The sequence below is a fragment of the Microvirga sp. TS319 genome (genome assembly GCF_041276405.1).
Classification (GTDB): domain Bacteria; phylum Pseudomonadota; class Alphaproteobacteria; order Rhizobiales; family Beijerinckiaceae; genus Microvirga.
In genome coordinates, this window is sequence record NZ_JBGGGT010000001.1 from 1,542,501 (window position 1) to 1,773,186 (window position 230,686).

Consider the following 230,686-nt stretch of genomic DNA (forward strand, 5'->3'; position numbering starts at 1 on the left):
GCCCCTGTATGCCGGAATGTCACCCGAGGCTGCAGACAAGGTTATCGATCACGTTGAGGCGCATCTTGGCAGCTGACGCTTAAGGCTGGGAAGATGAGAAAATCAATCTAAGGACGCGTCTTGAAGAAGTCTGTTGTCATCACGCAGTCAAACTATATCCCGTGGCGAGGATATTTCGACATGCTGCGCTCCGCAGATCAGGTTATTCTGCTGGATAGCGTTCAGTATACGCGGAGGGACTGGCGCAATCGTAACCGGATCAAGACTTCGAACGGGCCGGTATGGCTCACAATTCCGGTCGAGGCGAAAGGACGGTATAACCAAGCCATTGATGAGACTTTAATCTCTGATACTGACTGGGCGAACTCCCATCTTCGTTCTATCGAACTAGCATACCGTCGCGCGCCGCACTTCAACATGATCTTTCCCGAACTCGTTGATCTACTTCGAGATGCTGCCACCGAGCTCTACTTGACGAAAGTCAATGAGCGACTCATCCGGGCAATATGCCAGCGACTCGGTATTGACGTGCCTATCACCCGTTGCAGCGAAGTTCTTGATAGGGTTGTGCTGCGTACCATGGAACCCACCCAGCGCCTTCTCGAATTGTGCTTGGCCTCAGGGGCAACACGGTATCTCAGTGGACCAGCAGCGAAGGCTTATCTCGACGTCAGCCCCTTCAGCCAAAGCGGGATTGAAGTCGATTGGATGGACTACAGCGGGTATAGCGAATACCCCCAGCTTTGGGGCGGTTTCGATCCCACTCTGTCTATCATCGACTTGCTGTTGAACACCGGGCTAGAAGCAGGGTCCTTTCTGAAGAGGCCTTTGTGATGAAACTATCGATCGTCTCAACGCTGTACAGGTCCGCTGGTACCATTAATGAGTTCTGTAGGCGCAGTATCGCAGCCGCCGAGCAAATCACGGATGATATTGAAATCGTACTGGTCAACGACGGCTCGCCAGACGATTCACTTGAGCGTGCTCTTGCTCTTCATACTGCGGATCCGCGTATCGTCGTTGTTGACCTCGCTCGCAATTTTGGCCACCACAAGGCCATGATGACGGGCCTTGCTCATGCACGCGGCGATCTGATCTTTCTAATAGACTGTGATCTCGAAGAGGAGCCTGAACTCCTGAGCCAGTTTTACGCCACACAGCGACATGAAAATTGCGAAGTCGTCTACGGCGTTCAGGAAACACGCCGCGGCGGAACGATAGAGCGTATTACCGGAGGACTGTTCTTTTCCGTCGTGGAAGCATTGAGCGATCATAAACTGCCACGGAACTTGGTCACGGCCCGCCTGATGCGGCGCGATTACGTTCGTGCCCTCGTCAAGCATCGCGACCGTGAGTTCTTGATCGCCCATCTGTGGGACATTGCAGGCTTCAAGCAGGTACCGCTCAGGGTCAAGAAGCTATCTCTATCGCCGACAACCTATTCCCTGCATCGACGTCTAGAGATGGGGATCAAATACGTCACGACAACATCGACGAAGCTCTTGTATTACTTCTTATATGCGGGCATCTTGGTCGCCGGCTTCTCCACAGTTACAATTGGCTATTTTCTCATACGATATCTCATCTCCGGCATTGCCGTCGATGGTTGGACGTCGTTGATCGTATCCGTATGGTTCTTCGGCGGACTGACGACTCTCATCCTTGGCGTCTTGGGCATCTATATTGCAAACATCCTGTCAGAGACGAAGCGGCGTCCGTACACGATCGTCCGCCAAGTTCACCGGAAAGATCGCCACCATGTGAGAGCACCCGAGGTATCTGCCCTCGATTTTTGTCGCGAGGCAAAGATCCTCTGATGAGCACGAATGACCATGGCGACCTCATTGGCCAGGTCGCATCATATTATGCGAAGCGCCTTGCAGACCATGGCGCTACCCCACGCGGGGTCGACTGGAACGGGCTTGAATCCCATGAGTTGCGGCACAGCCAATTTCTGCGTCTTATTGATGATCCCTCTGCATCCGTACTCGATCTTGGGTGCGGCTTCGGGGACTTCCTTCGCTATCTTCGTCAGAGAGGCCATTGCGGGTACTTCACGGGCTATGATGTCGCGCCGAGCATGATCGCAGAGGCTAAACGCCTTCATGGTGAGTCGCCGGGACTTCTTTGGAAGATAGGCGCAAAGCCGGACGATGTCGCAGATTACGCAATCGCAAGCGGCATCTTCAACGTAAAGGGTAATGTCTCCGCTGATGCTTGGACACGATACGTTGAGGATACGATCAAAATTCTCGCGCAAAGTGGGCGGCGCGGCTGCGCCTTCAATGTCCTCAGCCTATCGAGCGACCCTGAGCACCGACGCGACGACCTTTTCTACGCTGATCCGGTGCAGATGCTGCAGTTCTGCCTCGAGCAGTTCGGCAGGTCCGTTGCACTTCTCCAAGATTACGGGCTCTATGAGTTCACAATCATAGTGAAGCACTCGGGTGCCAGAGCCTGACCCGAAAAGCAGACCCACTATCAAGTCAAATTGATGTTTCATTCGCGAGCATCATTGAGTGTGTAAAGTTCCGCCTCTTGTCCGCAAGGTCCGTTAAAGCGCGGTTGGGATCAGCGTAGGTGATAAGCCGGCATGCTGATCCAGCCTTGGGTATCTTTGGCGGTGATGGTGTCGAGGGAGGGTTTGAGTTCCGCCTCTAAGGCTTCAAGGGTGCGTGCGACTTTGGCCTGGGCCTGCTCGATCGGGTTGAACACCGGCGAGTAGCGGGGCAGATACAGCAGTCCGATCCCGGTCTGTGCGAGAAGCTCAATGACTTCGGTTGCATGGTCCGGGCGCAGGTTTTCCATCACCAAGATCGCATCCGGCCTCACCAGCCGGAGTGTAGGTACCAGCACTTGCTCGATACAGGCCAGCAGCACGGAAGTCGTGGTGGACGCCTCGGTGCTCATCGTGGCTACCAGACCCTCACACGTGAGCGCCGCTAACACCGTCAGCCGCTGCCAAGGAGCCGAGGGGGATAAAAACATATGCGCGTTGTCCCCGTGGGGCTTGCACATGGGGCACACCGCCGCTGTGCGGCTTGGACCGACGCCGGCCCTCCTCACGCGCCTTAGGGCGCCGTTTCGAGGTCATGGCGGGACAGACCTGAAAGCGGCGGCCGATTTCAACCCGGTGCCCGTCACCGCGCTCGCAGGCGATAGGAACACGCTCACGAAGATCAGCGGAATAGGGCTTGGGCATGGCTCGCCTCCTGGGCCATACGCCCATCAGCGCACAGTCCGCCCGAACAGATTCAAGCCCAGATCAAAAGCGCTTTAGGTGAAAGGAAACTCGCCATCCCAAACCGCGATTCCGAAACCCGTGGCCCCATAACCATTACCGTTATAGAGCAGCCAGAGTTTGCCGTGGAACCAGAACAGGGCAGGATAGCACGTCATTTCACTGTCCCAGCCATCGGCCGATAGACCAAGGCCGAGATCGGTATCCATTCTTGTCCATTGAAGTCCGTTTCGGCTTACTGCACCACCAATAAGGTAGCGGTTCCCACGATGAGCAAAGCACATCAGAAGAGATGAGCCGACTTTGACGACAGAAGGGCGGGCGAGCGCGTATTCATCGGCGGCATCGAACCCAACTGCGGTCGAACCGTCTCGCTCCCAACGGATTCCGTCCTGGGATCGAGCCATTTTGATCACATGGCTCATGTCTGTACTGTTCGCACCCCAGGTGAGATTGGAACCATACCACATTCGCCAATCATCATCTGCCAACTGCAGAACCCAGGGATATGACAGCGTATAGGGATCCTCCGGAGAGCGGTCGAGAATCGGTCCTTTGGAAAAACGCTCGAACCGTTCTAGGCCGGCGTTCGTCGTTGCGAGGCCGATAGAGTTTCTCCAGGGCGCACGGACTCCAAGATTCCATCCCATATAATAGAGGAGAAACTTGTCTCCCTTTGGGACGATACTGCCAATTCCGACGCCGCTATCATCGAAGGCTCCGTCGCTCCCGGGTGAGAGGGCAGCCGCGCTGGCCCCCCCAATGACTCTAGGGGGGCCCGATAGGTCCAGATCAATCCAGTCAACAGATGACCTGTTGTCACTGCTGCGCGCACTGAAGAAGACCCGGAACACGTCTTTTTGAATTTGCACCGGTACTGGCAGTGCAGTGTGGGTTTGTGCCCATGGTTTCGTACCCCGTTGGGAGTAAACCAAACCAAGACGGAGCCAGGACATAGTAGGTTACTACCTCAAATTCCACGCAAGCGCGTGCTGGGCACTTTTGCTCTCTCCGTACCACGAGGTGCTACAACGGAGAAATCAGGTTGATCTTCAAGGACCAGCGCCCCTGCTCCGAGGACGCATTGTTCACCAATGACCACGTGGTCTCGCAAAGTGGCGTTCACGCCGACGAAGCTACCGCGTCCGATTTTGACGCCACCCGATATGACTACGTGTGACGCAACGAAAACATCATCTTCGATAACAGAATGATGGCCAATGTGGTTTCCGCTCCACAAAGTGACATTCGATCCGACTTTGGCGAAGGGCTGGATCGTGTTGTCTTCCAGGATGAAGCAGTTCTCGCTGAGCTCGAAACCAGGAAACACACTGGCGCGACTGCTGAGATATGAGGCCAAGCGATAACCTTTGGCTCTGGCAGAGGCGACGCGGTCAGCGCGCAGAGCGTTCAATTTTGCATAGCTGAGAGCGATAAAGAGCTGAAACTCCTCAGGAGGGTAGGACTCGACGAGTTTCTCGTAAGCCACAACCGGACGCCCTCGAAACTGCTCTCGCCTGAGAAAGGCTTCATCAACCGTGAACGCTGCAACCTCAAAGGGGGAGTCATGCGTGAAGTAGAAGTCTGCGAGTTCGGCGATGTCACCGTCACCAAAGATAACAATTCGCTGCTGTTTCAAGGGTTGTCCTCATAGAGACTTTGAGAGCTATCGCTATCCGCGCGGATAGGGGTATCCCTTGGCTTTACCGCACACTCTCTGCTTTCGTGCCCACCCGATGATGCAACAGCTGAAAGTAGAGGAAGATCCGATAAGGCTAAACGAGGTTGATTTCAAGGTGAAACTCGTCAGTCGCATCCATCATGAAATTTTACGAATTTGTAAAATTTCCGATTGGAGGCACAAATTATTCCAGATAATTGCGTATAACAACTAAAAATTATAGCAGCCACGTGAATAAATTCTATATACTCGTGTGGTATTCTAACTTGTTCTGTAGCCTGAGCGAACCCTGCGGCAAATGACAGCAACTGAACTCGCCGTAGAGCTTGCTGGTTGCCGTGGCCCCTGATACGGCAAACGCCTTTGAAAAGCGCTTGATGACTCGGAAATTACCTATGGATCACCTGATCTGGATAGCCGCAACACTGACCTTGGGACTTTACGGACAGCTTGTTATGAAGTGGCGCGCGGACCTCCATGCGGCCAAGGCTATAGGCCATGGCCGTCCCGAGTTCCTATTTGCCATGCTGACAGACCCTTGGGTGCTTAGTGGCCTTGGTGGGGCGTTTCTGGCAAGTATTGCCTACATGTTCGTTCTGGAGAGACTTCCGCTATCCTTCGCATACCCACTGATGGCTCTATCGTTTGTCCTCGTGCCGGTCGCCAGTGTTCTGGTCTTCGGCGGAAAGATCCCTCTCGTACAGGCCGCAGGGCTCGCGCTGATCGTACTCGGGGTTTCTCTTTCGGCGCTATCGAAATAGGAGTGGGTCGTTCCATGTCCATGCCGGAACTGTCTACGAATCCTGCGAGGCTTTGCCCAAAGTGCGGCTCCAGCACCCCATTGTCGAAAGAAAGTCGCGCTTGGCCTTTGGATTGGACCTGCAGCGCCTGCTCTTATCGCCCTCCGTTCCAGGACAGTATCGTCCTGACCGCACCAGAACTTGCCGATACGGTATCTGGCTTCGATCCCGCAGATTTCGACTTTCTCGCAAAGGCTGAACTTGAACATTTCTGGTTTTCGGCCCGACGCAAACTGATTGCCTCGCTTGCCAGAAAGTATGCTCCCTATGCAAAGAGCTTTCTTGAGATCGGCTGCGGGTCAGGAAACGTCCTGAATGCAATGGCCCGAAGCCGCGACTGGGATCGAATCGTCGGGACAGAGATTCACCCCAGAGGGCTCAACCACGCGTCTCAGCGCCTTCCGTCAAACGTCGAATTGATCCAGGCTGACGCGCGCAGGCTTCCATTCTCTGAAGCATTCGATCTTGCGGGTGCATTCGACGTACTTGAACACATTTCTGAAGATGAGCTTGTTCTGGCAAAAGTTCGCGAGGCACTGGCATCCGGAGGGATTTTTATCGCAACCGTCCCACAGCATCCGTGGCTCTGGAGCGTTGCCGATGAAATTGCCTATCATGAACGGCGCTATCGGTATGGGGAATTAGAAGGCAAGCTCTCCTCAAGCGGTTTCAAGATTCTATTCTCGACGAGCTATACGACGCTGCTCCTCCCTGCCATGGCCCTGAGCCGCTTGAGGGCCAAGGGCGATAGAAGCGACACTGACGCGAAGGAGGCATTGCGCAATGAATTCAGGGTCTCACCTGTCCTCAATACGATGCTGCGCGAAGTGCTGAACCTCGAAACGGGCTTGACCCTGCTCGGTGTCAGATGGCCCATTGGTGGAAGCAGAGTTGTCGTAGCACAAAAAGGCTGACTTCGGATTATGGCTCAAGATACGAGTGGCGTTCGCTCTGTTCTCTCGCACCCTCTTGTGTACGATATTGCTCAATTTCTTATGGGGGCATCGCGTAATCGGCGATGGATGCAGCGTACCTTCATCCAAGCGAAACCCAACGAGCGAGTCCTTGATGTGGGCTGTGGTACGGCTGACATCCTTTCCGTCTTGCCGGAGGTTCAATATGTCGGGTTCGACATCAGTGAACCTTACATCAAGCATGCACAGCAGCGGTGGCGCAATAGAGGGCAGTTTTTCGCACAATACCTCAGCAAGGCTTCGCTAAACTCCCATGAACCATTTGATCTGATTCTGGCGACGGGCCTACTGCATCACCTTGATGACAGCGAGGTGCACGATCTCCTCGATAACTTGGCAACCCATTTAAAGCCGAATGGGCGCATTATTACTGTCGATGGATGTTTCACGGACGGCCAGAATCCGATTGCCAAATTCGTCATTCAGCAGGACCGAGGTAAAAGCGTACGCTCACCCGAAGCCTATGCAGTCCTAGCCAGGAAGAGTTTTGCCTCGGTTGAAGGGTGGCTTTGTGAGCGTGCCTGGATCCCTTATACCTACTGGATTATGCGGATTTCTGAACCTATCGGTGCCCCGACCCCAGACAATGACCAGGAAACCACTTAAGGCCACTAGAGCATCGGACCCAAAAGTGGACCCACTTTTGGGATCCAATCCGATGCTTCCTTCTTGGGAAGTGCGCATCGTTCATTGCGGAAAACCGGGTCCACCTTTCGCTAGCGCGGCCCGCCGGGTCCGCACGATGCTCTAGAAACGACTTGCTATCGAAGTTCCTCAGCCGAGCGGAACAAATTGAGCACAGAACCGCTAAATCAGACCACCCTTGTGACAAGGCAGATCTCATGAGTATGAAGCTCAGAACGCGCGCAGCGCCAGAGACATCATCTCATCAGTTCTCACATGGTAAGGCAATTCGCCTTAGCCGCTCCAGCTTTCCCATTGTCTGCCCTATGCGAACCTGTTCGGACAAGGTCTGGCGCATCGCGTGAAAAAAGCGCTTGTTTTCCTCTGAAGCAAGTCTTCGGCTCGTGCCGATGAGACACTACTCTAGAGTAAGAGCACCGGATCAAAAGCATAATCCAATTTTTGTACAATGTTTTGGCACCTCTGTAAGCCCATTATTCTAATCACTCGCGTGGGTCACAATTAATAAGTCGATTGCGACTCAAATCAGCAATACTCTCAATAATATACACGACACGGCTACCACCAGAGGCGCTGTCCAGAGCGCATATCGCAGTATCATCGAGAGGCTCATCACTAACTCGCGGAACAACGACCTGCCATCCCCGGTATTTGATTCCTGAAGCGCAATTCCTCCAGAGCGGAGGATACCCATTGACTACTGGTACTCCAGTTACTGCTGGTATAATTCTGGAACTTGCTTCACAGTGTGCCGTCCACGTCCAGAAGTCTTTATGTGCTGGCGGCGCATAGACACGAAGGCCCTTACCAAAGCGATGGCGGTAGGCAATAATCTCGGCGAGTAGCTTCTGGCGCGCTTGAAAATTGGGTTCCGCCTGCATGCTCAGTATGCTTCGGCGTGCGGACGCGATTCTTTTGAGCCCCCGTGTGATATAAGAGTCTGATGGGAGAAGAGCAGCGAGTACTATTGCCGTTGTGAATACAACAGCTATTTCCTTTCGCTTAATCGAGCTTTGATTATCGCTGCGAGCCACTATTGCAGATGAAAGAGCGGCGAGGATGGAGAGGCTCAGCCACATCTGTACATTGATGATGTAGTATTGCCCTAAAGATATGGTGCTTGATAACCCGGGCGCATTAGCGACTACCGCGAATACCACTATGACCAGTAGCAGAACGTTCCTGCGATAGCCCCCCCAAAGGGGCGCAGAACGAAGAAGCAAAAGCGCGATCGTTAGGAGTGTCACCGAATTAACAAGAAAAGCCTTTTCTAGAGCTCTCCAGGACAATTCGCTATAATACGGGCGTTCACCGCCTTCCGCGCCGACCACGGATGAGAAAATATCGCCTGTAACGGCTAGAAAGCTTGGAATAAAGACGGCGCTGACGGCCAAGGCGGAGAGAACCATCCAGATCAAACGCTGAGAAATGGTCGGACGGCGCCACGCATCTATCCATCCAGCAAGACCAAATAGCCCGGCAGACAATGTTCCGACACTAGCCTTCCCGAAAGTTGCCAAAGAAACTCCGGCTAGACCAGCAATTGCCAGAATGGCGCGGCTCCGCTGGTCTTGCGCCATTCCAAGGGCTAAGCCGGAAACTACCGGAACCAATACAGACGAGAAAATAAACAAAGCTACGACATACGTTTCGCTGACGAAGTATGATCGGTAGTCTGGATAGATGATCATGCCTGTTCCAACGACAGTTGCCGCTATAATCAATCGGCCCCTGCCTCCGTTAAGTGCGATAGCACCGGACAAAACAGAGCTGAGCATGAGTGGAAACAAGATTATGCTATAGATTTTGTCTGCGACATTCGCAGTTTCACCTTTGAGAAGGCTGGCAAGCCACCCGATGAGTGCATGCGCGAGCGCATACATGGTAAGGGGCGTCACACCGTCCACACCGGTCGATACGACGTGCTGATGGCGGATCATTTGAGCGAGAGCCAAATGCATAACGGTATCAACATGAGCTGTACCGCGCGCCAGAAATTCATGACTAAAGACTGTGAGATAGCCGCCACCTTGGATGGGGATAGCGCTTAACGAACCAAACAGGAGGCCAATCAGAAAGATCCCTAAAGTGTAGTTTAAATGCTTTGTCTGCCGGCGAATTGTCACGTCCAAAGACGACAATAACACAATTGCTACAACAGATACTCGCCCAATGGGTCCGGCGAGCCCGGCAAGTGCAAGTAGAAGCGTGCTAGAAACGACAAGTGGACCAAAAAACAGTGTTCCCTTGTTAAGATCTAAGCGCAAGCGTTCAATGATCATGACTGGAGTTAAAATTGCAGCTGAAACAGCAACAAAGCACATTAAACTCGCGGACAGATCGACTTTGCCGATTTGCCATTCCAGAAATAAACCTACCATAGTGGCAGCGGTGGAAATGCCTAACGTAAAGGCTGCGGCTTGGCGCCCTGGGGAGAAGTACTCGGGCTTAGTAAACAACTTACAGGTTCCTGACTGTGATCGCCATATGGTGGACGATCTAACATGGCCAGATCATCGCGTGCAATTTAGTACCGAGCAGATACAACTCATAACATTATTTGTTCGCTCATCAGTCCGGAATTATACCGCACCCTAGAGAGAACGCCTCGTCGCAGCCTAAAAGCGCCTGAGATATAATTCACCATCGCAAGCGAGGAGGTTTGCCATGTCCATTCCTGTCACCCTCCGGTCCGATTGCAATGCCGTTCGCCTGCGCCAGCTTGCCCGTTGGAGCAAGGATGTCCCGCAGACGCGCCGCTTGCTGACCCTGGCAGTGACGTACGGGGTGGCTCGCGCGCCCAAGCGGCGAGATCGCCGGGGCTAGCGCATCGTGCCGACTCAGCGGTCCGCGCTAGCGAAAAGTGGACCCGGTTTTCGCTGATGCAGCCCTACGGGTCCGCTCAAACGATGCGCTCTCTCCAAGAAGGGAGAATCGGATCAATCCCAAAAGTGGATTCCACTTTTGGGTCCGATGCTCTCGGGATCTGGTTTGCTGATAAGGCGCGCATCGACCAGAAGAACAAGATCGTCCGCCGCTGTGCCAGGCGCTGCACGCCCGAGGCTCTGACGCCGCCTCTCACCCAATGACGCTACGGAATTCGCCTATTCCCCGGTGTTCGAGTAGAAGCTCGGCATGGACAACGGCTTTGTCTGAAGACACTCTGCGTAGGATCTGCAATCGTCCCACGCCCGCGTGCAAATGGCTGGGCTATCGCACGCCGCTCCGATGAGCAATCCGGCCCTGACGATGCAACCTCACCAGTTCCAACCCGAGAACTCCTGACCGACATGAGATCTGCGGCCCACTCGTCGTCGTACTGAAACAACCGGTTCGGTCGGTTGGAATTTCTCAGGTTAGATGCTATTTGCCCTCTCGCCCATGCAATGGATTTAAGACCGCGACGGCCGAGACACTCAGTCTTTTTCAAGCCTGTTTCATTCTCTAACGATTAGGATTTGCCAGATGCCCGGCATCGCACGCCAGTTCGAGCCGCAGATCACGCGCAGTGGCGGCACGCCCTCCAAGTTCCGCTTTACGATCCGCTGCTCCGAATGCGCCAAGACTGACGCCTACGAGTCCAACAGGTCCGTCAGTCATGATTTCGTCAAACGCTACTTTGACGAGCGTGGCTGGCTGCTCGGGCGCGACCGCTCCTATGACATCTGTCCGGTCTGCTTGGCGCGCTCGCATGGCTCATCCGAAGCGAGACCGTCGGGTCAGTCGCAACGCATGGCGGCTGCGCCCGATAAGCGCCACCGGGATACAGCCGATATTCTGGCCCGTCATCTCGGCAAGCCGGAGGCTCTGGCCGCGGAGGTCTTCCGTCCCAAAGAGACGCCGCCCCGGGTATCCGCGCCGCAGGCTCCTTCGCCATCGACGCCCGTGCCGGACCTCCCCCCAGCAATGGAGCGAGTTCTTGCCGACATGGCGGCGGATCTGAAAGGCCTGCGCTCGACCATGGAGCTCGTAGCCGAACAAGTGGCCCAGCTGGCAGCCCTCAGTAGCAGCCAGGTCGATGCCATCGCGCGTTTCGCCCCTGCCCTCATCAAGTCCGCCGAGAGCCTCTCAGGAAGCCTTCGCCACGTAGCGGGCGCGGTTCAGACTGTGCCGCATGGGTCGGCTCCTGACCTTGAGCGGCAGTCCACTTTGGAAGCGGGCACGGCGGTAGAATCGGCGCGCGCCGATGATGCTCGACCGACACAAGCCGTTGAAAGCGAAGAACCATCGCCTCCGAAGCGGCGGACAGGTGTGCGGCGCGCCAGAGTCGAAGCGGACCAGGTGGGCGCCCACGCCGTCGTGGTGAGGTCCATTGCAGACGCCAAGCGCGCGGATCGGTTCTACACCTCGATTCGTCTGCCGAGGGAACTCTGGGACCAAGCGGGATTTGGTCCCGATGACCGCCTCATGCTGGAGTGGAGCGGCAAGGCCTTGATCATCGAGCGCACGAGGGACGGCGGCGTGAAGCCGAAAGCGGTTGGGAACACCTCGGTGGTTCTGCAGTCCTGGAAGCTCGGCAATCTCAACTTCGATCAGCCGAAAGTGACGGGAGCCGACGGCTCTTTACGCATCGTGGTTGGACGTAAGCCCCCCGTGGCCTGAACGCCTTGGGACGCGCGCTCTTCACTTGAACCTCCCTGTCGCCCAAGGGCATCGGACGTGAAAAGTGGACCTGCTTTTGGGAGCCAATTCGATGCTCCACTCCTTCAATGGCACATCGTTCGGAGCGGACCCGAAGGGCCACGTTCGTGAGAACCGGTTCCCACTGTTGCGTCCGATGCTCTAGACCCTTCTTCTGCTTTGAAGCAAGCGCTCAGCGGGGGACGCCAGAATCGTCGTGAGAACCACGATGGCCGCGCCAAGGCACAGGGCTGTCGATGGGACTTCGCCGAAGAAGAGCCAGCCGACAAAGCCTGAAAAGACGATCGACAGGTATCCGATCGGAGCCAGAAGCCGCGCCTCCTGCTTCTGGTAAGCCTGCAGCCAGCAATACTGCCCCAGCTGCGCCAGGACGCCGACCAGGATGATGTTCGGCGCCTCGGTCCAGGGGATCGGCACCCACACGATGGCAGCCGGGATGGATGTCAGGATCGTCAGGCCCACCGTGTAGAAGAGCATGAGCACGACGGTGTCCTCGCCAGCGAGGCGTCTGGTCTGAACAACCGCCAGCGATCCGAAGAAGACGGATCCGAAGGCCGCGATCAGTCCCATGTTCCATGGGATCGTATCCGGCTGGACCATGATGATGACACCCAGGAAACCGATAGCCGTGAAGGTATAGCGCGTTCGGCTGACGCTCTCCCCGAGCATGAGCGCCGCCATCACCAGGAGCACGAGCGGCCGGGTGAACCCGATCGCGGTCACCAGCGCGAGAGGCAGCGCCGCGAAGGCCGCGAAGTTGAATGTCAGCGCGATGGAGTTGAACCCGACCCGCGCGAGATGGCCGCGGATGTTCGACAAATTCGTCAGCTTGGCACGGTGGCGCCAAATCAGCGGCGCAACCGACAGGAACCCGACGAGCGAACGCAGAAAGACGAGCTGGATGGCCGGATAGGTTTCGCCCTCCGCCTTGACGATGGCCTGCATGGTCGTGACCAGCGCCATGTCGAGCAGGAGCCAGCCCGCGCTTCGCCACAACGGGATCGGAGGCGGGGATGAATCGGTTTCAGGCGGGGCCTCCATGTCCTCTCGCGGGCCGTTACGCGGGCTGAACCAGATTCGCGAGCAGGCGGAAGGCGCCGGGCACCAGCTTGTCCAGCTGATGGTGCAGCACGAGTGCCACATGCGTATGACGCCCCTGTCCGATGCGCGCCGACAGGAGCGAGCCCTTGAGGGGGCTTTCTCCGGGATCGTTCAGGGCCAAAAGCTCCTCATAGGATGGGTCGTATTCCGACGCGAAGTACAGCCCCCTCTCCTTGTCCCAACCCTGCCAGTCACCAGCCTCGATCCGGTTCGGATATGACAACAAGGGATTGTCCGGCTGCAGAACCGTGACCGGTGCGGCCGGATCGGTCACGCGCCACCGGAGCGACGGCGACCCGATGGCGAGGCGGCGCGGCGGCGTACGGTCGGGGCCCCACCTGTCGGTCGGGCGGTGGTAGAGCGTCACCAAGTGTCCGCCCTCCTCCACGAAGCCATGAAGGCGTCCGCTCGCGGCCTGGAGGTCCCGCCGGAGTCCGAATGCGAAGATGCCGACCACGATGGTCGTGAACTCCGAAAGAGACCCTGCGGTCAGATCGGCTTGCGTGAGATCCGTCACATCGAGGCCGAGGCAGCGCATATGGGTACCGACATTGTCGCTTCCACCGCCCACATATCCGATGCGCGCACCGGCCGGGAGAGCGACGTCGAGCATCAGAACCTTGACCTCCACGGGCGCAACGAAGGACGTGGGCCGGATATGAGGATAGGCAACGGTCTCGATCCGGCTCGCCGGCCTGCCATCCACGAGCGGAACGAGCTTTGCGATCCCGGTGCTTGCCCCTGGCGGCGGATCGATGACCCAGTCGCTGCCCTCGGCTCGAACGCTCCAGCCGTCCGGCGCACGCCATTCCGTGGGGCAAGCCCCGATGGCCCGGATCCGAATGGCGGACGAATGGGTTCCGGTCCGGATGACGGCTGTCTCCGGATCGAGAGACAAGGACTGCTGGGGCCCGATCTTCAGAGGCTCCTCGGGATCCCGATCGATCCTGATGGTATGGCCGTCCACGTCGCCTGAGACGACGATTCCGGCCTCGCCATTGCCGCCCATGGGGTCGAAGGTCTCGGGGTAATTCCCCGTATGCGACGCAAAGGCGGAAATCGCGAGCGCATATTCCACGTGCCCCGGCGGCCCGCTCGTCCCGATCACGTCCACTCCGTCAGGTAGGCGGGGTGAGACCGTCAGATTCGCAAGATCCGGCGCGTCGATATGGATATCCAGGCCCATCCGGGCCGCTGGATGGCATGGGCCCTTGAAGATTGCATGCGCCCCACGCGCATGGACTTCGAAAAGAACAGCATCGATCTCCCGCAGCTTGCGGTCGAGGCGATGTCCCATTCGGTCGGCGGTCCCCCGGTCGAGGCCGCTTCTGGCCGTTTCGATCAGGCGCGCCGCCTGGACGAGCGCCTCGCCAATCCGCTTGCGATCCGGGAATGCGGCGATGCCCGTATTGATGTGCTCCTGCGCCTTTCGCAGGGCCGCGGCAGCCGCCTGCGTCAGCTCCGGTGCGGCAGCAACGTCCGTAAGGCTCGCAGGCAGATGATCCCGAATGTCGCCCTCGGGCTCCGGCGGGCCGTCGGACCGGAGCTTCAGGTGAAGGCTCCACTGGTCGATGGGATCGTCTCGCCACACACCCATACCTTGGGACGCATGCGCGGCCCGGGACCACTCGCCGAGCTGCCGATACGCCAAGCCGGTGACCTCGTCACCTTCGGCAACCCGGACGTCGAGCGTCGTAGGCGGCGGCGGCACCTCATCGTCGTATGCGTAGCTCGCTCCCGACCATGCCGGGAGATAGAACTTGCGCACCTGCCAGGGTGAGAGACCAAGCTTCCCATGTTCCGGGAAGGCCGAAGGATCGGCGGCCAGAGCCCATGCCGTTTCGGCCGCCCGGGTCATTGCCCGGTGATGGCCGTGCTGCCCCGGCACGTCCAAGAAGGTCGGGATGACGATGTCCGGCCGGTACTGCCGATAAGCCCGAACGAGCCGCTCGACGACGCGGTCCTCGCCCCAGCGCCGGAGCGTATCCTCTCCATTCTTTGAGAAGCCGAAATCATGAACCGGATCGTCCGGTCCGTGGCCGAGCCATGCCACGTCGGCGTCCATGCGGCGGGCGGCCTCTTCCATTTCGGCGGTTCTCAGCACACCGAGGATCCCTCCCCGTTCCGGACCGAGGGCATTCTGGCCGCCCTCCCCCCTTGTGGAACAGGCCACGACGACGCGCATGCCATAGGCAAATCGCAATGCGGCCAGCAGGCCGTTGGCCTCGTCGTCCGGATGCGCCCCGGTATTCATCACCGTGAGGGTCGACCGCAATCGGCTTAAAGCGCGATGCAGGCGAACAAGGGCCGGCTGATGGACAGCGCGAGCAAGACGGTCGTGACTATCCGGCACGGGAGATCTCCTCGTTCAATGGATCCCGGTGAGCCGCCTGGGCCGTGTCGAGCCGGGGTGTCATGGTTTCCAGAAGCGGCAAGGCGGCGGCACCGAGCGCGGCCGTGAACCGGCCCGTGCGCCCATGGATCAGACGCGCTTCGCTCCGGTTCCTGTGGCGCGCGACCGACAATGGAAGCGGCTGCATGGCCTGGATGAGATCCTCCAGCAGGCTCGGAGGAAGAGCGCCGCCGATCACGATCGCTTCCGGGTCGAAGAGGTTCTCGAGCATGGCGATCTGAGGCGCCAGATGCCCGGCGGCCTCCCGGACCCAGGAGCCGACGACGGGATGCCCGTCATGATGGAGCTGCTCCAGGCGCGCATAGTCGATGCCCCGGATGCCAGCCGCCTTCAGCCGTTCGGTCAGGGCATGGATGGAGGCATAGGCCTCGAGGCACCCGTGCTGGCCGCATGAGCAGAGGCGTCCTCCCTTCTCGATGAGCACGTGCCCGATCTCGCCCGCATTTCCGTTGGCTCCCCGGTAAGGGCGGCCATCGATCATGATCCCGAGCCCCAGCCCCTGCCCGAAGAAGATCATGCAGAAATTCTTCAAATCCCTGGCGGCTCCGTGAAGTCGCTCGCCGACGGCCGCCGCGGTGGCGTCGTTCTCGAGGGTGATGGACGCGCTCAGCACCTGCCCGATACCGGACACGGCATCGAAATCGAGCCATCCCGACAGGGTCGTCGGTCCGACAGACGTCATGCCCTCGACATTGAAAGGACCCGGCATGACGACGCCGACCCCGAGGAGCTGCGGGACAGGAGATTTCAGCTGCGCACGGGCGGCCTCGATTTCGGCCTTGATGATGGGAAGCACCGTATCGGGATCGTTCCGCTCGATCGCAAGGGTCCGCTGGGCGCGGACGCAGCCGCCGATATCCACCAGAAGGGTCGAGATGTGATCCGCGGCGATTTCGACGCCTGCCGTCATGGCGCCATCGGGATTGACCGCAAACTGGATCGGCGGGAGCCCGCGGCCCGCCCGAAGCCGCCCGGTCTTGATGAGCAGGCCGTCCGCGACGAGATCCTCGACGATGTTCGAAACCGCCTGCGTGCTCAGATGCGCATGGCGCGAGATTTCCATCCGGCCGACGGGACCGAGCTGACGCACGACATCCAGCACGACGCGGCGATTATGAGAGCGGTTGCGCTCCGGATTGCTCCCAATCGTCGACGACGTCCCGGTCTTGGATTCTCTCGGCATCTCCGACACTCCACCCCGTTACGATGACGCGAGGCAATGAATAACTCAAGTGAATTATGTTATTGACAGGCCGCCGACACTAGGAGAGCCTGAGAAGCGGAACGGTCTTGAGACCGGGACCCGTGAAAAGTCGGCGCAAGGCGCCGGGCAATAATGGAGAGGGATATGCGTTTTCGTCATCTGCTCGCGGGCGTCGCCATGAGCTGCGCCACCCTGGCGGCGTTCGGCGCCAAGGCCGTCGAGATCGAATACTGGCAGTACGTGTTCGACACGCGCGTCAAAGCGATGAACCAGCTGATCACGAAGTTCCAGGAAGCGAACCCGGACATCAAGGTCAAGCAGACCACGTTCCCCTACGCCGACTATCAGACGAAAGTCGCCGCCGCGATTCTGGCCGGCCAGGGGCCGGATGTGGTTCAGCTCTTCTATGGATGGACCGACAATTTCGTCGCCGGCAAGATGATCCGCCCCTTGCGGGCCGAGGCGTTCCCGGCAGCCGATATCGAGCGCGACTTCTTCCCGATCGTGAGCGCAATGAAGCGCGGAAACGACTATTACGGCCTGCCGACGGCCGTGCGCTCGCTGGCGCTGTTCTACAACAAGAAAGCCTTCAAGGACGCTGGCCTCGACCCCAACAATCCGCCCAAGACGCTCGAGGAGCTCGTCGCCGCGGCCGAGAAGACGACCAAGCGCGACGGCAGCGGCAACATCGTGTCCGCCGGCTTGACGCTCGACATGGCCGGTCAGGATCATCAATGGTGGCGCGAGGTGCTGGTCCGGCAGTTCGGCGGCGCCCCCTACACGGACAACGACACCAAAGTCACCTATAACGACGAGGCCGGCCTGAAGGCCCTGACCTTCTACACGGATCTCCAGAAGAAGCATAAGGTCGGCCAGGTCGGCTTCATGGACGAAGGACAGGCTGCATTCCGGGCGGGCCTTGCCGCCATGACCATCGACGGCACCTTCCGTCTGGGCTCCTTCAACACGATCAAGGGCTTCGAATGGGGTGTGACCGAGCTTCCCGCCAATGCCCAGGGCGTGCGCAGCAACTACGCCAGCTACTTCGCCAACGCGATCACCACGAAGGCCGAGGGCGAGAAGCTCGCGGCAGCCGAGAAGTTCCTGGCCTATGTGTCTTCGCCCGAAGCCATGAAGATCTGGATGGATGTCGTCGGAGAACTGCCGGCCCGCCGCGCAGCCGCTCTCACGCCCGAGAACGTCTCGCACCCGATCTATGGTCCGTTCCTCAAGGGCCTCGAATATGCTCACACCACGCAGTTCAAGGATGAGGCGGCCCAGCGGCAGGTGGCCATGGACATGGTCAACCGCGTCCTGATCGGCGGCGACGAGCCGAAGGCCTCGCTCGCCAAGGCGGCCGAGGACGAGCAGGCGATCATCGACCGCGCCAAGCGCTAAGAAAGTCCGCGAGGATCCAACGATGTCCGTTGTCGCACAGAGAGAGGCCGCCCAAGGCGGCCTCTGGTCGAGAATGAGTCTCGGCCAGAAACAGGTGATATGGGCGTGGGGTTTCCTCGCGGTTCCTCTGATTTTCTATGTGGTAATCCGCTTCTGGCCGACATTTCAGGCCTTCTACCTCTCGGTCACGGACTGGAGCATCACGCGGCCCGCGAGCTTCGTCGGACTCGAGAACTACAAGAGGCTGTTTGCGGATCCCCTCTTCTGGCAGGTGTTCCGCAACACCTTCATGTATCTGATCCTGGGCACGCCGATCAGCCTGCTGATCTCATTCGTCGTGGCCTATTATCTCGACCGCGTGCGGTTCATGCATTCGTTCATCCGCGCGTTGTATTTCCTGCCGTTTCTGACGACGGCGGCCGCGATGGCGTGGGTGTGGCGCTGGTTCTACCAGCCTGTTCCCATCGGCGTGATCAATGACATCCTGTCGAGCTTCGGCATTCCTCAGCAGCCGTTCCTCCGCTCGACCGTGCAGGCGCTGCCGGCCGTGCTGGCTCCCGCGGTCTGGGCGGGCCTCGGCTTCCAGATCATCATCTTTCTCGCCGGCCTGAGGGCGATTCCCGTCACCTATTACGAAGCCGCGCGCATCGACGGCCTCTCGGAGGGCGCGATTCTCCGGAAGATCACGATTCCGCTGCTCAAGCCGACGCTCGTCTTCCTCGTCGTGTTCTCGTCGATTGGCTTCCTGCGTATCTTCGACCAGGTCTACAACATCAACACGAACGATCCCGGCGGCCCCCTGAATTCGACCAAGCCCCTCGTGCTGATGATCTATCAGACGGCGTTCAGCTCCTACGAAATGGGCTATGCGGCGACTCAGACGGTCGTCCTGTTCATGATCCTGCTCGTCATCTCCCTCGTTCAACTGCGCCTCATGAGAGACCGCTGATGACAACCGTCGCATCTTCCCAAGGTCTGTCCATGCCGCGGATCAGGCCCGGCCGGATCGTTGCCTGGACGCTCCTGTTCATCGGCGGCGTCATCATGGTGACGCCCCTCCTGTTCATGCTCTCGACGTCCCTCAAGGACGCCTCGCAGGTCTATGATCTGCGCGTGATTCCAGCCTCGCCCACGCTCGACAACTATATCGAGATCCTGAGCGACGGACGCTTCGTGCGCTGGTTCGTCAACTCGATGATCGTGGCGGTCATCGTCACCCTCTCGAACGTCTTCTTCGACAGCCTTGTCGGCTACACGCTGGCGAAGTTTCGGTTCCGCGGCCGGTACGTCGTCTTCATCGCGATCCTGTCCACCCTGATGATCCCGACCGAGATGCTGGTGCTGCCCTGGTACCTCATGGCCAGCCAGTTCGGGTGGCTCGACAGCTATTGGGGCATCATGTTCCCGGGCATGATGACGGCCTTCGGCACCTTCCTGATGAAGCAGTTCTTCGAAGGCGTACCGAACGACTTCCTGGAAGCTGCGCGCATCGACGGGCTCAACGAGTTCACCATCTGGTGGAAGATCGCCATGCCGCTGGTCACCCCTGCCCTGTCGGCGCTTGCGATCTTCACCTTCCTGGGCAATTGGACGGCCTTCTTCTGGCCGCTCATCGTGACCACGAGCGCCGATCTCTACACGCTGCCGGTCGGCCTCTCGAGCTTCGCGGTCGAGCAGTCGATTCAGTGGGAGAAGATCATGACGGGCGCGAGCATCGCGACCCTGCCGACCCTCGTCATCTTCCTGTTCCTTCAACGCTACATCGTCCGAGGCGTGATGCTGGCCGGACTGAAAGGCTGAAGCCGATGACCGCAGGCACCTTCAAAGACACCTCCGTTTTCCCGGATCCGGTCTACAAGGAAACCGTGCTTCGTCCGCTCTTCGACGGCGCGAAGGACCACCATGTCGAGGGCTTTCGGCTCATCGACCGCGCCCATCTCGTCATGCTCCACGAGACCGGGATCCTGACCATCGAGCAGGCCCGTCCCATCGCCCAGGCTCTCGAGGCCATCGACCGCGAGATCGACGTCGCCAGGCTCGTCTATACCGGCGAGGTCGAGGACTTCTTCTTCCTCATCGAGAAGGAGCTGCGCACCCGTCTCGGAACGGATCTCGCGGGACGCCTTCACACGGCGCGCTCCCGCAACGATATCGACCACACCCTGTTCAAGCTCGGTCTCAAAGCCCGGATCGATCCTCTGCTGGAACGTCTCGTCCATCTGGCCGAGACGCTGGCATCGGTCGCAGAGCGGGAAGGCGGGACGCTGATCGTCGCCTACACTCATGGCCAGCCGGCCCAGCCGACCGTCTTCGGTCACTACCTGTCCGCGATGCTGGAGACCTTGCTGCGCGACATCGCGCGGCTCGAAGCTGCCCGGGACATCGTCGACCGCTCTCCCATGGGGGCCGCCGCCATTACCACGAGCGGTTTTCCCATCGACCGGGCGCTGATGGCGAACCTGCTCGGCTTCAGCCGTCCCTTGCAAAATTCCTATGGATGCATCGCATCCATCGACTACATCACGTCGACCTATTCGGCCATCGAACTGGTCTTCCTGCATCTCGGACGATTCATCCAGGACCTGCAGTTCTGGACGAGCTTCGAAGTCGGCCAGGTCTACGTTCCCAATGCCTTCGTGCAGATCAGTTCGATCATGCCGCAGAAGCGCAATCCCGTTCCAATCGAGCATATGCGGCACCTCGCGTCCCAGACCGTCGGGCGTGCGCAGGCCATGCTCACCATCATGCACAACACACCCTTTACGGACATGAACGACAGTGAGGGGGAGACCCAGGGCTTCGGCTACGGCGCCTTCGAGAGCGGCGGGCGCGTCCTCGACCTGCTCGCGGCTCTTGTTCCGGCGCTTCGCATCAACGGAGACAGGGTCCGCGACAACATCCGCCGCAGTTGCATCACGGTCACCGAACTCGCCGACAGCCTTGTGCGGCGAGAGGGGCTGTCCTTCCGCGAAGCGCATGAGATCGCGGCGGAGGTCGCCCGTTCGGTCGTCGCCGTCGGGGGAGATATCGCGGTCGACGGCTACGAGGCCTTTCAGGCGGCCTTCGAACACTGCACGAAGCGCCGGGCGACGATCGACAGGACGCAGTTCTCCGAGATCGTCTCGCCGGAGAATTTCGTGGCCGTCCGCGATCGGTTCGGCGGCCCGGCTCCAAGGGCGCTGTCCCAGGCGATCGCCGGATATCGCGACATCATCTCCGAGATCCGCCAACGGATGCAGGACACCCGGACGCGGGAGAACGCCTCCGCCCGGGATCTTCAGGCTCGCTTTACCTCACTTCTCGGAGATCGCTAATGGCGACCATTGAAATCGATCGCCTCGTCAAGCGCTACGGACAGACGACGGTCGTCCATGGAATCGACCTGTCGATCCGGGATGGCGAGTTCGTCGTCCTGGTCGGCCCTTCCGGATGCGGCAAGTCGACGACGCTACGGATGATCGCCGGACTCGAGGAAATCAGCGACGGCGCGATCCGGATCGACGGGCGTGTCGTCAACGACCTTCAGCCGAAGGATCGGAACATCGCCATGGTGTTCCAGAACTACGCCATCTATCCGCACATGACCGTCGCTGACAACATCGCGTTCGGCCTCTACCGCTCCAAGCTCTCGGCGGGCGAGAAGCGTCAACGCGTCGAGGAGGTCGCCGCGACGCTCGGCCTGTCGCAGCTTCTGGAGCGCCGTCCCTCGGCGCTTTCGGGCGGCCAGCGCCAGCGCGTCGCGATCGGCCGCGCGATGGTTCGCGATCCGGCCGCGTTCCTGTTCGACGAGCCTCTCTCCAATCTCGATGCACAGCTGCGCACGCAGATGCGGATCGAGATCAAACGGCTCCATCACCGGCTCGGCACCACCTCGGTCTTCGTCACTCACGACCAAGTCGAGGCCATGACCATGGCCGACAGGATCGTGGTGATGCGCGACGGCCGGATTCTTCAGGTCGGCACTCCCCTGGAGCTCTACGACAAACCCGTGGATGTCTTCACCGCGCGATTCATCGGAAGCCCGACCATGAACCTGCTTCCGGCGGTCCTGCGGGAGGGCGGAGCGGATCTTGCGACCGGCGGCTCGGTTCGGGCCCCGTCCTCGTCGGCGACAACGCCCGAGATCCTCGTGGGCGCACGCCCGCAGGATCTCGTTCCGGTCGCTTCGGACGCGCAGGGCCTGACCGTCTCGGGCACGGTCGCCGTCGTGGAGACTCTGGGCTCCGAAACGCTCGTTCATATCGAGAGCGAGGGGCAGACCGTCATCGGTTCCGCCCCGGGCCGACACATCCCGCGGATCGGGGAGCACCTGACCCTCCATGCTCCCGCGGAGCGGCTCTATTACTTCGACAAGACCACAGAGAAGGCACTGGCGGCCCAATGAGCGGAATGCCCTCCGAGCGCAACAAGGTCGTGTGCCTTGGGCGGATCTATTGCGATATCATCTTCACGGGCCTGCGCGAGATGCCTGTGCTCGGCCAGGAGCGATTTGCGCAGAACGTGACGATCACGGGCGGCGGCGGCGCCTATATTACGGCGGCTCATCTTGCCTCTCTCGGCCGCCCGGCCGCGCTCCTCACCCGCCTCGGAACCGACCCGCTGTCACGCGGCCTCGATGCGGAGCTCGCGGCCAGCGGAATCGATCTGTCCTTCATTGAACGATCGGACGACGCCGGTCCCCAGCCGACCGTCGCGCTCGTCATGGACGGCGAAAGAGCCTTCGTGTCGCGGCGTGCGGGCGGCTCCCGGCCGTCGACCCTGGAGCAGGCCCTGGCGGCTCGCGATGTCGCCCATCTGCACATTGCGGAATTCGCCACTCTCAGGGACAACCCGGACGTGATCGCCCTGGCGCGCAGCTTGGGCCTGACGATCTCGCTCGACCCGAGCTGGGACGATCACCTGATCCGCCAGGATGCGGGTTTCTTCGAGATCTGCGCAGGGATCGACGTCTTTTTCCCCAATGTCGAGGAAGGAAGAGCACTGACCGGCGAAAGTTCGGCGGAGACAATCATGCACAGCCTCCGCGAGCGATTTCCTCTGGTCGTGCTCAAACGCGGCGAGTCCGGCGCGATGGCCTCGTCGCAGGCTGGTTCCGTTTCGGCCGAGGCGATCCCGGTCGATGTGGTCGACACGACGGGAGCCGGCGATGCGTTCAACGCCGGCTTCCTGCACTCCTGGCTCGAAACCCGGGATATCGAAAAAAGCCTGGCGGCCGGAGTCGAATCGGGTGCCCTTTCCGTCCAGTCGGCAGGCGGAGCCCCGTCGCGACAGTTCTGACGGGGCAGTCACGCGTTCGCGTTGTGCAGCTTGGTGGACTTTTCGGCGAAGTGGATCCGGTTCGCCGTCGAAAAGTGCAGCAGATCAACGACAAGAGTTGATTCCACCTCAATGGAAACAGCTCCGGAGCGCATCGCTCATGTCTGGAGGGTGCAGGGACATCACCCTCCCGTCATGATGGCTCCGCTCTGTCGAGGGGAGCCGCTTCGAAGCGCCTTGGATCATGCGAGGACGGGCATTTCCGGGACGACCCTCAAGCTGCCGTGAGGATCTCGTCCGCAGGCCCGAAGAACTCGTAATGGATGCGGTTCGACCGGACCCCGGCCAAGGCGAGGCCACTGACGAATGCCCGCAGGAACGGCCGCGGGCCGCATAGATAGTAACCCGCCTCGTCCAGGGGCGTGTTCGCCCGCAGCCAATCCACCGTGATCAGGCCTTCGTGATCGTAATCCACACCACGCCGATCCTCCGCTCGCGGCTCGACGTAGAAGGTCGTCGACCGGATGTTGGCATGGGCCTCCGCGAGCGACCGCACGTGGTCGTGCATGGCATGGGTAGAGCCGTCCAGCGTGCCGTGCACATAATGGACGCACTTATTAGGATATCGGTCCGCGATGGTTTCCAGCATGCTGATCATCGGCGTCAGTCCGACACCGCCGCTCAGCAGGACGACAGGCCGCGGCGACTCCTCGTTGAGAAAGAACTCGCCCGCCGGCGGCGCGACCTTGAGTACCTGCCCCACTTCGGTGTGCTCATGCAACCATCCGGATGCGATTCCCTGCGGCTCCAGTTTGACCGAAATACGGTAGGTCTCGTCGTTCGGGGCGCTCGAGATGCTGTAATTGCGCTTGAGCGGATGTTGGCCCGGGATGTCGAGCCAGAAGGTGAGATACTGACCCGGCTGGTGACGCAGGATCGGCTTGCCGTCCTCCGGACGCAGCAGGAAGGAGGTGATGACTTCGCTCTCCCTCTGCATGGCCTCGATCCGAAAATTGCGCCAGCCGTTCCATCCTCCGGGCCTCGATGCAAGACTGCTGTAGATCGTCGTCTCCCGCCCGATCAGGACATGGGCCAGGAACCAGTAGGCCTCGCCCCAGGCTGCCAGGATCTCGTCGGTCGCGGCATCCCCGAGCACATCCTTGATCGCTCCGAGCAGCGCCTCGGCCACATAGGGATAGTGCTCCGGAAGGATGTGAAGTCCGACATGCTTCTGCGCGATGCGCTCGACGGCCGGCGCGAGGGCGCTCAGATTATCGATATTCTGCGCATAGGCGAGGATCGCACTTGCAAGCGCCTTGGGCTGCGATCCGGTCTCACCATGATGAGACTGGTTGAAGAGATCCCGGATGGCCTCGTTCTGGAACATGCGCTCGTACATGCGCAACGTGATCGCCAGTCCGTGCTCTTGGAGCACCGGCACGGTCGCCTTCACCAGATGAATGCTCATATCGCTTAATGTGCTTGTCATAATATCACCTTCGTTGCTGAAAAAATCATGGGCCACCTGATCGTCGCGTCAGAGCGGCCGCCAAGGCTCGGAAAATGCGGCCTCGGGGAGTGATCGCCGAGAACGTCGATGCGGGCAGAAGACGGCGATGAATCGAGATCGTTACCTCGATGGCCCCAAGGGGCACACCTCCTTGCGGACCGGGCAGTGGATGACGAGGATGGCGCGAAAAGGGCAACGACCGCTTTGAGGCGGGATCGGCTCGGTCGCGGGATTGGTGCCGCTCTGCGTCGTCTCCGACGTACAGGCCAGTCGGCTCGAAGGCAAAGCTCACGGATTCATGGACGGATACGCCATCACCCACAGGGATGAGTCTTGTATGATCTGACATCGTCAAACCCGGCTGGTGCCGGCACAAAGCTACGTTGCATTTCGCTGTCGAATGGGCGTTACCGCAGGTGCTCTCGACACTCCACTCCGGAAAATCCCTTAAGGAATCGATTCTGCGGGTCATGTTCGCTGCAGCGGGCTTTGCAGTCGAGGCTCCCGTCCTCTGACGGTCGAGCCGAGCCTTTCCAAAGAACGAAGTCCTTTGCAGCAGTCCCTTCAACGGCCAAGCCGGTATTGACGGCACCATCAATGACGCCGCCCTCACGCGCGATGCGGCGCAGGGATGCAAATGCCTGAAGTTCGAGTGCCAGCCGGGCACACGCTTCCTTCGAACACACGGAGCGTGTTCGAAGGCTCGCGAGCGCGCTTGCCGATGAGCGACTGTGCAGGGGCAAGGTCCAATCTCGTGCCCTCGCGGGCGCTGGCTCGGACGCAATCCATGACCCGTGTAAGGCAATGGTGCGGGTCACCGCGCGCAGAGACTGCTGTCATCGCATTGCGCCAGTCGCATCTGCGATGCATGCGTCAGCAACGAAGAATATGACCAGTGGGAAACTTGAGATGCTCGTTGAACCCGTTGGTTCAACCGCACTTTCCCGTTCGACCATCGGAGCAACCGGACCCTGATCCAGGTCCAAGAGAACCAGCGTGGGACGAGCGAGTTTCGATCACAAAATTTAAGGCGGTTCATCAATTTTGTTGATCATGATTTGTAGCCTATCTCTTTAGGGCGCAACAGCATTTTGACAAGCTATTCGAACGAATAGGTCGCTGTCCGGCAAACTGGATGTATGATCCCCGCGTCAGGAGTTTAATCTCCCGTCAGAGGAAGATCACGTAGGGGGGAGAGAATGCGAAGTCCCTCTCGGTAACGCGGTCTTTCGTCGTGTCGGACGACGAAGACATGCGTTGCGATTTCACCGTTTTGGCAGAAGCCCCAGCGATCGAAGCACCTCGATTCTGTCCGGGCAGCCGATTTGCGCGCCATCAGCAGATGGAACGCGTCGGCCCGTTATCGCCGTGAGCCCGGCAAACCCGCAGCGCTCGAACCACGTCGAACGTGCTGCGGCAACAAGACGAAAGACCCTGAAGCATGTCGGGGCGAGCCCGTTCAACCGAGGATGAATCATGAAAGACCATTCGGGATCAGAAGGAATCAGCCGCCGACACCTTTTGTCGATGATCGGCATGACGGCCGGCACCGCGGCGATGTATCAGGCTATGACGAGCCTCGGATTTGCGGCCGAGTCCGGATACAAGGGACCGATCAAGCTCGATGGCGACCCGAAGGGAGCCTCGGTCCTCATCCTGGGAGCAGGGCTCGCAGGTCTGACCGCGGCGCTCGAACTCCGCCAAGCCGGCTACAAGGTGCAGGTCCTTGAATTCAACAATCGCGCCGGCGGCCGAAACTGGACGCTGCGCGGGGGCGATTCCTTCACCGAGCTCAGCGGCGTCACTCAGAAATGCGAATTCGACCAGGGGATGTATATCAATCCCGGGCCATGGCGCATCCCGTATCACCACCACGGCTTGCTCGATTACTGCAGGCGGCTCGGCGTGGCGCTCGAGCCGTTCCAGCAACTCAACCATAACGCCTTTCTTCACTCCACGAAGGCGTTCGGCGGCAAGCCCCAGCGTATTCGGGATATCAAGATCGATTTCCAAGGCCACGTCTCCGAGCTCCTGGCCAAAGTGACCCAACAAGGCAAGCTCGAAGGCGCCGTCTCGAAGGAGGATCAGGAAGTCCTGCTTCAGGCCCTGAAATCCTGGGGAGCGCTCGACAAGGATTATGCGTACAAAGCCGGCGATCTGACATCGGAGTTTCGCGGCTATCTGAAGGATCCGGGAGGCGGCCTGAGCGCTCGTCCCCGCAACAGCGATCCGATCGCATTCAGCGACGTTCTGAACTCCCGTCTGTGGCGTTCGCTCGCGAACTTCTCGCTCTATGAGTTCCAAACGACCATGTTCCAGCCCGTCGGTGGCATGGACATGATCAGCAAGGCCTTCGTGAAGCAGGTCGGTGAGCTCATCCGCTATAATTCGAAGGTGAAGGAGATCCGTCAGGACGAGACCGGTGTGACGGTCACTTATGAAGATACGACCAATCCTGGCAGCACCTTGCAGGCGAAAGCCGATTGGTGCGTCTGCACCATCCCGTTGACGGTCTTGAGCCAGATCGACATGAATGTGGGCGCACCCATGCAGGCTGCGATCGCAGCGGTACCATACGCCTCTTCGGTGAAGGTCGGCCTGCAGTTCAAGCGCCGTTTCTGGGAGGAGGATGAGGCCATCTACGGCGGCATCAGCTATACGGACCTTCCCATTTCTCAGATCTCATACCCGAGCACGGGATTTAACCAGGGCGGGAAAGGCGTGCTCCTCGGCGCCTATACCTGGAACGGCCCGAACTCCTATGAGTTCACGGCGATGTCGCCGGAGCAGCGCATCAAGCGCGCCGTCGAATTCGGCGCACAGATCCATCCTCAGTATCGGCAGGACTTCGAGACCGGCATTTCCGTCGCGTGGCACAGGGTGCCGTTCACGCTCGGCTGCGCAGGCGACTGGACCGAGGAAGCGCGAAAGGAGCACTACGACAACCTCTGCCAGATCGACGGGCGCATCGTGCTCGCAGGTGAGCATGCCTCGTACATTCCGGCCTGGCAGGAGGGTGCAATCCTGTCATCTCTCGACGCTATCGAGAGATTGCACAAGCGCGTTCTCGCAAGCTGATCGAAACGCTTTCCGTTCCAAATCAATTGAAGAGCTTGATCATGATCACCACCACGAAGCGGATCAGAGTTGTCTTCGCAGGGGCGCTGTTCGCAGGATCACTCGCCGCAGCGAACGCAGAGAATGCGAGCCTGCCCTCGGCAGAGCCGACGCTCAGCCCTACCCGGGTCTTCGCCGAGAAAACCGGGGAGGCGCTCTACAACAACGTGTGCCAAGCCTGCCACATGGCAGGTGGCAAAGGCGCGAAGGGAGCAGGAATCTATCCTGCTCTTGCGAACAATCCGAAGCTCGAAGCGGCAGGATATCCCCTCACGGTCGTTCTCCATGGCCTCAGAGGCATGCCGCCCGTCGGTAAAATGATGAGCGATGAACAGGTTGCCGAGGTGGTCAACTACGTGCGGACGCATTTCGGCAATGCATACGAAGACGCAGTCGCGGCCGAAGATGTGGCTGCGGCCCGGCAATAACGGGCTCTTTTGCGCTCTCGCGTTCTACGGCATCGGGTGTGGAACCGACCCCACATCCGATGCAGCAAGTCTATGGTCTTGTGCATCTTTTCACGCGAAATCGGTCCCCACTTTCGTGTTCGATGCTCTAGATGCTTTAATGGAGTCAATTCATGATATGCCGACTTATAGCCGCGACATCTCTTGCGGCATTCCTCGCACTGGCCGGGCCTGCTTCCGCGCAGGATGTCATTCGTCATAAGATTCCGAACTCGGATTTCCCGATCGCCCAGGCGGTCGAGATCCCGGCCGGCAAGACCACGGTCTATGTCAGCGGAGCCGTTCCGACGGTGGCCGATCCGGCGGCCGAGAAGAATACGCTGGCCGCCTATGGCGACACGAAGACCCAGACCGAATCCGTCCTCCGCTCCATCGAGAAGACCTTGAGCGGGCTGGGGCTCAAGATGGGCGACGTGGTCAAGATGCAGGTGTTCCTCGTGGGCGATCCCGCCAAGGGCGGCAAGATGGATTTCGCCGGTTTCATGGAAGGCTACAAGCAATTCTATGGGACGGCGGATCAGCCGAACCTGCCGACGCGGTCCGTGTTCCAGGTGGCGGGGCTCGCCAGCCCCGGCTTCCTGGTCGAAATCGAGGTCACAGCCGTCCGTCCCTGAGGCGAGCGGCAAGCCTTGGCGGTCCGGGAATGAACTCTTCTCCCGGACCGTCGCTAGAGCATCGGACGTGAAAAGTGGACCCACTTTTGGGATCCAATCCGATGCTCCCTTCGTAGATGAGCGCATCGTTTGTGCGGGAAACCGGGGCCACTTTTCCGCACGGTGCGCTAAAGCTCGGTTCGAGCGGATCGAACCTGACCACAGAGGCTAATCAGGCTGAGAGAGCCGTTCGTAGCGTCCTTATTCGCCGCCTCTCGTCGTACCACCGGCGAGGCGCTCGACGAAGAAGACTTCATCATGGGTCGCAACGTACAGGTCACCCTCGACCGTGACCCAGCCGCGGAACATGCCATCCGTGTTGTAAGGCGCCGCGATATTGCCCGCCGCATCGATCGCCACGAGGCCGGCGCCGATCTTGTAGGGCGCCAGATCCTCCATGACGACCTTGTCGGCGGCCTTTTTCAGCGTCTCGCCGAGATAGCGCATTCGGCTGGCGATCTCGTGACCGACCACATGCCGGATGAAGTATTCCCCTTTTCCCGTACCTGAGACCGCGCAGGCGCCGTCCCGCGCGTAGGTTCCCGCTCCGATGATCGGGGAATCCCCGACCCGCCCGACCGGCTTGTTGGTGAAGCCGCCCGTAGACGTGGCCGCGGCGAGATGTCCGGCGGCATCAAGTGCGACAGCGCCCACCGTGCCATGCTTTTCCGCTTCGCTGGCGCTCAACGAGGTCCCCGCCTGCTCATGCGCCTTCATGGAAGCGAGAGCCTCACGGCGGCGTTCGGTGGTGAAGTAGTGCGGATCGACGATGTCCAGCCCCTGATCCTGCGCGAAAGAATCCGCAGCGCTTCCCGTCAGAAGAACGCTCTCTCCACGCTCCATCAGCGCGCGGGCCGCTTTGACAGGATTGCGAATGCGCCGGGCCGCACAGACCGCCCCAGCTCCCAGGGTCGCCCCATCCATCACAGCGGCATCGAGCTCGTGCTCACCATTCGTGTTGAGAGCCGCCCCATGCCCCGCATTGAAATGAGGCGAATCCTCCATGACGACGACCGCAGCCGCGACGGCATCGAGGGCGCCTGCTCCGGCGACGAGCTTCGCCCAGCCCATTCTTAGGGCCTGGGCCAGATCGGCGCGTGCTGCGCTCCACTCTGCTTCGGTCAGGTTGAGCTTCGCCATGACGCCGCAGCCGCCATGAATGGCAATCGCGAAGTGGGCCATCGTTTTTTCCTCCGTCAATGTGTCTTGGTCAGTAAGATCGGTGTTCAGGTAAACTGGACTCATAACCTCTCATCGGCCCGCGCTTTTCCCGATCCACAGACGTCTACGATCGGCAATTCAGGCCTCGTCAGTCCTGATCAATGAGTGCGGAGAATGCCTGCCGGACACGTCTCCAAAGCGGACCGGGGCGGCCATCGCCGACAGGAGCGTTGTCCAGCCGCGTCATCGGCGCGATCTCCTTTGTGGTGCTGGTGATCCAGATCTCGTCGGCGGAGCGCAGCTCTTCGAGAGAGACGTCGCGCTCCTCGACGCTCAGGCCCAGGTTCCTGGCAAGACTGATCGCAACCTGGCGATTGATGCCGTTGAGAATCCGATGGTCCGCCTTCGGCGTGGCGATATCACCATCGCGGACGATGAAGACATTGCTGGAGGCGCATTCCGTCACCAGGCCATCACGATACATGATGGTCTCAAGGGCTCCATTCTCCTTGGCATGCTGTGCAGCCAGGACCGACGGCAGGAGGGCGATCGCCTTGATGTCGCAACGCTGCCACCGGATATCGGGAATTGTCGTTGCCAGAAAACCCTGCTCCATTTCCCGTTCCGACAAGCGCTTCAAGGGACTTGCAAAGGCCAGGAAGCTTGCGGCCGCATCTGTGGGGAAAGTATGGGTCCGCCCCGCGGCGGCGCCACGCGTTACCTGCAGGTAGACCGTCCCGGTCTCGGAAGGGAGATCGTCCACGAGGCGTCTGAAGACGCCGGTCAGCTCTTCCCTCGATATATCAAGGCCGATCCGGATCTCGCGCAGGCTCCGCCCGAGGCGCGTGAGATGTTCGTCGAGCTGGAACAGGCGGCGGTCGTAGAATGCAACAACTTCATAGACGCCATCGGCGAAAAGGAATCCCCTGTCGAGCGGAGAGACCTTCACGTCCGCGAGGGGCATGTAAGTGCCGTTCCAGTAAGCTAAGGTCATCGTTGTTTCCGCTAGCGGCCTGATGAGAGGCTCGAACGGGAGCGGCGCGACGGGAAGCGTCGCGCCGCATGCGTTCAGGCGTTCTCTTTCGCGAATCGTGCTACGTCGGCATGTGTGGCGAACCACACATCGGCGCGGCTCTTCATATGAGCGATCAGCTCCTCGAGAATGAAGATCCGTGAGCGATAGGTAATGACGTGCGGATGCATGGTCAGCAGGAACAACCCACCGTCTTCATAGGCCCGGTCGAACTCGCGGCGGAAGATGTCGAGCACGGCAGTCGGCGGCGTATAAGGGCGCAGTGCCGAGTGGCGGTTCATGTTGAAGTAAACGGCATCATCGCGAATCCATTCCACTGGAAGTTCGACAATGCCCGTCGGCTCCCCGTCTTCGAGGATTTCATAAGGATCGTCGTCCGCCATGAGGGAGGAGTCGTAAAGAAGCCCCAGTTCGCGCTCGATCTTCAAGGTGACCTGCGAGAAATCCCAGGAGGGTGTCCGCATGCCGACCGGCCGCACGCCCGTGACCTTTTCGAGCGTATCGGCCGCCCGGAAATGAAGATCGCGCTCGGCCTCCGGAGGCACCTTGGTATTGAGCTCATGAATCCAGCCATGGAGGCCGATCTCATGCCCCTCTTGGACGACCCGGCGCTGCTCATCGGGATGAAGCAGTGCGGAAACCGCCGGCACGAAGAATGTCGCCGGGACGCCGGTGCGAGACAGAAGGTTCAGAATGCGAGGAATCCCGACGCGATTGCCGTACTCGCCAGTAGACATGCGTCCGATCGACTCGCCGCCATCGCGGAGCTCGTTCGTCTCATGATCGCTGTCGAAAGAGAGAGCGACCGCGCACCGGGCGCCATTCTTCCACGATTGAGGCTTCAGAGAGCGGCCGGCACGGACTTTGTTGACTTTCCCTTGCCAGACGTCGTCCGGCCATTGCCACGGTTCCATCAGATCCTCCATCCGAAATACGGGATAACAATCGAAACTACGCGAGGTGACAGGCTGCAGCGCGATCGGCCGCGAGTGGGACCAGATGCGGGCGCTCGCTCCGGCACCGATCGACGCTCAACGGACAGCGTGCATGGAAATGACAGCCGGGCGGCGGCGACATCGGAGAAGGCAGTTCGCCTTCGATCGGATTGAACTGCACATCGACATTATCGTCGATGACGAGCTTCGGCACGCTGTCGAGCAACGCCCTCGTATAGGGATGCCGGGGATCATTGTAGATCTGCTGGGTCGGCCCCTGCTCGACGATGCGGCCAAGATACATGATCGCGACCCGGTCGCACAAATGCCGGACAACCCCGAGATCGTGCGAAATGAAGAGGAGCGTAAGATTGAGCTCCCGGCGCAGCTTGAGGAAGAGATTGATGATCTGCGCCTGAATCGAAACGTCGAGAGAGGCAACCGGTTCGTCGCAGACGAGAACCTCCGGCTTCATCGCCAGGGCCCGCGCAATGGCGATGCGCTGGCGCTGCCCTCCGGAGAACTGGTGTGGATAGCGTGTCGCATAATCGGGATCGAGCCCGACGGTGGTCAGCCAGTGCCTCACGTACTCCGAAGCCTCTGCCTTCGTGACCAGACCGTGAGCGACCGGCCCTTCGGCAAGAGCGTCGCCGATACGCATTCGAGGATCCAGCGAAGCGAAGGGGTCCTGAAATACCATCTGAACCCGTGTCGTCGTTTTCTGCGGGCGTCCGCCTGCCGACATGACCGGCTTCCCGTCCAGGCGAATCTGCCCTTCCGTGGGCGGCATGATGCCCGCGATGATGCGGCCGAGTGTCGACTTTCCACAGCCCGACTCGCCGACCAGGCCGACGGCTTCGCCCTTTTTCAGGACGAGATCGATCCCGTCGACGGCACGCACGGTACGGCTCTCGGTAGCACTCCCAAGTACGGCCGCAATCCGGTCGCTGAGCGTGAGTTGCGGCGCAAAACGCTTGCTGATGCCCGAAACGGATAGAAACGGTTCCATGATCAGACCTCCGCGCTCAGCGGGTAATGGCATCGGTATTCTCTCTGGCCATTCGTGAGGGGCGGCAATTCGCGCGTGCAGGGTTCTCCGGCACGAGGGCAGCGCGGAGCGAAAGCGCAGCCCGGCGGCAGCTTCAAGATGGACGGCGTGGAGCCCGGGATCGAACTGAGTTCTTGTCCCGGCTCTGCAAGAGTAGGCAGAGATTCGATCAATCCGCGCGTATAAGGATGTCGCGGAGAGCGGAGTACGGCAGCTGTCGGACCACTCTCGACGACCCGCCCGGCATACATGACCGCGATGCGGCTGGCGAGCGATGACACGGTCGCGAGATCATGGCTGATCCATATCAGGCTGGTATCGCTCTCGCTCACGAGCGCCTTCATTTCCGCCAGGATCTGAGCTTGAATCGACACATCTAGTGCCGTCGTCGGCTCGTCCGCGATGATCAGGGCGGGGCGGTGCAGAAGCGCAACCGCGATGGCCACACGCTGTCTCATGCCGCCGGAGAATTGATGGGGATAGGCTTCAAGTCGGCTCGCGGGATCCGGAATGCCGACCTTCGTGAGGACTTCGATGGAGCGGTCGCGGGCAGCCCGGCTCGAAATCCGCTCATGAGCCTCCAGCGCGAGCCGCATTTGCGTCCCGATCTTCAAGACCGGATTGAGCGTCATCATCGGGTCCTGGAAGACCATCGAGATGTGCCGTCCGCGAATCTTACGAAGTTCGGAGGAAGGAAGCCCGACGAGTTCACGCCCTTCGAGCTTGACGCTTCCGCCGACGACCCGCCCCGGTGCCTCGATCAGGCCGATGAGCGAAAAGCCCGTTACGCTCTTTCCGGATCCGGACTCTCCCACCAGGCCAAGCACTTCGCCGCGGTTCAGGGTGAAGGAGACTCCGTCGACGGCTTTGGCCACTCCGGCCTTCGTGGCGAAATGCGTCTTCAGGTCTCGAACTTCGAGGAGGGGTGCGCTCATCTCTTGAGCCTCGGGTTGAGCTGATCGCGGATTTGGTCGCCGACCAGGTTGATCGCGAAAATGAGAATGATGAGTGCAATTCCCGGATAGATCGAAATCCAGTATCGGCCGGACAGCATGTACTGAAATCCGTTGGCGATCAGCATTCCGAGAGACGGCTCCGTGGGGGGAAGCCCGACGCCCAGGAACGACAGCGTCGCTTCGAGTGAGATGGCGCTGGCGATCTGCACCGTGGCAACGACGATCAGGGGCGGCATGGAGTTCGGCAGGATGTGGCGCAGCACGACCTTGTACGCGGGCAGAGGTGTGGAGAGAGCGGCCTCCACGTAGTCCTTGTGACGCTCGGCCGAGGCCGCGCCATGGGCCGTGCGGGCGAAGTAGGCATATTGAGCCGCGACGAGCGCAATGATGAGCTGGCCCTTCCCCTGCCCCAGCAGGGCTGCGATCACGAAGGACAGCAGAATGGCCGGGAAGGAGAGCTGGAGATCGATCACTCTCATGATGAGGGCTTCGATCCGGCCGCCGAGATAGGCGGCCGTCGCTCCGACCGTTGCCCCGAGCGCAAAGGCAACCGCCCCCGCGACGAGGCCCATTTGCAGGGAGATGCGCAATCCATAAAGAATGGCCGACAGGAGATCCCTCCCCTGAGCATCCGTCCCCAGGAGGTGCACGAAACCGGCCGTGCCGACGTACCCCGGAGGGCGCCGCGCATCGCGCAGGGCCAGGCTCGACAGGTCATAAGGGTCCTGCGGTGCGATCAGAGGCGCCAGAAGCGCAAGACCGATCATCACGACGACAATGACGAGCCCGGCGACCGCGACCGGACTTTCGCGGAAATCGGCAAAGAAGCGGGCTACGGGAGAATCGCGATTGATCATGCCCGCCTCCTACGCAGTCGTGGGTCGAGCGCAGCATAAGAGAGATCCACGACGAGATTGATTGTGATGAAAAAGAAGGCGACGAGCACCAGATACGCCACCATGACGGGTCGGTCGAGCATGGTAATCGAGTCGATGATCAGCTTGCCGAGCCCCGGCCACGAGAAGATTGTCTCGGTCACGACCGCGAAGGCGAGCGTCGAACCGAACTCAAGGCCGAAGACGGTAATGATCGGGATGGAGATGAGACGCAGCACATGCCGGAGCAGCACGGTTCTCTCCCCCAAGCCCGCCGCACGGGCGAACTTGATGGTGTCGGTGAGCATCACCTCCCGGGTTCCGGCACGCGCCAGCCGGATCATCAGTGCGAACTTGAACAGCGCAAGATTGATGGCCGGCAGAATGAGATGGGCCAGGCCGTCGCCGGTGAGGAAACTCCACTCGATGCCGAAGAGCGACGAGGTCTCCCCGCGTCCGCCGGCCGGCAACCAGCCGAGCTGCACCGCGAAAGTGAAGATGAGCACCAGCCCGATCCAGAAGGTCGGCACGGAGAATCCCAAGATCGAAAGCGCCATGATCGCCTTCGATATCCGGCTTTCCGGCCGGTATCCGGCATACATGCCGACGGGCACTCCGATCAGTGCAGCACCCAGAACGGCCGTCACGGCGAGTTCAAGGGTGGCTGGAAGCCGCGACAGGATCAGGTCGGCGACGGGCATGTTGTAGACCAGCGACTGCCCGAGCTCGCCGTGCAGGGCCCGTCCGAGAAACGAGAAGTACTGCTCCCACAGCGGACGGTCGAGACCATACTGCGCGATCGCAGCCGCACGAATATCCTGGGTCGCGTCCGGCGAGATCAGGACATCGATCGGATTACCGATGGCAAAGACGCCAACGAAAACGAGCCCCGACATCGCCAGCATGACGACGAGCGCCTGCGCCAATCTTTGGATGAGAAATCCTAGCATGAATTCGTCCTGTCACCGCGGCTTCAGGGCCAATTCGACGCGATAAGGCCGCGCGTTTCCTCGACGGCGACCTTCCAGATCGCCATCATGTCTTCATCCGGCCGCTGATAAAGGCCGTGATAATTTCCATCTCCCAGAAGAGCACGCTTCTCGGTCGGGTTCGACATGCCGAGGCGCGTGAAATCGACCGATGGCTTGCGCTCCGCCGGCATGACGACATCGGCAAGCCGGGTCCAAGGGAAGTTTTCCATCCACGAGGCATGCGAAGCCGCCGGGTCGATCTCCATGACCGTGGACCACACGCGCGGCGCACGCCACCAATCGTGGAATTTCACACGCGCATCGCGGCGCCGGTCCATCCATTCGGAGATAAAGCTCGTCACGGGCGTGTTGCCGCCATGGCCGTTCACGATGACGATGCGGCGAAAGCCTCCACGGTAAAGGCTTTCGAGAATATCCTCCATCACGGAAAGGTAGCTCGACATCCGCAACGAGATCGTTCCGGGATAGTCGAGGAAACCCGTTGCAAGCCCATATGGCAGGACAGGGAATACCGGAACGCCGAGCGGCTCAGCCGCCTCGGTCGCGACCCGCTCGGCGAGGATCATATCGACGCAAAGGCTGAGATACGCGTGCTGCTCGACACTGCCGATCGGAAGGACGCAACAGTCATCGTCGCGTACGCGCGCCTCGACCTGCATCCAGTTCATGTCTGCAATCTTCATGCCCCCTCCGATGTAGCTGGCTCGCTCAAGGGCCTGCTTCGAGGCGGATTTGTCCTGAGCGTAGATATCAATATCGTTTTATATGAAACTTTAATTAAAGAATTAACTAGGCATTGACAACTGTCAAGTTTCATATCGAACTAAATGGGAGAAATCGGGCTGACGTTTCAATCCCGTCAGGAACGACCGATAGGAGACCGATGACAGCGCACGACACCCTGGATGGGACGGAAGCCCCGCACGAAGGGAGCCAGTCGCATCTCGACCCCCTCGTCGAGATCCGGCTCTGGCATAACCCGTGCTGGTTCTCCTTCCGCATCAACTATTTGGCCCTGCATTTCAACATCCCGATCTACGGCTGGATCGAGCAGTTCCATGGCGTGACCAGGCCCGAATTCGTCGTGCTCTACTCGGTGGGCCTGAAAGCAGGAATCGCCGCGAAGAACATCTGCGGGTCGACCGGTTTTCCGAAGCCGACGATCAGCCGCGCCATTCAGCTGCTCTTGAAGCGAAACCTTCTTCGACGGGAAGTCGACCCGGCGGATCAGCGCAGCTATGTCCTGCATCTCACGGAAGCAGGCCGAACCATCTTCGACGAGGCCATGCCAGTCATGGTCGAGCGCGAGCGCACGATGCTCGCGCGCCTGAGCCCGGCAGAGCGTTCAATGCTCTCCGAACTCCTAGCCAAAGTGGTCGTCGATTCTCCCACTTGGCCAACGTCTATCACTCCAGAGGACCCAGTATGAAGTATTTTGGACATCTCCCACGTGCCATTGCCCTCGCGACGATTCTCACGGCCACGGTGTCGGCCGGAGCGCTGGCGCAGACCCTGACGATCGGCGTGCGCGCCGGCCCAGCCTCGATGGACCCTCACTTCACGGCGGCCGGCACTCACGCCGAGGCTGTGAAGCATGTCTTCGAACCGCTCGTGAAATCGGGAGACAACCTCGAGCTCGAGCCCGGCCTGGCCGAGAGCTGGAAGGCTCTTGACGACACCACATGGGAGTTCAAGCTCCGGCAGGGCGTAAAATTCCATGACGGGTCGGACTTCACCGCCGAGGACGTCAAGTTCTCGATCGAACGTATTCCCAATGTCACGGGTCCCAACCCGACGACCGTCTATGTGCGGCGCGTCAAAGAGGTGAAGATCGTCGATCCGCATACCATCCAGATCAAGACCGACGGCCCCGCCCCCAATCTGCCGAACGATTTCATTCGTCTTTTCGTGGTCTCGAGCAAAGCCGCCAAGGCTTACTCCACCAAGGACACCGCAAACGAGGGCTTCAATACGGGCAAGGCCACGATCGGCACCGGGCCTTACAAGTACGTCTCGTGGACGCCCAAAGAGGAACTGGTCCTCGAGCGTTTCGACGGATACTGGGGCGGCAAGGAGCCGTGGGAAAAGGTTGTCCGTAAGGAAATCCCGAACGACGCGGGCCGCGTGGCACAGCTCAAGGCCGGTCAGCTGGACATCATCGCCAGAGTTCCCTCCTCCGACGTGCCCACCTTGGAGAAGGATTCCAAGCTGCGCGTGACCAAGGCGGACAGCGTCTATCTCTTCCAGCTCGACTTCGACTTCCGTGAGAAGTCCCCGCAGGTCGCGGCCAAGGACGGATCGGCTCTCCCGAAGAACCCCTTCCTCGACTCGAAGGTGCGTGAAGCGTTCGATCTTGCCATTGATCGTGAAACACTGACCGAAATCGCGATGGAAGGGCTGGGCAAGCCCGCTGCGCAGCTCATCACCGACAACATCTTCGGCTACAACAAGTCGATTCAGGTGACGAAGTCCGATCCGAAGCGTGCCAAGGAGCTCCTGAAGGAAGCCGGCTATCCGAACGGATTCAAGGTGACGTTCAGCTTCACGAACGATCGCCTGCAGAGCGACGGCGCGGTGGGTGCGTCCATTGCTCAGATGCTGGCCGGTATCGGGATCGACGCACAGGCGAACGCCGTCCCGGGCGCCGTCTACTTCCCGGCCAAGACACGGGGCGACTACTCCTTCACGATGTCGGGATGGGGCACTCTCACGGGCGAAAGCAACTATACGCTCGCGGCACTGATCCATACCAACAATCCTGAGACGAAGATGGGCGGCTTCAATGTTCGCGGCTACTCCAACCCGGTCATGGACAAGCTGATCGAGGATGCTGCAGCCGAAATGGACAGCGACAAGCGTCGTTCCCTCCTGGAGCAGGCTAACGCCATGGTCGCCAAGGAGCGGCCCAACCTTCCGATCGCATCCATCGTGACAGCCTGGGCGATGCGGAAGGACAAGGTGACGATCGTCCCGCGCGCGGATGAAGATACATTGGCGATGAATATCAAGCCGGTGAAGTAAGACCCTTGTAAACAGGACGAAAGTGGCTCGCGGATCCGACATTCGCGAGCCACCGAAGGCGGTCGGCGGCAGGCGCGCGAATGCTGCCTCGCGCTACCCGAACGACATTCGCAGGCTCTCGTCGCAACGGAGAGCTTCGTCGAACAGCCATATCCCATCCGCTGAGCGGACCAACGATATCGGCCACGACTTTGCCAGAGTGGATGCACAGCGCAACCCGAACCAGCGCATACCGCCAGCGGGCCTGACCATCGTGCAAGCCTCAGGCGACCATTCTATGCATATCTCGGCAATGCTTGATTCCAGGCAACATCCGATTCGGGCGGACCGAATCATCTCACCTTGAAATTTGTCGGCCTGCGAATGCGCTGCGAGCGGGCTAAATGGGGGCAAAAGTTGGCGCTTCAAAAACTTTCTATACGCTCGAAGCTTGTGGGAGCATTCTCGATCCTGCTCCTGCTGCTGATCGGGAGCAGTTCGTTCAGCATCAGAGGTCTGAGCACGCTCAACCAACAAACTGTCGCCGTTGCTGACGAGTGGCTGCCTGGCATTGAGAAGGTAGGAGCGCTCAATGCCGCCGCGGTCGAATATCAATTGACCTTCCTGCGCCACCTTATGGCGCCGGATTCCGACTCCAAGCGGGAGGTTGATGCCGAGCTTGAAGCCAAGGCTAAGGAAATCCTGGAGGCGCGCAAACAATATGAGCAGACCATCACACGCGACGATGTGCGTGCGCTGTATGAAGTCTTCAGCCGTGCGTGGGACACGTTTGAAGTCGAGATGAATGCGGCCATCGGGTTCTCCAGAAACTTTCAGGACTCGAGAGCATCCAACCAGAACATTCAGAAAGTTCGGCCTGCCGCAGTCGATGTCAGGGCCGCACTGGCAAACCTCGTGCAGCTCAACGCGGATCATGCAAGTGATGCAAGCAAGACCGCCGCAGAGGTCTACACGGCGACTCGCGGCATGATCATCGCCATCGTGATCGGAGCGGCTCTTCTGGCCGTTGCCATGTCGTTCCTGATCATTCGCAGCATTGTGCAGGGCATCAAGGACGTAACTGTGCCGATGAACGCGTTGGCTGCCGGTGATCTCTCGGTCTCTGTTCCGTTCCGCGGCGAGAAAATCGAGATGGGCAGGATCGCCGATGCCGTCCAGGTCTTCAAAGAGGCCTTGATCGCGAAGCGAAAGGCCGACGAAGCGGCTGCGCTGGAAGCCGACGCCAAGACGCATCGCGCGCAGATGCTCGACGATCTCACCAAGAGCTTCGAGCAGAATGTCTCCATCCTGACCGATAGTCTTACCACGTCGGCAAGCGAGATGGAGGGGACCGCTCAGTCGATGGCGGCCATTGCCGACCAGACGAATGGTCAAACGGTCACGGCGGCATCGGCCGCCGAGCAGACCTCCGCCAACGTCCAGACTGTGGCCGCGGCCACGGAGGAGCTCTCGATTTCGATCAGGGAAATCGCCAGCCAGGTAATACAATCCTCCCGGATTGCCGAGCAGGCCGTGGCAGATGCTCAGCGCACGAACGATATCGTTCAAACCCTCGTCGCCTCGGCGGAAAAGATCGGCAACGTGATCGCGCTCATCGACAACATTGCGGGCCAGACGAACCTGCTGGCGCTCAACGCCACCATCGAAGCGGCGCGGGCCGGTGAAGCCGGTAAAGGCTTTGCGGTTGTCGCGTCTGAGGTCAAGGAGCTGGCGACCCAGACAACCAAGGCCACTGACGAGATTTCGGTTCAGATCGGATCCGTTCAGCAGGTGACAGGGCAGGCGGTGAGTGCAATTGAGCAGATCGCCAAGACCATTACGGAAATGTCCCAGATATCGGTCTCGATCGCGGCCGCTATGGAAGAGCAGGGAGCCGCCACGGCAGAGATTGCCCGGAACGTGCAGGAGGCGGCCCGCGGCACGGAGCAGGTCACCGGAACTATCACCGATGTCCGCCAGGGCGCCGGCGAGACAGGCTCCGCTGCGTCCAGGGTGCTCTCGGCAGCTCAGGAACTTGCGCGGCAATCCACCAGTCTGGGGCAGGAAGTCAGCTCCTTCCTGGCGGGTGTCAAGGCTGCCTGAACGGGGCAATCAGGCGATACCGGGGCTCGAGGCACATCTGCTTTGAGCCTCGGCCTTCTTTCATGATCGAAGAGTTGTCTGCGCCGAGCACATCTTTGCGGCCATCGGCCAGCGCGCCCACGGCGGACCCCGCCAAGTTGGCGGACGAAAAATCCGAGAACCACTCTCAGTTCGAGCGGCCGTTCCTATTCTGCTGAATGGGAAACGGCATGAGGCTGCGACCACAAGGCGTGCTCCAAGGCCGCCTTTGGAGGAACTCCTCGAGAGCTTGCGCGGACATCGGACGGGCAAAGAAAAAGCCCTGGAGGACATCACACCCGACCGATGCCAGAAACTCGCGCTGTTCTTTCGTTTCGATGCCTTCCGCCGTCACGGTTAAATTCATGGCCCGGCCGACCTCGATCATCTCTTTAATGGCCTTCTGAGCGCTTCCTTGGGACTCGCAGCTCAATCCCGCAACAAAGGACTGGTCGATCTTGATCTTGTCGACGGCAATGTCGTTCAGGCGCTTCAATCCCGAATATCCGGTTCCGAAATCGTCGAGGGCGATTCGAAAACCGCTCTCGCGCAGGAACGCAATCGATCGCCGAGCCGATCCATCTCCGGCAAGGGGCTGATCCTCCGTAATCTCAAACTCGATCTGGCGCGGAAGCGTCCTGCAATTCGCGACAATCCTGACGATCCGTTCGATCAGAATTGGGCGCGTAAAAAGCGTCGGAGACAAATTGACGGCGACGGTCAGTTCAGGATGCCGCTTCGCAAGGAAGCAGGCTTCTCGGAGAACGAAGTCCGTGATCTGCAGGATCTGTCCGGTTTCCTCGGCGATTGGAATGAACACCCGCGGCGGCACGTCCCCGACCCTGGGATGATGCCAGCGCACGAGGGCCTCAACGGCTGAAATCTGATCGTCAGAGACGTTGATCTGAGGCTGATAGACGACAGCCAAACCGTTCCCGGATTGCAGGGCGCAGCCGAGCTCTCGGGCTGGAATGCCGCCCAAGTGGGAATGAATCTCGGAGATCTTCCTCTCAAGGATTTGAAAGTTGATCTCTGTGTCGGTCCGATCCTGAAACAGCACAGGGCACTCGGTAAACGGCAGACTGAGATAGGAAATGGCCTAACCCATTGAAGTGAAAGAGTGCTCTTGCGGCCATTCGACTGGGGAGTGAATTTCGGGCATCGCAGTGCTCTTCACACTTCCTGATTGCTTCTTAAACCCTTCTATCACAAAGCGAGGCGTCGCGCGGGCGGTATAGAAACGTAGTTAATCGTTTCTAACGTCCGAATGGTGTTGCCAAGATAAGGGGCGTCGAGCGTGTTGAGGCGATAATGCCCGCCCCTGGTCCGTGCCGGTATCCCGCAGCAGTATCTCCAATGCGTCGATGAGCGTGATCCTCGCGAGAACCGCTCCGTCACCATCATTCCGGCACCTTTCCAGCATAAGGGCGACCTCGTGGCTGTCGCCCTTTTACGTCGTCCACGCGGATCCCAGGGTAATCAACTCGATTCGAAGAATGGTTTTGCCGATCGGATCATATCCATCTGGCCCGTGCAGGAGAAGCTATTTGGGACCGAAGCTCTCACGCACCTGAACACGGATGCCGGGTCAGGATCCTGACCCGGCATGCGTGCGGCCTGCGCCGCTCTTCGGCGCAGGCCGCTATCGCGATCAGGCGACCCGCTTCAAGACACTGGACAGAGTCTCGACGATGGCATCGATCTGAGAGGTCTCAATGATCAGGGGGGGCGACAGGGCGATGATGTCGCCGGTGACGCGGATCAGCAAGCCTTTCTCGAAGCAGTCGACGAACGCATCGTACGCCCTGGTTCCCGGTGCCCCGGCGCGGCTTTCCAGCTCGATGCCGGCGATGAGACCGATGGTCCGAATATCAATGACATGCGGCAATCCCTTCAAGCTGTGGATCGCGTCGTGCCAGTAGCTCTCGATCTCGGAGGCCCGGGTGAGCAGGTCTTCTTCGCGATAGATGGAGAGCGTCGCCAGTCCCGCAGCGCAGGCCGCCGGATGGCCTGAATAGGTATAGCCATGGAACAGCTCGATCTGATTTTCGGGCCCATGCATCAGTGCGTCGTGAACCTTGCGGCTGGCGAACACGGCGCCCATGGGAATGGCGCCGTTGGTCAGGCCCTTGGCGGTCGTGACGAGGTCCGGAATGACGCCGAAATAGTCGACGGCGAACGGCGCCCCGAGACGTCCGAAGCCGGTGATGACTTCATCGAAGATGAGCAGGATGCCGTGGCGGTCACAGATCGCCCGCAGGCGCTCGAGATAACCCTTCGGCGGGATGAGAACGCCGGTCGAGCCGGCAACCGGCTCGACGATCACGGCCGCAATCGTCTCCGCCCCATGGAGCGCAACGAGACGCTCGAGATCATCGGCGAGTTCAGCGCCATGCTCGGGCTGCCCCTTCACGAAGGCATTGCGGGCAGGGTCATGGGTGTGGCGCAGATGGTCCGCACCGGGAATCTGCGGGAACATGCGGCGGTTGTTGACGATGCCGCCGACCGAAATGCCGCCGAAGCCGACGCCGTGGTAGCCGCGCTCGCGCCCGATCAGGCGGGTTCTCGTGCCCTGGCCGATGGCACGCTGATAAGCAATGGCGATCTTCAGGGCCGTATCGACGGATTCCGATCCGGATCCGGTAAAGAACACTCGGTCGAGACCGGCGCTCGGCCCGCCGGGCGCGATCTCGGCGAGACGCTCCGCAAACTCGAAGGCGATCGGATGTCCCATCTGGAACGAAGGGGCAAAATCCATCGTGGAAAGCTGCTGCCCTACGGCTTCGGCGATCTGGCGGCGGCCGTGACCGGCGTTCACGCACCATAGGCCCGCCGTTCCGTCGAGGATCTGACGGTTGTCGTCGCTCGTGTAGTACATCCCTTCCGCGCTCGCGAGCAGGCGGGGCGAGGCTTTGAACTGGCGGTTTGCCGTGAAGGGCATCCAATAGCTGTCGAGCCGGAAGCTGTTGTGACGTTGAGGTGCATTCATGACCGGGATCCTTTCGATGACGGATCATGGCCATGAGCGAGAGACACCAACAAGTCTTTTTCTTTTGCTTGCTAAGCTATTGATATTGCTAATCCTGATCCCGTGTGTTTGTCTGATATTCAACAACAGCAACACAAGGATCGCGGGGACGGAATGGAATTCGATCTAGGCGGCCGGCTGCGCTATGTTCGGGGGCTTCACAACTTGTCCCAGCGCGAGCTCGCCAGGCGGGCAGGAATCACCAATTCAACGATTTCGCTGATCGAATCCAACCAGACCAACCCTTCCGTCGGCGCGCTTAAGCGCATCCTGGACGGCATCCCGATCGGCCTGGCGGAGTTCTTCGCCCTGGAGCCCGAGAAGCCGAAGCAGGCCTTTTACCGGTCGGATGAGCTGGTTGAGATCGGAAAGGGCAAGATCTCCTACCGTCAGGTCGGAAACAACCTGTTCGGTCGAGCGCTTCAGATCCTCAAGGAGCGATATGAGCCCGGCGCGGATACGGGCAAGATCCCCCTGACGCACCAAGGCGAAGAGGGCGGCATCGTCCTGAGCGGGCGCCTGGAAGTCACCGTCGACGACGAGCGGCGGATCCTCGGGCCGGGCGACGCCTATTATTTCGAAAGCTGGAGACCGCACCGCTTCCGCTGCGTCGGCCCGGTGCCTTGCGAGGTCGTGAGCGCCTGCACGCCGCCGACGTTCTGACCCTTCGTGTCAGAGCGAGGCGCTTCGAACGACGAAACAGCCGTTCATGCGGCCTGGAAGCGCCATTCGTCCCTGTAGCGATCGATGGCGAGATCCGTGTGGGACACCTCCGGGGCCCGGCCCGAGATCAGGTCGGCAAGGACACGGCCGGAGCCGCAGGCCATCGTCCAACCTAGCGTGCCGTGACCGGTATTCGTGTAAAGGTTTCCATACCGGGTCGGACCCACCACGGGCGTGCCGTCCGGCGTCATCGGCCGCAACCCGGTCCAGAAGCTGGCCTGCCCGACGTCGCCCCCCTGAGGGAACAGGTCGGTGACCGAGTGCTCCAGCGTCGCCCGCCGCGGCGCCCTCAGGCGCTGGCTGAAGCCCGCCAGCTCCGCGGTGCCGCCGACCCGGATCCGGTCTCCCAGGCGCGTGATCCCGACCTTGTAGGTCTCGTCCATCACCGTGGACACGGGCGCCGCATCGGGGTTCACGACGGGCATCGTCAGGGAATAGCCCTTCACTGGATAGACCGGCAGATGGATCCCCAGAGGCTTCACCAGCTGGGGCGTATAGCTGCCCATGGCCGCCACATAGGCGTCGGCGGTGAGGATCTCGCCGCCCTCCACCTGAACGCCGGAGATCCGGTCGCCTTCTGTGAGCAGTTTCCGGACGGATGTGCCATATCGGAACTGAACGCCCAGGCTCTCTGCAATCACAGCAAGCCGCTGCGTGAACAGGTGGGCGTCACCGGTCTCGTCGCCGAGAAGACGCAGTCCGCCGGCCACCTTGCTCCTGACGAGGCCCAAGGCCGGTTCGACGGCGACACATCCGGCGGGGTCCAGGATCTCGTAGGGAACCCCATAGGCGTCGAGAACGGCCGTGTCCTCGCCGATTCCGTCGAGCTGCTTTTGCGTGCGGAAGAGCTGGAGCAGCCCCTTCTCCCGGTGGTCGTAGGCGATGCCCGTCTCCTGCCGCAGCTCGCGCAGGCAATCCCGGCTGTATTCGGCCAAGCTGACCATGCGGCTCTTGTTGCGCCGATAGGCCTCCTCGGTGCAATTGGCCAGCATATGGGCAAGCCAGCCCCAGAGGCGCAGCTCGGTGCGCGGCCAGAGCACTAGAGGCCGGTGCTTCATCAGCAGCCACTTCATGGCCTTCACCGGAATGCCCGGAGCGGCCCAGGGCGCGGAATAGCCGGGCGAGACCTGCCCGGCGTTGGCGAAGCTCGTCTCCATGCCGGCGGCGGGCTGGCGGTCCAGCACGGTCACTTCGTGGCCCTGCCTGGCGAGGTAATAGGCGGACGTGACGCCGACGACGCCACTGCCGAGAACGAGAACGCGCATGGTTCGTGACCCTTAGGAATGGATGCGATGGATGTGGTCGCGGGCGCCCGGGCCGACAGCCGTCGTCGGCAGGATCGAACGAGCCAGAGCAAGAGGCGTCGAACGGGAAAGCGGCACGGGAGGCACCTCGGAGGACGATTGAAGGTGACGTAAATCGCCCTGCATTTCCTGCCGAAGCGTCGTAGACTTCGCGTATTTACATGCTCTGGGCATTATAAACTTCGATGGAATCGAACTTTATGCCGTCGCAAACGGTGCCCGACAAATCTTCCGTAACAGAATGAGGAAGGCGCTAAAGATCCGGCGGCTTGATGACGGCCCGGATCGCGAAGCTCGATTGAATGCGGGCGACCCCGGGCAGGCAGGAGAGGACGTCCGTGTGAATGCGCTCGTAGCTCGCCGCGTCTGGAACGGCGACGCGCAGCAGGTAGTCCGAGGACCCGGTCATGAGATAGCACTCCCGGATATCAGGACATTGGCAGGCAGCCTTCTCGAAGCGCCGGAGATACTCGTCTGTCTGCCGCTCCAGGGTGATCTGCACGATCACGACCGTCTCGGTCGTGGCGGCCCTGTCGTTGATCAGGGCGGAGTATCCCCGGATCGTCCCGCTCTCCTCCAGAAGCCGCACCCGGCGCAGGCATGCCGAGGGAGAGAGCCCGACCTTCTCGGCGAGGTCGGCATTCGTGATGCGCCCGTCGGCCCGGAGAATGCTGATGATGCGCTGGTCTATGGCGTCCATGTCGGCTCAAAGGTCGGTTGAGAATCGAACGGCTCCGACGGAGATGCACCATCGCATAGCGCAATCGCCCGTCCAAGGCGACCGGTCTCAGGCCTTGCTCAGGAGATCGGACCGGAAGGACGCGTCGAGGCGCTGCATGAAGCTTTCCGCGCAGCACATGTGCTCGCGCATGATCCGGCTGACGGCGCGGCGATCCTTCGTCCGGAAGGCCGCCACGAGATCCCGGTGACTCGTCACGTTGTGCTGGCCGAAGGCCTCGTGCTCGTCGTAGCGGTCGCTGCGGAACTCGACGAGATCGCGCAGGAGACCGTTCAGGAAGCGGCAGATGAAGGCGAGCAGAGGATTGTCGCAGCTCTCGCAGAGAATGTCGTGGAACTCGATTTCGAGCCGCCGTCCCGCGACGCGGTCGCCGCTGTCGCGGGCTTCGACGCATTGCTCGATATTGGCCTCCAGCCGCGTGAGCTGATCCTCCGTCAGTTGGCCGACGACGCTCTCCGCCAGGGAGACTTCGAGGCTGCGCCGGAGGACGTAGATCTGCTCGAAGTCCAGGACCTGGAAATGGAGGTAGCTGCGCAGTTGCTGCATGGCCGCGTCGATGGAGACGGGCTGGATCTCGGCGCCGCCGTTCGGGCCGGTCTGCATCTTGACGAGCCCCTGCACCTCGAGGGCCTTCAGGGCTTCGCGCAGCGTGCCTTTCGCGCAGCCATAATGCTGCATCAGCGTCTTCTCGTTGGGCAGCCGGTCGCCCGGTTTCAGGCCCTCGCGCGCAATCCAGCGCCTCAGATCCTCGGCGATCTGGTCCGAGAGCTTCGTGCGCTGCATCCGTCCGCGCCCGCGGGCCGGAAGGCCTTCCTTGTCGCTTGTCATGGTTGCACCGCCTCAGGCCTCCAGGGGATGTCTTCCTGGAGAGGGTATATCGGACGGGCGAGCTTTTCGAAACGGAATAACTTGTAATCCGAACTCGTCACGCCGCGGCTCGCACATTCGACGACCGCCCTGGCGACGGGCTCGAAGACCGGGCGGCAATACATGCGCGATTTCAGGATCAGATAGCGGCACGCGCGAGGGTCGAGGCCGACGCTGGTGAACACGGCAAGATCCCACGGCTCGTGGGGAAGCTCGGTCACGAGCACCCGCGCCCGGCCGGTATCCAGAACGGCGGCACGCCCCATGGAGCAGCGCATGCCCGTATAGGTCGGCCCGCTGATCGTGTAGTCCCCGTCGCCGAGGACCTGCACGACCCCGTCAAGCTCCAGCGGGCGCTTCCACACGCCGATGCGGGGCATGGCCACCCGGTTGCCGATTGCGAGCGTGACCCGCGCGCCGACGCCCGCCGCCATCATGGCCGCCACGGCGTCGGGATCGCAGATCGGGCCCGCGACGATGTCGTCGAGCCCCTGCTCCAGCGCCTCGCCGAGCACGTCCATGGTATCGCAGGTGCCGCCCGACATGCAGTTGTCGCCGTGATCGAGCAGAAGCACAGGACCCTGCCCTGCTCTCCCGGCGGCCGCCCGCGCGGCCATGATCGAACGGGACAGCGGCTCCTCGTGATACACGAACTCGGCCCGGCGCTCCCACAGGAGCCGGCCGACGTCGCGAGCGGCCTCTACCGCGAGATCGGCCGATTCCGCGATCGCGATCACCGACACGCCGGCCTCGGGGATATCGGCGATGGGAAAGCCGCCGAAGACGCTGACCGCAAGCACGCCGGGCCGCGCCTCCGCCTCTCGCGCGGCAAAAATCGCATCCTGCATGGCGCCGGGAATGCCGGTATTCATCCTCAGGGTATGGGCCAACTGCGGCGGATGGCACCACGCGCGCTGCGGCGCGAGCCGACCGTCGAGCATGCGCCCGACGAGCCGGGCCACATGGGCGCCTGTCTCGGCCATGTCCACATGAGGATAGGTCTTGAAGCCGACGAGCACGTCGGCGTTGGCGACCATGCGCGCGGTGATGTTGCCGTGGAGGTCGAGCGCAACGCCGACCGGCACATCCGGCGCGACGGCGCGGATACGCGCGAGAAGCTCGCCCTCGCCGTCATCGAGGCTCTCCGTCACCATCGCGCCGTGAAGATCGAGAAGGACGGCGTCGCATCCCTGACTGACGGCATCGACGATAGCGGCCGCCATGGCCTCGAAAGCGTCGTCAGCGACAGGGCCGCTCGGGTTGGCGGTCGCGAAGACAGGCGTGGAGGCTTCCGCACCCCGCTCCTCCGCGAAGGCCAGGAACGCGCCCATGGCCGTGCTCGAACCTTCGCCTGCCTGAAGGGCATCCCGACCCCAGCGGGGATTGAACGATGCAAGCGGCGTCGGCACTGGCGAGAACGTATTGGTTTCATGATTCATGCGGGCGACAACGAAGCGCATGCCAGTCTATCCTTGTGAAGGCGCTGCCCCGCGCCGATGGGTTTTTGCATCCCGGCAAGCCGCGAGCGGCCTTCCGATGCGTGTCAGCTTGGGCGCTCCGCCCCGCGCCCGTCATAGTCGAGAACCGCGCCGAGGAGCACCTGCGCTCCCGCTGCGCATTCCGAAAAGGAGGTGCTTTCCTCCTCGTTGTGGCTCAGCCCACCCGCGCAGGGCACGAAGATCATGGCGGTCGGCGCGACGCGGGCGATATAGGCCGCGTCGTGACCGGCACCCGAAATCATGGCGCGGGCCGGATATCCCGCCGCCTGCGCGCTCCTGCGTACGGAAGCGAGGCAACCGGCGTCGAACCTGACGGCGGGCGATTCCCAGACTTTCCTGACTTCCACGACAAGAGCGCCCTTGGCGGCCATCCCGTCGACGGCAGCCATGAGCTTCTGTTCCATGGCGTCGAGGACGCCGTCCTCCGGATGGCGGAAATCGACCGTGAAGAATACATGCCCCGGAACGACGTTTCGCGAATTGGGCTGAACCTCGATCAGCCCCACGGAACCCACGGCCGAAGGCGCATGCTCCAGGGCGATGGCCTCGATCCGGTCGATAAGCCGTGCCGCGCCCACGAGGGCGTCGCGCCGCATGGGCATCGGCGTCGAACCCGTATGGGCCTCTCGGCCCGTGACGGAAATCTCGTACCAGCGCATGCCCTGGACGCCTTCGACGATCCCGACGACCTTTTCCTCCTGTTCGAGGATGGGGCCCTGTTCGATATGCAGCTCGAACATCGCCCCGAACGTGACCGACCCCGCCCTGGCGTCGCCGCGATAGCCGATCGCCTCGATGGCCTCGCCGAAGGTGACGCCCTGGCGATCCTCCCGGCTGTCCGCATAGGCCCGGTCGAAGACGCCCGCATAGACGCCCGATCCCAGCATCGCGGGCGCGAAGCGCGATCCCTCCTCGTTAGTCCAGTTCACCAGCATGAGGGGCGCGTTCGTCTCGTAGCCGGCGTCGTGCAGGGTCTCGAGGATTTCGAGGCCGCCGAGCACCCCGAGGATCCCGTCGAACTTTCCGCCGGTCGGCTGGGTGTCGAGGTGGCTTCCGATCGCAATGGGAGGAAGATCGGCGCGCCTGCCGGGCCGCAGGGCGAACATGTTGCCGACCTCGTCGACCGTCACGGTGCAGCCGAGCCTCTCGCATTCACGTTTGAGCCAGTCGCGTACCTGCCTGTCGGTTTCCGTCAGGGTCAGACGGGACACGCCGCCCTTCGGCGTACCGCCGATCCGGGCGGTGTCCATCAAACGGTCCCAGAGGCGCTGGGCATCGATCTGGAGATTTGAAGTCATTCGCTTTACCAAAACGCGGGGATCAATGGGCCTTCACGCCCAGATAGCGGTCCTTCGTCGCCTCGTCGGCCGCGAACTCGGCATGGGTGCCGTGATAGGCGACCCGGCCGAGTTCCAGGATGTAGTGGCGGTCGGCGAGCTCGGTGCAGACGGCGAGATTCTGCTCGACGAGCAGGATCGGGATCCCGGTCGCGCGGATCTTCCTGATCTGGTCGACGATTTCATCGACGATCACGGGCGCCAGCCCTTCGACGGGTTCGTCCAGCATCAGGAGTTTGGGCGCGTTGAGAAGGGCGCGCGCGATGGCCAGCATCTGCTGCTCGCCGCCGGAGAGTTGGCCGCCGCCGTTGCGGCGCCGCTCTTCGAGACGCGGAAAGATCGCATACACGTCCTTCAGCGACCAGGGAGAGCCCTTGCGCTCCGCGATGCGCAAATTCTCCTCGACGCTGAGAAGGCCGAAGATGCCGCGATTCTCGGGCACGAGGGCGAGACCGCGCTGCGCGATCTTGTGAGGACGCCATCCCGTGATGTCCGTTCCCGCGAAGCGCACCCGCCCGGCGCTGGGCGACAGCAGGCCGCTGATGCTCTTCAGGGTCGAGGTCTTTCCGGCGCCGTTCCGGCCGAGCAGCGTCACGACCTCGCCGGCCCGCACCTCGAGCGTGACACCTTGCAGAATATGGCTCTTGCCGTAATAGCCGTGCACGTTTTCGATTTCGAGCAATGCCGAACTCATGCGAGATCACCCGTGATCATGTTGCCGAGATAGGCACGCCGCACTTCTGGATCGTCCCGCACCAGGACAGGCGGTCCCTCCACCAGCACGCGGCCCGCGCGCATGACCGTCACGGTGTCGCTGATGTTCATGACGATGCCCATGTTGTGCTCGATGAAGAGCACCGTATGGTCGCGGCCCAGATCGCGGATCAGCGCCTTCATGGCCTCGACGTCGTCGATTCCCATTCCCGATGTCGGCTCGTCGAGCAGGATCAGCCCCGGCTTCGCGGCGACCGCCATGCCGACCTCGAGCCGCCGTTGCTGCCCGTGCGAGAGTTCGCCCGCCGCCCGGTCCGAGACATGAGTCAGCTCCAGGCGCTCCATGACCTCGTCGGCGATGGCGAGGGCGTTGCCGTGCGGATCGACTCCGCGCCAGGGCGCGAGCGCCTGCAGGGGCGCGCGCCCCTGCGCCGCCAGACGCAGATTCTCGCGGACGCTCAGGTTCTGGAAAAGGCTCGTCACCTGGAAGGAGCGCGCGATACCAAGGGGCACTCTCTTGTCGTCCGAGAGATGCGTGATGTCGCGCCCGTTGAGAGTGATCCGTCCGCTCGAGGCCCGCACACGGCCGGTGAGGGCGTGGAACAGGGTGGTTTTTCCCGCGCCGTTCGGGCCGATCACGGAATGGATCGTGTTCGGCCGAATGGTCAGCGTGACGTCCGAGAGCGCAACGAAACTGCCGTAGCGGACGCCGAGCTTGTCGGCCGCAAGGATGGGAGGCCGGGCGCTCATAGGCTCCTCCCCTCGGATTCGGGCTGGGACGAGTCGCGGCCGCTGCGCAGCGTCTCGACGAGCCGCTCGATGAGCCCCCACAGGCCCTTCTGCATGAAGAGCGCCACCGCAATGAGAAGCCCGCCGAGAAGGAGAAGCCAGCGCGGCCAGATCGATGAGAGCAGATCCGAGACGATCACGTAGAACCCGGCTCCCAGCACGGACGCGAACAGGTTGCCGCTGCCGCCGATGATCGTCATGATCAGGATGCTCTCGCTCATGTGGTACTCGATGTTCGACAGGGGCGCGACGCCGATGAGGAGCGCATGAAGCGCTCCGGCAAGGCCCGTCACCGCGCCGGAGACCGCGAAGGCCGTGAGCTTGAAGAGCCGGACGGGAAAGCCGATCGCGCGTGCACGCTCCTCGTTGTCGCGCACCGCCAGCAGGGTGCGCCCGAAGGTGGAGCCCGCGACCCGTTGCAGGGCCGCGAAGACGACCAGGAAGAGCACCGCCACGAAGGCGTAATAGGCCCAGGAATTCTGCAGCGGGAGCGGTCCGATGGCGGGCCGGGGAATGTTGAGCAGACCGTTGTCGCCGCCCGTGATGTCCTTGAACGTGTAGGCCAGGAAGTAGAAGAACTGCGAGAAGGCGAGCGTCAGCATGACGAAATAGACGCCCTGCCGGCGAATCGAGAGCCAGCCGACGCCCATGGCCGCGACGGCGCCTGCAAGCCCTGAGAGCGCGAGCGCGAAGCCGAGCGGAAGCGAGGTATGCAGCAAGGTCAGGCCGACCGCATAGCTCCCGAGTCCGAAGAAGATTCCCTGGCCGAAGGACAGAAGGCCCGTATAGCCGAGGAGAAGATTGCAAGCGGCCGCCGCCATGGCGAAGATCAGCACCTCGGACGCGAGCGTGCCCGACCGCATGAAGAGCGGGAGCGCGAGCGCCACGAGAGCGGCGAGCAGGAAGTGAAAAGACGCGCGATTCATCATGGCATCCCTCACGCGCGTCCGAGCAGGCCGCGCGGCATCGTCAGGATGACGAGCCCCATGCCGAGATAGATCATCAGGCGGGCGCCCTCGGGCCAGAGTGTCGTCATGACGCTCTGCACGATTCCCACCAGAAGGCCCGCGATGAGCGCGCCCGTGTAGCTGCCCATGCCGCCGATGACGACGACAACGAAGGCGATGCCGAGCGCCTCGACTCCCATGAAGGGCTCGACGCCGCGGATCGGCGCCGCAAGTGCCCCGGCAAGGCCCGCGAGACCCGCGCCGAGCGCGAAGACTGCCGTGTTCACCCGCAGGATGTCGATGCCGAGCAGCGACACCATGTCGGTCGATTCCGAGCCCGCGCGCACCACTGCGCCGAGCCGCGTTCCCTCCAGGAGCCACCAGAGCCCGAGCGCCAGCACGAGGGTCAGGCCGATGACGAAGAGGCGGTATTGCGGATAGATGAAGTCGCCCAGAATGACGACGCCGCTCAGCGTATCCGGAGTCGAGACGTTGCCGCCTACCGGGCCCCACAGGATGATGACAAGTTCCTGCACCATCAGAGCGAGACCGACGGTCACGAGGATATGGAACGTATGCGGCAGATGATAGATGCGCCGCAGGAGCACGGCTTCCGTGAGGGCCGCGAGCGCCCCGACGATGATCGGTGCCACAAGAAGCGCCGCCCAGAAATTCACGCCGCGTTCGGTCATGTCATAAACGAGATAGGCGCCCAGAAGATAGAATGCGCCGTGGGCGAAATTCACGAAATGAAGCAGCCCGAAGATGATGCTCAATCCCACCGCGAGCAGGAAGTAGAGCATTCCCAGGCCGATGCCGTTCACCAGCTGAAACAGATAAATCACGCAGGCACCTGACGTTGGAGCCGATTAATCTTCGCAAGAGAAAGGGGACGGCCGCGTGCCGTCCCGGCCGATGGTCAGGCCATCTTGCACTGGGCTTGTTCCGGAGTCTGGAACGACTGGCCGAAGCTGATGATGTCGGCGTAGTCGTCCTTGTCCTTCATGGCGCTCTTGGCCTTGCCCTTCAGGAGGTAATAGTTCTTGATCACCTGATGGTCGGCGGCGCGGATCTCCTCGTCGCCGGTGAGGCCGGCATATTTCATGCCTTCCATCGCCTTGACGACCGCCTCACCTTCCGTGCTCCCTGCCTTCGCGGCCGCGTCGATCAGGATCTTCGTGGTCAGATAGGCGCTTGCGAAGGCGTAGTTCGGATTCATCTTGTGCTTGGCCTGCACCTTGGCGACCAGCTCGCGGTTGAAGGGCGAGTCGATGCCGTGCCAGTACTGTGCGCCGAAATAGACGCCCTCCATCAGGTCGGGCCCGAGGGTCTCGAACTGCTCGAGGCCGGATGCCCACGCGAGCAGGATCGTCATGCGCTTCTTCATGCCGAAGCTGACGGCCTGGCGCAGGGTGTCGGAGGATTGCGAGCCGAAATTGAGGATGAGGAGCGCGTCGGGCTTCGCCGCCATGGCGTTGGTCAGGTAGCCGCTGAACTCCTTCTCGGTGAGCGAGTGGTAGCTGTTGCCGACATGCTCGATCCCCTTCTCCTTGAAGATCGCCTTCGCGGCGTTGAGCAGGCCGTCGCCGAACACGTATTGCGGCGTGATCGTGTACCAGCGCTTGGCGTTCGGCAATTGCTCGACGAGCGGGCGCACGGTCTGCTCGATGGCCCCGAAGGTCGGCACGCTCCACCGGAACGTACCTTTGTTGCACTCGGAGCCGGTGATCTCGTCGGCGCCGGCCGTCGTGATGAAGACGCCCTTGCCCTTCGCGACTTCCTTGCCCATGGCGAGGGCCTCGGATGACAGGATGCCACCGGCAAACAGCGTCGAGCCGCGCTCCATCGCCTCCTGCACCTTGCGCACCGCCGTCGCGGGCTTTCCTTCCGTGTCGATCTCCTGATAGGCGAGCTTGCGGTCGAGAATCTGGCCGACTTCCTCGATGATCATGGCGGTGCCCATGGAGCCGAACTTGCCGTTGGCCGCGAAGGGACCCGACATCGGCAGAGGGGCCCCGATAGTGATGGCATCGCCAGCCGCGAAGGCCGGGCGAAGCCCGGCGGGCAGGAACAGCGAGCCCGCGCTCAGGCAGGACAGTTTCAGGAGATCACGACGGTTGAGCATGGATACCTCTGGGATATTTATTTATTCTATTTATACGTATAATTATCATAGAATGCGGGGTGTCAAGGGGGCCCCAGAGCGGATCGGCAGGATCGGGAGACCGGAAGCGCATCCGGAATGCCCGGGCAGAGCCCGGCGCTGTGCCACGGGGCGCCCGAGGCTATCGCGAGGGTAAGGACAAAGAGATGATTCCACGCACGTGGAGCAGGCCCTGGCGGAATTCGCCGCGAAGCCCGCAACCGGCGATGCGCAGCGGCATCTGCGCGCCTTCAATCAAGGCAAGAAAAAAGCCGGGCCAAAGGCCCGGCAAAGTTGAGGTCCGACAATTCAGTCAAAACCTTCCAGAGGGAACGGCCGATACGGCGACGCCGGGAGGAAGAATAGCGCCGCCGCGTTGAAATCAGCCGCTGTTGATATGGGCTGCGTGCCACGTGTTTGCAAGCTGTGCGGCCACATGAAAGGGCTGCGCCGTTAGCATGACGCGACGGCCTGAGCATTTTTTCAGCGACGTGGATTCGATGCGCCGTCAAAGAAGGCGGCACGACAAGGAAAAGCGGCGCTTCCATGAAAAACGGAATGAGCATCCGATCAATGCGTGCGAGGCGGCAGCATGTATTCGGACGCGCGGAAATTCATATGGAATCGATGTCGTGAGATTGAGCGTCGCATGCGCGTGGCCCATCGATCCTGCAGCGTCAGCTACCGGTGAACCGCGTCCGAAGCTCCGCATGTGACAGGACGGAATCACGCGCCTTGTCACTTGCGACCAACGCATCGGGATCGCAGAGGACATTCCTCTACTCCGCCGCCTGCAGCCTCGGAACGTCTTCGCGCTTGGGCGTCTTGCGTCCGAAACCGAACTTACGCGCCATGTCCTCCAGCAGGGTGAGCGCGACCGGGACCACCACCAGGGTAAGAACGGTGGAGCTGATCAGGCCGCCGATCACCGCGTGCGCCATGCCGGCGCGCTGCGAGCCGCCCTCCCCCAATCCGAGCGCCATCGGAATCATGCCGAAGATCATCGCGAGCGTCGTCATCAGGATCGGGCGCAGGCGCACCTCCGCCGCCTGCATGATCGCCGCGGAGCGCTCCATGCCGCGTTTGCGGGCCTGGTTGACGAAGTCGACCAGGAGGATCGCGTTCTTCACCACGAGGCCCATCAGCATGATGAAGCCGATGGCCGACATCATGTTGAGCGTCGAGCCCCAGGCCAGGAGGCCGAGGAACACGCCGACCAGCGACAGGGGCAGCGACGCCATGATGGCCAAAGGCTGAAGGAAGCTGCCGAACTGGGACGCCAGGATGATGTAGATGAAGACCACCGCCAGAAGCAGCGCCGAGCCCGCATAGCCGGAGGTCTCCTGGATGTTCTTCGCCGAGCCTCCGGACACGAACCGATAGCCTGCCGGAAGCTTCACATCCTTGAGCGCCGCGCCGATCTCGCGGGTGACGTCGCCGGCAGCGCGGCCGCTGACATTGGCCGTGATCTGCACCTCGCGCGCGAGGTCGCGCCGGTTGATCTGTGAGGGACCCACCCCCGGCTCCAGCTTCGCCACCTCGCGCAAGGCCACCATCCTGGGCGTGCCGTCCTCGTTCGTCAGCTTGCTGGCGAGATAGAGGCGCGACAGGTCCTCGCGCGACTCGCGCCCGGTCTCGGGCAGTCGTACGTTGACGTCGTAGTTCTCGCCGTTGGGCGCACGAAAGGTCGAGGCATCCTCGCCGGACAACAGCGGGCGCAGGGTATTCGACACCTGCTGCAAGCTCACTCCGAGATCGCTCGCGAGCTCGCGGTCGAGGCTGACTGCAATCGTCGGGCGCGCGGCCTTCAGGCTCGATTCCAGGTCGACCACGCCGGGAACCCGCGCCATGACGGTGGCGGTTTCCTTCGCGATCCGAGCGAGCTCGTCCAGGTTGGGACCCTGCACGGAGACCTGCACCGGCTTGCCGTCGCCGACGCCCGGCAGGCCGACCGCGAGATCGATGCCGGGAATGGCCTTCAGGCGCGCGCGCATCAAATCCACCAGCTGCGACGCCGAGCGCGTGCGCTCATGGATGGGCTTGAGGGTGATTGCGATGCTCGCCTCGTTCTTGCCGGCTGCCTGACCGCTGTTGATCGCCGTATAGGTGAAGTCCACCTCCGGGAATTCCTTGATGGCGGCCTCAGCCTGGCGGGCTTTCGTCTGCGTGTAGTCGAGCGAGGAGCCCACGGGCGCCGTGACCTTCACGGTCATCTCGCCCATGTCGGCACTCGGCACGAATTCGACTCCGATCATCGGCACGAGCGCGAAGCTGCCCACGAAGATGCCGATGGCCGCGACCATGACGACCCAGCGCCGCCGCAGGCTGAAGCGCATGAGCGGGCGATACACGGCCAGGATCCCCTCCGTCACGCCGTCGGACAGGCGCGCGATCCAGCCGATCGGTCCGCGCGGCTTCCGGCCGATCGATGGATCGTGCCACACGCTCGACAGCATGGGATCGAGGGTGAACGACACGAAGAGCGAGATCAGTACCGCCACCGAGACGGTGATGCCGAACTGATAGAAGAACTTGCCGATAAGGCCGCCCATGAAGGCCACGGGCGCGAAGACCGCCACGATGGCGAGCGTCGTCGCCACAACGGCAAGGCCGATCTCCTGCGTGCCCTTCAACGCGGCCTCGAAATGGCCGGCGCCCCTCTCGAGATGGCGGGCGATGTTCTCGCGCACCACGATGGCGTCGTCGATGAGAATGCCGATCGCGAGCGACAGCGCCATGAGAGTCATGCTGTTGAGCGTGAAGCCCATGAAGGCGAGCGCCGCGAAGGTGCCGATGACCGAGATCGGCAGCGTCAGGCCCGTGATCACCGTCGAGCGCCACGAATGCAGGAACAGGAACACGATGGCGACCGTCAGGACCGCGCCTTCGAGCATCGTGCTCTGCACGTTGTGCACCGAGCTGCGGATGCCCTTCGAGGAATCCTTGACGACGGACAATTCGACGTCGGAGGGCAGCGAGCGCTTGAGATCCCTCACGGCGCTGAACACGCCGTCGGCCACCTCGATGGTGTTGGCGCCCTGCACCTTGACCACGTCCACGGCGAGCGCGGGCTTGCCGTTGAACAAAGCGAGGTTCGTCTTCTCCTCCTGACCGTCGATGACGTCCGCGACCTCCGACAGGCGCACCGGCGACCCGCCGCGCTGAGCCACGATGAAGTTGCCGATCTCGCGCGGCTCCTTCACCGAGCCCTCGATCTGCACCACCTTGTCGTCGCGCCCGCGCGTCACGTTGCCGGCCGGCAGATCCTGGTTCTCCGACCGGATCGTCGTCACCACCTGGTCCACGCCTATGGCAAGCGCCTGCATGCGGTCGGGCTTCAGCCGCACCTCGACCTGGCGCTTCACCCCGCCGACGATCGTGGCGCTACCAACGCCGCGCACGGTCTGGATGCGCTTGAGCACGACCTCGTCGGCGAGCGTCGTCAGCTCGCGCAGCGAGCGCGAGGGAGATTCCACCGCTACCGACACGATCGGCGCGCTGTCCGGATCGAAGCGGGTCACGGTCGGATCGTCGACCTCATCGCGCAGCTGACCGCGGATGCCGGACACCTTCTCGCGCACGTCCTGAACGGCGACGGCGGCGGGCGTGTCGAGAGTGAACTGCGCGATGACGATGGAGCGGCCCTCGACCGAGCGGGAGGTAAGCGTGTCGAGGCCGCTGATCGTGTTGATGGCGTCCTCGATCTTGCGGGTAACATCGCTCTCGACCGCTTCCGGCGACGCGCCAGGATAGGACGCGGTCACGACGATGGTCGGGATATCCACGTCGGGAAACTGGTCCACGCCAAGGCGCTGATAGGAGAACAGTCCGACGACGAGGATCGCCACCATCATCATGGTGGCGAAGACCGGGTTGTTGATGCTGACGCGGGTGAGAAACATCTTAATGATCGCCGATGCGGACCGGAGTTCCCGGCTCCAGGAGAATGGACGGTGCGCTCACGACGGTGTCGCCCTCCGACAGGCCCGAGTTCACGGCCACCAGCGTGGCCGTGGCGTCGCTCGACACCTCGACCGGTTGCCGGGCGATCCTGTCGCCGTCTAGCTTGAGCACGTAGCGATGACTCTGGTCGCCGCGCAGAACCTCCGGCGGCACCGCGATCACATCCCCGACCTCGCGCACGACGATGTCGCCCGATGCGAACATGCCGCCGCGCAGGACCATGTCGGCGTTCTCGACCCGGATATAGGCCGGGATCGAACGCGAGCCCGCCTTGGTGGTCGGATTGATGCGCTCGACGCGCCCTTCGAACTCCCGTCCCTCCAGGCCCGGAACGCGGAAAAGCGCCTTCTGACCGACCGCCACGCGTGCGATCTCGTTCGTAGGGACGGGCGCCTCGATCTCGAGCCGCGCCAAGTCGATGAGAACGACGAGCTTGCCGTCGACCGGCACCTTGTCGCCCGGATTGACGGCGCGTTCGGACACGAAACCGTCCATGGGGGCTCTCACGACGGCGTCATCGAGGGCCTTCCGGGCCAGATCGACCTGGGCCTGCATGGCGCGGACATTCGCCTGCCCGCTGCGAAAGACGCTCTCGACCTCGTCCACGGAGGCCTGGGCCGCATAACCCTTCTGCTGCAGGCTGAGCTTCATCGAGCGGTTCTTCTCTGCGAGCGCGAGCTGCGCCTTCGCGGATTCGAGATTCGCCACGCGCTCATTGAGCCGGGAGGTCAGGTCCGTGGTATCGAGCCGGACGAGAACGTCGCCCTTCCTCACCGGCTGACCTTCCTGGACCAGAACCTCGGACACCTTCGCGGCGACGTCCGACTTCAGGGTCGTCTGGTCGATGGGGCGCAGGGTGCCGGCGAGCGGAACGGTGAAGCGTAAGTCCGCCTTACGGACCGCGAAGGTCTCGCTGCGCGCAAGCTCCGTCACCGCAGGCGCAGCCTGCTGCGCGACGGCCTGGGCCGTGTCGTTCTTCATGTAGCGGGCAGCTCCAGCGCCCATGGCGACGATGCCGATGACGGCGAACGCAACTGTCACTTTCTTCACGGCAACGCCCCTACAGTACATCCGAACCGGCGAGATGGCCGGCCATTGGCCTGTCTTGTTCGGACCGGTTCCGGCCCATCTCCTCCAGGAAGCCGGAAACGTTCTCGCGCAGGAAGGCGAGTTCGGCCTCGGTCAGTACCGTCCCCATGCGCAGCAGGAACCGGTGTCCCGGGCGGCTGACGCTTCCCGACGCCTGCATCTCCGCCCTGATCTGCTCCAGCTCGGCAATCCGGTTGACGAGCACATCGCGCAGCTTCTCGGGAGGGAGCAGATCGGCGAACATCAGAAGCGTGACCAGCTCGGAGCGGATCCGGTGCCGCCCCTCGGAGGCGAGGAGCGAAGCGGCCAGCGCCTCGCGCCCCGGATCGAGCAGGGTATAGACTGTCTTGTTGGGCCGGCCCTCCTGCGGTACGACCCGCGCGGAAACGAGACCTTCCTGGTCGAGCTGTTTCAAGGCGGCATAGATTCCGCTCGGCGCTACATCCATGAAACGCGAGAAGACCTCCTCGACCCGTTTCCGGATTTCGTACCCGGAGGCATCGCCCATGGACAGGACGGCCAGACAGAGTGCTTTAGTGTCCAAACTGGAATACTCCACTTTGGAGTATATTTAGAGCCTCCACGCGGGTCCGTCAACAATCCGGGGCAGCGGGACCGTCCGTCCATGAGAGGTCCCCTTGTCATGGCTCCAACCGGCATTCGCCACGCAAGGTTCGGCCTCTTCCTCTAAGCGATTGCCGGCAAGAGACTTTCTCCGCTCTCCCATCCTGAAAAGCCCATGAACCCAACCAAGGCTTCCGATCTGCCGGGAGAGGTTCCGACGAGGCGGGCATCTCCCCCCGCCTCCCATCCGGTCACGCCCGCGCGGGACCTCGCAGACCCAACCGTCGGAGTTCGATCAGGACGACGCCGGCCATGATCGAGGAGAAGGTCGCTAGCGGCCATGCGGTGTCGCCCTGCAACTGGATCACGGCCAGGGTTCCACCGATGCTCACGACGAGGCTCTGGACGCAGAAATGCAGCGCCACCGCGGATCCGGCGATGTCCCCGAATTCTTCCAGGGCGCCGTTCGCCGTCACCGACACGGTGAGCACGATGCCGATCGCCATGACCCACATGGGGGCGATGAATGTCCAAAAGGATGGAGGTGTGGAAAGCTGCCCGATGCTCAGGAGCCCTGCGCCCAGGAGCAGCATCGCCATGCCTCTCAGAAGGCTGCCGCGATGTCCCCACCGGGCGACGAACCGCTTGGCGAACGGTGCCGTGATGATCATCGCCGCCGCGACCGTCGCAAAGGCGAAACTGAATTCCAGCTCAGAATATCCCGCCTTGCCGATGAGGACACGGGGAGCGGTCGAGAAGAACACGAAGAACGTTCCCATCGCGGCACTGAACCCGAGCGTGTAGGTCCGGAACGCGGAACTGCGCAGGATGGGCAGGAACGAGCGTCGTGCCATGGGCGCTGCCGTCGGGCGGGTTTCTTTCCACCGCAACGATGCGTGCAGAACGGCCGGAACGGCAAGAGCGCCCAGCGTGACAAAGATCGAGCGCCATCCGAACCTGTCGGCGAGCAGCGCCCCGGCGATGGGCCCAAAGGCGGGCACGAACGCCAGCATGGAACTGAACAGGCTGTAGATGACCACGCTTTCCGGGCGATCGGCATAGACATCGCGGACGGTCGCGAAGGTCGCCACGAGGGCCGCTGATGCTCCCACCGCCTGTAAAAGGCGAAGGGCGACAAAGGGAATGGCCGTCGAGGATGCGGCCAGACAGAACGATGCCGCCGCGAACACGAGAGCACCGCCGACCAGAACGGGCCGTCGCCCGATACGATCGGAGATCGGCCCGAAGAGGATCTGGCCGAGCCCGAGCATCACCATGTAGAGGCTCAACGTGAGTTGAACGACGACCGGGCCGGTGCCGAGAATGCCCGGCATGGCCGGAACGATGGGAAGGTAGATATCCATCGCCAGGGAGGCGAGAATATCGAAGGGTGCCATCAGCAGGAGCGCTGTCGGCAAGGAAAGGGCCCATACGGGGGGCTTTGGAGACATGATGAGGCTTCCGCTCAAATGAGGAGCATTTAGCGGCGATCTGCCTGTCAGCATTGGCTGGAATGGGTTCGACAGACGCCGCAACAACAGAAGAAGGCGTTGTTGCGGCCTACTTGTCCGACGAGGGCTCGGCTCCCATGCCACGGCTCCAAGATCACAAGGGGTTGGAAGAAGGCTTTCCGACTATCATGCCCTTCCGGAGCAGACAATCCTCGCGGCCTGTCGGACACGAGATCGTCGGGGGGTTCTGCCGGACGGCATTGGCTGATAAGGCATCCCGAATCTGACACTGCCGAGCATGTCCATGCCCCACACGCCGCCTATGACGATCGAAGAGACGGAAAGCTGGATCCGGATCGAGGAGGGCCGTCTCTTCGCCAAGAGCTGGACGCCGCGCGTTCCCGGCATCGAGGGTCTCGCGCCGATCCTGCTGTTCCACGATTCCCTCGGCTGCGTGGAGCTGTGGCGCAGTTTTCCGAAGGCTCTCGCCCAGGCCACGGGGCGGCGCGTCATCGCGTATGACCGCCTCGGCTTCGGCCGCTCGGATCCCTATCCGGGACAGTCGGGGTCCGATTTCATCGCCAAGGAGGCACAATACGTCGTTCCGCGCCTGTGCGAGCAGCTCGACGTGCGCACCTTCATCGCCTGCGGCCACAGCGTCGGCGGCGGCATGGCCGTCGAGACGGCCGCCCGCTTCCCGACCCGATGCCTGGCGCTCGTGACGATCGCGGCTCAGGCCTTCGTGGAGGAAAAAACGCGCGAGGGGATCCGTATCGCGCAACGTGAATTCGAGGATCCCGCCCAACTGGCGAGAGTCGCGAAATATCACGGCGACAAGGCCCGATGGGCGGTGGATACCTGGACCTGGACTTGGCTTTCGCCCGAATTCGCGAACTGGAGCCTGGACGAGCCCCTGGCGGCGGTCCGCTGCCCGGTGCTCGCCGTTCATGGCGATCAGGACGAGTACGGGTCCAACGAGCAGGCACGGCGCATCGCAGCGGGACGTGGAACCGCGTACATCCTTCCGGAGACCGGGCACGTGCCGCACCGGGAGCAGGAGAAACGCCTGGTCGACGTGATCCATCGGTTTCTCGAAAGCCTCGGGCCCCTCAGGAGATGATCCACCATCCCCGGAGAGCAGACCAAAGTCTCACGGGCCGCGTGCCTTGCCATCGGGGCTTTAATCTCTAGGATGCCCTTAAGCGCCGCCGACAGGCGCGGGAAACGCCCCAGCCCCATGCCGACATCGCCACTTGTTCCAGCCGTCTCACTTCGCGACATGGCCATCACCTTCGGGTCGAAGGCCGGCGGCTACACCGCCGTGCAGGGAATCGATCTGGAGGCCCGGCCGGGGGAATTCATCGCGATCGTCGGGCCGACCGGATGCGGCAAGTCCACCCTGCTCAACGCGTCCGCGGGGCTGCTCAAGCCCTCGGGCGGTCATGTGGAGATCTTCGGGGCACCGCTGCAGGGCCTCAACGCCCGGGCCGGCTATCTCTTCCAGCAGGACGCCCTGATGCCGTGGAAGACGGCGCTGCAGAACGTCGCCGTCGCCCTCGAGCCGAGGGGGATCTCCCGCTCCGAGGCCGAGATGAAGGCCCGCGAGTGGCTGCGCCGAGTCGGCCTCGCGGCCTTCGTGAACCGCTACCCACACATGATGTCCGGCGGGCAAAGGAAGCGGGTCGCCCTGGCCCAGATGCTGATCCGCGATCCCGAGATCCTGCTCATGGACGAGCCCTTCGGGCCGCTCGACGCGCAGACCCGGCAGATCATGGGCAATCTGCTCCTGGATCTGTGGGCGGCCAACCGCAAGGCGGTGCTGTTCGTCACCCACGATCTGGAAGAGGCGATCGCCCTCGCCGACCGGGTCGTGGTCATGTCGGCGGGTCCGGCCGCCCGCATCATCGGGGAATTCCCGGTCACGCTGCCACGTCCGCGCGACATCGCCGAGATCCGTCTCGAACCCGCCTTCCATCACATTCACAAAGAGATATGGGCAAGTCTTCGCGTCGAAGTGCAGAAGGCCTATGCGCAGGGAGAAGGAGCCTCCGTATGAACCGGACGAAGCTGGTCCTGCTCCAGGTCGTGGTCGGTCTGGGCTTTCTGCTGCTCTGGCACGTCCTGACGGTCTACCCCATCCTCGCGCCGATCAAGCAGACGCAGTTCTTCTTCTCGACGCCGACCGACGTGCTGGCGCGGGTCTGGAAGGAAATCACCTCCGTCGAGATCTGGGGGCATCTCTGGATCACCCTGCTGGAGACGGTCCTCGCCTTCGCGTTCGGAGCCGGGGGCGGCATCCTGTTCGGCTTCCTGTTCGCCCGGCGCGAATTGCTGTCGGCGGTGTTCGATCCCTACATCAAGGCCGCGAATGCGCTGCCGCGCGTGGTGCTCGCCCCGATCTTCGCCCTGTGGTTCGGGTTGGGGATCTGGTCGAAGGTGGCTCTCGGCTTCAGCCTGGTGTTCTTCATCGTGTTCTTCAACGTCTACCAGGGCGTGCGCGAGGTGAGCCCCGTGGTGCTGGCCAATGCGCGCATGCTCGGTCTCAACGAGCGCCAGCTCCTGCGGCATGTCTATTGGCCGGCAGCCCTGACCTGGGTGTTCTCGTCCCTGCACACCTCCGTCGGATTTGCTCTCGTGGGCGCCGTCGTGGGCGAGTATCTCGGCTCCTCGGCAGGCCTCGGCTACAAGATTCACGAGGCGGAAAGCGTCTTCGACGTGACCGGCGTTTTTTCCGGCATGGTCATCCTTTCGATCTTCGTCATCCTCATCGACGCCTTCGTGACGATGATCGAAAGGCGGCTCCTGGTCTGGCGCCCCGCCCCATCGACAAACGCGCAGGGTTAGGGAATCCTGCTCGGCTACAATCTGCATCCAAGCAGGGAGATCAGGATGGAACGCCGTACATTTCTCATTGGAGCGGGCGCGGCCGCTCTGACCACAGGGCTGAGCCCGAGCGCATTCGCGCAGGAAAAACCGGAGAAGAGCAAGGTCACGCTGGGCGTGGGCGGCAAACCGCTGCTCTATTACCTGCCGCTGACGATCGCGGAGCGAAAGGGCTTCTTCAAGGAGGAAGGGCTCGACGTCGAGATCAACGATTTCGGCGGCGGCGCCAAATCGCTCCAGGCGCTCATCGGCGGTTCCGTGGACGTGGTGACCGGCGCCTACGAGCATACCATCCGCATGCAGGCCAAGGGCCAGGATGTGCGCGCCGTCACCGAGCTTGGCCGCTTCCCGGCCATCGTGATCGCGGTCAAGAAGGACAAGGCGGGACAAATCAAGTCCGCGGCCGATTTCAAGGGTCTCAAGATCGGCGTGACGGCACCCGGCTCCTCCACGGCCCTGACCACGCAATACGCCATGGTGAAGGCCGGCCTGAAGCCGACGGATGCGGCCCTGATCGGCGTCGGGTCCGGCGCGAGCGCCGTCGCGGCCATGCAGAAAGGCGAGATCGACGTGATCGCGCATCTCGATCCGGTGATCTCGAAATTGGAATCGGACGGCGATATCGCGATCCTGATCGATACCCGGACCGAGGCGGGCACGCGGGCCCTCTTCGGCGGCTCGAATCCGGCCGCGACTCTCTACACCAAGAAGGACTTCATCGACGCCAACCCGGTGACGACGCAGCGCCTCGTCAATGCTTTCATGAAGTCGCTCAAATGGCTCCAGACGGCCAAGCCCGAGGACGTCGCCGAGGCGGTGCCGCCCGAATATCACCTCGGCGACAAGCCCCTCTACGTCAAGGCGGTTCAGAACTCGCTGGAGAGCTATTCCCGGACCGGCATCGTCCCGCCCGATGGAATGGCGAGCGTCATGGACATGCTCAAAATGCTCGATCCCGAACTGAAGGACGCCAAGGTCGATCTTGCCGCCACGTTCGACGACCGTTTCGTCAAGAAGGCATCGACTTAGAGCCAATTGCGGCGAACCGGATCCGGTTCGCCGTCAAAAATGCGGCAGACGAAAGAAGAGAGCTGATTCCACACCAGGGGAATCAGTTCCAGCCCTTTGAGATGACCGAACCGCACGTGTCAGGCGATTCGGCCGCGCGACCAAACTCTATCGTACGACCGACAGGGAGATCCGCGTTGCCGGCTGGGTCGTGGCCTCTCCCGTCCCGCGCCCGCGAAACAGGGCTGCGATGAGATCGGATTGCGTCACGATGCCGACCAAAACGCCGTCCCCGTCGACGATCGGGACCTGATGCAGCTCCGCATCCGCCATGCGGGGGACCAGCGCCGCCAGAGCCGTGTCCTGCCGCGCCGTCTGAACGGGCGAGGTCATGATTTCCCCGACCTTGCGGTCGAGCCGGATGACCCGCTGGGCGATCTGAGGGACGCTCATCTGGAGGCCCGTGCGCAAATCCCAATCGCTGTGCTTGATGAGGTCCGTCTGAGTGATGATCCCGATCACCGCACGCGTATCGGAGACCACCGGAAGGCCCTTGATCCGATGCTGCCGAAGGAGCCGCCAGGCGTCGCGCAGGCTCGTCGACGGCGTGACCGCCGCGACATCCCTCGACATGATCTCGGCGCAGGTCATCCCGTCGAAACGCCGGTTATAGGCCTGCATCTCCACCTGCCGGAACAGGTCCTCCAGGCTCTCGCGATCCATGTCGATGATCTGGTCGTACTGGTTGAGCACGGTATCGAAGTCGCTGGGCCTGACGCCCACCCGCTCCATGGGAGCGGGGTCGGAGGTCTGATGCCGATTCACCGGAGCAGGCTTGGACAGGTGGGGATACCGCTTGCCCGTCAGATTATTGAAGACGAGCGCCACCGCGATCATCGCCAGCGAAGCCGCTCCGACCGGCCAGATCGCGAAGCCGAATCCCGCCGCCTTGATCGCCGGGCCGCCGAGAACGGCCATGAGTGCCAGGGCGCCGCTCGGCGGGTGAAGACAGCGCAGGACGAACATCGCGGCGACTGCGAGAGTTCCGGCCATCGCGGCCGCGGGGAGTTCCATCGGAATCCAGCGGGCGCAGGCGACGCCGATGCAAGCCGAGATCATGTTTCCGCCGAGGATCGACCACGGCTGCGCCAACGGACTTCCCGGCAGCGCGAACAGGAGGATCGCGGAGGCTCCCAAGGGGGCGCTCAGAAGAGGCAGCCCGTCCACAAGGTCGCGGGACTCCATCCCCAAGAGGCCCAGGGATAGGATGCCGAGGAGGACGCCGGCGCAGACCCGGATTTGCTCGACGTGGCTGACATGGGTGAGATCGGGAATGAGGCGTTTGAAAAGAGACACGGATCGACTGAGATTGTATTTATTGGAGAGGGCGGAGAGCAGGTGTCGTATCCGAGCGGCCCCTCATCGCGCAGAGGCGTTCTTAGCGCATCGTGCGAAAAAGTGGATCCGGTTTTTCGCCAGAACGATGCGCTCATCTAAGAAGGGAGCATCGGATTCGATCCCGAAAGTGGATTCCACTTTTCACGTCCGATGCTCTAGACCATTTTTCGGCGATGTGGACCCGGTTCGCCGCTAAAAAATGCGGCACACCAAAAAAGAGCCGTTCCCCTTGCGTGAAAACAGCTCTCATCCTGGAATCAGGCGACAGGCCACCGCACGTCGAACGATGTCTCCGTGCGGTGACGGTTAGCGCGCGTCGAGACGCGGATCCAGCGCATCCCGCAATCCGTCGCCCATGAAGTTGAAACTGGTCACGGCGAGCGTGATGGCCGCTCCGGGCAGGATGGCGAGCCATGGAGCGCTCGTGAGGTAGCTCTGCGCGCCTTCCAGCATATTGCCCCAGCTTGGCGTCGGCGGCTGGATACCGTAGCCGAGAAAGCTGATATAACTTTCGGCCAGAATGGCATGGGCGACATTGAGCGTCGCCGCGACCACAATCGGCGCAACCGCGTTCGGGAGCAACTCCCGAAACATGATGCGGGTGTTGCTGGCGCCCATGGACACCGCCGCAACGGCGAAATCGCGCGTCCGCAGAGAACGGATCTGCCCCTCGACGACGCGCGCCACTTCCATCCATGAAGTCATCGCGATCAGGAGGACGATGGACGGCACGGAGGGTTCGATCAACGCGGAGATCGCCAGCAGCAGGAAGATCGACGGAAAGCAGAGCATTGCATCGACGAAGCGCATCAGCGCCATGCCGATCATGCGCTGGTAGAATCCCGCGATGACGCCCACGCAGATGCCGATCGCCATGCTGACGGCCATGGCCGAGAACCCGACCGAAAGAGAGATGCGGCCCGCCATCAGCAGACGCGCGAGAATGTCGCGCCCAAGCGGATCCGTGCCGAGGATGTGGGAGCCGGAGAAGGGCGGCGCGAAGCGCTGACGGATGTCGATATGCGTGTCGTTATAAGGCAGCAGCATCGGGCCGAAGATGCAGGCGATCACCATAAAGGCGATCGCAGCCGTCCCGAAGACCGCAAGCTTGTGGCGCAGGAAGCGGCGCATGGCGGGACTGCTCCAGCGCGATCGCGGCGCGGAGGCGAGTGGCTGAGTGGGGGACGGATTTGCGGCGTTCATTGTCCGCTCCTTTCGATGCGCGGATCGGCAATGCCGTAGAGCACGTCGGCGATCAGGCTTCCCAGGAGAACCAGGACCGCCGAGAGCATGAGGATTCCCATGACGGTCGGATAGTCCCTGTAACTGATGGAATCGAGGAACAGCCTTCCCATCCCTGGCCATGTGAAGACGGTCTCGGTGACGAGGGCCCCGCTCAGCAGCGTCGGCACGTGCAGGCCGGTGATCGTGATCATCGGCAGCAGGGCGTTGCGCAGGGCATGCCGGACGAGAATGTAGCGCTCGGACAACCCTTTGGCTCTCGCCGTGCGGATGTAATCCTGGTTGATCACCTCCAGCATGGACGAGCGCATGTACCGGCTCCAGACGGCCGTGCTGACGAGGGCGAGCACGATGCAGGGGCCGACCAAGTGGTGCAGCCGGTTCAGGAAGGATCCGTCGCCGACCGTGAAACGATTGCCGGCGGGCAGCCAGCCGAGTCCCACGGAGAAGACGTAGATGATCACGAGCCCGAACCAGAAGGTCGGAATGGACAGAGCGATCATCGCGCCGATCGTCGCGAGGCTGTCGAACAGCGAATAGCGCTTGACCGCCCCGAGGATGCCGATCCAGGCCCCCAGCAGCATCGCCAGAAGGGTGGAGCTGAGCATCAGCTCCATCGTGGGACCGATATGCGCCGCGATGATCTTCAGAACAGGCTGCTGGTCGCGATAGGATACGCCCCAATCGCCGCCGAGGAGCCGCAGGAGCCACTCGACATACTGCACCGGCAAGGGTCGATCGAGCCCAAGCTGCGCAGCCAACCGGTCGAGATCGGCCTGGGTCATGTCGCCGCTTGCCGCGAATTGCGAAAGCGGACCGCCGGGTGCCAGATGCAGAATCGCAAATCCGATCATCGAGACGATGAACAGCAGCACGATGGCCTGCAGCAGGCGACGAATGAGAAAGCCACTCACGCGATGACGCTCCTAACGCGACCAGACGGGATCAGCGGGCCCAGTACCAGCTGCCCAGGTTCCAGGCGTTCTGGCGTTGGTTGATGTTGGGACGGTAGCCGATCAGGCCATCCTTGATGCCTTCGAGAGGCGCATACTGGAACAGCGGCATGATCGGCAGCTCTTCGCGGACGATGTCCTGGACCTTGAAGTAGATCTCCTTTCGCTTCTCCTGATTGAAGGTGACCTGCCCTTCCTTCATCAGTTTGTCCGCCTCGGGGTTGACCCACTGCATGTAGTTTCCGCCGCTCCCGCCCTTGACGGGAATCGCATCGCTAGCAAAGCGCGGCGCAGGATCCGGATCGACGCCGGTGCGGAAAGCCGTCCCGACCAGCAGAGCCTGGAACTGCGAGCGGACGTAGAAATCGCCCCAGATGACCGCACCCGGCATATTGTTGATCTTGATCGAGACGCCGATCTGCTGCCAGTCCTGCATCATGAGCTGCTGGCATTGCTCGCGCAGCGCGTTGCCCGTGGTGGTGGAGAGATCGAACTCGAGGCGCTTTCCGTTCTTTTCGCGAATGCCGCGCCCGCCGCGCTTCCATCCAGCCTCGTCCAGAAGCCGGTTGGCCTTGGCGAGATCGTATTCATGCTTCGGAAGGTTGGGATTGTACGCCCACGACTCGCGAGGCGAGTAGGATTCGGTCGGCTTCGGCACGCCGTAGTAAAGCGCGTCGACGATCGCCTCCTTGTTGATGGCGGCATAGAGCGCCTGACGCACCGCCTTCTCGGCGAAGGCAGGATGCTCGAGGTTCGGCATGATGACCTCGATGTTCCCGCTCGGAGCGACCGCGACCTTCCGGCCCGAAAGCTTCGTGGCCTCTTCGTAATAGTTCGCGGGAATTCCGGAAATCGGAACGAAGTCGACCTGCCCGGTCCTGAACTGTGCGTAGAGCGCGGTCATGTCCGGAATGTACTTGAGGACGACCCCCTCGAGATAAGGCCCTTCGCCGTGATACCGCTCATTGGCGACGAGGGTGATGCTGTCCCCCGGACGGCGCTCGCTCCAGCGGAACGGACCGGTCCCGACCGGGCTGCCGTTGAAGGCGGCCGTGTTCGGGTCGTCCGCCTTGGAGAGAATATGCTTCGGCACGATCTGCGTATTGGCGAGCTGGGCGAGATACGGCGCGAAAGCCCGCTCCATGCGCCAGGAGATCTCGTGCGTTCCCTTGACGACGATATCGCGAACAAGCTCATGCCCCACGCGCGTGCGGCTCTTGAAGCCCGGCGACATGATCAGCTCGAGAGAATACTTGACGTCTTCCGCCGTGAAGGGCGTACCGTCGTGCCAGACGACGCCTTCGCGCAGTTTCACCGTCCATGCGAGGCCGCCCTCGGCAATTCCGCCATTCTCTTCGCTCGGTACGGCGACCGCGAGGTCCGGCACGAGCGTGCCATCGGGATGAGCCATCCAGAGACAGGAGAACAGGCTCGTCCAGACGACCTCGTCGACCTCGACGCCCGGCATCAGGGGATTGAACGACTTCGGCTCCTGCGACAGACCGACGACGACCTGGCCCTTGCGCTCCTTGGGTGGCAGCGGAACAGCGGCTCCCGACTGGGCGCGAGCACCGAACCCGATCGACGCGGCAATTCCGGCGGCGCTCAGGCTGAGAAAATCGCGACGGCGCATCGCCGGAAGAGCCAGCCCCATCCCATCCTTCCACTTCGATCGATCTGACATGCTGTTTCTCCGTTCCCTTGTTGTTGGTTCTGTTGCGAAGCCGGCGCTTCAGCAGATCCCCTGAGGCAGATTACGAGGCAGGACGCGGCGGCCATGACCGCGCCGAAAGCGATAGACGCGTTCGAGCATGAGAGCCCCGTCTCCATGCGTTTGACGTTTCGATTGGAGACAAGGCGCACGCTGCGCCAACCCGACCGCGCAATCAATTCATTATAATGCACGTAACGTCAAGATCATGATGATGATATGCTGAGGCGACTATCGTTCGATATCCCGGTCCAAACCGCTTCCGTAGAGATTCTCGGCTAAATTTCATGGAAAATGATGAAAAATCATTCCAAGCCGATTGCACGGCGTCACGGTTGGAAGTATGGCTCATATTCAATATAATGGATGTACGAACCATGCCCCCGACCGCCAAGCCCACGCCCAATTCGGACCTGGAAGCCGAATTTCCCGACGACCAGTCGCGGGATATCGGGCAAAGGTTGCGCAGCTTGCGCACGGAGAGAAAACTGACGATCGCGGAACTCGCCGCGAAGGCGGGAGTCTCCTCGGGCATCATCAGCCAGATCGAGCGCGGGGCGTCGAGTCCCTCGATCAACACCCTGGTGAAGATTCGCACGGCTCTCGGCGTCAATCTCTGGCAGTTCTTCGAAGATGCGCCGAATCCTTCGGTCGAGAAGCTGCATTTCGTGCGCCGCAAGGACAACCGTCCTCGCATCGTGGCCGGCAAGATGCACCTGACCAAGGAACTGCTTTCTCCGAGCAGCAGCGAAAATCTTCGCTTCATGATTCTGACGCTGCCGCCGGGAGCGGAAAGCGAGGAGATGCTGAGCGGGCCCGGCGACAAGGGCGGCTACGTCATGTCGGGGCGGGTCGAACTGACCGTCGGCGACGAAGTCGCCGAGCTTTCCGAAGGCGACAGCTTTCAGTTCAAGAGCACGCTCCCGCATAAGCTTGAGAACCGCCATGGCGTCGAAGCGAAGGTGATCTGGATCATCAATATCCAGGACAAGCACCTTTGAGGCGCCTGCTCACGGCGTCCTGAATCTCGGCAGGGTTTTTCAAAGAATGTCGCCGCAGGGTCGCGGCTGCATATGTCGATTTCAACTGGAGTAATCATCGAATGATCGAGCGTCACGAAAACACCGGCCGCCTCAGCAAGGCCCTTGTCGCAAACGGTTTCGTCTTTCTGTCCGGTCTCACCGCGAAGGACCGCAGCGGCGGCGTTCGCGAACAAACGGCCGATATCCTCGCGCAGATCGACCATTATCTTGCGCTCGCGGGAACCGACAAGACGCGTCTGGTCACCGGCAATGTCTGGCTGAAGGACATCAGCACGTTCAACGAAATGAACGAAGCCTGGGAAGCCTGGGTCGACCCGAAATGCCCGCCCGCCCGCGCCACCGTCGAGGCCCGCCTCGCGCACGATGCCATTCTGGTCGAGATCCAGGTTCAAGGCCTCGTCTGATCGGGAAAAGCGCGCCCGCAGCATCGGTTGCGGGCGCATTCATTTCTGCTCTGCGGAACACAATTTTTCAACTTCAGTCCAGCAAGGTGTTGCATGTCCACTGATCACCGCGTTCCGAGCGTCAATCCGGGCGATCCCTCTTGGTGGTTCGCGGATGCCATGAAGGCGGAGGGAGGCGCTGCGCCGTCCCCGTCCCTTTCCGGCGAGATCACTGTGGATGTTGCGATCGTCGGTGGCGGCTTCACCGGCTTGTGGACGGCCCTTGCGCTGAAGGAGCGCGCGCCGCATCTTTCGATCGCCCTGATCGAAGCGTCCTTGTGCGGATCGGGCGCAAGCGGCAAGAACGGCGGCAAGGTCCACGGCTATTGGTCTGCTCTCGCGGGCATGGAGGCCAATATCGGAGCCGACGGCGCTCTGGCCGTCGCACGCGCCGGAACACGGGCCCAGGACGCCATCCGGCGCTTCGCGAAGGCTCCGGGCCGCGATGTTTGGTGGCGGGAGGCCGGCAACGTGCGCGTCTCGGCTTCCGCCGGGCAGGACGTGAAGATTTCGAACTATATCGCGACCGCGAAACGGCTCGGCGTTCCGGATACGGTCTACGCCCTCTCGCCGGCCGAGGTTGCCCAGCGCTGCAAGTCGCCGGCATTCCGCGGCGGCATTTTCCTGCCGGAGGGCGCGAATGTTCACCCTGCCCGGCTGGCGCGCGCTCTGCGCAAGGCCGCGATCGAATCCGGCGTTGCGGTCTATGAGAATACGCCGATGACGGGCGTCGACGTGGGGACGCCGAACCGCGTGCGCACGCCGAACGGTCAGATCGTTGCCCGCGAGGTCGTGCTCGCGACGAATATCGAGCTTGCGCGCCGCTCCGACGTGAAGCCTCATGTCACGGTGTTCTCGAGCTTCGCCCTGATGACCGAGCCCGCGCCGCATGCGCTCGACCAAGCCGGATGGCATGGCGACGAAGGGCTCGCCGATATGAGGATGTTCGTCCACTATTTCCGCAAGACGCGCGACGGGCGGGTTCTCATGGGTTCGGGCTCCGGCCCGATCAGCTATAACGGCAGCACCTCGGATCCCGGCCTCACGCAGGACAAGGCCTCGGCCGCCCGCGCCGAGCGGGCCCTTCGCCGATTGCTGCCGACCTTCGCCAATGTTCCCGTGGCGAAGAGCTGGGGCGGCGGCATCGACATCTCCGCCGACCGCCTGCCGTTCTTCCGGACCGTTCCGGGAACGCGCGTCCACTACGGCTGCGGCTATTCCGGCCATGGCGTGAACCCGACCTATATGGGCGGCCAGTGCCTGGCGTCGCTCGTTCTCGGGGTCAAGGACGAATGGTCGACGCTCCCCCTGTGCACGCGCGACGTTCCCTCGCTGCCGCCGGAGCCGTTCCGGACCATCGGCGGGCGCTTCGTGCGCTGGGGGATCATCGGTTCGGAAGAAGCGGACGAGCGTGGTGCCAAGGCGGGCCCGCTGATGCAGGCCGCAGCCGCCATCCCGCGGGTATTCGGCCTGCGCATCGGCACGCGCTAGCGCATCGTGCGAAAAAGTGGACCCGGTTTTTCGCAAGAACGATGCGCTCTTTTCAGGAAGGGAGCATCGAATTGATCCCAAAAGTGGATTCCACTTTTCACGTCCGATGCTCTAGCGCGTCGTCCAGCCTTGCTAGAGCCTTTTCCGCAAAAGTGGATGCCGGTTTTGCGAAGAAAAGGCGTCTTTCTCAAACAACAAATGCCTTTTCCGTGAACCGAAGTTCATGGAAAAGGCTCTAGTCAGCCTTGCCGCCAGCCCTGCCGCGCCGATGACATTGACCGAGAGGACACGATGAGCCAACCGATCCTTTCCGTGAGCAACCTGACCACGGCCTTCCGTGTCGAGGGTGTCTGGAAGCCTGTCGTCCGCAACGTCTCGTTCGATGTCGCGGAAAGGGAAACTCTCGCCGTGGTGGGCGAATCGGGCTCGGGCAAGAGCGTGACCGCGCTCTCGATCATGCAGCTGAATCCACCGAATAACAGCAAGGTCGACGGCAGCATCAAGCTCGCGGGCCGGGAGCTCCTGGCCCTGACGAACGCGGATATGCGCGAGATCAGAGGCAACGAGATCGCCATGATCTTCCAGGAGCCGATGACTTCGCTGAACCCGGTGCTGACCGTCGGCTTCCAGATTGCCGAGGCGCTTATCCTGCACCGCGGCCTCTCGCGGTCGCAGGCCGAGGCCGAGACCATCAGGCTGCTCGAGAAGGTGCGCATTCCCGCGGCGAAATCCCGCTTCCACGACTATCCGCACCGCTTCTCCGGCGGCATGCGTCAGCGCGTGATGATCGCGCTGGCGCTGGCCTGCAAGCCGAAGCTGCTGATCGCGGACGAGCCGACGACCGCTCTGGATGTGACCATTCAGGCGCAGATCCTCGAGCTGATCAAGGATCTGCAGAAGGAAGAGGGCATGGCCGTCCTCTTCATCACGCACGACATGGGCGTCGTGGCGGAAATCGCGGACCGGACCGTCGTGATGTACAACGGCGAATCCGTCGAGAGCGGGAACACCGCCGATATCTTCACGCGGGCGAAGCACACCTATACGCGCTCGCTTCTCTCCGCCGTGCCGAAGCTCGGCTCCATGGAAGGTCAGCGGCGTCCCATGCGCTTTCCGGTCGTGGACAAACTCACCGGAGAGTCGGACGTGCCGGCGGAAACGCCCGATACGGTCGCGGCTGCCGAGCGGCCCGTGCTGGAGGTGTCCAATCTCACCACCCGCTTCGAGATCCGCGCCGGCCTGTTCGGCAGGGTCAAGGGAAGGGTCCACGCGGTCGAGAACGTCTCCTTCAGCCTGCAGCGCGGCGAGACGCTCGCGCTCGTTGGCGAATCCGGCTGCGGCAAATCGACCACGGGCCGCTCGGTCATGCGCCTGCAGCAGCCCATGGGCGGTTCGGTGCTTCTCGACGGCGAGGATCTGCTTCGGTTGGACGCGCGCGCCTTGCGGGAGCGCCGCAAGCGCATTCAGATGATCTTCCAGGACCCGTTCGCGAGCCTCAATCCCCGGATGAATGTCGGCGATGCGATCGCGGCTCCGCTCCTCATCAACGGCCTTGCCGGTCGCTCCAAGGCTCGCGACAAGGTCGCGGAGCTTCTGCATCATGTCGGATTGTCGCCGGACATGGCGAGCCGTTTCCCGCATGAGTTTTCAGGCGGTCAGCGGCAGCGCGTCTGCATCGCGCGCGCCCTTGCCCTTGAGCCCAGCGTCATTGTCGCCGACGAGTCGGTGTCGGCCCTCGACGTCTCCGTCAAGGCTCAGGTCGTCAACCTCATGCTGGACCTGCAGGCCAGGATGAAACTCGCCTATCTCTTCATTTCGCACGACATGGCGGTGGTCGAGCGCGTGAGCCACCGCGTCGCGGTGATGTATCTTGGCGAGATCGTGGAAATCGGTCCGCGCGAGGCGATGTTCGGCAATCCGCAGCATCCTTACACCAAGCGCCTGCTCGAGGCCGTGCCCATCGCCGATCCCGCGCGGCGGCACTCCAAGGGAGCGGTTTCGAATTCCGAGATCCGCAGTCCCGTGCGGCCGGCCGATTACGTGCCTCCGGCCCGGCAGTATCGCGAGGTTTCTCCGGGGCACGCCGTGATGGTCTGGGGCCAGGAATGGGCTTCCTGACCCCACGCTGAAAGGCTCAAGCTGCGGCTTTCGCTGGAAGCGCTGGCTCCCCGAGGGAGAGCATCAGCCGGTTCGCCCAGTTGAAGAAGGCGGCGCCGTTGATGACGTCGACGATCTCGAGATCGTCGAGCCCGGCCCGGCGCAGCGCCTCGATCTGCGTTTCGCCAAACGAGACGGGGGTCGCGGTGAGCGCTACGGACGCCGCCACGATGGCGTTCCAGCGGGTATCGAGATCCGCATCGACGCCCTCCTCCAGAAGGCGCTGGACGTCGTCGCCGCGCTTGGAATATTGCGTGGCGAAACGCGAATGGACGGACGCGCAGTAGATGCAGCCGTTGAAGCGTGAGGTCGCGGTGGCGGCGAGTTCCCGCTCCGCCCGGGGAAGGCCGTTCTGCGTGTTGTAAAAGATGTCCTTGTCGGTTCTGGTTCTGGCCTGAAGAATGTCCGGATCGCGCGCGAGCAGCAGGAAGTAGGGCGATTTGACGCGCGAAGGCTCGACGAGCCCGGCCCAGTGCCTCTCGGTCATCTGGTCGGCGGGAAACGGCTCGAGCCATGGCAGCCAGCCCAGCTCCTCCTGGGTGAAGGCCAGGGGCTCGTGGTTGTCAGGATGCGAAAGGGTCTTGTCGGTCATGGGGTCGATCCTTTGTCAGATGGCGCCGGACGCCAGGAGAGCCGTGAAGACGGGTTGGGCCGTTGCATCGGTGTCGGCCTCCGATGCGGCGAGGGCGCGCAAGCCCACGACCACGCGGATCTGAAACGACAGGAACGCCACGAGCTGCGACAGGGTCACGATGTCGGTCGTCGACCAGTCGGCATCGAGCAGCGCCTGCAGCGCCGCGGCGCTCGCGTCACGCGGATGGAAGACGAGCAGGTGCGCATGCGCCAGGGCCGCGACCAGTCGGGATCCGAGGATCGCCTCGCGATCGGACGCCACGCGATAGTCCGGTCCCTTCCGATCCTCAACGGAAAGCGGCCCCTGCGGATACCGACCATAGGGGCCCTCCGCCGCGCCCCGTGCGACCTCAACGTCGACCACGTCGGCAATGTCGGGACGGCCGAGCGCCCGCAGTTCCGCCGCATAGAAATCGGCGACCGCAGGCTGCCCATGAAAACCCGCCACGAAGGCCGCGATCACACGGCGCTCCAGGCGAGTGACGTTGCCCGGCACGTCGGGCTCGAAAAGCGCGAGGTAGCTTTTCTGCGCATTCTCCCGTGCCTGGGGCCGGTGGGCGCGAAGCTCATCGAAGCGCGAGCCGGGCGCGATGCCGGCAAGACGGTCGATGACGTCCGATGTGACTGTGCTCATGATCTCCACTTTCCGGTTGTTGAGAGTGCGGCGTTGCGTTCAGCGAACGAGGGCGATGCGCTTTTCGGGCGTCTCGACAGGCTTTCGCCAGCCGAGGGCGGGCGCCACTTCGGCGGCGATCAGCTCGATGGAGCGCAGGATGTATTCGTGCGGCGGGTCGACCGAATGCACCTGGAAGACGAGATCCGTCACGCGCGGCAGCGTCGTGTCGCGGCTCAGGCTCTCGATCACGTCCTCCGGCGCGCCCACATGGGTGTCGAGGGCCGCGATGAGATCGGTCAGCGTGTCGCCGGGAATGACATGCCCCTTGGCGGCGAAGTCCCGGGCGACGCGCCGAAGTCCCACTTCGGCAAGGCGCAGCGCGTCCTCCGGCTTGTCCGCGACGAAGAGGGAGCGCGAGGCGACGATGCGCGGCGCCCTGCCCTCGGGCAGCGCTTCCAGGTAGGCGTCGATGATGGGATGCTGGATCTCCGCGAGGGTGGCCTGCGGCGTTTCCTTCGGCCGCGGCTGGGTGCGCGAGAGCATGAGCCCGTCACCCGCCTTGCCGGCGCGCGTTCCGCCCCAAGTCGAGAAGGTCGCCTGCCAGACGCGCTCGTTCAGGTGAGGCGCATCCGGATAAAGCATATCGCCGCCCACGAGAGGTCTGCCGTTCCAGGCGTCGCGCAGGGTGGCCAGCGAGCGCTCGTATATCTCCGAGCGATGCGCGCTGTCCAGCCCGAACGCCGTGAAGGACGAGGGCGTCCCGCCCGTCCCGACCCCGACCTCCAGACGCCCCTGCGACAAAAGATCGAGAACCACCGCGTCCTCCGCAACGCGGATCGGATTTTCGAGCGGCAGCGTTATGATGCCCGTGCCGAGACGGATGCGGGAGGTGCGCGCCGCCGCATGCGCCAGGAACACAAGTGGCGACGGAAGGCCGCCTTCCGCTGCGTGGAAATGATGCTGCGCGACCCAGGCCGAGTCGAAGCCGTGACGCTCCGCATGGACGATCTGCTCCGTTGCGACGCGATAGCGCTCTCCCGCGCCGGCCTGATCGAGAAGACGGGTGAAAAAGCCGAGACGCTTCGGCTGCAAGGACATCGTCATGGGGTTGCTCCGCAGGTAAGGTGAGAGTGACCGTCCCGGACCGTTCGTCCCTGCCCGGGGATCGCAGCGATGAGCTCGCGCGTGTAGGTGCTGCGGGGCCGCAGGAACACGTCCTCGACGCTGCCGCTGTCGACCTGCCGCCCGTTGTGAAGGACGGACACCGTGTCGGAGATCTGGTGGACCACCGCGAGATCGTGGGAGATGAAGAGATAGGTGAGTCCTAGATCCTTCTGGAGCTCGTCGAGAAGTCCAAGGATCTGGGCCTGCACCGTGACGTCGAGAGCGGACACGGCCTCGTCCATGACCAGGATCTGCGGATCGAGCACGAGCGCGCGGGCAATGGCGACACGCTGCCTCTGCCCGCCCGACAGGGCGCGGGGCCTGCGGCTCAGGACCGCCTGGGGAAGCCCGACCCTTTCGAGAAAGTCATGGACCTTCCGGGCACGATCCTCCCTCGGCAGAGGGCTGAAGTTGAGAAGAGGCTCCTCGACGATCTGGAAGACCGTCTGCAGGGGATCGAGCGATGCGAAGGGATTCTGATAGACGAGCTGGATCGTCTTGCGGAACCGCCGGAGCTCCTCACCCCGCAAGGTGGTGACGTCGATTCCGTTGACGAGGATGCGCCCCGAGCTGGGCTTCTGGAAGCCGGCGATGGTGCGCGCGGTCGTCGTCTTGCCCGATCCGGATTCGCCCACGATGGCATGGGTCGTGCCCCTTTGGACCGCGAAGGATATCCGGTCCACTGCCCTGAACGTGTCTTGCCCCCCGGCGGCGGAAAACTCCTGCACGAGGTTCTCGACCACGATGGCGTTCTCGCTCGCGCTCGCGCGCCGCGTCCGGGAGGTCGGCCGAACCTTGCCGAGCGAGGGCGCATCGGCGAGCAGCTTGCGCGTATAGTCGCTGCGCGGGTTGGCCAGAACCTCGGCGGTCGGCCCCTGCTCCTGGACGCGCCCGTTCTTCAAAACGACGAGATGGTCGGCACGGTCGGCGGCCACTCCCAGGTCGTGCGTCACCAGAAGGACCGCCGTTCCGTATTCCGCCCGCAATCCGTCGATGAGATCGAGAATGCGCTTCTGCACCGTCACGTCGAGGGCACTGGTCGGCTCGTCCGCGACGATCAGCGCGGGCCGCAGGGCGACCGCGATGGCGATCAGCACACGCTGACGCATGCCGCCCGACAATTCGTGAGGATACTGACGGACGCGCAGTTCCGGCTGCGGGAGACCGACGCGGGTGAGAAGCTCGATGACCCGCGCCTCGATCTCCTTCGCGCTCCCCTGACGGTGGATCTGCAGCACTTCCGCCACCTGCGACCCAATGGTCCTGACGGGGTTGAGCGAGCTCGTCGGATCCTGCGGGACGAGGCTGATCCCTCTGCCTCGGATGGTAGCGAGCCGCTTCTGTGACCATTCCAGAATATTCGTGCCGTTCAGGCGGATCGCGCCGGATTCCAGACGGGCATTCTCGGCCAGGAGCCCGATCACGGCCTGCGCCGTCGTCGTCTTGCCGGAGCCCGACTCGCCCACGAGCGCCACCACCTCGCCTGGCCTCACCCGAAGCGAGACGTTGTGCACGACCCTGTGGAACTCGCCCCCGGCGCGATAGGCGACGGACAGGTTGCTGATCTCCAGCAGGGGAATATCCGATGCATTGCTGGACGAAGGGGTGAGTTCGAGCGCGCGGGTCATGTCCTGACCTTTCCGAAGGACTGGCTGATGCGGTTTGCGGACAGCACCACGAGGATCACGACGACGCCCGGCGCGGCCGTCAGCCACCAGGCCCGCGCGAGATAGTTGCGCCCCTCGGCGATCAGCAGGCCCCATTCGGGCGTGGGAGGCGGCGCGCCGTAGCCCAGAAAGCCGAGCGTGGAGATGGCGAGGATCGCCGAGCCGAACTGCAGCGCGGCGAGAGCCACGACGGAGGTGAGGGAATTCGGCAAGATATGCCGCAGAAGCACGCGGGCGAAGGTTCCGCCGCTGCCGAAGGCGGCCTCGACATAGTCGCTGGCGCGCACCCGCACCACTTCGGCGCGGGCAAGCCGGGCAAAGCTCGCGATGGAGGTCACCCCCACGGCGATGGCCGCGTGAACGGTGCCGAACCCGAGCAGGATCACGATGCTGAGGGACAGAAGAAGCTGCGGGATCGACAGAAGAACATCGACGCCGCGCATGATGATGGTCTCCACCCTGCCCCGCGCCGAACCGGCAACGAGGCCCAGCGCGGTTCCCACCACGAGGCCTACACCGACCGCCACGATGGCGCCCGCGAGCGAGTTGCCCGCGCCATAGATGATGCGCGCCAGGAGATCGCGACCGATCGCATCGGTGCCGAGCCAGTGCTCGGCGCTGGGGGCGCGCAGCTGCCGGCGCGCCACGCCGACGGTGCCGCTGTGGTTCGTGAACCATTGGGGGACCAGCGCCCACAGGACGACGAGGGCGATGACGAACCAGGACAGCACGAGTCCAGGCTGAATCGTCCTGAGACTAGCGAATCGTGCGGCCCCGGCGGGCCGCGCTAGCGAAAAGTGGCCCCGGTTTCCCGCAGGAACGATGCGCTCATCCAAGACGGGAGCATCGGATTCAATCCCAAGAGTGGAATCCACTTTTGGATCCGATGCTCTAGCGAACCAGCGTCCGGCGAAGAGTGCGGATCTGTCCTGCAGGACGCCCGCATCGGCGCGCGGCAGGCTTCGCCCGGTCGTGTTCATGCCGGTCATGCGACAGCTCCTTGAGTTGTTCTGAGGCGCGGATCGAAGACGGGGTAGAGCAGGTCTACCGTGAGGTTGATGAAAACGAAGGCGAGAGCGGAAAACACGACGAGCGCCTGAAGAACTGCAATGTCCTGGCTGCCGACGGCGCGCTGGGTGAGCCCACCGATCCCGTTGAGGCCGAAGACTGCCTCCGTCACGACTGCGCCGGCCAGAAGCTCGCCGAAGAGGATGCCGCCAATGGTCAGCGTCGGCAGAAGAGCGTTCTTCGCCACATGCCGCCACAGCACCCAGTGATGCGAGGCCCCCTTGGCGCGAGCGACCGCCGCGAACGGTTCGGTCATCACGTCGTCGATGTTGCGCATCAGGATCTGGGCCAGGGGCGCCGAGATCGGAATGGCGAGGGTCAGCACGGGAAGAAGGAGCGCTTCCCAAGGACCGGGGTCGATTACGGGAATGAGCTTGAACTGGAACGAGAAGACCTGGATCAGCAGAATTCCCAGCCAGAACACCGGCGTGGCGACGAAGAGCGACGGAACGGACTGGATGAGGGACCGCAGCCACGAGACGGGAAGCAGCGCCGAGGCGACCGAGATCGAGACCGCCAGCACGACCGCGAGGAGGAAACCGAGCGTTGCCAGCCACAGGGTCGGAGGCAGGTTGGCCAGCAGCAGATCGCTGACGGGAACGCCGGCCTGAATGGAATAGCCGAAATGGCCGGTCAGAAAATTCGCGGCCGTATGAAGATACTGTGCCCAGAAAGGAGCGTCGGCCGCATAGGAGGCGCGGATCTCCGCGATCTGGTCCGGCCCGAGACCCAGCTCAGGATTGAGGAACTTGATGAGAATGGCGTCGCCGGGCAGCGCCTGCAGAAGAACGAACGACACGGTGAAGGCTGACCAGAGAACGAGGGCTGCCTGTCCGACCCTTCCGATCACGTATTGCGGCATGAGAAATCCTGTCTGGGACTCGAGGAGATGTGCCGTGGATCTGCCGGATGCCGACGCAGCATCCGGCGGTCCGGGAATGCTCGATCATCGGACGCGGGAAGTGGAATCCACTTTTGGGCTCAATCCGATGCTCCCTTCTTGGAAAGAGCGCATCGTTCTCGCGAAAACCCGGGGCCACTTTTTCGCACGATGCTCCCTTCCTAGGCGAGCGCATCGTTCTTGCGAAAAACCGGGGCCACTTTCTCGCACGATGCGCTCAGCGCCGGCGCGCAAGCCAGGTGTCGTAGAAGCTGGGACGCCCGACCGCTTCGAAGGAGACACCCTTCACGTAAGGTGCGGCGGCGAAGGCCTGCGGCTCTTCGAAGATCGGAATGGCGTAGGCCTGGTCGACCACGTAATTCTGTACGTCGCCCGCGATGGCGAGGCGCTTCTCACGATCGGGCTCGGAGGCGAGCTGCTCCAGAAGCGTGTTCAGCTTTTCGTCGACGAAGGATTGGACCTTGTCGCTGGTACCGCCCTTCTGCAGCAGCACGTTGCGGTTCGTCGGGTAGTACTGGCTCTTGATCACGTCGGGATCGGCGCGGCCGACCATCGCGGGAGAGACCGGCGCTTTGGCGGGGTCGAGGTTGTTAAGCGTCGTGCTGCCCGAATCCGCCGTCAGCACGTTGAGCTTCACCCCGACCTTTCCCCATTGCTGCGCGACGAGCTGCAGGGTTTCCTTGTTCTGAGGCTGCGGGAGGGATTCATAGGCCGTCAGTTCGAGAGGCTGGCCATCCTTCTGGCGCAGGCCGTTCTGGCCCGCCTTCCAGCCTGCCTCGTCAAGCAGGGCCTTCGCCTTTTCGAGGTCGTAGGACAGTTTCGGCGACAGATCGACATAGCCGAGTGCCGTCCTGGCGATGATCGACGTGGCCTTCGGGTAATGGGCGGAGAAGAGGGTCGAAACGATCTCGTCCGTATCGGTGGCATGCAACAAGGCGCGGCGAACGCGCAGATCCGCCACGAGCGGATTGTCGGGCCGGAACACCACGCTGTTGTTCACGCCGCGCGTGGACGGCGCATGGATCAGGTACCCCTCGTCCTCGACCTGCTTTTCGTCATAGGCCTGGATCTGGCGAATGATGTCGGCCTGCTCTGCGAGAAGAGCGCCGATCCGCACGCTGTCCTCGGACGTGATGATGTACTTGATCGCGTCCAGATAGGCGCGGCCCTGGTGCTCGAGCTTGGCGGGTCCCCAGTTGTAGTCGGGACGCGCCTTGAGCGTGAGTTCGCGGCCCAGCGTTTCGCTGGCCACCACGAAGGGACCGGAGCCGATGATCTTCGTCGCATCGCCCAGAGCCTCGTAGGGCAGCGCGAGGGTTGCGGGTGAGACAAGCCCCGAGCCGATGACGGACGTGCCCTGCAGGAAGCCGGGCGACGACTTCTTGAAGGAAAACTTCACCGTCTGCGGGTCGATGACCTCACTGCGGTCGTAGTTGTTGATCACCTCCGAGACCGGAAGCTTCAGGTCCTTGTTGCCCCGTCCGAAGGTGTCGTAATTCTTCGCGACAGCGGCGGCGTCGAGCGGGGTTCCGTCCGAGAACGTGACGCCCGTGCGGATCTTGAAGGTGTATTCGGTCGCATCGGCATTGACCGTCCAGGATTCTGCGATCCAGGGCTCGATCTCGAGGGTCTTGGGATTCTGATAGGTCAGTTTGTCGGTGATTTGATTGAGAATGCCGCCATTGGGATAGAAGCCGCCTGCGGGCGGGTAGAGGTTCGTATGAGGCTGCTGCTCCAGATAGATGAGCGTTCCACCCTTGACCGGCGTGCCTTCGGTGTCGGCTGCTCTTGCGGAGGCTCCCCACCCGGCGGCACCGGTCAGCAGCGTGGATCCGATCACGGCAAGGCCGAGTTGATTCCTGAAGCGAGATGTGAGCGACACGGTGTTTCCCCTGCACGATGGAATATGGCGCGATGAACAACCGAATTATCGAGCCGGGAAGCCAGGAAAAGCAACGGGAACGTTCTTTTTTTAGAACAAGCCGAACGAGCATTTTCTTCTATCCCGGCGGTCGCCAGGAGACGAAATGTTTCTTTCCCCCGTAAAGCGAGAGGACTCAGCCGTCACGGATCGGACATGGCCGGGCTTGATTGCACTCGAATGTTCGTTATAAAGAACATTAGCACCGAGAGCGGAGGCTCGAAAAGCGAGCCTCCAGGGACATTCCGCCTTGCATTGTCGGAACCGAGCCATGGACGCAACGGACACCAAGATCCTCATGCTGCTGCAGGAGGATGTCAGCATTTCGATCGCGGAGCTCGCCCAGCGGGTGAACCTCTCCCAGACCCCATGCTGGAAGCGCGTGCAGCGACTGGAGGCGACCGGCGTCATCAAAAAGCGCGTCGCGCTCGTCGATCCCGAAAAGGTCGGACTTGGACTGACGGTTTTCGCCTCGGTCGAGATCTCGGATCATTCGGGGGAATGGCTGGAGCGTTTCGCGGGTTTCGTCTCCGCCATGCCCGAAGTCATGGAGCTCTACCGCATGGCCGGAGACGTGGATTACATGCTGCGCGTCGTGGTGCCGGACATGGCGGCCTATGACGGCTTCTACAACAGGCTGATCGAGGCGATCCCACTCAAGAAAGTTACGTCGCGCTTTGCCATGCAGCGGGTGAAATCCACCACCGCCTATGTGCTGCCTCGCGCCGGGCCGAGCTGACCCGGCACGACCCTACGAGAGGGGACGAGATGCGGCCGGGATCCTCGGCCTGACCCGGGTGGGGCAGCCGGAATCGTGAAGCCGACTATAGTCTAAGCTGCAAGGGGAAGCCCTATCTTGACTTGCCCGGGGACAGAAACCAGTGTTCGGCGTTCCGTCGGAGACGGGCCGGCTATCGCCGCTCCTTGTATGTAGTATATTGCCTTGACCGCTTTCCTCCCCAGTGGACGCCCGTTCTTGAAAATGCACGGTCTTGGCAACGATTTCGTCGTCGTCGATGGTCGCAGCGAGCCGTTCCGGCCCTCGCCCGAGGAGATCCGCTGGATCTGCGATCGCCATGTCGGTGTCGGCGGAGACCAGTTGCTGGTGATCGAGCCGGCCGGGATAGTCCACGCCACGGCTCGCATGCGGATCTACAACGTCGATGGTGCCGAAGCTCAGACATGCCTGAACGCGACCCGCTGCGTCGCATGGCTGCTGCTGCGCGAAACCGGCAGCGACGGCCTTGCGCTGGACACCCTAGGGGGCTTGATCGAGGCCGCGCGCGCAGGCGAGAGCGAGGTCTCCCTGCGGCTGTCCGCTCCCCGATGGGACTGGCCCAGCATTCCCCTCGCCTCCGCGGCCGACACCCGCGCGCTCGATCTCGTCTCGGGCCCTCTTGCGCATCCCACGGCGGTGAATGTCGGCAACCCGCACCTCGTCTGCTTCGTCGAAAGCCGCGATGCGATCGACGTGCCGCGCTGGGCTCCCGCGATCCAGAACGACCCGATGCTTCCGGAAGGAGCCAATGTGGGCGTGGCGGAAATGGCCGCCCCGGACTTGATCCGGCTGGTGGTGTGGGAGCGGCCGGGCATCCTGACCCGCGCCTGCGGCAGCGGCGCCTGTGCGGCCGTGCTCGCGGCGCGGCGCCGCGGACTCACCCGCGAGAACCGGGTCACGGTCGATATGCCGGGAGGGCGATTGCGCATCGACATCCACGACGATGAAAGCGTGACCCTCACCGGACCGGCGGCCGTCGCCTTCGCCGGCCGGCTTCCGATCGATTTAAAGGTAGCATGATGTCCGCCCACCCGATTGTCGTCGTTGATCAGGTTTCCAAGACCTTTCGCTCGGCCCATGGGCGCGGCGAACATCGCGCCCTCGACAAGGTGTCCCTGTCCATCGAACCGGGGCAGGTGCTCGTCATCATCGGCCCGTCGGGTTCCGGCAAGAGCACGCTGCTGCGCACCCTGAACGCCCTGGAGAGCTTCGACAGCGGCCGCATCGTCATCGACGGTGTTTCGCTGAGCGACAAGAAGACGGACCTCAACCGTCTGCGGGCCGAGATCGGCATGGTGTTCCAGCACTTCAACCTGTTCCAGCACAAGACGGCTTTGGACAACGTCGTGCTGCCCCAGGTGGTCGTCCGCAAGCGCTCCCGCGAGGAGGCGGTCGCGCGCGCCCGCGACCTGCTGGCGAAGGTCGGCATCGCGGATCGTGCCAGCCACTACCCGAGCCAGCTGTCGGGCGGCCAGCAGCAGCGCGTCGCGATTGCGCGTGCGCTCGCCATGGATCCGAAGATCATGCTGTTCGACGAGGCGACCTCCGCCCTCGACCCGGAAATGGTCGGCGGCATTCTGGACCTTATGCGCAAGCTCGCGGATGACGGCATGACGATGGCGGTTGTCACCCACGAGATGGGCTTTGCCCGCGAGGTCGCGGACCGTATCGTCTTCATGGATGAGGGACGGATTGTTGAAGAAGGAGAGCCCGGCCCCTTCTTCGCCTCGCCGTCCCACGAGAGAACCCGGGCGTTTCTGGACCAAATCCTCTGAGCCGAAGGCTACGGAGGAATACGCCGAACGACTAACAGGAGGGAGACCACATGACGAAACTACGCAATATGATCATGGCTGCCGTAACGGCTTGCCTGGGCTTCGCAAGCGCCGCGCATGCGGACGAGATGGACGAAATCTTGAAGCGCGGTGAGCTGCGCGTCGCCGTTCAGACGCAGGGCGCTCCGGTCAGCTTCGTCGACAAGAACGGAGAGCGCACCGGTCTCGCGGTCGAGCTCGCCAAGATGATGGGGGCAGACCTGGGCGTGAAGGTCACGTTCCAGGACTACGACTGGAAGGGCCTGATTCCGGCGCTTCTGTCCGGCAAGGTCGATATGATCGCCGCCGACATGACCCCGACGCCCCAGCGCGCCGCGCAGCTTCTGTTCTCCCGCCCGATGTTCTACCAGGAAACCGTCGCGGTCGCCCCCAAGGACGCGTCGTACAAGTCCTGGCAGGACCTCAACAAGGACGGCCTCAACATCGGCGCCACCCAGGCCAGCTCCTACGGCGATGCGGTGAAGAAGTTCATGCCCAAGGCGAACCTCAAGGAATTCGCCGGCGGCACGGCGGCCGTGGCCCAGGCTCTCTCGAGCGGCCGTCTCGATGGTGCGGTGTCGGACCTCGGTAACGTCACCAACTTCGTGCGCGAGTTCGGCAACCTGAAGATTCTCGACGGTGTCATCACCCGTGAGCCCCTCGCTTTCGCCACTCAGCCCAATGCCTTCCACCTGAAGCTCTGGCTCGACAACTATGTGGAGCTGATCACGGCCGACCGCCGCCTCGAGAACATGGTGAACTACTGGTGGAACTCCACCGACTGGGAAAAAGACCACAAGTAAGCGGCTCATCTGCGGGCAGCCGGCCTTTGGGCCGGCTGCCCTCCCGCGCACCAATTCCCTAGAGCGTGTTTCGGCGAAGCGGACCGGCTCGTCGAAGCAAGCGACCCAGCAAAGAAGAGAGATGTTTCCCCGCGCGGAAACAACTCAGGACAGTGATGACCTGGCTCCTCGACTACTACAATTATCGCATCGTGGCGCAGTATCTCGGCCGCTTCGCAGAGGGGCTGGGCAACACGCTGACGGCTGCGGGCGTGAGTCTCATCCTGTCGCTTGTGCTCGGAACCCTCGTCGCCCTCACTCTCCTGTCGAGCCGCACGGGTCTTCGCAAGCCCGTCGAGGGCTATGTGGCCTTCATCCGGGCGACACCCCTCCTGGTCCAGATCTATCTCGTCTATTACGGCCTTCCTGCCCTTCTGCCCGTCGCGAAGAGCTGGAACGACATGTATTTCGGGATCGCCGCCCTGACCCTGAACAGCGCTCCCTATATGGGCGAGATCATCCGCGCGGGGATCGAATCCGTCCCTCGCGGCCAGATCGAGGGCGCCAAGGCAGTCGGGATGAATTACGCTCAGCGGATGCGCTACGTGGTTCTTCCGCAAGGCTTCGCCAACACGCTTCCCCCGCTGATCGGCCAGACGGCGGTTCTCATCAAGGACACATCGCTGCTGTCCATCATCACGGTTTTCGAGTTCACGAGCGCCGGCATTCTCCTGAACAGCGAGCGGGTGCGGCCCAACGAAAGCTTCCTCACCATCGCGATGGGTTACCTGCTGATCTATCTCCTGATCCTCCTCCTGTCCCGCGGTGTGAAGCAATGGCTGGCCGGCCCCGCCTGGAACGCGCAGGGCTGATCCGATGTTCGAACGCTACTGGTCCATCACCTTGTCCCTGCTGCCCTTCCTCTGGAAAGGGTTTCTGGAGACGCTCTCCGTCTCTCTCGTGGCCATTGTGGCCGGCTCGCTGATCGGGGCTCTGATCGGCCTCGTGCGCAGCCAGCGCGTGCCCGTCCTCACCGGACTTTTCGGCCTCTACATCCACATCCTGCGCGGAACCCCATTCCTCGTTCAGCTCTATGTCTTCTACTTCGTGCTGCCGAACACCGGGCTTTCCTGGCTCAGCTGGGACTCGCGCACTGCAGCCTTCGTGTCGCTCTCGGTCTATACCTCGAGCTATGTGGCCGAGATTGTGAAGGGTGCCGTCGAGGCCGTGCCGCGCGGCCAGTCGGAGGCGGCAACCGCGCTCGGCATGACCCGCCTTCAGCGCCTCTGGTACGTCGTCATCCCGCAGGCGCTGAAACTGACTGTGCCGCCGATGAGCGGCGTCTACGTGATGATCATCAAGAGCACGGCCATCCTGTCGGTGGTGGGAATCTCGGAACTGACCCGCCAGGGGGAGGTGTCGATCCTGCGTTTCCCGCGGGACGTTCTGTTCATCTATGGCCTCATCGCGTTCATCTACTTCCTGTACTGCTATCCCGTTCTGCGGTTCGCCCGCTGGGCCGAGCGCCGGGTGGGTGCGGCCCGAACGATCGATCTGGATTGACCGGATGCTGAGTTCCTTCCCACGCGTGCCACTCCTTTCCGGTCCGACGCCTCTGGAGCGCATGGCGCGAGCCGGCAGCCACACCGGGCATCCGCAGCTCTGGGTCAAGCGGGACGACTGCATGTCCCTCGCCTTCGGCGGCAACAAGCTGCGCAATCTCGAGTTCTGGCTCGGCCAAGCCTTGGAGCAAAACAGCGACATTCTGGTCATCGCGGGCGCTTCTCCATCCAACCAGATCCGGCTGACGGCTGCGGCTGCGGCCAGGATGGGACTGGAATGCCTGGTGCTCTACGCGGGCCCGGACGTCTCGCCTCCGCACAGCAACCACCTGCTGACGGGAATGATGGGAGCTCAGATCCGTTGCCTCGGCGAGGTCGATGAAGGGATGCGCGCGAGGCTGGCAAGCCAGGCCGTCGCGGATCTCGCCGCTGCTGGGCGTCGCCCCTACCTGGTAGGAGATCCGATCATCGGCGCGCTCGGCTATGTGCGCGCCGCTCGGGAACTTCACGAGCAGGCCGTCGCGGCAGGGCTCGACCTGCGCCACGTCGTGCTCCCGGGCTCCATGGGCGTCACGGAGGCCGGGATGATCCTGGGCGCGGCCATGCTCGGCCTGCCATGGACCTTTCACCTCGTCAGCGTCGAATACGAAGCGCACGATCTCGAAGCACGGATCAGGGGTATCCTTGCCGATCTGTGCCGGTCGCCCGAGTTCGAGCCCACGCACGACATGCTGGATCGCGTGCGCATTCATATGGATCAGTTGGGCGCGGGATACGGCAAGCCGACCGCTGCGTCCATCGAAGCCGGTCATCTCTTCGCGCGCCTTGAGGCTCTCCTTCTCGAGCAGACCTATGTGGCAAAAGCGTTCGCCGGGCTGCTCAGCTGCGTTGCCAGAGGAGATATTCCCGCTCATGAGGCGGCCTGCATCGTCCATACGGGCGGTACGCCAGCCCTGTTCAGTCCGCCATCGCCGCTCTTAGGTTAACGGCCGGAGCGCACTGGCGCATGGCCTGAGCGTCTCGTGGCCCCAACGAGGTCAGGCCTTCATGGCCAAGAAGCCTATCGCCATCGTCAGTCGCACCTTTGCCGGCGAACCGGATCCACGTCGTCGAGAATGGCTCTAGCGCATCGTGCGGCCCCGGTTTTCGCTGACGCGGCCCGCCGGGTCCGCACAATGCGCTCATCTAAGGAATGGAGCATCGGATTGGATCCCAGAAGTGGGTCCACTTTTCACGTCCGATGCTCTAGCCCGCATCGCTTCCAAGCTCTCCGACCTGCTCCGGACCGGCAACCTCCTTGGCTATCGGACTCTTGGCTTCCGGAAACGTCGACACCGCCTTCGCCACGAGCGGATCGACGCTCCGGAGGTCGGTGCGGACGTGCTCGAGAAGCGTGGCCCTCATGGCAGGCGTCCAGAACGCAACCAGATGGTCGTGGATGCCACGGGCGGCCTGATCCTCGGGATAGGACCGGAAGAAGGATGCGATCTGGTTGGCCATGCGGACCAGCTTTTCTGTGCTCATACCAGTACATCCCGCTCGCGAATCCGTTCCAAGCCGTGGAACACTGTGATGCTGTCTCTGCGTGCAATTCCGATGAGCGTGATATCGAGATGGCGCGCGCGCTCGAGCGCCAGCGACGTCGGCGCCGAAATGGCCACCAATGTTCTCGCTCCGAAGATCGCCACCTTTTCGACCAGCTCGAACGAGCAGCGGCTCGTGACGACGACGAAGCCCTTGTCCGGACTCGCGCCGGACCGGCACAGGGCTCCGATGAGCTTGTCGAGCGCATTGTGGCGGCCGACATCCTCTCGCACTTCGACGATCGTTCCGTCGAGAGCGGCCCAGGCCGCCGCATGAACCGCATGCGTGATCCCGTTCAGGTGCTGCATGCTTTCAAGCCGGGTCAGCGCGCGGCGCAATGCGTCAAGTGCGATATCCGGCGCGGTCCCGCGTGAGCGCAAAGCCTGCGGCAGAGCTTTCAAATCGTCGATGCCGCATACTCCGCAACCGGTTCGGCCGGACAAGGCCCGCTTGCGGGCCAAGTGCTCGTGAAGCCGCTCAGGCATCAGGTCAATGACGAGCCGCAATCCTCCGGCATCCGTTTCGACGCGCACGCCGCGGATGTCCTCGGATCGCTGAACCACGCCTTCGGTGATGCTGAAGCCGACGGCGAAATCTTCGAGGTCGGATGGCGTCGTCATCATGACGGCGAACGGGATGCCGCCATAGATCAGATTGACCGGCACCTCGACTGGAACCGCCCGGACCGCCGAAACAGGCTCGCCTCCGGCAAAGATCAGAACCGTGGAGGGCGTCTCCTCCACCTCGGGAATTGGCGGGCTTTGTCTATTCGGCGGCGCTGACATGGGCTTCGATACGCTTGAGAGCTTCGTCCTCTTCGAAGAACCGGGCCTGCCAGTCCGACGGGCGGTTTGTCCGGCGCACCTGCACCGCCGTCACCTTGTATTCCGGGCAGTTGGTGGCCCAATCGGAATAGTCGGTGGTGATCACGTTGGCACCGGTCTTGGCATGATGGAACGTCGTGTAGACTACCCCCGGCTGCATCCGCTCGCTGATCCGGGCCCGCAGGGCGATATCGCCAGAGCGGCTCTCGACCGAAACGAGGTCGCCGTCGAGAATGCCGCGGCTCTCCGCATCGAAGGGATGGATCTCCAGCACGTCCTCTTCATGCCAACGACTATTCTCCGTACGCCGCGTCTGCGCGCCAACATTGTACTGCGACAGGATGCGCCCTGTCGTGAGAATCAGCGGGAAGCGCGGCCCGGTCCGCTCCTCGGTGGCCACGAACTCGGTGATCATGAACTTGCCTTTGCCGCGCACGAACCGGTCCACATGCATCATCGGCGTGCCGAGGGGAGCGGCCTCGTTGCATGGCCACTGGATCGACCCCAGCCGTTCCAGCTTGTCATAGGAAACGCCCGCGAAGCTCGGCGTGAGGCAAGCAATCTCATCCATGACCTCGCCGGGATGCGTGTAGCGCATCGGAAAGCCGAGAGCGTTCGAAAGCGCGATGGTGACTTCCCAATCGGCCAGGCCGCTCAGGGGCGGCATGACCTTGCGCACCCGGTTGATGCGCCGCTCGGCATTGGTGAACGTGCCGTCCTTTTCCAGGAACGAGGAGCCCGGCAGGAAGACATGGGCGTATTTGGCGGTTTCGTTCAGGAAGATGTCCTGAATGACGATGCAGTCCATCGCCTGCAGGCCCGCGGTGACATGCTGCGTGTCCGGATCGGACTGGGCGATGTCCTCACCCTGGATGTAGAGCCCCTTGAAGGAGCCGGCCACGGCCTCGTCGAGCATGTTGGGAATGCGAAGACCGGGATCGCCGTCGAGTTCCACGCCCCAGAAGGCTTCGAACATCTGCCGCGTGGCGTCGTCGGAGACGTGCCGGTAGCCGGAGAATTCATGCGGGAACGAGCCCATGTCGCAGGAGCCCTGGACGTTGTTCTGGCCGCGCAACGGATTGACGCCGGTGCCCGGCTTGCCGATGTTGCCGGTCGCCATGGCGAGATTGGCCATGCCCATCACCATGGTCGAGCCCTGGCTGTGCTCGGTGACGCCGAGCCCGTAATAGATGGCGGCACGGCCACCCGTCGCGTAGAGGCGCGCGGCCGCCCGCACGTCGGCGGCCGGAACCCCGGTCAGGGGCTCCACGGCCTCGGGCGAATGGCGCTCCTCGGCGATGAAGCGCGCCCAGCTCTCGAAGTCGTCGAGATCGCAGCGCTCGCGCACGTAAGCCTCGTCGACCAATCCCTCCGTCACGATCACATGCGCGATGGCGTTGATCATGGCGACGTTGGTGCCGGGCTGCAGGGGCAGGAAATAATCCGCTTCGACATGCGGGGTTCGCACAAGATCGATCCGGCGCGGGTCGATCACGATGAGGCGGGCTCCCGCGCGCAGCCGCTTCTTCATGCGCGATGCGAAGACCGGATGGCCGTCCGTGGGGTTCGCGCCGATGACGACGATGACATCCGCCGCCGCCACGGAGGCAAAGTCCTGGGTGCCCGCGGACGTACCGAGCGTGGTCTTGAGGCCGTAGCCGGTCGGCGAATGGCAGACCCGGGCGCAGGTATCGACGTTATTGTTGCCGAAGCCCGCGCGGACGAGCTTCTGAACCAGGAAGGTCTCCTCGTTGGTGCAGCGCGAGGACGTGATGCCGCCGACGGATCCGCGGCCATATTGCGCCTGGATGCGCTTGAACTCGCTTGCGGCGTAGTCCAGCGCCTCGTTCCACGACACCTCGCGCCACGGATCCGTGATCGCCTGTCGGATCATCGGCTTGGTGATGCGGTCCTTGTGCGTGGCATAACCCCAGGCAAACCGGCCCTTGACGCAGGAGTGGCCCTCGTTGGCCTGGCCGTGCTTGTAGGGCACCATGCGCACGACGGTGCTGCCCTGCATCTCAGCCTTGAAGGAACAGCCGACGCCGCAATAGGCGCAGGTCGTCACCACCGAATGCTCCGGCTGGCCCAGGGCGATGATGCTGTTCTCGTTCAGCGTCGCGGTCGGGCAGGCCTGCACGCAGGCGCCGCAGGAGACACATTCGGATCCGAAGAAGTCCAGGCCGCCGGGCGAGACCCGGGATTCGAAACCGCGGCCCTGGATGGTCAGGGCGAAGGTGCCCTGCACCTCTTCGCAGGCCCGCACGCAGCGCGAGCACACGATGCACTTGGAATCCTCGAAAGTAAAATACGGGTTCGAGGTGTCCGTCGGCGCGTCGAGATGGTTCTCGCCGGCATAGCCATAACGCACCTCGCGCAAGCCCACGGCGCCCGCCATGTCCTGCAACTCGCAGTCGCCGTTGGCGGAACAGGTCAGGCAATCGAGCGGATGATCGGAGATGTAGAGCTCCATCACGCCGCGCCGCAGATCGGCGAGGCGCGGCGTCTGCGTGTGCACCACCATGCCCTCCTCGACCGGCGTCGTGCAGGAGGCGGGCGTTCCACGCCGTCCTTCGATCTCGACGAGGCAGAGGCGGCAGGAGCCGAAGGCTTCAAGGGCATCGGTGGCGCAGAGCTTCGGGATCGCGGTCCCCAGCGTCATGGCGGCGGCCATGACGGAGGTTCCGGCCGGCACGGCAACAGGCATGCCGTCGATGGTCAGCGACACCGTCTCGCCGGCGACGGGAACCGGCGTGCCGTAATCGACGTCCTGGATCAGGGGCATGGGAGAACTCCCTTACTCTGCCGCCGCGGGAACCCGCGGCGCTTTGTCGAAATCCTCGGGAAAATGCCTCAGCGCGCTCATCACCGGCAACGGGGTGAGCCCACCCATCGCACAGAGCGAGGCATCGGTCATGAGAGTGCAGAGGTCCTCGAGCACTTGGAAATTCTTCTCCAGCTCGCTCCCGGCGATGATCCGGTCCATCACCTCGACGCCCCGCACGGCACCGATACGGCAGGGCGTGCACTTGCCGCAGCTCTCGGCCGCGCAGAACGCGAAGGCGAAGCGCGCCTGCCGGGCGAGGTCCACGCTGTCGTCGAACACCACGATGCCGCCGTGACCGAGCATCCCCTTCTCGGACGCGAGCGCCTCGTAATCCAGGGGAAGATCCAGCATCGCGGCCGGGAAATAGGCTCCAAGGGGCCCACCGATCTGGACCGCCTTCACGGGCCGCCCAGACGCCGTTCCGCCGCCGAAATCCTCGATGATCTCCCGCAGGGTCGCTCCGAAGGCGAGCTCGATCAGGCCGCCACGCTTGACGTTGCCGGCCAGCTGAACCGGCAGCGTGCCCCGCGAGCGGCCCATGCCGCAATCGGCATAGGCCTGCGCCCCGTGCGCCAGGATCCACGGCACCGTGCCCAAGGATAAGACGTTGTTGACGACGGTCGGCTTGCCGAACAGCCCGTGCAGGGCCGGCAGCGGCGGCTTGGCCCGCACCATGCCGCGCTTGCCTTCCAGGCTTTCGAGCAAGGATGTCTCCTCGCCGCAGATATAGGCCCCTGCTCCCAGCCGCGTCTCGATTGTGAAGGCGCGGCCCGATCCCAGCACGGATGCCCCCAGATAGCCGGCCTTCGCAGCAACCTCGATCGCCTTCGAGAGGGTCCGGTAGGCATGCGGATATTCGGAGCGGATATAGACGAACCCCTTGGTGGCTCCGACCGCCAGCCCGGCGATCGTCATGCCCTCGATCAGGGCGAAGGGATCGCCCTCCATCAGCATGCGGTCGGCGAAGGTGCCGCTGTCGCCCTCGTCGGCATTGCAGACGATGTACTTCTGATCCGCTTCGGCGTGGAGAACCGTGCCCCACTTGATGCCGGTCGGGAACCCCGCGCCGCCGCGTCCCCGCAGACCGGACAGCTGGACCTCATCCACGATGGCCTGCGCCTCCCGAGAGAGGGCGCGCTCGAGACCGGCATAGCCGCCGTGGCTCCGGTAATCCTCGAGCGACAAGGGATCGACGAGGCCGCAGCGGGCGAAGGTCAGGCGGGTCTGACGGGCCAGATAGGGCTGATCCTCCAGGAGGCCGAGGCGGAGCGGGTGATCCTTTCCGTCGAGGAAGCCGGCCTCGAACAACGCCACGATATCGGCAGGCTTGAGCGGCCCGTAGGCGATCCGGCCCTCGGCCGTCTCGACCTCCACCAGTGGCTCGAGCCAGAACAATCCTCGCGAGCCGGTCGAGACGATTTCCAGTGCTATTCCACGACGGGATGCCTCCTCCACCAGGAGGGCGGCGATCCGGCGGGAACCGAGGGCAAGGGATGCGGCATCGGCTGAAATGAACACCCTGGTCATAGCCCCCTCGCCTCCCGGGCGACCGCGTCGAGCGTCCCGGGGTCGAGGCGCCCGATCGGCTCGCCGTCGTAAAGGGCGGACGGGGCGCAGGCGCACAGGCCCAGGCAATAGACCCCCTCGACCGTCAGGCTGCCGTCCGGCGTCGTCTCGCCCCAACCGATGCCGAGCGTCGCGAGGAATTCCTGTGCGACAACGGCGCCATTCATCGACTGACACGCCTCGGCCCGGCAGAGCTTGAGAACATGCTTCCCGGCGGGCGCGTCCCGGAAATCATGGTAGAAGGTGACGGTTCCATGGATCTCGGCGCGCGACAGGTTGAGGGCCGAAGCTATCATTGGCACCGCCTCCTCCGGGACATAGCCAAACTCATCCTGTAAGGCACGAAGGATCGGCAGCGTCGGTCCGTCCAGAGAAGCCTGTGCCCTGATGATCTCGCTCAACCGCGTCAGATCGCTCTCGACAAGCTTGGGCATTTACCTACCTGGGTTCTTGATATTTTGGCCAGAGTGCGCGCCTCGGGCGGGATATGCAATCGAGATTGTTGACCCATGCATCACGATTCACAGAGCCTCAAAGCCTGCACCGAAGCTGAGTTCCTGAGACGATGAGGAACGAGACTGGGATCCGCAGATCGCCCTTGCGAGCGCGGCCCGCCGGGTCAGCACGATGCGCTGGAGCATCGAGCGCAAAAGTGGGCACCGGTTTTGCGCGAAAAGATGCTCGAAAACATCAACTGACAGCATCGGATGTGGGTTCGACGTCACGTCCGATGCTGTAGCCCTCCCCTCGCCCGAGCGCCAAGGCTCCGTAACGCAGCGGCAGCCTCCCTTGAGGCTCCGTCCGACGGCAAGCCCATTCCCGATGTTCCGGGCGCTGCGGATCGGCCGAGTCGCAGCGCCCGGAAGGCGCGCGCCTATGCGGCAGCGGCCTGCTTGGATTTGGCCGTATGGGATGCGATCAGATCCATCAGCTCCGGCGAAAGACAATCGTAGGGCTCGAGGCCGAGCTCTCTCAGGCGCGCCCGCACTTGCGGCATCTGGGCCGGATCGGCGCCGGACTCGATGACCGATGACACGAACGCCGCGAATCCCGGCGCTGCCCACCCTTTTTCGGGCGAGAGTTCCGTGTGGATGAAGTCGAGTCCGTAGAAGGGATGGTTGGGGTTTTCGATCCGGCCGAACATGTGGACGCCGCAAACCTTGCATGCGTGCCGCTGAATCGTGGCAGTCGGATCCACGACCTGAAGCTTGTCCGCGTTCGCCGTAACGGTCACGTTTTCGCGCGGCACGACCGCAACCATAGCGAACAACGCGCCATTCGGCTTCCAGCACTTGGTACAGCCGCACATGTGGTTGTGAGCGCTGTTGCCCTTGATCTCGACGACGACTGGATCGTCGGCGCACTTGCACTTAAGCGTGCCGCCGGCAAAGCTGGGATCGCCGGGGGTTACGCCATTATCGACGGCAGGATGAATCGAGAGAGACACTGTCATTGAACTCTCCTTCGTGCAGCGGAAGTCTGGTCCACAGACCGGCACAGCTTATCACAGGGAGCGTCCACGCTGCAGACGAAAAAAGAGATCAAGACAAATGCCGCAGGCGCTGCACTTGCGGCACCCGCACGCTTTCGGGCTGGTTTAGCCGAGGCGCTCGGCGTGCCAGCGCAGGTGATCCTCGATGAAGCTCGCGATGAAGAAATAGGAATGGTCGTACCCCTCCTGCCGGCGCAGGGTGAGCGGCTGGCCCGCCCGGGCGCAGGCCGCCTCCAGAAGCTGCGGCTTCAGCTGGCTCTCGAGGAAGCTGTCGGCCGTCCCCTGATCGACCAGGAGATCGGGCACGCGGGCACCGCGCTCGATCAGCGCGCAGGCATCATAGTCGCGCCAGGCGGCGCGGTCGGAGCCGAGATAGTGCGACAGGGCCTTCTCGCCCCACGGGCAGTTCATCGGCGCGGCGATCGGCGCGAAGGCCGAGACCGCCTGGAAGCGCCCGGGATTGCGCAGGGCGATGGTGAGCGCCCCGTGGCCGCCCATGGAATGCCCCATGATGCCCTGGCGGTTCATGTCGGCGGGCAGGCTGTCCGCCACCAGGGACGGCAGCTCGCGTTCGAGATAGGAGCGCATGCGGTAGTTCTGCGCCCAGGGCTCCTGCACGGCGTCGACGTAAAAGCCGGCGCCGAGGCCGAAATCGTAGGCGCCCTCGGGGTCGTCCGGCACACCTTCGCCGCGCGGGCTGGTGTCCGGCGCGACGAGCAGGAGGCCGAGCTCCGAGGCCATGCGCTGCGCGCCCGCCTTGACGGTGAAATTCTCTTCCGTGCAGGTCAGGCCCGACAGGAACCACACCACCGGCACCTGGCCCGTTTCGGCCTGCGGCGGCACGAAGGCGGCAAGCCGCATCGGCGTGCCGGTCGCCTGCGAGACGTGCCGGTAGACGAACTGCGTGCCCCCGAAGGAGCGCGATTGCGAGACGGTCTCGAAGCTCACCTCATCGCCTCCTTGATCAATACACGATCACGGAGCGGATCGACTTGCCCTCGTGCATGAGGTCGAAGGCGGTGTTGATCTCCTCGAGCGGCATCTGATGGGTGATCAGGTCGTCGATGTTGATCTTGCCCTCCATGTACCAGTCGACGATCTTGGGCACGTCCGTGCGCCCGCGCGCGCCGCCAAACGCGGTGCCCTTCCAGACCCGCCCGGTCACCAGCTGGAACGGCCGCGTGGCGATCTCCTTGCCGGCCTCCGCCACGCCGATGATGATGCTCTCGCCCCAGCCGCGATGGCAGCATTCGAGCGCCTGGCGCATCACGTCGGTGTTGCCGGTGGCGTCGAACGAGAAGTCGGCGCCGCCGCCGGTCAGGTCGACGATCGCCTGCACCACCTTGTCGGGGCCGATCTCCTGCGGGTTGACGAAGTCGGTCATGCCGAACTTTTCCGCCATCGCGCGCTTGCCCGGGTTGAGGTCGACCCCGATGATCTTGTCGGCCCCGACCATGCGCGCGCCCTGGATCACGTTGAGGCCGATGCCGCCCAGGCCGAACACCACCACGTTGGCGCCCGGCCACACCTTGGCGGTGTAGAGCACCGCCCCGATCCCGGTGGTCACCCCGCAGCCGATATAGCAGATCTTGTCGAAGGGCGCGTCCTCGCGCACCTTGGCGAGCGCGATCTCGGGCAGCACGGTGAAGTTGGCAAAGGTCGAGCAGCCCATGTAGTGGAACACGGTCTCGCCGTCGCAGCGGAAGCGGCTCGTGCCGTCGGGCATGACGCCCTGGCCCTGCGTGGCCCGGATCGCGGTGCACAGGTTGGTGCGGCGCGACAGGCAGGATTTGCAGTTGCGGCATTCGGGCGTGTAGAGCGGGATGACATGGTCGCCGGGCTTGAGCGTGGTCACGCCGGGGCCGACCTCGCGCACGATGCCGGCGCCCTCATGGCCGAGGATGGCCGGGAACTTGCCCTCGGAATCGAGGCCCGAGAGGGTGTAGGCGTCGGTGTGGCACACGCCCGTGGCCATCACCTCGACCAGCACCTCGCCGGCTTTCGGCCCCTCCAGCCGGATCGTCTCAATCGTCAGAGGCTTGCCAGCCTCCCACGCCACTGCAGCTCGCATGTCCATTGCATTCCTCCCTTGGTTCTGCCCGCAGCGCTCCCGTGAGGCCGTCGGACCTTCGAGAATAATCGGCCGAGTCCGAAGTTGCTCCTCCTTGGCAGGTCCGGCTAAAGATGGGCCTGGATGCTCCGTGCGATCTCAAGGAGCCGCTGCTCCAGGAGAACCGGCGTTTCACAGACGGAGCTGAGCGCCTGAGATCTCTCCTCGAAAATCCGCTTGTCCCATTGGAAGCGGATTTCGATGTCCTGAATCTCCTTCACGGGTTCGGCGCCGGGCTCGTCCTTTGCGGCGGTGATCTCGTCGGCCTCCGCGCGAATTCTCTCGGCAAGCTGCTCCTGACCGCGGGCATAGCGCTCGATACCGGCGATGACGCGAGACCGTTCCGTGTTGACGATCTCGAGAGCGCCCGCGAACACACGGGTGAGGCGCTCCGCCTTCCGCTCGCCGGTCTGCTCCGCGAATGCCTCGACCAAGGCGTCGATCTCGTCCGTCCGCGTGCGGCGCGAAGCCAGACGCTGGGCCAGCGCTGCCGCTTCCGGGTCCCCCTGCCAGGATCCGGCCTCCTCAAGGTCTGGCCCCGACCACACCGTGCTGGCCGCCACCACCGGCACCTTCTGCTGGACACAAGGCCACGCGGAATCCGAAGGAGACTGTGCCCACGCGGCAGGACAAAGTCCCGCACTCACGATTGCCACGCCACACCATGAGAAACGCCTCATGCCAACTCTCCCGGGGGCCCGCCGCGACGGGTCATGACACCGCGCGCAGGATCATACGCCACAACGGCGAGCAGAAAGAAGATGATTGTCGCGGAGGCAACAACGAGCAGCGCGACCGGCTCGAAGGAGCCATAGAGTGCGTGGCGGACCAACTCGACCGCATGCGTGAACGGGTTCACCCGGCAGATCAGGTAGAGCGCCTCGCTGGATTCCCGGATGCGCCAAAGCGGATAGAGGGCGGAGGACGCAAAGAACATCGGAAAGATCACGAAGTTCATCACGCTGGCGAAGTTCTCGAGCTGACGGACGAGCGACGACAGGAACAGGCCGATCGCGCCGAGCATCAGCCCTGACAGCACAAAGGCCGGAAGCGCAGTCAGATAGCCGATCGGCGGGATCTCGACCTCCCAGAAATGGGCGATCGCGAGAAAGACATAGACCTGAGCGAGAGACACCAGAACGCTCGCGGCAAGCTTGGCCAGCAGGAGAGACCAGCGCGGAAACGGGCTGGTGAGAAGAACCCGCATCGAGCCGACTTCGCGGTCGTAAACCATGGACAGCGACGACTGCATGCCGTTGAAGAGCTGGATCATGACCGCGAGACCAGGGACGACATACACCTCATAGAGGACATAGGTCTCGTATGGAGGCATGATCGAGACCCCGAGGATACTGCGAAACCCCGCGGCGAAGATGAAGAGCCAGACGAGCGGCCGGACCAGGGCTGAGAGAAAGCGCCCTCGCTGATTGAGGAAGCGCAGGAACTCCCGCCGCGCAATGCCCCCGAAGCAGGTGATGTAGCCGGCGGGACCGAGCCTGCCGCCGCCGACCGTCATATCGCTCATGCGTTCTCCTTGATCCGTCTGTCGCTCGTCAGCCTGCGGAACGTGGCGGTGAGGTCGCCTTGCTGCGCGATCGTCCGGACAGGTCCGCTCGCGATCACCCGGCCCTCGTGGAGCATCACGAGATCGTCGTCGGAGTCGACTTCGTCGAGCAGATGAGTGGCCCACAGAGCCGACAGGCCATCCTCGCGCACGAGCCCCCGGATATCGGCAACGATGTCGGATCGCGACGCCACGTCGAGCCCGACCGTCGGCTCGTCGAGCAGCAGGAGGCGCGGCCGATGGACGAGGGCGCGGGCGATCTCGGCCCGGCGGGCCTGACCGCCCGACAGGTTCCGCACCTTGTCGTCCATTCGCTCGGCAAGACCGACCCGCTTGAGAAGCATGACGCAACGTTCCTGCGTCTGATGCCTGGTGATTCCGTGGAGCGATGCGTGATAGACGAGGTTCTGGAGGATCGTGAGGTCGGGATCGAGAGTTCGGGTCTGAAACACGATGCCCAGACTGGCAAGCGCCCGTGACGGATCCTGATGAATGTCGCAGCCGAAGACCCGCACGGTTCCGGTGCGGCTGTGATAGAGCCGCGTGACGATCGCGAAAAGCGTCGTCTTGCCGGCTCCGTTGGGACCAAGGAGCGCCACGACACGGCCTTGCGGGACATGCAGGGAGACGTCCCGGAGGACCTGCCGTTTCCCGAACCAGTGGCTCACGTTCTCGACACTCAGAGCAGCGACCCGATGATGGGGCGTCTGATCCGGTCCGGCATTTCCCGCGATTGCGTCCATCGCACGCGCTCCTTACTCCGGCGTCACGGCCACGCCCCAGGGGGCCCGTCCGACGCCGATGCTCTTGACGACCCTGAGCTTCTCGACGTCGATCACCGAAACATCGTTGGAGACGCCGTTCGTCGCGAAGAGGAGCTTGTCGTCGGGCGTGAAGGCAAGTTGCCACACGCGCTGGCCGACAAGCAGATACTTCTCGACCTCGAGGGTGTCCGTGTTCACCACAGCCACCCGGTTGGCCGGACCGAGCGCCACGAAGGCCCTGCTGCCATCCCGGGTCAGTCTCACGCCGACCGGCTGGATGGCTTCCTTCGGGAGGCCCGGAATCCTGAAACCGATCTTCTTGACGATCTTGCGCGTCTCCGCATTGATGACGCTGACCGTGCCCCCCAGTTCGGATGAGACCCACAGCATCTTGCCGTCCGCCGAGAACTCGGCGAAGCGCGGCCTTGCGTCGACGAGCACATTGTCGAGGACCTTATAGGATTGCGTGTCGATGAAGTGAGCCATGTTGGTCGTTTCAGAGGTGTTCACGAGCACCTTGCCGTCGGGGCTGACGCCCATTCCTTCCGGCTCGACCCCCACGGGAACCTCTTTCACGACGATGTTTTTTTCGATGTCCAGGACCGTCACCTGGTTGTCGTCCTCATTGGCGATGTAGAGCGGATTTCCGGCCGGATGCAGGGCGAAGAGTTCGGGGTCCGCTCCCGATTTCAGGGAGCGCAGGATCTTGAAGGACTTGGTGTCCATGACGTCGATCCTGTTGTCGTCGCTGGCGCAGATCAGGAGGTTCTTCCCATCCTTTGTGATGAGGATTCCGCGCGGGCGGCGCCCGACCTTCACCGTGGAGACGACCCGAAGCCCCTCCGAGTCGATCACCGTGACCGTGTTGTCCTTTTCGTTGGAGACGAACACCGTATAGGCACGAGCCGTGCAAGGAACGAACCCGATGAGGATCAGGATGCAAGCCGCATAGACGCTGGACAACTCGAACCTGCAGGTCATGGGTCTATTCCCTATCACGGCATCGTCACATCCGGCATTCGCTCTCGGGCTCGTCGATCCCCAAGGTATCGAGGGGCGTTCGCTGATGAAGAAAGCCGTTTTCCGGAGCGACCGACACGAGGAATCTCGGCTGCACGACAAGAATCGGCTGGCGGAGCTGGTGATCCCATGACCGGAAGCTTACGGACACTCCCTTGTAGGCAGGCAATCCGAACTGGGGATCCAGTATCATCCTGCCGATATCCGCCGGGTCCGCCCCGGCACCCTGCGTGATCGCCTCGCCGACGGCCCGAACGGCCATCCAGGTTTGATAGTCCAGCGGTCGCATGGGACGGTTCGCCATCCGTCGGAAGCGGTTTTGCGCCTGCGCGGCCCCCCACGCCTCGAGCGTCGGATGCCACGTGGTTGCCGTCAGCCCTTGCGTTCCGGCAACGATCAGCGGCTGCCAGGTTCGGTACGGCAGATAATCGCCGAAATCACCCGCCTCGTCCGCCACCACGAGAACCTGATAGTCGACGTCACGCGTGAAGACGAGCGCCTCCGCCGTGGTCGGCGCATCGGCCTTTGCACGGGCAAGGGGTCCGAACTCCCAGGGCCGTTCGGCCACGACTGACAGTCCGAGCTTTCGAGCCGATCGCTTCATCGCATCCGCGTAGAGCCGGTCGCCTGCTTGGGGGCCTGTGACCAAGAACACCCTCGACCAGCGCCGGAAGGCGAGAAACTGCGCCAGGGCATCCGTCAGCATTGCCCGGCTCGGAGCGACGTGCAGCACGTTCTTGCGACAATCGGAACCGCGCAGCCGGTCATCGGTCGCCCCGACATTGAACACCAGGGCCGACTGATCCTTCAAAGCATCGGCCACCGCCAGAAGCTCGGAGGCCGGCAGATTGACGATCAGGACACGAATGCCCTCCTCGACAAGCGTCCGGGCCTTGGCAACCGGATCTTCGTTTTCGGCAAGCCAAGCTTCGACGAGGCTGTAGTGTTGACCCGTGAATGCCCCGGTCGTGTTGTTGTCCCGGACCGCTAGGCTGCCCCCGGCGAGGCCCTCGTCCTCAGGAGTCGGATCGATCTCGTAGGAAGGGGGTGCGGGAGGCTGGTAGGCCAGATAGGCCATCCTCACATCGACGGTCTCGGCGGCCTCGGGCGAACCGGCCCAAAGAAGGACCAGCGCAGCTGCGAGCCGGCAAAACCAATGCAGCAGCTTGAGCGGACGATCCTGAAAAGTCGTATGTTCGAGCACAGCCGCGGCGCCCTTCTCCGAGTGCTGTACAATATTCGATCCGCGGTCGAACATCCATGGGCTCTTTGGGGGCTTCGACGGCGGATGGAGACCGGCCACCCATGCTCATACGGTAGCGTTCTGCCGGGCATGCGCATGACACATATTTTCGCGGCGCAGCTCGCCCTTTACGGCCGATCACGCGTTGTTTCGCGAACGGCTCATCCAAGGGGAGCGGAAGAGTCTTGAAGAGTCTTGGAGACAGTCGATGCTGGTGTTGATGACCATTTGCCTCCTGAGCGCCCCCCAGAGTTGTCGCGAGGAGCGGCTGACCTTCTCATACGAGGACGCGAGCTACATGGGCTGCCTTGTCCATGCACAATCAACGCTCGCGGAATGGCAGCAAAGCCATCCTGCCTGGCGGATCAACCGTTGGCGTTGCGTGCCGCGCAATGCGGTTGATGTTCCGATCTGACCGTTCCAGCGTTGCGACGGATGGCAGTCCAAGCCGGGTGCCGAGGCAGTCATGTCGCAGCCCCCGCCGGGGGGAATTCTGCTTGCTTCGGCTCGCGGATTTCAGCATAGTTGGTTAGGATCTTGGCGCAAAACCGCCAAGTCGACGCCCGCGGCTCTCCTGACGAAGGACCGCGTGGCGAGCTGCGGAGGAAACAATGAGCATGAAGTGGTCAAAACCTTCTGTTCTCGAGTACTGCGTCGGCATGGAAGTGACCAGCTACGAGTCGGCCGACATCGATCCGACAAGCGAGATCGACCCTTTCAGATAATCTGACCGTCGCGCAGGCAGTCAGAGGTGCAGGCCATCGTTCTCGGGTCTGCAGCAGGAGGCGGTGTCCCGCAATGGAATTGCCGCTGTCCGGTCTGTCGATTGGCGTGGAGCGGAGATCCAAGGGTCCGGTCCCGGACGCAGTCGAGCCTCGCGGTGTCGGCTGACGGTGAGGGTTGGCTTGTGCTGAACGCATCGCCGGACATCCGGATGCAGATCGCCCAGACGACTGATCTGCACCCGCGGGCAGGGTCGCGGCACTCTCCGATTCAGGCCGTCCTCTTGACGAGCGCCGAGATCGATCATGTGGCTGGATTGCTGACGCTCAGGGAGCGACAGACTTTCGCTTTGTTCGCCACCCGGAAGACCCTCGATACCTTGGCGCTCAACCCGATCTTCGACGCACTCGCGCCGGAGCTCGTCGTGCGTCGCCCTGTACGTCTCGGGCAGCCCTTCGAGCCGGTACCCGGATTGTCCGCGACGGTCTTTGCCGTTCCAGGCAAAACCCCGTTGTGGCGCGAGAGCCCTGATCAGGCCGACGAGGACGATCCCGATGCCACGATCGGGGTCATCCTCGAGGCGGCCGGCAAGCGGATCGCCTTCGTGCCGGGCTGCGCACGGGTCGATCGCGATGTGCTCGCTCGGATCGCGGGAGTGGATGCGCTGTTCTTCGACGGGACCGTTCTCCATGATGACGACCTCGTCCGGGCGGGCGTAAGCGACAAGACCGGCCGCCGGATGGGGCACAGCCCCATGCTGGGCGAGGACGGTTCGATCGCGGGGCTGGCCGCCATCCAGGTGCCGCAACGGATCTTCGTTCATATCAACAACACCAATCCCGTGCTTGTCGAAGGCTCCGACGAACGCCGCCTCGTCGAGCGGAGCGGATGGATCGTGGCGCATGATGGTCTGAGGATCCTCCCATGACGGATGGCTTGTCCGTATCTCAGGAATCGGTTCCGACAGACGGCCGCCTGCTCTCAGCCTCGGAGCTCGAGGAGGAATTGCGGACCCTCGGCGCACGGCGTTATCACAACCTCCACCCGTTTCATCGTCTTCTGCATGGCGGACGACTGAATTGCGATCAGGTGCGGGCCTGGGCCTTGAACCGCTACTGCTACCAAGCGATGATCCCGATCAAGGATGCCAGCCTCATGGCCCGGGCCGAGGATCGTACGCTGAGGCGAGCCTGGCTCCAGAGGATCGTCGATCACGACGGAGAGAAGGAAGGCGAAGGCGGCATCGAACGTTGGCTGCGTCTCACCGACGGGCTCGATCTGCCGCGAGCCTACGTCATGTCGATGCAGGGGGCCCTTCCGGCCACGCGCTTCGCCGTCGAGGCCTATGTTCATTTTGTACGAGAACGCACGCTCCTCGAGGCGGTCGCGTCATCGCTGACGGAGCTGTTCAGTCCCACCATCATCTCCGAACGCGTCTCCGGAATGCTGGCCGGGTACAGCTTCATATCGCGCGAAACGCTCAGCTATTTCGAAAAACGGATGTCGCAGGCTCCGCGGGATGCGGACTTCGCCCTGGACTACGTGAAGCGGAATGCCGTGACGCGCGCCCAGCAGCAGGCGGTGATCGACGCGCTGTCGTTCAAATGCGACGTGCTCTGGGCTCAGCTGGATGCTCTCTATTTCAGCTATGTCGAACCGGGTCTCGTGCCTCCCGGAGCGTGGAAGCCGAATGCGGAGACGCCATGATGGCCAGCGGATTGAGTACAGGCAGCGTCCTCTGCCTTCCACGGGGCGTCAGGGTGCATCATGACAGGATCCGGAACACGCACGTTCTCCTCGCCCCCGAGCGGGCCTTCGATCTCGACGCCATCGCCCTGGAGGTGCTCAAGCTCGTCGACGGCCGGAGAAGTATCCGCGAGATCGCCGGCGATCTCGCGGCCCGGTTCGATGAGGACCCTGCCGTGATCGAGGCGGATGTGATCGAAATGCTGAACGGCCTCTTGAACCGGCGCATACTAGCGCATCGTGCGGAAAAGTGGCCCCGGTTCTCCGCTCCGAACGATGCGCCATTGAAGGAGTGGAGCATCGGATTGGACCCCAAAAGCGGGTCCACTTTTGGATCCGATGCTCTAGGGACCACAAACCCGGAAACGGATCAGAAGCCATGAGTGATGCTCCGAACGACGCCCCTCCCCCGATCGGACTTCTCGCCGAACTCACCCACCGCTGCCCGCTGCATTGTCCCTATTGCTCCAATCCGGTTGAACTCGAACGTCGCTCGGCGGAGCTCGATACCGCGACTTGGTGCAGAATCCTCAGCGAAGCCGCGGAACTCGGCGTGCTCCATGTGCATCTGTCGGGAGGGGAACCAACGGCACGGGCCGACATCGCGGAGATCACAGCCCATTGCACGCACGCCGGCCTCTATACCAACCTGATCACCTCCGGCGTCGGTCCCGCCCGGGAAAAGCTCCGCGGGCTCGCCGAGGCCGGGCTCGACCATGTGCAGCTCTCCGTTCAGGCGGCTGACGCTGTGGATGCCGATGAGGTTGCTCACCTGAAGGGTGCGCACGAGCAGAAGATCGCGTTCGCCAGACACGTGATCGAGCTCGACCTGCCGCTGACGATCAACGCCGTCATCCACCGGAGCAATATCGACGACGTGTCCGGGGTTATCGATCTCGCAGTCGAGCTTGGCGCGAAGCGCGTCGAGATCGCCCACACCCAGTATTACGGCTGGGCCTACGTGAACCGGGCCGCCCTCATGCCGACCCGGGCCTCGGTCGATCGCACGATCGCCCTCGTGGAAGCGGCGCGGGAGCGCCTGCAGGGGTGCTTGGTCATCGACCACGTGCTGCCCGATTACTATGCCACTTTTCCAAAGGCCTGCGCCGGCGGGTGGGGGCGGCGCCTCATGAATGTCACGCCGACCGGGAAGGTGCTGCCGTGCCATGCGGCGGAATCGATCCCGGACCTGGCGTTCTGGACCGTGCACGAGCACTCTCTCGGAGAAATCTGGACGCGGTCTCCCGCCTTCAATGCGTTCCGCGGCACGAGTTGGATGCGGGAACCGTGCCGAAGCTGCGAACGGCGCGAGCGGGACTGGGGCGGCTGCCGCTGCCAAGCTCTGGCTCTGACCGGCGATGCTGCGGCCACCGATCCGGCCTGCCATCTCTCGCCTCACCATGCATCGATCCGCCATCTCGCCGCGGCCGAGTCGTCGGCCGTCTCCGCCACACCGGTCTATCGGGGCTTCGGCGCCTCGGCCGGCCGGCAGCCTGTCGAGGAGACTGCATGCGGAGTCTAATCTTTGTCATCGGGCTTCTAGCCTGGACGGCCGCCGCACCGGCTCCGGCTCAGGAAGCACCCGCCGCGTCCGATCTCCTCTTCGAGACGCAGGACTGGCGGTCCGTTTCCTCGGACACCGCCCTGCTCTACCGGTACGAGCGCGTCAGCAGCCTGCCCTCCGAGCGGGTGCGCGGGTTTTCGGACACGATCCGGCTCCTCGTCGGCCCGGGATCGACCGCCGAGTCCCGCAACGTGCAGGTCGAGATGTTTTCCGGCGGCCAGCGGCGGCCGGCCGGGCCATTCGACGATGTTTCAGGCAATCCCGTCCTCGTCCTGTTCCTCGAGCAGCACCTCCAGACCCTTGTTGCGGCGATCGGGGCCAATCCGCGCTATTTCAGAAACGCCATCCGGACCGGCCTGCGAGACGGCGCCTCGGTCACCCCGCTCACGACCGCCTACCGGGACGGGCAGGTGCCGGCCTGGAGAATCGCGATGCGGCCATTCCTTCAAGATCCTCATCACTCCCAGATGATGGGCCTCGACACCCTTACCTATTCGTTCGTGGTATCCGACCATGTGCCGGGAAAGATCGTCTCGATCGATGTCAGGGCGGATGACACGAACGGCCACCCCCTTCTTCTGGAGACCCTCAGCTATGATCCGGACGGTCCTTGAGACGAGCGTACGGGTGGGCGCCGTTCTCGCCCTGCTCATCGGAGCGGGCCAGGCGGCCGAGGGCGAACCCGCCAACGACTATCCCACCAATGCCCGGGCCGATTACGTATTCGGCTGCATGGCGGCGAACGGGCGGTCGCGCGACATGCTCGAACGATGCTCCTGCTCCGTCGACGTATTGGCCTCGATCATCCCGTATGACCGCTATGTCCAGGCGGAGACGATCCTGTCCATGAGACAGGGAGTTGGACAGCAGCTCTCGCTGTTCCGCAATGCCAAAATGTTCGACGACATCGTGGCCGATCTCCGCCGCGCTCAAGCGGAGGCCGAAATCCGCTGCTTCCGCTGAGGCGGACCTTTACGAGCCGGACGCCGGGAAGGTCTGCGTGAAGACGCGGCCCTCGTTGTCCCTCGCCTCCGCCGTCACCGGCTCACCCGTGCTGCCGTAGCTGAACCGGAAAGTCGGATCCTCGCTGATGGAGATGCCGCCCTCCAGCCTGAAGAGCGTCTTTTCGCCTTGCCGAAGGTCGAGGTGCTCGATGAACCAGGCGGGCGTGTACAGGCGGGTGACCTGGTCCATCTGCAGGCCCGAATAATTGGGGTGCCGCACCTGGATCTGCGCATCGCCCCGATCGGCGAAGACCCTGAATCTCATGTCCCCGAGGTGAGCCTTTGCTTCCGCCGGGTCCTTGACGGCCGGCGCCGAGCACCCTCCCGCGGCCTTGACATAGGCCTTCGCCATGTAGAGGCGCCCATCGTCCATGGTCGCGATGGCCCGAACGAACGAGTAGGAGTCGATCCGCACCCGGGTTGCCAGATCGAAGACGGATTGGCCTTCCCCAAGCTGGAAAACGCCCGCGACCGGAGCCGGATTTTCATCCACGACGAGCGTGATCCGGATCACCCTGCCCTTTTCGTCATCGGGGAGCCTCACATGCATCTCGATCGGCACGATGGCGGCATCCTCGGCACGCACCGGCGCAACGAGGCTCAACCGTCCGGCTCCATCCTCGGGAACGCTCCCGCCGATGATGGCGGATCGGATCTCGGACCAGGTCTTCTCGTCATCCGCGAAGGACGGGCATGTGAACAGCAGGAGAGCGGCGACACCGGCCCACAGCGATGCGACGACACGCAGATTCAGGGTCATGAACAGCCTCCCGATGAAGGACAATGTTCGAACGCGGTTGCGAGATCAGACGGATGTGGCTCCTGCGCCAACCCTCCGATGCTCCACTCCCTCAATGGCGCATCGTTCGGAGCGGACCCGAAGGACCACGTTCGTAAGAACCGGGGCCACTTTCGCGAGTGCGGCCCGCCGGGTCCGCACGATGCGCTAGGGACCCTTCTCAGCCTTCTCCAAAGGCAGGCCCGCGGCCTTCCAACCATCGGTTCCTTCAGGATACCAGTAAACGGCAGAATAGCGATAGCTGAGAGCACGCTTGGCTGCATTCCAGGACATCCAGCAATCCCTCTGACAGAAGAAGACGAGCACGTGCGAAGAAGCGCCATGGGAAGCAACGGCCAAGCCGTTGCGGAAATAAGCTTCGGTTTCCGGGGCGATCTCGCCGAAGCCGACATTGGGCAACCACATGGCCCCCGGAATGCTCTCGTGCGACGGAGGATGCCAGAGAATGCGGTGCGGGAGATTGGCGGGCCGTTCCGGCTGCGGGAGAACGTCGATGAAGGCAGCACCACCTTTGCGCCACAACGCCTCGGCTTCCCCGGTGTCGATCACCGTTGCTCCCTCGAGGGTCGCGGGTGTCGCGGCCCTGTAGTCCTTGAGCCGGTAGCCTTCTGGCTCCTGCGGAGCCTGGCCATAGGTGCACGGCACCGCGAGGATCCAGGCGAGAACGCCAAGGCCGAAAGTCCATGCGGTCCCGTGCGGATGCCTCATGGCTTGACATCCTCCGACGCCGGGGCCTCGATGAGGTGGCCGTCATCGTCGAGGAGAGGCACTCCATACGCGCGGAGAACACGGTCGATGTCGGATTGGCGGTTGTGAAGCGCGGTATTGAGAGTTCGTTTCCATTCGATCTCGTTCGGCCGCATCCCGAGCGTGATGCGATACGCCAGAGGCGGACGCTCGGCCTCGTGGATCAGAGGCACCATGGTAAGCGTGCCCTCATGTCGCATCGCGCCGTAGCCCGCGACAGGTCCCCAGAGGATTGCGACATCGAGACGGTCTGCCAGCAGGTCCGCGATCATGTCGTCTCCGGGCGACTCGAAGCGCCGGTCGACCAGCAGCGAATAGGGCTTCATGCTCGCCCCGAGACCAAGGGCTTCGAGATGATCGACCGATGGTGTCGCGGCGATGACGCCGATCCGTTTCGAGCGGAGCCGCGGGTCGGAGAGTTGCTTGAGATCGGCGAGGTCCCCCCGTGTCTTCACGAGGGCCGTATAGACCGAACGGTAATAGGGATTCGAATGCTGAACGATGTCCGTACCGGCGGCATACCCGATGACGACGTCGCAGAGCTTCAAGCCTAGCGTATTGCGGACGAACCCTGGACCTTGCGGCAGCCAGTAATATCGCAGCGGGACCTTCAGTTCGTCGGCCAGAATAGCCGCAATCCGGTTCTCGAACCCCTGCCCCGCGCGGTTCGCGAACGGCATGTTGGCCGGGTCCGCGCAGACGCGCAGAACCTCCGGCGTGACGAGATCGGGAAGGTGCTGCGCGCGAGCGGGATGGGATGGGCCGACTCCGATGACGCAAGTCGCGAGCCCGACGCCGAGCATTCGCCCCAGCTTCCTCCAGAGACGTTCCGGCCGGGGGCCGCGCCGCGGGTGACGGCGGCGCGCCCTCTCATCCGCCGAGACACGACGTCTCGGCATCTTTCGCAGCCTGTGGCTTGTCATCCCTCTTCTCCGGCCGTCCGCGACCGAGAGCCCCATCGGCACGGGCCCGAAGATAGACATAGATGTCGTCCAAGTAGCAGACGACGTTCGGGTTCGTGCCGAAAGCCGGCATGACGTTGGTGTTGCCGTTCCTGAGATTCTGACGGCCCTGGATGACGACCTCCGTGAACTGCTGGTAGGTCATCGTCTTCAGGGATTCCGCCAAAGCCGGGGCATAGGTCGATCCGGCGCCATCGGGACCGTGGCAGGTATGGCAATCCGAGTGATAGCGACGGAAGCCGGAATAAGTGTACCAATCAACCGTTCCGTCCGGCTTGATGCGGTAGGTCGGGTTGCCCTCGGCATCGAAAAACTTCCCGTTTTCCTCGCGGGCGGGAGCGGTCGGATCGGCCCGCGGCACGGCCGGGGCGAACAGCAGCACAAGCGCCCCGGCACCGATGACGCCCCTTGCCGCCGGGCGCATAAGCGATCGAAACCTTTTCCCTGACACAAACCCTCTCCTTGCATGGGGGGATCGGGACGACAATCGGAACGGGCGCAGATCACTGCGCCAGTTCCGGTGTTTGATGATGGAGGCCGATCGCTCGCCTATTGCGGCAGGGCGAAGACGGTCAGCTGACCGCCGAGCGCCGTGTAGTCGCTCAGACCCGCATAGCCGCCGACGGCACCGAGGCCAGCATGGGGGTCGGTCAAACCGGCCGCCAAGCCGATTCCGGCCCAGCCGCCGACGCCAGACAGCACTGCCACGTACTGTTTTCCTCCATGCGTGTATGTCATCACATTGCCGATGATGCCCGACGGGGTCTTGAACTTGTAGAGCTCCTTGCCGGTTTTGGCGTCGACGGCCTTCAGATACCCTTCGAGGGTTCCGTAGAACACGACGTCGCCTGCGGTCGCGAGAGGACCCGACCACACGGAGAACGTTTCGGGCAGCGACCAGACGATCTTGCCCTCGCGGGCGTCCCACGCGATGAAGTTGCCCATGCCACCATGGCTGTTCGGAGCAGGGTACATCGACAGCGTCGCGCCGACATAAGGCTGACCCGGCGTGTAGCTGACCTTATACGGCTCGTAGTCCATACAGACGTGGTTGGTGGGGACGTAGAACAGGTTGGTCCGTGGAGAGTAGCTCGACGGCTGCTGATCCTTGGTGCCTAGAGCGGCGGGGCAAACTCCCTTCGTGTTAACGTCTTCGCCGTTCTGCTCGGTCGAGTACTGCGCTACGACGAGCGGACGGCCATAGGTCTTGCTGTTCTTGTCCATGTCGACCTTTGTGGCCCAGTTTACTGCCGGATCGAACTTCTGGGCCACGAGCAACTCGCCGGTGATCCGATCGAGCGTGTAGCCGAAGCCGTTCCGATCGAAATGGACAAGCGTCTGACGTCGCTGACCGCCGATATCCTGGTCGGTCAGGATCATTTCGTTCACGCCGTCGTAGTCCCACTCGTCGTGCGGTGTCATCTGGTAGACCCACTTCGCCATTCCCGTATCGACATCACGGGCGAAGATGGTCATCGACCACTTGTTGTCGCCGGGCCGCTGCTTCGGGTTCCAGGTGGAGGGGTTTCCCGAGCCGTAGTAGAAGGCGTTTTGCTGCGGGTCATAAGCGAACCAGCCCCAGGTACAACCGCCGCCGGTCTTCCACTGGTCACCCTGCCACGTCTTGAGACTCGAATCCTTGCCGACGGGCTTGCCCAGTTCCGTCGTCTTGTCGGGATCGATCAGCATCTCGCTGTCAGGTCCCATGGAGTAGGCACGCCAGACCTGCTTGCCCGTCTTCATGTCGTACGCGGTTACATGGCAGCGCGCACCGAACTCACCGCCCGAGATGCCGACGATGATCTTGTCCTTCACCGGCAGCACGGTTGCCGTGTTGGTTTCGCCCTTCTTGGGATCACCGTTCACGGCCGTCCAGACAGGCTTTCCGGTCTTGGCGTCAAGCGCCACGACGGTGGTGTCGGCCTGATGGAGGAAAACCTTGCCGTCGGCATAAGCCAATCCGCGGTTGACCGTATCGCAGCACATGACCGGGATGACGTTCGGGTCCTGACGGGGTTCGTACTTCCAAAGAATCTTGCCGTCGTTGTTGAGATCGAGCGCGAAGACCGTATTGGGGAACGGCGCGTGCACATACATGACGTCGCCCACGACGAGGGGCGAGCCCTCGTGACCACGCAGGACACCGGTCGAGAACGTCCAGGCGACCTGAAGTTTGTTCACGTTGGTCGCGTTGATCTGATCGAGCTTGGAGTACCGGGTGTTGGCGTAGTCACCTGTTTGAATGACCCACTGGTTCGGGTCTTGAATCAGCTTCTGAACCTCTTCGTTCGCACTGGCCGGAACGCTGCCGGCTAACAAGGCAAACGCAGACACTAGGCGCAACGCTTTCATGTTGTCTCCTCCCGGGATGCTCATGCTGCGATCTGCATGCGGAGCACCCGCCGATTAGCGTCAGGGGGGATCAAGAGCCTCGGCACATATCGCGGCCGGCAACTGCGCCCGGTCCTGGCCGGTCCGGGAGGAAGCTACGAAGTCAGCGACAAGATTCGCCTCCCTAAGCGAAGCTTTTAAAAACCGAAGCCAACGTAAATCATACGGCCGATTGACATAATCATCAATGACGCACTCCACATTTGCCAGTAAACATTAAGCATAACTCTCCAAGCTCGGCCATACAGCGAGATCATGGCCAATATTCGCCGGTCGCAAAGGGAATTGCCGCACATCGCGGATTTTCAGTGCCCGCTGCAGCCGAAGATGTCGGAGCCGGCACACCGCGCTTGCGGTCTTCCAGGCGCCGTCACTCCCACTCGAGCTCATGGAACGCGGTGACCGCATTGCGAGCATTGAACTGATTGAACAGCAACCATGGGCCTGCGTCACGTTGGGCAGCCTGTCGGGCGACCTCTCCGATCGTGTGGCCCTGACGGATCGACGTCCGTACATCGGCCTGGAGGGCCGCGAGATAGTGTTGTGTGAGGTCCGCGGCAGCCGGCCATGGGGCGGCCGAGGGACCATGTCCGGGCACGACCCGCGCGACGGGGCGGGCTCGCAGTTCGTTCAACGTGCGGATCCATCCCGCCAAACTGCCGTCCAAGGCCGGAACATGGCCGATGAAGAGCAGATCGCCAAGGAACCATGTGCTCGTCGCCTCGTCGAGGACCGTGACGTCGGTGTTGGTGTGAGCCGTGCGCCAGGCCTCGACCCGAAGCTTTCGACGACCGAGATCAATCTCCACGACGTCCTCGGCGAGCCGCGTCGGTGGAACGATGGAGGTTCCCGCAAACGCCGCGCCGATCAACGCGCTGTTGGCCGCCAGATAGGTCTTTGCGCGGTCGGCGAGAGCCTGGGGAAGGTTGCGGTGCCCCACGAACGTCACTCCGCTGCCTTCGAACGCCGCGTTGCCCAGGACATGGTCCGGATGCACATGAGTGTTGACGACATATCGGATCGGGAGGTCGGTCCGCTCCCGGATCGCAGCAAGGAGCCTTTGTCCCGCGGCCAAGCTCCCGCCGGTGTCGATGACGGCAACTCCGTCCTCGCCGATCACGAATCCAAGGTTGGCGATCGCGCCGAGATTGTTCGCGTCCGCGAGAGCGATGGGCGCCTCGTAAACGAAGACGCCAGCTGCGATTTCCGTGACGGGAAACGGGTTTGCCTCTTCGGCAGATGGTCCGGACGAAGCGACGGCTCCCACGCTCAGGACAAGAGCATAGAGACAGGCGATGCGCCCGGGCGCGACCCGCGGCCCCTCGGGGCCGCATCGGCAGGAATCGGGTACGGCTTCTGCCCCCATGGCGTTTCCGATCCGCGACCCGAAAAGCGCCGTTTGAGGCAGCATGCATCGGATTCCTCGCACGTGTGAAATCCACTTTCGAGACCGGTGAGCTCGCACACCCCAATGTCTCACGAAGGCTGCCAAACGGCTCATGTTGTGGCCCGTCAACGGTGAAGTGCCGCACGACCGGACGATATGGTCTGCGGATGATCCGCGGCAAGCTGCTCCAGCGTTGCCTCGATCCATCGGTCGGAGCGGCCTTGGCGAGGTGTGGTAATCCGGATCTCAGCCCGTATCCGCGCGGGCCTGCCATCCAGAAGAACCAACCGATCCGCGAAAGCCAGCGCCTCCCGGACGTTGTGCGTCACCATGAGGACGCTCAGCCGATGTCTGGCGACCACGTCGAAGACCGTGGCCCGCAGATCGGCCGCGGCGTGTTCGTCCAACGATACGAAGGGCTCGTCAAGCACGAGAAGGGACGGTTCGATCGCCAGCGCGCGAGCAAGGGCAACGCGCCGAGCCAGGCCGCCCGAGAGCTCGCCTGGATACCGCCGCACCCACTCGGTCAATCGCAAGTCAGCGAACAGGCCGTCGAGCGGTCGACGACGCTCGCTTCTCGTCAAGGCCAGGCGGATGTTGTCCTCGGCCGTGCGCCATGGCAGAAGCCTCGGCTCCTGAAAGACAGGGCCGATCCGGAACTCGCGGAGCGCCGGACGAACGCTGCCTTCGAAATCCCGATCCAGGCCCATCAGGATTCGCAGGACCGTCGTCTTGCCCACGCCCGAAGGCCCGATCAGGCACAGCGTTTCCTCCCGATGGACGACGAGCCTGAACGCGCGAAGGACCTCGAGCGGCGGCAACCCCTTCCGCCGGTACACCTTCCGGTCGACATCAAGCTGCAGAGGGAACAGGGCGCCAGCGTCTTGCATAGACTTCCAGAGGCTGAAGGACGACGGAGTCGATCACGAGGACGACAGCCGTGAAGACGAGGCTGTAACCCAGGAGGGCTGCCACGTTGAACAGCTGAAAGTAGTAGGAGAGCGCGTATCCGACGCCATCCGGGCGCCCGAGCAACTCGACGACGAGAACGATCTTCCAGACCAGAGCGAGACCCGAGCGGGCGGCGGCGATCGCGTAAGGCTCGACCTGCGGGAGCAGAACATGCCGGATCCAGGTCAGACGATCGAACCGGAATGCCTTGCGCATTTCCTCGATCTGCGGGTCGAGAGAGCGGGCGCCCTCACGCATGATGACCGCAACGTTTGGAATCTTGTTGAGCGTGACAGCCGCGATGGCGGCCGTTTCAGACAGGCCGAGCCATACATAACACAGGATGATGATCACAAGGGCCGGCGTATTGAGCAGAATCATGAGCCACGAATCCACGATCCGGTCGCACCGAGGTGACCGGCCCAGCGCCAGTCCGATGGCTCCTCCGATGACCATGGCCAGGGAGAAGGATATGAGGACGCGTCTCAGCGTCGCCGTAAGATTGCGGGCGAGATCTCCCGACCGGGCTTCCTCCACGACAAACGCGAAGACACCCGCAGGCGAAGGCACCTCCCCGCTGCCTGCCATGCTGGTCACCGTCTGCCACAGGAGCAGGAGCAGCAGAAGCGAGAGAAGGCGTGACAGGAGGCCAGTTGGCATCGATCAGCTCACATCGGATTGCGATCTTCATTCCAGTAGAGGCCGGCGGGCAGCCTCTGGCCTGGACCGACCAGCTTCTCGCCGCCGATCCTGGCCAGCACCCTGAACAGCGTCTCCGCGTCGGCCCTTTCATCGGGAATGCTGCGGCGCGGAATGCCCTCGATGAAGTACCGCTTCAAAGCCTGGAACGTCGTCTCGTCCTCCGCGCTCATGAGGGAGCGGATCGGGAGCCATGCGTCGTCCCGGTCCTGCAGGATCCGCTTGGCACCATGGGATGCCCTTGCGAAGGCGTCGAGGATGGCCGGATCCGTCTCCTCTTTGAAGATATAGCCCAGAAGAGCAATTTCACCTTCGACGCCGAACGATCGCGCAAGGTCGCCCGCGCCGACGAGGCGCCTATAATCCTTTGTCTCCAGTCGCGCGCAGAAATTCCAGAACAGCAATGCGGCATCAAGTTCGCCCGCCTCGAGCTTGTTCATCAGGAGCGGCGGAGCACCATAGGCCGGAGCCGCACCTATGCTCAGGTCGATGCCGGACTTCCGCTGAACATCGGCTTTCAGAAGAAGCCAGCTCTTGTCCAGTGGCCCTCCGGCGACTCCGATCCGCCTCCCGACGAGATCCACCACGGTCTGGATGGAGGACCGGGCGGGCACCATCACGCCGCCTTCCGTCGCCGAGAAGGGGATAAACTTCACCTTTCGGTTCTCATTCCGAAGGCGGGCCGCCAGTAGAAGGTCGGTGACGATCGTGTCGACCTGTCCGGCCTGGAATGCGATACGGGCGGCGTCATTGGTGGCCAACAGAACCGGCTTGAGCGTGAGGCCGTTCGCCGTATCGAGGCCCGCTCTGCGAATGGTGTCGATCTCCCACAGCACCGTACCGAAGGGGAGTACGCCCGCCCTCACCTCACGAGGATCAGCGGCCCTGCCCCATGCTGGCGCGACGGTTGCAGCCAGAAGGATATCACGCCTGGACAACATCGGGCCTCTCCCTCGGACGCGGCCTGCGCAGGCCCCCTGGGCCTAGCCGTATCCGCTAACGTCCTCGGAATGGCAGCTTACGCCGGTTCGTCATGGGAGCGAATAGGAACGAGCGTACCTGAGAACGCAAATGTCGCGGATGGCTCCTCAATGGAGGTAGGACGGAGTTTCCGCCTCTTGCCGGTGCCATGTCAGGGCCGCGTCGGCAGTGGCTCGGACAGGAGGCGGTTCTTCACGATCCAGCGGATCCCGCGCAGCCAGCTCTCATCGGTATTTCCGCGGATGTCGGCCTGCCCTCCGCGAACGAGCTCGCCGGACCGGACATCCCTGATTGCGATGGCGAAACTCAGGATCAAATCTGAGGTCTTCTGCACGATACCCGATACCAGAAGTTCGGCCCCGAGCGCCCGGGCGATGTCCTCGGCGCAGCCGTTGCACCTGTACAGAGGCGCTTTTTGGTTGATCTCGTCGCTCGCGGGGCCCAACTCGACGAGCTGGATTTGCGGTGAAGCCTGGAGCAACCTGCGCAGTTCATCACTGACGAGCTTCACGCGGCGGCTCTGATCGTCTCTCGGCCCGCGCTCCGCCTCCTGACTCATGTCGACGAGTTCGATGTCGAACACGGCCGTTCTCAGCGGCTCGGCAGCAGCTGCGGAGGCCATCGCCCAAAGCAACACGGCCGCCACGAACCGCACCATGCGCTATTCCTTTGAAAGAAAAACATCCCAGGCGACGCCGCAACACGCGCCGCGGTGAGGCCGCCGTGCCAAAAGCCCGCGCAGGGGGCGCTATCCGCCCCCGTCGTCTTCTACTTGGTACCGAGAAGGCCCTTAGCTTCGTTGATGGCGTTCGTGCAATCAGTCGCGTTCCCGCTTTGATCGGCGGACCGGGCGCGCCCAAGAGCCGCCTCCACCTGTTTTGCTCGATCCGGCGCGGGCGTAGCCCCAGACGCGATCTGCGAGCTTGTGGGCTGTCCCTGGATCTGCGAACGCACGTCCTGAGGCGATGCGGCCTTGTCCTGCGTCGCAGCGTTCATGGCGGTCGTGGCATTGGTCTTAGGAGCCTCACCGGCGGGAGGCACCTGGCGCGGTGTCGCAGGAACCACGCCTTCGGCGCCGCCCTGTTGAGATTGCGTCGAGCCGGTCGTCATGGCGTTCGTGGAACCGGTTCTCATGGTCGGACCCGACCCAGCGTCACTGCTATCCAGGACTTTTTGCAATGCGCTGATCTGGTCGGTGCAAGGCCCGGCCCAGCTTTCAATCGAGGTCGCCGACAGGATCAAGCCGGCTGTCGAAATTAACAATCCTACTCTCATCGCAGCTTCCTCCACGATTGCACCGCATCCAAGAACTACTTTTTCTGAAGAACACACCCCGGGGAAACCCGGTTCCATACAACCTGGCAAGGTGGGAGATCCCAGCCGACCATTGGTATGGCTCATTCGCCAGCCAAGGCTTACTCCCGAAGAGCCATCTCTTACCAGCGGGGCTCGCTCCTCAACGGATGCTTTTGCAACTGCGGTGAGAGCCAGATCGAAGACTGAAGATTTTCACCAGTCTCGGATTCGATACTCCGCAGCAGGTGGTTACTTCCTGGATCAGAGCCCTCTGGATCTCTTTAGAAGATCCCCCTTTCCCGCCCGGCGGCTCCGGTGATGTCACGGTAACTTGATGCGACCGCAATAAGCCCTGCTTTGTTGAATTCAGGCGAGCACGCCCGCGGTGGCTTTCCAGGCCGCCATAGCCTGAAGGCGGTGAAGGTGGGTGGCGAGGGCAGAGCGGTGGGAATGGGGCGGAACGAACAGGTTTCTGACGGCTGAAAACACCGAGGTGTACCGCTGCAGACCTCCGACGGATCGAAAGCCCTGCATCATTCGCTCCCGCTTTCTCAGTGGGAGATGCGAGTTCTCAGCCCGGTTATTCAGACCCTTATGCGAGCGATGCTCAACCGCTGGCAGGATCTGGCGCCGGGCGGCCGCATAGGAGCCGAGCTTATCCGTGATCATCCGTCGCGGCGGGAAACCCTGCCTCTTCAACAGACGCTTCAGCAAGCGTTTGGCCGCTTTGGTATCGCGCCGCGTCTGGACGATCTCGTCGAGGACATAGCCATCCTGATTTTGGCCGGCAATGGTGATCACGACCTCGTCGAGATGCCAAATATCGCGCCGGATCGGTCTCTTGCGTTTGAGGCGACGGGCGTAATCCGGCCCGAACTTCAGAGCCCATCGCCGGACGGTCACATAGGAGACGAGGATGCCGCGCTCGAGCAGCATCTCCTCAACCATCCGCAAGCTCAATGGGCTCCTGAAATAGAGCCATACCGCGTGCGCGATGATCTGGGGTGGAAAGCGTTGGCGTTTGTAGCTGACGGGCTTGATCATGCCAGCCCATCTACACGCCTCGCTCTCATACGCGGGTTAATGTGACATCCCCTCTAAAGGATGTCCTCTGTCTCTGACACGAGAAGGTGCGGACCCCGGCTCCCAGGCTAATCTGAATTCATACCGAGGCCGCCCATAAGCACGTACTTCATCTCGACGAACTCATCGATGCCATGGAGTGAGCCTTCCCGTCCAAGCCCGGACTCCTTAACACCACCAAAAGGTGCGACCTCGGTGCCAAGTATTGCGGAGTTTACGCCGACCATGCCATATTCCAGCTCATCTGCCACACGGAAGGCGCGACCAAGATCCTTTGTATAGAAATAGGCTGCAAGACCAAACGGTGTGTCATTGGCTAACGCGATGACCCCGTCTTCGTCCTTAAAGCGGTAGATGGGTGCGAGCGGCCCGAAGGTCTCCTCGCGCGTGACGAGCATATCGGTAGTCACCCCCGCGATGACGGTTGGCTCGAAAAAGGTTCTCCCAAGCGCATGGCGCTTCCCACCAACGATCACTTGGCCACCCAGCGCGACTGCGTCCGAGATGTGCAGCTCGACCTTCTCGACCGCCTTCTCGTTGATAAGCGGGCCCTGTACGACATCAGGCTCAATGCCGCTTCCGACCTTCAACTTAGATACCTCGCCGGCGAATTTCTCAACAAAGGCATCATGAATGCCTTCCTGTACGAAGAGCCGGTTGGTGCAGACGCAGGTTTGGCCCATATTGCGGAACTTTGCTGCGACTGCTCCGGAAACGGCAGCATCGAGATCCGCATCGTCGAAGACGATAAAAGGGGCGTTGCCCCCTAATTCCAGACCGACCTTCTTCACTGTTGAAGCTGCCTGCTGCATCAGCAGCTTACCCACAGGAGTAGAGCCGGTGAAGCCAATGAAGCGTACGGCCGGATGTGAGGTCATCACTTTGCCAATGGCAACAGCGTCGCCGGTCAGGATATTGATCACGCCTTTAGGAACACCTGCCCGCTCGGCAAGACCAATCAGAGCTAAAGCGGTCAGCGGAGTATCAGGAGCAGGCTTGACCACAAAGGTACAGCCAGCAGCGAGGCCCGGTGCACATTTGCGAGTGATCATGGCGGCAGGAAAGTTCCACGGTGTTATGACAGCGCAAACACCGACGGGCTGCCTCTGTACGATTATGCGTGAATGGGGGAACGGCGATGGAATTGTCTCGCCATAAATGCGCTTAGCCTCCTCTGCGTAAAATTCCACAAAGGAAGCGGCATAGGCAACTTCGCTCCGCGCCTCGGCCAACGGCTTACCTTGTTCAGCCGTCATGATCGCCGCTAAATCCTCCTGATTTGCTTGGATTAGCTCGAACCATCTACGAAGGATCGCCGAGCGTTCTTTGGCGCTCTTCTTGGCCCAAGGCTTAAACGCCTTTTGCGCGGCATCTACCGCCACAGTTGCCTCGGCAGAGCCAAAGTGCGGAACGTGCGCCAGCACCTCTCCGGTTGCTGGATTGCTCACTGGATCGATGCCCTCTCCACTCCAGACACCATTGATATAACAGTTGGAGCGAAGAAGAGAGGGATCATTGAGTTTCAGGCGGTCACAAGGCGAGGTCATGAAAATGCTTCCTCCGGATCAGGTGCGCCAGCACGGAGCACCATCCTCATCCATGTTTGATATTGTGGGAATGTTCGACCTGCATATTACCAGGTCGCACTCATTACTGTGCTCTGCGCCGGCCGGGCAGGCCTGGTCTGGTCTGGTCTCACCCACAGCCGCAATTTCCTACGCGACACGTCCGTGTACCGCGAGATGCCGTTGATCATTCCAAGACTTAGGAGGAGCTAGGCGGTTATCTCCGGGCCTTCCAAGCACTCTTCCAATTGCCTGAGCAGGCTCTGAAGTTCGGATAGGCGTTCACTGCCATATCTTCCAGAGATCTCTCTGTATATCGCCTCCGACTCCACCCCTGCTCGCTCGATCAGGTCGAGGCCTTGAGGTGAAATGGATACAATCCCGCGGCGCATATCCGATGACGACGTTCGCCGCAGAATGAGTCCTCTGTCATCGAGATCCTTGAGAATTCGCGAAAGGCTAGAGGGGAGCAGAAACGTTGCCTCAGCGAGGGCTGTGACCTCGAGACTCTCCTGCGATGACAGGGCTCGCAGAACTCGCCATTGTTGCTCAGTGATGCCAAAGCGCCGTAGACTAGCCCGGAAATGGCGCATGACGGCTTCACGTGCCCTCAGCAAGGACATCGGAAGCGATTTTGAAAAGTGTCTAATCCGGACGCGAGCCCCGGATTGATCGGTATCCTTCGACATAGACCTGGAACTCCGGGAGATACGTTCAGCCATGAGATTACTCGAAAATCGGGCGCGACGCTAACCTAAGACCAATGCCGCGCCCCCTTGATCAACATGCAACCGTTTCGGAAATGCCCCGACGCGCGAGATACTCGCGGTAGTTGCTTGTCTTGTAATTCAACGTTTCATCAGCCTCTTCCATCTGCACAGAGATCCCGAGGGGCCTGGAGGCGCTTACGGTACTGAGGAAATCTTTCACGGCCTCGAACACTCGGTTCCCGGCCGCCTTCTTTGCTTCTTCGGAGCGACCCTTGGCAATCCGTAGTAGCACATGCACAAACGCATTATCCGGGTGTCCGTCCACTATCAGGTAATTGGCGATGGGAACGCCACGGGTGCGAGCTCCGGCGAACGGGAAAATCGTTCCATCATCGATTAGCGCGTCTTGCGTCGTCTTAAGCAGGCTAGGAATATCGATGTCGGCTTCGAGATTGGCCGAGTATTCAACCCAAATGTGGGGCATATGAGTGATCTTTCACTGATTATCGGAGAGCTTCGATCGCCGCGGCAATGCCACAGCCAGGTGTTGGGACGTTGTGGCCAAGCGCCGACAGGCTTTGCTCAAGGTAGTAAAGGTCTGTCATGACGTCAGCCTCGCTAATGTCCCCCATAGTTCCGATGCGGATGACCTTGCCGCTCAGTTTGTTGCGGGCGCCCGCGATCGCGGTGTTATAGTTATCGTACATGTGCTTCACGATCTCTCCGCCGGTGAGCGGCGCGGGGACGGAGGCGACTACGACCGTGCTCGATGCGACGGTCAGATCCCCGAATGCCGGCAAGCCGAGTCCGACGCAGCCAGCCCGCAGGGCATTCGACAAGCGCCGGTGACGGGCAAACACCTGCGGAAGCCCCTCTTCGTGAATGATCTTCAAAGCTTCATGCACACCGAGCAGCAATGAAACTGGACAGGTAAAGGCAGTTTCGTTCTTGTCCACGACAGCGAGCGCCTTACGCATGTCGAGATAAAACCGAGCACAGCGATCATCGCGTTCAATTACCTTACGGGCTTTTTCGCTTACACTGGCGAAGGCGAGGCCGGGTGGGCACATCAGCGCCTTCTGCGAGCCAGTGACAACGATGTCTACACCCCACTCATCTTGTTGCAACTCCATGCCGCCGAGACCGCTGACTGAGTCCACCAAAAGCAACGTGTCCCGATCCCTGAGGAGTGCGCCGATCGCGGCCAAATCGGTCACAGCGCCCGTTGCGCTCTCATTATGGACAGCGATAACCGCTCGGTATGCAGCCGTCTCAAGCTTGGCCGCAATCACCTCTGTATTAGGGACGTAGCCCCATTCACTTTCGACAACGTCGACCTCTGCACCGAGAGCACGCGCAATCTGCGCGTACCGTTCTCCAAACTGGCCATGCACCAGAGCAAGAACCTTTTCTCCTGGTGCGAGAACGTTGGCCAAACTCGCTTCCATGACACCGGTACCGGAGGTACTGAATGTCAGTACGGGGGCCTGGGTTCCAAAAAGCGGTTTGATCAGATCCTGGATTTCTCCGAGGATCGTGCGCATTTCGGGTCCGCGATGATTCAGGATGGGTCGTGCTGTTGCTAGGCGGATCCGTTCAGGAATCGAAGTCGGGCCCGGAAGGCGCAGACGGTACGGATAGACGGTCGAGGTCGATTTAGTCACTGCAAAGAACTCCGAAGTCTGGCTTTTCGAGAGGGGCGAAACACCAGCTAGTGAATCACCTGCTGGATGAATTGGCGGGCCCGCTCAGTGCGCGGGGCAGAGAAGAACGTTTCTGGCTCACCGACCTCTGCGATGGCACCGTCAGCCATGAAGACGACACGGTCGGCCACGGCACGAGCGAAACCCATTTCGTGAGTCACACAGATCATCGTCATGCCAGTGCCCGCAAGCTCGATCATCACGTCGAGAACCTCCTTCACCATTTCTGGATCAAGGGCTGAGGTCGGCTCGTCGAACAGCATAACGTCGGGCTCCATGGCGAGCGCACGGGCGATCGCCACGCGTTGCTGCTGTCCGCCGGAGAGCTGGTTCGGGAACTTCCGTGCCTGGTGGCCGATATGGACGCGCTCGAGCAACTCCATTGCGCGCGCCTCGGCAGCTGCGCGAGGGACGCGCTTCAGCTTGATTGGCCCAAGGGTCAAATTGTCGATGATCGACAGATGCGGAAACAGATTGAAGCTCTGGAAAACCATGCCGACCCGCTGGCGTATCTTCTCGATGTTGTCATCCCCTTGAGAAACGTACTCGCCGGCTACCGTGATCGTGCCCTGCTCATAGGCTTCAAGGCCATTGATGCAACGGATCATCGTCGACTTGCCGGAGCCAGATGGGCCGCAAACGACAATACGCTCGCCCTGCCGAACCTCGAGATTGATATTCTTGAGAACGTGGAATTGGGAATACCACTTGTTGACGTTCACGAGCTGAATAAGCGGGTTTTCCATTACCTATATTCCTGTAGCGGTCAGGTGCGCTCGGCGCGGGCGAAACCTGCCTCAATGGCGCGGCTGTAGCAGGACAATCCGAAGCTCATCAGCCAGAACACCAATCCGACGATGAAGTAACCTTCTGCCTGCGATCCCGCCCAGAGCGGATCGGAGACACCCGCAGAGACGATGTTAAGCAGGTCGAATAGGCCGACGACCATCACCAGTGTCGTGTTCTTCAGCAGCGATATCGTCGTGTTCACGACGCCCGGTATGACCTTTCGCACTGCCTGGGGCAGGATGATATAGAGCATGGTCCGCCAGTAGCCGAAGCCAAGCGCCATCGCGGCTTCGTATTGACCCTTGGGTAGTGCTTGCAGCCCGCCTCGGACGACCTCGGCCATATAAGCCGCCTCGTAGAAGATGATACCAACCACCGCAAGCGCAAGCGGATCCGGCTTCATTCCCAACGGCAGGAAGAACGGGAGCATTACGATCGCCATGAACAGCACGGTGAGGAAGGGTACACCGCGGCAGAGTTCAATGAAGCCGATACAGAACCAACGGATAAGTGGCAATCGGCTCCGCCGGCCCAGTGCGAAGAGAACGCCGAGAGGCAACGAGAAGGTAATGCCAGACACTGCGAGAATCATCGTCAGGAGCAGGCCGCCCCATTGATCGCTCGGAACGAACGGCAAGCCGGCGAAGCCACCGCGTAGTAGGAAAAATGTTATAACCGGAAGAATGACAGCCATGAAGAAGCCGGCATAAGCCTTGCCCGGGATCCGCGGCACCATCAGCCAGATGAGACCGGCTATCAACAATGCAAAGGCGATGTCCGGCCGCCAGCGCTCCAAAGGCGGATAGAACCCGTAAATGAACTGCGGGGCCTTGGCGACGACAAAAGCCCAGCACGCGCCCTCTTGGGTGCAATCCGCTCGACTGGTGCCACTCCACGTGGCATTAACCAGCGCCCAGGGCACAATCGTCCAAACGATACCCCCGAGCACTATGACGACGGCTAGAGATAGAACCGCGTCGCGCCAGGAAGCAAAAATCCGGCGGCGCAACCAGAGCATGATTTGAGAAGCCGGCAAGGCTCCCGTTGCTAGGGATGGTCGGGGACTGCCGGAATTGGGGATGGCGGATACGTCGTTCACCGTTCAGCAATCCTAGTCATGTGGTTGAACAGATTGATCAGCGCACCGATCAGGAGACTGATAACGAGGTAGACAGCCATAGTCATCGCGACGATTTCGATAGCGCGGCCAGTCTGGTTGATGCTGATGCCGGTGAACACGCCGACAAGATCCGGATAGCCAATTGCGACCGCGAGTGATGACCCCTTGAGGATGTTGAGATACTGGTTCGACAGTGGCGGCAGCAACACGCGGATTGCCTGTGGGATTACGATGAACCGGAGGGTCTTCCACCAGCCGAATCCGATCGCGGCTGCGGCTTCGCGTTGACCTTTGTTAACAGACTCGATGCTCGCTCGAACCAGTTCGCCAATGAACGCGGCATTATAGATTGCCATAGCGATGACGAGAGCCGCGAGTTCCGGCACGACAACCCAGCCGCCAATGAAGTTGAAACCCCTCAATTGCGGAGTCGAGACGGAGACCTGTGAGCCTGTGAGCACAACCCATGCCAGGGGAAGGACAATCAAGATCGCAAGCACCGGGATCCAAGTGTTGACTTGGCGACCGGTCCGTTCCCCATAGGCAGTAAGGCTACGAAAGAGTGCGAGCGCAGAAGCAAGCGCGATCAAGATGACCAGCATAAGCAGTTCGGGCCGGTCGGCTATCAGACCAGGCAGGAAGATGCCCCGGTTTGATAAATAGACCACGTCGCCAAGCGAGTGGGCCGCTCGGGGAGCTGGAAGCATTGTCAAAGCGACATTGTACCAGATTAGAATGTGCAGCAGTTGCGGTAGGTTGCGCACGATCTCGACGTAAAGGCGCGCAGCGCGCGACATCGCCCAGTTGCCGGAGAGTTGCGCGATGCCGACAGCAAATCCGAAAATGGTTGAAAAGGTGATCGCGAGAACGGTGACCAGCAGCGTGTTGGTGATGCCGATCAAAAAGACGTGCCAGTAAGTGTCGCTGGCTGTGTAGGGAATGAGATGGAAGGCGATCTCGAAGCCTGCTTCCTGCCACAGGAAATCAAAGCCGATATTGAGACCACGCGCTAGCAGATTATCATGCAGATTCCCGATGGCAACATAACCCACTAAGGCGAGGGCGGCCACGAGCACGCTCTGATAGAACCAGCCCAGGATCCTCCGACTTCCGAGCGTCCGCCGCTGGGGATGAATAGCACGTGAGATCGACATCGTTACAAGCACCGACTTCCTGTCAGAGTAAGGAGGTCGGCGTTAGGCCGCCGACCTCGATGGCGCGCCACCTCAGCGAATCAGAGGCGAAGACATCAAACCCTTGTTATTCCAGAGATTGTTGAGACCGCGCTCGAGTTTGATCGGGCTCTTATCCCCAACATTGCGTGCAAACATCTCGCCGTAATTTCCGACGGATTTAATCGCGTTGAAAGCCCAATCGTTTTCCAGCCCGAGCTTGACGCCAAAGTCACCTGTGACACCCAAGAGACGCTGCACCTCGGGTGAGGTCGACGTCTTCTTCATTTCCTCGACATTCGCTTGCGTAATGCCCAATTCCTCTGCGGCGATCAAAGCATTCAGAGTCCAAGCAACGATGTCACGGAAGCGGCTATCGTCCTTGCGGACGACGGGGCCGATAGGCTCCATTGAAATAAGTTCCGGCAGCACAACCCATTCGTCGGGATTGCCAAGCTTGCTGACCGCACCAGCGAGTGCGCTCAAAACGTTCGCGTAGACGTCACAACGCCCAGCGGCAAGATTCTTCTCATTTTGATCACGCGTATTCGCGGTGACGGGAGTGAATTTGAGGCCGTTCTTGCGGAAGAAATCCGCGAGGTTCAACTCGTAATTGGAACCACCCGAGACACAGATCGAAGCGCCGTCCAGCTCCTTCGCGCTGCTCACTCCAAGCGATTTCTTCGCCAAAAAGCCTTGGCTGTCATAGAGGTACGCGCCCGCCCATTCGACGTTAAGCTCGATGTCACGGATGAAAGTGTGCGTCGCAGTCCGAGCCAACAGATCGATTCCGCCCGACTGAAGCGTCGTAAAGGCTGTCTTGATCTCAAGCGGCACGAACTTGATCTTCTCCGAGTCTCCGAGGACAGCAGCCGCGACCGCCCGGCAGAAATCAACCTCGAAGCCGGTCCACTTAGCGGCACCATCAAGCGTACTCATGCCGGTTTGGACGCCGGTCGAAACGCCGCAGTTCAGTAGGCCGCGGTCTTTGATGGCTTTTTGAGTGGCACCGGTATTTGCCGACGCTGCCGTTGCGGCAATCACCAGACACCCTGCGGCCAGCGTCCACTTATTGCATAGGTTTGCGAGCATTTAGTCCTCCCAGCGGCTGTCATAAAGCGGATACGGGCTGTTCCCCCCGCTTAGCGGTGCTTGAATTACACATAACATGATAAGTATCAAGTTAATTAGCATGTTAATTAGATGGACTGGGCCGTGTTCCGTCGGCTAGTAGACGGCGCCGGATGACGTTGGAAATGCTGCCGGCTTGGCGGCAAATTGCGAGAGCAGCCGGGTGGCGCCTCCAGCCAGCACTCCCACATCGGAACCGATCGCCACGAAGCTCGCTCCAAGCTCGACATAGCTCTGAGCGAGATCGACATCGGCCGTCAGGATTCCTGCCGCTTTGCCAGACGCCAGTATTCGGGACAGACCATCCCGCACGGCGGATTGAACGTCGGCGACACCTGGCACTCCCAGATGGCCCATGTCTGCTGCAAGATCGGCGGGACCGATGAAGATTCCATCGACACCATCAACGCTCGCGATCTCCTCAATCGCAGCAAGTCCTGCTCGACTCTCAACCTGGACAAGCAAGCAGATTTGCTCGTTCGCGGTCTGCAGATAGTCGGAAATCCGGTTGTAGTTCGAAGCCCGTGCTAAAGCCGCTCCAACGCCACGCACTCCGTCCGGGGGATAGCGCGTAGCGCGTACGAGAGCCCGGGCTTGCTCCGCAGACTCCACCATAGGAACCAAGAGCGTTTGAGCGCCAATATCCAGAACTTGTTTGATGATCCAGGTCTCACCGATCGGAACCCGAACGACCGGGTGGCTTGCCGAGCCTGCGATAGCCTGGAGCTGTGCAGCGAGTAAAGGAATGTCATTGGGACCGTGCTCTGCATCAACGAGCAGCCAGTCATAACCGGCGCCTGCGCAGACTTCAGCCACATAGGGGCTTGCTAGAGCGAGCCACAGGCCGATTTGAGAGCGCCCGTTGCGGAGCGCTGCCTTAAAGGCATTCTGGGGAGCAGGCATGAATGGTCTCACTCGAAGAAGCAGCTGACGGTCCCGAGTGGTCCGTAGTCGCCGATGATGGTGTCGCCGTGCCGCACTTCGACTGGGCGGATGAAGGAGCCAGCCAGAACGATCTGGCCGGCCTCGATATGCTCGCCGTAGATGGCAAGCCGATTAGCCAGCCACGCAATTCCGCGTGCTGGGTGGTTCAGCACGCCCGCGCCGAGTCCGGTTTCCTCGACCTGACCATTCCGCGAGACAATCGCCCCAACCCAGCGCAGATCCACCTGATCTGGCCGCAGGACGCGACCGCCTAGAACAACTCCGGCATTGGCGGCGTTATCTGAGATCGTATCAACAATAGTTCGAGCCCGGTTTGTTTCCGAGTCGACGCGGAGGATACGTGTGTCAAGGATCTCCAGTGCCGGCGTGACATAATCGGTCGCGTTCAGCACATCGAAAACCGTAACATCGGGTCCTTTCAAGTCTTTCTTCATGACAAAGGCGATCTCCGCCTCAATCCGTGGTTGGATGAAGCGATCCTTGGGAACGCTGCTTCCATCCTCGAAATGCATGTCGTCGAACAGCACCCCTGAATCCGGTGTGTCGATGTTGAGTGCATATTGCATGGCCTTCGAAGTAAGACCGATCTTCCATCCGATAACCTTGCGACCTGCCGCAAGCTTATGCTGAACCCAGGCGGCTTGGATCGCATACGCATCATCAACCGTCATCTGCGGGAACCGCAGCGACATGAGACCTATCTGCCTACGCGTCTGCTCCGCCTCGTCTAGACTGAGAGCTGCCGCGGTGGTTTCGTCAGACGTAAGCATCGCTCAGACCTCATCGGAAATGGTGTTGCAGAGAAGGCCGATGCCATCGGCTTCAACCTCGACGACGTCGCCCGGCTTTAACCAGACCGGTGGATCGAGCCGGGCTCCCGCACCTGTCGGGGTTCCGGTGATGAGGATGTCGCCGGGGACGAGCGTGGTGAAGGTCGAAATATAGCTGATGATCTTCCGGAAGGAGAAAATCATGCGACTGGTCCGATCGCTCTGGCGCACCTCGCCGTTGACGCGGGTTGTCAGTGCGATGTCCGCGATCTGGGCCTCGTTGGTGAACGGCACAAGCCATGGACCAATTGAGCCGGAGCTGTCGAAATTCTTTCCTTGCGTGACGTTGAACTTGGCATGGCGAACCCAGTCACGGATCGTGCCCTCATTCGCCAGCGTCAACGCTGCGATATAGTCCAATGCCTCGCATTCAGGGATCCGGCGCCCAGTCTTACCAATAACGATCGCGATTTCGCCCTCATAGTCGAGCTGCTCGCTTTCCGGCGGTCTGATCAAAGGTTGCTTGTGACTGGTAAACGAACGCAAAAAGCGGGGAAATAGGGACGGGTTTGGTGGCGCTTCCTTGCCATCCTTGTACTCTGCATTGCGGTCGGGAAAGTTCACTCCGACGCAGATGATTTTCTCCGGTGCTATAGACGGCAACTCAAAGCGAATGCTTTCCAGTGGAAGATCTGGCGTTAGCGCCGTCCCCTTCTCCGCCAGGAACGCAAACGCCTGATCTGCGACGACGTGTTGGAGCGTTGGCCATTGAGAACCATACCGGGCCGATAGGTCCACGATGCCACCGTCCACGGCCAGACCGTATCGTACTTTATCGGTGTGAAAATAACTTACAAACTTCGGCACCAAGACCCGCGTCCTCACAGTGAGCTTTAAGAGGGACCAGCTAGCAGCTTCTTCTTATCTCCACTCAAAACCCACCATTGGGACAAAGAGCATCGACTAAGAGGCGTGCCGCCGCCACGATTTAATTAGCATGTTAAATATCTGCTGAGCTAGAATGTCAATCGTGGTACTTGGCGAGGCTTGTGCGTTTCCCCACTAAGCTCGACTTTGGCGATTTTGGCGGGTGAATTGGGAGGACGAGACGACGAAGCGAACGATGCGGTAGGCTCGGACGTTGGTGCGTAATTCGGCCGGGGGTGTCGCGCCCGGCTGGCGGTGAGGTATAGGGGCAGTTCCCTGAAGCCGAGAAGCTGAATGCCCTGCAAGGTCAATGAAAGCCGCCGCCACAAGATTCCAAAGGGTCGCTACCTCGTGAAGAACTGGCGGGACTACGATGCAGCGCTGCGCCGGCGGTCGGCTCACTGTTGGATCAGATCTCAGGCCCAATTGCTTCGGTCACGGCTGATGGCGCGTACGATGGGGATCCGGTCTACGGTATTATCGCCGACCGAGATCCTGCGGCTGCGGTGATCATTCCAGCACGCTCCACAGCTGTGCCGAGCAACACGGCTGAGACTGCACCCACCCAGCGGGATCGGCACCTTCGGATGATCCGGGAGCGTGGTCGGCTCGGCTGGCAGAAGGCGGGGAACTACGGCCGTCGGTCCTTGGGCGAGGTCGCGATGATGCGCTACAAGACAATAATTGGTCGCCGCCTCCACGCTCGGGCTCTGCCAACACAGAAGACCGAGGTGGCCGCCGGCTGCAAGGTCATCAATGTCATGACCCGCCTCGGTATGCCTGTATCCCAGCATATCGCTTGAGCCCCAGCGCCAGAGGATGAACGCAGTCTTAATCTGAATTATGCACCAAAGCCCTTCCGGGTGGCTCCCGCGACCTCACAAACCGTTGACGAGGCCGCTCCACCCTTGACATACAATGCAAATGCATTACCTTACAAGATGAACGAGCAAGCGTTGGGAGGCAGGAATGGGCGAACATGCCTTATTCGAGATCGAGGCGACCATTACGGAGCGCGGCCAGACCACGGTGCCGGCGGCGGTCAGGAAGATGCTTGCTGTCCGCAAGCGTGGCCGTGTCGTATTCCGCGGGATGCCTGACGGCACGGTCGTGATCGCCAGCAAGGAAGAGGCCGAGCCGCACACGGACCCGGTGATCTCGCAGTTCCTCGGGTTCCTCGAACGGGACATGATGGAGCGCAAGGACGCCGCCATCTGTCCGGTGCCGAAGACCTACCTCGATGATTTGCGCGAGCTCTCCGATGTGGAAATCGACCTCGACGCCCCCCTGACAGGCGACGACGAGTGAGCGCGCCTGCCTTTGTCATCAACGGGTGGGAAATCTACGCCCACCCACTCTTCCTCGACCAACTGGAAGCCTACCATACGGCATATCGCGCCGTCAGGGCCAAATACCCGAAGGAATACAAGACCAAGAAGGCGACCAAGCTTTACCTGGCCCTGCTCAAGACAGCCTTCGAGGTCATCCCCGGCGATCCGACGAATCCAGATTTCCGGCAGGGATCGGCGCTCGGGGACAACAACAAGCACTGGTTCCGGGCGAAGTTTCTCCAGCAGTTTCGGCTGTTCTTCCGCTACTCGGACGATAAGAAGGCGATCATACTTGCCTGGGTGAATGACGAGGACACCAAGCGGGCCTACGGCTCGAAGACGGATGCCTACGAGGTGTTCAAGAAGATGCTCGAGGCTGGGAATCCTCCCGATGATTGGGGCGCGCTTTTGAAGGCCACCGCCGCCGACGATGCCGTTGAGCGGTTCCGGGCCGGGGCGGGACGTGAGTAATCCGGTTCTATCGCAACTCTTTCTTTCCTCTCTCGGGCTATGGCCTGCTCTGATGAGAGAGGGTGATCCGAGACGTTCAAGGGCAGGCAATTTGATCGATCGGTAATCCTGCTCCGTGTCCGGCGGTCTCTCGCTTACAGCCTCAGCCTCCGAAATCTCGAAGAGATGATGGCCGAGCGCGGCATCTTTGTCGACCACGCCACGGTCGGTCGCTGGGTCGTCCGTTACTCACCCGAGCTTCTCGAGAGGTTCAATCGACACAAGCGTCCTGTCAGGAGGAAATGGCATATCGATGAAACGTGTATCAAGGTGCGCGGGCGCTGGATGTACCTCTACCGAGCCGTTGAGAGCCATGGCGACACGGTCGAGTTCTGGTTCAACGAGCGGTGCAATCTTTCTGCCGCCAAACGGTTCCTGAACAGGGCCCTCAAGCGGCATGGCCGGCCAGAGCGGATTGTGATCGACGGCAGCCAGACTAATCAGGAGGCGATCTTGTCCTGTGGTACAACGGACCGGCTACAGGACCGATCACGACGGAAGCGCGAGCCGATCCGGATCCGGCAGAGTCGCTACCTCAACAATCGTATCGAACAGGATCACCGCGCGATCAAGCGGCGAGTTCGCCCGATGATGGGGTTGAAGTCCATGAACAGCGCTCGCGCTGTGCTGGGCGACATCGAAATGGTCCATATGATGCGCAAGGGAAAGGCGAAATACGCCTGCACTCATCAACTGTCGCTCGCTGAACAGTTCGAGCGACTTGCCACTTGAGTACCAAGCGGCTTCGCTCCCGCCTTTTCAGCTTTACCCCGGAGTTGCGACAGAACCGTATAATGAACATCCAAGGGCGCGACGCACGTCGAAGTTTCAAGCGACGACGTTTGACCCTGTGCGCGATCATAGTGAAGACTCCCCATCGATCTGTACGGCGGCTCTCGGATCTCCGAACCAACCCAGTCTTTGACCTTTTCTGGCGATTTGCGACTGAGCGCCAGGCGATTTTTTTCCGCCGGCTTGAGGGAACTTCCCCACCATGGGCAGATGATCAAATCCTACAACGATACAAGTCACCAACGCATATCGTGCATCCGATCGGGTCAGTCAGTTCCTGATCCGGAACGTCATTTACAATCCGGCTTATCCGGACGCTCCGAATGAAGTTGTATTCCGCATTCTGCTCTTCAAGCTGTTCAATAGAATCTCGACTTGGCAGATGCTCGAACGGCAAGCTGGTCCGCTTCACTGGCAGAGTTTTGAATCGGACCATATCGGGACTGTTCTGAGTAAAGCTGCGGCTGCGGGCATACGCCTCTATTCGGGTGCTTATATTATGCCACCTATCGCTCTGAGCACGAGCAGCGTAAAGCATCACGGGCACTTGCGGTTAATTGAGCTGATTTTGCGAGGCGACTTCGTCGCCCGGCTGCAGCAAACCAAGAATCTTCAAGAGGTATTCGTGCTGCTGAAGAGCTATCCATCGTTAGGCGACTTTCTCGCCTTTCAGCTAGCGATCGACCTAAATTACTCAACAGTGATCAATCATGACGAGGCAGAGTTCGTCGTTGCTGGGCCTGGCGCGCGCGACGGGCTGGCCAAGGCTTTCGTCGACTCGTCCGAGTACGAGCCACTAGATTTGGTTCGGCTGATGATGGACATGCAGGAGACCGAGTTCGAGCGGCTCGGGCTTCCGTTCCGTTCTCTCTGGGGACGTCGACTTTGATCTTCCCCCGATTGAGTGGACACCGGGTTAGCTCGCTGTCCGCTCGGCCTGTTCGGGCGTGAGATACCCGAGAGCCGAGTGAATGTGTTGCCGATTGTAATAGCTCTCAATGTAGCCGAACAGATCCCGGCGAGCTTCTTCGCGCGTCGCCCAACTCCGCTGATGAACGAGTTCCACTTTCAAGGAATGGAAGAACGACTCCATTGGTGCGTTATCATAGCAGCAGCCCGTCCGGCCCGTCGATGCCTTGGCCTTCATGGCGGTCAACTGCATGGCATAGGCCCCGGCTGCATATTGGCTGCCGCGGTCCGAATGATGAATGAGTCCAGGGCCTGGGCGCTGCCGCTGGGCGGCCATGATCAGGGCTCCAAGGGTCAGCTCGGTGCGCATATGATCGCGCATCGCCCAGCCCACCACCTTTCGGGTCGCTCGATCAAGAACCACGGCCAGATAGAGCCAGCCCTCACCGGTTGGGACATAGGTGATGTCAGCCAGCCAGACCCGGTCCGGCGTGGACATTGCAAACTCCTGTTGCAATAGGTTCGGCGCAACCGGCAACGCGTGGCGACTGTCGGTCGTGGTCGGCCGGAAGCAACGGCGGGCCAGCGCGCAAATGCCATGCCGGTGCATCAGCCGCTCGATCCGGCCGCGGCTGACCCGATAGCCCTGAGCTCGTAAGGCTGCGTGCAGGCGTGGGCTCCCATAGCGGCCCTGATGTTGGGCGTGGAGCCGATGCACCTCCTTCAACAGGCGCCGGTTTGCTATCGCCCTTTGGCTCTCTGGCCGGGAGCGCCAGGCATAATAGCCGCTGGCGGACCCCGAGCACGCGGCACATGAGCCGCACCGGGTAGATGCGGGCATGCTGCTCGATGAAGCCAAACCTCATTTCGGCACCTCCGCGAAGATGCCGATGGTTTTTTTTAAGATGTCTCGTTCCATACGGGTGCGATCCAGCTCGCGCCGTAGCCGCGCGATCTCGGCAGCTTGATCAGCTGGCGACGGTGGGACCCCAGTGCTCGTCAAGCTGGCGTTGGGAGCAGCCCTGGACTGGGGAGCCGCCCCGTGGGTAATAGCTCGCCAGTTGCGCAGCATGGATGGGGAGATCCCCAGTTCGGTCGCGATCTGTATCGGGGGCGGCCGCTGCTTTCCAGAAGCGCCACAGCCTCTCGCTTGAACTCGGGTGTGAATTCTCGCCTCGTCTTCGTCATCAAACACCTTCCCGCTCCCGCAGGAGCGTATCAGAGGTGTCCGTCAAAGCGAGGGAAGATCAATCCGGCCCTCGGCCGTCTCGACCTCCACCAGTGGCTCGAGCCAGAACAATCCTCGCGAGCCGGTCGAGACGATTTCCAGTGCTATTCCGCGACGGGATGCCTCCTCCACCAGGAGGGCGGCGATCCGGCGGGAACCGAGGGCAAGGGATGCGGCATCGGCTGAAATGAACACCCTGGTCATAGCCCCCTCGCCTCCCGGGCGACCGCGTCGAGCGCCCCAGGGTCGAGGCGCCCGATCGGCTCGCCGTCGTAAAGGGCGGACGGGGCGCAGGCGCACAGGCCCAGGCAATAGACCCCCTCGACCGTCAGGCTGCCGTCCGGCGTCGTCTCGCCCCAACCGATGCCGAGCGTCGCGAGGAATTCCTGTGCGACAACGGCGCCATTCATCGACTGACACGCCTCGGCCCGGCAGAGCTTGAGAACATGGTGCCCAGCCGGCTGGCGGCGGAAATCGTGATAGAAGGTGACGATGCCGTGGATTTCGGCCCGGGAGAGATTGATCGCCTCCGCGACGAGGGGGATCGCTTCGTCAGGGATATGTCCGAATTCGCGCTGCAACGCATGGAGGATCGGCAGCGCGGCACCGTCGAGCCGTGCATGAGTTGCGACGATTTCCCTTGCGCGGTCGCTCGTCCACGGGGTGAAAGTGGTCATGTCCTCACCAAACGTTGATCCGGAACGCTCGATCGATAGAGATAAAGGTTCTGCACCGGATGAGTTAAGAACCTTGCCGCCAGAATGGCAATCGACTTTTAGGCCGAAATGGCGGCTCCCCTCTGTATCAATAGGCGGTGGCAGATCGGATGAACTTACCCTTGGAGTCGACGCCCGAGGATGCAGGCGTCGGTGCAGCACGCCTGTGGCCACTCCCTCCACGGGAACCACGCCCGCTTTCGGCTTCGTGATGCGGTTCGCCTCGGTCGTCAGGGGTTTCCCATCCTCTCACGCCACTGCGGCGCGAGTCGCGATACGGACAGGTCGACCCTGATGTCGGATGCTTGCCGGTCATCCTAGAACCCGCTTCATGGTGGCGGCGTATTTATTCATGATGGCGTCCCGTTTCTCGTGACGGCCGCCTGCCACGACGGTTCGACCTGAGACGATCACGCTGTCGATGGCTGTCGTACCGGCCGTGAAAACATAACAGTCGAGCCAGCGATTGCCAGAGACCGCCGAGAGATGAGGGTGCTTGGGGTTGAGTACGACAAAGTCAGCCCGGCAACCGGTGTCGATGGCGCCGACCTGGCGGCCGACGGCGCGCGTGCCGCCCGCGAGTGCTCCCTCGTAGAGAACGCGCCCCGTCGACTCACCCTCGTTTCCCGGCAGCACATTGCGCGCCCTGTGATGGAGACGCTGACTGTATTCGAACTGCTTCAACTCGCCCGGCGCGCTGAGTTCAATATTGGAGTCTGACCCGACCCCGAACGCTCCCCCCGCTCTGAGGAAATCCACGCCATTGAAGGTGCCGTCTCCGAGATTGGCCTCCGTGATCGGACAAAGACCGGCAACGGCGCCGCTTTGAGCCAATCGCCGGGTTTCCTCCGGCGTCAGATGGGTGGCGTGGACGAGGCACCATCGTCCGTCGACAGGAGCATGGTCGAGCAGCCATTCGACAGGGCGCAGGCCTGACCATGCAAGACAATCCTGGACTTCCTTGATCTGCTCCGCGATGTGGATGTGAACGGGCCCCGAAGGAGCCATCATCAACAGGTCTTGCAAGGCTTCTGGAGAAACGGCGCGCAAGCTGTGGGGCGCTATGCCGATCACGGCATCGTCGAGGTCGGCGAGCGCATTCTTCGCATTCTCGTAAAGCACGGCATAACGTTCGACAGCGTTGATAAATCGACGCTGGCCTTCCGTAGGCGCCGCCCCTCCGAAGCCCCCGTGCGAATACAATACCGGAAGGAGCGTGAGCCCCATGCCCGTCTCGTGCGCGGCCGACGCTATTCGCTCGGAGAGCTCGGCAGGATTGTCATAGGGCCTCCCGTCGACATCGTGATGCACATAGTGAAATTCGGCCAATGCCGTGAAGCCGCCTTCGAGCATCTCCACCATTGCGGCAGCCGCAATCGCCTCAATGTCGGCAGGGGTCAACTGCCCAAGGAACCGGTACATGACCTGGCGCCATGTCCAGAAACTGTCGCCGCGCGGCCCCCGTGTCTCCGCAAGGCCGCCCATGCCACGCTGAAACGTGTGGCTGTGCAGGTTGGGCAAGCCTGGCAGCGCAATGCCGGCAATATGCTCTCGCTCTTCGGAGGGAGCATTTGCCTGCACGGCGCAAATGGTGCCATCGGCGATGTCGATCCCAACATCCGCTGCCCACCCCGAAGGAAGCAGCGCGTGATCGAATGTAAGCTTGCGTGTTGCTGATGCCATCGTCTTGCCACCGCAGGATCGTTCGAATGAACCGTCGAGGGTGGATGTCCGCGCTTCCGCCTTGGGAAAACACCCGGAAGGCTTGCTGATCGGCCCATCCATCTCCAGCCCGATATTACCAATCTCGGGAAATATGTATAGACATACCTTGGTGAATATGTATAGACTTAATGATGCCGCAGTGAAGGCTCGCCAGCGCGACGGGAGAAGCCCATGCGTTTCGATACGGTCTGGTTCAATGCACGACTTGCGACGCTGGCCCCTGCCGCCGACGGCCTCGGCATCGTCCATGACGGCGTGATCGCGGCCAGGAACGGTCGAATCGCGTTCGCGGGACCCGTCGGAGATCTTCCGACAGGCTGGGACTCACTCGAGAAGGTCGATTGTGAGGGCCGTTGGGTCACCCCCGGCCTCGTCGACTGCCATACTCATCTCGTTTTCGGCGGCGATAGGGCGGCCGAGTTCGAAATGCGCCTGAATGGAGCGAGTTACGAAGAGATCGCTCGCGCGGGAGGCGGTATCGTCTCCACCGTGAAGGCCACCCGGGCGGCAAGCGAAGACGATCTCGTGGCAGGAGCCCTGCCCCGCCTCGATCATCTGATCGCCGAGGGCTGCACCACCATCGAGATCAAATCGGGCTATGGGCTCGAACTCGAAACGGAAGCGCGAATGCTGCGCGCAGCCCGACGCCTTGGCCGCGAGCGCCCCGTGACCGTCGTCACGACTTTTCTCGGAGCCCATGCCTTGCCGCCGGAGGCGAACGGCGGCAAGGACGCCTATATCGACATGGTGTGCCGGGAGATGCTACCTGTCATTGCCCGGGAAGGCCTTGCGGATGCGGTCGATGCCTTTTGCGAAGGAATTGCCTTCTCGCCGGCACAGACCGCCCGCGTCTTCGAGACAGCTGAAGCGCACGGCCTGACAATCAAGCTTCATGCGGACCAGCTCTCCAACCTGCACGGCGCGAAACTCGCAGCCGGGTTCGGCGCGCTGTCGGCCGACCATCTCGAGTACACCGACGATGAGGGAGCCGGCGCGATGGCACAAGCCGGAACGGTCGCGGTGCTCCTGCCCGGAGCCTTTTACACGCTGCGCGAAACGCAGCTGCCACCGGTCGATGCCTTCCGCCGGCACGGCACTCGGATCGCGCTCGCGACGGACTGCAACCCCGGTACGTCGCCACTGACCTCGCTTCTCGTCGCCATGAACATGGGCGCGACCCTGTTCCGCCTGACTGTCGAGGAGTGCATCGCGGGCGTGACGCGCGAAGCCGCGCGTGCGCTCGGAAAGCTCGACGAGATCGGCACACTCGAACCCGGCAAGGCCTGCGACCTCGCGATCTGGGACATCGAGCGACCGGCAGAGCTCGTCTATCGCCTCGGCTTCAACCCGCTGCACGCCCGTATCTGGAGAGGACAGTGACTGACACCGTAACGCTTATTCCCGGCTCCGTTTCTCTGGCCGATTGGCGCTCCGTCTATTTAGGCGCAGCAGTCATACTCGACGACCGATGCCGCCCCAAGGTCGAGGCGGGTGCCGGGACCATCGAGGCCATCGTGGCCAAGGGCGATCCCGTCTACGGGATCAATACCGGCTTCGGAAAGCTCGCGAGCGTGCGCATCGGCTCGTCCGATCTCGCGACGCTCCAGCGCAACATCGTGCTGTCGCATGCGGCAGGCGTCGGCGAGCCCCTGCCGGCCGAGATCGTCCGGCTGGTCATGGTCCTGAAGCTCGCAAGTCTGGCGCAGGGAGCCTCCGGCGTGCGCTGGTCCACCATCGAGCACCTGGCCGCGTGCCTGAAGGCGGGGCTCTTCCCGGTTATTCCGGGCCAGGGCTCTGTCGGCGCCTCCGGCGATCTGGCTCCGCTCTCTCACATGACGGCGGCGCTCATGGGCGTGGGGGACATCCTCGTCGACGGCGTCCGCATGCCGGCCGAAGCGGCCCTCGCCAGAGCGGGCCTCAGACCCCTCGTTCTGGGCCCCAAGGAAGGCCTTGCGCTTCTCAACGGCACGCAGGTCTCGACGGCCCTGGCGCTCGCCGGCCTCTTCGAGGCGGAGCGGGTGTTCCAAGCGGCCCTTGTCACCGGGGCATTGGCGACCGACGCCGCCAAGGGATCGGACGGGCCTTTCGATGCCAGAATCCAGACGCTGCGGCGCCACCGGGGACAGATCGAAGTGGCGGCCTCCCTGCGCATGCTGATGCAGGGCAGCGCCATCCGCGCCTCACATCTCATCAACGACGAACGCGTCCAGGATCCCTATTGTCTGCGCTGCCAGCCGCAGGTCATGGGCGCGGTCCTCGATCTGCTTCGTCAAGCGGGCGAAACGCTCGGCACGGAAGCGAACGGCGTCTCCGATAATCCGCTCGTCTTCTCGGAAACCGGAGAGGTCATCTCGGGCGGCAACTTCCATGCAGAGCCCGTCGCCTTCGCGGCCGACATGATCGCCATGGCCTTGTGTGAAATCGGCTCTCTCGCCGAGCGGCGCATCGCCATGCTGGTCGATCCTGCCCTTTCGGGTCTGCCCGCCTTTCTGACACCGAAGCCGGGCTTGAATTCCGGCTTCATGATCCCTCAGGTGACCGCTGCGGCGCTCGTCTCCGAGAACAAGCAACGGGCCTATCCGGCCAGCGTCGATTCGATCCCGACGTCAGCCAACCAGGAAGATCACGTGTCCATGGCGACCCATGGCGCACGGCGTCTCCTGAGCATGGCGGCAAATACCGCGAACATCATCGGGATCGAACTGCTCGCCGCGGCACAGGGCTGCGATTTTCATGCACCGATGCACTCGAGCGTGCGGCTCGAGGATGCGCGCGCACTCCTGCGGGCCGAAGTACCGCATCTGGACGAAGACCGGCACATGGCTCCCGATATGGAACGCGCGACCATGCTGGTCGCGTCCGGCGCTCTCGCGGCCGCAGCGGGCCATGATGTCCTGCCGTTCGTGGCTGATGAAGAACTGTGAAAGGCAAAGCGGCCATCATGACTGCTTCGGATTGTTCCCCCTCGCTCTCCGTCATACGCGGAGACGCGCCGCTGATCGTGAGCCTACCCCATACGGGCACGGAGATTCCGGCCGAATACGAAGCGGGCCTGGTGTCTCCCTGGCTCGCGCGCAAGGACGCCGATTGGTGGATCGAGCAGCTTTACGACTTCGCTCCCGGTCTCGGTGCAACCGTGATCCGCACGTCGATTTCCCGCACGGTGATCGACGTGAACCGCGATCCCTCGGGCATGTCGCTTTATCCGGGACAGGCGACGACGGAGCTATGTCCCACCACGACCTTCGACGGCGAACTGCTCTACAAGCAGGGAGCGGCACCGGCGGCTGAGGAGATCGCCAAACGTCGCGCGCGCTTTTTCGACCCGTATCACGCGACGTTCCGGGCCGAGGTCGAACGGCTGCGGGCGCGGCATGACCGTGTCGTCATCTATGACTGCCACTCGATCCGATCAATCATCCCGCGCTTGTTCGATGGCACCCTGCCTCACTTCAACATCGGCACCAACGGCGGAGCCACCTGCGCTCCCGCTCTCAGCGATGCCGTCGAGACGATCTGCGCGGGCAGTGGCTTCAGCCATGTGGTCAACGGGCGTTTCAAAGGCGGCTACATCACGCGCAACCTGGGCAAGCCCGAGACGGGTGTTCACGCCATTCAAATGGAGCTCGCCTGCCGCGGCTACATGCGTGAGCCTCTCGGCCCGGTCGCCGAGGGCGCATGGCCGACATCCTATGACGAGGCCTATGCGGCGCCCATGCGCGCCGTTCTCACCCGCATTCTCGAAACCTGTCTTTCCTTCGCCGCAACCGAAGCCTCGTCGAGGACCAAGCCATGACCCGCATCGACAACACCCGCGTGATCCGCGCCGCGCACGGCACAGATCTGTCGGCCAAAAGCTGGCTGACCGAAGCGCCCCTGCGCATGCTGATGAACAATCTCGATCCCGACGTGGCCGAGAAGCCGGGCGAGCTCGTCGTCTATGGCGGCATCGGTCGTGCGGCACGCGACTGGGAGAGCTTCGACCGCATCGTTGCTGCGCTCAAGGCCCTGGAGGCGGACGAGACCTTGCTCGTGCAATCCGGCAAGCCCGTCGGAGTCTTCCGCACGCATCCTGACGCGCCCCGCGTGCTGATCGCCAATTCCAACCTCGTGCCGCACTGGGCAACCTGGGACAAATATCACGAGCTCGACCGCAAGGGCCTCATGATGTACGGCCAGATGACGGCGGGTTCCTGGATCTATATCGGCAGCCAGGGCATCGTGCAGGGCACCTACGAAACCTTCGTCGAGGTCGGCCGCCAGCACTACGACGGCGACCTGTCGGGGCGCTGGATCCTCACGGCCGGCCTTGGCGGAATGGGTGGTGCGCAGCCGCTCGCGGCCACCATGGCGGGAGCATCCTGCCTTGCCGTGGAATGCCAGCCGAGCCGCATCGAGATGCGCCTGAGGACGGGCTATCTCGACCGACGCGCCGATACGCTGGACGAGGCGCTTGCGATCATCGAGCAATCGTGCCGTGAGAAGAAACCTGTATCGGTCGGCCTCCTCGGCAATGCCGCCGAGATTTTCCCGGAGATCTACCGGCGCGGCATCCGCCCGGATGCCGTCACGGACCAGACCTCGGCGCATGATCCGATCAACGGCTATCTGCCGAAGGGCTGGACTCTCGCGGAGTGGGAGTCGAGGCGCGAAAGCGACCCGAAGACCGTCGAGCGCGCTGCCAGACACTCCATGGCGGAGCATGTGCGCGCCATGCTGGATTTTCATCGCGCCGGCGTGCCGACCCTCGACTACGGCAACAACATCCGCCAGATGGCGAAGGAAGAAGGCGTCGCCGATGCCTTCGCGTTTCCGGGCTTCGTGCCGGCCTATATCCGGCCGCTCTTCTGCCGCGGGATCGGCCCCTTCCGCTGGGCCGCGCTCTCGGGCGATCCGGAGGACATCTACCGCACCGACGCCAAGGTGAAGGAGCTGCTCCCGGACAACAAGCATCTCCATCACTGGCTCGACATGGCCCGCGAGCGCATCCATTTTCAGGGGCTGCCTGCCCGCATCTGCTGGGTCGGCCTCGGCGACCGCCATCGCCTCGGCCTCGCCTTCAACGAAATGGTCGCCGGGGGCGAACTGAAGGCGCCTGTCGTGATCGGCCGCGACCATCTCGATTCCGGTTCGGTCGCAAGCCCCAACCGCGAGACCGAAGCCATGCAGGACGGATCGGATGCGGTGTCCGATTGGCCGCTTCTGAACGCCCTTCTCAACTGTGCGTCCGGAGCCACCTGGGTGTCGTTGCACCATGGCGGCGGCGTGGGGATGGGCTTCTCGCAACATTCGGGAATGGTGATCGTCTGCGACGGCACGCCCGAGGCCGCCAAGCGCATCGAACGAGTGCTCTGGAATGATCCCGCCAGCGGCGTGATGCGCCATGCCGATGCGGGATACGACATTGCGATCGGCTGCGCCCGCGATCACGGGCTCAACCTCCCGAGCCTTGGCTAGGCCGCGCGCCATGCACCTCGTTCCCTCGACCAGCTATCGACGCATGCCGTGGAAGAACGGCGGCGGCGAGACGATTGAGATCATCGCCTCCCCTGAGGGCTCGACCCTGGACACCTTCGATTGGCGGGTCAGCATGGCGAAGGTCGCATCGTCCGGCCCCTTCTCCCTGTTTCCGGAGATCGACCGAACGCTCGCCGTGCTCGATGGCAACGGAATCCGGCTGTCCATCGCAGGGCGGGGCGAGGTTCTGGTCGGTCTCGGCACCGCCCCCGTTTCGTTCCCGGGCGACGTCCCGGTCGACGCGGGCCTCGTGGACGGATCCATCATGGATCTGAACGTGATGACCCGGCGGGGTCGCTACGGACATGCCATGACCCGAATGGCCGACACGGGGGAATTCGGCGTGACGTGCCGCGGCGACATCACGCTCATGCTCGTGACCGGCTCCGGCGCGACGGCATATGGCGCCGGCACGACGATCGAGGCCGAGGATAGCGACACGATCATCGTTTCCAAGACTGCGGGGGCGGAGTTAGTCCACATCAGCTCGCGGGGCGTCTTGGAACTCTACATCATCGACATATGGCGAGCGTAACGTGACAGACCCGATCAGCCTCAATCCTCACATTGTTGTCCTTCCGCCATACAATGCCGGCATGAGCATCGGGGCGGCGCGCCGGGCCAGCGGTCACCAATCCATCGCGCGGCTAGCCAGCAACGAGAACCCCGACGGCTGTTCCCCGGCGGTTCTGGAAGCCCTCGCTCCGACAGGACTGGAGCCGTGGCGCTACTCCGATCCGGCGTGCATGGTTCTTCGCGAGGCGCTGAGCGAGCATCTTGCCACCCATCCCGATCATATCGTCGTCGGAAACGGATCGGAGGAAATGATCGCGGCCCTCTCGCGCGCCCTGTTGCTGCCGGGCGACCACGTGGCGACCGTGGCCCCGAGTTTCGGTCTTCACGAAATCGAGCCCCGTGCGATGGGAGCGACGGTCGTGAAGATTCCTATGACATCGGATCTGGCCTTCGACCTACCGGCCATCCTCGACGCCTTGTCCCGGCGGCCGAAGCTCCTGATGCTCAGTTCGCCCTGGAACCCGGTCGGACCCGCACTGTCGCACGACGCCCTGGACGCCATTCTCAAGTGCATAAGCCGCGAAACCGTACTCGTCTTCGACGAGGCATATTTCGAGTATGCCGACGAGGCAGCGCGCGTGGACGGCGTCGCCCTGCTCGCCGCGACGGATATCCGCTACGTCGTACTCAGGACCTTCTCGAAAGCCTATGGCCTGGCCGGGCTCAGGGTTGGATATGCCGTCTGCTCCGATATCCAGGTCGCGGATGCGATCCGGAAGGCCAAGACACCCTTCAACGTCAACGTCGCCGCTCAGACGGCCGCCCTCGCGGCCTTGGGCGACCAGGCGTGGATGAAGGCGTCGGTGGCGCGCACCCGGGCCGAGCGGGGGCGTGTTGCGTTGGCCCTGCAGGATATGGGCTATGCGCCTGCGGTGTCGCAGACCAACTTTCTGTTCTTCGCGTGTCATAGCGACAGCACCGACATCGCCGATCGCCTGCTCAAGGAGGGCGTCATCGTCAAGCCGTGGCGGGAAGACGGTTACCAGAACTTCCTGCGCATTACGATCGGTCATCCTGACGAAAACGACCGGCTGCTCCTCGCCTTGCGGTCCCTGACGATTTCGAAGGTCTAGGCCCTCGGTGAAAACCCGCCCGGCCAACATACCAGACATAAGGCCGGTGATATGATGGCGCGGCCGGCCACGATATTCATATCCGGGCGCCGGATTCGCGAGTAAAGAAGGATTTCCAGGAGCAATCCGGCGTACGGGACGAGTTTTTATGCATATCTATGAGCGGATCCGGGACGATATCGAAAGGCGGATCATGTCAGGCGAATGGGCGCCTGGAGACCGGGTTCCCTTCGAAACCGAATTGGCGGAGCAGTACGGCTGCTCGCGTATGACCGTGAACAAAGTTCTCTCGGCCCTTGCCAATCAGGGATTGATCATCAGAAAACGTCGCGCCGGTTCCGTCGTGGCTGCCCCGAGCGCCGACCGCGCCGTTCTCGAGATCCAGGATTTCGCGCTGGAAGCCGAGCGCGCCGGCAAGACGTACCAGCACAAGGTCCTGCACCGCGGCGTGGAGGCGATCGACGCTGCGGCCGCAACGCGGACCGGTGCTCGAGCCGGCTCGAAAGTGCTCTGCGTCACGACGTTGCATCTCGTGGAAGGTCAGCCGGAAGCCTACGAGGAGCGTATCATCAATCTTGCGGCTGTGCCGGAAGCCCGCACGGAGCAGTTCGAGCAGATGCCCCCCGGAACATGGCTGTTGAACCGGGTGCCCTGGACGGATGCGGAGCATGTGATTCGGGCGGTCAATGCCGATGCCAAGCTGCATAAGCACCTTCAAATCCCGTCCGGCACCGCATGCCTGCTTCTGGAGCGGCGAACGTGGCAGGCCGGGATCTTCATGACGGAGGCCCGCATCACCTACCCTGGCGAGCGTCACCGGCTGGTCGGCCGGTTCTCACCGGCCGGGACTGGACAGTTCCCGGACCGATCAAAGCCCGCATGAGCGTAATCCAGGCCGGTACGGGCGCCTCAGAGCGGGTCGACCACCTTCCCAGGATTGAGCAGGCCCTTCGGATCGAGGAGACCTTTGATGGCGCGTGAGAGTTTCTGCTTCACCGGATCTGCGTAGCGCTCGAAGGCCGCCCGCTTTTTGAGGCCGATCCCGTGCTCCGCCGAGAAACACCCTCCGATCGCATCGAGAGGCGCATACAGCAGGTCCTCGATACGCTGCTGAATGGGCGTCGGCAACGGACCCTCGATATTGAGGACTATGTGGAGATTGCCATCGGCCAGGTGGCCGAAGATATACGGATCCAACTGCGGGTCGATGCTCCTGAGCGCCGGGCCAAGACGATCGACATAGCTGTCGATCGCTCTGCCTGGAACGGAAACGTCGAACGAAGGCGCCTGTGGATGAAGGCGGTAAAGGATCTCGGTGTCCTCGCGAACCCGCCAGATCCGGTCGGCCTGTTGCACGGAGCTGGCGACAACGCCGTCCTTGATGATCCCTGCATCCTCATAGATCGCCGTTAATCCGTCTTCCAATGCCGCGGAAGCAGCCTCGAAGCTATCCCCGCCGAGTTCAAGCGCCAGGAGGCAGTCGGCGTCGAGAGGAAGCTGGCCCTGTTCGAACCCTAAGGCTGCGCCGGTGGTCTGCGCGTATTTGCGCCACATGATCTCCGCGGCGCGTAGATTCGTACCGCCGCGCGACAGAAAGTGCGTCACGACCCCCTGGGCTGCGGCCGCGTTGTCGACGCCGACGAGAGCGGTCGCTCGCGCGCGGACCAACGGCTCAAGCTTGACGACTGCACGGGTCACGATCCCGAGCGTTCCTTCCGCGCCAATGAACAGGTGCTTGAGATCATACCCGGCACTTGTCTTCATGACCCGGGTCAGATCGCTGAAAATGCTTCCATCCGGGAGCACGGCTTCAAGCCCGAGCACGCGATGGCGCATGACACCGGATCGAAATGCCATGATGCCTCCGGCATTGCTCGAAATGAGACCGCCCACCGTCGCCGAGCCGCGCGCCGCAAGGTCGATGGCGGGATCGAGCCCGAATGCTCTCGCGGCCTCCTGCAGCGCGCCCAGAGTCACGCCTGCCTGGACCAAGGCGATGCCCGACACAGGATCGATTTCTTCGATGCGATCAAGTGCGCCCAGATCACAGATCAGCGTTTCGGGAGTCGTGACGGCGCCACCGACCAGGCCCGTTCGTCCCCCATGAGGTACGACCGGGATCTCCCTCGGACAGCACCAGCGCAGGAGTTTCGCGACGGCATCGGGCGAATCCGGCCGGACTGCGGCGAATGCGTTGAAGTTCCGCGCATCCCATCCTGGATCTCGTCCGGCAAGTTCACTTTGCCCTTGCATGGATCCCCCGCCGATCATGCTGCGCAATTCTTCGATGTCGTGCGCGTAGCGCATGCAAAATCTCCGGCAGTTCCGTTGTTAGACGATCTCGTCACGATGCCGCGCTGGAGACATCGGGCCGGCGGGCCGCCAGAAGTCGGTCTAGCCACTCCGGATCGACGTCCGGAACCGACGCCAGCAGAAGCTCCGTATAGGCAGGATGAGGTGGCGTGAGGACGTCCGCCTTCGTGCCTCGCTGGACGACCTTCCCCCTATGCATTACGACGACCTGATCGGCGATGGCTTTGACCGTCGCGATATCATGCGTGATGAAGAGATAGGAGATCGACAGCTCCCTCTGCAATCGCAAGAGGAGCTTCAGGATCTCTTCCTGAACGAGTTGGTCGAGAGCGGACGTCACCTCGTCGCAGACGATCAATTCCGGATTGGCTGCAAGGGCACGCGCAATGCAGACGCGCTGCTTCTGACCGCCGGAGAGCGACGCGGGCAACCGATCGAGATACTTCGCGCTCAGCTCGATCATGTCGAGAAGCTGGACGATGCGCTGCTCCCGCCGTTGCCCGTTCAGCCCGAAATAGAACTCGAGAGGCCGTCCAATGATCTCGCGAACGGTATGGCGTGGATTGAGCGAGGCATCCGGGCTCTGATGAATCATCTGCAGGCGACGCAGCTGCTCCTTGCTCCGATCCCTGACGGTACGCGGGAGCCTTTCGCCGGAAAACGTGATCTCCCCCGAGCTGGGCTTGAGGAGACCCGTAATGACCCGGGCGAGCGTCGATTTTCCGGAACCGGATTCGCCGACAACCGCCACCGTGCGGCCACGCTCGATCTCCACCGTGACATCCTCCAGTGCCGGCACCGTGCCGTAATGGGCCGTGAGATCCCTCACCGTCAGAAGTTCATTGCCTCTTGGCACGGCATCCTTCGCAAGCTTCCTCACGGCCCACAGGGACCGGGTATAGTCATGCTGCGGATGCGCCAGCATGGTCCGCGTAGGGGCCTCTTCGATCAGGCGGCCGTGCCGCAGCACCATGATTTTGTGGGCGAGCTGAGCGACGACGGCGAGATCGTGGGTGATATAGATTGCAGCGGTTTGGAACTCCTCCACGATCCTGCGGATCGCGGCCAAGACCTCGACTTGAGTGGTCACGTCCAACGCCGTCGTCGGCTCGTCGAAGATGATAACGTCGGGACGGCATACCATCGCCATCGCGGTCATGACCCTCTGGAGCTGGCCACCCGACACTTCGTGAGGATACCGGAAGCCGATCGTTTCGGGATTCGGAAGAGCAAGGCGGCAAAACAGATCCTGGGCATCCTGGACTGCCTCCTGTCGGGAGCGCCCTCCCCGAGTCACAGCGACCTCGACGACCTGATCCATGAGCCGTCGCGCGGGATTGAATGACGCCGCCGCGCTTTGCGCGACATACGCAATCTTCGAGCCTCTCAACGCACGGCGTTCCGCGGGAGGCATGTGCAGGAGATCCTGTCCTCTGAAGTGGACTGTTCCGCCCACGACGCGGCATCCGGCGCGGGCATAACCCATCGCGGCGAGACCAATCGTCGACTTTCCGGCACCCGACTCGCCTATGAGCCCGAGGACCTCTCCCCGGTGCAGCGTCAGGTCCAGCTCGTGCACGATCTTGTGCCAGGAACCGCCGCTGAACCCTTCCATCCCGAGCCCACGGATCTCGAGAATGACGTCACGGTTCATCGCTGCGCTCATGGAAACGATCCGTTGTTCAATTCTCATCGCGCGCTCCGCTCGTCGACGCCACGGCCCAATCCACGATCAAGTTGACGGCAACCGTCAGAAGAGCAATAGCGGAAGCGGGAAACAGCGGCATGAGAATGCCGAACGAGACCGCCGCCGCGTTCTCTCGCACCATTGACCCCCAATCGGCCGTCGGCGGCTGAATTCCCAATCCAACGAAGCTCAATGTCGCGATGAAAAGGAACACGAAGCAGAACCGTAGACCGAACTCCGCCGCCAATGGGGCAATGGCGTTCGGCAACAATTCCCGACGCATGATCCAACCTATGCTTTCGCCGCGCAATCTTGCAACCTCGACGAAGTCTTGCGCCTCGAGATCCATGGCCACGGCCCGGGTGATGCGAAAAACGCGCGTAGCGTCGAGAAGAGCGATGACCCCGATGAGAACAGGGACCGATGATCCGAGGACCGCCAACACCATCAAGGCGAAGATCAGGGTCGGAAAGCCCATCATGACGTCGACGATACGGCTGATAACCTGATCGACGGCGCCGCGCATCGTCGCCGCGAGAAGGCCGCAGGTAATTCCGACCGAGAACGAGATCATGGTCGTCAGGAGAGCGATCAATATCGAGTTGCGGGCGCCGAAGATCAGCCGAGTCAACACATCGCGTCCCAGATGGTCGGTTCCGAGCCAAGTCGTCGACGCGGGGTCGCCCGCTGCTGCCACCCCGAGGCCGGGCGCCCAGGGATCCCCCACGATCTGCCCCTCTGCATAAGGCGCGATCCACGGCGCGAACAGGACACAGAGCAGATTGACCGCCAATATGCCGATTCCGATCTTGGCCGACAAAGGCGCATGTTTGAGCTTATCGGGAATGTTCATCTCACACCTGCTGTCGGGGCCGCTTCAGCCGAGGATTGGACAGGATCGACAGAATGTCGGCGAGCAGATTCAGAAGCACATAAGTCGCTGCAAAGATGATGCAGCAGGCCTGTACGACAGGAATGTCACGCTTGGATACCGAGTCGACCAGAAGCTGCCCGAGCCCCGGATAAACAAACACCACCTCGACGACGACGACCCCGACGACGAGATAAGCCAGGTTCAGGATGACGACGTTGATGATTGGGGAAAGCGCATTCGGCAGCGCATGCCGGATAACAATGGAGACCGGCGGAACGCCTTTGAGATAAGCCATCTCGATATAGGGCGCAGCCATGACGCCAACGAGGGCCGCGCGGGTCATGCGCAACACGTAGGCAATCACGGCCAGAGCTAGGGTCAAAGCCGGCAATGTCAGCAGCGCGATTCGCTGCATCCAATTCTCTCCGGATCCTACCAACGCGACGGCCGGCAGCCAGCCGAGCTTGACCGCAAAGATCGCTACCAGCATGTAAGCGGTGAAGAATTCCGGGAAGGAGATCCCGGCCAGCGACGCCGTGGATGCCACACGATCGAAGACCCGACCGCGATAGACCGTCGACAGAATGCCGAGGCCGATCCCTATCGGCATCGCAATGGCCGCGGCCGCAAGGGCGAGAACGACCGTATTCCCTAACCGATCAGCGACCAGCTCGACCACGGACCGGCCTGTTGCCAAGGAGCGACCGAGATCTCCGTGGAGAAGGTCGACGACCCACGCCACATACCGCGCCGCCGCTGGACGGTCCAAGCCGAGTTCGTGGCGCAATGCGGCCACGGCCTCGGGTGTTGCTCCCTGACCGAGAACCGCCTCCGCGAGATCGCCAGGCAAAAGCTCCACGGAGAAGAACACGATCAGTGAAATCGTCAGCAGCGTCGCCAGCCCGAGGGCCAGTCGCTTGGCTGAAATGGAGAGTATGATATTCATCTGCACCATCCCTTCGGGGCGGGTATCATCTGCCCTGGCGTCGTCCCGAGAAATTGCGCCACCGCAGGCACTCGCCGATGCGGTGGCGCACAGGACCGAAGTGGGTCAGGCAAACCACCAGCGCTCGGCGGCGCGGCTGCCATCGAGCATGTACTCGCCCGACAATTCACCATGCGTCACCTTGCTGCTGACAGCATCGATGAAGTCTGAAAAGGCGAAGATGTTCGATCCGCCATCGTCGTGAACGATCCTCTGGAGCTCCGCATAAAGCGCGCGGCGCTTTTCGGTGTCGAACTCGCGGCGGGCCTCCTCGACAAGACGGTTGACGCGATCGTCGTTCAGCCGGGTTTCGTTCCAGCCTGCCTTGATGCCGTCCGCCGTGTAGACGAGGCTGAATATGACATCCTCATTGACGCGTCCGCTCCACCGGGTCGCACAGAAGGGCTTCTTCGACCAGACGGAACTCCAATATCCGTCCTCGGGCTCCTTCACCACGTCGATCGTGATGCCCGCCTTCGCCGCATGAGCCTTGTAGAGCACGGCAGCATCAGTCGCGCCAGTGAATGGGGTGTCGGAAACGTGCAGCTGCACTTTCAGATCCGAAACGCCGGCTTTCTTTAGGTGGAATTTCGCCCTATCCGGATCATATGACCGTTGCGGGACATCCGCGCTATACATCTGGTAGGCGGGAGACAACGGGTGATCGTTGCCGACCGAACCAAATCCGTTGAGGATGCGCTTGACGATATCCTCCCGGTCGATCGCAAGTTTCATGGCCAGGCGAACATCGTTGCTCGTAAACGGTCCCTGATCGACCATCATCGGGAAAGCGAAGTGCGCCTTGCTTTTGACCCGGTTGATCCGGATTGCATTGCTGCGTTGAAGCAGGGAGACCGTCTTCGCATCAACCGAGTTATACGCATCGATCTGGCCCGTCAGAAGCGCGTTCGCGCGGGCTGTGGCATCCTTCATGCAGATCATCTCAACGGTATCGAAGTGCGCGCGGTCGGCCTTCCAGTAATTCGGATTGCGGCGCACGACGGACTTCACGCCCGGCTGGAAATGCTCGAGGATGTAGCCCCCGGTACCGACACCCTTATCGAAATCCGTCTCTCCGTTCGGCACGATGTAAAGGCCAACGGCACTCGTGATGGCCGGGAACCCGACATTGGCGTCCTTCAGGTCAAAAATCACGGTGTTGGGCCCATCTGCCTTCATCGAAGCGACCTGCGCCAGGAGCGGGCGGGCCTGTGACTTTGATCCCTCCTTGAGGTGCAGGTTGAATGAATAGATGACGTCGTCCGCCGTGAAGGGCTTGCCGTTGTGGAAGGTCACTCCTTTCCGGAGGCTGAAGGTCCAGGTCTTTGCGTCCTTTGAGCCCTTCCAGCTCTCTGCGAGCTCCGGGATCAACACTCCTCCAGGACCGACCTCGATGAGGTTGTTTCGCAGCTGCCAATGCAGGTTCTGCTGAAACTGCGAGTCCATCAGAGTCGGATCGAGCGTCTCGGACGTGGAAAAATCCGCCATGCCGATACGCAGCGTTCCACCCTTACGAGGTGATTGCGCCCTCGCCTTGAGCGGCAGCGAACTTGCCAGGGCCAAAGTGCCTGCTCCAAGGAGCAAACCACGCCTGTCGATGGTGAATGTGTCGTGCATTGTCTTTCCTCCCGTTCGGATAGATTTTTTGCAGTTTGGCGCAGTTTCGGATGAACTGTCTTCTTGTTGATTTCTACTTCGCTGATTGTGACCGGTATCTGCTCCTCAAACCGCCCATATTCGAAGTTGCGACGCCCGCGGGCTTGGACGTCACGCCTGCACATTCAAGGAAAAGCGATCTCGAGGGATGTTACCGGCCTGGAGCAGCACAGGAGCACCTCGCCGGGACCGGGCGGCGTCAGCGGTTCCTCGAAGTATTCGATTTCGCCGCTGAGGAGGCGGCTGGTACACGTGCTGCAGACACCAGCACGACAACTGAAAGGCGGCTCAAGGCCCACGGATTCGGCAAGTTCCAGGAGCGATCGGGCACCATCCGGCCAAGGTATGGGCGCAGCAGAACCGTTGAAACTCACGGTTACTTCTGCACTTTCGTCTTTCTGAGCAGGGTCAGGCGCGGGAGAAGGCCTGGTATTGGGAATGGTCGTCTCTGCAGGGGACGGGCGCTCGTCGTCAGTGGCGAGAACCGTGGCCGGTCCGAAAAACTCGTAATGAATGCGCTGCTTTGGAATACCGAGTCCGCGAAGCAGCGAGTAGTTCGCCTGCATGAAGCCAGCCGGGCCGCACATATAGACGTCATAATCGTCCAGTGGCAGGAGCGCCTGCAGTGTCTCCTTCGTGATCAGGCCCTTGCTATCGTATGCTCCGGCGGCCTCATCCGCGTCCGTCGGCACACGATAGCAAAAGTGAATCCTGATGCCGGAACGGCTTGAAGCCAGAGCGAGGACCTCGTCTCTCAGAGCGTGAACCCTGCCGTTCTCGCAGGCATGGACGAAGAACACCGGCCTTTCGGTATCGGATGCGAGCTCGTGCAGCATACTGACCACCGGCGTCAGGCCGACGCCCCCGCTCAAAAGAACGACCGGCCGGAGGCTTGTACGATCGAGGCAGAATTCGCCGCGCGGCCCATGGAGCGACACGACGGTTCCGATCTCCGCGTTATGAAGATAGCTGGATCCCACCCCCTCCGGGGCGTCCGGCAGATGTGGCGGCGGCATTTCGCGTTTCACGCTAATTCGGAATCGATGTGTGAGCCTGCAACTGCTGGAGATACTGTAGTGACGGAGCAAGTTCCCGGAACCGCTTGGGTCCGGCAAGCGCATGACGATGAACTGTCCGGGGATGAATGGTCTGATGGCCGACCCACATACGGGGGTCAGTTCAAGAGACATAATCGTTTCGCTTTCGCGGCGCTTTGCGACGATCTTGTAGTTGGAGAAGGACGTCTCTGTCGGTTCAGGATTCATCGGATCGGTCAGGTATGAAGGGATGATCGGGGGCCGAGCGGCCACGGAAGGCACGGTTGCGCCCTCCATGGCCGGAACGCTGGTGAACCTATTCAGCAGCCATTGGCTGCTCGGCCTCTGCGCTGATTAGCTGACTGAGGCGCTTGCGAAAGCGCAGTGGACCCGCATCGATCTGGAGGTCGAGGTTGGGCGTACGTTTACTCGCCATGCCTTCGTGGACGGCCGTCAGGACGACTCGATCCTCCTCGAAGGCACCGCGCACCGACTTGGCGAACTCGCGCGACGTTTCCTCATTGTCTGCATCGAAATTGCGCATTTGGAACCAGAAGTATCGCGTTCTGTTTTCATCGACGGGCGTCATGAAGTTGTACGAGTCCATCAGGAACACGTCTTCATGCAGCGGCCCGTCGGAGCCACCTGTGCCTGCGGGCGTGAAGATTGCCTTGATGATGGCATGGCTCGGGAATCTGACCTCGTAATGCTGTTTGCGGTCGCTGTTCCCTCTGAACTTCACGAATTTGGCGTAGAAGGGGGCGACCTCCACGTCCATCATCCAGCGCGAGACGATGACGCCGTCGCTGGTCACTTCAGTCTGGAGCGGCGCCTCCTCGCAGGCTGAGCTTCCGAACGACGATTGATGAACCCAGGCGACATGGGACGGGTCCAGGAGATTGTCGGTCATGTAGAGATAATTGCAATCGATGACCATGGACTCGCCACGGTTGACGCCCCAGGTCGGATTCCCCCAATGCTCGACCTGGAAGATCGTCGCCGGATCGGCGAGTTCCGGCCGTCCCATCCAGACCCAGAGCAATCCATAGCGCTCCACGATGGGGTAGCTGCGGACCCGGGCGATGTGGGGGACACGCTCCGCACCTGGCACGCGTGTGCAGGTGCCGGTGCAATCGAAAGTCAGTCCGTGATAACCGCATTCGACCTGATCGCCTTTCAGGCGTCCCATGGAGAGCGGGAGCTTCCGGTGAGGACAGGCATCCTCGAGCGCGGCCGGCTCGCCATTCTCCTTGCGGTAGAGGACAATCTTCTCGCCCAACATCTCGACCGGTTGCAAAGAGCGGGTGACCTCGTGGTCCCATGCGGCTACGTACCAAGAATTCCTAAGAAACATCGCGACGTCTTCCCTTTGGACTGAACCCTTGCTGCGTCACCGAGAATGAACGTGGGAGAACGCACCCACAACCGGGCGCCCGCTGAGATTGTTTTTAGAAAAGCTAAAGACTAGAATGTCGATATGGTGCCGTCCGGCACTTCGATCCGGTGATGCGAATGGCCGAATTGCCCCCTCTTCGTGCGCTCCAGGCTTTCGAGGCCGTCGGTCGTTGCGGGAACATGACCAAGGCTTCCCGAGAGCTGAACGTTTCGCCCGGCGCCGTAAGCCAGCAAATCCGGCTCCTGGAGGAAAAGCTTGGCCTGCAGCTCGTCGTCCGGAGCACAACCAGTCTGGCGCTGACCGACATCGGAAAGCGGTACTACAGAACGATCACGAAGGGTTTCGAGGAGTTCCGCCGGGCCCAGGCGGAGATCGAGCGCGCCCGCTGGTCGAGCGGCCTCGTCATCAGTGCCCTTCCCTCGCTCGCCAGCAAGTGGCTAGCGACCCTTATTTTCGAATGGCAGCACAGTTTCCCGGACCTGAGCGTCCATTTGGAGGGAACTCACCTCGAACCGCGGCTGGAGGAGGATTGTACGGATTTCCGCATCACTTATGGCGATCGCGTGAGGAATTACGACAGCTCGGTCATGCTGTTCACCGACAGCGTCATTCCCGTCTGCAGCCCCAAGCTGCTGGAGTCCGGTCCTCCGCTGAAGACGCCGGCCGATCTCCTGGCCTATCCTCTTCTGAGCATCGACTGGCAGCCTCAATTCCCGTCGCCGCCGACATGGCAGGATTGGCTGAAGCAGCTCGGCGTCGGTTGTAACGGCCTGCGCCATTCATTCGTGTTTTCACTCTCCAGTGTTGCCATCGAGGCGGCAGTCGAGGGACGCGGCTTTACCCTAGGCCAATGTGCCATGATAGCCGAGGATTTGCGCGCGGGCCGGCTCGCTGCGCCCTTCCCTCAGAAGCTTCGGCTATCATCTCCCTACTTCCTTGCGTGGAACGGTCCGGTCTTCAACAAGAACGGTGCACGGGAATTTCACCGCTGGATCGTCGGACGAGCACGGCGGCAGGAGTTGCTGAACGAACTCGTCGGAAAGCAGGATCAATGAAGCTTCACCCCGATCGATAAGTGATCGAACCTCTTATTCTACCGTCTCGGTTCGTCGGTATGTGCGGCCTGCCGCTCAAGCCTCCCGCGGCAGGACACGGTTCGCCAGCTCGACCCAGTACGAGACCCCATAAGGAATCGCTTCATCGTTGAAATCGTAAGATGGGTTGTGAACCGGAGCGCTGTCGCCGTTGCCGACGAAGATGTAGGCACCGGGCACCCGGCGCAGGACGAAGGCGAAATCCTCGGATCCCATCTGGGGCCTGATCATGACGTTCGTATTCTCTGCACCTGCGACGGCTCGCATGGCGTCGATGGCAATTTCCGTTTCGGCATGATGATTGATCAGGGGCGGATAAGGCGTCAGCGGCGGGCGGCTGATCTCGACCGTGGTTCCGAACGCCTCAGCCGTCCGCGCGCAGATGCGCCGCAATTCCTCATGGATGATCGAGGAGGCAGCTTCTGAGAAGGTCCGGATGTTGCAGCGCATCTCGACCTTGTCAGGAATAACGTTCCAGGCATCGCCGCCATGAATGGATGTTATGGAGACCACAGCCGTCTCAAGCGGGTCGAGGGCTCGTGAGACGATGGTTTGAACCGCACAGATGATATGGCCCGCAGCGACAATCGCATCGCGGGTCTTGTGAGGCTGAGCGGCGTGACCTCCCGTTCCCGCCACCGTGATAAGCACTCCGTCCGCCGATGCCATGGCCGGGCCACGCACCACGCCGAATTGGCCCAACGGCATTCCCGGCCAATTGTGCAGCGCATAGGCCGCTTTGACAGGAAAGCGATCCAGCATGCCGTCATCGATCATCGCCTGCGCGCCCGCACCTCCCTCTTCGGCGGGCTGGAAGCAAAAGACGAGCGTGCCGTCGAAGGCGCGTGTCTCTGCCAGGTGGCGAGCGGCGCCGAGCAGCATGACGGTGTGGCCGTCGTGACCGCAGGCATGCATGCGTCCAGCGACCGTAGAGGCATGTGCAACGGCCGTCGCCTCCGTCATTGGGAGAGCATCCATATCCGCGCGGAACAGGACGCGCTTTTCGGCCGCGTGCGCCGGTCCGCCGATACCATGCAGGATGCCCAGGATACCCGATCCTCCAACCCCCTCGGTAACCTCATCGAGCTCAAATTCACGAAGCCGTGCGGCGACCATGCCGGCCGTTCGTGGCAGATCGTACATCAGCTCCGGATGCCGGTGAAGGTCGCGGCGCCAATCCGTCAGCTCGGTGAGCATGGCAGAAATTGCCGTTACGGTCGCGTTCATAATCGTTCCTTTGGGCACTTAGAGCATCGGACGTGAAGAGTGGACTTGCACTTTTGGATCGATCCGATGCTCCCTTCTGAGATGAGCACAGCGTTTGAGCGGACCCGAAGGGCCGGGTCAGCCAATACCGGGTCCACTTTTCGCTAGCGCGGCCCGCCGGGTCCGCACGATGCGCCAGGATATGGAATGATGATCATCCGAGGAGATGGCGAACAGTCCGCATGAACACGCGGGAGCCGATTTCGATCAGGCCGTCGGGAAAGTCGTAATCGGGGTTGTGAAGGCGTGGGTGGTTCTCACCTGCACCGAGAAAGAACATGGCGGCAGGGGCGCTCTGCCCGAAACGCCCGAAATCCTCCGACCCCCGCAGAGGCAGATGACCGGAGTCGTGTGGGATTCCCTCCGCATCGAGTGCACGGCGCAGATGGGCAACCGCCGCCGATGCGTTCTCCACCATGTCGAATACGTCATCATAATCGAGCTCGACGCGAAGATTCATTTTGTCCGCGATGCGATACGCCAAATTCTCGGCCTGTGCGCACAAACCGGCCATCCGGTCGTCCGTCAGGGTCCGCAGCGTTATCCAGATCTCCGCACAGCCGGGCGCAATTCCGAAAGCGGGCTCGCCCATCTTCGCGTGCGTCACCGTGACCATGGTGAACGACCGGTCCATCCGCTCGCCCTTTCCGAGAGCCGTGAGGGCCGGCATCAGGCTTGCCACGGCGGCCATCGGTGAGTTTCCGGTCTCGGGCTGAGAGGCATGCGCGGTCTTGCCCAGGAGCCTGATGCGCATCCCCCTCGACGCACAGTTCACCGGACCCTCGGCGAGCGCGACCTGGCCGAGCGGGATACCCGGCATGTTGTGGCATGAGAACGCGAGATCGGGCGCGATCTCTCTGTAGCGGGAATCACGCACGACGGCGGCGGCTCCCGATCCATTCTCTTCGGCAGGCTGGAACATCAGCACCACCCGGCCTCGGAGCGGGCGTTGTCTCCCGAGGCCGCGCGCCAAAGCCGCCAGGATCGCCATGTGCCCGTCGTGCCCGCAGAGATGGGCCTTGCCCGGTACGGTGGACCGATGGGGAACTTCCGAGACCTCATCGATCGGCAGGGCATCCAGTTCGGACCGGAACAAAATCGTCGGTCCGGGCTCGAGCCCGCGATAGATCATCGCGACACCATGCCCTCCCAATCCGGTCATTACTCCATCGGGCTCCGTCTGCGCCAGAAACGCGCAGACCTCGCGAGCCGTCCTCTCTTCCTCACCGGACAGCTCCGGCATGCGGTGGAGCTGACGCCGCCACTCGATAATCTCCGTCAGATCAGTGCGGGACAGAAAAGAGGAGCCATTTGCGGGAGTCGACATGAAGATCATCCAAGTAACACGAAATCGGAATTGGCTTCGCCCGGCATGGATGCGGGGCGAGCCAGCATCTCAGCTCTCCAGAGCCCGTCCACGGCTCTCCGGCAGCAATCCAATAGCCAAAGCCGTCACAATGCTTGTCAACGTCACGTACCACGCCGGCGACGTTGGATCGCCCGTTGCTCCGATCAGGTAGGTGACGATGAACTGGGTCGTGCCGCCGAAGAGCGAGACGCCGATCGCATAGGCGATGGACAGGCCAGTCGCACGAACGGAGCGGGGCAACAGCTCGGGAATGGCCGCGAAGGAAGCCGCTCCGCCGATCGATGCCATCCCTCCCAGAAAAGCCGATGCCAGAAAGAGCGTCGTGATGGAGGGTGCGTTCGTCAGCCACAGGAAGAGCGGCCATGTGGCAATCGCGATAATGATGCGGGGCCACAACATCACCGGACGTCTTCCGAAGCGGTCCGCGAGCCAGCCCCCGAGCAGTGAACAGACCAGCACCGCACCTCCCCCCACCACGGTCGCCGCAAGGGCGATGGAAGGAGGAAACTTGAGCGTCGCGATCGCGTAGGTCGTCATGTAGTTGGCGACATAGGTCGAGACTGTGCCTCCCATGATCACCAGCACGGCGATTGTGATCAGCTTGCTATGGGCCCGCACCTTGACGCGCTCTGGCGCCGTCCCCGAATGACCGGTCTCCAGCGTCTCCGGCATGTCGCGCCGCAGATAGATGCCGATCGGAATCAATAGCAGGCAGAGCAGGAACGGAACGCGCCAGCCCCAGGCTCCGAGCTGCTCCTGAGGCAGGATCAGTGACATGGCCATGCCGGTCATCCCCGCCACGAGTGCCGCGATGCCCTGACTTGCGAGCTGCCAGCTCACATAGAACCCTCGCTGCTGCGGTGGGGCGATCTCGGCCAGGAAGGCCGTTGCGGGGCCGACCTCTCCACCGAGGGCGAGGCCCTGCACGAGGCGGCAGAGCACGACGACGATCGGTGCCGTAAGTCCGATCGCTTCATAGGAAGGGGTCAAGGCGAGGCCCAGCGTGCCGACCGTAATGAACAAGATCGTGAGTAACATCGCCGGCTTGCGACCCGCCCGATCGGCATAGGCGCCGATCAAGACCCCACCGAGAGGCCGCGAGACGAATCCGACGCCGAACACGGCGACGGACAGCAGGAGGCTCGTAAAAGGGTCGGTTGCCGGAAAGAAGGTCCGGCCGATGTAAACGGCGAAGAACGCATAGGTGATGAAATCGTAGAACTCGAGCGCATTGCCTGCGACGGTTGCGGCGATCACCTTGGCCGGAACTCGCTCGGCAGCGCGAGCGGCTGCGAGCCGCACTTGCGGGTGTCCGGCAGCTCCCTGGCCGAGCGGGATGATATCGTGTCGGTTCATTGGCAGTCCTCCCGGGCCTCTGGTATCGGCTCTTTGTGGATGGGGTCGAAATCGTGAGCATGGAACTGGCGAATGGATGCAGCAGACCTCGTTGCTCGCGAGCTCCTACTGCGCTGTTCTGCCGGAAATCTTAGAAATGTCGGCCGACAGCCATAAGACAAAAAATGTTGGTCGTGACGACTTTTGGTCTTCTTGCCGCCAACGGCGACGCGTATCAAATTCACATTGGGCAAGAGATATTTACCCTGGAAGTGGGTTCTATCTTTCTGACCCGGCAAGAGCGTCTAATTCGGCTCTTAGCCAAAAGTCTACACAAAGCGTTGTCGCTCGATACGGGACAAGATATTATGAAGTTGCAGCAATTGCAGGTGTTGGTTGCTGTGGTCGAGCAGGGCGGCATTCGGGCTGCTGCACGACATCTTAGCCTCTCGCAGGCAGCGGTGACCAAATCCATGCGGCTCCTTGAAGAGGAAGTGCACACCCCTCTCCTACTGCGACATTCGCGCGGGGTCGATCTGACGGAAGCCGGAGAACGTCTCTTGGCCCGGGCACGCCTGATCACGCGTCAGATCGCACTCGCACACGAAGATCTTCGTCAGGCGGGCGGCGAGGATTGCGGAACCATTCGTGTTGGAATCACGCCCTACCTGACGTTGACTGCGCTGGGCGGTGCCTTCAACCGGTTCCGCCAGCGCTACCAGAAGGTCGAAGTTCAACTAATTGAAGGGCTCATGGCCCGGGTGCTCCCACGCTTACGCGATGGAACACTCGATTTTGCCGCCGTGGCGGCCGATTTCGGGGAACTGACGAACGACGATTATAATCGCGTTTGCATCTACCAGGCCCGACAGCGCATCGTGGTGCGGGAAGGACATCCTGTCCTAAAGAAGCCGACGGCGCAGGCCTTAGCCGCTCTGGAGTGGGTGCACACTCAACCGATGTCCGGCGATCAGCAGGGTCGAATGGCCGCCATGTTTGCCCTCGCCGGCGTATCGGCACCATCCCGTGTAGTCCTCTGCGAAACACTGGCGGGTTTGACATTGATCCGCAACTCCGATGTGGCGAGCCTTGTCCCGGAACCTCTGCTCGGGCATCCTGAATCGCGCGGGCTGGTTGTGGTCGAGGGAACCCAGCTCCATCCCTGTGACATGGAGCTGCTCTTATTGACCCGGCCCGACGTCCCACTGACACCGGCGGCGACGTATTTCGCTCACTGCCTAACCGAGTTGAGCCGTCAGACAAAGCCCCGCCCGGATCAGCCCCTCCACGGATGTCCGCCGCTCACTACCCCGATCCGATAAAGAATACCGGCACAAACCGCGCTAGAGCATCGGACGTGAAATCGAACTCACGTCCGATGCTCTAAGCCTATGCTGTTGAGCATCTTTTCACGCAAAACCGGTTCCCACTTTTGCGTCCGCTGCTCTAGATGATGGACGCTACCGCGAGGGCGGCTGCGGCGGAGCTGCGGCGCGGAAGTCCTCCAGCAGAGCCAGAAGAGCGTCCGGGCGAACCTTCACGGTCCCAGCAAAGGGGCGATCGATCGCAGTGATGATCAGCAATCCTGAGAAGATCAGAAATGACAGAATGGCTGTCATGATCACCTGAACGCGGAGGCTCTCGGTCCCGAAAAATAGCGTGAAGCCGATCGTCACGACCGCGCCACCGGACAGCACGAACCAGAGCACGCGAGGAATGATGCCGGGAGCCATGACGAGCCTCGTTCGACGGTTCTGGGTGACCGTATCGAGTTGATGGAGGGCTTCCTCCAGCAAGGCAGCCCCGCGACTATCGCTAGGCGCGAACGTAAGCAGTGCCCTGTAGGTCGCACTCAGTGTCTCTGTCACAGCATGGCTGCCTTCCCCGTGCTCCATGGCGGGCCAGTCTTCCGCAACGGCCGCTTTGATATACCGGTCGAGGCCGGCGCGGAGTGCCATGCCAGGGTCTCCTCCGATCCCCTCTGCCAGGCGGTAGAGCGTAGCAACGGCGGCTGCCTCTTGGGCCACGATGTTCTCGGCGTCACTGAACTTCTCCCACGCGCTGATCACGGCGAAGCCCAACAATACCGCATAGAGCACGCCGATCGTGGCAAACAGGAAACCGGCAACCTCATTGTTGCGACGCAATCGGTTTAAGGCGACACGCCGACGCACGACAACCGGACCGATCATCGCGACAAGCGACATCATGCCGACCAGCAGGATGCTGGACAGCCACACCGGCTGCGTAGCGAGGAGCGACAATAGCATGTCTGGCTACCCTTCCGCGATCCAGTCTGCGTCCGGGCGACAGGATAGGCTACCATCCGCAGCCGTGAGCTATCGCTAGGTCGCTCGATGAGATGTCCGTCGCAATGTTAATGCATGATGCGCCTTTACGCCATGGGACGGTAGACCAAAGATCGTACCGGTCATGATCGTTCGGCGTCCGTCATCGCGGAGTGTTGTCGTCAGGATGCCGCAAAGTGCCCGAACGGATAACTGCCTGATAGGCTAGCAAGCATCCCAGGATCATCACAATGGAAAATAGCGTTTGGCTCAGCATTTGCAGTACTCCGTTCGCGTATCGGCTAGTGTATGGACGGCTCCGTCGGCATCGCCGGATGGTGACGCCGTCCGAAAGAACGTCATGGGACTCGCTTGCGCAGTTCGGTGGTCCACCCCTGCGGCTGGCCGAGAACACGCAACAGCGTCAGGCTGCGCCATCCGCTGGGTGCCCACCACATCATCGACTGCCCGCCACTAAGGCCGATCAGCGCCGCACCTTCCGGCGACAGAACGGAAATCCGGCCCGGCTCGCCATCGACCTCGTCCGGATAGACGAGTGCCGCACGCCGGACATCCCAGGTAACGTCGTCTCGGAACTCCACATGCGAGTGCATTCTGACGACGGAGGGTGGAACGGCCCGTGACGGTAGAACGGTCGCTCGGATCAGCTCGTTTGCCAGCATCGCAGCCGCAGCGCGGTCCTGCGGATTGTTCAAGCCGAACGATGCAAGAAACGCCAAGCGGTCATAATCGCCAGCCGAGATCGTGACGGGCGGAAGGTTCTCTTGCCTGATCATGATGTCCTCCACAGGGCCTCAAGCCCCGGCAAGATCGCTTGGAATGCGGATCGATCATCGTCGAGTGTTCAATCAGGATCGACGTGCGCTTGCAGGCGCCCATGCCAGGATGGCGACTGCAACGGGAAGAGGGACGGACATCTCCACCCTGCATCCCCCAACCTCTCCGGCGGCATGTGCACAGGAAACGGACCGCCATGTGCCCAGCGGCACCGGCGACGGCTCACGGATGGCCTTGATGAGAATTCATGTCCCCGAGCACCGGCGACCCGAGGGTCCAGCCGATCGCCGGGGCCTACCCGCCTGCTTTGAGGCAGCCCGCGTGCGCCATGAAGCGAAGAGGTTTCACGAGCTTGAACATGATGCCCACACCATAGCTCTATCGCCCGCGAAAGCAAGTCGTGGAGGCCCCTGGCCGGAAAAGCTCGGGCTTCTTCGGAAGAGGTCCGCTTCGCCGCGCGCTTTAGCCGGATGCCTGTGTGGGGTAGGATGACCGCTCCGAAAACCAACGACGGCGGGTACGCCACCTTTTTCGCCGGTACAAGAATGGGAGAAGCGACATGGCTGATGCGGAACGCTTTCTTTGTGAGGCCGTCGAGCTTGCGCGCGAGAACGTGCGCAAGGGCGGCAGACCTTTCGGCGCCGTCCTCGTCAAGGACGGCGCTGTCATCGCTACGGGTGTCAATGAGATCATCGCCACGCATGACCCGACCGCCCATGCGGAACTCCAGGCGATCCGCGCGGCGAGCCGGCTGCTCGGTAGTCCGCGCCTCGACGGCTGCGTGGTCTATGCCAGCGGACAACCCTGCCCCATGTGCCTTGCCGCCATGCACCTGACAGGCATCCGCGAAGTAACCTTTGCATACTCCAACGAGGACGGCGAACCTTATGGCCTGTCAACGGCAGCCGTCTATGCCGAACTCGGCAAGCCCCCGTCGCAACAATCGGTCAAAATTGCGTATCTGCCCGTGCGTCCTGGCGGAGACGATCTCTACGCAATGTGGAGAGACGCGGCGTCCGTGGCCCCCTCGTGAGTGGCGCACCTGACCTTCGAAGAAGGAGCAAGGCGAGCCATCGGCGGCAGTCGCTACAGCATCGGATCGGATGCTCCCTTCTTGGAAAGAGCGTATCGTTCCGGCGAAAAACCGGGTCCACTTTTTCGCGCGATGCACTAGGAACCTGAAACGCCCGACAGCCACCACGCGCCCGCCGTCAATGTCGCGAGCGTCACCGGCAACCCGACGCGAAGATAGATCCCGAACCCCATCTCGACGCCCGCAGCACGTGCCTTCTCGGCCACGATCAGGTTGGCCACGGAGCCGACAAGGGTAAGATTGCCCGCCAGGGTCGCCGCCATGGCAATTACCAGCCAGACCCTTTGCTGGTCGGGAAGACCCGGAACAAAGGGCTTGAGAACAAGCACGGCGGGAACGTTGCTCACGAGGTTCGACAGAGCGGCCGTGACGCCGGTGAGAATCCAGGTGTCGGCCAGCCTCAGCCCATGCACTGCTTCGATCAGGTCGGGCGACAGCAAGGCCTTCTCCGCACCGGCCACCACGATGAAGAGCCCTGCGAACATGAGCAGCAAGGGCCCGTCGATCTCCCGGTATACTTTCCCTGGCTTCACCTGCCGGGTCACGAGCAGCAGCGCCGCGCCGGAAATGGCTGCCTTGGCGACCGGCACACCGGCGAAGAACGCGACCACCACCCCAACGGTGACAAGGATGGCCTTCAGCATCTGGGAATGATGGACCCGGCTGGGCCCGGCATCCGCGGCGAGCACCTTCGGGAGCCGGAGTTCACTCCAGCACAGAAGCGTCACCAGAATGATGACAAGGATCAGGCCCACCGCCGCCACCGGCACGAGGGCAGCCGCAAAGGCCGAATAGGAAATCTGGGAAATCACTCCGATGATCATGTTCTGAGGATTGCCCGTGATCGTCGCGACGCTGCCCACGTTCGAGCCCATTGCGACGGCCAGCAGGTACGGTACGGGCCTCAACCCGAGTCGCTTGGTTACGTCCAGCACAAGAGGAGCCATCACCAGACACACGGCATCGTTGACCAGGAAGGCTGAGAAAGCACCGGTGGTCAGCGTGACCACGGACAGTAGCACCAGCGGCGAATGGGCGTGGGTGACGGCCCAGCCATTCACCAGACGGAAGAACCCGGACAGCCGCAGATGCGCCACGATGACCATCATGCCGAGCAGCAACGTGATCGTGTCGAGATTGACGGCGTGGTACGCCTCCTCGGGGGTGAGCACACCGGCTGCCATCATCGATGCGGCTCCAAGCAGAGCAATGCCGGCGCGGTCGAGGCGAAGCCCCGGAATTCGGCCGAGCGCGATACCGCAATAGGTCAGGATGAAGATGGCTGCGCTGGCTAAGATTCCAACTTTCATCATACGACCCTGTCCGGCAGAGCCCTCGTGTCGAGGGAGGTCTGCTCTGCGAGGCCGACCTGCTTTGCGAACAGCGAAGGCCCAATCCCGTCAAGCAGTTGCGCCACTACGAGCCGGTAGGCGTGAACGGAGAAGGGATAAGGCCCGCGTGGATCCTCGGAGTATATCCGAAGCGATTGTAGAAATCGCGCGCGGAAATGAGCACGGTCACGCGCAGGGAAACTTGCGCATTGTCAGGGTCCCATAGCGGCCCCTGCAGGCCCCTCTACTCCGAAGGGAGCTGAAGCCAATTTGGATGCCTAGGAAGGGTCATGCTCCGAAAGCGAATCTATTGCCTGATTCAGCAGCCTTTCCACGGAAACAAGATCGTCCGCGCTGAATCGCTTTCCGATCTCATTGACCCACACGGCTTGCCGCAGCCGGATCTCGGCCAAAATTTCCTGCCCCTTCGGCAGGAGGTTCAGGAGCTTCGCACGCTTGTGCTGAGGGTTCGGCTGATATTCTGCTAGGCCGCTCTCGACAAGAAGATCCGCCACCCGTTGCACGCCTTGTCGGCTCATGCCGAGAACACGGGCGATCTGCGCAACGGAAAGCGCGCCATGCGAAGCTGCTGCCAGAACCTGCCATCGCGCGCTGCTCTGCCCGAGAGGCTTGGTCAAGGCATCGCCTGCCGCGGTGAGATAGCCCGATAGCCGCAAAACGGCGAACGCCAGCTTGGCGAAGGCTTCACCTTCCGGCGTCCGGCGCGGCTTCCTCGTTGACAGCATGTTGTCGCTTATCTATTGGTTCTGCGTTGACAATATGTTGTCATATAGGGGGAGTGGTTGCAAGCAGCGCCCCCTGGTTCGCAGGCATGGGAGGAAATGAGCAATGATGAAGACCTACAGGGGAAGTTGCCATTGTAAAGCGGTGACTTTCGAAGTCGACATTGACCTCGCTGACGGAACAGGGCGCTGCAACTGCTCAATCTGCATGAAGACGCGGAATTGGAACGCCATCGTGAAGCCGGCGGCCTTCCGGCTCAGCTGCTGGCCGGAAGACGTCGCCGAATATTCCTTCGGAACGGGCGTCGGCAAGTACAAGTTCTGCAAGGTATGCGGGGTACATTCCTTCAGCACCGGAAACATTCCGGAGATCGGTGGTGATTTTGTCTCCATCCGGGTCAACTGCCTTGATGATGTGCCCGAAGATGAGCTTGCGGCAGCGCCGGTCAATTTCGCAGATGGCCGCAACGACAACTGGCGGGAATCTCCTAAGTTCACGTGCCATCTCTAACGAGACCCCGCATCGTATGAGCGAAAAACCGGGGCCGTTTTTTCGCTGGCGCAGCCCGCCTTGTCCGCATGATGCGCTGGGACCTGTGGGGCGAGCAGGCACCTTCAAACGTCATTACCCGGCTCCGGTTTGATGCGACACAAAAGCACTGCAAAGGGAGAAAGACCATGGAGAATAGCGGAGCTCAGGAAGCAAAACCGCCGTCTGAGCTGATTAATGAACGGATCGAAGAACTGGGCGATTGGCGGGGCGAGATGCTTTCCCGGATCCGCGCACTCATGAAGCAAGCCGAGCCCGAGGTGGTCGAAGAGTGGAAATGGAGAGGAGTCCCGGTATGGTCGCACGCCGGAATCGTCTGCACCGGTGAGACCTACAAGAACGTCGTGAAGATGACCTTCGCCAAAGGCGCCTCGCTGGAGGACCCTTCGGGCCTCTTCAACTCAAGCCTCGAAGGCAACGTCAGACGTGCTATCGATTTTCATGAGGGTGACAAAATTGATGAAGAGGCGTTGAAGGAGCTCATTCGCGCCGCTGTGGCACTGAATGTGTCCTCCACCGCCCAGAAGCGGAGACGCGCACCACGCTCCGGTGCAACGCCTTCGAAAAGACCGTCCTAGCGCATCGTTCTCGCGAGAAAGTGGCTCCGGTTTTTCGCCCGAACGATGCGCTCTTTCCAAGACGGGAGCATCGGATCGATCCCAAAAGTGCAAATCCGCTTTTCACGTCCGATGCTCTAGGAAGAGCTTCGGACGAACCAAGTGAGTTCCACTTTTTGACATCCGATGCTTTCGAGTCCTGGACGCAAGCATCTTTCCCACGCGACCGAGTCCTGCTTTGGAGGCCTTATGCTCCAGGGGAGTACCGGCATCCGGTGCTCCCCTTTTGGAACTACGAGCAAGGCGGATCGGCGACCGCGACCTATGCGGCGGCAGTCATGGGCGACGGACTCTGGACAGTCCCCTCAATTGTCTCGCCGAAAACCAACTCGCGATCTTCGTCGCCGATCTTGATCCGCGTCGGCAGGCCCATATCGCCCAACAGCCCAAGGAAAGGACGCGGCGGCAACTCCTCGACATTGGCCATCGTCTTAACGTCCCAGGGACCTTTGGCGATCAGGATGGCGGCAGCCACAGCCGGAACCCCGGCCGTGTAGGATATCGCCTGACTGCCAACTTCAAGATAGGCCTCCTTGTGGTCCGCGATGTTGTAGATGAAGACCTCGCATTCTTTTCCGTCCTTCACTCCTCTTACCACGTCGCCGATGCAGGTCTTCCCAGTGTATTCCGGCGCGAGCGAAGACGGATCGGGCAGGACCGCCTTGACCACCTTCAACGGCACCACCTCCTGCCCTTCCGCAGTGCGGATCGGCTGTTCCGAGAGCAGGCCGAGGTTTTTCAGCACGGTGAAGACGTTGATGTAGCGCTCTCCGAACCCCATCCAGAAGCGGATGTCCGGCACATCCAGGTTTCTCGATAAGGAATGTATCTCGTCGTGTCCGGTCATGTAGGCCGTTCGAGTGCCGACTACCGGCAGTTCCCAATCCTTTTGGATCTCGAACATCTTGTTCGACCTCCACTGCCTGTCCTGCCATGACCAAACCTGGCCCGTGAACTCCCGGAAGTTGATCTCCGGGTCGAAGTTTGTGGCAAACCAGCGCCCGTGATCGCCTGCATTGATATCAATGATGTCGATCGAATCGATCCGGTCGAAATACTCGTCCCGAGCGAGCGCCGCATAGGCATTGACCACACCCGGATCGAACCCCGCACCGAGAACGGCGGTCACGCCGGCCGCAGTGCATTCGTCGCGCCGCTTCCACTCGTAGTTATCGTACCACGGCGGCGTTTCACAGATCTTCAGCGGATCCTCATGGATCGCCGTATCGATATAGGCTGCTCCCGTGCCGATACAGGCCGAGAGCACGGACATATTGATGAAGGCAGAGCCGACATTGATCACGATTTCGCTTTGCGTGCTTTCAATCAGCTTCTTCGTCGCCTCGACATCAAGCGCATCCAAAGAATGAGCTGCAAGAACCCCATCGACCTTCATGCTCTTCTTTGCGCGGATCGAGTCGGCAATCGCACGACACTTCGCAATGCTGCGCGATGCGATGTTGATGTCTCCGAGCACGTCGTTGTGCTGGGCGCATTTGTGGGCAACCACTTGGGCAACGCCACCGCCGCCAATGATCAGGACGTTCTTCCTCATTTTGCTGCGAATGCTCCTTCCTTGCAGGTTGAGGGGAAGCCTTATGAAAGGCTGGAGAGGTAATCGCCGAAGGAGAACTCTCGAATGACCCGCAAGCTGCCGTCGAGCTCGCGTACCACGATCGACGGCATCGCTACGCCGTTGAACCAGTTCTTCTTCACCATTGTGTAGCCGGCCGCATCCCGGATGGAGATTCGGTCGCCGATCTCAAGCTCTCGCTCGAACGAGAACTCGCCAAAAATGTCACCTGCAAGGCACGACTTACCGCAGATCATATACCGGTATGGTCCGGCATTCGGAGTAACTTTCGCGCTCTGCCGGTAGATCAGCAGGTCGAGCATGTGCGCTTCGATGGAGCTGTCGACGACCGCAAGATTCTTGCCGTTGAAGAGGGTATCGAGAACTGTCACCTCGAGCGTCGTGCTGTTCGTGATCGCAGCCTCGCCAGGCTCCAGGTAGACTTGCACGCCATACTTTTCCGAGAAGCCTTTCAGGCGGCCGCAGAAATCATCGAGGGGATAGTTTTCCCCCGTGAAGTGGATACCGCCGCCGAGACTGACCCATTCGACCTGTTCCAGCAGGAAGCCGAACCTCTCCTCGACTTGGCCGAGAAGCTGATCGAACAGGGCAAAGTCTCCGTTCTCGCAGTTGTTATGGATCATGAATCCATCGACTCGGTCTACGATCCCCACAATCTTCGACACGTCCCATTCTCCGAGACGACTGTGAGGACGGGCCGGATCGGCGAGGTCGAAATCCGATGAGCTAACCAGAGGGTTAAGGCGTATCCCGCGGTCGAGCGCGATCGTTTTGTCCGCAAATCGCTCGAACTGACTGATCGAGTTAAATATAATCTTATCCGCATTCGCGACGACGTCATCGATTTCGTGATCGGCAAAGGCGACGCTATAGGCATGAGTTTCGCCACCGAACTTTTCACGGCCCAGCTTGACTTCGAACAAGGATGAAGATGTCGTTCCGTCCATATACTGGCGCATGAGATCGAATACGGACCATGTGGCGAAGCATTTGAGAGCCAGCAGGACTTTTGCACCAGATCGCTCGCGAACATGCTGAATGATCCGCATGTTGCGAAGCAAGGCACTCTTATCGATGAGGTAGTAGGGGGTTGCTATCATCAATGATGGTTCCAGCCCTCGAGCGACGTGGCGCTCGACGGAGATGTTCGCGGGCAGCCGCGAGATCAAAAGGGGATCTACCGACCTGCACCCACGGATTCAGGCCATCCGCGTGCCAAACAGCAGCGGATTGAAGAATGACGATGAAGCCGTTCCTGCGCTTGGCGCGCTCAATGAAGATGGCGGCAGGGAGGCGGCTTCAGTGAGATGAGGGTGCGCTGACGAATGCGCTCGCAATCAGCGCTTTGGCGCTGTTACCCCTGCTTTTTCTCTCGGCACAAAACAGGTCGGCCACGGACAACGCGACAAGACCGAAGTTACGGCCTGTCGTTGCAGTATCGGTTGCCGCAATGCGCGTTAGATCGGCGCGCTTGGCAAGGATTTCTTCCGTTTGGGTGGCATTCAGTAGAACTGAGTCCATCCTCAATTGGAAAAGGGCGTCGCGAGACATGGCGTCCTCCCCAACTAGCAGATGAAACCTGCATCAGGTGAAATTATGTCATATACGATTATACAAATTAATCAACATCGTAATGTGCGCCGCAGTCGCGGCTTGCCTGCACGATCAAGATGACGAAGCCGGGAGCTCTCCGGCCACCGACACCGATAGCTGCAAACTGAGGCCGTTTGCTCACACCCCGCGCTCAAGCGACAAGGAAATATATCCCGATCCTGCAGAGATTTCCGCACTCTCCTTAAGGTTGAAGATCTTCCTGAAAGTGGAGAGGTTGGAGAGACACGCGAGCGACGCAGGACCGGGGAGTATGCGCTGCAGCGGGCGATTGTAGCCCTTCGACAAGGCGAACCACTCCATTCGCGTGTTCATCGGCAGTGGGTTTCCGGAGAGGATCGTGCCGCTGAAGATACGGCCAGATCCCCGGCATCCGGTTCGCTTGTCACTGGTGCCGCAGGTACGCATCCCGAGAGACCCATGTGGCAAAGCCGAGGACGCCCGCACCGTAGATCGCAAGGAGCTCCACGGCTTCGATCACCAATGCACCGGGCGTTCCGAGCATCAGGCATACGCCACCGAACAGGGTGGCGGCGTTGAGAGTTGCACGACGGCGCGTCATCGAAATTGTCCTCCTAGATCAAGACATCGATCGGCTTCGCAGGGTCAGCTGGTCCTTGAGCGATCTGTTTCCTGGCGTGGTTTCGACAGCGACGACAATGGCTATGCGTTGTGCCGTCGTATCCACCACTTCTGAATTGCTCGTATTGCCCCAATGCACCGAGATGTTCGTATTCTGGTGAGAGGGCGACAGATCCTTCATCTGCGCCAACAAGGTCCCGCAGGATGGTGTCAGCGTCAGGGCCCCGAAGAACGAGCCTCGCGATGGAAGGCCGGTCTTCGGGGGCTAGTGGCCTGCGAGGAGGCACCCCGTGTGACGGTTCGGAAGGTAAAGCAGCGTCATCATGATCCTTACCGTAAATAGAAGTTCGGCAAAATCAAGCCACTGCGAGTTCTCCGCGATATCCCCCGAACCATGGCGGCGAGGAGAACAAGTCCGAGCAGTCTGCGTGATCAGCCTCTCGAAACCGGGATCCCTTTGCGTGAACGATCGCAGCATGCTCGTGATGCGGACGAGGGAGCCCGACACTCTGCACGGGGGTGTACTCATGCGTGCGCAGCAGGAGAGCGCCTCTCATGCGACATTTGGAGCGCGAGATGCAGGCGCACAGCGATCCCTAGGAAACCGCGGCCGCGCGACAGTCCGTGCGAGGCATCACCGAGGCAGAGCAAGACTTCGCTCATGGCATGAACCGAAACTGCTCATAGGAGGTCTTCGATACGGATCGGCAATGCACGGATGCGCCGGCCGGTTGCATGCCAGACGGCGTTGGCGATGGCGGCATTCACGCCGACAATGCCAATTTCGCCGATGCCCTTCACACCAAGCGGATTAACCTCGGAATCCTCCTCCGGAACCATGATCACGTCGACTTGGCAGACATCCGCATTCACGGGAATGTGGTACTCGGCAATATTGTCATTGACGTAGCGCGCATGGCGCGGATCGATCTCGGTCACTTCAAGCAGGGCCGCACCCAGTCCCCAGATCATGCCGCCCATGTACTGGCTGTGTGCCGTCAATGGATTGACGATCCTGCCCGCGGCGAAGGCGCCGGCCATACGAGGCACGCGGATCTCACAGGTGCGGCGATGGACACGAACCTCGACGAACTGGGCGCCGAAGGCATAGGCGGTCACATCTTCACGACCATGTCCGCGCGACATCGGTGGCTTTCCCTGATATAGGTTTGCCATCGCGTCCGGCTTGAGCCCCTTTGGTATATTCTCGGCATAGGCCTCCAAGGCACCCGGGGTGATCCGCTTCAGAGCCTCCTCCAAAGATTCACTTGCTCCATCAGGAGCGATCAGGCGGCTGGCCGAGAAGGTGAGTGAGGACGGATCGCAACCGGCGAGCGCTCCTTCATTGCTGGCGACCGCCGCGCGGGCAATTCGGTCGCGTAGCTCATTGCAGGCCTTGGCCACCGCGTGTGTCACGGTTGCGGTGTGGCTCGATCCTGCTGCCAGCGAAGCGGGTGGGAGAGCGGTGTCGCCCATCTCCACGCTGATCTGACCGGCATCAAGACCCAGGCGATCCGCCGCCATGATCGCGACCACCGTGTAGGCTCCGGTGCCGATGTCGTGACCTGCGATCTGAACCCGCGCATGGCCGCTCGGGCGGAGCGTTACCCGGGCAGCCGTCGCGGCAATATTGGCCGGATAGGCGGCACTCGCGCAGCCCCAGCCGACGAGCCAGTCGCCGTCCTGCATCGATCCGGGTCGGGGGTCGCGGTCCGCCCATCCGAAACGTTCCGCTCCCCGATCGAAGCAAGTCATGAGGTTGCGGCTGGAGAACGGGAGGCCAGTGACGGGATCGGTCTGCGTGTCGTTGATCCGCCGCAGCTCGATCGGATCCATCCCGAGCTGAGCCGCGAGCTCATCCATCGCGCATTCGAGCGGAAACATATAGGGCGTGTCCGGCGGGGCACGCATGAAACCCGGCGTGTTACGATCCGCGTGAACGATGTTCACCTTGGTGAGGATATTCGGGCAGGCGTAGAGCCTGGCCGTGGTCTCGGTGCCTGACACATTGTACTCGCTTGGACGGCTGGTCACTTCCCATCCCTCGTGTCGGAGCGCAGTCAGTCGTCCGTCCCGCGCCGCGCCGAGGCGCACGTGATGCCGGGTCTCCGCCCGATAGGTCGCAATCGTAAAGCCCTGATCGCGCGTTGCGACGAGTTTCACGGGGCGGTTCACGCGACGGGCGGCCACTGCGATCCAGGCTGTTCGCGCAGTTGCTCCGCCTTTCGATCCGAAGGCACCTCCAATGAACTTCGAGATGACGCGGATGTCCTCCAGGTCCATCCCCAGTTGCTTGGCGACATTGCCGCGCAAGCCGTAGACGAACTGACTCGGCTCCCAGATCGTCAGCTTGCCGTTCTCCCAGATACAGGTCGTCGTGAACAGCTCGATCGGGTTATGATGCTGGGTCGGCGTGCCGTACCGGGCGTCGACTTTGACCTCGGCGGCCGCAAAGGCTGCTTCAGCATTGCCGACATGATAGTCCTTGTGCTCACCGGCCTTGCGGACCTCCTCGTCGACGCCCGGACTGCCGAACGTTGCCGACGGGGTTTCCTGTTCATAATGAACATGGACACGAAATGCCGCCTCGCGGGCAATCTCGTAGGAATCCGCCACGACAATTCCGATGATCTGGCCGTCATGCCAGATCCGGTCGCTCTGCAGGGTCGTGGTAGCCTGCCCGCCGGACATCTGCTCAGGAGGCTTTGCTTCGCCGCCGACATTCTCGTATGTGAGAATGTCGAGCACGCCTTCCATGGAAAGTGCCTCGTCGAGATCGAAACGCGTCACTCGCCCACGGGCGATCGCACTGGTCAGCAGAAACGCATAGGTCGGACTGGGTATGGCCTCGTCGGACGGATAAAGCGCGCGGCCTGTGACCTTGGCTCGACCGTCAATCCGCGGCTGCGGCTTGCCGAATGCACTTCCGGCGGGCACACCCTTTGCATCGGCGGCCATCTCACATCTCCATTCGTCCGGCTTCGAGCAGAGCGCGGATCAGCGTCCGGCGTCCAAGCTCCGGCTTGCATCCCGTCTCGCTATGAACGACGGCGCTCGCGAACGCGGCCTCGGCAGCTTCAGATGCACTCGTCTCGTCAAGCACCCGCCCCTTCAGGACCGCTTCGGCATCAAGAGACCGCCAAGGCTTCGCCACGAGCCCTCCGATGCCGATCCGGACCGTCCTGACCGTCGCATCCGGCGCGAGATCAAGCGCGACTGCGGCGGACGCCAAGGCGAAGTCGTAGGAAGCGCGGTCTCTGATCTTCAGATAAAGCGAACGACGGGTCCATGGTCCCGTGGGTATCCGGAATCCGGTGATGAGCTCGCCAGGGGCGAGGTTTGTCTCGATATGCGGCGTGTCGCCTGGAAGGCGGTGCAAATCTTCAAGGGCAATGCTTCGGGATGCGCCGTCCGTGCCCAGCACGTCTACCCTGGCGCCGAGGGCTACAAGGGCGATCGCGAAGTCACCTGGATAGTTGGCGATGCAATGCTCACTCACCCCAAGGACGGCAAGGCGGCGGTTCACGCCGTCGATGGCCGCACATCCCGAGCCGGGCTTCCGTTTGTTGCAGGCTCCCCAGCTGGTGTCGCGGAAGTAATTGCAGCGCGTTCGTTGCAGGACATTGCCGGCCAGACTCGCCATATTGCGCAGCTGGGGGCTCGCGGCCATCCAAAGCGCATCCGACAACACGCGGTAGTCTTGGCGGATGATGGGATGATCGGCCGCTGTCGACATGTGAACGAGCGCACCGAGGCGAAGCTCGCCCTCCTCCGCCTCGATCGATCCGTAATCCTGGCGCAGCCCGTTGATGTTGACCAATCGCTCAGGCCGCGCCACGTCGAGCTTCATCAGATCGAGCAGGTTCGTGCCGCCAGCGAGATACTGCGCGGGTGCGCGCACATGGGCATCGACATGGGCATCGACTTCGCCGCCGCAAGCGCCAAGGCGGAGGGCTTCATTTGCGTCTCGGGCGGTTTCCAGAAAGAAGGGACGCATCAAACCCCTCCCGTTTGGCGTTTGGCCTCTGCGCTCATTTCAGAGGCTGCATGCTGTATCGCTTCGACAATCTTCGGATAGGCAGCGCAGCGGCACAGATTGCCGCTCATGTATTCCCGGATTTCATCCGCGCTGCCGGCGTGACCTTCCTGAACGCAGCCAATCGCGCTCATGATCTGGCCTGGAGTGCAGTAGCCGCATTGAAAAGCGTCGCAATCCCAGAAGGCCTGTTGCATCGGATGCAGCGGATCCGCCTCACCGGAGAGACCTTCGATCGTCGTGACTTCTTCATCGACCGTTGCGGCAAGCACAAAACAGGAGAGCACGCGTGTGCCGCCAACGAGAACCGTGCAGGCACCGCACTGGCCCTGGTCGCAGCCCTTCTTCGTTCCTGTCAGTCCGAGGCTCTCACGCAGCACATCGAGCAGGGTCATGCGAACATCGACACTCAGGCGATGCTCCTGCCCGTTGATCGTCAATAGGACATCCATTTCGGCCTCCGGCGATTAGGCTCGGTGCGGGATTGCATCGGCGGGGCGTTGCGACAGGGAGTGATAACGTCGCTCGGGCACGGCGTTTCATCCTCTTCTTGCGGATTTCAATGATCGATAGGCTTGTGCCCCTCGGATCAGCCCAAGGAGGCGTGCACCTTGACCGTATTGAGATCCCTCACGGTGCCGGCCGCGCTCGGGTCTCTGTAAGCGCCGGACGGATACGGGCCTTCTTTCTCACAAACTCTTTCGGGATAGCGTGATAAAGTTCGGCGCCTCGAATACCGACGGTCAAGGGTGACAACAACATCGGCGAGGCGTAGTTCCGATGCTTTACTTCTTAAATGGCGCATCGTTGCGAGCGGACCCGAAGGGCCGCGTCAGCGAAAACCGGGTCCCCTTTTCGCTAGCGCGGCCCGCTGGGTCCGCACGATGCGCTCAAGGACTGCTCGGCCGCGAAATGCGTGCCGCCGTCAGCGTGGCCATGCCTCAAGCGACGACGAGCGGGCGGAGCATGGACAAGAGACCCTGGCCCCAATGCAGATCTCCCCTATGATACCGGTCACCGATCAGTCGAATTGAGGAAGGCTCCGGCACGCGTGCAAGATCTTCTAAGGCACCAATGCTCCTGGATCCTACCGTTGGATCGAAACGAAACGTCGACGACGCCGCTCTCAGCTATCGTTTCGTCGCGCCAAACGCTTCCGCTGCCTGCCTACAGCATCGGACGTGAAATCGAACCCGCATCGCATCCGATGCCTTAAGCTTTGTGGTTTCGAGCATCTTTTCACGCAAAACCGGTGCCCACTTTTGCGTTCGATGCTCTAATCCCGCTCCATGATTTCGCGGATCCGCACGGCCAGGTCCTCGATGGCAAAGGGCTTCGTGATCATCTCCATGCCGGGCGCCAGGAAGCCCGACGCCATGGTGGCCTGCTCGGCGTAGCCGGTAATGAAAAGGACCCTGAGATCTGGCCTTACGAGCCGCGCCTGGTCGGCCAGCTGGCGCCCGTTCAGGCCCGGTAGGCCGACATCCGTAACCAGCAGGTCGATGCGTCGCTTCGATTCGAGGATCTGAAGACCGGACGGCCCGTCCACAGCCTCAAGGGCCTGGTAGCCCAGATCGGCCAGAATCTCCAGGATCAGAGCCCGGACGACAGGCTCGTCCTCCACCACCAGGACCGTCTCACCGGCCTCCGCCCGGTGCGCCTCGCTCAGGCTTGGCGCCGCAACGGCTTCCGAAATCTCGCCCTCATGAGCCGGAAGGTAGATCGTCACGGTCGTGCCCCGGCCGACTTGGCTGGTGATCCGAACATGGCCTTCGGATTGTTTGGCGAAGCCGTAGACCATGGACAGGCCCAGACCGGTGCCCTCCCCGATCGGCTTGGTGGTGAAGAAGGGATCGAAAACCTGAGCCAGTACATCGGGCGGCATTCCGGTTCCGCTATCGGAAACGCGGATGGTCACATAGGGACCAGGCGCGATCTCCTGTGAGGTCGTCGCAGAGGCATTGTCGAGATGAATCAGGGCTGTTTCGATGATGAGATCGCCGCCTTCAGGCATGGCATCCCGGGCGTTGATCACAAGATTGAGGATCGCGCTTTCCAGCTGATTGGGATCGCACAAGGTCAAAGGCAGATCGTCCGATGTCGCAATCGTGAGCTCGATCGCCTCAGACGTGGTGCGCCGCAGGAGATCCTCCATGGACATGACGAGCCGGTTCACGTCTACGGCTTTGGGATCGAGCGGCTGGCGCCGCGCAAAGGCAAGAAGACGATGCGTCAAGGCGGCAGCCCGGTTGGCCGATGTCGTGGCAGCCTGGATGTAGCGATCGAGTCTCTCGTATCGGCCCTGCCCCATGCGCGTCTTCAGAAGATCGAGGGAGCCGACAATACCGGTCAGGAGATTGTTGAAGTCGTGTGCAATGCCGCCAGTGAGCTGACCGACAGCCTCCATCTTCTGGCTCTGCCGGAGTTGCTCTTCCAGCTGCTTGCGCTGTGTGACATCGCGACCGACGCTGTAAAACACATCCTCAGCCGGTGCGAAGGTCCAGCTGATCCAGTGATAGGACCCGTCCTTCGCCCGGATGCGGACGTCGAAGTCCTTGAGCGGTTCGCCGCGCTGCAGAACCTGGAGCAGATGATGGCTTGGGGTCCGATCCTCCGGGTGGATCCAGGTCTCGAACCGGGTGCCGACAACCTCGCCCTCCCCGTAGCCGAGCAGATCCGTCCAGGCAGGATTGACGGCTTTGAGGAAACCATCGGCATCACAGACGCTGAAGAGGTCACTCGACAGGCTCCAGAGCCTGTCACGCTCGCGGGTACGCTCCTCGACCCGACTCTCCAGCCGCTCATTGAGTTCCCGCAGCCGCTCTTCCGATTGCTTCGCGGCCGTGATGTCGTAGATGACGCCGATGAAACGCAGGCCCGCTGTTTCAGTGTCGCGGACATACTCGCCCCTGCGTGCCAGCCAGCGAATCTCCGTGTTGTCGGGTCTTTGAATCCGGCACTCCGCATAGGCTGCGCCCTGGTCCTCCGCCCCTTGCTCGACCACGGCGGGATCTCCCGGTACGACGAGGGCGTTGATCGTACGAACCGGCAGATCGCTGGTGGGATGCAATCCGAGCAGACGGCAGAATTCGTCCGATACGCTTACCGTCGCGAAGCCATCCACGTATTCGAAAGTTCCGATCCCGCCGGCGCTCTGCGCGATGCGAAGGCGCTCCTCCACATGCTTCTGCTCCGTGATATCGACGACCACACCGGTGAAGCGCGCCGGCCGGTCGTCATCGCCGAAATGGCAGCGTCCCCGGGCATGAGCCCACCGGACGGAGCCATCGGGCGCCAGAAGACGATACTCCTTGGAGAAGACCTCGGCACCGTTGAGAATGCCTGCAACGGCGAGGCGGATGCGGATACGATCATCCGGATGAATGGCTTTGAAGAAGGCTTCGCCCGGCAGGCCTCTCGCGGCTTCAGCGGGATCAAGGCCATTGAGCGCTGCGAAACGCCCGTCGGCCGTGAGCCGGCGATGGGCAATGTCCCAATCCCAGGAGCCGCCAGTTCCGGCGACGGTCAATGTCTGCCGCAGCCGCTCATTCGTTTGATCGAGCTCTTTCTGGCTTGCCCGAAGCGCTGCCTGCATCTCCTCAGCCTGATGCGCCTGCGTGACGTCGACTTGGGTCGAGAGGAAAAAGAGCGGCTTGCCGCTCTCGTCACCGACCGGCGTGATGAAAAGATGATTCCAGAACCGGGTATCATCCTTGCGCCGATTCAGGATCTCGATCGAGACGGCGCGTCCATCACTAAGGGCCTCGCGGATTTGCCGACGGGAATCCTCACTCGCTTCATGCGGCTGGAGGAAGCGACAGTTGCGGCCGACAGCCTCCTCGGCGGAATAGCCGGTTGTCCGGCAGAAGGCTTCATTCACGAACACGATGGGGTTGTCGGGCAGCCGCGGATTCGTCGCGACCACTGATAAGCCCGATCGCTGCAGCGCCAAGAAGATCGGGCCGGCCACCTGCCGCAGTTCATCCACCGCAGCTTGGACAGTCCGTTCGACCGTGTCGTATGGAAGAGTTCGGGCGTTCATGCCAAGTGGGTTTTGATTGAGCTTCGCTTCTTCTCAGTCGCCATCGCTTCAAACCCCGTCTCCAATCACCCGATCAATGAAGCTTGCAATGAGTTCCTTCAAGGCTGCGAGCGAGGGTAGATCCATGAGCACGGCGATATAACCCCGGATATCTTTGCTGCGCACAGAGAAGTTGATGTAGAGAAAGAGCACCAGCCCGCTGTCCAATCGCTCCTGCGTCAGCGTCAGCAACCGAGACCCGTCGCCCCGAACCACCTCCGGCAGGGAGATGTTGAGGGAGCGCTTGAGCATGTTCGCCATGGTCGCGAGACAGCCGTTCAGGATCACATTGCCGGTCTCGGCCAGGGCCTCCTGTTCCATCTCGGCAATCTGATCGGGAGGCACGTCCGTGCCAATGATGGCGCGAACGAGATCCAGGCTGGTCGCCTGCGGAAAGATCAGCAGGGCGCGGCCGGAGAATGCGCCCTCAAACTGCTGCTGGATGGCGACGAGTTCGTCCGTTTCCCGCTGCGCGATCAAGCGGACGGCCTCCTGCGGAGCCATGATCTCGACCGACGGCACGGAGAGGAGCACTTCCTCGCCGATCATCTTGCGCAGACTCGAGGCAGCGCGACTGACCCCGATATTGACGAGTTCGGTCAGGGCGTCGCGTTCGAGCTCCGTCAGAGCTATGTCGTGGGCCATCATGTCACATGCCGCCTGACCGCAGGCGCAGGGCCGCTCCGGAAACAAATCCCCTCAGCCCGTCCTCAGTCAGAGGCTTGCTGACAAAAGTGGCATTCACCTCGCGGGCGCGGGCGATCACCTCATCCTGGATATTGGCCGTGATCACCGCAATCGGCATGGTGGGATAACGGGAGCGGATTTCCGCCGCAAGCTCAAGCCCATCCATTTCCGGCATGTTGAAATCGATCATGGCAAGATCGATGGACCGCTCGCTCAGGATCCTCAAGGCGTCCTGAGCATTGCCGGCTTCAACCCGTTCCCACTCGGGATGCAGCGCTGCCAGAGCCTTGGCTGCCACAATTCGGGCCAGCTTGCTGTCGTCGACGATCAGAACGGTTATTGCCACTCAGGTACTCCGCCAGGGATGGGCTGCCCGGAACGACCGGCTCGGCTTAAGGTGTAAGTGCTATCAAGCTCTTTTAGAGGATGCCGGGAGAATGACAACCGTTCAGCCGTGCGGCGGTGCCATGTCAATGGCGCGCGCCGTCATCAAAGCTGGGGTAACCCAGTCCCGCATGAAGGAATTCCTGCCGCTTCCTCTTAGACCTGGTCTCAAAGCCATCAGGATCTGCAGAACGGCCGCATGGAGGTGCTCGGCCTCCGTCAGGTCCACGATCCGGCTCCGATCAGCCTGCAGGTAGCCCAACAAAGGCTCAGCGTCCTCGACTCGACACGGTCCCTCCAGAACGATGAGATCTCCATCCAAACGCACGCTCATCCGATAAGCTCCGGGATATCGAGGATCATCAAGACACTGCCGTCGCCAAGGAGAGTCGTCCCCATGATGCCAGGCATGCCGGCGAGAATTCCTGTCATGGGCCGCATCAGAACGTCCATCCGCTCGGCAAACCCATCCACGGCAATTCCGACGAGCTCGTTGCCGACTGCCATCACCAAGACCTTCGTGCCCATGGAAGACTCTGCAGTGCGGGGAAGATCCAGCAGATCGGCGAGCCTGACCAGCGGGAGGGTCCGGTCGCGCCGGACGAAGGCCTCCGCCCCTCCGATCGGCAGAACGCTGGCTGTCGGCACGAAAGCCGTCTCGATGACGCTGTCGATGGGGATGCCATAAAGATCAGAGCCGACCCGGACCGCCATGACCCGCGTCATGACGATCGTCAGCGGCAGCGACAGGCGGATCGTCGTACCCCGTCCCAGCCGGCTTTGGACACCGGCTTGGCCGCCGAGCCTTTCGACGGCAGAGCGCACCGCATCCATGCCGACGCCCCGGCCCGAGAGATCGGTCACCTCGGCAGCAGTGGAAAAGCCAGGGGCGAAGATCAGCTCGGTAGCCTGCGCATCGCTCATGCGGTCGATCTCGTCCGCCGATGTAATCCCACGCTCTCGGGCCGCTCGGCGGATTGCCGCGGGATCAATGCCGCGCCCGTCATCCTCCACCTCGACCACTGCCCGGCCGCCTTCGCGACGGGCCCGGAGCACGACCCTGGTGCTACTGGGTTTTCCGAGCTCGCGGCGTCGTTGCTCGGATTCGGCCCCGTGTCCGACAGCATTGCGCAGCACGTGGAGAAGAGGTTCGAAAAGACCTTCCACAACAGCCTTGTCCGCCTCCACATCCTCTCCTTCCATGGAGAAGTCGATGGATCTGCCCAACTGACCTGCGATGTCCCGCACAGCGCGTGGGAAACGGCGGAAGATGTCTCGCATGGGCATCATGCGAACATCCATGACGGCCCGGTGCATCTCGGCTACCAGCCGGTCGATGGCGGCCTGGCTCGCCAGAAGGCCTTGAACCAGCTCCCTTTGGTCCAATCCGTCGCCGGACCGGCTCGTGAGATGCGCAAGGGCGTTCTTGGCGACGACCATCTCGCCCACCAGATCCGCCAGACGGTCGATCCGCGCCGTGTCGACGCGCAGCGTCCGTGCGCCACCTCCCTCGCTGGCGCCTGTCACGGCGCCTGGAGGAGCCGCATCGGATTCTTCGGCAATGTTGCGTCCCGCAGTCCCGGCAATCTGCTTGAGCGTCACCTGATCCGGAACGAAGCGGAAGATCGCCTTTACGGCATCGAGTCCTGCCCTGGACAGGGCTTCGACTTTCAGATTGCAGGAGAAGGGATCGATCTGTGCCGCAGGCGGCCATGGATCGCGATTCGTGACGCGGACGGCCACGAGGTCGGGAACCGCACGCAGAAGCGCCATCGGGTCATCGCCTGCGAAGAAACAGTCGGCGCGGGGCAGGTACCGGATCGCCACCAGGGGCACGTTTTGCGCCTGCAGCGCTGACGGATCGGCGCTTCGATCCAGCAGAGCCTCGATCCAGGCAATGTCGGCCTCTGACTTCGTAGGGATTGCCAGGCTCGGTTCCTCGTCGAGCGTCGAGCGTAGCGCCTGCGCCAAACGACCCCCCCTTTCCTCAGCGTCGGGCGGGAGCTGCCCCGTCTTTGCGATCGCGTCGACCCAGCTCTCCGACAGAGCGAGGCACTCGAGAAGGTTGTCGATCGCGTTGCCGCCAGGGCTTCCACGGCCTGCTCGAACTGCGCCTAGAAGATCCTCGGCCGCATGCAATGCGAGACCCATGGGCGCAAAGTCGAACAGCCCAACGGATCCTTTGAGGGTGTGAACGGCCCGAAAGGCGCTCTCCAGATGCGCGGCCGTATGGGGTTCGCGTTCGAGAGCCAGAAGGTCGTCCGTGGCCTGCTGGGTCAGCTCGCGCGCCTCGACGATGAAGTGCTGGAGAAGATCATCCATCCCTATCCCTCCCCGGCCGCTGGTAGACGATCGCATCCTCGAAGCGGCGCAGATCGAATCGCTTCGAGATCCGGGTCATCGACTCGGTATGGCCGAGGCAGATGTAACCTCCCGGATGCAAGGCATCGTAGAGATTGTTGACCGTCACAAGGCGGGAGGCATCGTCGAAGTAGATCAGGACATTACGGCAGAAGACGATATCGAACCTCCCCTGCTCCGCCACCGACGCGGCATCGACCAGATTGACCGAAGTAAATGTCACCGATTCCCGCAGATCCTGGATGAGCTGACGCTGTCCGTTACGGGCCGGCTCAAAATAGCGCTCGATCACGTCGGTCGGCAGGCGCGAGAGGGCGCGTTCTCCGTAATCGCCGACCTGAGCATCCAGCAGAGCTCGCGTGTCGATGTCCGAACCGATGATCTCGATATGATAGGCATCGACCAGAGGCCAGTTCTCGAGCAGCCAGATGGCGATAGAATACGGCTCCTCGCCGGTGGAGCACGGCACGGACCAGATGCGCACGAGATCACCCGGTTGTCTTGTCTGCACGATACTCGGCAGAAGCGTGCTGCTCAGGCAGAGAAGCTGATGCTCTTCGCGATAGAAATACGTTTCATTGACGGTGAAGATGTTGATCAGGCGCTCGACCTCGCCCGCGTCGGATTCGACATGCGCGAGATAGGCCGAAAAGGTGCGCGTCCCGGTGGCGGCCATGCGGTCCGCAATGCGCCGTTCGATGTAGTAGCGCTTGCTTTCACCGAAGATCATCCCGGTGCGACGATAGAGAAACTCACAGAGGCGGCTGATCTCGTCGACCGTGAGCGCCTGAATCTTGCGGGGGCCGGTCATGAGCGCTCCACCATGTCCATGAGCCGGTCGGCGATCTTCTCCAAGGGCGCGATCACCTGCGCGCCGCCGCGCCGAACGAGCTCGCCGGGCATGCCCCACACGACGGCGCTCTCTTCCGCTTCCGCGATGGTGCGGCCGCCCTGCGCCCGCAGGCGCGCCATGGTTTCAGCACCGTCGCTTCCCATCCCGGTCATGAGCACGCCGATCAGGCACTCGGGCGGGAAATGCTGCTGAGCGCTGTCCACCATGCGATCGACGCTCGGATGCCAGCGGTATTCCGGCAGCGACGGCGCGGGCATCACGATCGGACCGTCTGGGCGGGCGCTGACGATGATATCCGCATCACCTTTGCCGATATAGACATGGCCGGATGCGAGCCGCATCGGCTGAGTGGCCTCCGTGACGGTGAGAGCACAGAGCTTGTCGAGACGACGGGCCAGGGGGCCGGTGAATGAGCCGGGCATGTGCTGGGCTACCACGACCGGCCAGGGAAAACCGGCTGGCAATCGGGACAGGAGGGCATCTAGCGCCGGCGGGCCTCCCGTCGAGGTGCCGACCAGAACGAGCCCATGAGTCGGAGCCCCCTCGATCCGCCGCTTCGATGGCGGTGCGGCAGCGTGTGCCCGCGGTGCCGCTGCGGGGGCACGGTTCAAACCGCTGCGCAGACGCACCCGCTCGGCCAGCCGCAGGCTGCTGGGCAGGCGGGCGCGTGCCGCGGCACGCACCTTCTCGACGAGCCTGGGGGCAAGCGCCTCGATTTCCAAAGAAACCGCTCGCACGGGCTTCGCGATGAAATCGACGGCACCGAGTTCCAGAGCTTGAAGTGTCACATCGGCGCCGGCCTCTGTGAGTGACGAAACCATCACCACCGGACACGGTCGCAGCAGCATGATGCGGTCGAGACATGCGAGGCCATCCATCTCGGGCATGTAGACGTCGAGCGTGATCACGTCCGGCTCGAACGCGGCGAGCTGCTCCAGAGCCTCCAACCCGTTGCGGGCATAGGCGATCTCGAAATCGCCCTCGGCCGTGAAGATCCGGCCGAGGAGGCGTCGCATCAGAGGAGAATCATCGACGATGAGCAGCCGGATCACGAAGTGGCCCGCTCCGGATTGTCCTCGGTCATCGCGGCGAGCAGGTCCTTTTCAGCCCTGTCCAGCAATTCGCGTGGATTGAGCAGAAGGATCATTCGTCCTTCGACCTCGATATTGGCGACGCGGTCGATGATCTGACTCCCGTCTGCCGCGAGATCGGGGGTCGGGCGAAGCTGGTTTTGAGGGATCTTGAGAACCTCCGACACCGTGTCGACGACGAAGCCAGCCTGCATGTGGTCGATTCTGACGACGACGATGCGTTCCCGCCGCCGCTCGTCCCGGGTCTCCAGCCTGAAGCGCCGCCTCTGATCGATCACGGGAACGACGCGGCCGCGCAAATTCATGACGCCCTCGATAAAGGCAGGCGCCTTGGGCAGGCGCGTCAGCGTGTCGGGCGGGCGTACCACCTCATCGACGGATCCAATGGGCAAGCCATATTCCTCGCCGCCGAGGCGGAACACGATGAATTGCTCGTCATCACCCAGGCGTCCATCGGCCGTGTCCATGTCGCGATCCATGTCGTAGCGTGCCTCCGATTGCGGCATCATCCGATCAATCAGGGTCTGATCCCGGAACAGATGGTCTGTCGACAGCACCGAGACCAGACGCTGTCCACCATCGAGGCGGCAGATGCCCTGGATTTGAGCCTCCGCATTTCCGCGGGTGAGGATCGCCGGCACGGGGTCGATGATACTGGCGGGAACCCGAAGGATCTCCCTCATGCCGTCGATGGCCAATCCCACCAGACCCGCGCCGACGCGCGCCACGACCACTCGCGACCGGGCGCTGCCCTGCCCACCTGCAGGCAGGCCGAGGAGCCCGCGCAGCGATACCAGCGGCAGCAATTGCCCGCGCAGCGCCATGACTCCCAGCATGACGCCATCCGTCCGCGGGACGATCGCGACTTCGTCGGGGAACGCCACGATCTCATGCACCGCAGTGAGCGGCAGCGCAAAATCCTGCGCGGCGACAGCGAAGCACACGAGGGCGACCTCGTCCCGCACGACGGCACTCGGCGTCTGAAGCTCAAGAGGAGCCGCACTCTGTCTGTGCTGCATGGGACGGGCGAAGTTCCCGAAATCCCTGCCCAGCAGTGCATCGAGATCGATCGGCTGCGCAGGCGGACCACCTTCGGCACCCATGTCAGTTGTGTCAGTAGATGCCGCGCCGCCCGCCTCCAGGGACACCACCTTGTCGATGACGAGACCGACCGGGGCGCCGCGATCGACAACGATGACGCGGGCGGTTGCGCAAGGGCGGCTCGCCCGTCCGAGAAGGCTGTGCAGCGCCACCACCGGCATCACTGCGCCGCGCAGGTTGGCAAGCCCCAGGAGGCTTGAGGGTCCGAGCGGCACGCGGGTGACGGCCGGAGGGCGGATCACCTCGGCGACATCGGATGCAGGCAAGGCAAAGCGCTCGTCCCCCACCTGCACCGTCAGGAACGTCTGTGCTGCAGCCGAAGAGGCCGCCCCGGACATTGTCTCAAGACTCCGCGATCTGGAGTTCGTCGGCCAGAGAGGCGATCTCCTCGATGGCTGCAGCCAGATCCTCGGCGCCACGCGCCTGCTGACGCGCGGCGGTGGCAGCCTGGGTTGCGGCACTGCCGGCCTGCTCAGCCACGACCGAAATCTGCTGAGTGCCCAGCCTCACCTCGCGCACAGCTGTCAAAATCGTCTCCGAGCCTGAGAGAATGGCGGCGCTGCCCTGCCGGATCGACTCGACGTCGGCCTCGACGACCCCGAGTCTCTCGGCCGTCAGGGCGTTCTTCGCAACCTCCGCCTCCGCCACAATGGCGCTCTGCTCCAGATCACGCCGCACAGTTGCGATCTGATCACGGATCTGGCGCACGACCTCCTTGATGCGGTCAGCATTCTCGGAAGCATCCCGCGCCAGATTACGGATATCGCCTGAGACGATCGCGAAGCCGCGGCCGGCCTCGCCGGTCCGAGCGGCCTCGATGGATCCGCTTACGGCCAGCATGTTGGTCTGGACCGCCACCAGAGCGATGCTGTCCACGATCTTCTCGATACGCCGGCTGGATTCGTCGAGGCCGCCCATCAGGCCGATGACGGCCTGTGTCTCCTTCAATGCCTCCTCGACGCCGGAAGCCAGCCGCAATGTGGCCTTGCGGTTGTCCGACAGATCCGCCGACAAGGTCTCGATACGCTTGACGGCGGCATTGGATACCTCGCGCGAGGCGCTGGTCGCCTGCTCGATCTGCTGCATAGCCGTATTAGCCTGCTGGGTGGCCGCGGCCTGCATTTGCGCGCCCCGACTGATCTGCTCCACAGCAGTCATGATCTCGCCGGCGGCCCCCGAGAGTTCCTGAATGGCGGCCGACAGCTCTTCGGCCGCCGATGCGACCTGCTCGGCTGCCGTCAATCCTGCCGTATTGGACTGCAGCTCGTCCGCGAGGACCGCCAGCGCCTGTGCGCTCTGCTGGCTCTGGTCCAGGGATGCGCTCTGCTGCTGAACGGCCCGCTGGGCCTCGGCAGCGGCCGCAGCCTGTTCCTCGGCAGCGCTCGCCACCTGCTCGGCACCACGCTGGGCCTCGCGGAGCGCAGCCTCCGCCTCGACGGCAGCCACGAGAACGGACTGGCTGCCCTCGGCCAGGAGGGATACGTCCGTGCGGATCTTGTCCAGAGCCGCCACGACGGTACGGCCGATCTGAGCCTCGGTGCTGGCCGTTTCAGCCGCGTTCCTGATTTTCTCCGCCACCACCCGAACGTCGCTGACGATGCCGTCCGCCAGGCTCCGGATGTCCTGCGCGCTTTTCTCCGAAGCCCCGGCCAAGGCACGCACCTCGTCGGCCACCACCGCAAAGCCCCGGCCGTTCTCTCCCGCACGGGCCGCCTCGATGGCGGCGTTGAGGGCCAACAGGTTGGTCTGGTCGGAGATGTCCCCGACCGCACGGGTGATTTCGCCGATATCGGCTGCCTGCTTTTCCAGAAGGGTGATGACGTCGACCATCGCCTTCTGGCGGGCGGCATTACCCTCCACAGCCCCGACGGAAGCGTCGATCTGGGCTCCGGTCTCGATCAGAAGGGCGTGAAGACCGGAGGTCTTCACGCGTGAGAGCTCCGCATGTCCGCGGGCCTGCGCAAACTGAGTGCCGAGGCTCATGATGGCCGCCAGGGATTGCTGCGATGCGCCGGCCGCCTCCTCGGCCCCGCTGGCGATCTGCTCCATGGAGCGCCGCAACTCTTCCGCGGACGAGGAAGCCTCGGCAACGCCGCTGGCGAGCTCCTCGGTGGCGGCGCCGATCCGCTCCGCTGCCTGCTGCTGCCGGGCTCGGACCCGCTCGAACGCCCGGCGCTGGGATGTCGCGCCCCGCGTGTTGGCAGGAGATCCATTCTGAGCAGGCGGCTCATCACCGACCGGACGTGGGCTGCCCTTGCCCGGAAGCTCGGACGTCTTGACCAGTGCCATTGAGGTCCCTTGGAGTCTGTAACGGTATTCGGCCGCACCGCCTCGACCGACAAGCCATCTGCTGGCTTCGCCTAAACGGGATAGAGGAAGAGTCACTTTTATAGTTGCTGATCCCGTCTGAGCAAGGCGTCGCCTCAACTCATCCCAGGCAAAGGAGCGTGACGGATCCCCGCCCCCGCCGCACCTCATTCGTCTTTGCTCCATTCGACAACGTGGGAGCTGTGTCGCGATCGCCGCGCCCTCCCTGCCGCGAGCATCGGGGATCCGGCGGCCAGTGCTGCCCTTCCGCAGTGTCTCGATCCCAAAACCGCAGATTTTCCGAGAGTCCGGACGAAGTCATATAACAAGGAGTTATAAAAATATGAAATTTATGTATTTGCGTTATCCGAACCGGAGGAGCACGACAGCCGGACACCCTTGATGAAGGTACCGTGATCCGATGATCGACCGATTGATGCGCCTGCTCCCCGGCATTGCCTTGAGTGCGGCCATTTCCTTCGCGGCCATTGGCCTTCAACACCTGGAGGAGGCCTGGACCGGGCGGCCGTGGCTGGAGGCTCTCGTCATTGCGATCCTTCTCGGAACAGTGATCCGCACCGCCTGGACCCCTGGCGCCCGCTTCGCTCCCGGAATCGGCTTCTCGGCCAAGATGCTGCTCGAATTCGCCGTCATGCTGCTCGGCGCCTCGATCAGCTTCCAGGCCGTGATGCAGGCGGGTCCCGGGCTCATCGTCGGCATCGCCGTCGTGGTGGTGATCGCGATCGCGGCGAGCTACGGCCTTTGCCGCGGACTCGGGTTGCCCAAGCGCATGGCCGTGCTGGTGGCCTGCGGCAACTCCATCTGCGGCAACTCGGCCATCGCGGCGGTGGCGCCGGTGATCGGGGCCAAGTCGGAGGATGTCGCCTCCTCCATCGCCTTTACGGCAATCCTCGGCGTCATCGTGGTGTTGAGCCTTCCCCTCCTGGTACCGGCTCTCGGGCTGTCGGAGACGCAGTACGGCGTGCTCGCGGGCCTGACCGTCTATGCAGTGCCGCAGGTGCTCGCCGCGACTCTGCCTGTCGGGCTGGTCAGCACCCAGCTCGGGACCTTGGTGAAGCTGGTTCGGGTGCTCATGCTGGGTCCCGTCGTGATCGGCCTTTCGCTCGCCATGGGCCGCGACGGGGCGAGCCGGCCGGGCTTCTCCCTCAATCGTTTCGTGCCGTGGTTCATCATCGGATTTCTGGCCCTGGCGGCCCTGCGTTCGACGGGCCTGATCCCCGATATGGTGTTGCGCGCCATCATGCCGCTGACGACCTTCCTGACTGTGATCGCCATGGCGGCCCTGGGACTCGGCGTCGACCTCAAGGTGCTCGGCCGGGTCGGCGGACGGGTGACACTTGCCGTCACCCTCTCGCTTCTCGCCTTGTTGGCCGTTAGCCTGTGCCTCATCCGGCTTCTCGACATGGCTTAGCTCTCCGGCCCATGTCCCACGGGAACGGTGCGGAATCGCAACGCCCCGTCCCGCTCGATTGATACGTTCCTTCTTTCGCCTTGCCGTGGCTGCTGGACCATGCCTTGAGGCTGACCCGCGAGCCGGTTCTGGCGCATCAACGGCGACGGCTTGCCGACACCATCGGACGTGACATCGAACCCACATGCGATGCGCGGCTCTACAATGGAAGCATCGAATTGGTCCCAGAGTGGAATCCACTTCTGGGATTGAACCCAATGCTCCCTTCTTAGATGAGCGCATCGTTTGAGCGGACTCGAAGGGCTACGTTCGTGAAAACCGGGTCCGCACGATGCGCTACCACGACGGCTATCCGGTCCGGCTCGTGGTGCCCGGCTATTGTTGTACCTGCCGGGTCAGCAACGCGATGAAACGATCGTCGTGAACGATATCTTTATCCAGGCTCCTCATCTCCACTGGGTGAGAGGGCCTCAGCTGGTCCAGCGATGTCGGATCTCGCAAAAGATGATGAGCGATGAGGATCTATGAAGTCGCCACTGTCGTTCCGTGATGCCTCATGCTCCAACGGCAGACACAAGACGCAGCCTATCTGCCACCCGAAATGGCTATTGAGCGAGATGTCCTTCCGAGATTGGAAAACAGCCATGCCTTCGAGTTACTCCGCAGATCGAAGCGTGTGAGCTGCGGTTTCCACGAAGGCTGGGCGTTCCGATCTGGTTCGCCAGGGCAAGTCACATGGCATTCGCATGCTTGTCTCCTGTGAAGCCTGATGGCTCAACGCACCTAGCACCAGCTCCCCCCGTCGCGATACCCGGATGACAGCTGGCCATTTTCGGCAGTATGGCGCTGTCTCTGCTGGACTTTTTAAACAGGCGATGGCCGCGGAATGCACATGCGCGGCACCGGATCGGATGACGAACAGTTTCCATTGCAGGCGCGAATACCTGTGCTGCGAGCAGCAGACGCTCCTCCATGCCGGCATCGTTCAGACGTCCTGTTTCGAGATGAACTCGCTCGAAGCGGCAGCGTCTGGCCTTTGGAAAAAGGAAGTAGCCATCAAGCATACTATCCTTTCTAGAGCGCCCCAATCTCCCGAGATGTTGCTATCAAACGAATGAACTTGACCACGCCACGGCGGAATGATGGCGAAACAAAGGTCGCAAAGGAGGAGATGCGCCGCTTTACGCTATTTCTACATCCAGGCTTTTGATTTTTCATCATCTGCCTTTCCAAAGATCTTCCAGCACCTCTCCCCTTATTCAACATCAGCACCTTTCAAGACTGAACGGTAGGGAACACATATGAAGCGGATCCTCTTTGCCGCTGCGACGGCTGTTGCGCTGCTCGCGACACCGGCGCTCGCACAATCAACCGGCACCTCGACCTCGGGCACGTCAACCAGCAATTCTGGTGCTACGGCCATTGTGAATGGAGACACCATCTACAACCCTGCAAAAACGCGGCAGCGAATTGCCTCCACGGCCTCAGGCATTGCACCCGGCCTTACAGCGGCAGGCGTTCATTCATGCGCCGGCTCCGCATCGATCGGCGTCGGCGGCGTCGGCTTCAATTTTGGAGCGGGGGCTACCTACGAAATGCAGGAGTGCAACCGGCGTGCTTACGCGGCGACGCTGATGGGCATGGGGCAGAACGCTGCCGCTCTCGCCCTCGTGTGCAACAATCCGGAGGTCCAGACAGCTCTCAACCAAACGGGTGTCGTGTGCCCTCAACAGCGTGCCGCGATCCAGCAGGCGCAGGCACAGGCTGCGGCCATCGGACAGCCCGTCGTCTATTACGGTGATGGCTCCGGTAATTCGGCAGGAACGCGCTACATCCCGGCTAACGGTCAGGGTGGCGCGCCGCTGGTCCCGATCAGCGGAGACACTCGGGCGCGATATGCCTCTACCACCGGCTCAATCGGATCGGCTACTCCCGCAGCGCCGCCGTTTTGCTTCAATCCCCGCACCTACAACCCGTCGCTCTGCACCGGCATCGGTGCGCCTCAATAAGGCGGCGCAGCCTGAAGGGGCACGGGTGTATGAATCGCGCCCGGCGCCCCCTTCAGGGTGCGGACAAGGCTTCCGTCACCGGTGCAATCGAAACGATCGCATTCATGTTGCGACCATCTTCTCATTCAAGGGAATATCTGATGCGTAAGCTCATTCTTTCATCTGTGGCTCTCGTCGCCCTGACCGGGGCCGCCCTGGCGGGACAACCGTCACGCCCCGGCCACGGACCCCAGAACAATCAGCCGGACGTCAATGCCCACGCCTCTGGTTATCTCTATAACCGCGAAGTCGCCAACGCTCGTCAAATGAATGCGACAGCCTATGTCGACGCGACGGTCAGCCATACGCAATCGGGCGGCTCCTCCTGGACCGTGAATGGCGCCCATCAGTTCCAGGCGACGGCGAACAATGGCGTCGCTGCTGCGAACTCGCAGGGTGCTGCCAACCAGGCCGCCTCCTCCTCGTATGAAGGCATGATGAGGGGTGCGGCTGCCGGCAACGCTTCGATCACGGACCAGGGCGGCTTCGCTCAGGTCGGCAACGTTGCCGCCGGCAACGTCCTGACGCCCAGCACCGGTCAGGCACAGGGCTCGACCTCGGGCGGCTTCTCGGGCGGCGGAAGCTACACCAATACCAACACCTATACCGGCTCTGTCTATGGCTCTGTGAGCTACAACAGCGCATCGCAGTCCAGTGCGAGCGGCTATGGCGCCGGTGGCGCGATTTCGTACCGGAACTAACCGCGTCGCCATCAGGGCAGGGCTTCCGTCCCTGCCCTTCCTTTACAAGGGAACGTGACGACGCAATCAAACAATCAGCCGTTTCCCGATATGAGGCAATCCATGCGAAGCGCCATCCTGCCCGCCCTCGGTCTTATTCTCTCGAACTGCGCGGCTCAAGCTCAGACGGCCGGTGCCCCACCGCATGCCGGCACTTTGGGAGTCTTCCTCGGGAATCTGCCGCTGACGAATTCGCAGAACCTCGTAGCAGGCCAATTGTGGGACCAAGGCGTCAGGGCCTCTCAGCAGGCGATCGGCCCGAATACGCAGTCCTACGCCATCTCGAATGCCCATGCGACCATGCGGACAACGTCGAACTCGTCGACGACCAGCACGACGAACATGTCACGCAGAACCGATGGCCGCTCCGGAACGGGTTCCGTCACCCACAGCGGACAGAACGACTTCTATATCTGGGGGAATACGCGCTTCGACACGATCACCAAGAACGGCATCGGCTCAGCCTGGGGTCGGAACAGCGGCAATGTCGCAAGTTCGGCGACACTCAATAACGGCGGTTCGACCGGAAGCGTCTCATCCACCACTTCGGCCGGTTCGAGCTCCTCGTCGAATGCCACGGCGATAGCGGGCGGGGGGCTGCGCCGTTAATCGGGAGAATGGGGCGCAAGACCGCCGCCCGGCCGGTTCGACGCAGGGAGCGCGATGAAGCCCGCCGGATGGCCTGATCCAGACGATCCTCGCCGATGCTCTCGCTCACTCGCCCCCGGGCGTTGCGGCGGCGAATGCACGGGCGGTGTCGTAGAACTCGACGAAGTCGACGGCCTTCCCGTCCCGGAATCGCCAAATATCGACCTTCGGGGTGTCCGCAACCTTGCCGGTCGTCTTGTGGCGCCAAGCCACCCGGCCGATCGCCACGACGCGATCATCCTGGGCGATGAACTCCTTCATGTCGAAAGAGACCATGTCCCAATCCCGTGTCAGCCCCTCCAGGTAATCGAGGATTTCGCCCTTACTGCTGCGAGACGCCGAAAAGGGCATTTCCGGTGAGCCATTTGCCAGCGAGTCGAGAGAAATGTCGTCGGACATGATCTCCATCCAGCACTCGCTATCGGCGCCTTTCTGCCCCGACCATCGCGCATAAGCCTCTTTGAGGGTCGCGACATTCTCGTTTTCGATTGTCATAGAAGCCTCCTGCTAGCCCCATCATCTCAGGGTGCCGTTGAACGCCTCCGGCAGAGCGTGACGTGCTTGGGGCGCAATGACTGCTGAGCCGAATGATAGGTTCGAAGATCCGGCAGGCTAACGCACTATGAAGAGGTAGCCGATGACCTATCGGCGCTCTCGCCGACATCGGGAGTTCGGATCGACAGGCCTACGGACATCGCCAGCCATGTTGCGAGCCCGGCCCCGGCCATGCGGTCCGCCACAATTCTTGCCTTCCAGCGAAGAAGACCGCGGCTGCGATGGTTTCAAGAGGCACGTACATATCTTGAATTAGAAATGCGATTCGTGTTGCATTTAATAGTTCAGATATGCAATGATACTTTCCACCGCACAGCAAACGGCTCGCGTCACTTCCGCCGCACCGGGACTGAGCCAGGGAAGCACAGGAGCGATTGATGGCGACCGTCACGACGGGGGCGCTTGGAGCCTTCCGAACGCATGAAGCGTTCGGGCAGCGCGGTCCGTCCCTGTCTGCCCCTGTCGATGCTTCGTCTCCTGAGGGTGCGCACGGGGTGCACTGCGCTCCGGATAGACCAGGCACCGGTTCTTGCCGGCCCCGCCTTCGCCCTTGCCGCCGCCTGAGAACACTGTTCTGAACCATGCCTCCGACCGCCCATATGACGAGCACTGGACGAAACCATCGCATTGTCGACATTCGCGCAGCAGCCGGAGGAAGCCTCGAGCGGCTGCCGCATATCCTGCGGATCATGCTGGAGAACGTGCTGAGGAACGCGGGCGATGACGCGCCTCGGGCCAAGGCGGCGATCCTCGACTGGCTCAGCAGCGGACGCAGCAAAGACGAGATCCCGTTCCTGCCGGGCCGTGTCCTGATGCACGACACCACCTGCGGGCCAGCCCTGGTCGACATCGCCGGCATGCGCGCCTCCCTGGCCGAGGCGGGGTTCGATCCGAGCCGCCTCAATCCCGTCCTGCCCGTCGACGTCTCGACCGACCATTCCCTCGCGGTCGACGTATTCGGCACGACCGACGCGCTCCGGCGCAACATGGAGCGTGAGTTCGGGCGCAACGCGGAACGCTACCGCTTCATGAAATGGGCGACACGCGCCCTCACCGGAGTGCGCGTCCATCCGCCGGGCACCGGCATCATGCACACGCTCAATCTTGAACGGCTGGCGACCGTCGTCACCACCGTCGAGCGCGACGGCGTAGCATGGGCCGTGCCCGACACGCTGATCGGCACCGACAGCCACACGCCGATGATCAACGGTATCGGCGTGCTCGGCTGGGGCGTCGGCGGATTGGAGGCGGAGAGCGTTTTCTTCGGCATGCCCGTGATGATCCGCGTGCCCGACATCGTCGGGGTTCGCCTGACCGGACGCCTGAGGGCGGGCGTGCTTGCGACCGACCTCGCATTGACCGTCACGGAGCGCCTTCGGCGCATCGATCTGGCGGATCGTTTCGTCGAATTCTATGGGAGCGGCGTCTCGACGCTGTCTGCGGGCGACCGGGCCGTCGTCGCCAACATGACCCCGGAATTCGGCGCCAATTCGGGCTTCTTCCCCATCGACGGGCAGACGCTGCGCTACCTGCGCGAGACCGGCCGCTCCGCGGAGCACGTTCAGCTTGTCGAGGACTATGCGAGGCGGCAAGGCCTCTGGTTCGATCCGGAGGCTGCTCCACGCTTCAGCGACACGATCGACATCGACCTCGACGAGGTCGATGTCAGCCTCGCCGGTCCCCGGCGCCCTCAGGACCGCATTCCGGCCGGGACCACCATCGCGGCGCTCGCACCGATGCTGGCGGAACGGCCCGCCACGACCTCTCCCGAAGAGCCCGGCAACGGGTCCGTGGCGATCGCGGCGATCACGAGTTGCACAAACACGTCCGATCCCAGGCTGCTGATTGCGGCCGGCCTGCTCGCCCGCAAGGCGCGGCGCTCCGGCCTTACGCCACCCGCCTGGGTGAAAACGTCTCTCGCACCCGGTTCGCCCACCGCCGAGCGCTACCTGCGCCGCGCCGGATTGCTCGAAGATCTTGAAGCCATCGGTTTCGGCATCGTCGGCTACGGCTGCACGACCTGCATCGGCAATTCGGGCCCGCTGCCTTCCGTCATCGAGCAGGCCATGGCCGAGCGGGGGATCCTTCCCGTGGCGGTCCTCTCGGGCAACCGCAATTTCCCGGGACGCGTCCATCCGCAACTCGAAGCGGGCTTTCTCGCCTCTCCGCCGCTGGTCGTCGCCTTCGCTCTCGCGGGCGACGTGAATCGCGACATCCTTGCCGATCCCATCGGCCGCTCGCCCTCGGGCGAGGAGATCCGTCTGGCGGATCTCTGGCCCGGCGGCGACGAGATCGACGCCGCCTTGGCCCAGGCCATCGATGCGCGCGACTACGACACCTCATACGACGCGGCCGAAGCCAGTCGGACGTGGCACGTGCTCGATGCGCCTGCGACGGATCTGTTCCCGTGGGACGAAGGTTCAACCTATATCCGGCGTCCTCCCTTTGCGGGCTTCGGCAAGGGCACGCTTCTCGGAACCTATGCGGCGCATCCGCTGCTCGTTCTCGCAGACGACGTGACCACCGACCACATCTCCCCGGCGGGACAGATCCCGCACACGAGCGAAGCCGCCGGCTACCTGATCGAGCGCGGCGACAATCCGCACGATCTGAACGTCTTTGCATCTCGGCGCGGCAACTGGGAGGCGATGGTGCGCGGCTTGTTCACGAACAAGTCGGTCCGCAATCTCCTCGATCCTCGGATCGCACCGGGCTTCACGATCCATGCGGCATCGGGCGAGCAGCTTCCCCTCTGGCGCGCGGCCGACCGCTATGCGGCCGAAGGGGCCCCGGTGGTCGTCGTTGCAGGCGAACGCTACGGCATGGGTTCGTCCCGCGATTGGGCCGCAAAGGGCGTCGCCCTGCTCGGTGCGCGCGCCGTGCTCGCCTCGAGCTTCGAGCGCATTCATCGTTCGAACCTGATCGGCATGGGCATCCTGCCCCTTCGCCTTCCGGCGGAACGCCACCCGAGCCACCTGAATCTGCGGCCCGGCGACCTGCTCGTCATCGAGGCCGATCCCGCGAGCATCAGCCCGCGCGGCGCCGTCCCGGTCACTCTTCGCCGCATGTCGGGAACAATCGAAACCTTTACGGCTGCTGCCGCCGTCGAAACGGGGCTCGAGGTCGAGATCCTGCGCGGCGGCGGCATCATTCCGCTCATTCTGCATCGCGTCACCGAGGCGGCGGGCACAAGCCGCGAGACGCATGCATCCGTAATCGCCGGCAGGGGCGAAAATCATCGGCGAGAGGCTTCGCCGAGCACCAGACGCTGAGCGGCAACGTCCGCTTTGGCGTTCAATACCTCACGCAAACCAAGGGAGGAACTCGTGAGCCACTTTATCAAGACGGTCCGCGTCGCCGCCGTCGCAGCCGTGACGCTCTTCGCATCGTCGGCCTTCGCGCAGCAGGAGCTCAGGATCATGGCGCCCGCCGGACCCGGCGGCGGATGGGATTCAGCCGCTCGCTCGATCCAGCAGGTGCTGATGCAGACGGGTCTCGCCAAGGGCGTCCAGGTGGTGAACGTCACCGGAGCGGGCGGCACCGTGGGCCTTGCCCAGTTCGTCAACCAGGCGAAAGGCGACCCGGGCCAGCTCATGGTCAACGGCATTACCATGGTCGGCGCGATCCTCACCAACAAGGCGCCGGTCACGCTCGATCAGGTCACGCCGATCGCTCGTCTCACGGGCGATCCGCTCGTGATTGTCGTGCCCGAGAACTCGCCCATCAAATCGGTCAAGGAGCTGGCCGATGCCGTGAAGGCCGATCCCGCGAAGGTGACCTGGGCGGGCGGCTCGGCCGGCGGCGCCGACCACATCCTCGCGGCACTGTTCGCGAAGGCCGCCGGTTCGGATCCGGCGAAGGTGAACTACATCGCGTTCTCGGGCGGCGGCGAGGCTCTGGCGGCCATGCTCGGGGGACGCGTGACGGCCGGCATCTCCGGCTACGGCGAGTTCGAGAGCCAGATCAAGGCCGGCAAGCTGCGGGCGCTCGCCATCTCGTCCGGCAAGCGGCTTGCCAATGCCGATACCCCGACCCTCAAGGAGCAGGGCATGGACGTAGAGGTCGTGAACTGGCGCGCCATCATGGCGGGCCCCGGCATCACGGCAGACCAGAAGCAGGCCCTCACCGAGACGGTCGACAAGCTCGTCAAGTCCAAGGAATGGGCCGAGATCCTCAAACAGCGCGGCTGGGAGGACTTCTATCTCGCCGGCGCTCCCTTCGCGGACTTCCTCAAGGAAGAGCAGGTTCGCGTCGGCGACGTGCTGAAATCCGTCGGTCTCGTGAAGTCCTGAGACCCGGCTCCGGACGACAGGTATGGTATCCTCGGGCCAGTCGGCCCGAGGATACCGTGAACCCGGCAAATGGGATAAAGGAAGAGCAGGCCGTTTTGGGACCGGGTGCGAGGGTTTGCTCATGAGTTCAGTCGGAGACCGTGCGGTCAACGGAAAGCGAGAATTGACCGAGGGACTCGCCGCGCAGATTCTGGAGCATATCCGCGGAGGCGGACTGTCCCGGGGAACCCATCTGACGGCGCAGGAACTGTCCGAGCGCTTCAGCGTGTCCCGTTTTCCCATCGGCCAAGCCCTGCAGCTGCTCGCCGCCAAGGGGGTCCTCACCCATCGGCCCAACCGTGGCTACTTCGTCTCGGATGTCGGGAACGCCTCGCCGGAGAGCCTGGGGCTCGCCGCCAGGGACGACGCCACCCGCGTCTACTTCAGCATCGCCGAGGATCACCTTCACGGACGCCTCCCCGATCCTGCCTCCGAGGCCTATCTCAAGGAAACCTATGCAGTCACCAAGGCACAGCTGAACACCGTACTGGGACGGATTGCCCAGGAGGGCTGGGCCGAGCGCCGTCCCGGCTACGGCTGGTCCTTTTCGCCTATGCTGACGACGCCCGAGAGCCTGGAGCAGACCTATCGGGTGCGTCTGGCCCTTGAGCCGGCTGCCCTCCTGGAGCCGACCTATCGCCTCGATCCGGATGTCGCCGCTCGCTGCCGCGAAGCGGAACTCCGGCTGCTCGCCGGCGCCATCGAGACGGACAGCGCCGACGCGCTCCACGAACGCGGCGTGCGCTTCCACGAGGCGATCATCGGCGCGTCCGGCAATCCCTTCTTCCTGGAGGCGGTGCGGCGTATCAACCGCGTCCGACGCCTGCTGTCGTATCGTTCGATGGTCGACCGCCAGCGCTACCGTCAGCAATGCGAGGAGCACCTCGAGATCCTCGACTTGCTTGAGCAGCGAAGAAACGAAGAGGCGTCACAGGCCCTGCGCCACCATCTGCAGCACACCATCGGAAACCTCCAGAAGATCAGGCTGATCCTGGAGCCCTGACCTAGAGCATCGTGCGAAGAAGTGGGAACCGGTTCTTCGCGAAAAACGATGCTTCGCCAAAGAGAAAGAGCAAGCATTCTGATCCCGTCAGAAAGCTTGCTCTAGAGCATCGGACGCAGGAAGTAGAATCCACTTTTGGGATCCAATCCGATGCTCCCTTCTTAGATGAGCGCATCGTTCTTGCCAAAAACCGGATCCACTTTTCCGCACGATGCTCTCTTCTTGGAAAGAGCGCATCGTTCTTGCGAAAAACCGGTTCCCACTTTTTCGCACGATGCGCTAGCGGAGGGGCGGAACGGCGAGGATGTCGACATCGAGCGAGCGCAGGACTTCCTCGGTCACGCTTCCCAGGAGCACCTTGGCGATGCCTGAGCGACCGCGCGTTCCAATGATCAGAACATCGGGCTTCAACTGCTCCACAACCGCGGCAATCACCTCGATCGGGGCACCCTCCTCGATACGTATCGATTGTCCGTGATCATCAAGCCCGTTCGCATCCAGGAACGAGATCAGCTCCTTGGTGGCCCGGACACGCGCGTCGGCAACGTACTCCTCGATAGTCTCCCGGCTGAGTCCCGCATAAGACAACTTCCCTTTCGCCAGGGGCAGAAAGGCATGAACGAGCGCGAGCCGGGACCTGCCAGGTAATCCCAGAGCCATGCCGGCTTTGATGGCGTTGAGGGATGGCTCGGACATGTCGACTGCGGCCAAGGCCGTGCGGTAAGGCTGATCCACCTCCCTGTTCACCATCAGGACCGGAAACGGACCGGTTCGGATCACACGCTCGACAGTGGTTCCGACCACGATATCGCGCAGAAGCTGCTTGCGGTGGGCTCCCACGACGACGAGGCCGGCCCTCGTCGATGCGGCAGCGCGCAGGATCCCGTCGAAGGGGTCGCCTGCAATGACGAGAGCGTGCGACCGAAGCCCGTGCAGCTCGGCGATCGCGCCGATCTGTTCGCCAAGAATCCGTTCAGCCTCGCGCCTTTCGAGCGCGACGAGGTCCTGCGGCTGATCGTCGTCGACGACATGCAAAAGGGTGATTTCGGCACCATTATCCCGCGCCAGAAGACCAGCCCGGCGCACAGCCCGCTGCGAGCGGGTCGAGAAGTCCGTTGCCGCGAGGATGTGCATGGGTCCGTCTCCTGTGGTTTCGACTCACCTTTAGGATCGGACGCGAAATCGAATCCCCATCCGATGCTGTCAGTCTATGGTCTCGAGCATCATTCCACGCAAAATCGGTACCCACTTCCCGCGTCCGATACAGTAGTCCTTCCACGCATGCCGATTCCAGGCACATGTGACGCGTCGTCTTCCGATCATGAGCAGTGCCTTCCGGCGCGAGCCTTTAAGGCAGCCTGACTGCCGCCAAGGTTGAAGCCTCGACACGCCGACCACGCCGGGTGCCCTGCTCATCGTCAATCGGCGCTCTGCATGGGACGGTGCCATCATATCGCGACCGTTGGGTTGTGGCGCATCGATCTCCGGGACTGAAGAACTGTAGGTCAGTATCCCCTTTGCGGCGACCTCTTGCCCGACCAAAATGCGAATGGAGGCCCTAAAATGTGTGTCAGGAGCAGACTTTCACATTCCGACCACACAACAGGTGTCAGCTTTGAGGCGGTGACGCGGACCGGGCTCTTTCTGCAATGGCCACAGCCGGGCAACGAGGAAATGAGCGAATGCCACGGGTGCGAAGCCTATGCACCGGCAGGGGCAAACCCGGCCCGGTCTCAGTGCTTTCACCGCTCGGGTTCGGGATTTTCCCCGGTAGCCAGAGCGGGCGGTAAAGGCCAAGCTCCTCGCTCGCCTTGCAGGCGGTCAATACCCGTGCGGTCCGCCGGTAGGCACGAGGCCGCCGTTCGACGAGTTGCTGCGGCGGCCCCGGGGCAACGGGGTCGCGCGCTGCCAGCCGTGTCGCGTTAATGCGCGGCTAAGTCGACACACCACTTGGGGGAACCATGGCGGATGATCGCATCAGGCGTATGCCGCAGCAGGATGCCAGACTGGTTGACCTCGCGCTGCAAGGAGGTGGGGCTCATGGAGCCTTCACCTGGGGCGTGCTGGACAGGCTATTGGAGGAGCCATGGCTGCAAATCGACGGCATCTCCGGTACATCGGCGGGTGCGATGAATGCCGCAGTGCTGGCCGACGGCTATGCCGAGGGTGAAGCGCGCGGGGCACGAGCGGCGCTCGAGGCTTTCTGGCGCAAGGTCTCGGATGCGGCCCGGTTCAGCCCTTTGCGGCGGGGACCTATCGACCTCCTGCTCGGCCGCTGGACGCTCGATCATTCACCCACTTTCATCGCCATGGACCTGATGGCCCGTCTCTTCTCGCCCTACGACTTGAACCCGCGCGGGTTCAATCCCCTGCGGGATATCCTTGCCGACAGCATTCATTTCGATCGCCTGACCGCGGGGCCGATCAAGCTGTTCGTCACCGCCACCAATGTGCGCACGGGCCAGGGACGCGTTTTCCGGAACGCCGAGATCACGCCGGACGTGCTTCTTGCCTCGGCCTGCCTGCCAACCCTGTTCCACGCCGTCGAGATCGACGGCGAATCCTATTGGGACGGCGGCTATTCCGGCAATCCCACCATCACCCCGCTCGTGCGCGAATGCACGTCGCAGGACACGATCCTCGTCCAGATCAATCCGGTCGAGCGCCACGGTACGCCGCGGGCCGCTCGCGACATCATCAACCGGCTCAACGAAGTGTCTTTCAACGCGGTGCTGCTCAAGGAGCTGCGAATGATCGCCCTGCTGCGCCACGTAGCCGATCCAGGCGACGGCGAAGGCGCCCAATGGGCCGGCATGCGCATCCACCGGGTAAGCAGCGAGCATATGGTCGACCTCGGCTATTCCTCGAAGCTCAATGCCGAATGGGAGTTCCTCACCATGCTACGGGACAAGGGACGCCGCGCCGCGGAGGGGTTCCTGACGACGGACGGGCGAAATATCGGGACGCGTTCCACTCTCGATATCGACCGGCTGCTCGAGAGCGCATGACCCATGGGCCTCCTCGGGATCCTGCTCGGCCTCGGCCTTCTCATCTTGCTTGCGTTTCGCGGCTGGAGCGTGCTGCTGCTTTCGCCCGCCGCGGCTCTGATCGCGGCCGCGCTCGCCGGCGAGCCCTTGCTGGCAAGCTGGACGCAGATCTTCATGGGCAGCGCCGCGCGCTTCCTGGCACAGTTCTTCCCGCTGTTCCTGCTGGGAGCGCTGTTCGGCAAGCTCATGAACGACAGCGGCTCGGTTACGGCGATCGCCGACACCATGACGGCCCGACTCGGGAAGGACCGGGCCATCCTTGCGGTCGTGCTGGCGGGCGCCCTGGTGACCTATGGTGGCGTCTCCCTGTTCGTCGCCTTCTTTGTCCTGGTACCGATGGCGCAGGCGCTGTTTCGCGCCGCAGACATCCCGCGGCGGCTGATGCCCGCCGCGATCATGCTCGGCACGTCGACTTTCACGATGACCGCGCTGCCCGGCACACCTGCGATCCAGAACGCGATTCCCATGCCCTTCTTCGGGACGACGCCCTTTGCCGCCCCCGGACTGGGCGTCATCGCGGCGGCGATTATGATGGGCATCGGCCTGTGGTGGCTGCGTCGCGCCGAGGCCGCGGCCCGCCGGACGGGCGAAGGCTACGGCACGGAGGTGGATGCTTCCCTCAATGCCGCAGCCAGCGACGAGATGGTGCGGGAGCGGGCGACGACCGCACGTGAGTTCGATCCTGCCGAGATGGCGCACGGCCAGCCTAGCCCCAAGCCGCCAACAGCGCTGCGGGCCGCTCTGCCGCTCATCGTCGTCGTCACGGTCAATCTCCTGATGTCCCTCATCGTTCTGCCGCGCCTTGACGTCTCGTACCTCGCCGAGGAGCGCTGGGGCAGTACCTCCCTGTCGGCTGTAGCCGGCGTGTGGTCCGTCGTGGTCGCCCTCGCGGTCGCGATCCTGGTCCTCGTCATCCTCAACCGCGGCCACCTGCCGTCCCTGCGTGAGAGCATGGATGCAGGTGCCAATGCATCGGTGCTCCCAGCCGTCAGCATCGCGAGCCTGGTCGGCTTCGGCGCCGTCATCGCCGCCCTCCCTCCCTTCACGCTCGTCCGGGACTGGGTGCTGACGATCGGAGGTGGGCCGCTCGTGTCGCTGGCGGTGGCGACGAACGTGCTCGCCGCGCTGACCGGATCCGCCTCGGGCGGTCTGACGATTGCACTCGACGCCCTCGGCGAGACCTACATGAACCTGGCCTCACAGCTTGGCATCGATCCCGCCCTCCTGCATCGCGTCGCGGTCATCGGCTCCGGCACGCTCGATATCCTGCCGCACAACGGTGCGGTGGTATCCCTGCTCGCCCTGTGCGGCACAAGCCACCGCGAGAGCTATTTCGACATCGTCATCGTTGGGATCGTCAGTGCGCTGCTGGCGCTGACGGCGGTGATCGTCTGCGGCTCGTTGTTCGGCACGTTCTAAGGACACGAGAGCATCGGACGCGGGAAGCGGATTTGCCCTTTTGGGATTGCATCCGATGCTCCCTTCTTGGACAGAGCGGATCGATCTTGCAAAGAACCGGAGCCGCTTTCTCGCACGATGCGCGAGTTGCACTGTTCCATGGCCCTCCCTGCTTGACTCATACATAACTCTATGGTTATTGATTAGATCAATAGCCCACGAGTTATGTATCGTGATGTCACAGGCCCATGACATACTTTTTAGAACGCTCTCCGATCCGACGCGGCGCGCCATTTTCGAGCGCCTGTGTCGCGAGGGCGAGCAGACGGTCACAGCACTGACGGCTCGGGCCAGAGTCTCGCAGCCTGCCGTGTCGAAACATCTCGGCATCCTGAAGGAGGCCGGGCTGGTCCGCGACCGACATGAAGGTCGCCAGACGCACTACAGCGCGCAGCCCGGCGCCCTGGCTCCGCTGATCGACTGGACGGGTCAGATGGCAGGCTTCTGGGAAAAGCGGTTCGATGACCTAGAGGACCTGCTTAAAAGGATGGATCAATGAACGACGCATCGGCCGCCACGCACTCCGTCATCGTCGAACGCGAGATGGATCATCCGCCGGAGAGGATCTGGCGCGCACTCACCCAGCCGCATTTGATCGCGGAGTGGCTGATGAAGAATGACTTCGCACCGATCGTCGGACATCGCTTCAATCTTCGCGGGGACTGGGGCGGCGTTCTGGATTGCGAGGTCCTCGTGGTCGAGCCGACCAGAGTGCTGTCCTACACTTGGAATTTCACGCACGACGATCCGGCCTTTGATATGAAAAGCGTGGTGACATTCACCCTCATTCCCACGAACAGGGGAACTCATCTGCGCATGGAGCAGTCGGGTTTTCGGCCGGAACAGAAGCAGGCCTATGGTGGCGCCAAGACCGGTTGGCGGCAATTTTTCGAAAAGCTGGAGCAGGTCTTGTCACGATCTGATTGAGGCCCATCGGAGCAGCCCAATGCGAGGCCCTAAGTTTCAAATGGAATAGCACGAATACGATTCATGGAGGAATATCGATGAGTATCAAATTGACCAGTGTGCATGTGGACAATCAGGAGAAGGCTCTGCGCTTCTACACAGACGTCCGGCACGCTGATAGGCCAGACATCCAGCCGAGTTTGTGCTCCCCAAAGAGACTCTGAATTCCGTCAAGGCTTGCTTCAAAAGGAATTAACAATGAATTCGAACATGTGGATTCGGCAGGCTCACCGCTGGCTGTCGGCTGCCTTCACCGCAACCGTCATCGCCAATTTCGTCGCGATGGGGCTGGGCGAACCGTCCCCGTGGGTGGTGTACTCACCATTACCTCCGCTCTTTCTATTGATGTTTACTGGTCTATACATGTTCGCGCTGCCCTATGCCACTCAGCGGCGCCGAGCGCGACCGGCGTGCGGCCGGGAAGGCGTAAACTAGAGTATCGTGCGAAGAAGTGGGAACCGATTTTTGCGTGAAACGATGCTCATGCGCATAGACTGACAGCATCGGACGTGGGTTCGATCTCACGTCCGATGCTGTAGATCGCCCTTATTCGGACGACATGGCCCCCCTGCAGCTCCGCTGTGCGGCCCCACTTCATTCCGCCGCGAGCTCTGCCGGCTTGCCACCTGCGAAATCCAGCCCCTGATGTTCGCACAGGCGACGGTAGAGGCCGCCTCTGCGATAGAGGCTGTCGTGGTTGCCCTCCTCCACGATCCGCCCCTTCTCGAACACGAGAATCCGGTCGAGACTCCGTACGGTGGACAGTCGGTGCGCAATGACAATGGAGGTACGCCCAACCATCAACCGCTCCATTGCCTGCTGGATCTGCACCTCCAGCTCCGAGTCGAGCGCCGAGGTCGCCTCGTCCAGGATGAGGATGGGCGCGTCGGCGAGGAACGCGCGCGCGATGGCTACGCGCTGGCGCTCGCCGCCCGAGAGCTTGATCCCACGCTCGCCGACAAGCGTCGCATAGCCCTTCGGAAGGCTGGTGATGAAATCATGCGCGTTGGCAAGCCGAGCCGCGCGCTCGATGTCCTCCATGCGCGCTCCGGGCCTGGCATAGGCGATGTTCTCCGCAAGCGTGCGATGGAACAGGATCGGCTCCTGCTGGACGATTGCGATCTGCGAACGCAGGGACGCTTGGTGCATATCGGCGATATTCCGCCCATCAATGAGGATCTCGCCATTATTCACATCATAGAGGCGCTGGATCAGCTTGACGAGCGTGGTCTTGCCGGAGCCGGACGGCCCTACAAGCCCCACACGCTCGCCAGCGCGAATGGTCAACGACAGGTCCCTGTAGAGGGGCGTATCGTGGCCTGCATAATGGAAGGTGACGTGCTTGAACTCCACCTCCCCGTGCTTGATGCGGATTGCGCGAGCACTGGGACGGTCGAGCACGCCGATTTTTTCGCCCGTAATCGCAACAAGCTCCTCCATGTCGTTCACGGAACGGCGCAGATTATTGATGTGCATACCCACATCGCGCAGGTAGCCGTGGATCACGAAGTAGGTGGTCAGCACATAAGCAAGATCCCCCGGTGTGGCGCGATTGTCCCACCATAGCCAAATGGCCGTGCCGATGATGGCGACCCGGATGCCGAGCAGTGCGATGAACTGCACTGTGCCGCTATTCGTACCCCGCTGCCAGACGCGGCGGGTGCGACTCTGCCACTTGCCGACGACACGCGTGAGGCGCGCATCCTCCCGGGCCTCGGCACCGAAGGCTTTCACCACTGGATTGCAGCTCAGCGCATCCGCCAGCGTCCCGCCCATGCGCGTGTCCCAGTCGTTCGCGAGCCGCGCGGCCGGAGCCACATAGCGCGTGGCGAGCAACCCTGTCATCGCGATATAGGCCAGCGAACTCACACCGACGACGAGGCCCATGATGGGCCAGCGCAGACCAAGCACGATCATGGAGCCTGCAAGCACGGTGAGCGAGGGCAACAGCGCCAGAAGAAGCGTGTCATGCATGAGGTCGAGCGCCCACATGCCACGCGTGATCTTGCGCACGGTCGAGCCCGCGAAGCTGTTGGCATGCCAATCCGTAGAGAAGCGCTGCACGCGCGCGAAAGCGTCCTGCGCCACGCGTCCCATAATGCGTAGGGTCAGCTCCACAATGCCGTAGAACGACAGATGCCGCATCACGATCATGACGAAGCCGAGGCCTGTCATGATCGCGAAGGCGCCTAGCGCTGCGGTCAAAGCTTCCTCGCGGTTGCCGCTGCTTTCTGCAAGGGCATCCACCAGACGGCCCGCGAAAACAGGCATAAACACGTCCGCGAGGGTGGACATCATGATCGTGCCGACAACGAGCGCCACGTAGCGCGGCTCGTCCCGCCAGTGCCGGAAGGTGAATCTCAATACATCGCGGGTCGCATCCCCGCGTTTGGTCTGCTTCGTCATGGGCATGAACAGGCTGCGCCGAGACGCACCTCTCCTGAAAACGTGCACGAGCAGCACAAAAGGCTCCAACGGATGCCCGAGAGCTGCCCGATATTCGGTGAAAATGGGGATGAACTTATGCGTGCGGGATCAGATGTCCCGCGGAACCGGACCTAGCGTCCGGACGCGGGAGGAATGTTCAGCAAGCGTTTCACAGCCATGCAGCCCTCCCTCTCAAAGATAAGTCTGTTCGAACAATAGTTCAGTTGCGTCAACTTGGCAACTCCACGATTGTTTCAACCGTGCTGCAGCGAATTATGGGTTAGCGCATCGAACGCAAAAGCGGGTATCGGTTTTGCGTGGAAAGATGCTCAAAAACATAGACTTAGAGCATCGAACCCAAAAGTGGCTTCCACTTTTGGGTTCGATGCTTCCCTATAGAACAGCGCATCGGATGTGGGTTCGATTTCACACCCGATGCTGTCGTCTACGGAAAGGTCGGTTGCCGAACCGGGCTGCCCTGGACCTCATGCTAAAAGGATCGACTTCAGGATGAGTTCGGCCCCGAGAAGCAGCAGGCAAGCGAGAAACCACCGCCGGAATCTCTCCGGGCTCACCCTTAGCCTCACGATCTGTCCCAACCACATCCCGAGGAGCGCGGGCGCGATCGCCAGGGAGGATAGGGCCAAACCGTCGAAGTGGAACGCCCCACGCCATGCCAGTCCTGCGGCAAGAGCCATCGTCGATACCGTAAAGGAGAACCCTAGGCCCTGAATCAGGTCATCTTTGCTCAGCCGAAGGGCTTGAAGATAAGGAACAGCCGGGATGACAAAAACGCCTGTGCCTCCGGTAATGACGCCCGTCGTCAAACCGACCAGGGGCGACAACCACGTCTCGAAGCGGGCCGGTACAGAGAGCTGCCGAGCCGCCAGGGTAAAACCGGCATAGGCCATCAGGATCGCCCCAAGGCCCGCGGTCGTCCATTGCGTCTGTCCGCTTATCAGAACGGAGGATCCCACCAGCGTGCCGAGCGCGATCCCGAGCATCATGAGCCACAGCCGCCGGACAAGCGCGGCAAAGCTCGGACCACAGACCAATTGCCATACGTTTGTGACGAAGGACGGAATGATCAGCAGCGCCGCCGCGGCGACTGGTGACATGATTGCCCCCAGCACCCCCATGGCCACCGTCGGCAGACCCATGCCGGTTACGCCCTTGACGAAACCGGCAAGGAGAAAGGTCAGGCCGATCGCGAGAATGTGCCACACAGAAATATCGAACATGGCCCATTGGCCCATGGGTCGGCGAGCAGCGCAATGCGGATGTTTCATAGCCAGCCTTCGGCTATACCGAAGGCTGGAGTGAGGATTTATTCGATCAGCGGCTGGCGCCCAGGGCCTCCGGAGACGAAATTGTCAGGGGTAGTTCATAACCCTGAGACGCCGCGTATCTTACTCGACCGCTCGCCCGGTGGGGACGACGCCATGGTAACGAGGGCCGCGAGCGCAACCGTAAGGGGAACAAACGATACCCAGAGCACCATGTCCCAGCCGTAGGTGGTCAGCAGGCTGCCGGACGAGAACGAGCCGACCGCCATCGTGCCGAACACCAGGAAGTCGTTCAGGGACTGCACCCTCGTCCGCTCTTCGGGGCGATGGCATTCCAGCACGAGCGCCGAGGCGCCGACGAAGCCGAAGTTCCAGCCGAGCCCGAGCAGGATCAGGGTCAGCCAGAAATGCGCCACGTCCGCGCCGGTCAGTCCGATGGCGGCGGAAGCGGCGGTCAAGGCCAGGCCGGCAGCCACCACGCGGTGCGCGCCGAAGCGCGTGATTAGCCGTCCGGTAAAGAACCCTGGGGCGTACATCGCGATGATGTGCCATTGCAGGCCGACGTTGGATGTCTCCTGCGACAGCCGGCACAGGCGCATCGCCAAAGGTGCGGCCGTCATGATGAAGTTCATGAGCGTGTAGGAGACGACCCCGCAGATCACGGCGATGATGAAGCGGGGCTGCCGCACGATGGTCCCGAGCGAACGGCCGCCGGCCACCTCCGCCTCTGTCGGCATCGGAACCCGGACACCGAGCAGGACGAGGGCGGACACGGCGGCAACAATCGCTTGCGCCAGATACGTCGCCCCGAACAGGTAGGGCTGCCACAGGTCCATGGTGTAGGTCACGAGCTGTGGCCCGATCACCCCTGCGAATACCCCGCCGGCCATGACCGTGGACAGAGCTCGCGGGCGACGCGCTGCCGGGACGCAATCGGCTGCGGCGAAGCGGAACGAGAGGACGACGGCGGCATAGGCCCCGCCGAAGAACATCGCCACGCAGAACAGCCAGAACGAACCCCGCACGACCGCAAGGGAAGCCAGCAGTCCGACGAGCACACCGGATCCCGTTCCCGTCAGGAACGCGGCGCGGCGGCCGTGTCGCCGGGCGATGGCCCCGGCCGGCAGGGTGCAGGCCGCCATGCCGACCACGAAAATCGAGATCGGCAGCGTGGCCAGCGCCTTGCTGGGAGCCAGCATGTTGCCGACGATGGCGCCGGTTGCGTACACCACCGCCGAGTTGGCTCCTCCAAGCGCCTGCGCAATCGCCAGCCGCCAGACATCGGCATTCCCGGAGCGGACCGCGGATACGACCCCGGTCACGGCATTGGCGTTGATCTGTGACATGAGGTTCCTCAGGCTCCGAGCATGCCGTGCCAGCGCGCGTCGCGCGACGATGGGCGGCAATGGAGGCGGCGGTCGAGCAGTTCACCGGCCTTCATGGCCTCGCCGCTGCGCATCAGGGCCAGCAGCAGCATGTCCTCGACCATCTCGCGCTGGGCGCCGCTGCCGCCGATGCGCACGACCTCGGCCGCGACCGGCTCCAGAACACGGGCGCAGGCCGCATAATCCTCCTCCGCGAAGGAAAGTGCCGCGCGGCAGATCGCCGGCACCACCGGACCGGCGGGCAAGGCTCCCACCTCGATCAGCTCCATCAAGTTCTTAACGCGCTCCTCGACGGTGATCTTGTCGCCGGTGGCCGCTGCGATGAGTGCCATATGGACGTCGGCGAAGGCAAAGCCGGCTTTCTGGAAGTAGCTTCCCGAATAGGTGGCAGCGTCCTCCCACAGCCCCATAGGCACGGTATGGCCATAGGCCTTGAGCCGCCACAGGAAGGAGGCCGTATCGCTGACCACGTTGATCGGCATGCCGGCCGTTACCGACGGCTGGATGTAATCCGCGTAGATCGCGAGCGCCTGATCGGGATCGCCGCGCTCGAGGGCTCCGAGGGCCGAGTGCCAGGCGATGTGGCCATGCAGGATGCCGACGCGGTCGTAGCCTGGCAGCCAGTCTGCGATCAGCGCCTCCGCCTCATCGTGCGCGCCGCTCTCGTACATGGCGTGCGAGAGCGCATGGGCCGCGTTCGCATTCTTTCTCCGCAGGTCGAAGCCGCGCTGCGTGAGGGCACGGCCATGCGCGACGTTGCCGTTCTCCGCATGAGACCAGCCCCGGTAGGTCAGGAACCACCAGTCGTCGGCGTCGAAGTGCCGAGCGTGGCGCTCGCAGAGATCGACCCGCGCCTGATCGTGGTCCGCCATCCCGGAGAAGGCGAAGAGCCCGAAGGCCCCGAGAGGGAGAGAGAGGATCAGGACGTCCCGCGGCCAGATGTCCGCATGCGCGAGCGCCCGCTCCAGCGCCTTGGCGGAGTTGCCGTTGATGGCCACCGACAGGATCGCCACATGGCTGCGCTCCCGCTCGGTCCCGCGCCGGGCGACGATCTCTTCCGCCGTCGCGATCCGCGCCTTGGCCTTGGCCAGCTCGGCCCGGATGGCGTGCAGGCGGGCGCGCGCCGCATGGGCGAGCGCGAAGTCCGGATCGGCCGCGATGGCCTCGTCCAGGGCCTCCGCAGCGCCGGGCCAAGCCGAGAGGAGCAGGGCGACGCCCTCCCTGTAGCGGTCGGCCGCGCGGTCGGACATGGTCGAGAGGTGCAGGCCACGGCTGTCGCGGCGGGGCATGGCAGGTTCCTCGGACTGAGATCGGGTGCGCATCGGCGCGTGGTTGGACCGTGTATACTCGACCGCTGATCGTCCGTCTTTTGACAGGCTGCCAGATGATGTAGAATAACCGCCAATCTGGAGGCCGCTATGGCATGGGAGACCATTGAGGCGCCACCCGGCGTGGCCCCACCCCGACCGATGACCGTGCGTGCGCAGTCGATCCCGGCGCGGCACTCCTTTCCCGAGCATGCGCATCATTGGAACCAGATGGCCTACGCGATCTCCGGCGTGCTGACGGTGGCGGTCGAGGGACACTCCTTCGTGATCTCGCCGGAGCAGGCCGTCTGGTTGCCGACCGGCCTGCGCCACCGGGTCGGATCCCTGCTCGGGGCGGAGTTTCGCTCCCTCTGGATTGCCGATAAGGCCGGGCATGGCCTTCCGACGGCTCCGACCGTGTTCGGCGTCACGCCGCTCCTGAAGGAACTCATCGTCGAGGCCACCGCAATCGAAGGAGAGGAGGATCGTGACGGCTATGCCGGCCGTGTGACGGACCTGATCCTCGACCAGCTCCGGCGCGCGCAGCCCCTCCCTGGTGCGCTCGCATGGCCCCGCGCGGGATCGCCCCTGATGACGCTGTGCGAGGCGATCTACGCGGATCCCGCCGACCGCCGCGGGCCGAGGACGTGGGGCGCGGCACTCGGGATGTCGGAGCGGACGCTCGCCCGCCGCTTCGAGGCGGAGGTGGGCATGAGCCTGCGGACGTGGCGACGCCGCCTGCGGCTGTTCAAGTCGATCGAGCTCATGGGTGGCGGTCTGGATGTGACCCGCACGGCCATGGAACTCGGCTACGGCTCGACATCGGCTTTCGTCTACGCGTTCCGGACCGAGATGGGATGCAGCCCCCAGGCCTACATGCGCCGTGATCGAGCAGATCGATCAATGCGCAACCCCGATAAACTCTCTCGGCTCAATGGAGCATCGCCGCTCAATGAGGTGAACCGACGGCGATGCGGAACTTCTCTCTGCTGTTCCGCAGCACGAGGACCATGGAGAGCAGGCGGCTGAACGGGTCGCGGGACCTATTGCCGTCAGCCTTTGTAGGCGACGAGGACTGCGCCAGCGGCGATGAAAGCGACTCCGATCCAGTTGGGCAGCAAGAGCCGCTCGCCCAGGAAGGCGGCGCCAAAGACGGCAACCAGAACGACACTCAGTTTGTCCAATGGAGCCACGCGCGCGGCATCGCCGAGCTTGAGAGCGCGGAAATAGCAGATCCACGATGCTCCGGTCGCCAGCCCGGAGAGCACAAGGAAGAGATAGCTGCGGCCCGACACCGATCCGAGCGGCTGCCACTGCCCCGTTCCGATCAGGATTGCCGCGAGAACACAGAGGATCACGCATGTGCGGATGAAGGTCGCAAAATCGGAATTGACGCTCTCGATCCCGATCTTGGCGAAGACGGCAGTCAGTGCTGCGAAGGCCGCCGAGAGCAGCGCCCAGAACTGCCATGACAGAAAGATCGGTCTCATGATGCAACCTCGTACGGGTGAACGGCGGATCCTGTATTGCTTGGCATTCGCTTTTCTGGGACCCACGAATTGGCCTCATAGCTCACCGCGCACGATGAGGACCATGACGTATGAATGAGAAACGTGGAGGAGATTAGAAACACTTCAATTAAAGGCAGTTTAGAGACCTTCTAAGTGGATGATTTCATTGGCTTATTCCTTGACATTCATAACGTCATCGGCTGTCCTGAAACAGACACCGTGCCCATCACGGACCTGATGCCCGTCAATGCGAGAGAGCCCATGGACAGGAATGAACATGCGCCCCGGCCGAAAATCACAGACGTCTGCACGGATCAGGCTGAGATCCTTGCTCTCACAATCACGCGCTTTATCGCGGCCGGCTACATGACACAAGATGTTGCCTGCTGGGACGCGGGCCATCAATGCGCCGAAGACGCTCTCGGCTATGTGGATGGCCCGCGGCTCGTTGCTGCGATGGCGGGCGTTGTTCGGGCACTGCGTGCCGAATGGCAACGGCCCTGGCAATTCATGCCTGCAAGCTGTTGTCGCATCACTCAGGACGAGATGAGCCTCCTGAGAGCTCTCGCTCAGGCCAGGGGCCCCGTTCCAGCTCCTCCTGCACCCACGACGGAGGACCTTGCGAAACAGGCCGATGCTCCACGTTTGGCGGCTGCCTTGAAGGCTGCTGCCGGAACTCTCGCGAGCCTTGGACCGCCGCTGGCGCCACCTGTCTCTCGGCGAACCATGCCGACCATTCTGCACTGAACGACGCCCATTGCGATGCTCCCTTCTTGGAAGCAGCGCATCGTTCTTGCGAGAACCGGGTCCACCTGTCCGCACGATGGGCTGGGTGACGATCGTCTGACTACAATGGGTATGCGGACATCGCCCACAGTGCCCTCAGCCGGACCCTGGTTCCCTAAGAACGGCGCAGATAGGCATCGACCATGAGCGTACCGGTCGATGCGCGTTCCACATGGATACCGACGCCGTAGGCCGTCTCGATGGCTTCTCCGGACAGGACCTCGTCCGGAGGGCCGTCAGCCGCGATCTGACCGGCCTTCAGCAGCATGAAGCGTTTGGCGAAGCGGCTGGCAAGACCAAGATCATGCAATGCGACCAGCGTCACGATGCCCCGGCTTTCCGTCACTCGCTGCACGAGTTCCATCACCTCGAGCTGCCGCCTCAGATCGAGCGCGCTCGTAGGCTCGTCGAGCAGCAGAATCTGCGGATCCTGCACCAAGGCTTGAGCCACTCCGGCCAGCTGTTGCTGCCCACCCGACAGGTCCGTCACCGGCCGGTCGGACAGCATTCCGATTCCGAGTTGATCGAGAACCTCCTCGACGCGCATGAGATCGGAGGCGGACGCACGCCCTCCCCGACCGCTCTTACGGGCGAGAAGCACCACGTCGAAGACGCTGAGCGCAGCCCGCATGCCCACATGCTGAGACAGGAAGAATACGGCCTCGTGGCGCCCGGCACTGCTGAGGCGAAGTAGATCAATGTCGTCCAGGACGATCGAACCCGTCCGGGGCTTGAGCAAGCCGGCAATCAGGCGAAACAGGGATGACTTGCCAACCCCGTTCGGTCCGACGACGGCTGTGATCTCGCCCCTGCGGATATCCGCTGCCTCGATGGATTCAAACAGGGGCAGATGCCGGTAGCCGAAGCTCAAGTCTCTGATTGTCAGACTCATCGCCAGCTCTCCCGACGCACGGACAGGATCAGGCTCAGGAAGAACGGCACGCCTACCAGTGCCGTGATGATGCCGATAGGATAGATCACACCAGGCGTAATGCCCTTGGACAGCGTTGAGGCGACCGAGAGGATGATGGCCCCAGACGCGGCGGAAACAGGCAGGAAGTAGCGCTGGTCTTCTCCCACGAGCATCCGGGCGATGTGAGGCCCGACAAGGCCGATGAAGCCGATGGTTCCTACGAAGGCCACAGCCGTCGAGGCCAGGATAGAGATGCAGGCGAGCATTTCGAGCCGCAGACGCGCGACGGGGACACCCAGGCTCGAGGCCCGCTCGTCTCCCATGGTCAGTGCCGTGAGCATCCAGCTGCGTTTCATGCAGATCGGAATCACGAGCGCCAGGAGGACGATGCAGACGGCGATCTTGGTCCAGGTTGCGCGGGCGAGGCTGCCCATCATCCAGAATATGATCTGCTGGAGCTGCGTTTCGGAGGATTGATACTGAATGAAGGCGAGGAGCGCGTTGAAGGTGAAGAACATCGCGATTCCCACCAGGACGAACGTTTCGATCGTAACGCCACGCATGCGCGTAAAGAGAAACAGGATCACAGAGGTCGCAAGAGCGAACAGGAAGGCGTTTGCGGTCACCAAAAAAGCACCTGCAAAGGGAACGAGGCTGACGCCAACCGCAATGGCTAGCGCCGCCCCGAAGCTGGCCGCCGACGAGATGCCGAGAGTGAACGGATCTGCGAGAGGATTGTTCAGGATCGTCTGCATCTGGGCTCCCGCTATGCCCAGCATGGCACCGACAAGGATCGCCATGATGGCCACCGGCAGGCGCACGTTCCACACGATGACGTCGAGCTTGTCCCCATAGGAGCCGGGATCGAGGATCGTGCCCGCGACTTCCCTCAGCGAGAAATTGCCCGGGCCGACGGACACATCGATGATCAGTGCCAAGGCCAGGAGAGCGATGGCTCCTGCCACATAGGCCAAGCGTTGCAGCGTGCGGCGATGATAGCGCGCCCCTGCTCCCGTGCCGACGCTCAACTCAATCATGAGAAATGCTCTTTTCAAAAGAAGACGGTGTGGGTCCGTGGCCCCACACCGTCAGTGCTACTTCAGCTCGGTCCAGAAAATTCCAGTCAGCGGAATCGGCAGGAACTTGTCGTGCAGCTCCTGGAACGTCGCCTGGGGATCGAGATTCTCGAATTTGTCCGGATGGATCCACTTCGCCAGAGCCTGGATGGCGACGAAGTGGTACGGGCTCTGATAGAATTGATGGTAAATCGCCATCACCTTCTTGCTCTTCACGGCGGAAAGCTCGGCAAAGCCCGGACGCTGAACGAGACCTCGGATCTGCTCCTGAGCCTTCTGGGGTTGGGCCTCATAACCAAGCCAGACGGCCTTGTTGCCGGGATTGGACTTCGACCAGTTCGCACCGGTCATCAGCAGATAGGTCGGGTCCTCGACGATGATCTTCTCCGGATTGACTATGCCGCTTGCGCCGGAGAAGAATTTGGAACCCCAGTTCAGGCCGCCCGCTTCCGAGACGAATTCGCCGAAATTGAAATTACCGAAGGAGCGGCAGCAGGTGTCCGGCTCCAGGCCTGCGGCCTGCTCGGCGAAGACGAGAGGTCGCTCGTTCTGCTTCAGGCGGTTCGTGACGTTGTAGATGCGGCGCATCTGCTGAGTGTAGTAATCGACGAATTCCTGTGCCTGATCCTGGCGGTCAAAGACACGGCCCAGGAGCAGCATACTGGGAACGGCATTCTGTGTCGGCCGTTCGCGGAAGTCGATGAAGATGGTCGGAATGCCAGCCTTCTCAAGATTGTCGAGAATGCCCGTCTCCTTGGCCTTATCGTAGAAGCCGAGTGACAGGACGATGAGATCGGCATCAAGCGCGACCGCCTTTTCGACGCTGAAATCGCTGGACGCGAGGGCACTGACGAGGGTCACGCTCTTCGCATCCGGCACATTCGCCAGATACTGGTTCCAGGTATCGGGATCGAATTTCGGAAGATCGTCGCCGATGGCCGCCAGCTGCGCGAAGGGATGTTCCTTATTGAGCACGACCGTTGCGTAGAACAAGCGTCCTTCGCCGAGAATCGCGCGCTGAACTCCCTTCTTCACCGTGACCGTGCGACCTGCCAGGTCGGTTACTTTGATCATCGTATCGGCGGCCCGACCGGGGCTTGCCAGCCCCAAGGTCAGTAACACGAGTGCTACGGCCAGGATCGCATGCTGGATGAGTCTGGACGGGAATGCGTGTGGCATCTGTGTGTATCCTCAATCGAAGGGTTCAAGGCCCTTGGTTGAATGAAATCCCGAGGCCCGCGTTACTGCATCGGGTGTGGAATCGACCCCGCTTCCGATGCTGTCAGTCTATGGTCTCGAGCATCTTTTCACGCAAAACCGGTTCCCACTTTTGCGTTCGAAGCTCTCCTTGCTTGAGCATCTTTCCACGCAAAACCGGTTCCCACTTTTGCGTTCGAAGCTCTAGCTTCAGGGTTTGCGGGCCTGGATCGCATAGCGGTCCTGGCTTGCCCGTTCGAGTTGTTGGCGCAGGGGCATGTTACGCCACTGGCCACGATGGATCGTCGACAGGTTCCGGTCGATGACCACATCCCGGAACCCCGTCGCCTGCAGGAGATCGACAATCCGATCCGCGCGAGCCCCTGCCGAAAAGTAAACCTGCCTGAGGATACGGTTGTGCGTTTCCATATCCATTCCGGGCCGCGAGGGACCCGGCGAAATCTTGGCCACCAGCTTGGCAATGGAACGCAGAGCACGAGCTTTGAAGGTTCTCGGCGCACCCGTATCAGCATCGACGATGAGAAGGGTTCCACCCGGCTTCAAGACGCGGAACCATTCCGCGAAGGCCTCCGGCGGATTGACGAGGGTCCAGACCAGGTGGCGTGTTACCACCGCGTCATATGCTTCATCCGCCTCCAAGGTCTGCTCGGCGTCGCCGGCGATGAAGCGGATCCTTGCCTTGCGCTGACCTGCCTTGGCGCGGGCCCTGGCCAGCATGGCGTCGGAAAAGTCGAGGCCGGTCACCTCAAAGCCGAGATCGTGAAGAAGGTGCGAGATCACGCCCGTGCCACTGGCAAGGTCCAGAACGGGCCTGCCCGCTCCTTCACCGAGATGCCGCCGGAACAGCGCAAGCCAGCCGTTGCGCTCCTCTTCGTTGAAGATCTCATGCCCGGGCGAGAGATCGAACGTTTCCGAGCGCCTGCTCCAATAGTCACGGATATCGTCCTTGAGGGACCAATTGAGAGAGGCTTTGTCCATCGAAAGGTTCTATGTCGCGTTTGCGTATGCAGTTACGTAACAGGCCCTCCCAAAGATGTCACTATGTAAATCGAAATTTATACATTGCGATACTGGATTATAATTATTCTAATTACAGCTTTGTCTCACTTTAGAGCCGTTCTATTGTGCAAACCTAAGTATTTGCGCGCCACACGGGATCTGCTCTCGAACCAGCTGCGACATGGAACTAAGCATCCGTCTTGCGACCAAGGTTCATTTCACAGCCGACCTCCCAGAGATGACGCGCCTGGCTCGACAGCAGGCGGGAATTTCATGAGCCTGCTTGCACAGGGGGAACCGGGGGGTGCATACCGGTCGTATCACCGCCCGAGCAGGACCTGGAGGCACCCGTGGCTGAGAGAGACATGCGCTCCCGCCTGCATGGCTGAGGAGTGTCGTCATGAACGACCTCCAACGAGAATACCAAGCCTGATCGAAGCTGGTCGGCATCTTGCGGCAGGCGAGCCGCGCATTGCCGAGCAACTCGCCCCGATCCGTCAGAAAGGCCAAGCTTTAGGAGCAGGCACATGGACACATGTCGTATCCTGCGCCATGCCGGTAACATGCATGAATCCATGCGCCACCAGACGGGAGCCTGCCTGGAGGAGCGCATCGGTTGATCGGACCCGAAGGGCTGCTCGATGCGCTCATGGCGCGAATACAGGAAGGAAACAGGACCGGGTACGGTCATCCTGACACGAGAGCGTCGAAGCGGAAGAGGACGCCACCTCCCACGTCAAACTCCTTTCCTCATGTCAGGCCCATATGGCCTTGGAGCGCAATCCGCAGGGACCGTATCCCATTGCTATGCTTGCGCTTACCCATCCAGTCCGCTCCTGTTCCGACACTCGAAGGAGCTATCGCAGACCAAAATGCTCAGGGTCCGGCTTGCTGAACCGACCGCCGGCCCTAGAACCTGCGGTTAACTTTACCCTGAATTACGGCAGCGATGCCTCAGGTCGAGTAACTGAAGGACAGGTCGTCATAGGCCTGAACCGGATCTACCGACGAGGTTGACCTATTCGCACTGGAGGCTATCGCCCAGATGACGATGGATCAGGTCCAAGGATCTCAGCCCACCTCCACTCCCCTCGAGCGGGACGCCCGCCTGGTGTCCACCGATCACAGGGTTGCGCCGAGTGAGATCGCGATTGGCGTCGTCATCGGCCGAGCCGCGGAATATTTCGACTTTTTTGTTTTCGCGATTGCTTCCGTGGTGGTGTTTCCCAAGGTGTTCTTTCCCTTTGCGGAACCCGTGACGGCGACGCTCTACGCCTTTGCCATGTTCTCGCTGGCTTTTATCGCCCGGCCAATCGGTTCGATCATCTTCACCGCGGTCGACCGCCGGTACGGCCGTGGCGTTAAACTCACCATCGCGCTCTTCCTGCTCGGCTTCTCCACCATGGCGATCTCCTTCCTGCCCGGCTACGCGCAGATTGGGGCCTGGTCCCTGTACCTCCTCGGCATTCTCCGGATCGGCCAAGGACTCGCGCAGGGCGGTGCTTGGGACGGCCTCGCTTCGCTTCTCGCGCTCAATGCGCCCGTTGAGCGACGCGGCTTCTACACGTCCATCCCACAACTCGGCGCCCCGCTGGGTTTCATGGTCGCCAGCACGCTGTTCTCGTTCTTCATGCTCAACCTGACAGAGGCCGATTTTCTGGATTGGGGCTGGCGCTATCCCTTCTTCTGCGCGTTCACCATCAACGTCGTGGCCATATTCGCGCGGCTGCGGCTGGTGGCCACTGAAGAGTTTTCACGCCTTCTCGAACAGCGGCGGCTCGACCCCTCGCCCATCATTCCACTGTTCCGGACCCACGCGCGCGTCCTTGTTGTCGGCGCATTGATCCCATTGGCGAGCTTTGCCCTGTTTCACCTCGTCACGGTGTTTCCCATCAGCTGGATCACGCTGTTCACCCAACGTTCGGCAGGCGAGTTTCTGATGGTTCAATGCTCCGGCGCCTTTATCTGCGCTGGCGCGGTTGTGGCCTCGGGCCTCATCGCCGACCAGATCGGCCGCCGGAGGCTCCTTCTGATCTCGGCCGGCCTCATCGCTGTCTTCGCCATCTGCAGCATCATCGCTCCCCTGGTGGTCGAGGAGAATGCGATCGGACAGACGATCTACGTCAATGCGGGTTTCACTCTGCTCGGCCTGTCCTACGGACAATCCTCCGGCGCGGTAACGTCGCAACTTGGTCGACGCTACCGCTACACTGGCGCAGCGCTCACCAACGACCTCGCCTGGCTGCTCGGGGCAGGCTTTGCACCACTGATCGTTTTGTTCCTGTCAGCCCGTTACGGACTTGCCTGCGTGGGTCTGTATCTGCTGTCGGGGGCAGTCACGACCCTCGTGGCGCTTAGCCTGTCTCGCTCAGAAATCCGGCAGGTTTGAACCATGCGGAAGTCGTTGCATCCATTTCGTAACAACGCGTCTCACCATCCAGGCGGATCCCTGAAGCGTAAAGTCCTAAGAGGCTTGGTTCTCCTCACCACTTCGGCGCTGCTCGCCGGCTGCAACATGGTTGTCATGAATCCGTCTGGCGACGTCGCGGTCCAGCAGCGCAATCTCATCATTGCATCGACTGCCTTGATGTTGCTCGTCATCCTGCCGGTGATCGCGCTGACCTTCATCTTCGCCTGGCGCTATCGGGCATCGAACCCCGACTCGACCTACGATCCCGATTTTCACCACTCGACCCAGCTCGAGGTGATCATCTGGACAGTGCCCCTGCTCATCATCATTGCATTGGGGGCCATGGCTTGGATCGGCACGCACACGCTCGATCCCTTCAGACCGCTCACCCGGCTCGCACCCAACAAGCCTGTACCTGCCGACGTGAAACCCCTGACGGTCCAGGTCGTCGCGCTCGACTGGAAATGGCTGTTCATTTATCCCGAATTCGGGATCGCGAGCCTGAACGAGATGGCAGCACCGGCGAACGTGCCGGTCACGTTCAAGATCACGTCCTCGTCCGTATGGAATACGTTCTACGTTCCCGCTCTGGCAGGCATGATCTATGCCATGCCAGGCATGGAAACGAATCTCCACGCCGTCATGAACCACGAGGGCGAGTTCAGCGGACAATCCGCCCATTATAGCGGATCGGGCTTCTCCCGCATGAATTTCGGCTACCTCAGCCTCAGCCAGCACGGCTTCGAGGATTGGGTCGCGAAGGTGAGGTCGACTGGTACTCCCCTCGACCGCGAGGCCTATCTTAAGCTCGAAAAGCCGAGCGAAGCGGAGCCGGTCCGCTATTTCGCGTCGGTGGAGAACGGCCTCTATGATGCCGTTCTCGGCTTATGCGTCAGGCCGGGTCAGATGTGCGTCACCGAAATGCACCACATCGACAGGACGGGTGGCGCAGCCGACGAGAGCGAAGCGAACCGAGCGCGTCTCGACTATGACAACCGCCGCCTGGAAAGTGGCGACGAACCATCCGGAGCGACGTTTCCCGCCTCGGGCCGCCCGCCCCAGGGCTCGGTCCAGCCGCAGGGCATGATGCCACGGGATCAAGATTTGACTCGCGGCGGCGTCAACACTCCCAAGACCGAACCCGACCAGGGACAGGGCAACGCCCTCCCGGGCGCGAACAGGGAGCCTGCGCCCGCCCAGTTGAACAACCGGCCGACCGATAGCCACGAGCACTGATTGGAACGAGCATCCGCATGTTCTCGAACCTCGATCTCAAACAATTCATCTTCGGGCGCCTGACGCTCGAAGCCATTCCCTACCATGAGCCCATCCTGCTCGGGACCTTCGCTGTCGTGGCCCTGGGCGGATTAGTTCTTATCGGAGCCATCACGTGGTATGGCAAGTGGGGCTATCTGTGGCGCGAATGGTTCACGAGCGTCGATCACAAGAAGATCGGCATCATGTACGTCATCCTCGCCATCGTGATGCTGCTGCGCGGTTTCGCCGACGCGGTCATGATGATCACCCAGAAGGCACTTTCGGTCGGCGCAAACGAGGGCTACCTGCCGCCGCACCATTACGATCAGGTCTTCAGCGCCCACGGCATGATCATGATCTTCTTCATGGCCATGCCGTTCGTCACCGGCATCATGAACTACATCATGCCGCTGCAGATCGGCGCACGGGACGTCGCCTTTCCGTTTCTGAACAATTTCAGCTTCTGGATGACGGCGGGTGGCGCAGCGCTCACCATGCTGTCCTTGTTCGTCGGTGAATTCTCGCGGGCCACCTGGCTCGCCTATCCCCCATTGTCAGGGGCGGCATACAGCCCCGGGGTCGGCGTCGACTACTACATCTGGGGACTTCAGATCGCAGGCGTCGGCACGACGCTGTCGGGCATCAACCTGATCGCCACGATCGTCAAGATGCGTGCCCCGGGCATGACGATGATGAAGCTGCCTGTCTTCTGCTGGACGACGCTCGCCAGTAACGCCATCATCGTGACGATCTTCCCGGTTCTCACCGTGACCTTGGTGCTCCTGTCGCTCGACCGCTACGTCGGAACGCATTTCTTCACGAACGATTACGGCGGAAACCCGATGCTGTACATGAACCTCATCTGGATCTGGGGTCATCCGGAGGTTTACGTTCTCGTTCTGCCCGCCTTCGGCATCTTCTCGGAAGTCACATCGACCTTCTGCAGCAAGCGGCTGTTCGGCTACACGTCGATGGTCTACGCCACGATGGTGATTGCCCTCGTGTCCTGGCTCGTCTGGCTGCACCATTTCTTCACCATGGGAGCAGGCCCTAACGTCAACGCCTTTTTCGGCATCGCGACGATGATCATCTCGATCCCAACGGGCGCGAAAGTGTTCAACTGGCTGTTCACCATGTACCGAGGAAAGATCCGGTTCGAGACTCCTTTCATCTGGGTGGTGGGCTTCATCCCGACCTTCGTGATCGGTGGGCTGACCGGCGTGCTGCTCGCGGTGCCGCCCGCCGACTTCGTGGTGCACAACAGCCTGTTCCTGGTCGCCCACTTCCACAACGTCATCATCGGCGGCGTGGTGTTTGGGCTCCTGGCAGGCGTCCAGTACTGGTTTCCCAAGGCGTTCGGCTACAAGCTCGACCCGTTCTGGGGCAAGGCGTCGTTCTGGTGCTGGCTGGTCGGCTTCTGGACCGTATTCGCACCGCTCTACATCCTGGGCCTCATGGGCGTGACACGCAGGACGCAGCATTTCGAGGACCCGGCCGTGCAGCCGTACCTGACGATCGCCGCAATCGGCGTCTTCATCATCATGGCCGGCATCGTGGCGTTCCTGATCCAGCTCTTCGTCAGCTATCTCAGACGCGAGCAGCTACGCGATCTGACAGGCGACCCGTGGGACGGGCGAACCCTCGAATGGTCGACATCCTCTCCGCCCCCACCCTATAACTTCGCGTTCACGCCGGTGGTCCACGACCTCGATGCGTGGTGGGACATGAAGAAACGCGGCTACGACCATCCATTGGAGGGCTTCAAGCCGATCCACATGCCCAAGAACACCGGCGCAGGGGTTATCCTGGCCGGGCTCAGCACCGTGCTCGGCTTCGCTCTGATCTGGTACATCTGGTGGCTCGCAGCCCTGTCTTTCGTGGCTCTCATCGCGACCGCCATCATCCATACATTCAATTACAACCGGGACTATTACGTCCCGGCGGAGGACGTCGTCCGGCTCGAAAGCCGAAGAATGGCGCAGCTCGCAGGAGAGGCCTGAGCCGATGCATGAAATGACTCCACCACCCGGCACTACGGCACCGGTCTTCTACCAGCACGAGGAGCACGCCCACGGCGAGGGAGGCACGCTGTTCGGATTCTGGATCTACCTGATGGGCGACAGCCTCATTTTCGCGGTCCTGTTCGCCACGTTCGGCGTGCTCGGCCGCAATTATGCGGCGGGCCCGTCGGGAGCGGATCTGTTCGACCTTCGGCTTGTCGCCGTCAATACGAGCCTCCTTCTCCTTTCATCGATTACCTACGGCTTCGCCATGCTGGAGATGGACAAGGAGCGCGTTGCCAAAACCCTCGCCTGGCTCGCGGTAACCGGTCTGCTCGGTGCAGCCTTTCTCGGAATCGAGCTTTATGAATTCGCACATTTGATCAGCGAGGGCGCTACCCCTCAACGCAGCGCCTTTCTTTCCTCCTTCTTTACGCTCGTGGGGACGCATGGCCTGCACGTCACGTTCGGCATCGTCTGGCTCGTGACGCTGATGGTTCAGGTGCGCCAGCGCGGTCTCGTCGCGGAGAACCAGCGTCGGCTCATGTGCCTGTCCATGTTCTGGCACTTCCTCGACGTGGTCTGGATCGGCGTATTCACCTTCGTTTACCTGATGGGGTCCATGCAATGAGTGAGGTTGCTGCGTCCGGGATCGGTCCGAATCAAGGTCGGAGTGAGGCGCATGGGGAGCATCACCCTCATGGCGCGCAGGGCACGTTCAGGAGCTACATGACCGGCTTTATCCTGTCGGTCATCCTCACCGCCATACCGTTCTGGCTCGTCATGGGCAATGTCCTGAACGATACGCGCATGACCGGCATCGTCATCATGGCGCTGGCGGCGGTACAGATCATTGTTCATATGATCTACTTCCTGCATATGAATACCAAGTCAGAGGGCGGCTGGACCTTCCTGGCCCTGCTGTTTACGCTCATTCTTGTTGTTATCACGCTGGTTGGCTCGATATGGGTCATGTACCACCTGGACCAGAACATGATGCCGATGACGCCGCACGAGGCGTTGCAAAAGCCCTGACTGCCAAAAGCATCGCTGCGCTGGCCGCATTCGACATCGCAGCGATTCTGCTCGTGGTCGCCCTCGCCTCGCTCGCCGTCTGGCAGGTCCATCGCCGCGCCTATAAGCTCGACCTGATCGCGCGCGTGGAGACGCGGGTTCACGCAGCCCCAACCCCTGCGCCAGGGCCGGAAGACTGGGCAGGCATATCGGCTGGCACGGACGAGTACCGCCGCGTAATGATGACGGGGACCTGGGTTGATGATCGCTCGACGCTCGTCCAAGCCGTGACGGATCTGGGTGGTGGATATTGGGTCATGACGCCTTTAGCCCGCGATGACGGGACGACAATCCTCATCAACCGAGGCTTCGTGCCAGCGACCGAACGCGATCCGGCCACGTGGCGACCTCAGGACCCGGGACCCGTCACCATAGTGGGCCTCCTGCGCATGTCCGAGCCAGGTGGTGCCTTTTTGCGGGCAAACGACCCGACTTCGGATCGCTGGTTTTCCCGCGACGTGGCGGCGATCGCCGCGTCGCACCGCTTAGCGAAGGTCGCACCCTACTTCATCGATGCCGAACGCACCCCCGGCAAAAGCGGCTTGCCCGTCGCAGGGCTGACGGTGATCGCCTTTTCGAACAATCACCTCGTCTATGCACTCACCTGGGGCGTTTTGGCGATGATGGCCGCAGCCGGGGCAGCCTTCGTCAACGTGGAGCGGCTGCATCCTGGATGGCTCGGACCGCGCGAGCCAACGTAATGGCCTCATTTGTCCCGCTCCGTTGTGACTGCGCTCAGTGCCGGCCCGCAAGGTCGTTGCGGCCTGGCACACCGGACGTGGCAGGCGAAATCCGTCTTGTGAAACAGGGCTTCGGTTTGCCGGCCTGAATGGGCCGCTCGACTGGGTTCGCTCTGCCCCTCTCAAGTCCATACAACAGAGCCCTCATAGACGAGCCTCAAGACAGGCTATGATTTCATGGCCAGCGGCACCATAGTCTTACAGTGATGCAGTTCGACTAGCTTCTGCACGAGCCATTCCCGCTGTCTCGTTTGGCGCACATCGAGTTGTTTGAGGAAGCGCAGCTTAAGAACCTCCGGGCCCGCCCAATCCAGCAAACATTGTCGATTCGTCTCGAAACTCGCCTCGATGGCGGCGAGAATCGCCAAGACATCATCGATTTGGCGGGCAATGTCGCTTTCGCGGGCCTGATCATGATCGTTATCCGGAGTCCTGCTCCAGATATCGGCACTGCTTGAAACGGTAATCGTCATAGTGAATCCCTTTCAGGATAGGTTCAGCATGATGTTATGCCTCACTCATGCCATCCAGGGATTCACCCCCGAAGCAAGGAACGGGCAGAGTGGGGCGAGGCGCATAGGAGCCTCCGGCTTCGAACGCGAGGGACGCTCACGTAGCAGGCACCGCCGCCAATAGCCGGCCTGACCCGCAAGCGCATCGGGCTGTTCAAGCTAGAGGCGGACCTGTCGGGGGCGCGGTGTGGAGATGATGGAGAGAGAGAGTGGCGGAATACGGATCGGAACGGCTCCGAAAAGCTTGAGCGAGGCTTGGAGTAAAGTCGGTGGGCTCACCCACGTGGACCGGTCGGACAAGATCATCACAATCGTTGAAGCAGCTGGCTCTCCCCTGCTCCTCCATCACATCGTCGAGGTCGTGATCCTGATCCGGTAGCAGGGCGAAGAGATTAGCATCAAGGCGAGACGCCGAGCCGTCCGAAGTTCGGATGAGCCATACAGCAAATAGACCTGCCACAAGCAGCACGACGAGAAGAAATCGAACTGCGAGTGCGGGGAACCGTCCGGGGCCCAAAGCTCAACATCCTCAAGGAACTGTACTTATCAGATCACCCGGATTATGGCGAAAGCAGGTCCCGGCCTTCGCAGGATCAGGAGCATTTGGTTCGCGCTGGCTGCTCCTTGGAGCTAGAGCAGCGCATCGTTTGAGCGGCCCCGAAGGGCCAAGTCCGCACGATGCGCTAGCACTTGCGATCTGAGCCGTTACCGGGTTGGCCGTCCGCCGTTTTCCCGCGCTCTCCTCCATTCGATGAAATCCTTGTAGAGATCCTCGTAATGGCCCCATGAGATTGGAAGAGAACAGTTGCCCTCCGAGGTGGCGAATGTCTCGAAAGCGCGCTGCTCGTCCGTTCGCTGGATCCTGAGCTCCAATAAGTCCTGCACTGGCTTGAAGCGCAACCAGCCGGGAACTCCCGCTTCCCGGATATCCTTCCAACGCGGAGGATGGCCGAGCCGATCGAGTTCGTAGGAATGAGCGTCGATCGCTTGCGCTAAGCGCACCAGGCGCCGGTAGCGAGAACTTCCCTCGGGCCAGTTGCGGACAGCGAGGACGCGGCTGACCGCCGCAGTCGCAACCTGCTCATCTGCCTCGACCAGATGCGGATAATCATCACTGGTGAAACGGGCCGGAGGATAGTCGGGTGCGAGCGATCCAGCCGGAAGGGGGAGCAAATGGAACTGCCCCTCGGATGGAAAGGCGAGCACTTCGCTCGAAGGACTCGAGGCGAGCAGGATCGCGGCCTGGATCTCGCCCGAGACCAAGCGCTGCTGAGCCGTGCGCTGATCGTCCGTCGTGAACTCCGGCCTGATCCCGAGACTTTGGAAGATGCGGCGCGCCGTCAGGTGAGTACCGGTACCCACCCGGTCGATGTTGACCTTGCGCCCTTCCAGTTGCCCAATCTCCGTAATGCCGCGGGGGGCCAGGACATGAAGCTCCTTGCTGGGGACCTGAAAGATATAGCGCAGTTCGTCCTTGGCGCTGCCCTGCAGGGACTCCGGCAGAGACCTGAGAGCATCTGTCTGCACGATCGCGACATCGGCCTCAGGCCTGTTGATCAGCTTCAAGAGGTCCTCGACCGGCCCCTGGCTGGCTATCGCTTGGAGCTGCGGATCGTCGCCGTCGAGGATCGTGGCCAAGTCGGCAATAGTGCGCGAATATGCGCTGTTCTCCTCACCTGATACGATGCGAATAGGCGGCATAACGCGGGCCCTCTCGGAGCCTCGCCGCGAGGGAGCTTTCGGCGGCAGCGGGACAGGCCCTAATGAGGCACCTCTCGCTCGCCTAATTCCGTTTTCAGTCTCGGGCGGCTCGCTGGAGCAGCCTCCCAGGCAGAGATAGAAAGCCGCAACGGCAAGTACGCAGACCGAACGCAACACGACAGTGCCCCCAAAGGTCCCCAGCCCTGTCTCAGCTTCCACTGGAAGGTTGATACGCAGGTGCGGCGGCGTCCATCACAATGAAGTGGGCGGCCAGCTTTCCCTTATGTTATGGTTAATGTCTGGGACGGTTCTGCCAGGCAGGAAACGCTGCTCCGGATCCAAGGTCAGATCGTAGCGAAATCGATCCGCACGGTTGTTTCCTGATCGACGTAGGCGGTCTGCAACGCGTCTACGTCCATATCGATCTCGCCTGCCCGATCCGTGATGTCCACCGTCGCATCCTGGTCGGCAACAGCGTCCTGGTCGACGTCGATCTCGACCTTGACGACATAGCGCTCCTCCAGGTCGTCCTCGATGTCGATGTCGATGTCGACATCCTGGTTCATCTCAAGGCTCTGATCGATGCTTACGTCTCCACCCCTGTGCCCGTCGCTAAGGTGGATGTCCAGGGTCGTGTTCTGCTCGACCGCAATCCTATCCTTCAGGAAGAGATCGACATAGAGGACATCGTCCACGTCGAAAATCCTCAGATCGATATCGACGCTTTGATCGATCCGCATGTCTTGATCGACCGTCACGAAGAAGCGTCCTTCACCGTCGATATCGATATCAATATCGGCGTCCTGATCCATCAGAAGATCCTGGTCGATATGAAGGCGAGCGACGACCTTTCCCACATAGCCCTGGACGATGACGTGCGCGTCCTGATCCACCTCGGCTACCTGCGTTACGCTGATGGTGTGGGCATCGTCGTGCTCGGCGGCATCGCCGGCGGGCGTGCTCGGGCCGACCGGCTCTCGGTTGATGGTATGGGCGTCATCGTCTCCATCCCGCTCATGCCCATCCCGTTCGTGCTCTTCCTGCGCATTCCCTCGTGGCAAATGGCCGCCAGCTCCCCTGTCGCCGGATGTTGCGATCGGCTTGGGCAGCTCAATAGTCGGGGTCCCGCCGCTGGTCTCAACCTGAGCGTGCTCTGCTTCTCCCCTTTCAAGAGCGGAGACGTGCAGTGGCGCGGATGAATGGGGGGCCGCTTTGATCGGCATCGATGCGCGCCCGCCGGCATCGTCCTCGTGGTGAGGAGACAGATCGGCCAACGGGTGCGCTGCCGTAGCGACAGTAGAAGGCGAACCAGTCTCCTCCATGATGGGAGCGCCATCGAAATCCGCCTCCAGCAGAACGTCGTCATCCAGATAAGGCTGGATGAAGGGCAGCAGATCCCGAATACCTTTGTCCGCAGGAAGCATCCGATCCTCCCCATGCTCGGAGGCACGTGGTCCTATGATGAGCTTGTCCGCTTCGTATTCTAGAGACCTGTTCCGGTGAGCCGGGCTAATTCTTTCAGATGAGGAACCGCAGAACTGGGAGGATGGAAGGCTTTCGAACCCCGATTATTCAACACTGGATGCATCAAGTAAGCCAGTTGGTTCGCACTGGCGATCCTCGAGCGCTCACTCGTTTTCGGCGCGCCGATTCCGGCACTCGGCTGAGGGCCGCAAGGTGCTACGCAGGCAGGGGCCGAACACGGCAATAGCGCTTTCGGGACGGGCGTAGAGTTTCCTGCTGCCATGCCCCAGATCCGGAACCTCAACCAGGGACCAGCCAAACGCCAGTCCTCTCGCCGCTGCGCTGGCCTTGGCGGCCTCATAGGCCGCATGACCGCGTTCGTACCGGGTCGCTCCCTGACGCTCAGCGCCCGGGCTCTTATCGAGACCTGTCCGGTTGGTATCTTGGCCCGACAGGAGAACCACGATGGGCGAGGCAAGATAGTGCTGACGGTCAGCGTCGCTGACGATCGTCAGACCGCCAAAGCCATAAGGGTATTTGCGCTCCCACATGGGCATAACATAGCTGCCGGGATTGGCCAGCACGATCCGGAGCGCCCCGTTCGGAAAGAACGCCGCAAACCGTCCGAGGAACTGCGCCCCGGCCGAATGGCCGATCAGAGAATACGGCATGTCCGGCCTCCCCTCCCCGACGCGCAGCGCATCAATGAGCTCCAACACGAGATGTCCCGTGCGCCTCTCCTTTGGTTTGAGGCGGAAACGTCTCCTTCCATCCTCCTTGACGAGATCGCCGAGGCCCCCGAACTGATACGCCCAGCGAGGGAAGCGCGCCTCGTCGAACAGGGGGGCGACCACGAGAGCGCAGCCCGCTTCGGCCAAGGGGAGAGCATTGTCGCGGGCGAGGCTCGGATTGCGGTCCGAACCGTGAAACACGACGACGAGAGGTCCGTTCCGAAAGCAGTTCGCCTTGTAGGCCTGCACGCGCCAGGTGATTGCGCCAACCTGCACCTCCCGCTCCGACTTGCCCTGCGCAAAAGGCTCGCTCCGCAGCGGAGAAGAGGTGCCCGCGAAGAGCAGGGCCAGCCACAGGTGCGACGAGCGAAATCCTGCCACGACCGACCGA

203 protein-coding genes and 6 pseudogenes (2 of these 209 only partly in view) are annotated in these 230,686 nt (G+C 62.1%); 80 read left to right on the top strand and 129 right to left on the bottom strand.

All coding sequences use genetic code 11. From position 1 onward, the window contains the following. The 4 genes in view from rffA to AB8841_RS07085 are tightly spaced (at most 44 nt apart) and all read left to right on the top strand, a layout consistent with a single transcriptional unit that may run on beyond the window. On the top strand, positions 1–76 hold the end of the coding sequence (rffA, locus tag AB8841_RS07070) for a dTDP-4-amino-4,6-dideoxygalactose transaminase (protein WP_370435080.1). 1,061 nt of this gene lie to the left of the window's left edge; only the last 76 of its 1,137 coding nucleotides appear in the window; the start codon falls outside the window, past its left edge; it ends in the stop codon at positions 74–76. 44 nt (positions 77–120) lie between these two features. Then, positions 121–834 carry a WbqC family protein gene (locus tag AB8841_RS07075; RefSeq protein ID WP_370435081.1) on the top strand — a complete coding sequence of 238 codons (714 nt, stop codon included), beginning with the start codon at positions 121–123 and terminating at the stop codon, positions 832–834. Continuing rightward, the gene (locus tag AB8841_RS07080) at positions 834–1,817 is read left to right on the top strand and encodes a glycosyltransferase family 2 protein (protein WP_370435082.1); all 984 of its coding nucleotides are present in this window, start codon (positions 834–836) and stop codon (positions 1,815–1,817) included. The genes AB8841_RS07075 and AB8841_RS07080 overlap by 1 nt, the downstream gene beginning before the upstream one ends. Beyond that, entirely contained in the window at positions 1,817–2,461 is a 645-nt protein-coding gene (locus AB8841_RS07085; protein ID WP_370435083.1) for a class I SAM-dependent methyltransferase, read from the top strand. Before AB8841_RS07080 ends, AB8841_RS07085 begins: the two co-directional genes overlap by 1 nt. Positions 2,462–2,571: 110 nt before the next feature. On the opposite strand, the gene AB8841_RS07090 is transcribed toward AB8841_RS07085, so the two are convergent. The 3 genes from AB8841_RS07090 to AB8841_RS07100 all read right to left on the bottom strand — a co-directional run bounded on the left by AB8841_RS07090 (position 2,572) and on the right by AB8841_RS07100 (position 4,880). Continuing rightward, positions 2,572–3,018, bottom strand: coding sequence for a transposase (locus tag AB8841_RS07090; RefSeq protein WP_370435084.1), 447 nt, complete (start codon positions 3,016–3,018; stop codon positions 2,572–2,574). A gap of 258 nt (positions 3,019–3,276) precedes the next feature. Further along, a complete protein-coding gene (locus AB8841_RS07095) occupies positions 3,277–4,197 on the bottom strand; it encodes a hypothetical protein (protein ID WP_370435085.1) in 921 nt (306 codons plus the stop codon). 14 nt (positions 4,198–4,211) lie between these two features. Further along, a complete protein-coding gene (locus tag AB8841_RS07100; protein ID WP_370435086.1) occupies positions 4,212–4,880 on the bottom strand; it encodes an acetyltransferase in 669 nt (222 codons plus the stop codon). Positions 4,881–5,317: 437 nt separating this feature from the next. On the opposite strand from AB8841_RS07100, the gene AB8841_RS07105 reads away from it, so the two are divergent. The 3 genes from AB8841_RS07105 to AB8841_RS07115 are packed head-to-tail and all read left to right on the top strand — an operon-like array spanning position 5,318 to position 7,302. Further along, on the top strand, positions 5,318–5,683 hold the full coding sequence (locus AB8841_RS07105) for an EamA family transporter (protein ID WP_370435087.1): 366 nt from the start codon (positions 5,318–5,320) through the stop codon (positions 5,681–5,683). A 14-nt stretch (positions 5,684–5,697) separates the two neighbouring features. Continuing rightward, positions 5,698–6,636: a class I SAM-dependent methyltransferase gene (locus AB8841_RS07110; RefSeq protein ID WP_370435088.1), complete on the top strand. Its 939-nt coding sequence runs from the start codon at positions 5,698–5,700 to the stop codon at positions 6,634–6,636. Positions 6,637–6,645: 9 nt separating this feature from the next. Then, positions 6,646–7,302, top strand: coding sequence for a class I SAM-dependent methyltransferase (locus tag AB8841_RS07115; protein ID WP_370435089.1), 657 nt, complete (start codon positions 6,646–6,648; stop codon positions 7,300–7,302). A gap of 521 nt (positions 7,303–7,823) precedes the next feature. On the opposite strand, the gene AB8841_RS07120 is transcribed toward AB8841_RS07115, so the two are convergent. Further along, entirely contained in the window at positions 7,824–9,800 is a 1,977-nt protein-coding gene (locus AB8841_RS07120) for a hypothetical protein (RefSeq protein WP_370435090.1), read from the bottom strand. 208 nt (positions 9,801–10,008) lie between these two features. On the opposite strand from AB8841_RS07120, the gene AB8841_RS07125 reads away from it, so the two are divergent. Next, positions 10,009–10,167, top strand: coding sequence for a hypothetical protein (locus AB8841_RS07125; protein ID WP_370435091.1), 159 nt, complete (start codon positions 10,009–10,011; stop codon positions 10,165–10,167). A gap of 639 nt (positions 10,168–10,806) precedes the next feature. Next, entirely contained in the window at positions 10,807–11,943 is a 1,137-nt protein-coding gene (locus tag AB8841_RS07130; RefSeq protein ID WP_370435092.1) for a hypothetical protein, read from the top strand. Between the two features lie 180 nt (positions 11,944–12,123). On the opposite strand, the gene AB8841_RS07135 is transcribed toward AB8841_RS07130, so the two are convergent. From AB8841_RS07135 to AB8841_RS07145, 3 genes are read right to left on the bottom strand one after another with little or no spacing between them, the layout of a single operon-like run. Further along, entirely contained in the window at positions 12,124–13,023 is a 900-nt protein-coding gene (locus AB8841_RS07135; protein WP_370435093.1) for a DMT family transporter, read from the bottom strand. A 16-nt stretch (positions 13,024–13,039) separates the two neighbouring features. Next, on the bottom strand, positions 13,040–15,436 hold the full coding sequence (locus AB8841_RS07140) for a PIG-L family deacetylase (RefSeq protein ID WP_370435094.1): 2,397 nt from the start codon (positions 15,434–15,436) through the stop codon (positions 13,040–13,042). Continuing rightward, on the bottom strand, positions 15,426–16,679 hold the full coding sequence (locus AB8841_RS07145) for an ROK family transcriptional regulator (RefSeq protein ID WP_370435095.1): 1,254 nt from the start codon (positions 16,677–16,679) through the stop codon (positions 15,426–15,428). The genes AB8841_RS07140 and AB8841_RS07145 overlap by 11 nt, the downstream gene beginning before the upstream one ends. Positions 16,680–16,832: 153 nt before the next feature. Between AB8841_RS07145 and AB8841_RS07150 the strand changes: the two genes are divergently transcribed. From AB8841_RS07150 to AB8841_RS07175, 6 genes are read left to right on the top strand one after another with little or no spacing between them, the layout of a single operon-like run. Beyond that, on the top strand, positions 16,833–18,098 hold the full coding sequence (locus AB8841_RS07150; RefSeq protein WP_370435096.1) for an extracellular solute-binding protein: 1,266 nt from the start codon (positions 16,833–16,835) through the stop codon (positions 18,096–18,098). A 22-nt stretch (positions 18,099–18,120) separates the two neighbouring features. Next, positions 18,121–19,047, top strand: a complete 927-nt coding sequence (locus AB8841_RS07155) for a carbohydrate ABC transporter permease (protein ID WP_370435097.1) — start codon at positions 18,121–18,123, stop codon at positions 19,045–19,047. Then, complete coding sequence (locus AB8841_RS07160) at positions 19,047–19,898, top strand: carbohydrate ABC transporter permease (RefSeq protein WP_370435098.1); 852 nt, start codon at positions 19,047–19,049, stop codon at positions 19,896–19,898. Before AB8841_RS07155 ends, AB8841_RS07160 begins: the two co-directional genes overlap by 1 nt. Positions 19,899–19,903: 5 nt before the next feature. Then, positions 19,904–21,412: an argininosuccinate lyase gene (gene argH, locus AB8841_RS07165; protein WP_370435099.1), complete on the top strand. Its 1,509-nt coding sequence runs from the start codon at positions 19,904–19,906 to the stop codon at positions 21,410–21,412. Next, positions 21,412–22,482, top strand: a complete 1,071-nt coding sequence (locus AB8841_RS07170; RefSeq protein WP_370435100.1) for an ABC transporter ATP-binding protein — start codon at positions 21,412–21,414, stop codon at positions 22,480–22,482. Before argH ends, AB8841_RS07170 begins: the two co-directional genes overlap by 1 nt. Next, complete coding sequence (locus AB8841_RS07175) at positions 22,479–23,375, top strand: carbohydrate kinase family protein (RefSeq protein WP_370435101.1); 897 nt, start codon at positions 22,479–22,481, stop codon at positions 23,373–23,375. Before AB8841_RS07170 ends, AB8841_RS07175 begins: the two co-directional genes overlap by 4 nt. 253 nt (positions 23,376–23,628) lie before the next feature. Here AB8841_RS07175 and hmpA read toward each other — a convergent pair whose 3' ends face one another. Next, positions 23,629–24,843: an NO-inducible flavohemoprotein gene (gene hmpA / locus AB8841_RS07180; RefSeq protein ID WP_370435102.1), complete on the bottom strand. Its 1,215-nt coding sequence runs from the start codon at positions 24,841–24,843 to the stop codon at positions 23,629–23,631. Between the two features lie 1,497 nt (positions 24,844–26,340). Between hmpA and AB8841_RS07185 the strand changes: the two genes are divergently transcribed. The 3 genes from AB8841_RS07185 (at position 26,341) to AB8841_RS07195 (ending at position 29,062) form a co-directional block, all read left to right on the top strand. Further along, positions 26,341–27,942, top strand: a complete 1,602-nt coding sequence (locus AB8841_RS07185) for an NAD(P)/FAD-dependent oxidoreductase (protein WP_370435103.1) — start codon at positions 26,341–26,343, stop codon at positions 27,940–27,942. Between the two features lie 41 nt (positions 27,943–27,983). After that, entirely contained in the window at positions 27,984–28,409 is a 426-nt protein-coding gene (locus tag AB8841_RS07190) for a cytochrome c (protein ID WP_370435104.1), read from the top strand. 152 nt (positions 28,410–28,561) lie between these two features. Continuing rightward, a complete protein-coding gene (locus AB8841_RS07195; protein ID WP_370435105.1) occupies positions 28,562–29,062 on the top strand; it encodes a RidA family protein in 501 nt (166 codons plus the stop codon). A gap of 240 nt (positions 29,063–29,302) precedes the next feature. Here the strand turns inward: AB8841_RS07195 and AB8841_RS07200 are convergent, their stop codons facing one another. The 8 genes from AB8841_RS07200 to AB8841_RS07235 all read right to left on the bottom strand — a co-directional run bounded on the left by AB8841_RS07200 (position 29,303) and on the right by AB8841_RS07235 (position 36,784). Then, on the bottom strand, positions 29,303–30,283 hold the full coding sequence (locus tag AB8841_RS07200; RefSeq protein ID WP_370435106.1) for an isoaspartyl peptidase/L-asparaginase family protein: 981 nt from the start codon (positions 30,281–30,283) through the stop codon (positions 29,303–29,305). Between the two features lie 127 nt (positions 30,284–30,410). After that, positions 30,411–31,256 (bottom strand): D-amino-acid transaminase, encoded by an 846-nt coding sequence (gene dat, locus AB8841_RS07205; RefSeq protein ID WP_370435107.1) that lies wholly within the window; start codon positions 31,254–31,256, stop codon positions 30,411–30,413. A 74-nt stretch (positions 31,257–31,330) separates the two neighbouring features. Then, positions 31,331–32,209, bottom strand: coding sequence for a polysaccharide deacetylase (locus AB8841_RS07210; protein ID WP_370435108.1), 879 nt, complete (start codon positions 32,207–32,209; stop codon positions 31,331–31,333). A gap of 37 nt (positions 32,210–32,246) precedes the next feature. Beyond that, the gene (locus AB8841_RS07215) at positions 32,247–33,239 is read right to left on the bottom strand and encodes an ABC transporter ATP-binding protein (RefSeq protein WP_370435109.1); all 993 of its coding nucleotides are present in this window, start codon (positions 33,237–33,239) and stop codon (positions 32,247–32,249) included. 2 nt (positions 33,240–33,241) lie between these two features. Further along, complete coding sequence (locus AB8841_RS07220) at positions 33,242–34,213, bottom strand: ABC transporter ATP-binding protein (protein WP_370435110.1); 972 nt, start codon at positions 34,211–34,213, stop codon at positions 33,242–33,244. Further along, on the bottom strand, positions 34,210–35,091 hold the full coding sequence (locus AB8841_RS07225; RefSeq protein WP_370435111.1) for an ABC transporter permease: 882 nt from the start codon (positions 35,089–35,091) through the stop codon (positions 34,210–34,212). Before AB8841_RS07225 ends, AB8841_RS07220 begins: the two co-directional genes overlap by 4 nt. Next, positions 35,088–36,059: an ABC transporter permease gene (locus AB8841_RS07230; RefSeq protein ID WP_370435112.1), complete on the bottom strand. Its 972-nt coding sequence runs from the start codon at positions 36,057–36,059 to the stop codon at positions 35,088–35,090. The genes AB8841_RS07225 and AB8841_RS07230 overlap by 4 nt, the downstream gene beginning before the upstream one ends. A gap of 23 nt (positions 36,060–36,082) precedes the next feature. Next, on the bottom strand, positions 36,083–36,784 hold the full coding sequence (locus AB8841_RS07235) for a creatininase family protein (protein ID WP_370435113.1): 702 nt from the start codon (positions 36,782–36,784) through the stop codon (positions 36,083–36,085). Positions 36,785–36,984: 200 nt separating this feature from the next. Here AB8841_RS07235 and AB8841_RS07240 point away from each other — a divergent pair, with 200 nt between their 5' ends. From AB8841_RS07240 to AB8841_RS07250, 3 genes are all read left to right on the top strand, one after another. Beyond that, on the top strand, positions 36,985–37,530 hold the full coding sequence (locus AB8841_RS07240; protein WP_370435114.1) for a MarR family winged helix-turn-helix transcriptional regulator: 546 nt from the start codon (positions 36,985–36,987) through the stop codon (positions 37,528–37,530). After that, a complete protein-coding gene (locus tag AB8841_RS07245) occupies positions 37,527–39,122 on the top strand; it encodes an ABC transporter substrate-binding protein (protein ID WP_370435115.1) in 1,596 nt (531 codons plus the stop codon). The genes AB8841_RS07240 and AB8841_RS07245 overlap by 4 nt, the downstream gene beginning before the upstream one ends. Before the next feature lie 363 nt (positions 39,123–39,485). Next, entirely contained in the window at positions 39,486–41,204 is a 1,719-nt protein-coding gene (locus tag AB8841_RS07250) for a methyl-accepting chemotaxis protein (RefSeq protein WP_370435116.1), read from the top strand. 166 nt (positions 41,205–41,370) lie between these two features. Here AB8841_RS07250 and AB8841_RS07255 read toward each other — a convergent pair whose 3' ends face one another. Next, positions 41,371–42,282 (bottom strand): EAL domain-containing protein, encoded by a 912-nt coding sequence (locus AB8841_RS07255; protein ID WP_370435117.1) that lies wholly within the window; start codon positions 42,280–42,282, stop codon positions 41,371–41,373. A gap of 591 nt (positions 42,283–42,873) precedes the next feature. Continuing rightward, entirely contained in the window at positions 42,874–44,211 is a 1,338-nt protein-coding gene (locus tag AB8841_RS07260) for an aspartate aminotransferase family protein (protein WP_370435118.1), read from the bottom strand. Positions 44,212–44,364: 153 nt separating this feature from the next. Here AB8841_RS07260 and AB8841_RS07265 point away from each other — a divergent pair, with 153 nt between their 5' ends. After that, complete coding sequence (locus AB8841_RS07265; RefSeq protein WP_370435119.1) at positions 44,365–44,913, top strand: cupin domain-containing protein; 549 nt, start codon at positions 44,365–44,367, stop codon at positions 44,911–44,913. A 44-nt stretch (positions 44,914–44,957) separates the two neighbouring features. On the opposite strand, the gene AB8841_RS07270 is transcribed toward AB8841_RS07265, so the two are convergent. The 14 genes from AB8841_RS07270 to cml all read right to left on the bottom strand — a co-directional run bounded on the left by AB8841_RS07270 (position 44,958) and on the right by cml (position 62,379). Continuing rightward, positions 44,958–46,238, bottom strand: a complete 1,281-nt coding sequence (locus tag AB8841_RS07270; RefSeq protein WP_370435120.1) for a D-amino acid dehydrogenase — start codon at positions 46,236–46,238, stop codon at positions 44,958–44,960. Between the two features lie 292 nt (positions 46,239–46,530). Beyond that, a complete protein-coding gene (locus AB8841_RS07275; RefSeq protein ID WP_370435121.1) occupies positions 46,531–46,977 on the bottom strand; it encodes an Lrp/AsnC family transcriptional regulator in 447 nt (148 codons plus the stop codon). Positions 46,978–47,064: 87 nt separating this feature from the next. Beyond that, on the bottom strand, positions 47,065–47,844 hold the full coding sequence (locus tag AB8841_RS07280) for a FadR/GntR family transcriptional regulator (RefSeq protein WP_370435122.1): 780 nt from the start codon (positions 47,842–47,844) through the stop codon (positions 47,065–47,067). Then, complete coding sequence (locus tag AB8841_RS07285) at positions 47,841–49,343, bottom strand: M81 family metallopeptidase (RefSeq protein WP_370435123.1); 1,503 nt, start codon at positions 49,341–49,343, stop codon at positions 47,841–47,843. The genes AB8841_RS07280 and AB8841_RS07285 overlap by 4 nt, the downstream gene beginning before the upstream one ends. A gap of 83 nt (positions 49,344–49,426) precedes the next feature. Next, positions 49,427–50,680 (bottom strand): Zn-dependent hydrolase, encoded by a 1,254-nt coding sequence (locus AB8841_RS07290; RefSeq protein ID WP_370435124.1) that lies wholly within the window; start codon positions 50,678–50,680, stop codon positions 49,427–49,429. A 22-nt stretch (positions 50,681–50,702) separates the two neighbouring features. After that, positions 50,703–51,413: an ABC transporter ATP-binding protein gene (locus AB8841_RS07295; RefSeq protein ID WP_370435125.1), complete on the bottom strand. Its 711-nt coding sequence runs from the start codon at positions 51,411–51,413 to the stop codon at positions 50,703–50,705. Beyond that, entirely contained in the window at positions 51,410–52,183 is a 774-nt protein-coding gene (locus AB8841_RS07300) for an ABC transporter ATP-binding protein (protein WP_370435126.1), read from the bottom strand. The genes AB8841_RS07295 and AB8841_RS07300 overlap by 4 nt, the downstream gene beginning before the upstream one ends. Further along, a complete protein-coding gene (locus AB8841_RS07305) occupies positions 52,180–53,151 on the bottom strand; it encodes a branched-chain amino acid ABC transporter permease (protein WP_370435127.1) in 972 nt (323 codons plus the stop codon). Before AB8841_RS07305 ends, AB8841_RS07300 begins: the two co-directional genes overlap by 4 nt. Before the next feature lie 8 nt (positions 53,152–53,159). Continuing rightward, the gene (locus tag AB8841_RS07310; RefSeq protein WP_370435128.1) at positions 53,160–54,014 is read right to left on the bottom strand and encodes a branched-chain amino acid ABC transporter permease; all 855 of its coding nucleotides are present in this window, start codon (positions 54,012–54,014) and stop codon (positions 53,160–53,162) included. 74 nt (positions 54,015–54,088) lie between these two features. Then, positions 54,089–55,294 (bottom strand): ABC transporter substrate-binding protein, encoded by a 1,206-nt coding sequence (locus AB8841_RS07315; RefSeq protein ID WP_370435129.1) that lies wholly within the window; start codon positions 55,292–55,294, stop codon positions 54,089–54,091. A gap of 797 nt (positions 55,295–56,091) precedes the next feature. Beyond that, complete coding sequence (locus AB8841_RS07320; RefSeq protein ID WP_370435130.1) at positions 56,092–59,214, bottom strand: efflux RND transporter permease subunit; 3,123 nt, start codon at positions 59,212–59,214, stop codon at positions 56,092–56,094. Position 59,215: 1 nt separating this feature from the next. After that, positions 59,216–60,325 carry an efflux RND transporter periplasmic adaptor subunit gene (locus AB8841_RS07325; protein ID WP_370435131.1) on the bottom strand — a complete coding sequence of 370 codons (1,110 nt, stop codon included), beginning with the start codon at positions 60,323–60,325 and terminating at the stop codon, positions 59,216–59,218. 10 nt (positions 60,326–60,335) lie between these two features. Then, positions 60,336–60,908, bottom strand: coding sequence for a PadR family transcriptional regulator (locus tag AB8841_RS07330; protein WP_370435132.1), 573 nt, complete (start codon positions 60,906–60,908; stop codon positions 60,336–60,338). A 271-nt stretch (positions 60,909–61,179) separates the two neighbouring features. After that, the gene (cml, locus tag AB8841_RS07335; RefSeq protein ID WP_370435133.1) at positions 61,180–62,379 is read right to left on the bottom strand and encodes a CmlA/FloR family chloramphenicol efflux MFS transporter; all 1,200 of its coding nucleotides are present in this window, start codon (positions 62,377–62,379) and stop codon (positions 61,180–61,182) included. 304 nt (positions 62,380–62,683) lie between these two features. Between cml and AB8841_RS07340 the strand changes: the two genes are divergently transcribed. From AB8841_RS07340 to AB8841_RS07355, 4 genes are all read left to right on the top strand, one after another. Next, positions 62,684–63,499: an alpha/beta fold hydrolase gene (locus AB8841_RS07340; RefSeq protein ID WP_370435134.1), complete on the top strand. Its 816-nt coding sequence runs from the start codon at positions 62,684–62,686 to the stop codon at positions 63,497–63,499. A gap of 117 nt (positions 63,500–63,616) precedes the next feature. Beyond that, a complete protein-coding gene (locus AB8841_RS07345) occupies positions 63,617–64,435 on the top strand; it encodes an ABC transporter ATP-binding protein (protein ID WP_370435135.1) in 819 nt (272 codons plus the stop codon). Then, positions 64,432–65,223 (top strand): ABC transporter permease, encoded by a 792-nt coding sequence (locus tag AB8841_RS07350; protein ID WP_370435136.1) that lies wholly within the window; start codon positions 64,432–64,434, stop codon positions 65,221–65,223. Before AB8841_RS07345 ends, AB8841_RS07350 begins: the two co-directional genes overlap by 4 nt. Before the next feature lie 45 nt (positions 65,224–65,268). Further along, positions 65,269–66,291, top strand: coding sequence for an ABC transporter substrate-binding protein (locus AB8841_RS07355; RefSeq protein ID WP_370435137.1), 1,023 nt, complete (start codon positions 65,269–65,271; stop codon positions 66,289–66,291). A gap of 147 nt (positions 66,292–66,438) precedes the next feature. On the opposite strand, the gene AB8841_RS07360 is transcribed toward AB8841_RS07355, so the two are convergent. The 4 genes from AB8841_RS07360 to AB8841_RS07375 all read right to left on the bottom strand — a co-directional run bounded on the left by AB8841_RS07360 (position 66,439) and on the right by AB8841_RS07375 (position 71,547). Then, positions 66,439–67,626, bottom strand: a complete 1,188-nt coding sequence (locus AB8841_RS07360; RefSeq protein WP_370435138.1) for an HPP family protein — start codon at positions 67,624–67,626, stop codon at positions 66,439–66,441. Between the two features lie 348 nt (positions 67,627–67,974). After that, positions 67,975–68,871, bottom strand: a complete 897-nt coding sequence (locus tag AB8841_RS07365) for an ABC transporter permease (protein ID WP_370435139.1) — start codon at positions 68,869–68,871, stop codon at positions 67,975–67,977. Further along, entirely contained in the window at positions 68,868–69,824 is a 957-nt protein-coding gene (locus tag AB8841_RS07370) for an ABC transporter permease (protein ID WP_370435140.1), read from the bottom strand. Before AB8841_RS07370 ends, AB8841_RS07365 begins: the two co-directional genes overlap by 4 nt. 31 nt (positions 69,825–69,855) lie before the next feature. Continuing rightward, a complete protein-coding gene (locus AB8841_RS07375) occupies positions 69,856–71,547 on the bottom strand; it encodes a peptide ABC transporter substrate-binding protein (RefSeq protein WP_370435141.1) in 1,692 nt (563 codons plus the stop codon). Between the two features lie 404 nt (positions 71,548–71,951). Here AB8841_RS07375 and AB8841_RS07380 point away from each other — a divergent pair, with 404 nt between their 5' ends. The 4 genes from AB8841_RS07380 to AB8841_RS07395 all read left to right on the top strand — a co-directional run bounded on the left by AB8841_RS07380 (position 71,952) and on the right by AB8841_RS07395 (position 76,669). Continuing rightward, complete coding sequence (locus tag AB8841_RS07380) at positions 71,952–72,575, top strand: helix-turn-helix domain-containing protein (protein ID WP_370435142.1); 624 nt, start codon at positions 71,952–71,954, stop codon at positions 72,573–72,575. A 101-nt stretch (positions 72,576–72,676) separates the two neighbouring features. Further along, complete coding sequence (locus AB8841_RS07385; RefSeq protein WP_370435143.1) at positions 72,677–73,021, top strand: RidA family protein; 345 nt, start codon at positions 72,677–72,679, stop codon at positions 73,019–73,021. A gap of 93 nt (positions 73,022–73,114) precedes the next feature. Continuing rightward, the gene (locus AB8841_RS07390; RefSeq protein WP_370435144.1) at positions 73,115–74,551 is read left to right on the top strand and encodes an NAD(P)/FAD-dependent oxidoreductase; all 1,437 of its coding nucleotides are present in this window, start codon (positions 73,115–73,117) and stop codon (positions 74,549–74,551) included. A gap of 291 nt (positions 74,552–74,842) precedes the next feature. Then, positions 74,843–76,669, top strand: coding sequence for a dipeptide ABC transporter ATP-binding protein (locus AB8841_RS07395; RefSeq protein WP_370435145.1), 1,827 nt, complete (start codon positions 74,843–74,845; stop codon positions 76,667–76,669). A 16-nt stretch (positions 76,670–76,685) separates the two neighbouring features. On the opposite strand, the gene AB8841_RS07400 is transcribed toward AB8841_RS07395, so the two are convergent. From AB8841_RS07400 to AB8841_RS07430, 7 genes are all read right to left on the bottom strand, one after another. Next, the gene (locus AB8841_RS07400; protein WP_370435146.1) at positions 76,686–77,300 is read right to left on the bottom strand and encodes an alkylhydroperoxidase domain protein; all 615 of its coding nucleotides are present in this window, start codon (positions 77,298–77,300) and stop codon (positions 76,686–76,688) included. Between the two features lie 15 nt (positions 77,301–77,315). Continuing rightward, complete coding sequence (locus AB8841_RS07405) at positions 77,316–77,975, bottom strand: CMD domain protein (RefSeq protein WP_370435147.1); 660 nt, start codon at positions 77,973–77,975, stop codon at positions 77,316–77,318. A 39-nt stretch (positions 77,976–78,014) separates the two neighbouring features. Continuing rightward, entirely contained in the window at positions 78,015–79,061 is a 1,047-nt protein-coding gene (locus AB8841_RS07410) for a putative FMN-dependent luciferase-like monooxygenase (protein WP_370435148.1), read from the bottom strand. Next, on the bottom strand, positions 79,058–80,749 hold the full coding sequence (locus AB8841_RS07415) for a dipeptide ABC transporter ATP-binding protein (protein WP_370435149.1): 1,692 nt from the start codon (positions 80,747–80,749) through the stop codon (positions 79,058–79,060). The genes AB8841_RS07410 and AB8841_RS07415 overlap by 4 nt, the downstream gene beginning before the upstream one ends. Continuing rightward, positions 80,746–81,777, bottom strand: coding sequence for an ABC transporter permease (locus AB8841_RS07420; RefSeq protein ID WP_370435150.1), 1,032 nt, complete (start codon positions 81,775–81,777; stop codon positions 80,746–80,748). The genes AB8841_RS07415 and AB8841_RS07420 overlap by 4 nt, the downstream gene beginning before the upstream one ends. Beyond that, the gene (locus AB8841_RS07425) at positions 81,774–82,718 is read right to left on the bottom strand and encodes an ABC transporter permease (protein ID WP_370435151.1); all 945 of its coding nucleotides are present in this window, start codon (positions 82,716–82,718) and stop codon (positions 81,774–81,776) included. The genes AB8841_RS07420 and AB8841_RS07425 overlap by 4 nt, the downstream gene beginning before the upstream one ends. A gap of 256 nt (positions 82,719–82,974) precedes the next feature. After that, entirely contained in the window at positions 82,975–84,582 is a 1,608-nt protein-coding gene (locus AB8841_RS07430) for a TIGR04028 family ABC transporter substrate-binding protein (protein ID WP_370435565.1), read from the bottom strand. 367 nt (positions 84,583–84,949) lie between these two features. Here AB8841_RS07430 and AB8841_RS07435 point away from each other — a divergent pair, with 367 nt between their 5' ends. From AB8841_RS07435 to AB8841_RS07465, 7 genes are all read left to right on the top strand, one after another. Next, entirely contained in the window at positions 84,950–85,417 is a 468-nt protein-coding gene (locus tag AB8841_RS07435) for an Lrp/AsnC family transcriptional regulator (RefSeq protein WP_370435152.1), read from the top strand. Positions 85,418–85,660: 243 nt separating this feature from the next. After that, positions 85,661–86,476: a diaminopimelate epimerase gene (dapF, locus tag AB8841_RS07440; RefSeq protein WP_370435566.1), complete on the top strand. Its 816-nt coding sequence runs from the start codon at positions 85,661–85,663 to the stop codon at positions 86,474–86,476. After that, positions 86,476–87,231, top strand: coding sequence for an amino acid ABC transporter ATP-binding protein (locus AB8841_RS07445; protein ID WP_370435567.1), 756 nt, complete (start codon positions 86,476–86,478; stop codon positions 87,229–87,231). Before dapF ends, AB8841_RS07445 begins: the two co-directional genes overlap by 1 nt. 50 nt (positions 87,232–87,281) lie before the next feature. After that, on the top strand, positions 87,282–88,073 hold the full coding sequence (locus AB8841_RS07450) for a substrate-binding periplasmic protein (protein WP_370435153.1): 792 nt from the start codon (positions 87,282–87,284) through the stop codon (positions 88,071–88,073). 155 nt (positions 88,074–88,228) lie between these two features. Further along, the gene (locus AB8841_RS07455; RefSeq protein WP_370435154.1) at positions 88,229–88,924 is read left to right on the top strand and encodes an amino acid ABC transporter permease; all 696 of its coding nucleotides are present in this window, start codon (positions 88,229–88,231) and stop codon (positions 88,922–88,924) included. Between the two features lie 4 nt (positions 88,925–88,928). Continuing rightward, positions 88,929–89,615, top strand: coding sequence for an amino acid ABC transporter permease (locus AB8841_RS07460; RefSeq protein WP_370435155.1), 687 nt, complete (start codon positions 88,929–88,931; stop codon positions 89,613–89,615). Positions 89,616–89,619: 4 nt separating this feature from the next. Further along, positions 89,620–90,600, top strand: a complete 981-nt coding sequence (locus AB8841_RS07465; RefSeq protein ID WP_370435156.1) for a 1-aminocyclopropane-1-carboxylate deaminase/D-cysteine desulfhydrase — start codon at positions 89,620–89,622, stop codon at positions 90,598–90,600. 259 nt (positions 90,601–90,859) lie between these two features. Here AB8841_RS07465 and AB8841_RS07470 read toward each other — a convergent pair whose 3' ends face one another. The 13 genes from AB8841_RS07470 to AB8841_RS07530 form a co-directional block, all read right to left on the bottom strand. Next, complete coding sequence (locus AB8841_RS07470) at positions 90,860–91,138, bottom strand: formate dehydrogenase subunit delta (protein WP_370435157.1); 279 nt, start codon at positions 91,136–91,138, stop codon at positions 90,860–90,862. After that, positions 91,135–91,983, bottom strand: a complete 849-nt coding sequence (fdhD, locus tag AB8841_RS07475) for a formate dehydrogenase accessory sulfurtransferase FdhD (RefSeq protein WP_370435158.1) — start codon at positions 91,981–91,983, stop codon at positions 91,135–91,137. The genes AB8841_RS07470 and fdhD overlap by 4 nt, the downstream gene beginning before the upstream one ends. Then, positions 91,964–94,807, bottom strand: coding sequence for a formate dehydrogenase subunit alpha (fdhF, locus tag AB8841_RS07480; RefSeq protein ID WP_370435159.1), 2,844 nt, complete (start codon positions 94,805–94,807; stop codon positions 91,964–91,966). The genes fdhD and fdhF overlap by 20 nt, the downstream gene beginning before the upstream one ends. A 12-nt stretch (positions 94,808–94,819) precedes the next feature. Beyond that, a complete protein-coding gene (locus AB8841_RS07485) occupies positions 94,820–96,376 on the bottom strand; it encodes a formate dehydrogenase beta subunit (RefSeq protein ID WP_370435160.1) in 1,557 nt (518 codons plus the stop codon). After that, positions 96,373–96,849: a formate dehydrogenase subunit gamma gene (locus tag AB8841_RS07490; RefSeq protein WP_370435161.1), complete on the bottom strand. Its 477-nt coding sequence runs from the start codon at positions 96,847–96,849 to the stop codon at positions 96,373–96,375. The genes AB8841_RS07485 and AB8841_RS07490 overlap by 4 nt, the downstream gene beginning before the upstream one ends. A 440-nt stretch (positions 96,850–97,289) precedes the next feature. Next, positions 97,290–97,862, bottom strand: a complete 573-nt coding sequence (gfa, locus tag AB8841_RS07495) for an S-(hydroxymethyl)glutathione synthase (protein WP_370435568.1) — start codon at positions 97,860–97,862, stop codon at positions 97,290–97,292. Between the two features lie 150 nt (positions 97,863–98,012). Beyond that, the gene (fghA, locus tag AB8841_RS07500; RefSeq protein WP_370435162.1) at positions 98,013–98,855 is read right to left on the bottom strand and encodes an S-formylglutathione hydrolase; all 843 of its coding nucleotides are present in this window, start codon (positions 98,853–98,855) and stop codon (positions 98,013–98,015) included. Between the two features lie 16 nt (positions 98,856–98,871). Beyond that, positions 98,872–99,984 carry an S-(hydroxymethyl)glutathione dehydrogenase/class III alcohol dehydrogenase gene (locus AB8841_RS07505; RefSeq protein WP_370435163.1) on the bottom strand — a complete coding sequence of 371 codons (1,113 nt, stop codon included), beginning with the start codon at positions 99,982–99,984 and terminating at the stop codon, positions 98,872–98,874. 101 nt (positions 99,985–100,085) lie between these two features. Beyond that, positions 100,086–100,580, bottom strand: coding sequence for a hypothetical protein (locus tag AB8841_RS07510; RefSeq protein WP_370435164.1), 495 nt, complete (start codon positions 100,578–100,580; stop codon positions 100,086–100,088). 113 nt (positions 100,581–100,693) lie between these two features. After that, positions 100,694–101,542 (bottom strand): ABC transporter permease, encoded by an 849-nt coding sequence (locus AB8841_RS07515; protein ID WP_370435165.1) that lies wholly within the window; start codon positions 101,540–101,542, stop codon positions 100,694–100,696. Then, complete coding sequence (locus tag AB8841_RS07520) at positions 101,539–102,324, bottom strand: ABC transporter ATP-binding protein (protein ID WP_370435166.1); 786 nt, start codon at positions 102,322–102,324, stop codon at positions 101,539–101,541. Before AB8841_RS07520 ends, AB8841_RS07515 begins: the two co-directional genes overlap by 4 nt. A 12-nt stretch (positions 102,325–102,336) precedes the next feature. Beyond that, a complete protein-coding gene (locus tag AB8841_RS07525) occupies positions 102,337–103,326 on the bottom strand; it encodes a YVTN family beta-propeller repeat protein (RefSeq protein WP_370435167.1) in 990 nt (329 codons plus the stop codon). 25 nt (positions 103,327–103,351) lie between these two features. Then, a complete protein-coding gene (locus AB8841_RS07530) occupies positions 103,352–104,623 on the bottom strand; it encodes an ABC transporter substrate-binding protein (protein ID WP_370435168.1) in 1,272 nt (423 codons plus the stop codon). Between the two features lie 193 nt (positions 104,624–104,816). On the opposite strand from AB8841_RS07530, the gene AB8841_RS07535 reads away from it, so the two are divergent. From AB8841_RS07535 to AB8841_RS07565, 7 genes and pseudogenes are all read left to right on the top strand, one after another. After that, a complete protein-coding gene (locus tag AB8841_RS07535; RefSeq protein ID WP_370435169.1) occupies positions 104,817–105,023 on the top strand; it encodes a hypothetical protein in 207 nt (68 codons plus the stop codon). A gap of 202 nt (positions 105,024–105,225) precedes the next feature. Beyond that, on the top strand, positions 105,226–105,333 hold the full coding sequence (gene pqqA, locus AB8841_RS07540; RefSeq protein WP_370435170.1) for a pyrroloquinoline quinone precursor peptide PqqA: 108 nt from the start codon (positions 105,226–105,228) through the stop codon (positions 105,331–105,333). Positions 105,334–105,359: 26 nt separating this feature from the next. Next, positions 105,360–106,259 (top strand): pyrroloquinoline quinone biosynthesis protein PqqB, encoded by a 900-nt coding sequence (gene pqqB, locus AB8841_RS07545; RefSeq protein ID WP_370435171.1) that lies wholly within the window; start codon positions 105,360–105,362, stop codon positions 106,257–106,259. Beyond that, a pseudogene (pqqC, locus tag AB8841_RS07550) lies at positions 106,256–107,316 on the top strand (pyrroloquinoline-quinone synthase PqqC); the annotation flags it as partial. The gene pqqB and the pseudogene pqqC, both read left to right, overlap by 4 nt. Positions 107,317–107,456: 140 nt before the next feature. After that, positions 107,457–108,599 (top strand): pyrroloquinoline quinone biosynthesis protein PqqE, encoded by a 1,143-nt coding sequence (pqqE, locus tag AB8841_RS07555; RefSeq protein WP_370435172.1) that lies wholly within the window; start codon positions 107,457–107,459, stop codon positions 108,597–108,599. Then, on the top strand, positions 108,587–109,255 hold the full coding sequence (locus tag AB8841_RS07560; protein ID WP_370435173.1) for a hypothetical protein: 669 nt from the start codon (positions 108,587–108,589) through the stop codon (positions 109,253–109,255). The genes pqqE and AB8841_RS07560 overlap by 13 nt, the downstream gene beginning before the upstream one ends. Further along, the gene (locus tag AB8841_RS07565; protein WP_370435174.1) at positions 109,236–109,604 is read left to right on the top strand and encodes a hypothetical protein; all 369 of its coding nucleotides are present in this window, start codon (positions 109,236–109,238) and stop codon (positions 109,602–109,604) included. The genes AB8841_RS07560 and AB8841_RS07565 overlap by 20 nt, the downstream gene beginning before the upstream one ends. Positions 109,605–109,613: 9 nt before the next feature. On the opposite strand, the gene AB8841_RS07570 is transcribed toward AB8841_RS07565, so the two are convergent. From AB8841_RS07570 to AB8841_RS07680, 23 genes and pseudogenes are all read right to left on the bottom strand, one after another. Beyond that, complete coding sequence (locus AB8841_RS07570; RefSeq protein WP_370435175.1) at positions 109,614–110,405, bottom strand: quinoprotein dehydrogenase-associated SoxYZ-like carrier; 792 nt, start codon at positions 110,403–110,405, stop codon at positions 109,614–109,616. 186 nt (positions 110,406–110,591) lie between these two features. Next, entirely contained in the window at positions 110,592–111,152 is a 561-nt protein-coding gene (locus AB8841_RS07575) for a PQQ-dependent catabolism-associated CXXCW motif protein (RefSeq protein ID WP_370435176.1), read from the bottom strand. Beyond that, complete coding sequence (locus tag AB8841_RS07580; protein WP_370435569.1) at positions 111,149–111,994, bottom strand: substrate-binding domain-containing protein; 846 nt, start codon at positions 111,992–111,994, stop codon at positions 111,149–111,151. Before AB8841_RS07580 ends, AB8841_RS07575 begins: the two co-directional genes overlap by 4 nt. Positions 111,995–112,061: 67 nt before the next feature. Then, positions 112,062–112,577, bottom strand: a complete 516-nt coding sequence (locus AB8841_RS07585; RefSeq protein WP_370435177.1) for a c-type cytochrome, methanol metabolism-related — start codon at positions 112,575–112,577, stop codon at positions 112,062–112,064. 125 nt (positions 112,578–112,702) lie between these two features. After that, positions 112,703–114,505: a lanthanide-dependent methanol dehydrogenase XoxF5 gene (xoxF5, locus tag AB8841_RS07590; RefSeq protein WP_370435178.1), complete on the bottom strand. Its 1,803-nt coding sequence runs from the start codon at positions 114,503–114,505 to the stop codon at positions 112,703–112,705. A 409-nt stretch (positions 114,506–114,914) separates the two neighbouring features. Beyond that, positions 114,915–115,955, bottom strand: a complete 1,041-nt coding sequence (locus AB8841_RS07595; protein WP_370435179.1) for a quinoprotein relay system zinc metallohydrolase 2 — start codon at positions 115,953–115,955, stop codon at positions 114,915–114,917. 101 nt (positions 115,956–116,056) lie between these two features. Further along, positions 116,057–116,821, bottom strand: coding sequence for an ABC transporter ATP-binding protein (locus AB8841_RS07600; protein WP_370435180.1), 765 nt, complete (start codon positions 116,819–116,821; stop codon positions 116,057–116,059). Beyond that, positions 116,784–117,542 (bottom strand): ABC transporter permease, encoded by a 759-nt coding sequence (locus tag AB8841_RS07605; RefSeq protein WP_370435181.1) that lies wholly within the window; start codon positions 117,540–117,542, stop codon positions 116,784–116,786. Before AB8841_RS07605 ends, AB8841_RS07600 begins: the two co-directional genes overlap by 38 nt. A gap of 8 nt (positions 117,543–117,550) precedes the next feature. Next, positions 117,551–118,522, bottom strand: coding sequence for an ABC transporter substrate-binding protein (locus tag AB8841_RS07610; RefSeq protein ID WP_370435182.1), 972 nt, complete (start codon positions 118,520–118,522; stop codon positions 117,551–117,553). 191 nt (positions 118,523–118,713) lie between these two features. Next, complete coding sequence (locus AB8841_RS07615) at positions 118,714–119,220, bottom strand: DUF3280 domain-containing protein (RefSeq protein WP_370435183.1); 507 nt, start codon at positions 119,218–119,220, stop codon at positions 118,714–118,716. A gap of 110 nt (positions 119,221–119,330) precedes the next feature. Next, positions 119,331–119,696: a hypothetical protein gene (locus AB8841_RS07620; protein WP_370435184.1), complete on the bottom strand. Its 366-nt coding sequence runs from the start codon at positions 119,694–119,696 to the stop codon at positions 119,331–119,333. Positions 119,697–120,224: 528 nt separating this feature from the next. After that, positions 120,225–120,912, bottom strand: a pseudogene (locus AB8841_RS07625) (IS6 family transposase). A 97-nt stretch (positions 120,913–121,009) separates the two neighbouring features. Further along, on the bottom strand, positions 121,010–122,488 hold the full coding sequence (locus AB8841_RS07630) for an NAD-dependent succinate-semialdehyde dehydrogenase (protein WP_370435185.1): 1,479 nt from the start codon (positions 122,486–122,488) through the stop codon (positions 121,010–121,012). Positions 122,489–122,715: 227 nt separating this feature from the next. Beyond that, positions 122,716–123,228, bottom strand: a complete 513-nt coding sequence (hpaR, locus tag AB8841_RS07635) for a homoprotocatechuate degradation operon regulator HpaR (RefSeq protein ID WP_370435186.1) — start codon at positions 123,226–123,228, stop codon at positions 122,716–122,718. Positions 123,229–123,286: 58 nt separating this feature from the next. Continuing rightward, positions 123,287–123,700 (bottom strand): 5-carboxymethyl-2-hydroxymuconate Delta-isomerase, encoded by a 414-nt coding sequence (locus AB8841_RS07640; protein WP_370435187.1) that lies wholly within the window; start codon positions 123,698–123,700, stop codon positions 123,287–123,289. A gap of 19 nt (positions 123,701–123,719) precedes the next feature. Continuing rightward, positions 123,720–124,880 (bottom strand): alanine--glyoxylate aminotransferase family protein, encoded by a 1,161-nt coding sequence (locus AB8841_RS07645; RefSeq protein ID WP_370435188.1) that lies wholly within the window; start codon positions 124,878–124,880, stop codon positions 123,720–123,722. Between the two features lie 47 nt (positions 124,881–124,927). Continuing rightward, the gene (locus tag AB8841_RS07650) at positions 124,928–125,665 is read right to left on the bottom strand and encodes an amino acid ABC transporter ATP-binding protein (protein ID WP_370435189.1); all 738 of its coding nucleotides are present in this window, start codon (positions 125,663–125,665) and stop codon (positions 124,928–124,930) included. A gap of 20 nt (positions 125,666–125,685) precedes the next feature. Next, positions 125,686–126,807 carry an amino acid ABC transporter permease gene (locus tag AB8841_RS07655; protein ID WP_370435190.1) on the bottom strand — a complete coding sequence of 374 codons (1,122 nt, stop codon included), beginning with the start codon at positions 126,805–126,807 and terminating at the stop codon, positions 125,686–125,688. Beyond that, on the bottom strand, positions 126,804–127,898 hold the full coding sequence (locus AB8841_RS07660) for an amino acid ABC transporter permease (RefSeq protein ID WP_370435191.1): 1,095 nt from the start codon (positions 127,896–127,898) through the stop codon (positions 126,804–126,806). The genes AB8841_RS07655 and AB8841_RS07660 overlap by 4 nt, the downstream gene beginning before the upstream one ends. 156 nt (positions 127,899–128,054) lie before the next feature. Then, positions 128,055–129,092: an amino acid ABC transporter substrate-binding protein gene (locus AB8841_RS07665; RefSeq protein WP_370435192.1), complete on the bottom strand. Its 1,038-nt coding sequence runs from the start codon at positions 129,090–129,092 to the stop codon at positions 128,055–128,057. Positions 129,093–129,227: 135 nt separating this feature from the next. After that, entirely contained in the window at positions 129,228–130,034 is an 807-nt protein-coding gene (hpaI, locus tag AB8841_RS07670) for a 4-hydroxy-2-oxoheptanedioate aldolase (RefSeq protein ID WP_370435193.1), read from the bottom strand. A gap of 8 nt (positions 130,035–130,042) precedes the next feature. Continuing rightward, positions 130,043–130,846 carry a 2-oxo-hept-4-ene-1,7-dioate hydratase gene (gene hpaH / locus AB8841_RS07675; RefSeq protein ID WP_370435194.1) on the bottom strand — a complete coding sequence of 268 codons (804 nt, stop codon included), beginning with the start codon at positions 130,844–130,846 and terminating at the stop codon, positions 130,043–130,045. Between the two features lie 3 nt (positions 130,847–130,849). Then, complete coding sequence (locus AB8841_RS07680; RefSeq protein ID WP_370435570.1) at positions 130,850–131,713, bottom strand: fumarylacetoacetate hydrolase family protein; 864 nt, start codon at positions 131,711–131,713, stop codon at positions 130,850–130,852. Between the two features lie 398 nt (positions 131,714–132,111). Here AB8841_RS07680 and AB8841_RS07685 point away from each other — a divergent pair. The 5 genes and pseudogenes from AB8841_RS07685 to AB8841_RS07705 form a co-directional block, all read left to right on the top strand. Next, a pseudogene (locus AB8841_RS07685) lies at positions 132,112–132,576 on the top strand (IS5/IS1182 family transposase); the annotation flags it as partial. 166 nt (positions 132,577–132,742) lie between these two features. Beyond that, on the top strand, positions 132,743–133,081 hold the full coding sequence (locus tag AB8841_RS07690) for a type II toxin-antitoxin system PrlF family antitoxin (protein WP_370435195.1): 339 nt from the start codon (positions 132,743–132,745) through the stop codon (positions 133,079–133,081). Continuing rightward, positions 133,078–133,575: a type II toxin-antitoxin system YhaV family toxin gene (locus tag AB8841_RS07695; protein ID WP_370435196.1), complete on the top strand. Its 498-nt coding sequence runs from the start codon at positions 133,078–133,080 to the stop codon at positions 133,573–133,575. The genes AB8841_RS07690 and AB8841_RS07695 overlap by 4 nt, the downstream gene beginning before the upstream one ends. A gap of 75 nt (positions 133,576–133,650) precedes the next feature. Continuing rightward, positions 133,651–134,346: pseudogene (locus tag AB8841_RS07700) on the top strand (IS6 family transposase); the annotation flags it as partial. 62 nt (positions 134,347–134,408) lie between these two features. After that, positions 134,409–135,295 (top strand): annotated as a pseudogene (locus AB8841_RS07705) (nucleotide kinase domain-containing protein). 27 nt (positions 135,296–135,322) lie between these two features. Here AB8841_RS07705 and AB8841_RS07710 read toward each other — a convergent pair. The 4 genes and pseudogenes from AB8841_RS07710 to AB8841_RS07725 all read right to left on the bottom strand — a co-directional run bounded on the left by AB8841_RS07710 (position 135,323) and on the right by AB8841_RS07725 (position 138,942). Further along, a pseudogene (locus AB8841_RS07710) lies at positions 135,323–136,503 on the bottom strand (IS3 family transposase). 43 nt (positions 136,504–136,546) lie between these two features. Beyond that, complete coding sequence (locus AB8841_RS07715; protein WP_370435197.1) at positions 136,547–136,747, bottom strand: hypothetical protein; 201 nt, start codon at positions 136,745–136,747, stop codon at positions 136,547–136,549. Beyond that, a complete protein-coding gene (locus AB8841_RS07720; protein ID WP_370435198.1) occupies positions 136,744–137,220 on the bottom strand; it encodes a formate dehydrogenase subunit gamma in 477 nt (158 codons plus the stop codon). The genes AB8841_RS07715 and AB8841_RS07720 overlap by 4 nt, the downstream gene beginning before the upstream one ends. Positions 137,221–137,571: 351 nt before the next feature. After that, positions 137,572–138,942 (bottom strand): formimidoylglutamate deiminase, encoded by a 1,371-nt coding sequence (locus tag AB8841_RS07725; protein WP_370435571.1) that lies wholly within the window; start codon positions 138,940–138,942, stop codon positions 137,572–137,574. A gap of 213 nt (positions 138,943–139,155) precedes the next feature. On the opposite strand from AB8841_RS07725, the gene hutI reads away from it, so the two are divergent. The 7 genes from hutI (at position 139,156) to hutC (ending at position 147,033) form a co-directional block, all read left to right on the top strand. Further along, positions 139,156–140,364: an imidazolonepropionase gene (gene hutI, locus AB8841_RS07730; RefSeq protein ID WP_370435199.1), complete on the top strand. Its 1,209-nt coding sequence runs from the start codon at positions 139,156–139,158 to the stop codon at positions 140,362–140,364. After that, entirely contained in the window at positions 140,361–141,908 is a 1,548-nt protein-coding gene (gene hutH / locus AB8841_RS07735) for a histidine ammonia-lyase (protein ID WP_370435200.1), read from the top strand. The genes hutI and hutH overlap by 4 nt, the downstream gene beginning before the upstream one ends. Before the next feature lie 17 nt (positions 141,909–141,925). Then, on the top strand, positions 141,926–142,780 hold the full coding sequence (hutG, locus tag AB8841_RS07740; RefSeq protein WP_370435201.1) for an N-formylglutamate deformylase: 855 nt from the start codon (positions 141,926–141,928) through the stop codon (positions 142,778–142,780). Then, positions 142,777–144,441, top strand: a complete 1,665-nt coding sequence (gene hutU, locus AB8841_RS07745; protein WP_370435202.1) for a urocanate hydratase — start codon at positions 142,777–142,779, stop codon at positions 144,439–144,441. The genes hutG and hutU overlap by 4 nt, the downstream gene beginning before the upstream one ends. A gap of 10 nt (positions 144,442–144,451) precedes the next feature. Further along, positions 144,452–145,036: a HutD family protein gene (locus AB8841_RS07750; RefSeq protein WP_370435203.1), complete on the top strand. Its 585-nt coding sequence runs from the start codon at positions 144,452–144,454 to the stop codon at positions 145,034–145,036. Between the two features lies 1 nt (position 145,037). Next, the gene (hisC, locus tag AB8841_RS07755) at positions 145,038–146,150 is read left to right on the top strand and encodes a histidinol-phosphate transaminase (RefSeq protein WP_370435204.1); all 1,113 of its coding nucleotides are present in this window, start codon (positions 145,038–145,040) and stop codon (positions 146,148–146,150) included. Positions 146,151–146,298: 148 nt separating this feature from the next. Then, entirely contained in the window at positions 146,299–147,033 is a 735-nt protein-coding gene (hutC, locus tag AB8841_RS07760) for a histidine utilization repressor (RefSeq protein WP_370435205.1), read from the top strand. A gap of 26 nt (positions 147,034–147,059) precedes the next feature. Here hutC and AB8841_RS07765 read toward each other — a convergent pair whose 3' ends face one another. The 7 genes from AB8841_RS07765 to AB8841_RS07795 form a co-directional block, all read right to left on the bottom strand. Continuing rightward, a complete protein-coding gene (locus tag AB8841_RS07765; RefSeq protein WP_370435206.1) occupies positions 147,060–148,457 on the bottom strand; it encodes an FAD-binding oxidoreductase in 1,398 nt (465 codons plus the stop codon). Positions 148,458–148,494: 37 nt separating this feature from the next. After that, positions 148,495–150,156, bottom strand: a complete 1,662-nt coding sequence (locus tag AB8841_RS07770) for an ABC transporter ATP-binding protein (protein ID WP_370435207.1) — start codon at positions 150,154–150,156, stop codon at positions 148,495–148,497. Further along, positions 150,146–151,003 (bottom strand): ABC transporter permease, encoded by an 858-nt coding sequence (locus AB8841_RS07775; protein ID WP_370435208.1) that lies wholly within the window; start codon positions 151,001–151,003, stop codon positions 150,146–150,148. Before AB8841_RS07775 ends, AB8841_RS07770 begins: the two co-directional genes overlap by 11 nt. 1 nt (position 151,004) lies before the next feature. Continuing rightward, positions 151,005–151,970, bottom strand: coding sequence for an ABC transporter permease (locus AB8841_RS07780; RefSeq protein ID WP_370435209.1), 966 nt, complete (start codon positions 151,968–151,970; stop codon positions 151,005–151,007). A gap of 105 nt (positions 151,971–152,075) precedes the next feature. Next, positions 152,076–153,626 carry an ABC transporter substrate-binding protein gene (locus AB8841_RS07785; RefSeq protein WP_370435210.1) on the bottom strand — a complete coding sequence of 517 codons (1,551 nt, stop codon included), beginning with the start codon at positions 153,624–153,626 and terminating at the stop codon, positions 152,076–152,078. Between the two features lie 164 nt (positions 153,627–153,790). Beyond that, a complete protein-coding gene (locus AB8841_RS07790; RefSeq protein WP_370435211.1) occupies positions 153,791–154,999 on the bottom strand; it encodes a 2Fe-2S iron-sulfur cluster-binding protein in 1,209 nt (402 codons plus the stop codon). A 19-nt stretch (positions 155,000–155,018) separates the two neighbouring features. Next, a complete protein-coding gene (locus AB8841_RS07795) occupies positions 155,019–156,056 on the bottom strand; it encodes a Rieske 2Fe-2S domain-containing protein (RefSeq protein ID WP_370435212.1) in 1,038 nt (345 codons plus the stop codon). A 158-nt stretch (positions 156,057–156,214) separates the two neighbouring features. On the opposite strand from AB8841_RS07795, the gene AB8841_RS07800 reads away from it, so the two are divergent. Continuing rightward, positions 156,215–157,153 (top strand): LysR substrate-binding domain-containing protein, encoded by a 939-nt coding sequence (locus AB8841_RS07800; protein WP_370435213.1) that lies wholly within the window; start codon positions 156,215–156,217, stop codon positions 157,151–157,153. A gap of 75 nt (positions 157,154–157,228) precedes the next feature. Here AB8841_RS07800 and AB8841_RS07805 read toward each other — a convergent pair whose 3' ends face one another. From AB8841_RS07805 to AB8841_RS07815, 3 genes are all read right to left on the bottom strand, one after another. After that, a complete protein-coding gene (locus tag AB8841_RS07805; protein ID WP_370435214.1) occupies positions 157,229–158,419 on the bottom strand; it encodes a M20 aminoacylase family protein in 1,191 nt (396 codons plus the stop codon). A 193-nt stretch (positions 158,420–158,612) separates the two neighbouring features. After that, the gene (locus tag AB8841_RS07810; RefSeq protein WP_370435215.1) at positions 158,613–159,785 is read right to left on the bottom strand and encodes an amidohydrolase; all 1,173 of its coding nucleotides are present in this window, start codon (positions 159,783–159,785) and stop codon (positions 158,613–158,615) included. 69 nt (positions 159,786–159,854) lie between these two features. Then, on the bottom strand, positions 159,855–161,183 hold the full coding sequence (locus AB8841_RS07815; RefSeq protein ID WP_370435216.1) for an MFS transporter: 1,329 nt from the start codon (positions 161,181–161,183) through the stop codon (positions 159,855–159,857). Between the two features lie 164 nt (positions 161,184–161,347). On the opposite strand from AB8841_RS07815, the gene AB8841_RS07820 reads away from it, so the two are divergent. Further along, positions 161,348–162,484 carry a LysR family transcriptional regulator gene (locus AB8841_RS07820; RefSeq protein ID WP_370435217.1) on the top strand — a complete coding sequence of 379 codons (1,137 nt, stop codon included), beginning with the start codon at positions 161,348–161,350 and terminating at the stop codon, positions 162,482–162,484. 138 nt (positions 162,485–162,622) lie between these two features. On the opposite strand, the gene AB8841_RS07825 is transcribed toward AB8841_RS07820, so the two are convergent. After that, positions 162,623–163,432 carry a hypothetical protein gene (locus AB8841_RS07825; protein ID WP_370435218.1) on the bottom strand — a complete coding sequence of 270 codons (810 nt, stop codon included), beginning with the start codon at positions 163,430–163,432 and terminating at the stop codon, positions 162,623–162,625. 377 nt (positions 163,433–163,809) lie between these two features. After that, positions 163,810–164,247 (bottom strand): GreA/GreB family elongation factor, encoded by a 438-nt coding sequence (locus AB8841_RS07830; protein ID WP_370435219.1) that lies wholly within the window; start codon positions 164,245–164,247, stop codon positions 163,810–163,812. A 560-nt stretch (positions 164,248–164,807) separates the two neighbouring features. Between AB8841_RS07830 and AB8841_RS07835 the strand changes: the two genes are divergently transcribed. Continuing rightward, complete coding sequence (locus tag AB8841_RS07835; protein ID WP_370435220.1) at positions 164,808–165,281, top strand: nucleoside deaminase; 474 nt, start codon at positions 164,808–164,810, stop codon at positions 165,279–165,281. Positions 165,282–165,418: 137 nt separating this feature from the next. Here AB8841_RS07835 and AB8841_RS07840 read toward each other — a convergent pair whose 3' ends face one another. Together AB8841_RS07840 and AB8841_RS07845 are read right to left on the bottom strand one after the other, a co-directional pair. Then, positions 165,419–166,651, bottom strand: a complete 1,233-nt coding sequence (locus AB8841_RS07840) for an anion transporter (protein ID WP_370435572.1) — start codon at positions 166,649–166,651, stop codon at positions 165,419–165,421. A gap of 299 nt (positions 166,652–166,950) precedes the next feature. Then, positions 166,951–167,418: a MarR family winged helix-turn-helix transcriptional regulator gene (locus AB8841_RS07845; protein WP_370435221.1), complete on the bottom strand. Its 468-nt coding sequence runs from the start codon at positions 167,416–167,418 to the stop codon at positions 166,951–166,953. Between the two features lie 103 nt (positions 167,419–167,521). Here AB8841_RS07845 and AB8841_RS07850 point away from each other — a divergent pair, with 103 nt between their 5' ends. Both AB8841_RS07850 and AB8841_RS07855 read left to right on the top strand, forming a co-directional pair. Beyond that, on the top strand, positions 167,522–167,926 hold the full coding sequence (locus tag AB8841_RS07850) for a GFA family protein (RefSeq protein ID WP_370435222.1): 405 nt from the start codon (positions 167,522–167,524) through the stop codon (positions 167,924–167,926). 167 nt (positions 167,927–168,093) lie between these two features. Then, positions 168,094–168,543 carry a DUF1801 domain-containing protein gene (locus AB8841_RS07855; RefSeq protein WP_370435573.1) on the top strand — a complete coding sequence of 150 codons (450 nt, stop codon included), beginning with the start codon at positions 168,094–168,096 and terminating at the stop codon, positions 168,541–168,543. A gap of 301 nt (positions 168,544–168,844) precedes the next feature. Here AB8841_RS07855 and AB8841_RS07860 read toward each other — a convergent pair whose 3' ends face one another. From AB8841_RS07860 to AB8841_RS07935, 16 genes are all read right to left on the bottom strand, one after another. Beyond that, entirely contained in the window at positions 168,845–170,137 is a 1,293-nt protein-coding gene (locus tag AB8841_RS07860; RefSeq protein ID WP_370435223.1) for a saccharopine dehydrogenase family protein, read from the bottom strand. Between the two features lie 41 nt (positions 170,138–170,178). Continuing rightward, positions 170,179–171,276, bottom strand: coding sequence for a carboxynorspermidine decarboxylase (locus AB8841_RS07865; protein ID WP_370435574.1), 1,098 nt, complete (start codon positions 171,274–171,276; stop codon positions 170,179–170,181). Between the two features lie 199 nt (positions 171,277–171,475). Further along, entirely contained in the window at positions 171,476–171,727 is a 252-nt protein-coding gene (locus AB8841_RS07870; RefSeq protein WP_370435224.1) for a hypothetical protein, read from the bottom strand. A 445-nt stretch (positions 171,728–172,172) separates the two neighbouring features. Then, on the bottom strand, positions 172,173–172,349 hold the full coding sequence (locus tag AB8841_RS07875; RefSeq protein WP_370435225.1) for a hypothetical protein: 177 nt from the start codon (positions 172,347–172,349) through the stop codon (positions 172,173–172,175). Between the two features lie 701 nt (positions 172,350–173,050). Continuing rightward, positions 173,051–175,327, bottom strand: coding sequence for a xanthine dehydrogenase family protein molybdopterin-binding subunit (locus AB8841_RS07880; RefSeq protein WP_370435226.1), 2,277 nt, complete (start codon positions 175,325–175,327; stop codon positions 173,051–173,053). A gap of 1 nt (position 175,328) precedes the next feature. Then, on the bottom strand, positions 175,329–176,366 hold the full coding sequence (locus AB8841_RS07885) for a xanthine dehydrogenase family protein subunit M (RefSeq protein WP_370435227.1): 1,038 nt from the start codon (positions 176,364–176,366) through the stop codon (positions 175,329–175,331). Continuing rightward, positions 176,366–176,857: a (2Fe-2S)-binding protein gene (locus tag AB8841_RS07890; protein ID WP_370435228.1), complete on the bottom strand. Its 492-nt coding sequence runs from the start codon at positions 176,855–176,857 to the stop codon at positions 176,366–176,368. Before AB8841_RS07890 ends, AB8841_RS07885 begins: the two co-directional genes overlap by 1 nt. 824 nt (positions 176,858–177,681) lie before the next feature. Further along, positions 177,682–180,375: a PAS domain-containing protein gene (locus AB8841_RS07895; protein WP_370435575.1), complete on the bottom strand. Its 2,694-nt coding sequence runs from the start codon at positions 180,373–180,375 to the stop codon at positions 177,682–177,684. Between the two features lie 120 nt (positions 180,376–180,495). Further along, complete coding sequence (locus tag AB8841_RS07900) at positions 180,496–181,134, bottom strand: chemotaxis protein CheX (protein ID WP_370435229.1); 639 nt, start codon at positions 181,132–181,134, stop codon at positions 180,496–180,498. Position 181,135: 1 nt separating this feature from the next. Next, positions 181,136–181,519 (bottom strand): response regulator transcription factor, encoded by a 384-nt coding sequence (locus AB8841_RS07905; RefSeq protein WP_370435230.1) that lies wholly within the window; start codon positions 181,517–181,519, stop codon positions 181,136–181,138. A gap of 102 nt (positions 181,520–181,621) precedes the next feature. Then, on the bottom strand, positions 181,622–181,891 hold the full coding sequence (locus AB8841_RS07910) for a hypothetical protein (protein WP_370435231.1): 270 nt from the start codon (positions 181,889–181,891) through the stop codon (positions 181,622–181,624). After that, positions 181,888–183,879: a chemotaxis protein CheA gene (locus AB8841_RS07915; protein ID WP_370435232.1), complete on the bottom strand. Its 1,992-nt coding sequence runs from the start codon at positions 183,877–183,879 to the stop codon at positions 181,888–181,890. Before AB8841_RS07915 ends, AB8841_RS07910 begins: the two co-directional genes overlap by 4 nt. After that, positions 183,872–184,729 (bottom strand): protein-glutamate O-methyltransferase CheR, encoded by an 858-nt coding sequence (locus AB8841_RS07920; RefSeq protein ID WP_370435233.1) that lies wholly within the window; start codon positions 184,727–184,729, stop codon positions 183,872–183,874. The genes AB8841_RS07915 and AB8841_RS07920 overlap by 8 nt, the downstream gene beginning before the upstream one ends. Next, positions 184,726–185,823, bottom strand: coding sequence for a chemotaxis-specific protein-glutamate methyltransferase CheB (gene cheB / locus AB8841_RS07925; protein WP_370435234.1), 1,098 nt, complete (start codon positions 185,821–185,823; stop codon positions 184,726–184,728). Before cheB ends, AB8841_RS07920 begins: the two co-directional genes overlap by 4 nt. Beyond that, complete coding sequence (locus tag AB8841_RS07930; RefSeq protein WP_370435235.1) at positions 185,820–187,301, bottom strand: chemotaxis protein CheW; 1,482 nt, start codon at positions 187,299–187,301, stop codon at positions 185,820–185,822. The genes cheB and AB8841_RS07930 overlap by 4 nt, the downstream gene beginning before the upstream one ends. Before the next feature lie 4 nt (positions 187,302–187,305). Then, the gene (locus AB8841_RS07935) at positions 187,306–189,252 is read right to left on the bottom strand and encodes a methyl-accepting chemotaxis protein (RefSeq protein WP_370435236.1); all 1,947 of its coding nucleotides are present in this window, start codon (positions 189,250–189,252) and stop codon (positions 187,306–187,308) included. Positions 189,253–189,691: 439 nt separating this feature from the next. Here AB8841_RS07935 and AB8841_RS07940 point away from each other — a divergent pair, with 439 nt between their 5' ends. Continuing rightward, positions 189,692–190,702, top strand: coding sequence for a YeiH family protein (locus tag AB8841_RS07940; protein WP_370435237.1), 1,011 nt, complete (start codon positions 189,692–189,694; stop codon positions 190,700–190,702). Between the two features lie 731 nt (positions 190,703–191,433). On the opposite strand, the gene AB8841_RS07945 is transcribed toward AB8841_RS07940, so the two are convergent. After that, positions 191,434–191,766: a hypothetical protein gene (locus tag AB8841_RS07945; protein ID WP_370435238.1), complete on the bottom strand. Its 333-nt coding sequence runs from the start codon at positions 191,764–191,766 to the stop codon at positions 191,434–191,436. 237 nt (positions 191,767–192,003) lie between these two features. Here AB8841_RS07945 and AB8841_RS07950 point away from each other — a divergent pair, with 237 nt between their 5' ends. The 3 genes from AB8841_RS07950 to AB8841_RS07960 all read left to right on the top strand — a co-directional run bounded on the left by AB8841_RS07950 (position 192,004) and on the right by AB8841_RS07960 (position 194,099). Beyond that, complete coding sequence (locus tag AB8841_RS07950) at positions 192,004–192,711, top strand: hypothetical protein (RefSeq protein ID WP_370435239.1); 708 nt, start codon at positions 192,004–192,006, stop codon at positions 192,709–192,711. Between the two features lie 140 nt (positions 192,712–192,851). Continuing rightward, entirely contained in the window at positions 192,852–193,451 is a 600-nt protein-coding gene (locus AB8841_RS07955; RefSeq protein WP_370435240.1) for a hypothetical protein, read from the top strand. Positions 193,452–193,553: 102 nt separating this feature from the next. Then, positions 193,554–194,099: a hypothetical protein gene (locus tag AB8841_RS07960; RefSeq protein WP_370435241.1), complete on the top strand. Its 546-nt coding sequence runs from the start codon at positions 193,554–193,556 to the stop codon at positions 194,097–194,099. Positions 194,100–194,204: 105 nt separating this feature from the next. Here AB8841_RS07960 and AB8841_RS07965 read toward each other — a convergent pair whose 3' ends face one another. Continuing rightward, a complete protein-coding gene (locus AB8841_RS07965; RefSeq protein WP_370435242.1) occupies positions 194,205–194,633 on the bottom strand; it encodes a nuclear transport factor 2 family protein in 429 nt (142 codons plus the stop codon). Positions 194,634–195,274: 641 nt separating this feature from the next. Here AB8841_RS07965 and acnA point away from each other — a divergent pair. The 3 genes from acnA to AB8841_RS07980 all read left to right on the top strand — a co-directional run bounded on the left by acnA (position 195,275) and on the right by AB8841_RS07980 (position 200,027). Then, positions 195,275–197,965: an aconitate hydratase AcnA gene (gene acnA / locus AB8841_RS07970; RefSeq protein ID WP_370435243.1), complete on the top strand. Its 2,691-nt coding sequence runs from the start codon at positions 195,275–195,277 to the stop codon at positions 197,963–197,965. A gap of 54 nt (positions 197,966–198,019) precedes the next feature. Beyond that, on the top strand, positions 198,020–198,985 hold the full coding sequence (locus AB8841_RS07975; RefSeq protein ID WP_370435244.1) for a Bug family tripartite tricarboxylate transporter substrate binding protein: 966 nt from the start codon (positions 198,020–198,022) through the stop codon (positions 198,983–198,985). Positions 198,986–199,106: 121 nt separating this feature from the next. After that, positions 199,107–200,027, top strand: coding sequence for an FCD domain-containing protein (locus tag AB8841_RS07980; RefSeq protein ID WP_370435245.1), 921 nt, complete (start codon positions 199,107–199,109; stop codon positions 200,025–200,027). Between the two features lie 279 nt (positions 200,028–200,306). On the opposite strand, the gene AB8841_RS07985 is transcribed toward AB8841_RS07980, so the two are convergent. Next, a complete protein-coding gene (locus AB8841_RS07985) occupies positions 200,307–201,161 on the bottom strand; it encodes a universal stress protein (RefSeq protein ID WP_370435246.1) in 855 nt (284 codons plus the stop codon). 827 nt (positions 201,162–201,988) lie between these two features. On the opposite strand from AB8841_RS07985, the gene AB8841_RS07990 reads away from it, so the two are divergent. The 5 genes from AB8841_RS07990 to AB8841_RS08010 all read left to right on the top strand — a co-directional run bounded on the left by AB8841_RS07990 (position 201,989) and on the right by AB8841_RS08010 (position 205,933). Continuing rightward, entirely contained in the window at positions 201,989–203,035 is a 1,047-nt protein-coding gene (locus AB8841_RS07990; RefSeq protein WP_370435247.1) for a patatin-like phospholipase family protein, read from the top strand. A 3-nt stretch (positions 203,036–203,038) separates the two neighbouring features. Continuing rightward, positions 203,039–204,493 carry a GntP family permease gene (locus tag AB8841_RS07995; RefSeq protein ID WP_370435248.1) on the top strand — a complete coding sequence of 485 codons (1,455 nt, stop codon included), beginning with the start codon at positions 203,039–203,041 and terminating at the stop codon, positions 204,491–204,493. A gap of 214 nt (positions 204,494–204,707) precedes the next feature. Beyond that, on the top strand, positions 204,708–205,031 hold the full coding sequence (locus AB8841_RS08000) for an ArsR/SmtB family transcription factor (RefSeq protein WP_370435576.1): 324 nt from the start codon (positions 204,708–204,710) through the stop codon (positions 205,029–205,031). Then, complete coding sequence (locus AB8841_RS08005; RefSeq protein WP_370435249.1) at positions 205,028–205,459, top strand: SRPBCC domain-containing protein; 432 nt, start codon at positions 205,028–205,030, stop codon at positions 205,457–205,459. The genes AB8841_RS08000 and AB8841_RS08005 overlap by 4 nt, the downstream gene beginning before the upstream one ends. 237 nt (positions 205,460–205,696) lie before the next feature. Next, the gene (locus AB8841_RS08010; RefSeq protein WP_370435250.1) at positions 205,697–205,933 is read left to right on the top strand and encodes a hypothetical protein; all 237 of its coding nucleotides are present in this window, start codon (positions 205,697–205,699) and stop codon (positions 205,931–205,933) included. 159 nt (positions 205,934–206,092) lie between these two features. Here the strand turns inward: AB8841_RS08010 and AB8841_RS08015 are convergent, their stop codons facing one another. From AB8841_RS08015 to AB8841_RS08030, 4 genes are all read right to left on the bottom strand, one after another. Beyond that, entirely contained in the window at positions 206,093–207,910 is a 1,818-nt protein-coding gene (locus AB8841_RS08015) for an ABC transporter ATP-binding protein (RefSeq protein ID WP_370435251.1), read from the bottom strand. A 500-nt stretch (positions 207,911–208,410) separates the two neighbouring features. Continuing rightward, positions 208,411–209,166 carry a sulfite exporter TauE/SafE family protein gene (locus tag AB8841_RS08020; RefSeq protein WP_370435252.1) on the bottom strand — a complete coding sequence of 252 codons (756 nt, stop codon included), beginning with the start codon at positions 209,164–209,166 and terminating at the stop codon, positions 208,411–208,413. 143 nt (positions 209,167–209,309) lie between these two features. Then, a complete protein-coding gene (locus AB8841_RS08025) occupies positions 209,310–210,557 on the bottom strand; it encodes an MFS transporter (RefSeq protein ID WP_370435253.1) in 1,248 nt (415 codons plus the stop codon). An 8-nt stretch (positions 210,558–210,565) separates the two neighbouring features. Next, a complete protein-coding gene (locus tag AB8841_RS08030; protein ID WP_370435254.1) occupies positions 210,566–211,885 on the bottom strand; it encodes a tetratricopeptide repeat protein in 1,320 nt (439 codons plus the stop codon). 129 nt (positions 211,886–212,014) lie between these two features. Between AB8841_RS08030 and AB8841_RS08035 the strand changes: the two genes are divergently transcribed. Further along, positions 212,015–212,932, top strand: coding sequence for a helix-turn-helix transcriptional regulator (locus tag AB8841_RS08035; RefSeq protein ID WP_370435255.1), 918 nt, complete (start codon positions 212,015–212,017; stop codon positions 212,930–212,932). A gap of 23 nt (positions 212,933–212,955) precedes the next feature. Here the strand turns inward: AB8841_RS08035 and AB8841_RS08040 are convergent, their stop codons facing one another. From AB8841_RS08040 to AB8841_RS08060, 5 genes are all read right to left on the bottom strand, one after another. Next, positions 212,956–213,393 carry an EamA family transporter gene (locus AB8841_RS08040; RefSeq protein WP_370435256.1) on the bottom strand — a complete coding sequence of 146 codons (438 nt, stop codon included), beginning with the start codon at positions 213,391–213,393 and terminating at the stop codon, positions 212,956–212,958. 922 nt (positions 213,394–214,315) lie between these two features. Beyond that, the gene (locus AB8841_RS08045) at positions 214,316–215,092 is read right to left on the bottom strand and encodes an ABC transporter ATP-binding protein (protein WP_370435257.1); all 777 of its coding nucleotides are present in this window, start codon (positions 215,090–215,092) and stop codon (positions 214,316–214,318) included. After that, entirely contained in the window at positions 215,089–216,150 is a 1,062-nt protein-coding gene (locus AB8841_RS08050) for a FecCD family ABC transporter permease (RefSeq protein WP_370435258.1), read from the bottom strand. The genes AB8841_RS08045 and AB8841_RS08050 overlap by 4 nt, the downstream gene beginning before the upstream one ends. Before the next feature lie 57 nt (positions 216,151–216,207). Next, a complete protein-coding gene (locus AB8841_RS08055) occupies positions 216,208–217,368 on the bottom strand; it encodes an ABC transporter substrate-binding protein (protein WP_370435259.1) in 1,161 nt (386 codons plus the stop codon). A gap of 228 nt (positions 217,369–217,596) precedes the next feature. Further along, complete coding sequence (locus AB8841_RS08060; protein ID WP_370435260.1) at positions 217,597–218,385, bottom strand: class I SAM-dependent methyltransferase; 789 nt, start codon at positions 218,383–218,385, stop codon at positions 217,597–217,599. Between the two features lie 1,066 nt (positions 218,386–219,451). Between AB8841_RS08060 and AB8841_RS08065 the strand changes: the two genes are divergently transcribed. From AB8841_RS08065 to AB8841_RS08090, 6 genes are all read left to right on the top strand, one after another. Continuing rightward, positions 219,452–220,795 carry an MFS transporter gene (locus tag AB8841_RS08065; protein ID WP_370435261.1) on the top strand — a complete coding sequence of 448 codons (1,344 nt, stop codon included), beginning with the start codon at positions 219,452–219,454 and terminating at the stop codon, positions 220,793–220,795. Between the two features lie 126 nt (positions 220,796–220,921). Next, entirely contained in the window at positions 220,922–222,052 is a 1,131-nt protein-coding gene (gene cyoA, locus AB8841_RS08070; protein WP_370435577.1) for a ubiquinol oxidase subunit II, read from the top strand. Positions 222,053–222,069: 17 nt separating this feature from the next. Next, positions 222,070–224,073 carry a cytochrome o ubiquinol oxidase subunit I gene (gene cyoB / locus AB8841_RS08075; RefSeq protein ID WP_370435262.1) on the top strand — a complete coding sequence of 668 codons (2,004 nt, stop codon included), beginning with the start codon at positions 222,070–222,072 and terminating at the stop codon, positions 224,071–224,073. Between the two features lie 13 nt (positions 224,074–224,086). Next, positions 224,087–224,704 (top strand): cytochrome o ubiquinol oxidase subunit III, encoded by a 618-nt coding sequence (cyoC, locus tag AB8841_RS08080; protein ID WP_370435578.1) that lies wholly within the window; start codon positions 224,087–224,089, stop codon positions 224,702–224,704. Next, positions 224,701–225,108, top strand: coding sequence for a cytochrome o ubiquinol oxidase subunit IV (gene cyoD / locus AB8841_RS08085; protein WP_370435263.1), 408 nt, complete (start codon positions 224,701–224,703; stop codon positions 225,106–225,108). Before cyoC ends, cyoD begins: the two co-directional genes overlap by 4 nt. A gap of 53 nt (positions 225,109–225,161) precedes the next feature. Further along, entirely contained in the window at positions 225,162–225,848 is a 687-nt protein-coding gene (locus AB8841_RS08090) for an SURF1 family protein (protein WP_370435264.1), read from the top strand. Positions 225,849–226,054: 206 nt separating this feature from the next. Here the strand turns inward: AB8841_RS08090 and AB8841_RS08095 are convergent, their stop codons facing one another. From AB8841_RS08095 to AB8841_RS08110, 4 genes are all read right to left on the bottom strand, one after another. Then, a complete protein-coding gene (locus AB8841_RS08095) occupies positions 226,055–226,360 on the bottom strand; it encodes a hypothetical protein (RefSeq protein ID WP_370435265.1) in 306 nt (101 codons plus the stop codon). Positions 226,361–227,104: 744 nt separating this feature from the next. Further along, positions 227,105–228,100, bottom strand: a complete 996-nt coding sequence (locus AB8841_RS08100) for a TAXI family TRAP transporter solute-binding subunit (protein ID WP_370435266.1) — start codon at positions 228,098–228,100, stop codon at positions 227,105–227,107. Positions 228,101–228,444: 344 nt separating this feature from the next. Then, positions 228,445–229,524: a hypothetical protein gene (locus tag AB8841_RS08105; RefSeq protein WP_370435267.1), complete on the bottom strand. Its 1,080-nt coding sequence runs from the start codon at positions 229,522–229,524 to the stop codon at positions 228,445–228,447. 204 nt (positions 229,525–229,728) lie between these two features. Further along, on the bottom strand, positions 229,729–230,686 hold the 3' portion of the coding sequence (locus tag AB8841_RS08110; RefSeq protein WP_370435268.1) for a hypothetical protein. It continues 8 nt past the right edge of the window; the window shows 958 of its 966 coding nt (coding positions 9–966); its start codon lies off the right edge, out of view — the gene reads right to left on this strand; it ends in the stop codon at positions 229,729–229,731.

Bases quoted from the DNA above. Each gene is read 5' to 3' on its own strand.
- AB8841_RS07080 (WP_370435082.1), top strand. From the start codon at position 834: ATGAAACTATCGATCGTCTCAACGCTGTACAGGTCCGCTGGTACCATT.
- AB8841_RS07085 (WP_370435083.1), top strand. From the start codon at position 1,817: ATGAGCACGAATGACCATGGCGACCTCATTGGCCAGGTCGCATCATAT.
- AB8841_RS07090 (WP_370435084.1), bottom strand. From the start codon at position 3,018: ATGTGCAAGCCCCACGGGGACAACGCGCATATGTTTTTATCCCCCTCG.
- AB8841_RS07095 (WP_370435085.1), bottom strand. From the start codon at position 4,197: ATGTCCTGGCTCCGTCTTGGTTTGGTTTACTCCCAACGGGGTACGAAA.
- AB8841_RS07105 (WP_370435087.1), top strand. From the start codon at position 5,318: ATGGATCACCTGATCTGGATAGCCGCAACACTGACCTTGGGACTTTAC.
- AB8841_RS07110 (WP_370435088.1), top strand. From the start codon at position 5,698: ATGTCCATGCCGGAACTGTCTACGAATCCTGCGAGGCTTTGCCCAAAG.
- AB8841_RS07115 (WP_370435089.1), top strand. From the start codon at position 6,646: ATGGCTCAAGATACGAGTGGCGTTCGCTCTGTTCTCTCGCACCCTCTT.
- AB8841_RS07125 (WP_370435091.1), top strand. From the start codon at position 10,009: ATGTCCATTCCTGTCACCCTCCGGTCCGATTGCAATGCCGTTCGCCTG.
- AB8841_RS07130 (WP_370435092.1), top strand. From the start codon at position 10,807: ATGCCCGGCATCGCACGCCAGTTCGAGCCGCAGATCACGCGCAGTGGC.
- AB8841_RS07135 (WP_370435093.1), bottom strand. From the start codon at position 13,023: ATGGAGGCCCCGCCTGAAACCGATTCATCCCCGCCTCCGATCCCGTTG.
- AB8841_RS07145 (WP_370435095.1), bottom strand. From the start codon at position 16,679: ATGCCGAGAGAATCCAAGACCGGGACGTCGTCGACGATTGGGAGCAAT.
- AB8841_RS07150 (WP_370435096.1), top strand. From the start codon at position 16,833: ATGGAGAGGGATATGCGTTTTCGTCATCTGCTCGCGGGCGTCGCCATG.
- AB8841_RS07155 (WP_370435097.1), top strand. From the start codon at position 18,121: ATGTCCGTTGTCGCACAGAGAGAGGCCGCCCAAGGCGGCCTCTGGTCG.
- AB8841_RS07160 (WP_370435098.1), top strand. From the start codon at position 19,047: ATGACAACCGTCGCATCTTCCCAAGGTCTGTCCATGCCGCGGATCAGG.
- argH (WP_370435099.1), top strand. From the start codon at position 19,904: ATGACCGCAGGCACCTTCAAAGACACCTCCGTTTTCCCGGATCCGGTC.
- AB8841_RS07170 (WP_370435100.1), top strand. From the start codon at position 21,412: ATGGCGACCATTGAAATCGATCGCCTCGTCAAGCGCTACGGACAGACG.
- AB8841_RS07175 (WP_370435101.1), top strand. From the start codon at position 22,479: ATGAGCGGAATGCCCTCCGAGCGCAACAAGGTCGTGTGCCTTGGGCGG.
- hmpA (WP_370435102.1), bottom strand. From the start codon at position 24,843: ATGACAAGCACATTAAGCGATATGAGCATTCATCTGGTGAAGGCGACC.
- AB8841_RS07185 (WP_370435103.1), top strand. From the start codon at position 26,341: ATGAAAGACCATTCGGGATCAGAAGGAATCAGCCGCCGACACCTTTTG.
- AB8841_RS07190 (WP_370435104.1), top strand. From the start codon at position 27,984: ATGATCACCACCACGAAGCGGATCAGAGTTGTCTTCGCAGGGGCGCTG.
- AB8841_RS07195 (WP_370435105.1), top strand. From the start codon at position 28,562: ATGATATGCCGACTTATAGCCGCGACATCTCTTGCGGCATTCCTCGCA.
- AB8841_RS07200 (WP_370435106.1), bottom strand. From the start codon at position 30,283: ATGGCCCACTTCGCGATTGCCATTCATGGCGGCTGCGGCGTCATGGCG.
- dat (WP_370435107.1), bottom strand. From the start codon at position 31,256: ATGACCTTAGCTTACTGGAACGGCACTTACATGCCCCTCGCGGACGTG.
- AB8841_RS07210 (WP_370435108.1), bottom strand. From the start codon at position 32,209: ATGGAACCGTGGCAATGGCCGGACGACGTCTGGCAAGGGAAAGTCAAC.
- AB8841_RS07215 (WP_370435109.1), bottom strand. From the start codon at position 33,239: ATGGAACCGTTTCTATCCGTTTCGGGCATCAGCAAGCGTTTTGCGCCG.
- AB8841_RS07220 (WP_370435110.1), bottom strand. From the start codon at position 34,213: ATGAGCGCACCCCTCCTCGAAGTTCGAGACCTGAAGACGCATTTCGCC.
- AB8841_RS07225 (WP_370435111.1), bottom strand. From the start codon at position 35,091: ATGATCAATCGCGATTCTCCCGTAGCCCGCTTCTTTGCCGATTTCCGC.
- AB8841_RS07230 (WP_370435112.1), bottom strand. From the start codon at position 36,059: ATGCTAGGATTTCTCATCCAAAGATTGGCGCAGGCGCTCGTCGTCATG.
- AB8841_RS07235 (WP_370435113.1), bottom strand. From the start codon at position 36,784: ATGAAGATTGCAGACATGAACTGGATGCAGGTCGAGGCGCGCGTACGC.
- AB8841_RS07240 (WP_370435114.1), top strand. From the start codon at position 36,985: ATGACAGCGCACGACACCCTGGATGGGACGGAAGCCCCGCACGAAGGG.
- AB8841_RS07245 (WP_370435115.1), top strand. From the start codon at position 37,527: ATGAAGTATTTTGGACATCTCCCACGTGCCATTGCCCTCGCGACGATT.
- AB8841_RS07250 (WP_370435116.1), top strand. From the start codon at position 39,486: ATGCGCTGCGAGCGGGCTAAATGGGGGCAAAAGTTGGCGCTTCAAAAA.
- AB8841_RS07260 (WP_370435118.1), bottom strand. From the start codon at position 44,211: ATGAATGCACCTCAACGTCACAACAGCTTCCGGCTCGACAGCTATTGG.
- AB8841_RS07265 (WP_370435119.1), top strand. From the start codon at position 44,365: ATGGAATTCGATCTAGGCGGCCGGCTGCGCTATGTTCGGGGGCTTCAC.
- AB8841_RS07270 (WP_370435120.1), bottom strand. From the start codon at position 46,238: ATGCGCGTTCTCGTTCTCGGCAGTGGCGTCGTCGGCGTCACGTCCGCC.
- AB8841_RS07275 (WP_370435121.1), bottom strand. From the start codon at position 46,977: ATGGACGCCATAGACCAGCGCATCATCAGCATTCTCCGGGCCGACGGG.
- AB8841_RS07280 (WP_370435122.1), bottom strand. From the start codon at position 47,844: ATGACAAGCGACAAGGAAGGCCTTCCGGCCCGCGGGCGCGGACGGATG.
- AB8841_RS07285 (WP_370435123.1), bottom strand. From the start codon at position 49,343: ATGCGCTTCGTTGTCGCCCGCATGAATCATGAAACCAATACGTTCTCG.
- AB8841_RS07290 (WP_370435124.1), bottom strand. From the start codon at position 50,680: ATGACTTCAAATCTCCAGATCGATGCCCAGCGCCTCTGGGACCGTTTG.
- AB8841_RS07295 (WP_370435125.1), bottom strand. From the start codon at position 51,413: ATGAGTTCGGCATTGCTCGAAATCGAAAACGTGCACGGCTATTACGGC.
- AB8841_RS07300 (WP_370435126.1), bottom strand. From the start codon at position 52,183: ATGAGCGCCCGGCCTCCCATCCTTGCGGCCGACAAGCTCGGCGTCCGC.
- AB8841_RS07305 (WP_370435127.1), bottom strand. From the start codon at position 53,151: ATGATGAATCGCGCGTCTTTTCACTTCCTGCTCGCCGCTCTCGTGGCG.
- AB8841_RS07315 (WP_370435129.1), bottom strand. From the start codon at position 55,294: ATGCTCAACCGTCGTGATCTCCTGAAACTGTCCTGCCTGAGCGCGGGC.
- AB8841_RS07320 (WP_370435130.1), bottom strand. From the start codon at position 59,214: ATGTTTCTCACCCGCGTCAGCATCAACAACCCGGTCTTCGCCACCATG.
- cml (WP_370435133.1), bottom strand. From the start codon at position 62,379: ATGTCTCCAAAGCCCCCCGTATGGGCCCTTTCCTTGCCGACAGCGCTC.
- AB8841_RS07340 (WP_370435134.1), top strand. From the start codon at position 62,684: ATGCCCCACACGCCGCCTATGACGATCGAAGAGACGGAAAGCTGGATC.
- AB8841_RS07345 (WP_370435135.1), top strand. From the start codon at position 63,617: ATGCCGACATCGCCACTTGTTCCAGCCGTCTCACTTCGCGACATGGCC.
- AB8841_RS07350 (WP_370435136.1), top strand. From the start codon at position 64,432: ATGAACCGGACGAAGCTGGTCCTGCTCCAGGTCGTGGTCGGTCTGGGC.
- AB8841_RS07355 (WP_370435137.1), top strand. From the start codon at position 65,269: ATGGAACGCCGTACATTTCTCATTGGAGCGGGCGCGGCCGCTCTGACC.
- AB8841_RS07365 (WP_370435139.1), bottom strand. From the start codon at position 68,871: ATGAACGCCGCAAATCCGTCCCCCACTCAGCCACTCGCCTCCGCGCCG.
- AB8841_RS07375 (WP_370435141.1), bottom strand. From the start codon at position 71,547: ATGTCAGATCGATCGAAGTGGAAGGATGGGATGGGGCTGGCTCTTCCG.
- AB8841_RS07380 (WP_370435142.1), top strand. From the start codon at position 71,952: ATGCCCCCGACCGCCAAGCCCACGCCCAATTCGGACCTGGAAGCCGAA.
- AB8841_RS07385 (WP_370435143.1), top strand. From the start codon at position 72,677: ATGATCGAGCGTCACGAAAACACCGGCCGCCTCAGCAAGGCCCTTGTC.
- AB8841_RS07390 (WP_370435144.1), top strand. From the start codon at position 73,115: ATGTCCACTGATCACCGCGTTCCGAGCGTCAATCCGGGCGATCCCTCT.
- AB8841_RS07395 (WP_370435145.1), top strand. From the start codon at position 74,843: ATGAGCCAACCGATCCTTTCCGTGAGCAACCTGACCACGGCCTTCCGT.
- AB8841_RS07400 (WP_370435146.1), bottom strand. From the start codon at position 77,300: ATGACCGACAAGACCCTTTCGCATCCTGACAACCACGAGCCCCTGGCC.
- AB8841_RS07405 (WP_370435147.1), bottom strand. From the start codon at position 77,975: ATGAGCACAGTCACATCGGACGTCATCGACCGTCTTGCCGGCATCGCG.
- AB8841_RS07410 (WP_370435148.1), bottom strand. From the start codon at position 79,061: ATGACGATGTCCTTGCAGCCGAAGCGTCTCGGCTTTTTCACCCGTCTT.
- AB8841_RS07415 (WP_370435149.1), bottom strand. From the start codon at position 80,749: ATGACCCGCGCGCTCGAACTCACCCCTTCGTCCAGCAATGCATCGGAT.
- AB8841_RS07420 (WP_370435150.1), bottom strand. From the start codon at position 81,777: ATGACCGGCATGAACACGACCGGGCGAAGCCTGCCGCGCGCCGATGCG.
- AB8841_RS07425 (WP_370435151.1), bottom strand. From the start codon at position 82,718: ATGCCGCAATACGTGATCGGAAGGGTCGGACAGGCAGCCCTCGTTCTC.
- AB8841_RS07435 (WP_370435152.1), top strand. From the start codon at position 84,950: ATGGACGCAACGGACACCAAGATCCTCATGCTGCTGCAGGAGGATGTC.
- dapF (WP_370435566.1), top strand. From the start codon at position 85,661: ATGCACGGTCTTGGCAACGATTTCGTCGTCGTCGATGGTCGCAGCGAG.
- AB8841_RS07445 (WP_370435567.1), top strand. From the start codon at position 86,476: ATGTCCGCCCACCCGATTGTCGTCGTTGATCAGGTTTCCAAGACCTTT.
- AB8841_RS07450 (WP_370435153.1), top strand. From the start codon at position 87,282: ATGACGAAACTACGCAATATGATCATGGCTGCCGTAACGGCTTGCCTG.
- AB8841_RS07455 (WP_370435154.1), top strand. From the start codon at position 88,229: ATGACCTGGCTCCTCGACTACTACAATTATCGCATCGTGGCGCAGTAT.
- AB8841_RS07460 (WP_370435155.1), top strand. From the start codon at position 88,929: ATGTTCGAACGCTACTGGTCCATCACCTTGTCCCTGCTGCCCTTCCTC.
- AB8841_RS07465 (WP_370435156.1), top strand. From the start codon at position 89,620: ATGCTGAGTTCCTTCCCACGCGTGCCACTCCTTTCCGGTCCGACGCCT.
- AB8841_RS07470 (WP_370435157.1), bottom strand. From the start codon at position 91,138: ATGAGCACAGAAAAGCTGGTCCGCATGGCCAACCAGATCGCATCCTTC.
- fdhD (WP_370435158.1), bottom strand. From the start codon at position 91,983: ATGTCAGCGCCGCCGAATAGACAAAGCCCGCCAATTCCCGAGGTGGAG.
- fdhF (WP_370435159.1), bottom strand. From the start codon at position 94,807: ATGCCCCTGATCCAGGACGTCGATTACGGCACGCCGGTTCCCGTCGCC.
- AB8841_RS07485 (WP_370435160.1), bottom strand. From the start codon at position 96,376: ATGACCAGGGTGTTCATTTCAGCCGATGCCGCATCCCTTGCCCTCGGT.
- AB8841_RS07490 (WP_370435161.1), bottom strand. From the start codon at position 96,849: ATGCCCAAGCTTGTCGAGAGCGATCTGACGCGGTTGAGCGAGATCATC.
- AB8841_RS07505 (WP_370435163.1), bottom strand. From the start codon at position 99,984: ATGGACATGCGAGCTGCAGTGGCGTGGGAGGCTGGCAAGCCTCTGACG.
- AB8841_RS07515 (WP_370435165.1), bottom strand. From the start codon at position 101,542: ATGAGCGATATGACGGTCGGCGGCGGCAGGCTCGGTCCCGCCGGCTAC.
- AB8841_RS07520 (WP_370435166.1), bottom strand. From the start codon at position 102,324: ATGGACGCAATCGCGGGAAATGCCGGACCGGATCAGACGCCCCATCAT.
- AB8841_RS07525 (WP_370435167.1), bottom strand. From the start codon at position 103,326: ATGACCTGCAGGTTCGAGTTGTCCAGCGTCTATGCGGCTTGCATCCTG.
- AB8841_RS07530 (WP_370435168.1), bottom strand. From the start codon at position 104,623: ATGTTCGACCGCGGATCGAATATTGTACAGCACTCGGAGAAGGGCGCC.
- AB8841_RS07535 (WP_370435169.1), top strand. From the start codon at position 104,817: ATGCTGGTGTTGATGACCATTTGCCTCCTGAGCGCCCCCCAGAGTTGT.
- pqqA (WP_370435170.1), top strand. From the start codon at position 105,226: ATGAAGTGGTCAAAACCTTCTGTTCTCGAGTACTGCGTCGGCATGGAA.
- pqqE (WP_370435172.1), top strand. From the start codon at position 107,457: ATGAGTGATGCTCCGAACGACGCCCCTCCCCCGATCGGACTTCTCGCC.
- AB8841_RS07560 (WP_370435173.1), top strand. From the start codon at position 108,587: ATGCGGAGTCTAATCTTTGTCATCGGGCTTCTAGCCTGGACGGCCGCC.
- AB8841_RS07565 (WP_370435174.1), top strand. From the start codon at position 109,236: ATGATCCGGACGGTCCTTGAGACGAGCGTACGGGTGGGCGCCGTTCTC.
- AB8841_RS07570 (WP_370435175.1), bottom strand. From the start codon at position 110,405: ATGACCCTGAATCTGCGTGTCGTCGCATCGCTGTGGGCCGGTGTCGCC.
- AB8841_RS07575 (WP_370435176.1), bottom strand. From the start codon at position 111,152: ATGAGGCATCCGCACGGGACCGCATGGACTTTCGGCCTTGGCGTTCTC.
- AB8841_RS07580 (WP_370435569.1), bottom strand. From the start codon at position 111,994: ATGCTCGGCGTCGGGCTCGCGACTTGCGTCATCGGAGTCGGCCCATCC.
- AB8841_RS07585 (WP_370435177.1), bottom strand. From the start codon at position 112,577: ATGCGCCCGGCGGCAAGGGGCGTCATCGGTGCCGGGGCGCTTGTGCTG.
- xoxF5 (WP_370435178.1), bottom strand. From the start codon at position 114,505: ATGAAAGCGTTGCGCCTAGTGTCTGCGTTTGCCTTGTTAGCCGGCAGC.
- AB8841_RS07595 (WP_370435179.1), bottom strand. From the start codon at position 115,955: ATGCTGCCTCAAACGGCGCTTTTCGGGTCGCGGATCGGAAACGCCATG.
- AB8841_RS07600 (WP_370435180.1), bottom strand. From the start codon at position 116,821: ATGCAAGACGCTGGCGCCCTGTTCCCTCTGCAGCTTGATGTCGACCGG.
- AB8841_RS07605 (WP_370435181.1), bottom strand. From the start codon at position 117,542: ATGCCAACTGGCCTCCTGTCACGCCTTCTCTCGCTTCTGCTGCTCCTG.
- AB8841_RS07610 (WP_370435182.1), bottom strand. From the start codon at position 118,522: ATGTTGTCCAGGCGTGATATCCTTCTGGCTGCAACCGTCGCGCCAGCA.
- AB8841_RS07615 (WP_370435183.1), bottom strand. From the start codon at position 119,220: ATGGTGCGGTTCGTGGCGGCCGTGTTGCTTTGGGCGATGGCCTCCGCA.
- AB8841_RS07620 (WP_370435184.1), bottom strand. From the start codon at position 119,696: ATGAGAACCGGTTCCACGAACGCCATGACGACCGGCTCGACGCAATCT.
- AB8841_RS07630 (WP_370435185.1), bottom strand. From the start codon at position 122,488: ATGACCTCGCCTTGTGACCGCCTGAAACTCAATGATCCCTCTCTTCTT.
- hpaR (WP_370435186.1), bottom strand. From the start codon at position 123,228: ATGGCTGAACGTATCTCCCGGAGTTCCAGGTCTATGTCGAAGGATACC.
- AB8841_RS07640 (WP_370435187.1), bottom strand. From the start codon at position 123,700: ATGCCCCACATTTGGGTTGAATACTCGGCCAATCTCGAAGCCGACATC.
- AB8841_RS07650 (WP_370435189.1), bottom strand. From the start codon at position 125,665: ATGGAAAACCCGCTTATTCAGCTCGTGAACGTCAACAAGTGGTATTCC.
- AB8841_RS07665 (WP_370435192.1), bottom strand. From the start codon at position 129,092: ATGCTCGCAAACCTATGCAATAAGTGGACGCTGGCCGCAGGGTGTCTG.
- hpaI (WP_370435193.1), bottom strand. From the start codon at position 130,034: ATGCCTGCTCCCCAGAATGCCTTTAAGGCAGCGCTCCGCAACGGGCGC.
- hpaH (WP_370435194.1), bottom strand. From the start codon at position 130,846: ATGCTTACGTCTGACGAAACCACCGCGGCAGCTCTCAGTCTAGACGAG.
- AB8841_RS07690 (WP_370435195.1), top strand. From the start codon at position 132,743: ATGGGCGAACATGCCTTATTCGAGATCGAGGCGACCATTACGGAGCGC.
- AB8841_RS07715 (WP_370435197.1), bottom strand. From the start codon at position 136,747: ATGACCAGGGTGTTCATTTCAGCCGATGCCGCATCCCTTGCCCTCGGT.
- AB8841_RS07720 (WP_370435198.1), bottom strand. From the start codon at position 137,220: ATGACCACTTTCACCCCGTGGACGAGCGACCGCGCAAGGGAAATCGTC.
- AB8841_RS07725 (WP_370435571.1), bottom strand. From the start codon at position 138,942: ATGGCATCAGCAACACGCAAGCTTACATTCGATCACGCGCTGCTTCCT.
- hutI (WP_370435199.1), top strand. From the start codon at position 139,156: ATGCGTTTCGATACGGTCTGGTTCAATGCACGACTTGCGACGCTGGCC.
- hutG (WP_370435201.1), top strand. From the start codon at position 141,926: ATGACTGCTTCGGATTGTTCCCCCTCGCTCTCCGTCATACGCGGAGAC.
- hutU (WP_370435202.1), top strand. From the start codon at position 142,777: ATGACCCGCATCGACAACACCCGCGTGATCCGCGCCGCGCACGGCACA.
- AB8841_RS07750 (WP_370435203.1), top strand. From the start codon at position 144,452: ATGCACCTCGTTCCCTCGACCAGCTATCGACGCATGCCGTGGAAGAAC.
- hutC (WP_370435205.1), top strand. From the start codon at position 146,299: ATGCATATCTATGAGCGGATCCGGGACGATATCGAAAGGCGGATCATG.
- AB8841_RS07765 (WP_370435206.1), bottom strand. From the start codon at position 148,457: ATGCGCTACGCGCACGACATCGAAGAATTGCGCAGCATGATCGGCGGG.
- AB8841_RS07770 (WP_370435207.1), bottom strand. From the start codon at position 150,156: ATGAGAATTGAACAACGGATCGTTTCCATGAGCGCAGCGATGAACCGT.
- AB8841_RS07775 (WP_370435208.1), bottom strand. From the start codon at position 151,003: ATGAACATTCCCGATAAGCTCAAACATGCGCCTTTGTCGGCCAAGATC.
- AB8841_RS07780 (WP_370435209.1), bottom strand. From the start codon at position 151,970: ATGAATATCATACTCTCCATTTCAGCCAAGCGACTGGCCCTCGGGCTG.
- AB8841_RS07785 (WP_370435210.1), bottom strand. From the start codon at position 153,626: ATGCACGACACATTCACCATCGACAGGCGTGGTTTGCTCCTTGGAGCA.
- AB8841_RS07790 (WP_370435211.1), bottom strand. From the start codon at position 154,999: ATGGAGGGCGCAACCGTGCCTTCCGTGGCCGCTCGGCCCCCGATCATC.
- AB8841_RS07795 (WP_370435212.1), bottom strand. From the start codon at position 156,056: ATGTTTCTTAGGAATTCTTGGTACGTAGCCGCATGGGACCACGAGGTC.
- AB8841_RS07800 (WP_370435213.1), top strand. From the start codon at position 156,215: ATGGCCGAATTGCCCCCTCTTCGTGCGCTCCAGGCTTTCGAGGCCGTC.
- AB8841_RS07805 (WP_370435214.1), bottom strand. From the start codon at position 158,419: ATGAACGCGACCGTAACGGCAATTTCTGCCATGCTCACCGAGCTGACG.
- AB8841_RS07810 (WP_370435215.1), bottom strand. From the start codon at position 159,785: ATGTCGACTCCCGCAAATGGCTCCTCTTTTCTGTCCCGCACTGATCTG.
- AB8841_RS07815 (WP_370435216.1), bottom strand. From the start codon at position 161,183: ATGAACCGACACGATATCATCCCGCTCGGCCAGGGAGCTGCCGGACAC.
- AB8841_RS07820 (WP_370435217.1), top strand. From the start codon at position 161,348: ATGTTGGTCGTGACGACTTTTGGTCTTCTTGCCGCCAACGGCGACGCG.
- AB8841_RS07825 (WP_370435218.1), bottom strand. From the start codon at position 163,432: ATGCTATTGTCGCTCCTCGCTACGCAGCCGGTGTGGCTGTCCAGCATC.
- AB8841_RS07830 (WP_370435219.1), bottom strand. From the start codon at position 164,247: ATGATCAGGCAAGAGAACCTTCCGCCCGTCACGATCTCGGCTGGCGAT.
- AB8841_RS07835 (WP_370435220.1), top strand. From the start codon at position 164,808: ATGGCTGATGCGGAACGCTTTCTTTGTGAGGCCGTCGAGCTTGCGCGC.
- AB8841_RS07840 (WP_370435572.1), bottom strand. From the start codon at position 166,651: ATGAAAGTTGGAATCTTAGCCAGCGCAGCCATCTTCATCCTGACCTAT.
- AB8841_RS07845 (WP_370435221.1), bottom strand. From the start codon at position 167,418: ATGCTGTCAACGAGGAAGCCGCGCCGGACGCCGGAAGGTGAAGCCTTC.
- AB8841_RS07850 (WP_370435222.1), top strand. From the start codon at position 167,522: ATGATGAAGACCTACAGGGGAAGTTGCCATTGTAAAGCGGTGACTTTC.
- AB8841_RS07855 (WP_370435573.1), top strand. From the start codon at position 168,094: ATGGAGAATAGCGGAGCTCAGGAAGCAAAACCGCCGTCTGAGCTGATT.
- AB8841_RS07860 (WP_370435223.1), bottom strand. From the start codon at position 170,137: ATGAGGAAGAACGTCCTGATCATTGGCGGCGGTGGCGTTGCCCAAGTG.
- AB8841_RS07865 (WP_370435574.1), bottom strand. From the start codon at position 171,276: ATGATAGCAACCCCCTACTACCTCATCGATAAGAGTGCCTTGCTTCGC.
- AB8841_RS07870 (WP_370435224.1), bottom strand. From the start codon at position 171,727: ATGTCTCGCGACGCCCTTTTCCAATTGAGGATGGACTCAGTTCTACTG.
- AB8841_RS07875 (WP_370435225.1), bottom strand. From the start codon at position 172,349: ATGACGCGCCGTCGTGCAACTCTCAACGCCGCCACCCTGTTCGGTGGC.
- AB8841_RS07880 (WP_370435226.1), bottom strand. From the start codon at position 175,327: ATGGCCGCCGATGCAAAGGGTGTGCCCGCCGGAAGTGCATTCGGCAAG.
- AB8841_RS07885 (WP_370435227.1), bottom strand. From the start codon at position 176,366: ATGCGTCCCTTCTTTCTGGAAACCGCCCGAGACGCAAATGAAGCCCTC.
- AB8841_RS07890 (WP_370435228.1), bottom strand. From the start codon at position 176,857: ATGGATGTCCTATTGACGATCAACGGGCAGGAGCATCGCCTGAGTGTC.
- AB8841_RS07900 (WP_370435229.1), bottom strand. From the start codon at position 181,134: ATGATGGCCCACGACATAGCTCTGACGGAGCTCGAACGCGACGCCCTG.
- AB8841_RS07910 (WP_370435231.1), bottom strand. From the start codon at position 181,891: ATGAGCGTGCGTTTGGATGGAGATCTCATCGTTCTGGAGGGACCGTGT.
- AB8841_RS07915 (WP_370435232.1), bottom strand. From the start codon at position 183,879: ATGGATGATCTTCTCCAGCACTTCATCGTCGAGGCGCGCGAGCTGACC.
- AB8841_RS07920 (WP_370435233.1), bottom strand. From the start codon at position 184,729: ATGACCGGCCCCCGCAAGATTCAGGCGCTCACGGTCGACGAGATCAGC.
- AB8841_RS07930 (WP_370435235.1), bottom strand. From the start codon at position 187,301: ATGTCCGGGGCGGCCTCTTCGGCTGCAGCACAGACGTTCCTGACGGTG.
- AB8841_RS07935 (WP_370435236.1), bottom strand. From the start codon at position 189,252: ATGGCACTGGTCAAGACGTCCGAGCTTCCGGGCAAGGGCAGCCCACGT.
- AB8841_RS07940 (WP_370435237.1), top strand. From the start codon at position 189,692: ATGATCGACCGATTGATGCGCCTGCTCCCCGGCATTGCCTTGAGTGCG.
- AB8841_RS07945 (WP_370435238.1), bottom strand. From the start codon at position 191,766: ATGCTTGATGGCTACTTCCTTTTTCCAAAGGCCAGACGCTGCCGCTTC.
- AB8841_RS07950 (WP_370435239.1), top strand. From the start codon at position 192,004: ATGAAGCGGATCCTCTTTGCCGCTGCGACGGCTGTTGCGCTGCTCGCG.
- AB8841_RS07955 (WP_370435240.1), top strand. From the start codon at position 192,852: ATGCGTAAGCTCATTCTTTCATCTGTGGCTCTCGTCGCCCTGACCGGG.
- AB8841_RS07960 (WP_370435241.1), top strand. From the start codon at position 193,554: ATGCGAAGCGCCATCCTGCCCGCCCTCGGTCTTATTCTCTCGAACTGC.
- AB8841_RS07965 (WP_370435242.1), bottom strand. From the start codon at position 194,633: ATGACAATCGAAAACGAGAATGTCGCGACCCTCAAAGAGGCTTATGCG.
- acnA (WP_370435243.1), top strand. From the start codon at position 195,275: ATGCCTCCGACCGCCCATATGACGAGCACTGGACGAAACCATCGCATT.
- AB8841_RS07980 (WP_370435245.1), top strand. From the start codon at position 199,107: ATGAGTTCAGTCGGAGACCGTGCGGTCAACGGAAAGCGAGAATTGACC.
- AB8841_RS07985 (WP_370435246.1), bottom strand. From the start codon at position 201,161: ATGCACATCCTCGCGGCAACGGACTTCTCGACCCGCTCGCAGCGGGCT.
- AB8841_RS07990 (WP_370435247.1), top strand. From the start codon at position 201,989: ATGGCGGATGATCGCATCAGGCGTATGCCGCAGCAGGATGCCAGACTG.
- AB8841_RS07995 (WP_370435248.1), top strand. From the start codon at position 203,039: ATGGGCCTCCTCGGGATCCTGCTCGGCCTCGGCCTTCTCATCTTGCTT.
- AB8841_RS08000 (WP_370435576.1), top strand. From the start codon at position 204,708: ATGTCACAGGCCCATGACATACTTTTTAGAACGCTCTCCGATCCGACG.
- AB8841_RS08005 (WP_370435249.1), top strand. From the start codon at position 205,028: ATGAACGACGCATCGGCCGCCACGCACTCCGTCATCGTCGAACGCGAG.
- AB8841_RS08010 (WP_370435250.1), top strand. From the start codon at position 205,697: ATGAATTCGAACATGTGGATTCGGCAGGCTCACCGCTGGCTGTCGGCT.
- AB8841_RS08015 (WP_370435251.1), bottom strand. From the start codon at position 207,910: ATGCCCATGACGAAGCAGACCAAACGCGGGGATGCGACCCGCGATGTA.
- AB8841_RS08020 (WP_370435252.1), bottom strand. From the start codon at position 209,166: ATGTTCGATATTTCTGTGTGGCACATTCTCGCGATCGGCCTGACCTTT.
- AB8841_RS08025 (WP_370435253.1), bottom strand. From the start codon at position 210,557: ATGTCACAGATCAACGCCAATGCCGTGACCGGGGTCGTATCCGCGGTC.
- AB8841_RS08030 (WP_370435254.1), bottom strand. From the start codon at position 211,885: ATGCCCCGCCGCGACAGCCGTGGCCTGCACCTCTCGACCATGTCCGAC.
- AB8841_RS08035 (WP_370435255.1), top strand. From the start codon at position 212,015: ATGGCATGGGAGACCATTGAGGCGCCACCCGGCGTGGCCCCACCCCGA.
- AB8841_RS08040 (WP_370435256.1), bottom strand. From the start codon at position 213,393: ATGAGACCGATCTTTCTGTCATGGCAGTTCTGGGCGCTGCTCTCGGCG.
- AB8841_RS08045 (WP_370435257.1), bottom strand. From the start codon at position 215,092: ATGAGTCTGACAATCAGAGACTTGAGCTTCGGCTACCGGCATCTGCCC.
- AB8841_RS08050 (WP_370435258.1), bottom strand. From the start codon at position 216,150: ATGATTGAGTTGAGCGTCGGCACGGGAGCAGGGGCGCGCTATCATCGC.
- AB8841_RS08055 (WP_370435259.1), bottom strand. From the start codon at position 217,368: ATGCCACACGCATTCCCGTCCAGACTCATCCAGCATGCGATCCTGGCC.
- AB8841_RS08060 (WP_370435260.1), bottom strand. From the start codon at position 218,385: ATGGACAAAGCCTCTCTCAATTGGTCCCTCAAGGACGATATCCGTGAC.
- AB8841_RS08065 (WP_370435261.1), top strand. From the start codon at position 219,452: ATGACGATGGATCAGGTCCAAGGATCTCAGCCCACCTCCACTCCCCTC.
- cyoA (WP_370435577.1), top strand. From the start codon at position 220,922: ATGGTTGTCATGAATCCGTCTGGCGACGTCGCGGTCCAGCAGCGCAAT.
- cyoB (WP_370435262.1), top strand. From the start codon at position 222,070: ATGTTCTCGAACCTCGATCTCAAACAATTCATCTTCGGGCGCCTGACG.
- cyoC (WP_370435578.1), top strand. From the start codon at position 224,087: ATGACTCCACCACCCGGCACTACGGCACCGGTCTTCTACCAGCACGAG.
- cyoD (WP_370435263.1), top strand. From the start codon at position 224,701: ATGAGTGAGGTTGCTGCGTCCGGGATCGGTCCGAATCAAGGTCGGAGT.
- AB8841_RS08095 (WP_370435265.1), bottom strand. From the start codon at position 226,360: ATGACGATTACCGTTTCAAGCAGTGCCGATATCTGGAGCAGGACTCCG.
- AB8841_RS08100 (WP_370435266.1), bottom strand. From the start codon at position 228,100: ATGCCGCCTATTCGCATCGTATCAGGTGAGGAGAACAGCGCATATTCG.
- AB8841_RS08105 (WP_370435267.1), bottom strand. From the start codon at position 229,524: ATGCTTCCTGCGGACAAAGGTATTCGGGATCTGCTGCCCTTCATCCAG.